Here is a 223,330-nt window from a genome sequence, read left to right as displayed (position 1 = left end):
GCCGGGTCGTACGCGCCGGAGGCCACGCCGTAGGCGATGCGGTGCGTGATCGCCCGGGTCTTTCCGGTGCCGGCACCGGCGAGCACGCAGACCGGCCCGTGCAGGGCCTCTGCGACGACGCGCTGCTCGGCGTCGAGCCCGTCGAGCAGCGGATCGCCCGTCGCACCGTGGTCGACGAGGTCGAGCGCGCTCGCGTCGGCGCCCGTCACGAGGTCGACCACGCGGGCGAGCGATCGGGTGCCACGACCGGCCCGCCGTACCAGCGCTCGATGAGCCAGCGCGCGATCGAGGTCTCGCCCGGCAGGGTCACGCCGCCCCAAGCCTCGGCCAGCTCGTCGCGGGTGAACCAGCGCAGTTCGAGGATCTCCTCGCCGTCGGGCTTCGCGGTCGCCGGGTCGACGCCCGGTGCGACGCGCGCCTCGAATCCGAGCATGAGGCTCGCGGGGAACGGCCACGGCTGCGAGCCCCGGTACTCGACCCGGTCGACGGCCAGCCCTGCTTCCTCGTGGATCTCACGCACGACGGCGTCTTCGAGGGACTCGCCCGGTTCGACGAACCCGGCGAGCAGCGAGAAGCGCCGCTGCTCCCACAGCGCGTTCGACCCGAGCAGCAGTCGGTCGTCGTCATCGGTGACGAGCACGATCACCGCCGGGTCGGTGCGCGGGAACAGCATGGCGGCATCCCGATCGCAGCGCCTCGCCCAGCCCGCCTGCACCGGTGTCGTCGTCGACCCGCAGCGCGGGCAGAAACCGTGCGCCGCGTGCCAGTTCGCGAGCGCGAGCGCCTCGACGAAGAGCCCGGCGCCGAGTTCGTCGAGCCGGGTCGCCGCGGCGCGGAGCCCGACCCAACGTGCCGCCTCGGGCTCGACGGCCTCGGCCGTCGCATCGTCGACGACGCGCAGCTCGTAGGCTCGCGCGGGGGCGTCGCCACGGCCGAGGTACGCACGCAGCGAACCCGCGGGCGCGTCGGCCGGATGCAGCAGCTCGAGTGCGGGCGCCGAACCCTCGACCTGCTCGGCGAAGAGCGCGCGGTCGCCGTGGACGAGCAGCACCCGCGAGGCGGGATCGGCGTCGAAGTCGTCGAAGATCGCCGGATCCGCGCGCCGCTCGGCGTCGCGATCGATCACGGCGCGCGCGAACGGTGGAGTCGGGCCTTCGTCGTTCACTGCGCCCCTCTCGCTGCCGGATGCGGAGTCGGCGGGAAGGTGTGGCGGTCGCCCGTCGCCGGGAGATGCCTGCTTAAGCTGAATGCCATGGCCAGACCCCCTCTCACTCTAGCCGCGTTGGCCACGGCGGCGGTGCCCGGACTCGAGGTCAGCGCCGCGCGGGCGCACACGCGGCGCAGCCACGGGGCCTTCGACGCCGTCGAGTTCCGCACCACCGACGACCGCCACCTCATCATCCGGGTGCCGCGTTCGCAAGCCGCCGAGTCCGAGCAGTCGGCCGACCTCGTGGCGCTCCGCGCCCTCACGCCGGGTGTTCGCAGCCGCCTCGACTTCGCGGTGCCGTCGTTCATCGGCCAGGCGCCCATCGACGGCACGCGCGCCGTGGTCACCGAGTTCATCCCGGGCGTCGTCTCGACCGCCGACGAGCTGACGGCGCACGAGCGCCTCGCCGAGTCGGTCGGGCTCGCGATCGCGGCGATCCACTCGCTGCCCACCGGTTTCGTCGGCGACGCCGGCCTCCCTCGGCAGGATGCCGCGGAGACGCGCGAATCGGTCGTCGCCCTCATCGGCCGCGCCGCCGACACCGGCCGCCTGCCCGCCGCGCTCCTGCGCCGGTGGGAGGAGGCCACCGACGACGATACGCTCTGGCGGTTCCGCCCGACCGTCGTGCACGGCACGCTCACGGCCGACTCGATCCTGAACGACGGCCAGACCGTGACCGGAGTGCTCGGTTGGTCGGGACTCGCCGAAGGCGACCCCGCTCGAGACCTGCACTGGCTGCTGACATCGCGCGGAGCCGCGGCCGAGCGCGCACTCGGCGCGTACATCGCGGCCCGCGAGGGCGGCGCCGACGCGCACCTGCCGCAGCGCGCCCTGCTCTACGGCGAGCTCGAACTCGCGCGGTGGTTGCTGCACGGCGTCGACGAGCGCGATGACGCCATCGTCGACGATGCCGTGGGCCTCCTCGATGGGCTGGTCGAGAGCGTGCACGATCATTCGAGCGAGTCGCTGTCGCCCGAGACGGGGCCGATCCTCGCGGTCGGCGACGTCGAGCGGCTGCTCGACGAGACCCCGCTCGATCGGCTGCCCGCCGAACGCGGCGGCGCCATGCTCACCGACAGCTACGACTTCTCAGAGCTCGATCGGCACGAGCAGCGGTCGACCGCCGTGCCCCCCATGGATGCCACGGCGCCGATCCCGCTCGACCTCAGCGACTGGGGCGACGCCGCACCCGAAGACGGCCCGGGCGCGGCGACCCGCGATCACGCCCGCGGCGACGACGGTTCGATGGGCGCACCATCTGAGGACGTCACCGACGACCAGGCCCGCCGCAACTCCGCCTCGTCGTAGATCCGGTCGGGCCTGATCACCCGATCGTCTTCGACGAAGTAGAAGACGGCGTCGACGACGGCAGGGTCGACGCCGGCCCAGCTCGCGTACGCGAGGCGGTAGAGGGCGAGCTGCGTCTGCTTGAGCTCGAGGTCGCGCGCGTCGCGCGGGGCCTTGCCCGTCTTCCAGTCGACGACCTGCACCCGGATGCCTCGGGCACCGAGCTCCGACTCGGGGGCGATGTCGTAGACGGCGTCGAGCTTGCAGACGAACACGTTGCCCCCGATCGGCAGATGCAGTTCGAGTTCGACGGCGGCGGGCCTGCGATCGCCCCACTCGGAGGCGGCGAAGGTCGCCTGCAGCGCCCGTAGGCGCTCGGGTTCGACCTCGCCGCGCTCCGGGTCGACCGCGACGGTCTCGTCGCCGTCGGACCCGTCGAGACCGGGCTGCCCGTCGAGATCGTCGATTCCGCCGAACCCGTCGGTGGCGCCGACGCCGTCGGACGCGCCGAACCCGTCAGAGACGCCGAACCCGTCGGCGCCGCCGACCGGGGCGAGGCCGTCGAGCCCGTCGAACGCGTCGACCGGGTCGAGCGAGCGCTGCTCGACCCACTCGTGGAAGAGCGTGCCGATGCGCGTCGCACGGAACGGCCGCTGGGGCATCGGCCGTCGGAGCGCGGCGGCGACCGCGAGCGGATCGTCGACGTAGTCCTTGAACCGCGACGCGGGCACCCGCACCGGGATCTCGGGCGCCTCCGCCGGGTCGTGACGGCGGCGGCGCTCCTCGAGCAGCAGTCGGAGCTCGTCGGAGAGCCTCGGGCCGATGCCCGCACCGCTCGGCCGCAAGGCGGCGGCGCGCACGGCCTCGGCCGCGGCCTCGACCGCCGCGCGCCGGTGACCGAGCGGGTCGAGCGGCCAGCTGACCCGCTCGGCGGTGCCGGTGCGCGGGTTCTCGTCATGCTCGGGCGCCCCGGGCAGAACATCGATCGACACGACGCCCGCCTGCACGAGCTCGCGGAGGAACGGGCTCGGCTGCCGCGGCGCCTTCTGCGTCGACCACCACGAGCCGCTGAGCAGCAGCTCGGCGCGGGCCCGGGTCAGCGCCACGTAGGCGAGCCGTCGCTCCTCCTCGGCGTGGCGCTCGCGGTTCTCGTCGGCGAACGCCGAGACGGCGGCGTCGAACTCGGCCTGGCTCTGCGCGCCGCGCCACTGCAGCTCGGGGAGCTCGTCGGCGTCGCCCTTGAACTCGTTCGGCAGCTCGCCGAACGCGAGCCATCCCTTCGTCGAGCGCGGCTTCGACGGCACCTCGGCATCCACCATGCGCGGAATCGCCACGAGGTCCCACTCGAGCCCCTTCGAGCCGTGGATCGAGAGCACCTGCACGGCACCCGGCTCGGGTTCGTCTTGACGGGGCGAGAGCCGGTCGCGCTGCTCGGCTTCGGTGAGCCAGGTGAGGAACGCGCCGAGCGTCGGCTGCTCGCTCATCTCGACGAAGCCGATGAGCAGTTCGTCGAACGCCTCGAGGCTCGGTGCGCCGAGGGGCTGCGCGGCGTTCGCCGCCACTTCGAGGTCGAGCAGCAACTCCTGCTGCACGAGGCTCACGAAGTCGATGAGCCCGAGGCCGGCCCGCCGCCGGAGCGCCTGCAGCTGGGCACCCGCTCGACGCATACGTGCGAGCCCCGTCTCGCTGAAGCCGCGCAGCGCGGAGTGCTCGTCGGGAGCGGTGAGCAGGAAGTCGAGCGCGTCGACGATCGAGGGCGACTCGTCGACGGCGATCGAGGTGCGAAGGCCCCGGCGCACCTCGTCGGCCAGGCGCCGGCTCGCGAGGTCGCGGTCGGCGAGCCACTTCGCGAGCGAGCGCAGGGCGTCGAGGTCGGCCGGGCCGATGCGCCAGCGCGCACCGCCGAGCACCCGCACGAGCTCGGACCCGGCGGAGGGGTCGTGCACCACGCGGAGGACGCACACGAGGTCGGCGATCACCGGTTGGTCGAGCAGCCCCGCCATGCCGAGCACGTGCACCGGCACCCCCCGCGCGCGCAGAGCCTCGGTGAAGACGTCGACGTTGGCGAAGGTTCGGCAGAGCAGCGCCCCGCTCGCCGCCTCGCCACCGCGGCCGAGACGCCTGGCGAACCAGTCGGCGACCGCGGCCGCTTCGTCGTCGATGGTCTCGCTCCAGCTCACGTCGAGGCGGCCCGGCCCGGCGAACGGCGACGCGCTGAGCGGCGCCTTCGGGATGCCGGCGTCGAGCGGGGCGATGAGCGCGTTGGCCGCGTCGAGCACGATGCGGGGATTGCGCCAGCTCGTCGACAGGTCGTACACCGCGGCCTCGTCGCCCACGGCGAAATCGCGCCCGAAGCGCGCGAGGTTCGCGGCACTGGCACCGCGCCAGCCGTAGATCGACTGGTCGGGGTCGCCGACCGCCATCACCGCGTGGCCGCCGAAGAGCACCGACAGCAGGCGCGTCTGCACGACGCTCGTGTCCTGGTACTCGTCGAGCAGGACCGTGCGGTATCGCTCGCGGTGCGCGGCGACGACCTCGGGGTGCCGTTCGCAGATCGCGAGCGCGAGCGAGACCTGGTCGGAGAATTCGACGAAGCCGCGCTGCTGCTTGACCGTCGCGTACGCGTCGGCGAGTTCGAGCAGCGGCGGCAACGCGCCGACGACGCCCAGTGCGTCGACGAAGGAGGCGAAGTCGGTGCGCTTGCGCGGCGCCTCGATCGGAAGCCCCTCCATCTGCAGGAAGTCGCGCACCATGACGCGCACATCGCGGCTGTCGGCGACGTTCTCGGCGAGGGCCCGGCTGAGGCCGAGCACCGCACCGGTGACCTTCTCGAGCGAAGCGTCGAGCTCGACCAGCCGCGGGTCGGCGGAGGCTGCGACCACCGTGCGCGCGAGCTGCCAGGCGGCCGCCTCGCCGAGCACCGAGGCGTCGGGCTCGCGCCCGATGAGCATCGCGTGCTCGCGGTAGATCGAGCTCGCGAACGCGTTGTACGTGCCGACCGCGGCCGACTCGATCGGGTCGAGCGCGACGGCCGCGATGCCCTCGTCGACGAGCTGCGCCACCCGCTCGCGCACGCGCTCGGCCAGTTCGCCCGCCGCCTTGCGGGTGAAGGTGAGCCCGAGCACCTCGGGCACCTCGACGTGCCCGTTCGCGAGCAGCCAGACCACGCGGTTCGCCATCGTCTCGGTCTTGCCGCTGCCGGCTCCGGCGACGACGATGCTCTGGCCGCGCGGATCGGCCTCGATGACCGCGCGCTGCTCGGGCGTCGGCGCATGCAGTCCGAGGCGGGTGGCGATCTCGAGCGCGCTCAGCGCCCCGCCGCTCATGCCGACACCGCCGGAACGAGGTGGACGCGATACTGCCAGGCACCGAAGCGCGACCCGAAGCCGAGCTCGGCGGGGCCGTCGAACGCGCCGCCGGCCATCGTCTGCGCGACCGCCTCGAGACGCTCGCGGAACAGCGCCTCGGCCTCGTCGTCGAACGGTTGCTGCGCCCGCTCGGTGTAGCCCTTGCCTGAGGCCGGCTTCGCGAGGTAGACGAGCTTCGCCCCGCCGAGGTGGCCGCGGTTCGGCACCGCGCCGGCTCGTGCGGCCAGCTGGTATGCGGCGAGCTGCGGGTGCGCGGCGGTCTGCGCCGCGGTCGGCGGGGTGCGCCCGGTCTTCAGGTCGACGATCACCGTCGTGCCGTCGGCGGAGGCCTCGACCCGGTCGATCGTGCCCGTGATGCGCACCCGCCCGACCTCGAGCGTGAAGCGCCCCTCGGCCTCGAGCAGCACCTTGCCGTCGTCGGCGAAGCCCGCGAGGTAGTCGGCCGCGCCCTCGGCCATGCGCCGGGCACCGCGCCGCTCGCGTTCGGCGACCCACCCCGCCTCGAAGCGGACCTCGCGCAGGCGCTCCTCGACGCCCGCCCACAGCGCCTCGATGCTCGTGTCGCCGTCGTCTCGCGCACCGGCCTCTTCGACCACGGCGTGCACGATCGTGCCGATCGAAGCGGCGATGCCCGACGGCGGCGAAGCCACGTGGTCGATGAACCAGCCGAGCGGCGACTCCTCGACGCGATCGATCTGCGACGGGGAGACGGCGACGACCGCCTCGGGATCGCCGGCGAGATCGACGAGCGGGGCGGTCGTCGAGGCAGTCGCGAGCCCGTACCAGTCGTCGGGGTGGGCGCCCGGCACGCCGGCCTCGGCGAGCAGCGCGAGCGCGGCCGGCGCCTCGCCGGCCGGCGAGGAGACCGTCTCGCGCCGGAGCGCCCCCACGAGCCCCCGCAGGTGCAGCGGGCGGCCGCGCGGCGCGCGCAGTCGGTCGGGCGCGTAGCCCATGAGCATCGAGGGCTGTTCGTCGTCGTTGGCGGTGCAGCTGAGCACGAGTTGGCGTTCGGCGCGCGAGGCGGCGAGCGCGAACAGGCGCAGTTCGTCGCTGCGCACTGCGACGCGGGCCTCGGGCACCGACTCGACCGTCGGCAGCGGAGCGCCCGCGCGCACGGCCGCGGCGGTGCGCGCGAGAAGACCCGCGTGCAGCAGGGTGCCGCGGGGTCGGAGGTTCGGCCAGACGCCGTCTTGCAGCCCCGCCACGACGACGACCGCGAACGAACGCCCGATGAGCGCCGGCGGAGTCGTCACCAGCACCGTCTCGGCGCTGCGTTGCGGCGCGAGCGAGTCTTCGGGGAGTTCGCTCGCGAACACCTCGTCGACGAAGCGCACGGCCGGCGCGTCGGGCTCGCGCTCGACGAACCGCTGCGCGGCGGCGAAGAGGGCCACTGCTGCGTCGAGCGAGCGGTTCGCCTCATCGGCGAGCACGCCCGTGCCGGCCGCCTGCGCACCCCACTCGGCGGCGAGCCCGCTGCCCTCCCACAGCGCCCAGAGCAGCTCTTCGACGGTGCGTCCGCGCGCCGCCTCGGCACGGGCGGAGGCGACCAGCTTCGCGAGGCGCGCGGCGCGCCGGGCAGGTGCGGCGTCGATCGAGTCGAAGCCGCCCGGTGCGCCGAGGGCTTCGACGAGGAGCTCGTCACCCGTGCGGTCGCCGCCGTTCGCGAGCTCTTCGTGGCGGAGGGCGAGCCGCAGGCGTCGGAGACCGACCCCGTCGAGCCGCCCGATCGGCCCGGTGAGCAGTGCGACCGCGAGTTCGGCGGTGAGCGGTTCGCGATCGAGCACGAGCGAGGCGGCCGTGAGCAGCGCCGCCGCGGCCGGGGCGTCGCGCAGGGCGGTGCGCGCGGCGCTGCCGGCGGTCGGCACCTCGGCGAGCGCGAGTCCGCGCTCGAAGGCCGGCACGTCGCCGCCGGAGCGCAGGACGACGGCCATCTCGGACCAGGGCACCCCGTCGAGCAGGTGGCGCTCTCGCAGCACGGCCGCGACGGCGCGGCACTCGGCCGCGTGCGAGGGCGCCTCGACGCCGACGACCGGCGCGAGCGGCGGACGCGCGGCCGCAGCAGGGCCGCTCTGCCCGGTCTCCGCCGGGGAACCGGCCGCAGCACCTCGTCCGGCCTCGGATGCCGACGACGCGGGCACCGTGGCGACACGGTGGGCACCGCCGAGCGCCGCACCGATGTGCGCCGTCGCGGACTGCACGACCGCGCGGAGCTCGGCGGTGCCGCGGTGCACGACGGGCAGCGCGTGACGCTCGACCGGGGCGCCGTCGAGCACGTTCGAGAGCGCCCCGAGCAGCTCGGGGCGCCCGCCGCGGAATCCGTTGCTCGCGACGTCGGGGTCGCCGATCGCGATCACCTGCACGCCGCGGGCGGCGAAGGCGCCGAGGAGCGCGGCGGTCGCCTCGGTGGCCTCCTGCGCATCGTCGACGACGATGAGCCTGAGCCGTGCGAGCAGGCCGAGCGCGGCCGCGGCGTCGGCGTCGTCGGGGCTGCGGCGCACGACCGCCGCCGCGAAGGCCGCGAGCTCGGCCGAGTCGAACTGGTTCGGACGCAGCTGGGCCTTGACCTCGTCGTACTCGGCGAGGAAGTCGGCGGCCGCCACCCACTCGGGGCGCTCGCAGCGCCGGCCGAGCCGGGCGAGCGTCTCGGCGTCGACGCCGTGCTCGACGGCGCGCATGAGCAGGTCGCGCAGCTCGGTGCGGAACCCGCGCAGCACCCGCACCTCGGGCGTCAGCGGGTCGGGCCACTCGGGGCCGAACCCGTCGCGGATGCCGCCGTCGAGGAGCTCGCCGACGATGTGGTCGTGCTCGGCGCCCGTGAGCAGGGTCACCGAGGCGCCCGTGTACGCGCGCACGAGCTGGAAGGCGATGGAGTTGGCGGTGCGGGCGAGCGGGCCGCGCGTCGTGAGGCCGAGGCGCACGGCGAGCGCGTCGCGGAGCGCGGTCGCCGCGGTGCGGGTCGCCGAGACGACGAGCACCTCGTCGCTCGAGTGGCCGAGCCGTTCGATGCGATCGGCGACGAGCTCGATCGCAAGGCTCGTCTTGCCGCTGCCGGGGGCGCCGAAGACCGCCGCGTGGCCGCCACCCGAGAGGTTTCGGACGAGGTCTGGAACGGTTCGGGTGCCCTGCATGTCGGCAACGTTAACCCGTTCCGCCGACAGTGAACGCGAACGGCTCGGCACGGCACGATGTGTAGGGTTTGAGCAAGAGCAGAAAGGCGCACCGTGGACGTTCGCATCGGCATCCAGAACTCCCCCCGTGAACTCGGGTTCGAGACCTCGCAGTCGGCCGCAGAGGTCGAGCAGGCCGTCGCGGCGGCCCTCGCCGGGCAGTCTCCGCTCCTGAAGCTCTCCGACGACAAGGGCACCGTCTTCGTGGTCCCCGCCGCAGCGCTCGCCTACGTCGAGATCGGCTCCGAGGAGTCGCGTCGCGTCGGTTTCGTCGCCTGACGATGGAACTCCTCTTCGTCACGCTCGGCGGAGCCATCCTCGGCCTCGCCGCGCACTTCGTCTTCCCGTACCGCCAGATGCGGGGCGTCGCACTCGTGCCGTCGATCGGTGCGGCCGTCGCCGCCGTCGTGTGGGTTGCGCTGACCTGGCTCGGCTGGGCGTGGGACGGCGGCTGGATCTGGGTCGTCGCGCTCGTCGCGTCCGGCCTCGCGTCGGCGGCCGCCGGGTACCTCATCGGTCCGGGCCGCCAGAAGGCGGACGCCGTGCTCTTCGAGCGCCTCTCGCGGCCGGGCGTCAGCCGCGCCTGACCCGGTACGTCCGGGTGATCGCCCCGGATACCGAGCCGCCGGCCCGGTGACCGGCGGTGCGCCGTCTCAGGCGGTGAGGCCGAGCGCGTCCATGCGACGCGTGTGCTCGGCGATCAGCTCGGTGAAGACCGGCTCGACCCGGTCGCCGGCGGTGCGATCGGCCGAGTCGGAGGCGCGCAGCGCCGAACGGGCGATGAGCAGGGTGTCGCCGACGATGCTGCGGCCCCACAGCGCGAGGCGGTCGGCGAGGCCGGGCTCCGCCGCGATCGCGGCACGCAGTTCGGCGTCGAGCACCTCGCCGATGCCGCCGCCCGCGAGGATTCCGCGGACCCGCGTGCTGAGCCCCGTCGGCAGGCCGGCGGCGAGACGCGAGAAGTAGTCGTCGAGCATGCCCGAGGTGACGTGCACGCCGAGCAGCAGCTCGTGCCAGTCGGCGCCGGCCGTCGACTCGCCGAGCCGGTCGGTCGCCGGCGCGAACGGCACCATGACCGCCTCGGGTTCGACGTCGAGGTGGCGCAGTTCTGCGATGAGCTCGTGGTGCCGGCGGAGGGCGACGCCCGCCGCGGCGCTCAGCCCCTCCTTCGAGCGCATCGAGGGCGCGCCGATGACGGCCGTCGAGAGGCTCTCGAAGAACTCGAGCTGGATGTACGCGGCCTGCCCGAGGAACGGCACCGGCTCGGGCACGAGCTCGGTGAAGTCGACCTTGGTGACCTCCGTCGGGGCGACCCGGGGTCGCAGCCGCGGAAGCTCGGGACGCGCACCGCGCCTGCTGGACCAGAACACCACGAAGACAGCCTATCCGAGGCGCACAGGCACTCTCCGATAGGGTGTAAGGGCATGCGGACATCGGAGCCGCGGCCGTGCGCCCGGGGTTGAAGTCGAGGCGCACCTCACGACCTTCATTCTCGAAGCACGACCGACAGGCAGATTTGTGACCACTTTCACCGACCTCGGCATCGCGTCCGACATCGTCGACGCCCTCACCGGGAAGGGCATCATCGATGCCTTCCCCATCCAGGAGCAGACCATCCCCCTCGCCCTCTCGGGCCAGGACATCATCGGCCAGGCCAAGACCGGCACCGGCAAGACCTTCGGGTTCGGCCTCCCGCTGATCCAGCGTCTCGGCGACGACCCGGCCCCCGGGGTCAAGGCGCTCGTCGTCGTGCCGACCCGCGAACTCGCGGTGCAGGTCTCCGAAGACCTCGAGCTGGCGACCTCGAACCGTCCGACCAAGATCGTCTCGATCTACGGCGGCAAGGCGTACGAGGGCCAGATCGAGCAGATCAAGGCCGGCGCGCAGATCGTCGTCGGCACCCCGGGGCGCCTCCTCGACCTGGCGAGCCAGCGCCTCCTGAACCTCGGCGAGGTGCAGGAGATCGTGCTCGACGAGGCCGACAAGATGCTCGACCTCGGCTTCCTCTCCGACATCGAGAAGATCTTCTCGAAGGTGCCCGCCGTGCGTCACACCATGCTCTTCTCGGCGACCATGCCCGGCCCGATCGTCGCGCTCGCGCGTCGCTTCATGTCGAAGCCGATCCACATCCGCGCGAACGACCCCGACGAGGGCCTCACGCAGGCGAACATCAAGCACCTCGTGTACCGCGCGCACTCGCTCGACAAAGACGAGGTGATCGCGCGCATCCTCCAGGCCGACGGTCGCGGCAAGACGGTCATCTTCACGCGCACGAAGCGCGCGGCGGCAAAGCTCGTCGAAGAGCTCAACGACCGCGGCTTCAACGCCGCGGCCGTGCACGGCGACCTCAACCAGGACCAGCGCGAGCGCGCGATGGCCGCCTTCAAGGCCGGCAAGAAAGACGTGCTCATCGCCACGGATGTCGCGGCGCGAGGCATCGACGTCGACGACGTCACGCATGTGATCAACCACACCATCCCCGACGACGACAAGACCTACCTGCACCGCGCGGGTCGAACGGGTCGTGCGGGCAAGACCGGAATCGCCGTCACGTTCGTCGACTGGGACGACCTGCACAAGTGGGCGCTCATCAACCGCGCCCTCGAGTTCGGCCAGCCCGAGCCGACCGAGACCTACTCCTCGAGCCCGCACCTGTTCAGCGACCTCGACATCCCCGCGGGCACCAAGGGCCGTCTGAAGCCCGCGGCTCCCGCCGCGAGCGCGACGCGTTCGAGCACCGCGGGCCGGAGCGAGCGCGGCGGACGCAACGAGGGCAACGGCGAGCGCCGCGAGGGCGACGGCGAGCGCGCCCCCCGCACCCGCAACCGTCGTCGTACGCGCGCCGGCGAGCCCACCGGCGAGTCGGCGTCGACGCCGGTCGACGCCTCGGGCGAGACCCACGCTGTGAAGGAGCCGGGCACCGGCACCCACGACGGCAAGGGTCACGAGCACCACGACGGCAAGCCGGCCCCGCGCCGTCGCCGCCGTCGCGGCGGTGCCGGACGCAGCGGTGCGGCCGGTTCGGCGCCCGTGGCGCCGCAGGCCTAGGCCGCCGAGGCCCCCGGCCGGGGGCACCAGCTTCTCCACGACGAGCGCGTCGGCACTCCGCACTGCGGAGGTGCCGACGCGCTCCTCCTGTCGGGGCCGGGGATCCGCGGCCTACGGGGCCCGAACGGCAGGCGGCAGCACGGCCTCCGACCCGCGCCCCTCGGCGATGAGGCGCGCCACGACGTCGGGCGCCGTCAGGCACTCCCCGAGACGATTCGTCTTGCCGGTGCCGTGGTAGTCGCTCGACCCGGTGATCGCCAGGCCGAACCGCGCAGCGAGCTCGCGCAGCCTGGGCTTCGCGGCCTCCTGGTTCTCGGGGTGGTCGACCTCGAGCCCGAAGAGCCCGGCGTCGACGAGGCGCGCGAGGCGCTCGGGCGGCACGATCTGTTCGGCGCCGCGGGTGCCGGGGTGCGCGAGCACCGGCACGCCGCCGGCCGCACGGATGAGGCGGACCCCGGTGAGCGGATCGGGCGCGTAGTGCGGCTGCGCGTACCCCGCCCTCGGATGCAGGATTCCGGAGAACGCCGCCGATCGCGTCTCCACATGCCCTCGGGCGACGAGCGCATCCGCGATGTGCGGGCGACCGATCGTCGCGCCCTCGGCGGTCTGGGCGAGCACGTCGTCCCAGCTGAGGTCGTAGTCGCGGCCGATGCGGCGCACGATCTGTTCGGCACGCGTCAGGCGGGATTCGCGGATGCGCGCGGTCTCGGCGAGGAGCGACTCGTCGAGCGGGTCGATGAGATAGCCGAGCAGGTGCACGCTCGCGAAGCCCTCGCGGGTCGACAGCTCCATGCCGGGGATGAGGGCGACGCCCGTCTCGGCGACCGCGGCCGCCGCCTCGGCCCAGCCGCTCGTCGAGTCGTGGTCGGTGAGCGCCACGCCCCAGAGCCCGGCCGCTGCGGCCTGCCGCATGAGCTCGGCCGGCGCCTCCGTCCCGTCCGACACCGTGGAGTGGGTGTGCAGGTCGGCTTCGCCGGGCGCGCCGGGGGCTTCTGACATCCCCCAATGCTATCGATGCCCGAGCGGAGCGACGGGCTCGCGGGATTCACCGGGCGTTCCCAGAGTCGGTGCACCTAGTGTGGGTGGAATGCTCCCCCGCATCTTCGGCTGGGTCATCGTACTCGGCACCGCCGTCGCAGCGCTCATCCTCGCCTGGCCGCAGGCGTTCGGCCTGCAGAACCAGTGGATCGCAGCGCACGTCGTCGCGCTCCGAGGGGTCGCCGCGGTCTGCGGCCTCGTCGTCGCGGTGATCTTCGCGCTCCTCGCGATCCCCCGCCGCTCACGGCGCTTCGCGATCGCGATGGCCGTCGTGTTCGCACTCTTCGCAGGCGCCAACGTGGCGGTGCTCGCGATGCGCGGCGCCGGCAGCGTGGATGCCACGGGCGCCACGCCGCCCGACTCGGTCACCGTGCTGGCGTGGAACACGCTCGGCGAGGTGCCCGACGCGAGCACCATCGCGGACCTCGCCCTCGACGAGGGCGCCGACGTCGTCGTGCTGCCCGAGACCACCGACCCGCTCGGCGAGGAGGTCGCGATCGCGATGCGCGAGGGCGGATCCCCGATGTGGGTGCACACGCTCGCCTACGACGACGTGGCGAAGGCCAGGTCGACGACACTGCTGATCAGCCCCGAGCTCGGCGACTACGAGGTGGTCTCGGCCGAGGCGCCCGGCCCGCCCGGCAACACGAACACCCTGCCGAGCGTCGTGGCCGACCCGGTCTCGGGCGACGGCCCCCGCATCGTCGCCGTGCACGCGGTCGCGCCGATCCGTTGGGAGCTGCGCAACTGGCGCAGCGACCTCGACTGGCTCGCCGAGCAGTGCACGGGCGAGAACGTCATCATGGCGGGCGACTTCAACGCGACGGTCGACCACTTCGCCGGTCGCGGCATCGACGGCGGCGACCTCGGGCGGTGTCGGGATGCCGCGGTCGCGGCCCGCTCGGCGGCGCTCGGCACCTGGCCGGCCAGTGCGCCCGAGCTGCTCGGCAGCCCGATCGACCATGTGATGGCGACGCCCGGCTGGGCGGTGGAGCGCTTCGAGGTGATCGGCAGCCTCGACGACGCGGGCAGCGACCACCGCCCGATCGCGGCCACGCTCGTGCGAGCCGGCTGAGTCGCTCAGGCGGTTCGGCTCTCATCCGGCGGTGCGAGAATGGAGCCATGGCGAACTCGAGCGACACCTCCACCACTGAGACCGCGGCTCCGGCCACCACGAACGGCGACGAAGCCGACCGCAACGCGAACCGTTCGACGACGCCCGGCTCCGAGGGATTCAAGAACTTCATCGGCACCGGCTGGGCCGAACGCGACGAGACGCTGCCGCAGGCCCGCCCGCAGGCCGCCAACGCCGCCGAACGCCGTGCCAAGGTCTCCGCAGCGTTCCCCGGCCAGCGCCTCGTCATCCCCGCGGGCGACATGAAGCAGCGCGCGAACGACACCGACTACCCGTATCGCGCGCACTCGGCGTTCGCGCACCTCACCGGCTGGGGCTCCGACTCCGAGCCGGGTGCGCTGCTCGTGCTCGAGCCGACCGGCGACACCGGTCACGAGGCGACGCTGTACTTCCGCGAGCGCGCGGGTCGCGACTCCGAGGAGTTCTACGCCAACGCCGCGATCGGCGAGTTCTGGATCGGCCCCCGTCCCTCCCTCGCGCACGTCGCCGCCGACCTCGCAGTCGCCACTCGCGACATCCTCGACTTCGACGCCGTGATCGACGCCGTCGACACCGCGACGCTCGTCATCCGCGAGGCCGACGCCGCCGTGACCGAGCGCGTCGACCACGCCCGCATCCGCTTCGCCGCCGAGCGCGTGCTCAGCGAGAACGCGCAGGACGCGGCGTTCTCGCTCGAGGTCGGCGGCGACCACGAGCCCGACGGCGAGCTCGCGCGAGTCGTGAGCGAGCTGCGTCTCGTGAAGGACGACTACGAGATCGCCGAGATGCGCGCCGCGATCGACGCGACCGAGCGCGGCTTCGGCGAGGTGCTCGCCGAGCTCCCCCGCATCACGGCCGAAGTGCGCGGCGAGCGCGTCATCGAGGGCGTCTTCGCGACCCGCGCCCGCCTCGACGGCAACGACGTCGGCTACGGCTCGATCGCGGCGGCAGGTCCGCACGCGACGATCCTGCACTGGACCCGCAACGACGGCCCGGTCGTGCCCGGCGACCTCGTGCTGCTCGACGCGGGCGTCGAGATGGACTCGTACTACACCGCCGACATCACGCGCACCTTCCCGGTGAACGGCACCTTCTCGCCCGTGCAGCGGCAGGTCTACGAGGCCGTGCTCGAGGCCGCCGACGCCGCCTTCGCGATCGTGAAGCCGGGCATCGTGTTCCGCGAGGTGCATGCCGCGGCGATGGCCGTCATCGCGCGCAAGACCGCCGAGTGGGGCTTCCTGCCGGTGTCGGCAGAGGAGTCGCTCGAGCCCGACAACCAGTTCCACCGCCGGTACATGGTGCACGGCACGAGCCACCACCTCGGCCTCGACGTGCACGACTGCGCGCAGGCGCGGCGCGAGCTGTACATGGACGGCGTGATCGAGGCGGGCATGATCTTCACGATCGAGCCCGGCCTGTACTTCCAGCCCGACGACCTCACGGTTCCGGCCGAGTTCCGCGGCATCGGCGTGCGCATCGAGGACGACATCCTCGTCACCGCCGACGGCGCCGAGAACCTCTCGGTGCGGATCCCCCGCACCGCCGACGCGGTCGAGGCGTGGGTGCAGGGCGCCCGCGGCTGATCGCGCGCGCGGCGGCGCCTCGCTCTCCGCGTTCGTCTCTTCGACGCCCTCTGCGCCACGACCGGCGCGGGGGTGTCGAAGTGGCGCGCCGAGCGACCGCTCAGCCGGCGGCGCGCGCCGTGCGGGCGGCGCGCGCTGCGCGGCGGGCTCTCCACCAAGCCCAGAAGCGGGCGAGCTGACGCTTCGTGAACGCAGCGAGGCGCTTCGCCCACGCGAACTCGGTGCCGAGAACGGCGAGCCCGAGGAAGACGACGAGCCAGCCCGGCCCCGGCAGCGGTACGAGCAGCAGCCCACCGACGGCGATCGCGCCGCCGAGCACGGCCACGCCGATGCGGTAGACACGGCGGAGCACCGGTCGCCCCTCGATCCGGTTGCGGATGCCGCGGAGCAGGCGCCGCATCGGACGATCGGGCCGCTCGCCCGCGGCGATCTCACGGGTGATCTCGGCTTCGAGGCCTTGGTGTTCGGCCGTGTCGGCAGTCGTCATGGCGACACGATATATCGCGAGTCTGGGAGCCGCCCGCGCCTCGGCGACGAGCCTGTTCGGGCCCGACGGTCGGGCACGGCTCGTCGCGCCCACCGGGTGGGGACGGGCTACCCCTCGCCGTCGCCCGTCTCGGCTGCCCGGCGGGCGCGCTGCTCGGAGTCACGGGCCTCGCGGGCGGCGCGGCGAGCCGCGTCCTGCGCCTCGCCGTAGGTGAGCCCGCGGGGCTCTTCGGCGGGGGCGACGGGGGCGGATGCCTCGTCGGTGCCCGCCTCCTCGGTGGGAACCGTGTCGGAGTCGGCCGGCACCACCGGCGGCGCCGGCGGCGCGGCGACGACGGCCGACTGCCCGGGTGCGGGCGGGAACACCTGCCCAGAGGTGCCGAGCACCGTGCGGGCGCGCGTCACGTGGGCCGGCTCGGCGATGATCGCGTAGCGGGTGGCGAGCACCTGCATGACCGAGGTGAAGTCGCGACGCCGGCGGTTGACCGAGTACGAGACGACGCTGAAGATCATGCCGAAGCCTGCGCCGATGAGCACCGCCGCACCGAGAATGCCGAGCGAGGCTCCCGACGGGGCGAAGATGAAGAACAGGAGACCGAGGAAGAGGCCGAACCAGGCCCCCGAGAGCGCACCCGCCCCGGCAGCCCGGCTCCAGGTCAGCCTGCCGGTGATGCGCTCGACGCTCGTGAGGTCGGTGCCGACGATCGCCAGCTCCTTCACGGGGAACTCGGCCTTCGAGAGCCGGTCGACCGCGGCCTGCGCCTCGGCGTAGCTCTCGAAGCTCGCAACGGTCTCGCCCTTCGGCAGCGTCGGGAACTCGCGGCCGGCACGGCCACCGTACGGCGTCTGGTTGCTCACCGGCCCATTCTCCCATGCCAACGCCCGGCGGGGCCGGAATGAGGCCCGCGACGGGGCATCCGGGGGCTAAGTTGGAAGCGTGAGCGCCACGAGAGTCTTCGTCGCCCGACTCGCCGGGTGCGCCGTCTTCGACCCCGCCGGCGATCGGGTCGGCAAGGTGCGCGACGTCCTCGTCGTGTACCGGAAGAGCGACCCTCCGCGCGTCGTCGGCCTCATCGTCGAGATCCCCGGCAAGCGGCGCGTGTTCGTCTCGATCGGGCGCGTCACCTCGATCGGCGGCGGCCAGATCATCACGACCGGGCTCATCAACCTGCGTCGCTTCGAGCAGCGCGGCGGAGAGGTGCGGGTCATCGCCGAGATGCTCGGCCGCAAGGTGCTCTTCAACGACGGCTCGGGCACGGCGACCATCGAGGACGTCGCGATCGAGGAGCAGGAGCCCGGCGAGTGGGAGGTCGACCAGCTCTTCGTGCGTCGGCCCAAGGGAGCCTCGCCGTTCTCGAAGGGGCAGTCGGCCTACGTCACCTGGCGCGAGGTGCGCGAGCAGCTCGCCACCGGTGAGGCGCAGTCGGCCGAGCAGCTCATCGCGACCTACTCCGAACTGAAGCCGGCCGACCTCGCGTCGACCCTGCTCGACCTTCCGGCGCAGCGGCGCCAGGAGGTCGCCGAGGAACTGCCCGACGACCGGCTGGCCGACGTGCTCGAAGAGATGCCCGAGTCCGACCAGGTCGTGATCCTCGCCGGCCTCGGCGACGACCGCGCCGCCGACGTGCTCGACCACATGCAGCCCGACGACGCGGCCGACCTCATCGCGCAGCTGCCCGAGGAGCGCGGCGAGCACCTCCTCGAGCTCATGGAGCCCGAGGAGGCCGAGGACGTGCGCTTCCTCCTCTCCTACGGCCCCGACACCGCGGGCGGCCTCATGACCACCGAGCCGATCATCGTCTCGGCCGACGCGACGGTCGCCGAGGGGCTCGCGCTCATCCGCCGGCACGACCTGCCGCCGGCGCTCGGTGCCGCGGTGTGCGTGACGCTGCCGCCGTACGAGCCGCCCACGGGCCGGTTCCTCGGCATCGTGCACTTCCAGCGCATGCTGCGCTACCCGCCCCACGAGCGGCTCGGCACCCTCATCGACCAGGGCCTCGAGCCGGTCACGGCCGACACCTCGGCCGCCGAGGTGAGCCGCATCCTCGCGAGCTACGACCTGGTCTCGGTGCCGGTCGTCGACGAGAAACATCGACTCGTCGGGGTGGTGACGATTGACGACGTGCTCGACTACCTGTTGCCCGATGACTGGCGAAGTCACCCCGAGGAAGGCGAGCTGGCCAAGCGCAGCACCGCGCGGGCGCAGCTGACGACGGGAAGCATCCCGATCCCATACGGAAGGAGGGGAGCAGATGGCACGCGCTGAGTCGGAAGACCGTCGTTTCGACACACCGAAGGGCATTCGCCGCAATGCTCCCTTCCGAGGAGGCTCGGGCGACAGCGATCGCTTCGGCCGCTTCACCGAGTGGGTGGCCCGCGGCATGGGTACGCCGGCGTTCCTGCTGGGCCTGTCGGTGTTCGCCATCGGCTGGATGGCCTGGAACACCTTCGCGCCCGAGCAGTTGCGGTTCGACTCGATCGCGATCGGATTCACCGCGCTCACCCTCGTGCTCTCGCTGCAGGCGTCGTACGCGGCCCCGCTCATCCTGCTCGCGCAGAACCGGCAGGACGACCGCGACCGCGTGCAGATCGAACAGGACCGCCAGCGCGCCGAGCGCAATCTCGCCGACACCGAGTACCTCGCCCGCGAGGTCGTGGCGCTGCGGCTCGCCGTGAAAGACCTGGCCTCCAAGGAGTTCATCCGCGCCGAGCTGCGCGCGATCCTCGACGAGCTCGACCGCCGCGACGAGGAGGAGGCCGAGCATGCCGGCTGAGGGCGCACCCCCCGCGTCGCCCCTCGAACAGGCCGTGCTGCGCGCCCTCGAGTCGGTCATCGACCCCGAGATCCGCAAGCCCATCACCGAGCTCGACATGGTCGATCGCGTCGTCGAGGCGGGCGACGGCCGCGTCGAGGTCGGCATCCGCCTGACGATCGTCGGATGCCCCGCCAGCGACCGCATCGAACGCGACGTGCGGCAGGCCGCCGAATCGGTAGCGGGGGCGGGCAACGCCGCCGTCGAGCTCTCGGTGATGACCCCCGAGCAGCGCGCCGCGCTCACCGAACGGCTCCGCGGCGGCCGGGCCGCGCGCACGAACCCGTTCGGCCCCGGCTCGCTCACGCGCGTGATCGCGGTGACGAGCGGCAAGGGCGGCGTCGGCAAGTCGACCGTCACGGCGAACCTCGCGGTGGCGCTCGCCGCCCGCGGCCTCGCGGTCGGCCTCGTCGACGCCGACGTGCACGGCTTCTCGATCCCGGGGCTGCTGGGGCTCGTCGACGACGACGGCCTCGCCGCCCGCCCGACGCGGGTCGACGAGATGATCCTGCCGCCCGTCGCGCACGGCGTGAAGGTGATCTCGATCGGCATGTTCGTCGAGCCGACCGCACCCGGCGGACGCGCCTCGTCGACGGCGGTCGCCTGGCGCGGGCCGATGCTGCACCGCACCCTCTCGCAGTTCCTCACCGACGTGTACTTCGGCGACCTCGACGTGCTGCTCGTCGACCTGCCGCCCGGCACCGGCGACGTCGCGATCTCGCTCGGGCAGCTGCTGCCGAACGCCGAGGTCGTCGTCGTGACGACGCCGCAGGCGGCTGCGGCCGACGTCGCCGAGCGTTCGGGCGTCGTCGCTCGCCAGACCGGGCAGCGCATCGTCGGCGTGGTCGAGAACATGGCGGCGCTCGTGCAGCCCGACGGCACGCTGCTCGAGCTGTTCGGTTCGGGCGGCGGCGAGATCGTGGCATCCCGGCTCTCGACCGAGGGCGCGGCGGTGCCGCTCCTCGCGAGCGTGCCGCTCAGCATGGCGCTGCGGCAGGGCGGCGACTCGGGCGTTCCCGTCGTCGTCGCCGCGCCCGACGACCCGGCGGCGCGTGCGATCGAGCAGGTGGCCGCGCAGCTCTCGGCGATGCCGCGTTCGCTCGCAGGGCGCCGGCTCGACGTCTCGGTACGGTGAGTCGGATGCCACGCGCCGATGCCGCTCGGCGGCGCGCGTGGCCCGCGCTGGTACCGGTTCTCGCCCTGCTCGGCGCCCTCGCGGCGTGCAGCGCGCCCGTGATCGACGACCCCGACCCGCTTCCGCTGCCCGCGGGTCTCAGCGCGGGCGTGCAGCAGGGGCGGCTCGACGTCGAGGCACGACGGATCGTGGTGCACCTCGAGAACGCCGGGCCTGCCCCCGTGTCGATCACCGGGGTACAGCTCGAGGTGCCGGCGCTCGGCGCCGTGCTCCAGTACGACGACGGGGTCGAACTTTCGGCCGACGACGCGATCGACCTACGGCTCGAGTTGCCGCCGCCCGGCTGCGCGGCGGTCGGCGACGAGCCGATCGTGCGCCTGCAGGGTCGCGTCGAGACCGCCCCGCGCGACTTCGTCGGTGAGCTGACGCCCGACGACCCATTCGACACGCTCCCCCGCATCGTCGCCGGCGACTGTCTCGAGTCCTCGGTCGCCGAGGTCGCGACGATCGCGATGCCCGAGCACCTTCGCGTCGAGAGCGAGGGGGCCGCGCAGCGCGCGTGGATCGACGTCACCGTCGACCCCGCACCGTCGGGCGCAGGCTCGCTCGCGATCTCGCTCGTGCGCGGCTCGACGCTGCTCGGCAACGAGGCGGGCACCGACTGGCCGCTCGACCTCGCGGTCACCCCCGGCGATGCACCCGTGGTCGTGCCGCTCGCCGTGCGGCCGGCGCGCTGCGACCCGCACGTGCTCGCCGACGACAAGCGCGGCACCATCCTCGCCTTCGTCGTCGCCACGGGCGACGGGCGGACGGGCCTGATCGACCGTCCGTCATCCGACGCGCTCAAGGCGGAGCTCTACGACTACGTCACCGAGCGCTGCGGGCTGAGCTGATCTCCTTGACGATCAGCTTGCCGCGTTCGCCGAGCTGCGTCACCCGCCGGGCGCGGCGCCTCCCGCGCCCGGGCCAGGCGGACTGCTGTTTCGGCTCTGCCAGTTCCGCCTCATCGCCGCCTCCCGCGCATCTCCGCAGCCCACCGGATGAGGCGGAACTGGCAGAGCCGGAATGCGCACCCGCCACGGCACCGCCTCGGCACCGCCTCGGCACCGGCCGCACGGCAGGCCAGCGGCAGGCGCACGGAGGGAACCGTGATGATCGAGCTCAGCGCGAACCTCAGTCTGCCGGCGGCTCCACCACGCGGGCGAGGAGCTCGACGAGCAGCCGCTCGGTGAGCGGCCCCGGCAGCGCCTCGACGAGGGCGAGCACCGGCGCGAGCTGATCGGGCAGGGCACCCTCGCCGCCGAGGAGGCCTGCCGCACCGAGGATCGCGGCGGCGGTGTCGGAGTCGAGGCCGCCCGCGGCGAGCGCGGCGAGGCCCGACGCACCGCCGTCGGCGTCGAAACCCGGCAGGGCCAGGGCGAGTCCGGCGAGGGCGGCGCCTCCGTCGATCTGCGGGATGCCCCGCACCTCGTCGGCCGCGACCACGAGCGCCGCGGCGAGTTCGGGAAGCACCCGTTCGGTGACGGGCGTCACGGTGAGGTGCGTCGTGTGCGGCAGGTGGGTGCCGTCGGCCTGGACGAGCCCGGGCTGCAGCTGCAGCTGCCAGCCGGCCGACCGCGCGGCATCCGCCCAGTGATGGGGGTCGACGCGCGAGCCCGCCGGAGCATCCTCGTCGGTGGCGACCGCGAGCAGCGGGCCCGTGGCCCGACCCACGACCCGGAGGCCCTCGATGCCGTCGATCGTGTCGCGCAGCGCCGCGGTCGCGCGCGCCGCCTGCGCCGTGAGCTCGGTGAAGCCGGGCTCGCCGAGCGCCTCGGTGATCGCCCAGGCGGCCGCGAGCGGGCCGGCCGGCTTCGAACCGGTCATCGTCGGGTTCACGACGGGGTAACCGGGCCATCCGGTCGTGGCGAAGTACTGGTGCCGCTGCCGGTCGCGCCCGCGGGTCAGCAGCACCGAAGCGCCCTTGGGCGCATAGCCGTACTTGTGCAGATCGGCCGAGAGACTCGTCACGCCGGGCACCGAGAGGTTCCACGCGGGCAGCGGTTCGGGCCAGAACGCGAGGGCGAAGCCGCCGATGCAGGCGTCGACGTGCAGCGCGATGCCGCGCTCTGCGGTGATCGCCGCGACGTCGGCGACGGGGTCGAGGCTCGCGAACGGGTACGAGGGGGCGCTGAGCACGACGAGCGCGACGTCGTCGCCGAGCCGCTCCTCGATCGCGGCCGGCGCGAGCGTGCCCGTCGCCGGATCGACCGGCACCAGGTCGAGCTCGAGGCCGAAATAGTGCGCGGCCTTGTGGAACGCCGCGTGCACCGTCACCGGGGCGACGAGGCGCGGCACGCGCGGCGAGCCGAGCCGGGCCGCACGCCACGCATCGCGGGCCGACTTCACCGCGAGCAGGCAGCTCTCGGTGCCGCCCGAGGTGACCGAGCCCACCACGACGTCGTCGTTGCCGCTGCCGTCACCCGCACCGCCCTCGCCGCCGAGCACGCGGCGGGCGAAGCCGACCACGCTCCGTTCCATCGCGGCGACCGAGACGAACGTCGTCGGGTCGAGCCCGTTGACCGGCTGCACCCGGCGGGCTGCCTCGGCGGCGAGCTCGTCGAGCGCGGCGAGCCCCGAGTCGTACACGTACGAGAGCACGCGCCCGCCATGGGTCGGGGCGTCGGCCGAGCGCAGTGCGTCGAGCTCGTCGAGAATGTCGGATGCCTCGCGGCGGAACCCGCTCATCGGGTGCTCCCATCGGTGGTGCTGGGGGCGCCATGCGCCCCGGGGGTGTTCGGGTGATCCGGTTCGCCGGGGCCGCCGTCGAAGCTCGCATCGATGTTCACGTCGCGCCGCCGCAGCGGGTACCGGCGCAGCACCAGGACGCTCCCAGCGACGAGCAGGGCCGGCACGAGGCTGAACGAGAGCGCGATGCCGGCGATCGCGGCGGGCGCCTGCTCGACGGTCTCGGCGCCCGTCGACTCGAGGTAGCCCGTCGCGGCGAGCATGAGGGTGAGCAGCGTCGCGCCGAGCGCCATGCCGGCGGTCTCGCCCGCCGTCCACACGCCGCCGAAGCTGCCGGCCCGTTCGCGCCCCGTCATGCGGGCGTCGTGCGAGATCACGTCGGGCAGCATCGCCATCGGCAGCGACTGCATGCCGGCGTACGCGGCGCCGGCGACGGCGACGGGCAGGTACACCCACGGCCCGGGAATCCAGACGATCAGCACCATGCCGAGCGTGGCCCCGGCGAACACGAGGCTCGCGATGCGGAAGGCCCGCTCCTTGCCGATCCTGCGGGCGAGCACGCCCCACGCGGGAGCGACGAGCAGTGCCGGGGCGATCAGCGCGACGAACAGCAGCGTCACCGCCGCTTCCGACTCGAGCACCCAGGTCGCGACGAACTGCGCCCCGGCGAGCATGAGCCCCGTCGCGAGGCCCTGCAGCACGAAGACCGCGAGCAGCACCCGGAACGGCAGGCTCCGGCGCAGCGCGCGGAAGCCCTCGCGATAGCCGTCGACGGCAGGTTCGGCGACGAGCTGGCCCGTCGGAGCGGGCCCGCCGGCGCGGCGGAGGCCCGCGGCATCCGACCGCTTCGCCGTGCCGGCGGCGATCAGCATGCCGATGCCGATGACGACACCGGCGACGATCGCCATCACGAGGTAGCCCGTGACCTCGTCGTCGAACGCGCGACGGATCTCGGGGCCGCCGGCGCCGAACAGCAGGATCGCGAGCGTCAGCACGACGACGCGCCAGGTCAGCAGCCGCGTGCGCTCGTCGTAGTCGGGGGTGAGCTCGGCGGGCAGGGCGATGTAGGGCACCTGGAACAGGCTGAAGGCGGTGGCCGTGGCGAGGAACGCGATGAAGACCCAGGCGCCGGATGCCGCGGGGCCGACGCCCGGGGGCACGGCGAAGGTGAGCGCGAAGCCGACGGGCAGCGCGAGGGCGCCGACGAGCATGCCGGTGCGACGGGTGCCGCTGCGGAGGAGCGCGCGGTCGCTGCGCGCGCCGATCCACGGGTCGATGACGACGTCCCAGACCTTGGCCGCGGTGACGACGAGACCGGCGATGAGCGCACTCACGCCGAGCGTGTCGGTCAGGTAGTACACGAGGACGAGTCCGGGCAGCGTCGCGAAGCCACCGGTGCCGAGCGATCCGATCGCATAGCGGGCCACGGCGCCGCGGGACAGGGGACGCTCCGCTGCGGTCATGGAGCGAGTGTACTCACTCGGCCGACGACTGGGTCAACTGTCCTAGACTGTGCGCATGCGCGCCCAGACCGCCCCCGCCGACCTCGCCAGCAGCCTGACCGACGACGTCGTCGCGTCGGGCTCCGAGACCATCGCAGTGCCGACCCCCTCGACCGGCGAGACCCTGCACGAGCTTCCCCGTTCGAGCGCCGCCGACGTGCACGACGCGATCGCGCGGGCCCGCCTCGCGCAGCTCTCGTGGGCCCGTGCCGGCTTCGCCGCCCGCCGGCGCATCCTGCTCGCCGCGCACGACCTCATCCTCGAGCGCCGCGAAGAGATGCTCGACCTCATCCAGCTCGAGAGCGGCAAGACCCGTGGGCAGGGCATCGAAGAGATCTTCCAGGCCGTCTCGGTGACCCGCTACAACGCCATCGCCGCCCGCAAGGTGCTGCGCGGCCGCGCCGTCCGCTCCGGGATCCCGACCGTCGCCGCCACCCGGGTGCGCTTCGCGCCGAAGGGCGTCGCCGGCGTCATCACCCCGTGGAACTACGCGCTGAGCCTCGCCGCGATGGACGTCGTGCCCGCACTCGCGGCCGGCTGCGCCGTCGTGCAGAAGGCCGACGACCAGGGCGCCCTCTCGATCCTCGCGCTGCGGCGCGCCTTCATCGACGCCGGCGTGCCCGAGGCGCTGTGGGCCGTCGTCACCGGCGACGCCGCCGAGGTCGGCGAGGCGCTCACCGACGAGGCCGAATACATCTGCTTCACCGGATCGACCGCGACCGGGCGCAGGATCGCGGAGAAGGCCGGGCGACGGCTCGTCGGCGCCTCGCTCGAGCTCGGCGGCAAGAACCCGCTGCTCGTGCTCGACGACGCCGACCCCGCCGAGGCGGCCGCGAACGCCGCCCACGCCTGCTTCTCGGCGATGGGCCAGCTGTGCGTCTCGATCGAGCGCATCTACGTCGACCAGAAGATCGCCGGCGAGTTCCAGCGGGCGCTGGTCGAGCGCCTCCGGAGCGCGAAGCTCGGCGCCTCGCTCGGCTTCGGGGCCGACTTCGGGTCGCTCGCGAGCGCCGCCCAGCTCGCGCGCGTCGAGGCGCACCTCGCCGACGCGGTCGCGAAGGGCGCGACGGTGCTCGTCGGCGGGAAGGCCCGACCCGACCTCGGGCCATGGGTGTTCGAACCGACGATCCTGACCGGGGTCACCCCCGAGATGGACGTCTACGCCGAGGAGACCTTCGGCGCGATCGCCTCGCTCTACCTCGTCGCGAGCGACGACGAGGCCGTGCTCGCCGCGAACGCGAGCCAGTACGGGCTCAATGCCGCCGTGTTCACCGCTTCGCCCCGCCGTGGGCAGCGCGTCGCCGACGCGCTCGCGGCCGGAAGCGTGAACATCAACGAGGGCTACCGGGGTGCGTTCGCCTCGGTCGCCGCTCCGATGGGCGGCGTCAAGCAGTCGGGTGTCGGCCGCCGCAACGGCGAGGCGGGGCTCCTGCGCTTCGTCGAACCGGTCACGATCTCGCGGACGACGGGCCTGCTGCAGCTCCCGCGCACCTCCGACGAGTACGAGGCCCAGGCGCCGCTCCTGCTGCTGCTCGCGCGCGCGCTGAAGGCCGTCGGCCGCGCCTGACGCGGGCGCGAGGCATCCCGACCGGTCGGGTCAGGTGGCCTCGGAGTCGAAGGGTGCGGGCTCGTCGGCACCGAGCGACTCGCGCTTGCGCTTGCGCTGCAGGTAGGCCGAGTTCTCGTTGACGGCGGCCCGTGCGACGACCGGCGCGGCGGCGGCCTCTTCGGCGAAGGGGTCGACGTCGGTGAGTGCTTCGCGGATGATCCGGCGGGGGTCGTACTGACGCGGATCGAGCTTCTTCCAGTCGACGTCGTCGAAGTCGGGACCCATCTCCTCGCGCATGCGGTCCTTCGCGCCGCTCGCCATGTCGCGGAGCGAGCGCACGAGCCGGCCGAGCTGCGCGGCGTAGTGCGGCAGACGCTCGGGGCCGAGCAGGAAGACGGCGATCACCCCGATGATGAGGAGCTTCTCGAACGTCAGACCGAACATGCCTACAGGATAGTCGGCGGCGAGGCATGCGAACGCCACCCGCCGCGGCCCTTAGGCTTGGGTGCTGAGAGAGCCACCAGGGAGCCGCCACGTGTCCGATCACGACCTGAACTGGAAGTACGCCGACGAGTCCGTCGTCGAGTCCGAGCCGATCGTCAAGGCGCGCCAGCAGTCCCTCGAGCTCGGAGTCGAGCCGGTCTCCCCCGCGGTCGGCGCGCAGCTCGCCGTCATCGCGGCCGCGTCGCGCGCGAGTTCGATCATCGAGGTCGGCACCGGCGTCGGCGTCTCGGGGCTCTGGATGCTGCAGGCCGCCCGGCATGCGCTGCTGACCTCGATCGACACCGAGAACGAGTACCAGCAGCACGCCCGCCAACACTTCGCCGACGCCGGCATAGCGGCGGCGCGCGTTCGACTCATCGCCGGGCGTGCGAGCGAGGTGCTCCCCCGCATGAACGAGAGCTCCTACGACATCGTCTTCATCGACGCCGACGCCCCGTCGGTGATCGAGTACGCCGAGCACGGCCTGCGCCTCGCGAAGCCCGGCGGCAGCGTGCTCGTGGCCCGTGCCCTCTGGAAGGGCCGTGTCGCCGACCCGGCCAAGCGTGACGAGGCTGCCAGCGCGTTCCGCACGCTCATCGCGGAGCTGGCTCCGTCGACGGCGGTGGCGACGGCGATCTCACCCGCGGGCGAGGGTCTGCTGCAGATCGTCAAGCTCGGCGCCTGACGCGAGCTGACGCGATCGGTTAAACGACTCGAGCCCCGAGAGCGTCCTCGGGGCTCGCAGTCGTGATGCGTGACTCAGGCAGGGTTCACGACGCCGCCGAGGACGTCGTAGAGCTCCTTGGCCTCAGCGTCGTTCACCGAGACGACGAGACGACCGCCACCTTCGAGCGGCACGCGCACGATGATGAGTCGACCCTCCTTCACAGCCTCCATAGGCCCGTCTCCGGTGCGTGGCTTCATGGCCGCCATTGAGCTCCCCTTTCGTGGCTGAGATTCCATTATCGGCCATCTGCGGCGGTGCTGGGAAATCACCCCGAAAATGTGGATAACCCGTCGGGGGTATTCGCCGGCCGTCCGCCGGCCGGCGACCGGGTGTTCACCGACGCGTTCACCGCGCGAAAAGTCAGGATTCCTGCCCCGATCAGGGCGGCGTCCAGTCGTACGCGTCGATGCGCCAGACGAGCGCGATCCACGCGTATTGCAGCGCAATGAACAGCAACACGATCGACCAGCGGTACCACCGGGCGCGCGGCACCGCGAGCGCACCCACGATCGGGAACATCGGCGAGACGATGCGGAAGGTCGACGACTGCGGGAAGAACACCGCGAGCAGGTACAGCGCGTAGCTCGCGAGCCAGAAGCGGATGTCGACGCCGAGACGCCGCACGGCGGGGAGGAACAGCACTACCGCGAGCGTGGCGACGACCACGACGACCGCGCCCATGCCGAACCACGCGGGCAGCCCCACCCAGTTCGCCCACCACGCGCCGCCCTGGAACCAGGCGGTGAACGGCACGAGCTCCTGGTAGCCGATGTACCCGGCCCGCCAGGCCAGCTCGGTCGCGGTGTAGCCGTCGGGCACGCCCGTTGCCGCCCACACGATCAGCGGCCAGGCGAAGCCGACGGCGGCGGTGAAGAGGCCCACGGCGATGACGAGCAGCTGCTCCCGAATCGGGAACGGGTCGCGGGCGCGATGCCACCAGCGCCAGATGAAGTGCAGTGCGAGCGTGAGGGCGAAGGCGAGCGCCCCGGGCCGCGTGAACGACCACGCCGCGACGACGGGCACGAGCCATCCGTAGCGCCGATCGACGAGCAGCAGCAGGGCGAGCGCGAGCCACAGGAACCCGAGCGATTCGGCGTAGCCGAACTGCATGATCGGCGAGACGGGCGCGATCGAGAACAGCACCACGGCGAAGAGCGCGCGATCGGGTTCGAGGAAGCGTGACATCAGACGGTGGAACACGAGTGCGGCGCCGAGGCCCGCGAGCACCGCGATGGCGACCGAGGCGATGTTCCACGGCAGCCCGAGCCAGGTGACGGCCCCGGTCAGCTGCGGGAAGAGCGGCATGAACGCCCACGCGTTCTCGGCGATGTGGCCGCTGTCGCCGACGGGCAGTTCGCGGGGGTAGCCGGCGATCCAGATGATCTGGTACCAGCGGGCGTCCCAGATGTTCGCGAAGTCGAAGTAGCCCGGCTGGGCGCCGGTCCAGGCGTTGGGGCCCTGGCGTCCGGCGACGTCGAGCACCATGACGGTGGTCAGCACGCGCGCGGCGAGGTACACGGCGGCGACCTTCGCCCACCACGGGGTGAGGCGCCAGCGCACGCGCAGCGAGCTTCGGGTGGCGCGATCCGGATCGGGTTCGCGCGCTTCGGCCGCGGAGCTCATGCGACGGTCAGACTGCACCCGTGAGCCAGTCGCGCAGCGCCCGCTCGGTGTCGACGATCTGCGCGATCGCCACCCGCTCGTCGTCGGCGTGCGCCTTCAGCGGGTCGCCGGGGCCGAAGTTCACGGCGGGGATGCCGAGGGCGCTGAAGCGGGCGACGTCGGTCCAGCCGTACTTGGGACGCGCCTCTGCGCCGACCGCTGCGACGAACTGCTGCGCGAGCGGAGCGTCGAGACCGGGTCGGGCGCCTTCGGCGCTGTCGACGATCTCGACGTCGAAGCCGTCGAACACCTCGCGGACCAGGGCGGATGCCTCTTCGACGCTGCGGCTCGGCGCGAAGCGGTAGTTCACGGTGAGCACCGCCTCGTCGGGGATCACGTTGCCCGCGATGCCGCCGCGCACGAGCACCGCGTTGAGCCCTTCGCGGTAGGCGAGCCCGTCGACCTCGACGGTCTCGGCCTCGTACTCGGCGAGTCTGGTGAGCGCCGGCGCCAGCTTGTGGATGGCGTTGTCGCCGACCCAGCTGCGCGCCGAGTGCGCCCGCAGGCCGCTCGTGCGCACCTCGGCCCGGAGGGTGCCGTTGCAGCCGCCCTCGACCTGCCCGTTCGAGGGCTCGCCGAGGATCGCGAAGTCGCCCGCGAACAGCTCGGGGCGGGTGCGCGAGAGCCGGCCGAGGCCGTTGAGCGACGCGGCGACCTCTTCGTGGTCGTACCACATCCAGGTGAGGTCGACGATGGGGTCGGTGAGCTCGAGCGCAAGCTTCAGCTGTACGGCGACGCCGGCCTTCATGTCGACCGTGCCGCGCCCCCACAGGTATTCGACGCCGTCGATCGTCTCGAAGCGGGTGGGCACGTTGCCGTTGATCGGCACGGTGTCGATGTGGCCGGCGATCACCACGCGGCGCTCGCGGCCGAGGTTCGTGCGGGCGACGACCGTGTCGCCGTCGCGGATGACCTCGAGATGGGATGCCCCGGCGAGCGCCCGCTCGATGAGGTCGGCCAGGAGCCGCTCATCGCCGGACTCGCTCGGGATGTCGCAGATCGCCTGCGTGATGGCGACGGCGTCGGCGGTGAGATCGAGCGGGAGCGGGGCGACGGCGGGCATTCCCCGAGTCTATTCACGTGGGATGCCCGCCGCCGAGGTCGGCCGGCTCCGAGCCGTGCTCGTGCTCGTGCTCGTGCTCGTGCTCGTGCTCGTCATCTTCTTCGAGCAGCATGCCGATGGGGGTGGCGCAGGTGTCGCCGCGCCAGGCTTCGATGCCTTCGCGGACGGCGAAGACGGCGATCACGAGCGCGGCGAGGGAGTCCGCCCAGGCCCAGCCGAGCAGCGAATTCAGCACGAGCCCGACGAGCACCGCGGCCGACAGGTACGTGCAGATCAGCGTCTGCTTGCTGTCGGCGACCGCGGTCGCCGAGCCGAGCTCGTGACCGGTGCGCCGTTCGGCGAGCGACAGGAACGGCATGATGATCACGCTCAGGGCGGTGATCACGAGCCCGAGCGTCGAGTGCTCGGCCTCGGGCAGGAGGCCCGCGATCGTGAGGATCGCGTTGGCGCCGACGTAAGCGGCCAGGGCGAAGAAGGCGAACGCGATCACCCGAAGCGTCGGCTTCTCGTACCTCTCGGGCTCCCGTCGGGTGAACTGCCACGCGACGGCCGCCGCCGAGAGCACCTCGACGAGCGAGTCGAGCCCGAAGGCGAGCAGCGCGGCCGACGATGCCGCGGCCCCCGCGGTGAGTGAGACCGCGGCTTCGATGAGGTTGTACCCGATCGTGATGCCGACGATCCAGCGGATGCGGCGGTGGAGCACCGCCCTGCGCTCCTCGGTCATGGCCGTCGTCATGCGGATGCCTCGCAGCAGCCGGGCACCGAGCAGGCCGGGTCGAGGCACTCGGCCGACTCGTCGACGGCGAGCGTGACGCTCACGAGGTTCTCGAGCGCCGCCGACAGGTGGGGGTCGGCGATCTCGTATCGATTCTGTCGGCCCCGGGGCTCGGCGACGACGATGCCGCAATCGCGAAGGCACGCGAGGTGGTTCGAGACGTTCTGCCGCGTCAGCGCCAGCGAATCGGCGAGACCCGCCGGGTACGCGGGCCCCTCGAGCAGGGTCAACAGGATGCGCGACCGGGTGGGATCGGCCATGGCCCGACCGAGCCGGTTCATCACGCCGAGGCGAGAGGTCAGCGTCAGCATGTCGGAAACGATACAGCAGTTGCTGTATCAAAGAAGCGACGGACGGATCAGCATCCCGAGCTCGACGAACAGCAGCTCGAGGCGCCGCCGAGGTCGGTCGAGCAGACCCCCGTTGCCGGCAGTACGAGCTGGACGTTCGTCGCGGCGGCGAGATCGCCCGAGATCCAGGCGGTGACCGAACGCACCTGCTCGTAGCCCGTCGCGAGGAGGAAGGTCGGGGCGCGGCCGTACGACTTCATGCCCACGATGAAGAAGCCGTGCTCGGGGTGGGTGAGTTCGGCGAAACCGTGCGGTTCGACCGTGCCGCACGAATGCACATTCGGGTCGATCAGGGGTGCGAGGCGCTTCGGGGCCTCGACGATCTCGTCGAGCTCGAGCCGGATCTCGCGCAGCAGGTCGAGGTTCGGCCGGAAACCCGTCGCGTTGACGACGAGATCGGTCGGGTGCACCGCAAGCCCTCCACCGCGCTGCCCGACGAGTTCGACGCCGTCGTCCGCGCGGCGGGCGCGGAGGATCTCGAACCCGTCGACGAGCTGGATGTCCCCTCGGCGCACCGCGGCGTCGACACGGCCGCCGAGCTTCGCCCGGTCGGCGAGCTCGTCGTCGGCCGACGACGACACCCGAACGGCCTGGGCGTTGCGGATCAACCAGGTGACCCGGGTGCCCGGCACGTCGCGGGCGAGTTGCACGAGCCCGAGGAGCGTGTTCGCGGCCGAGTGGCCGGCGCCGACCACGGTCGTGTGCCGTCCGGCGAAGGTCGCGCGGTCGCGCCCGAGCACGTCCGGCAGGGCCGGCTGCACGCGGTCGGCGACCTCGTCGAGCCCGAGCAGGCCCAGACCGTTCGAGCCCAGCGAGTTCGGCGTGCGGTACGTGCCCGAGGCGTCGATCACGGCGCGAGCGGTCAGTTCTTCGACGCCGGCCGCGGTGCGGAGCCGTACGAGGAAAGGGGTCGTGGAGCGGTCGGTCGTGCGCGTGCGATCCATGCCCTCGCGACTGACCGCGAGCACCTCGGCACCGGTGCGGATGCGCGAGGCGATCGGCTCGAGCCGGCTGAGCGGCGCCAGGTAGGCGTCGACGAGGTCTCGGCCCGACGGGGCGCGTTCGGGGTCGGGCAGCACCCAGCCCTCCGCCTCGAGCAGTCGCCTCGATGCCGGGTCGACGAGGTGCTTCCACGGCGAGAAGAGTCGCGTGTGCCCCCAGGCCCGCACGCTGTCGGCGATGCCGCCTCCGGCTTCGAGCACGACGAAGTCGATGCCGCGTTCGACGAGGTTCGCCGCCGCGGCGAGCCCGATCGGACCGGCGCCCACGATCGCCACGGGCAACGTCGACAGCGGGTGGTCGGTCGTGGGCCGGGCGGTCAAGTCGAGCAGCGTCACTGCATCCTCCTGGATATCGATGATTGTCGATGGACTTCGATGCAGCAAGTATGGGACCGAATATCGACGGCTGTCAATATCGAGTAGTATCGATGCATGGTCGCGATGCTCGAGGTCACCGATGTCTCCGCCGCCGCGTGCTGCGCGCCGCTCGTTCGCGAGCCGCTCGGGGCGGTCGATGCCGAACGGCTCGCCCGCACCATCAAGGCACTCGCCGACCCCACCCGGTTGCGGCTGCTGTCGATCGTCGCCGCCTCCGAAGGGCAGGAGGCCTGCGTCTGCGACCTCATCGAGCCCGTCGGCCTCAGCCAACCGACCGTCTCGCACCACCTGAAGGTCCTCACCGAGAGCGGGTTCCTCACCCGGAGCAAGCGCGGCACCTGGGCGTACTACAAGCTCGCCCCCGCGAGCCTCGACGAGATCGCCCGCACGCTCCTCGCCGGCTGATCGGGCGGCCCGGGCGGGGCTCGGCCGGCGCGACCGCCCCAGGGGATAGTGTGTGCTTGCTCGAACGCACAGGAGGGTCATGCAGGACGCACGCGAGCAGGTACCGCGAGTCACGCTCGCCCAGGTCGCCGACCGCGCCGGGGTGAGCCTGAAGACGGCGTCACGCGCGCTCGGCGGAGAACAGTACGTGAGCCACGAGACGCTCACGAAGGTGCTCGCCGCGGCGAACGCCCTCGGCTATCGACGCAATGCGGCGGCGAGCCTGCTCGCGAGCGGGCACCTCGTCGAGTCGATCGGCCTCATCGCCGGGGACTTCACCAATCCCTTCTACTCCGCGCTGGCCCAGAGCGTGGAGGACGACATCCGACAGCAGGGGATGCACCTGTCCGTCGCGACGTCGTGGGAGTCCGCCGAGCAGGAGCGGCGCATCGTCGACGACCTCGCGAGCCGCCAGACCAAGGCGCTCGTCGTCGTCTCGGCCATGTCGGATCACGCCGACTACGCACAGGTGCAGGCGCGCGGCGTCCCGGTGGTCTTCGTCGACCGTCCGGCGGTCAACCTCGATGCCGACTCCGTCGTGTTCGACAACCGGATGGGCGGTCGTCTCGCCGCCCAGCACCTCCTCGACCTCGGACACACGCGGATCGCGTTCGTCGGCGACTATGCGTGGCTTCCCACCTATCGCGAGCGGCTCGAGGGCATGGCCGCAGTCCTCGATGGAGCGACCTCGTCCTGGCGGGAGCTTCTGCGTGACGATGCGCACGATGTCGCGTCATCCCGCGCACGAACGCGCGAACTGCTCGCGCTGCCCGACCCGCCGACGGCGATCGTCGCGGGCAACAACCGGATCCTCCTCGGAGTCCTCGAGGAGCTGTCGGCCACGGGACCGGACGACGCCCCCGCCGTCATCGGCATCGACGAACCGGAGTGGGCACGCGTCATGGGGATCACCACCGTCGCGGGCGACGTCGAAGCGGTCGGGCACCACGCCGCCCGGCTGGCGGTCTCACGACTCGGCGATCGCACCCGCCCGGTCGAGCACGTCGTGCTGCCGATGCGTCTCACTCCCCGACGATCGACGGCACGACACGGCTCCGATTCAGCGCCCCTGCGCGCTGAGTAGGGTCGCGTCGGCCGCGAACGCGGCACCGATCATCGGTGCCTCGTGGCCGAGCTCCGCCCGGAGGACGGGGAATCCCGTTCGTCCGAGTCCGCCGGAGAGGGGCGGCTCGAGCAGGTCCCATGAGCGAGCGATGGTTCCGCCGACGACGAGCGCGTCGGCATCGAACCGGGCGAGCGGGCCGTCGAGCGCGCGACCGAGGAAGGAGAACGCGTCCTCGAGCACCTCGCTCGCGATCGGGTCGCCGCCGCGCGCGCGGTCGGCGATCTCCTTGACATCGGGCACGGCCGTCGCGCACCGCGCTCGTCGCGCGTAGGCGGCGCGGACCGCCCGCCGCGACATCCGCTCCTCGATGCGCCGGCCCTCGAACTCGAGCAGATGGAGTTCGCCCTCGGGCGCGGCACCGTCCGTGCGCTCGCCGTCGACCACCCACCCGGACCCGACGCCGGTTCCGAGCGTGATGCAGCAGAACCTCGACAGGCCGCGCGCTGCGCCTGCCGCGTACTCGCCGAGCGCGAAGGCGTCCGCATCGTTGACGAAGGTGAACGAGGCCGGGTCCGCGTCGAGGGCATCGGCGAGTCGTGCGCGCAGGTCGACCCCGTGCAACGAATCGAACTTCCCCACACCAGAGTACTGCGCGATACCCGCGTCGAAGTCGAACGGGCCCGGGACCGCGACCGCCCAGCGCCCGGTGTGATCGGATCCGAGCGTGCGAGCCGAGGCGGCGATGCTGTCGATGAGGTCGGCGGCGCTTCCGCTCGAGTCGATGGATCGGGCCGCATAGCTGCCGTCGACGATCGCGCGGGCGGTGGCGTCGATGACGGCGACGGCGACGTGGGTTCCTCCGAGTTCGATGGTCGGTACCCGGTTGCGTGTCACGGTGCTCTCTCTGTCCGGGCCGCCGATGGATCGACGAGCCCTCTGGTCTTTCTGCATTGCGCTCCGTATGCCCGAACGGTCGACGGTACGACCGGGTTCGCGCACACGGGTGTTCGGCGGGCCGGCGCGAGCGCCGACCCGCCGAACGGTCATTTCGCGTGCACGGAGGACTCCTCCCGCCTCCGGCCGCTTCCGGGCTCTGCTCCCCTGCTGGTCATCGGTGCGGCCTCGCATCGACCAGGCCGTCGTAGGCCCAGACGAGGCGCGACACTGCCGCCACGTACTCGTCATGGGTGCTCGTGGCCGCATCGAGCTCGTCAGCCGCGGCGAGCGCGTTCTGGAGCTTGCGATAGGACACCGGCGTGACGTCGTCGGCCTCGATCGCCTCGGCCCTCGCGCGCCAGTCGGCGAGCTGCTTCACGACCTTCCATTCCAGGTGGCCGGCGGCGTTCAGCACTCGCAGCGCCTCGGCGACTTCGCCCGACGTCGCGGTGGCGGCCGCGTCGACGGCCTTCGCCGCGTCGAACGCGCGGGCGAAGACCGCGAATTCCGTCGCGAGGTACCGGCCCGCGTCGGCGGCGAGCGGCGAGTACTTCGTGATGGCGTCGTGCAGCGCCGTCTTGTCGACGTCGTACTCGAGCGCGAACCAGTCGAGGTTGCCGACGTAGGGCTGGGTCGGCGTCGGCGTGCTCTGGAGCGCGAAGTAGAGCGTGTGGACGCCGGTGATCGCGGACGGGAGCGCGACCTTCGCCGTGCCGTAGGTGCCCCAGCTCGAGCCGGTGGGCGCGAGCGGGACGGTGGCGATCGGGTCGCCGGACATCGCATCGGCGTAGACGGCGAGCCTGCCGTCGAGCACCTTGCTCGACGGCGCGTCGTAGCGCACGCTCAAGGTGGACGCGCTGCGGGCTCCGAGGTCGACATCGCGGTAGCGGATCCATGCGCCGTTCTTCGTGCCGGCGAGCTGGCCGCCGACGGATCCGGCCTCGGTCTTGAGGTCGGCACCCGAGAAGTCGGTGCCGTCCACGAGCCCGGTGCCTGCGGCGTTCAGCATGCCGTAGCCGGCGCGGATCGATTCGAACTGCACCGTCTTCGAGGTCTCGACGGCATCGGCGGCGGCCCGGAACTGGAACCAGTCGACGTTCGCGATCCAGCTCTGGCCCGAGGCGAGGGTGCCCGTGAACACGAAGTACACGTCGTTGACGCCGTCGAGCTTCGCGATCTCGTCCGCGGTGAACGTGTGCGTGAGCGCCGTGTAGTTCGCCCAGCCGTTCGTGGTCGGCAACGCGATCCTGCTCACCAGCGGACCGGTCGCCGAGCCGGTGCGGATCTCGACCGCGGAGTTCGCCGACGCCGAGCCGGGGTTGTGCGCGTAGTCGACCACCACCGACGCGAGCGGCGACTCGGAGAAGTCGAGCCCGCGGAAGGCGAGCCACGCCCCCGGCGAGACTCCGCCGACGTTGGTCCCGCTGCCGCCCGCCTCGGTCTTGAGCGACCCGCCGGACCACTGGTCGTACCCCTCGGCCTGCAGCATGCGATAGCTGTCGCCGCCGATCGCGAGCCGGTCGGCCGCAGCCTGCAGGAGCGCGAGCGCCGTGGACAACGCGCGCTCCGACGAGGATTCGTCGTCGAGTGCCGCCTTCGCCCGCGCGACCGCGGACTCGAGCGCCGCGAAGGTCGCCGCCGCGTAGCCGTCGGCGGTCACCAGGCGCGCGTCGTCGTACAGCGTCTGCAGATCGGCGCGCGTGCTCGAGAAGGGCGAGACGGTGAACGGATCGAGTGCCGTCGTTCCGGCGCCCGTCACCTGGGCCGCTGTGGCGCCCTCGAGCGCGGAGTCGGCGACGAGCACGGTGAAGCGCGTGCTCGTCGCGCTCTCCGGCTTTCCCGTGAACGTGACCTGCGCCGTGGTGTCGCTCATCCGCCTGACGGTGGCCGTGATCCCGGCATCCAGGCCGGGGAACGCGAGCGCTCCCTTCGAGAGCGCCGGGCGGTTCTTGCCGGCGAAGGTCGCGCCGCCGCTGAGCGTGAGGTCGATCGTGCTCCGCACGGCGCCCTTCGCGTCGGCGGTGATGGCGGTCGTACTCGGCGTGATGCGGTGGCCGTCGAAGCGGATCTTGAGCGCGAGCGCCCGTTCGCCTGCACTGGGAACCGTTCCGGAGAAGGCGCCGGGCGCGAGCGTGACGGCGAGGGCGTCGGTCGAGTCATCGACGAGGTGATGCCCCGCCGCGCCTGCCAGAGTCAGGTCGAGCGTCTCCTTCCCCGATTTCGTCGCCACGAGGGTGAGGCCCGCCGGCACGCCGGCGACGTCGATCTGCGAGGTCAGGTCGGAACCGATCTCGCCCGTGAACGTCGCATCGCTGACGTGCACGGAGATCACGTCGTCGATCGAGCCGTCGTTCGCACCGGACTCCTCGAACACCTGCGACGTCGTGGAGATCGCGTCCGCCGGGTGGTAGAGGGCACTGCTGACATGGTCGTTGAGCGACTCGGCCGCGATGCCGTCGGCTCCCCACGACGACGGCTTCGCGCCCATCGTGAAGTGCAGCACGCCGCCCGCATTCATCTCCGCCGCGGTGAGCCAGGTGCGGTCCAGCGACCGGCCGTTGAGCGTCGCACTCTGGATGTACCGATTCGTCGCGCTGACGCCGGGGGCCTCGACGGCGAAGTCCTTGCCGCCCGGGTAGTGGATCGTCGTACGGTCGAAGATCGGGGTGGTGATCTGGAACGAGTCGCCCCCCGCCATCACCGGGTACAGCCCGATGGCGCTCGAGACGAAGTAGCCGGACATGGTCCCGGCGTCATTGTCCATCGTCTGGAGCAGCCCCTTGGGATCGTTCTGGAACACCATGCGCTTCGACGGCGTCGTGCCGCTGCCGTCGGCGGTGTACCGCACGCACACGGGCTCGGTGACCGCCCGGTACGTCCAGTCCTGCGTGCGCGCGGGCTGCCCGACGAAGTTGTAGAGGAACGGCGCGTGCACCGAGATCTCGTTGGCGAACAGATGGAGATTGCGGGAGCAGTCGTCGGGAGCCTGGTCGCCGAAGAAGTAGCTCACCGCCTTCGCGGCGTCCTGCTTGCCGCCCATGAGCTCGACCATGCCGCCGAGGTCCTGCGCGTCGTACCAGTTGTACTGCCAGAAGGTGCCCTGGTAGAGGCCGCTGCTCCAGCTCTCGGGGTTCTTCACCGCGAAGTCCGCCGACTCGTCGTTGCTCGCGCGCGGCATGAGGAGGCCGACTTCGTCGACGCCCTCGGCGACGCCGGTCGCCGCCTTCGCGTTGCTGTCGTTCTTCAACGCGTCCTCGTCGAACGCCTTCGCCCAGCGCGCGCCCTCGGCCCGGTAGCGCTCGGCGTCGGCGGTCTCGCCGATCTCGTCGGCGATGACCGACAGTCCGTACGCGTCGTAGGAGTATCCGAGCAGACCGCCGCCCACCGAGTTCAGGTTCGTCAGGCTCGCCGAGCTCCCGGCCTGCGCCACGAGCGCCGGATACGCCTGCTCGAGTCCCTGCAGCTCGACGCCCTTGGAGATCGCATCGGCCACGACCACGGGGGCGCGCTCCCAGCGCACCGTCGGCACGGACTGCAGCAGGCCGCCGACCGAGCCCTTCCCGCTCGCGGCGACGCCGGCGTAGAGATCGACGAGCGACTGCACGACGTCCCGATAGACGTCGGGGTACACCGAGGCCACGGCCGCGTACTTGTGGAAGTCGTCCCACAGCGACCACGAGTCGTAGTGCGTGTAGCCCGAAGCCGGGTAGACGACGCCGTCGGCGCCCCGATACGTCCCGTCCGTCGACGTCGCGTTCATCGGAGTGTTCGCGAGCCGGTAGAGGTGCGTGTAGAACTGGGTCTTGAGGTCGCCCGTCGGGTCGTTCGTCGCCGTGGCATCCACCTCGACCTTGCCGAGCCGATCGTTCCACGCGTCCTTCGTCGCGGCGCGGATCTCGTCGAAGGTCTTCCCGCCGACCTCGACGGCAGCGTCGCGCTCGGCCTGCTGCGCGCTGATCGGTGAGAGCGTGACCCGGAGGCCGACGTGCTCGCCCGCAGCGGCCTCGAAGTTGAGCACCGCCCCGATGTCGGTCCCGTCCTGCTCGGTCGCCGAGGAGCTGAGCCCGGCGGCGCCCCACGTCTGGACCGACGAGGTCGGAACCGTGGTCTCTGCGTAGTAGTAGAGCTTGTACGCCGAGTTGTAGAAGAAGCCGGTGAAGGAACCCGCGATCGTCGTGTTGCCGTCCTCGCTCGCGCCGATCTCGAGGTCGGTCGCCTTGCGGCCGTTGCCCGTGTGCTTCAGGTCGATCACGAGGGAGGCGTGGCCCGCGCTGTCGAAGGCGTAGTCGTGAACGCCGGTGCGGGTGGCGGCGGTCACCCGCGCGTCGATCCGCTTCCCCGACTCGTCGAGGCCGACCTGGTAGAGGCCGGCCGTCGCCGATTCGTCCTTTGCGCCGTCGCTCTTCCGGATCGCCTTGTCGTAGCTGCTCGTCGAGGGCCTGGTCGTGTAGCTCTGGTAGGTCGGCACGACGAGCACGTCGCCCGCTCCGCCTCCGCCGCCGACGCCGTCGAGCGCGATGTTCGTGAAGCCCCGGAGCGTGCCGGCCGTGTACTCGTACCCGACGTGGTTCCCGGGGCTCGTCGTCGGGGTGACCGTCGCCAGCCCGTAGGGCGCGAATGCGCCGGGGCCGTCCTGGCCGTGGTCGCCCTCGGTGCCGATGAACGGGTTGACGTACTGGGAGTAGTCGGTCGGGTCGCTCGCGGCCTGTGCTGCGCCGGCCGGGCCGGCCAGGGGCAGGAGGACCGACGCCAGCACGGCGAGCGCGGTGGGGAGTGCGATGAGTCGTGGGCGGGGGGCGGGGATCGACGGGCCGGTCGTCGCCGGGGGCGGATCCTGATAAGACAGCGCTGTCATATGGTGGACGGTAGCAGATCGCCGAGGGCGAGTCCAACCGCGCCTCCCCGCCCGATCGAAGCGCCGGCGCCTCGGACGCAGCACGTCACACGGGCGGCGCTCTCGCTACCCTTGAACCATGCCCGCGAACGACACCGCCTCACGCCCTGCCCGCACCGCCTCCGCCGCCGGGCTCACCACGATCGCCGGCGACGGCACGGTGCTCGACGCGTGGTTCCCGGCGCCGCGGCTCGGCTCCGAGGCATCCCCGCTCGCCCCCGAGCACGCCGCGCTCGCGGGCGACGACTCGCGCCGCAACGTGCGCGTCGAGCAGCTCGAGCTCACCATCGACCTCGACGCCGCGCCCGCGGGCACGGCCGACGCGTACCTCCGTCTCCACGTGCTCTCGCACCTGCTCGCTGCGCCGAACACGGTGAACCTCGACGGCGTCTTCGGCCACCTGCCCGCCGTCGTCTGGACGAACGCCGGCCCGGTGCATCCCGCCGACTTCGACCGGCTGCGTCCCGCGCTGCAGCGCGCAGGCATCCACGCGACGGGACTCGACAAGTTCCCGCGACTGCTCGACTACGTCACGCCCGAACGGGTGCGCATCGCCGACGCCTCACGCGTGCGCCTCGGCGCGCACCTCGGACCCGGCACGACCGTGATGCACGAGGGCTTCGTCAACTTCAACGCCGGCACGCTCGGCACCTCGATGGTCGAGGGCCGCATCTCGCAGGGCGTCGTCGTCGGCGACGGCAGCGACATCGGCGGCGGCGCGTCGATCATGGGCACGCTCTCGGGCGGCGGCACTCAGCGGGTCGAGATCGGCGAGCGGGCGCTGCTCGGCGCGAACTCGGGCATCGGCATCTCGATCGGCGACGACTCGGTCGTCGAGGCGGGCCTCTACGTCACCGCGGGCACGAAGGTCGTGCTCCTCGGCGGACCGGACGGACGCCCGCGCGCGGTCAAGGCCGTGGAGCTGTCGGGGGTGCCGAACCTGCTGTTCCGCCGCAACTCGCTGAACGGGCAGGTCGAGGCGCTGTCGCGCACGGGCGAGGGCGTGACGCTCAACGCGGCGCTGCACGCGTAACGGTTCGGATGCAGCTCGGCGCTTCTCGTCGGCATCGCGCGATCGGCGACTCGCCGCTCGGCTAGTGTGGTGCAACCGAGGCCGTCGCGTGACGGCCTCTCCTGCACCTCACGAAGGAGTGACGTGGGTACCGACGCCCCGAGGACCCGCCGCCATCGCGGCCTGAGCTTTCTCATCGGCCTGCTGATCACCGTGCTGGTGCTCGGCGTCGCGGGCGCGGGGCTCGGCTGGTGGACGGTGCAGCGCTCGTTCCCCGCGACGAGCGGCCGCATCGACGTTCCCGGGCTCACCGCGAGTGTCACGGTGTACCGCGACGACGCCGGAATCCCCCAGCTCGTCGCCGAGACGAGCCGAGACCTCTTCTTCGCGCAGGGCTACGTGCACGCGCAGGATCGCTTCTGGGAGATGGACTTCCGTCGCCACGTCACCGCGGGCCGCCTCGCCGAGATGTTCGGCGAATCGCAGGTCGGCACCGACAGCTTCATCCGCACCCTGAACTGGCGCGGCATCGCCGAGCAGGAGTACGCGCAGCTCGACGAGGAGTCGCGCGCGTACTACGAGGCCTACGCCGAGGGCGTGAACGCCTACCTCGATGAGCGCAGCGGCGCCGACCTCTCGCTCGAGTACGCCGTGCTCGGCCTCCAGAACGGCGCCTACTCCCCCGAGCCGTGGACGCCGGTCGACTCGATCGCCTGGCTCAAGGCCATGGCCTGGGACCTCCGCTCGAACCTCGGCGACGAGATCGACCGGGCGCTGCTCGCCTCGGCATTGCCCGCCGAGGAGGTCGCGCGCCTCCACCCCGACTTCCCGTGGGGTGCGATGCCGACGATCGTCGGCGGCCCCCTCGCCGCCGCCCCGGCGGCGTCCTCGGTCACCCCGCTCGACGAGGCCGGCGAACCCGCCGCAACGAGCACGGCGGCGACCGGCGGGTCGCCGTCGTCGTCAAGCGAAGCGACGGATGCCTCTGCGCCCGAGCACCTCGCGGCGCTCGCCTCGCTCGCGCAGACGATCGACGGCATCCCCGAACTCCTCGGCCCCGAGGGCGGCGACCTCGGATCCAACTCGTGGGTCGTCTCGGGCGCCCTCACCGAGAGCGGCAAGCCGCTGCTCGCGAACGACCCCCACCTCGGCCCGGCGATGCCGTCGATCTGGGCGCAGATGGGCCTGCACTGCGCAGTGGTGAACGACGCCTGCCCGTTCGACGTCGCCGGGTACTCGTTCTCGGGGCTGCCGGGCATCGTGATCGGCCACAACGAGCGCATCGCGTGGGGCTTCACCAATCTCGGACCCGACGTCGCCGACCTCTACCTCGAGCGGGTCGAGGGCGACGCCTACGAACTCGACGGCACGATGGTGCCGCTCACGATCCGCGAAGAGGTCATCGAGGTCGCGGGCGGCGACCCGGTCACGATCACGGTGCGCTCGACCGGGCGCGGCCCGATCGTGACCGGCATCGGCACCGACTTCGGCGCCGTCGCCGAGGCCGGCCCAGCGGCATCCGGCGCCCCCGAGGGCGAGTACGAGGTCTCCCTGCAGTGGACGGCACTCACACCGGGCACCACGGCCCGGGCGATCTTCGCGCTCGACCGCGCGCGCGACTGGGAGGGGTTCCGCCAGGCGGCCGCGCTCTTCGACGTGCCGTCGCAGAACCTCATCTACGCCGACGACGCGGGCACCATCGGTTACCAGGCGCCCGGCAAGATCCCCGTGCGCAAGGCCGGCGACGGCACCGTGCCGATGCCGGGCTGGACGAGCGCGAACGGCTGGTCGGGCATGCTGCCGTTCGAACAGCTGCCGAGCGTGCAGAACCCGCCCGCTGGCTACATCGTGACGGCGAACAACGCCGCGGCCGGACCGGCGGGCCCCCTGCTCACGAAGGACTGGGACTACGGCTACCGCGCCGCAGCCATCGACCGGTTGATCCGCGAGCGCCTCGACGCCGGCGAGAAGCTCACGGCCGACGACCTTCTCGACATCCAGCTCGACACGAGCGACCTGAACGCGCAGCAGTTCCTGCCGTTCATCGCCGAACTCGCGGCGCGCCTCGACGGCGACGCCGCGCGCGGCGCGGCCCTGCTCGACGGCTGGAATGCGAAGGCCGACGCCGACAGCGCCGAAGCCGCCTACTTCGCCGTGTTCTGGCGCACCCTGCTCGACGACATGTTCGGCGAGCTGCCCGACGAGAGCCGCCCGCAGGGCGGCGACCGCTGGTTCAACGTCGTCGGCACGCTGCTCGGCGAACCCGAGAACGCCTGGTGGGGCGACGACGGCCGCGACGCGGCCATCACCGCTGCGCTCCGCGCGGCGTGGGGCGAGGCATCCGATCTCATGGGCGACGACGCCGCCTCGTGGAGCTGGGGCGAACTGCACACCCTCACGCTGACCAACCAGAGCTTCGGCGAGTCGGGCATCGGGCCCATCGAATGGCTCTTCAACCGCGGGCCGTACGAACTCGGCGGCGGGTCGGCCATCGTCAACGCGATCGGCTGGGACGCGAGTCTCGGCTACGGCGTCGACTGGGTGCCGTCGATGCGCATGGTTGTCGATCTCGACGACCTCGACGAGTCGCGCTGGATCAACCTCACCGGCGCATCGGGGCACGCCTTCAACCCGCACTACGACGACCAGGCGCCGCTCTGGCAGCGCGGCGAGACCCGCCCGTGGCCCTTCACCCTCGATGCCGTCGCCGAAGCCGCACACGACACGCTCGTGCTGCGACCGGCGGGCTGAACGCCACGCACCCGAACTGCGAACGGCCCCGATTCCATGGGAATCGGGGCCGTTCGGCGTTCGAGTGTTCGGCGCGGGCCGGACTCAGACGCCCGGGTAGTGCCGTTCGGGCTCGCCCGTGTACAGCTGCTGCGGGCGGCCGATCTTCGTCTGCGGGTCGAGGTTCATCTCGCGCCAGTGGGCGATCCAGCCGGGCAGACGGCCGATCGCGAAGAGCACGGTGAACATGCGCGTCGGGAAGCCCATCGCCTTGTAGATGACGCCGGTGTAGAAGTCGACGTTCGGGTAGAGTCGGCGCTCCTTGAAGTAGTCGTCCTGCAGGGCGAACTGCTCGAGCTCCTTGGCGATGTCGAGCAGCGGGTCGTCGACCCCGAGGCTCTCGAGCACCGCGTCGGCCGACTGCTTCACGATCTTCGCGCGCGGGTCGTAGTTCTTGTAGACGCGGTGACCGAAGCCCATGAGCTTCACCCCGTCCTCCTTGTTCTTCACGCGCTCGACGAAGCGGCCGACGCCCTCGCCCGACTCCTGGATGCGGGCGAGCATCTGCAGCACGGCCTCGTTCGCACCGCCGTGCAGCGGGCCCGAGAGCGCCTGGATGCCGGCGGAGATCGAGGAGTACAGGTTGGCGCCGGTCGAGCCGACGAGGCGCACCGTCGAGGTCGACGCGTTCTGCTCGTGGTCCTCGTGCAGGATGAGCAGGCGGTCGAGCGCCTTCGCGAGCGTCGGGTCGATGTGGTACGGCTCGGCCATGTTGCCGAAGTTCAGGCGGAGGAAGTTCGGCACGAAGTCGAGCGAGTTGTCGGGGTAGAGGAACGCCTGCCCGAGGCTCTTCTTGTGCGCGTAGGCGGCGATCACCGGCAGCTTCGCGAGCAGGCGCAGCGTCGTCAGCTCGACGTGGTCGGGGTCGTGCGGGTCGGACGAGTCCTCGTAGTAGGTCGACAGCGCCGCGACCGCGCTCGACAGCACCGACATCGGGTGCGCGGTGTGCGGCAGCGCCGAGAAGAAGCGCTTGAGGTCTTCGTGCAGCAGCGTGTGGCGGCGCACCTTCTCGTCGAACTCGGCGAGCTGGTCGGCGCTCGGCAGTTCGCCGTAGATGAGCAGCCAGGCGACCTCGAGGAAGGTCGAGTGCTCGGCGAGCTCCTCGATCGGGTAGCCGCGGTAGCGGAGGATGCCCTGCTCGCCGTCGATGTAGGTGATCGCCGACCGCGTCGACGCGGTGTTGACGAACCCGTAGTCGAGGCCGGTGAGGCCGGTCTGCCGGGTCAGCGTCGAGAGGTCGAGGCTGGAATTGCCCTCGACGGCGCGTCGAACCGGGAACTCGGCGGCTCCGCCGGGGAAGCTGAGGGTTGCGGTCTCGGGGTTCTGCCCCGCCGCGGGGTTCTCGACGTCGCTCACGGCGCCTCCTGTGATCGTCACTTGCGCGGTCACCTGCTTTCAGGGCCGTCGGCGTAGGGTCGGCTGCGGCCCGACCTACAGCCTAGACGTGCTCGGGGCACACTGTCGCATCCACCAAGAGAACCTTGTATACATTGGCTGGTCATCACAGTGACCGGATGACCCGCCGTGAGCCGGATGCTACGAACCCGCCGCCGCACGCAGGCGCTCGGCCGCGGCGGCGATGCGCTCGTCGCTCGCGGTGAGCGAGAGTCGCACGTGCTCGGGGTGATGCACCCCGTAGAAATGCCCGGGGCCACCGATGATGCCGAGGTCGGCCAACCGGCCGATCGACTCCCAGGCGTCGCGCCCCTCGGTCGCCCAGAGGTAGAGCCCGGCCTCACTGCGGTCGATGCGGAACCCGGCGGCCTCGAGTGCCGGCAGCAGCTGCGCCCGGCGGGCGCGATAGCGCGCCTTCTGCTCGGCGACGTGGGTGTCGTCGCGGAGCGCGGCGATCATCGCCTGCTGGAGCGGCTGAGCGAGCATGAGCCCGGCGTGCTTGCGCACGTTCGTGAGCCGGCCCAGCACCGTGCGGCAGCCGGCGAGGAACGCGGTGCGATACCCGGCCATGTTCGACTGCTTCGAGAGCGAGTACGCGACGAGGGTGTTGCGACGGCTGTCGCCGACGACGCGGGGGTCGAGCAGGCTCGGCACCGGGGTGTCAGCCCATTCGCCCGCCCAGCCGAGCTCGGCGTAGCACTCGTCGCCGACGATGACCGCGTCGAGCTCGAGGGTGCGCTCGCGCGCCGCCCGCAGCTCGTCGATCGACAGCACGCGGCCGTCGGGGTTGCCCGGGCTGTTCAGCCACACGAGCTTCGTGGCGGCGGGCCACTCCGCCGGGTCGTCGCTCGCCATCGCGGTCGCCCCGACGAGCACCGCGCCCATCTCGTAGCTCGGGTAGGCGGCCTTCGGGTGCACCACGACATCGCCCTCGCCGAGCCCGAGCAGGAACGGCAGCAGCGCGACGAGCTCTTTCGAGCCGACCGTCGGCAGCACGTTCTCGCGGCTGAGCCCGGTCACCCCGCGGCGCCGCGCGAACCAGGCGACGATCTCGTCGCGCAGCTCGTCGGTGCCGACCGTCTGCGGATAGGCGTGGGCGTCGCTCGCGGCGGCGAGCGCCTCGCGCACGACGGCGGGCGTCTCGTCGACGGGCGAGCCGATCGACAGGTCGACGACACCGCCCGCGTGCGCCGCGGCGCGCTCGCGGTACGGGACCATGAGGTCCCACGGGTAGTCGGGCAGCTCGCGCCCAGCCACGGTCAGTGGCCCTGCGGCGGGAGAGCGGCGATGATCGGGTGGTCCATCGCGATGACCCCGATCTTCGCGGCGCCGCCGGGCGAGCCGACCGCCTCGACCGCGGCGGTCGAGATCTCGAAGAACTCGACGTTGGCCTTGTAGTAGTCGGCCCACTCGTCGGGCAGGTCGTCTTCGTAGTAGATGGCCTCGACCGGGCACACCGGCTCGCACGCACCGCAGTCGACGCACTCGTCGGGGTGGATGTAGAGCGAACGCTCACCCTCGTAGATGCAGTCGACCGGGCACTCGTCGATGCAGGCGCGGTCTTTCACATCGACGCACGGGAGGGCGATGACATAGGTCACGGTGGTTCGTGCTCCTTCGAAGAGGCGGGGACTTCAGTCTATGCGTGCACGTCGGCGGCCGCGCGCGAGCGGCGCGAACGCGAGGGCAACTCGGGCCAGGCCACGATGAGCACGCCGATCAGGGCCGGAGCGACCGCCCATACGGTGCCGGCGAGATCGCCCGCGACGAGCACCGAGCCGCCTGGGCCCGGCAGCGTGAGGACGGCGACGATGATGACGATGCCGGCCGCGGCAGCGGCGGCGGTCGCACGGCCATGGGTCAGGAGCCGGATGCCGAGGAGCAGGGCGGCGACGCCGACGAGCGCTGCGACGAGCCCCCACGGGATCATGACCTCGCCGATGCGGAGCACGTGCCGGTGCCCGACGGTCGCGACCGCACCGTAGACGACGCCCACCACCGCCGAGATCAGCAGCCCGCCGATCCGGCTGGCGAGCGAGAGGCTCCCCGTCTCCGCGTCGCCGCTCACGGTGCCGTCGTGACCGTGTAGGAGACCGTCTCGCCGTCGGCGGCGAGGAGCACGAGGTACGTGCCGTTCGAGTACACGAGCGCGTCGGCGCCGCTGCCCGAGAGCTCGGTGTTCTTCGTGAAGCCGGCGGCCTCGAGCTTCGCGACCGCGTCGGCGATCGGGTCGGCTGCGGTCGTGGTGATCATCACGATCCAGCCGTCGGCGCCGCCCGTGCCTGCACCGAGCGCGATCTCGCCGTCGACGAGGGGGATCTCGGACGGGAAGTCGCTGGGCAGCTCGCCGTCGAGGCTGACCTCGCCGCCGGTGGCGTCTTCGATCGCACCCTCGACGCCCTGGTTCACGAGGTCTTCGATCGGGTTGGCGCAGCCGGCGAAGAGTGCGGTGGACAGCGCGGCGATCGCGACGGCCGCGGCGGCCCGGCGTGCGGTGACGAGGCTCCTGGACATGGCTCCGAGTCTACCGGGGCGTGCCTTCGGCGCGACGGGTGCCGTAGCGTGGATCCGACACCGCCCGACGGAGAGGATCGACGACGATGACCGATGGCACGAGCCCCGCGACGGCCGAGCAGCCCGAGGTGCGCGTCGAGCGCGACGGGCCGTTCGCGATCGTCACCATCGACCGCCCCGCGGCCCTCAACGCCCTCTCCCCCGCGGTGCTCGCCGCTCTCGCCGACGCCTTCGCCGGGCTCGCAGACGAGGGCCCCGCCGTCCGGGGCGCGCTGCTCACGGGCGCCGGCGGGCGGGCCTTCGTGGCGGGTGCCGACCTGCGCGCGCTGGCCGGGCACACGCCCGCCGAGGGCGAGGAGGCCGCCGACGCCGGCCACCGCGTCGCCGCCATCATCGAGTCGCTGCCGGCCCCCGTGATCGCCTGCGTCGACGGCTTCGCGCTCGGCGGCGGCCTCGAGCTCGCGCTCGCCTGCGACTTCATCTACGCCACGGATGCCTCGAGCTTCGGCCAGCCCGAGGTGAAGCTCGGTCTCATCCCCGGCTTCGGCGGCACCGTGCGACTGCCCCGCGCCGTCGGACTCGCACTCGCGAAGGAGCTCATCTACACCGGCCGCCGGATCGGCATCGAGGAGGCCGTCGCGGCCGGCCTCGTCGCCCGCCGCTTCGCCGATCGCGAGGCGCTCTTCGCCGGCGCCCGCGAGACGCTCGAGCTCATCGCCCAGAACGCCGCGCCCGCGGTCGGCCTCGCCAAGCGGGTGCTCGTGGATGCCACGGGGCAGCCCACGGCGACGGCGACGCTGCTCGAGATCGCCGCATTCGGCGACGCGTTCCGCACCGACGACATGCGCGAGGGCGTGGCGGCCTTCCTCGAGAAGCGCGAGCCCCGCTTCACGGGCGCGTAGGCGCGAGAGACGGATCGAGCCCGCCGAGGCCCTCACTGGGTCTCGGCGGGCTCGTCGATCGGCTCGGCGACCTCGGCTCAGCCGACGTGCGCGGCGAGCCAGGCGAAGCCGTCGAAGCGCACGCCGTCGCTGCCGAACATCTCGAGGTGAAGGTGCGGACCGGTCGACTGGCCGGTCGTGCCCACGAGGCCGATCTGCTGACCGGCGCTGATGCGCTGGCCCTCCGAGACCTGGAGCGAGCCGAACTGCATGTGGGCGTACGAACTCGTGACGACCTGGCCGCCGATGTTGTGCTGCACCTCGACGTTCACGCCGAGTCCGCCGCCGTTCTCGGTCGCCAGCACGACGACGCCGTCGGCGATCGAGACGACCGGGGTGCCGTCACCGGGGTTGAAGTCGACGCCGTCGTGGTTCGTCGAGCAGCCCGCGCAGGGTGCGTCACGCGGGCCGAAGCCCGAGCTACGCCGGTCGGGGTTCTGCACCGGCCAGACGACGGCGCCGGTCTCGACGAGCGAGACGGCGCCGACACTGGCGACCTGCGAGACGATGGGCGGCGGCGCCTCATGCACGTCGTAGGCCTCGGAGGCGAGGGTCGATTCGACCGCCTCGCTGCCGACCTCGACGGTCTGCGGGGTGAAGCTCACCGTGTCTTCGACGGGGGCGTACACCGAGGCGCGCTGCTCGACGTCGGTCGCGGTGACCGCGAGTGCGGGCACGCTCGTCGCGACGATCATGCCGCCGGTGAAGGCCATGGCGATCACCGAGAAGGTCTGGCGTGCGTCGAAGCGGGGAAGGATGCGCCGGCGACGCGGGGGCGTCGCGGGAGCAGGGGTGGAAATGGCCGCGCGGCGGCCGCGTTGGGGGAAGGAAGTCATCACAGGTTACGTATCGAGGGGGTCGGGTTTCGTGGCGGGGGAAGTTCTCTCGATGTCGAGACGAACTCATGTACCGTACGCAGCGATTCTGGGAGAAACCTCCGATACGCATGCATGAAAGCCGGGCACCCCACGAACGCGAAACGCGGATGCCACGGGGGCGACCCCGTGGCATCCGCGTTCAGTTGCGTCGGCTGCTGCCGATCAGCCCTGCTTCTTCAGGCGCGAGGTGATGCGCGCACGCGCCGTCGCGTCGAGCTCGACCTTGCGGATGCGCACGGCCGTCGGCGTGACCTCGACGCACTCGTCCTCGCGGGCGAACTCGAGGCACTCCTCCAGCGAGAGCTGTCGCGAGGGCGTCATCGACTCGAAGGTGTCGGCCGTCGACGAACGCATGTTCGTGAGCTTCTTCTCCTTCGTGATGTTGACGTCCATGTCGTCGGCGCGCGAGTTCTCGCCGATGACCATGCCCTCGTAGACCTCTTCGGTCGGGTTCACGAAGAAGGTCATGCGCTCCTGCAGGGCGATGATCGCGAACGGCGTGACGACACCCGAACGGTCGGCGACGATCGAGCCGTTGTTGCGGGTGACGATCTGGCCCGCCCACGCGTCGTAGCCGTGCGAGATCGCGTTCGCGATGCCGGTGCCGCGGGTCGTGGTCATGAACTCGGTGCGGAAGCCGATGAGGCCGCGGCTCGGGACGATGAACTCCATGCGGACCCAGCCGGTGCCGTGGTTCGACATGTTGTCCATGCGGCCCTTGCGGGCGGCGAGCAGCTGCGTGATCGCACCGAGGTACTCCTCGGGGGCGTCGATCGTGAGGTGCTCGTAAGGCTCGTGCGTCTTGCCGTCGACCTGCTTCGTGACCACCTGGGGCTTGCCCACGGTGAGCTCGTAGCCCTCACGGCGCATCTGCTCGACGAGGATTGCGAGCGCGAGCTCGCCGCGCCCCTGCACCTCCCACGCGTCGGGGCGGCCGATGTCGACGATCTTCAGCGAGACGTTGCCGACGAGCTCGCGGTCGAGGCGGTCCTTCACCATGCGGGCGGTGAGCTTGTGGCCCTTGACCTTGCCGACGAGCGGCGAAGTGTTCGTGCCGATCGTCATCGAGATGGCGGGCTCGTCGACCGCGATGACCGGCAGCGGGCGCACGTCCTCGGGGTCGGCGAGCGTGTCGCCGATCATGATGTCCTCGAAGCCCGCGACCACGGCGATGTCACCGGGGCCGGCGCTCTCGGCCGGGTAACGGTCGAGCGCCTTGGTGAGGAAGAGCTCGGTCACGCGAACGTTCTGCACCGAGCCGTCGTGCTTGACCCACGCGACGGTCTGGCCCTTCTTGATGGTGCCCTGGAAGACGCGCAGCAGCGCGAGACGGCCGAGGAACGGCGAGGCGTCGAGGTTCGTGACGTGCGCCTGCAGGGGGTGCTCGTCGTCGTAGGTCGGCGCGGGGATGTGCTTGAGGATCGCCTCGAACAGCGGCTCGAGGTCGTCGTTATCGGGCAGCTCGCCGTTCTCGGGCTTCGTGTGGCTCGCGGCGCCGTTGCGGCCCGAGGCGTAGACGACCGGCACGTCGAGGATCGCGTCGAGGTCGAGGTCGGGCACGTCGTCGGCGAGGTCGGAGGCCAGGCCGAGCAGGAGGTCCTGGCTCTCGGCGACGACCTCGTCGATGCGCGCGTCGGGGCGGTCGGTCTTGTTGACCAGGAGGATCACCGGCATGCGGGCCTCGAGCGCCTTGCGCAGCACGAAGCGGGTCTGCGGCAGCGGGCCCTCGCTCGCGTCGACGAGGAGCACGACGCCGTCGACCATCGACAGGCCGCGCTCGACCTCGCCGCCGAAGTCGGCGTGACCCGGGGTGTCGATGACGTTGATGGTGATGGGCTCGCCGCCGGCGTGCGCACCGTTGTAGGTGATCGCCGTGTTCTTGGCGAGGATCGTGATGCCCTTCTCGCGCTCGAGCTCGTTCGAGTCCATCGCGCGCTCCTCGATGTGCGCGTGCGCGTCGAAGGAGTTCGTCTGGTTGAGCATCGCGTCGACGAGCGTCGTCTTGCCGTGGTCGACGTGCGCGACGATTGCGACGTTGCGCAGGGAGTTACGGGTGGCGTTCGCCATGGATGGGTTCCTCGCGGTGAGGCATCCGGTCGGTCAGGCCGCCCGGAAACGGGCTCGGCCGGGCACCGCGGATGCGCTGGATGGGAGTCTGTGGGAGCGCGGACGACCGTGAATCGACGGTTCGCGCCAAGCAATCCTACCGTGCGCACCCGGGTGAATGCCGAACGCCCGGCATCCGAGGGTCGGATGCCGGGCGTTCTCGGCGTGCGGAGCTACGCCCCGAGCTTGATGTTCGCGCCCGGGATGGCCGCGAGCAGGTCGCGGGTGTACTGCTCCTTGGGGTTGTCGAACACCTCGTCGGTGGTCGCCGCCTCGACGATACGACCCTTCTGCATCACGCAGACATTGTCGGCGATGACGCGCACGACCGCGAGGTCGTGGGTGATGAAGAGGTACGTCAGGTTGAGCTCGGCCTGCAACTCGGCGAGCAGACGCAGGATCTGCGCCTGCACGAGCACGTCGAGCGCCGAGACCGCCTCGTCGAGGATGACGATCTCGGGCTTCAGCGCGAGCGCACGCGCGATGGCGATGCGCTGACGCTGGCCGCCCGAGAGCTCGTTCGGGTAGCGGCTGACCAGCGTGCGCGGCAGCGACACCTGGTCGAGCAGCTCGAACACGCGCTCGCGACGCGACGCCGCCGTGCCGATCTTGTGCGTCGTCAACGGCTCGGCGATGGTGTTGCCGATGTTGCGCAGCGGGTTCAGCGAACCGTACGGGTCCTGGAAGACCGGCTGCATGCGGCTGCGGAGACCGAACATCTCTCTGCCGCTCACGCTCGCGAGGTCGTGGCCGCCGACGACGATCTTGCCGCTCGTCGCGTCTTCGAGCTTCAGCAGCATCTTCGCGACGGTCGACTTGCCCGAGCCCGACTCGCCGACGAGCGCCGTGGTGGTGCCCTTCGCGATCTGGAACGAGACGTCGTCGACCGCGGTGAAGTCGCCCGACCCGCGGATCTTGAACACCTTCGTCAGGTTCTCGACCACGATCGCCGGCGGCTGCGAGGCCGCGGCCTCGAGTGCCTCGGCGCGGGCCTCGGCGGTCGCGATGAGGTCGATCGCCTCGCCCGCAGCCGACGAAGCGTCGGTAGCGATGGCCGACTCGGCCGCCGAGATGCTGCCCGTCGCCTGGATGCGCCGCGAGGCGAGGCTCGGGGCGGCGGCGACGAGTCGCTGCGTGTACGGGTGCTGCGGGTTCTGCAGGATCTGGGCCGAGGGGCCCGACTCGACGACCTGGCCCTTGTACATGACGAGGAGCTGCTCGGCGCGCTCGGCCGCGAGGCCGAGGTCGTGCGTGATGAACAGCAGCGTCGTGCCGAGTTCGCGGGTGAGCGACTCGAGGTGGTCGAGGATGACCCGCTGCACCGTCACGTCGAGCGCCGAGGTCGGCTCGTCGGCGATCAGGAGCTGCGGGTTCGCCGCGAGACCCATGCCGATGAGCACGCGCTGGCGCATGCCGCCCGAGAACTGGTGCGGGAACTGCTTGAGACGCCGGTCGGCGTCGTGCAGGCCGGCCTCTTTCAAGACCTGGATCGCGCGCTGCTTGACCTCTTTGCGGCCGCTGGCGATGCCGTTCGCACGGATCGCCTCCTCGACCTGGAAGCCGATCGACCACACCGGGTTGAGGTTCGACATCGGGTCCTGGGGGACGAACCCGATCTTGCGACCGCGGATCTCCTCCATCTCCTTCTGCGACGCCTTGGCCAGGTCCTCCCCGTCGAGCAGCACCTGCCCGCCCGAGATGTGGCCGGTGCCCGGCAGCAGGTTGATGATCGCGTGCGCGGTCGTCGACTTGCCTGAGCCCGACTCGCCCACGATCGCGAGGCTGGAGCCGCGTTCGAGCGTGAAACTCACCCCGCGGACCGCCTGCACGAGGCCGGTCTGGGTACGGAATGCGACCTCGAGGTCTTTGACTTGGAGCAGGGGGGTGCTCATCGCTGTGCCCTCGCCTTCGGGTCGAGTGCGTCTCGAATGACTTCACCGAGCATGATGAACGAGAACACGGTCAGGGAAAGCGCGATCGACGGGTAGATCAGCACCTGCGGAGCGGTGCGGAGCGTCGTCTGCGCCTGGGCGATGTCATTGCCCCACGACATGATGCTCGAGGGCAGTCCGACACCCAGGAACGAGAGCGACGCCTCGGCGACGATCGCACCCGCGAGCGAGATCGTCGCGATCACGATGACCGGCGCGATCGAGTTCGGCACCACGTGAGCCCACATGATCTTGAACCGCGAGACGCCGATCGCCGTGGCGGCGGTGACGAAGTCGGAGTTCTTGACGCGCAGGATCTCGGATCTCAGCACACGTGCTGTCGCCGGCCACGCGAAGATACCGATCGCGAGCGAGATGACCCACACGTTCCGGTAGTTCGCGAGCACCGACATGATGACGACCGCGGCGAGGATGTAGGGGATCGAGAAGAAGATGTCGCCGAGGCGCGAGAGCACCCCGTCGACCCATCCGCCGTAGTAGCCCGCGAACGCGCCGAAGAGCACGCCGAGAGTGAACACCAGGATCGTCACGATGATGCCGACCGACAGCGAGGTGCTGGCGCCGTAGACGATGCGCGCGAACACGTCGCAGCCCTGGCGGGTGAACCCGAGCGGGTGCCCGGGGGCGGGTGCGCCGTTGCTGTTCGCCAGCAGGCAGCCCTCGCTCGGGGACTCGTTCGTGAACAGGCCGGGGAACAGCGCGACGAACACGATGAGGAGGATCAGCGCGGAGGAGATCCAGAACATCGGACGACGACGCAGGTCGTGCCAGGCGTCGATCCAGAGGTTCGAGGGCTTGCCCTCGGCCTTGACCGAGTCGATGGCCTCGAGCGGCGTCTCCTCGAGCGGAGCGACGTAGTGCTCGATGCGGGGCTTCGATGAAGACGTGTCAGGCATAGCGGATCCTCGGGTCGAGCACGGCGTAGAGAAGGTCGATCAGGAGGTTCACGACGAGGTACAGCAGCACCATGATCGTCACGAAGGACACGACCGTGGGGCCTTCGCCTCGAATGACCGCCTGATAGAGGGTGCGACCCACGCCGGGCACGTTGAAGATGCCCTCGGTGATGGTCGCGCCCACGAGCAGCGTGCCGAAGTCGGTGCCGAGGTAGGTGACCACCGGGATCAGCGAGTTGCGGAGGATGTGCACGGGGACGACGCGTCGTCGCGTGAGCCCCTTGCTGTACGCCGTACGGACGAAGTCGAGGCTGGAGGTCTCGATGACCGAGGAGCGCGTCAGCCGCACGATCTGCGCGAAGCTGATCGTCGCGAGCACGATGGCCGGCAGGATCAGGTCTTCGAGCGGGGCGCCGGTGCCGACCGTGGGACTGAACCAGCCCCACTGGATGCCCATGAAGTACTGGGCGACGAAGCCGAGCACGAAGATCGGCAGCGAGATGAGCACGAGGCTCACCGCGAGGCCGGTCGCGTCGAAGATGCCGCCCTTGCGCAGACCGCTGATGAGGCCGACGGTGATGCCGGCGACCATCTCGAAGAAGATCGCGAGGAGGGCGAGGCGGATCGTCACCGGGAAGGTGCGGGCGAGCACCTCGTTGACCGGCTGACCCGAGTAGGTGACGCCGAAGTCACCCTGGAAGATCCCGAGCAGGTAGTAGAAGTACTGCACGATGAACGGATCGTTCAGGTGGTACTGCTCACGGATCTGGTCGATCACACCGGGGGCCGGCGGACGATCGCCGTAGAGCGCCGCGATCGGGTCGCCCGGCATGGCGAAGACCATGAAGTAGATGAGGAAGGTGGCTCCGAGGAGCACGGGGATGATTTGGAGGAGGCGCTTTCCGGTGTACCAGAGCATCAGCGCTCCTCAGGGTGTAGTGCTGAGAGCATTTTGGGCCGCAATCACAGAATCGATCGGATATCAGCATGATGTCCGGGGCGTTGTCGCCCCGGACATCATGCTAGACGGGATTATAGACGAGAGTTACGCCTCAGCCCTTGGTGATCTGGTGGTAGAGCGGCACCGAGTCCCAGCCGAACACCACGTTGTCGACGGTGTCGGCGGAAACGCCGGTCACGTTCGAGTACCACAGCGGGATCGCGGGCAGGTCCTTCAGCAGGACTTCCTGAGCCTGCTGGTAGATCGCGGTCGCGTCCTCGACCGAAGCGGCGACAGCGCCCTCCTTGAGGAGGTTGTCGAACTCTTCGCTGGAGTAGTCCTCGTAGTTCGATCCGGCACCGGTCTGGTAGAGCGGGGCGAGGAAGTTGTACATCGAGGGGTAGTCGCCCTGCCAGCCGGCGCGCGTGCCACCGGTCAGCTTGTCGTTGGTGCGGTCGTCGAGGGCCGCAGCGAACGTCGGGTAGGGCTTGCCCACGGCCTGGATGCCGAGGGTGTTGGCGATCGAGTTCACGACCGCGTCGACCCAGGCCTGGTGGCCGCCGTCGGCGTTGTACGCGAGGTCGAAGACGGTGTCGCCGTACGGGGCGATCGCGTCGGCCTCGGCCCAGAGCTTCTTGGCCTCGTCGGGGTTGAACTCGAGGACCTCGGCACCCTCGAGCTGGTCGGTCCAGCCCGCGATGACCGGCGAGGTGTAGTCGGTCGCCGGGGTACGGGTGCCCTGGAAGATCACGTCGGTGATCTCGTCGCGGTTGATGGCCATCGAGATGGCTGCACGACGGAGCTGACCCTCTTCGCCGCTCCAGTGCTCGAGGTAGTACGGCATGTTGAAGCCCTGGAAGATGGCTGCCGGCTGGTTGACCGCACGGTCGCCGAACTCGTCCTCGTAGGTCTCGAACGCCGAGTCGGGCACGGCGTCGAGGACGTCGAGGTTACCCGCCTGAACGTCGGCGTAGGCCGAGTCCTGCGAGGCGTAGAAGACGATCGAGAGGCCGCCGTTGGCGGGCTTGCGAACGCCGTCGTAGTCGGGGTTGGTCACCAGGTCGATGCGCTCCTCGTGAACCCAGGCGCCCTCTTCGGCCAGCATGTACGGGCCGTTGCCGATGGGGTTCTCGCCGAAGGCCTCCATGTCCTCGAAGGCGACCTCGGGCAGCGGCGAGTAGGCGGTGTAGCCCAGACGCAGCGGCCAGTCGGCCTCGGGCGCGACGAGGGTGACCTCGAAGGTCAGGTCGTCGACGACCTTGAGGCCCGTGAGCTCGGAGTCGGCTTCGTAGGAGAAGCCCTCGATGTTGTCGAAGAAGTACGACGAGCCCTGCGCGTTGCTGAAGAGGGCGCCGTAGTTCCACGCGTCGACGAACGAGTTCGCGGTGACGTCGGAGCCGTCGGTGAAGGTCTGACCCTCCTTGATCTTGACGGTCCAGTGCTGCCCGTCCTCCGACTCGATCGACTCGGCGACGTCGTTCTCGATCTCACCGTCGGCCGTGTACGACACGAGGCCCGCGAAGAGCGACGTGACGATCTTGCCGCCACCGGTCTCGGTGGTGTTCGTCGGGATCAGCGGGTTCTGCGGCTCGGAGCCGTTCGTCGTGATGATCGCGTCAGGGTCACCGGCGGGCGAGGTGGCCTCGTTTCCGCCGCCGCTCGTGCAACCGGTGAGCACCAGTGCGCCGGCTGCAGCAAGAGCAATGGCTGCAACGCCGATTCTCTTGATCTTCAATGTTCCTCCTGTGAGATGTGCGCGGGGGCAGAGCGGCTCGTGACCGCACTGTGCGCTTCGTGGTGCAAGACTACGAATCGTTCCCTGAGAAGCAAAGTCGAGACGGAAACCGTTACCGATGCGCAACCTAGCGTCATCGGGAGCGACACAGAACGCCGAATACACGCACGATCGTTGCGTGAGACCCCCTCATGCGAGGATTGCAGCATGCCCGATGCACGACGACTGCGAATCGAGCTCGCGATCGTGCTCGGGCTCTCGCTCGGCGCATCGGCCGTCTACTCGATCGTGTCGATCATCGCGCGGGTCACCGACACCCGCCCCCTGGCCGAGCAGTCGGCCGCGATCAACCAGTCGCGCTCGAGCCGCGAGTGGCTCGATCTCACCTACCAGTTCCTCGACGTGTTCTTCGGGCTCTTCGTCGTGGCCCTCGCGCTCTACCTGCTCTGGCGCCCCGGCGGAAGTCCTTTCCGGCGCATCGGCCTCGACTTCACGCGACCGGGGCGCGACGTGGCATCCGGCCTCGCCCTCGTCGCCGTCATCGGAGTGCCCGGCCTCGCGCTCTACGCGATCGGGCGCGCCGCCGGCGTGACCGTCGCCGTGGTGCCGTCACCGCTCGACACCCACTGGTGGACGATCCCGATCCTCGTGCTCGCGGCACTGAAGGCGGCGCTCGTCGAGGAGGTCATCGTCGTGGGATACCTCTTCACCCGCCTGCGCGAACTCGGCGTGGGCCCGTGGGCGACGATCGTCTCGAGCGCGCTCCTGCGCGGCACGTACCACCTCTACCAGGGCTTCGGGCCCTTCGTCGGCAACGCGGCGATGGGCGTCGTGTTCGGCTGGTGCTACCAGCGCTGGGGGCGCACGATGCCCCTCGTCGTCGCGCACTGGGTGCTCGACATGGTGTCGTTCATCGGGTATCCCCTGGCGGTCGCGTGGTGGCCGACGCTCTTCGCGCCGCCGGCGCAGTGACCGTCGGCGCACGCGTCGATGTCGCGGGCCCGGTCGGCCCGAAGAGCGTTCGGATGCCGCGTGCGAGCCGCCGGTGCACGAGACGACGGCGCGGCGCGAGGTGCCGGGCGCTCGGCGCGGGGCGGAGCGGCACGGCCGCCACCGCCTCGGCCGCGGGCGACGGGGCGACCGACGGCACCGCGTCCGCGTCGAGGTCGCCGCTGAGGTGGAGCGAGCGACGACTGGGCGTGCACACCACGCCGAGGTAGCCGCCGCGGGCGAAGTCCATCACGTCTTGCGCATGGCGCATGGCCTGGGCCGACTCGGCCACGCTGCCACGGCGGCGCAGGCGCTGTTCGAGGCCTGCGGTGTCTGCGGTGGCGACGCTCACGGCGATGAACGTCGCGATGAACGCCAGCCCCGCGATCACATCGATGCTCGGCATACGGCACCTCCCCGTGCGAATGCCCCTCGGTGCCACCCCTGGAAGCCATCCCGAGAGAATCTCAGTGTACTCCCGGGGGCGTCGCACGTGACCACCCTGATCCGCCGGTGCGCCGCGCTCGCGAACATGGAGGCACCCTCGCCCCGAGGAGCCCTCCCCCGGCATCGCCGGAGACCAAGAGACGGAACGGAACCATGCACCTCGCCGCTGCCTTCGCCGCCGGCCACCTCGCCGCCCGCGCCACCGACCGTCGCTTCCGCGCGCCCGACCTCGAGACCGAGATCCGCGAGGCGCACGAACGCGTCATCGCGCGGCGCGACGCACTCGTCGTCGCGCCGTCGCGCCGCGACTACCCGGAGCGCGGACGGCACGCCGCCGTCCCGCGCCCCGCGTAGTCGCACCGCCCCGCTACGCGAACGCCTCCACCGGCGGGCAGGCGCACACGAGGTTGCGGTCGCCGTACGCCTGGTCGATGCGGCGCACCGGAGCCCAGTACTTGTTCCGCACGAGCGAACGCACCGGGTAGACGGCCTGCTCGCGGGTGTACGGGTGCTCCCACTCCCCCGCGATGACCGACTCGGCCGTGTGCGGGGCGTTCCGCAGCGGGTTGTCGTCGGCCGGCCACTCGCCGCGCCCGACGGCGTCGGCCTCGGCCTTGATCGCGACCATCGCCTCGACGAAGCGCTCGAGCTCGGCGAGGTCCTCCGACTCGGTCGGCTCGACCATGAGCGTGCCCGCCACGGGGAACGACATCGTCGGCGCGTGGAAGCCGTAGTCGATGAGTCGCTTGGCCACGTCGTCGACGCTCACGCCCGTCTCGGCCGTGAGGGGGCGCAGGTCGAGGATGCACTCGTGCGCGACGAGCCCGTTGTCGCCCGTGTAGAGCACCGGGAAGTGCTCGCGCAGACGCGAGGCGACGAAGTTCGCCGCGAGCACCGCCGACGCGGTCGCCTGCTTGAGCCCTTCAGCGCCCATCATGCGAACGTACGCCCACGAGATCGGCAGGATCGACGGGCTGCCGTACGGCGCAGCCGAGACCGGCCCGCCGCCGTGCACGAAGCCGCCCGCGTGGTCGGCGCGCTGCGCCATCGGGTGGCCGGGCAGGTAGGGCGCGAGGTGCGCCTTCGCCGCCACCGGGCCGACGCCCGGGCCGCCGCCGCCGTGCGGGATGCAGAACGTCTTGTGCAGGTTCAGGTGCGAGACGTCGCCGCCGAAGTCGCCGAAGCGCGCGTAGCCGAGGAGCGCGTTGAGGTTCGCCCCGTCGACGTACACCTGGCCGCCGGCGTCGTGCACCGCCTGGGTGATCTGCTTCACCTCGTGCTCGTACACGCCGTGCGTCGACGGGTAGGTGATCATGAGGGCCGAGATGGATGCCGCGTGCTCGGCGATCTTCGCGCGCAGGTCGTCGAGGTCGACGTTGCCGAGCTCGTCGGTCGCCACGACCACGACGCGCATGCCCGCGAGCACGGCCGAGGCCGCGTTCGTGCCGTGCGCGCTCGACGGGATGAGGCACACGTCGCGCTCGCCCTCGCCGTTGGCGAGGTGGTAGCCGCGGATCGCGAGGAGGCCCGCGAGCTCGCCCTGGCTGCCCGCGTTGGGCTGCAGCGAGACGGTGTCGTAGCCGGTGACCTCGGCGAGCCACGACTCGAGCTGCTCGACGAGGCCGAGCGAGCCGACGACGTCGGCCTCGGGCGCGAACGGGTGCAGGTTCGCGAAGGCCGGCCACGTGACGGCCTGCATCTCGGTGGCCGCGTTGAGCTTCATCGTGCAGGAGCCGAGCGGGATCATGCCGCGGTCGAGCGCGTAGTCGCGGTCGGCGAGCTGCTTGAGGTAGCGCATCATCTGCGTCTCGGAGTGGTGCGTGTTGAACACCGGGTGCTCGAGGTACGGGCTCGTGCGACGGAGCGAGTCGGGGATCGCGGTCTCGGTGATCGGACCGTCGAGCTCGCGCTCGTCGGGGCCGCCGAAGGCGCGCGTCACGAGGTGCAGCTCGGCGAGGGTCGTCGTCTCGTCGACGGAGACCTGGACGGTCGCCTCATCGACCTCCCAGAGGAGCACGCCGAGCTCGCGGCCGCGGGCGACGACGTTCTTCGCGAGGCCCGGAACGTGCACGCTCAGCGTGTCGAAGTACGCGTCGTGCGCGACGTGCTGGCCGAGGTCTTCGAGCCACCCGGCGAGCAGCTTCGCCTTGCCGGCGGTCTGGGTGGCGATGGCACGGATGCCCCGGGGCCCGTGGTACACGGCGTACATCGAGGCCATCACGGCGAGGAGCACCTGCGCGGTGCAGATGTTCGACGTCGCCTTCTCACGACGGATGTGCTGCTCGCGCGCCTGCAGGCTGAGCCGGTAGGCGGGGTGCCCTGCCGCGTCCTGCGAGACGCCGACCAGGCGACCCGGCATCTGCCGTTCGAGACCCTTGCGCACCGCCATGTAGCCGGCGTGGGGGCCGCCGAAGCCCATCGGCACGCCGAAGCGCTGCGAGGTGCCGACGGCGACGTCGGCGCCGAGCTCGCCGGGGCTCGTGATGAGCGCGAGTGCGAGCAGGTCGGCGGCGACCACGGCGAGCGCGCCCTGCGCCTTCGACGCCGCGATGACGTCTGACGGGTTCCAGACGCGCCCCGAGGCGCTCGGGTACTGCACGAAGATGCCGAAGTGCTCGCCGAGGGCGGAGACATCCGTGCCCTCGGAGAGCTCGGCCTCGACGAGCTCGATGCCGACCGCCTCGGCGCGCGACACGAGCAGCGCCTTGGTCTGCGGCAGCGCGTCGACGTCGACGACGAAGCGGTTCGACTTCGACTTCGAGCCGCGGCGGGCCAGGAGCATCCCCTCGACGACCGCGGTGCCCTCGTCGAGCATCGAGGCGTTGGCGATGTCGAGGCCCGTGAGGTTCTCGACCATCGTCTGGAAGTTGATGAGCGCCTCGAGCCGGCCCTGGCTGATCTCGGGCTGGTACGGCGTGTACGCGGTGTACCAGCTCGGGTTCTCGAGCACGTTGCGCTGGATCACCGCGGGGGTGATCGTGCCGTAGTAGCCGAGGCCGATCATGGGCGTGCGCACCGTGTTCTGCGAGGCCAGCGCGGCGAGCTCGTCGAGCGCCTCGCGCTCGGTCGCGGCGGCCGGGATCGCGGAGTTCAGCACCTCCCCCATGCGGATCGACGTCGGCACGGCGGCCGACATGAGCGCCTCGAGAGAGTCGTAGCCGAGCTCGGCGAGCATGACGGAGTGGTCGCTCGGGGTGGTGCCGATGTGGCGGCGCCCGAAGGCGTCGAGGTCGAAGGCCGAGGAGGGGGAGGTCATCGGGTCGGGTCCTTACTCGCCGGTGAGGGCGGTGTACTCGTCGCGCGTGAGCAGCTTCGGCAGGCTCGAGGTGCTGACCTTGATGAGCCAGCCCTCGCCGAAGGGGTCGCTGTTCACGAGCTCGGGGGTGTCGACGACGGCCTGGTTCGCCTCGACGACCTCGCCGTTGACCGGGGCGAAGAGCTCGCCGACCGACTTCGTCGACTCGATCTCGCCGACGACGGTGCCCTCGGTGATCGTGGTGCCCGCTGCGGGCAGGTCGACGTAGACGACGTCGCCGAGCTTCTCGGCGGCGTAGTCGGTGATGCCGATCGTCGCGACGTCGCCGTCGATCGCGATCCACTCGTGCTCTTCGGTGTAGTGCAGTGCGTTGAGGTCGGTCATGGGGTGCTCCTTGTGGTGTGGATGACTCGGGGTTCGCGCCGCCGGCCGTCGGGACCGCGGCGCCGGGATCAGGAGGCGCGCTTGTAGAACGGCAGCGCCACGACAGCAGCGGGGATGCGGGTGCCGCGGACGTCGACGAACAGCGCGGTGCCGGCCTCGGCGAGCGCGGGGCTCACGAAGGCCATCGCGACGGGGTGGCCGAGCGTCGGCGAGAGCGCGCCGCTCGTGACGACGCCGACGCGGGCCGCGTCGGCCCCGTCGCCGTCGAAGACCTCGTAGTCGGCCCGGGGCGCCCGGCGGCCCTCGGCCGCGAGGCCGACGAGCACCGGGGCATCCGCGACGGGGCCCTGCTCGACGGCGGCGCGACCGATGAAGTCGCCCTCCTTCGCGAGTGCGACGACGCGGCCGAGGCCGGCCTGCACGGGCAGGATGTCGCGGCTGAGCTCGTGCCCGTAGAGGGGCATGCCCGCCTCGAGGCGGAGGGTGTCGCGGCTGGCGAGCCCGCACGGCACGACCCGCGGACCGCCGGTCTCGACGAGCGCCCCCCAGAGGCGCGCCGCGCGCTCGGGGGCGACATAGAGCTCGAAGCCGTCTTCGCCGGTGTAGCCGGTGCGGGCGACGAGCACGGGCTGGCCCTCGAAGGTGGCAGGGAACGCGCGGTAGTACTTCAGCGCGGCGATCTGCGCGTCGAAGTCCTCTTCGTCGTTGCCCGGGCCGTCGACGCCGAATCCGGGGGTCTCGAGCAGCACGGCGCGGGCGTCGGGGCCCTGCAGCGCGATGAGGGCGACGTCGTCGCTCTCGTCGGACACGACGGTGTCGAAGCCAGCTGCGCGGGCGCGCAGCTCGTCGGCGACGACCGCCGCGTTCGACGCGTTCGCGACGACCATGTAGCGGTCCTCGCCCGTGCGGTAGACGACGAGGTCGTCGATGATGCCGCCGTCCTCGGCGAGCAGCAGCGAGTACTTCGCCTGCCCGATCTCGATCGCCGAGAGCTTGCCCGCGAGCGCGAAGTCGAGCGCCGCGGCGGCCTGCGGGCCGATCAGCACGATCTCGCCCATGTGCGAGAGGTCGAAGATGCCCGAGGTGCTGCGCACGGCGTGATGCTCGGCGAGGTCGCTCGAGTAGCGCACCGGCATCTGCCAGCCGGCGAAGTCGGTGAAGCTCGCGCCCGCGGCGCGGTGCACGGCGTCGAGCGGGCTCAGGCGCTCCTCGGGAGCGGTGGTACCGGGGTCGTTCGTCACGAGTTCTCCTTGACTGGCCGGCTGCGGATGCAGTGCGCGCGGTCGCGATTCGTGCGGCGGATGCCGCATGAGAACTCCCCCTCTGTCATGAGCCTGAGAGTTTCACGCGTTGACGCGCTTTCACCGTGGGCGGCCCCGCGGAGATTCGAGGATCTCGTGCGGAGCACTTTTCAGAGTGGCCTCGTCGTCGCGGTGTGAGACCTGAGAGATTGGCAGGGAGGCTTGCTCCTTCGGTGCCGGCGCTGCTCGTGGAACAGTGCTGCCGGCTCTCCCGCGACGCGTCGATGGCCCGGTATGAGGTTGTACCGTGATCCTAGCAGCGCCCCGACGCCCGGAACGGCGGCCTTCGCCACCCCCCGATCGCGGTATGCCGAGGGCGCACGCCGGGCGATAGCCTCATCGCGTCGGCACGGTCGAGCCAGGGCGGGTGGAAGCTGATGTCGCAACAACAGCAGGAGCGCACGAACGAGCGGGGCACGGCGCCCGCCGGCGGCTCCGTCAGGCCGGCGCGGCCCGAGTGGCGCGGCATCGGCGAGCGCACCTGGCAGCGCACCGGACAGGGGCTCTCGCTCGCCGCCGTCGTGCTGCTCATCGCCGTCTCGCTCGCCGAACTCGACCGGCTCATCGCGAGCGTGCCCGACGCGGAGGGGCAGAGCCACTCGCTGAACATGGTGCTGAGCCCGCTCTCGCTGCTGCAGCGCACGAGCTGGAGCGCGTGGGCCGAGATGCCGTGGCACGCGCAGCTCGGCGGATGGATCATCCTGTCGGCGGTGCTCGACGCCGTCATGGTGCTCGCCTACGCGATCCTCCTGCACCGCCTCATCATGACCGCGCCGCGAGCGGCGCAGACGGTGCCGGCGATCGCCTTCGCCACGATCCTCGCGAGCGAATGCCTCGAGGGTGCGCTGCAGATCGGCGCCGGCGCGGCGGTGTCGACGGGCATGGCCGACGTCGCCCACGCCGTGGGCCGCCTCATGGCCTTCGTCACGCTCGTGAAGGTGCTCGGCTTCGTGGTGTTCGGGGTCGCCGTGCTGCGGATCCCCGAGTACCGCGGCTACATCGGCACCCGCCTCGGACGGCTCGGCCGCGCGATCTGGGTGCACCGCCTGGCGGCCCTCGCCATCCTCGTGCTGTTCGTGCTGGCCTGCATCCCCGCGGCCGACCTGCTCGACCAGCTGCCCGATGTGCAGCGGCAGTGGGCCGACGGCGCGCGCGGCGGCTGGCACGCGGCCTTCGGCATCGCGGGCCTGCTCATCACGGGCGTGCTCGCGTTCGCGCTCAACCGCCGTCGCACCCGCTACATGATCGAGACCCGGGTGCACGGCTGGGTCGGACGCCAGTCCCCGTCGCGGCTGCACGCGGCGGGCCCCTGGCTGATCGCCCCCGCCGGACAGCTGCTCGTCGCCGCCATCGCGCTCGTCATCGCGGGCGTCAACGGCGCCGAGACGCCGATCCACCTGCCGACGTTCCTCGCCATCCTCGGCGTCGAGCTCGCGGTCGCGGTGCTCGCGGCGGTCACCTGGCCCTGGTCTCGCCGGCACCCCGAGTCCCCCCGCGAGGCCGATGTCGAGCGCGCCTCCGACAGCTGGATCGTGGGCGACTCGCTCGCGGCGATCGTGCTCGTGGTCGGCGCGATCGGGGTCGTCCGCTCCTTCCTCGTGCCGGTGGTGCTCGGAGGCTCGGACGCGGGCACGCTCGGCTGGGTGCTCATCCCGCTCTCGGTCGCGGTCGTCGTCGTCGCGCCGTGGGCGGTGCTCACCGCCGCGAACCTCCTGCCTGCGGGCGCCCGCTTCCTGCGGCGCTCGCGCCTCGACCCGACCGATGCGCGCCTGCCCGACGGCGTGCACGTGTCGAAGTCGGGATGGGTCGAGTGGCTCGCACTCGGCGCGGGAGCGTTCGTGCTGCTCTTCGGCCTGCTCTACCCCGCCCAGATCGGGGCGACCTTCGGCGCCGTCGCCGTCATGCTCGTCTCGCTCGGCGCCTGGGTGGCCGTGTTCGGCGCGTTCACGCTCATCGTGCAGGCCCGCACGCTCATCGCGCCCTTCCGCTGGCTGCGCATGAAGGCCGCACCCGTGCTCACCCTGGGCATCATCGTCCCGCTCGTGCTGAACGTCGCCCTCGCGGCGATGCCCTGGCCGGGCGCCTCCGACACGGCGTTGCACGAGGTGCACGTCTCGAACGGCTCGCCCGAGGCGAACCCCGTCGAGCCCGATGCGCTCGCCGACCGGCTGGACGAGCTCCGGCGGGACACGGAGTGCGCCGTCCCCCTCGACCTGGACGGCGACGGCGCACCCGACCAGGGCGGCCCCTCCGCGCGACCGGTGTTCCTCATCGCGTCGGAGGGCGGCGGAATCCGTGCCGCCTACTGGACGGCCTCCGTACTCGGCGCGCTCGACGGCTGCGCGGCGCGCTCCGGGTTCATCGCGAGCGGCATCAGCGGCGGCTCGGTGGGCCTCGCGCTGGCGAGCGCCGCCGACGACGACACGCAGCAGGACCCCGAGACGCTCGTCGCCGCGGCGCGCAACCTCTCGCGCCCCGAGGCGGTCTCGACCGCGGCCCTCGGGCTCGTCGTCGGCGACGCCGTCGCCGGCGGCTGGGGCGTGCACATGCCCTCGTACCTCGACCCGGCCGACGGCGACGACCACGGCTGGAGGTGGCGCGACCGCGCAGCGCTCATCGAGGCGTGGTGGGAGGACGGCACCTCGCTCGATGCGCCGTTCACGAACACCATCGATCCGCTGACCGGCGCGCTCCTCATGAACTCGGCAGACGTCGTGACGAAGTGCCGCCTGCTCGTGCAGCAGGCGCCGGTCATTCCCGAGCGGGGCGAACCGGCCTCGGCGGGCGGCGGGCGAATCGGCCCCTGCGACGGCACCGGCGGACTGCCCTCGATGCTGCAGTTCGACGAGCTGCCGGGCCTCGAGGACGCCCAGGAGGCATCCGACTGCCTCGCCGGACTCGACTGGTCGACGGCGGCGATGCTCTCGGCGCGGTTCGCCGTGATCACCCCCACCGGGAGCCTGCCCGGCGACTTCCCGTGCGGCGACGTCGCGGGCGCCCAGTTCGTCGACGGCGGCTACGTCGAGCCGACCTCGCTCGCGACGATCGCCGACATCGCCCCCGAGCTCATGGACCGGTTCGCCGAGGTCAACAGCCGGCCCGGCTCGGACGTGTCGCTCGTGCCGGTGCTGCTCTACCTGCGCAACTCGCAGGGCTACGACCTCGTCACCGACATCGCCCGGGCCGAGTCCGAGCCGCTCGCCCCGATCACCGGCAACGCCGCCCGCGTGCGCCTCACCGGGCAGGATGCGTGGATCCAGCGGATCGCCCTCACGATGCCGGAGGCGTGCCCCTCCGAGACGGCCTCGGCGGATCCCGAGCAGGCGTCGGCGTGCCGGGCCGCCTTCGAGGCGGTGGTCGGCCCGGGCGGCGCGGCGGCCGGCGGGGTCATCGTCGTCGCCCCGGGCTCCGAGCCCGCCGTGGTGCCGCCGCTCGGGTGGGCGCTCTCCGAGGCGAGCCAGGCGCGGTTCAGCGAGGCGCTGCACACCGCGGCGAACTGCCGCGACGACGGCGAGCGGGCCACGCGCGAGGAGCGCGAGGCGGCGAGCCACCATTACCCCGGCCTCGATCGCGTCCCCGCGCTCTTCGGCGAGGAGGACACCTCGGAGCTCTGCGCACGCATCGACGCGCAGCTCGCGAACGCCGACTGAGCCGGGCAGGCCTCCGGTTCGCCTTCTGGTCAACACGACTGTAAGCTGACCTCGTCGCACTTCGAGTCAGATTGACTCGAAGAAGCGGCCGGCCGCAGGCAGGAAGGACCGAGGGATGCCGCACCAGCTCGACGCACCGACCAGGCTCGCCGTCTCGACGGTGATCTTCACGCTGCGCCCCGGCGCCGCCGGCCGGGCCGTGCTCTGGACCCCGCTCGTCCGCCGTACCCGCGAACCGCAACTCGGTCTGTGGGCGCTGCCCGGCGGCTGGCTCCCCGTCAACGAGGAGCTCGAGGTCGCCGCGGCCCGCACCCTGCGAGCGACCACCGGGCTCGCGCCGAAGTACCTCGAGCAGCTCTACACCTTCGGCGAGGTCAACCGCTCCCCCGACGCCCGCGTCGTCTCGGTCGTCTACTGGGCGCTCGTGCAGAGCGACGAGGCGGCGCGCGCCGCTGCCGGCCCGAACGTGCGCTGGGTTCCCGCCGACACGCTGCCCGGGCTCGCGTTCGATCACAACCGCATCGTCGAGTACGCGCTCTGGCGGCTGCGCACGAAGGTCGAGTACACCGAGATCGCGCACGCGTTCCTCGGCGGCACCTTCACGCTCGCCGAACTGCGCGAGGTCTACGAGGCGGTCCTCCAGCGCAGCCTCGATCCCGCGAACTTCCGGCGCACGATGATCGCCTCCGGCCGCCTCCGCGAGACCGGCGAGTTCCAGGCGGGTGCCGCGCACCGCCCGCCGAAGCTCTACCGCTACGACCCCTCGGCCACCCGCACGGCCGACGACCGAGAACCGTTCCAGAGCGAGAGGCCCGCCTCATGACCATCACGAACCCCGACGTCCGCCGCGCGGCCTCCGTCGATCGCAGCCTGAAGCTCATCGCCGCAGGAGCGGCCGAGGGGGCGAGCTGCGCACCCGAGCTCGCCGCCGGGCCCTGGGAGTTCGACGCCGGCCCCGCCGGCTACGGCCCCGGCGCCTCGATGGGCGACGTCATCCCGACCGGTTCGCCCCGCCAGGGCGCCCTGCCCGAGGCCTACCGCAACGCGAGCGACGACGAGCTGCACGCGCGCATCCGCGCCGCGAAGGCGACGCTCGGCGACCGCGTCGTCGTGCTCGGACACTTCTACCAGCGCGACGAGGTGGTCGAGCACGCCGACTTCGTGGGCGACTCGTTCCAGCTCGCGAACGCGGCGCTCACGCGGCCCGACGCCGAGGCGATCGTGTTCTGCGGCGTGCACTTCATGGCCGAGACCGCCGACCTCCTCTCGCGCCCCGAACAGGCCGTGATCCTGCCGAACCTCGCCGCGGGCTGCTCGATGGCCGACATGGCCGACGAGAGCTCGGTCGAGGAGTGCTGGGAGCAGCTCGCCGAGGTCTACGGCGACCTCGACGCGCCGGATGCCACGGGGCGGGTGCCGGTCATCCCGGTCACCTACATGAACTCCTCGGCGGCCCTCAAGGGCTTCGTCGGGCGGCACGGCGGCATCGTCTGCACCTCCTCGAATGCGCGAGTCGTGCTCGAGCAGGCCTTCGAGCGCGGGCAGCGGGTGCTGTTCTTCCCCGACCAGCACCTCGGCCGCAACACGGCGAAGGCGATGGGCGTGCCGCTCGAGCAGATGCCGATGTGGAACCCCCGCAAGGCGCTGGGCGGTTCCTCCTCCGACGAGCTCGACGACGCACGGGTGATCCTCTGGCACGGATTCTGCTCGGTGCACAAGCGCTTCACGGTCGACCAGATCGCCGCGGCGCGCGCGTCGCACCCGGGCGTGCAGGTCATCGTGCACCCCGAGTGCCCGATGCCCGTCGTCGATGCAGCGGATGCCGCGGGGTCGACCGACTTCATCGTGAAGGCGATCCAGGCCGCCCCCGCCGGGTCGACCTTCGCGATCGGCACCGAGATCAACCTCGTGCAGCGCCTCGCGGCCGAGCACCCCGAGCACGAGATCTTCTGCCTCGACCCGGTCGTGTGCCCGTGCTCCACGATGTACCGGATCCATCCCGGCTACCTCGCCTGGGTGCTCGAAGAGCTCGTCGCCGGGCGCGTCGTCAACCGCATCCAGGTGCCGGCCGACGTCGCCGAGCCCGCCCGCCTCGCACTCGAGCGCATGCTGGCGGCGAAGCCCCCGGCTCCCACGACCGCACCCGTCGGAGCCTGACATGACGCGCGTGCTCGTCATCGGCGGCGGCATCGCGGGCCTGTGGGCGGCGGTGCGCTCGGCCGATGCCGGCTGCTCGGTCGAGCTCGTCACGAAGACCGAGCTCGCCGAGACGAACACGAGGTACGCGCAGGGCGGCATCGCCGCGGCGCTCTTCCCCGACGACTCGGCCGCCCGGCACGTCGCCGACACGCTCGCCGCGGGGGCGGGACTCGCCGACCCCGTGGCCGTGCGGGTGCTGTGCGACGAGGGTCCGGCGCGGGTGCGCGACCTGATCCGCTTCGGGGTCGCATTCGACCGCGGCGACTCGGGCCTCTCCCGCGGACTCGAGGCCGCGCACTCGCGCGCCCGCATCGTGCACGCCGGCGGCGACGCGACCGGCGCGGCCATCGAGGCGGCCCTCGTCGGCACGGTGCGCCGGCGCGCGGTGCGCATCGACGAACGCACCATGCTCCTCGACCTCCTCGTCGAACGCGGCGCCGACGGGCGGGCGGGCGTCGTCGGCGCCCGCCTCCTCGACGAGCACGGTGCGATCGTCGAGCGACGCGCCGACGCGGTCGTGCTCGCGACGGGCGGCAGCGGCCGCCTCTACCGGCACACCACCAATCCCGACGTCGCGACCGGCGACGGCGTCGCCGCCGCGTGGCGTGCGGGCGCGGCCGTCGCCGACCTCGAGTTCACGCAGTTCCACCCGACGGCGCTCGCCGCCCCCGGCACGCCGCTCATCTCGGAGGCCGTGCGCGGCGACGGCGCGGTGCTCCGCGACGCGACGGGCCACCGGTTCATGCCCGAGGTGCATCCCGACGCCGAGCTCGCACCGCGCGACGTCGTCGCCCGCGCGGTCTGGCGGCGCATGGCCGAGCAGGGCGGTGCGCCCGCGCGCCTCGACGCGACCGGCCTCGGCGCGGCGTTCCTCGCCGAACGCTTCCCCGGGCTCGACCGCGTGGTGCGCGACGCCGGAATCGACTGGGGCCGCGAGCCCGTGCCCGTGACGCCCGCGGCGCACTACGCGATGGGCGGCGTCGCCACCGACCTCGACGGACGCACGAGCCTGCCGGGCCTCTACGCCGTCGGCGAGTGCGCCCGCACGGGCGTGCACGGCGCGAACCGGCTCGCCTCGAACTCGCTGCTCGAGGCCGCGGTGTTCGCCGAGCGGGTCGCACGCGCGATCGCGGGCGACCCGGCCCAGCAGTCAGCGGAGCCGGTGCCGCCGGTGCTGCCGGTGCTGCTTGTGCAGGAGAACTGCACCGGCAGGGCCCCACAGCTCGCGCCAGAGCAGATCTCCTGCACAAGCAGCAGCAGCAGCAGCAGCAGCGTCGACCGCTCGGCCCTACAGGACCTCATGTGGGAGCAGGTCGGGCTCGAGCGCGACGAACGGGGGCTGCGCGCGGCATCCGAACAGCTCGACGGCTGGCGCGCACCCGAGGTGCGCGATCGCCGGAGCGCCGAGGACCGCAACCTGCTCGATCTCGCGCGCCTCACCGTCGCCGCGGCGATCGCGCGGCGCGGGAGCACGGGCGCGCACTTCCGCCTCGACGACCCCGCAACCGCACCCGCTCCCGAACTGGAGGCCGCCTGATGACCGAAGCCCGTGAGATCGACCGCATCGTGACTATGGCCCTCGACGAGGACGCCCCCTGGGGCGACCTCACGAGCGAGACGCTGATCCCGCAGGCGGCGACCGCGACGGCCGAGCTCGTGGCCCGCGAACCGGGCGTGCTCAGCGGCATCGAGGTGTTCGCGGCGGCGTTCCGGCTCATCGACGCGCGCATCGACGTCGAGCAGCTCGCCGCCGACGGCGAGCCCTTCGCCGCGGGCCGGGTGCTCGCGCGCGTGCAGGGGCCGGCGCGAGGCATCCTGCGCGCCGAACGCGTGGGCCTCAACCTCGTGCAGCGCATGTCGGGCATCGCGACGCTGACGGCGCGCTACGTCGCCGCCGCCGCGGGCACCCGGGCGCGCATCGTCGACACCCGCAAGACGACGCCTGGCCTGCGCAGCCTCGAACGGCAGGCCGTGCGCGACGGCGGCGGGCGCAACCACCGGCGCTCGCTCTCCGACGCGATCATGGCGAAGGACAACCACCTCGCCGTGCTCACGGCCGACGGCGCGGACCTCGCCGCAGCGCTGCGCGCGGCGCGCGATCGGATGCCCCACACCGCCCACCTCGAGGTCGAGGTCGACCGCCTCGACCAGATCGAAGCGGTGCTGGCCGGCGGCGCCGACACGATCATGCTCGACAACTTCACGACCGACCAGCTCGTCGACGGCGTCGCACTCGTCGCGGGCCGCGCGATCGTGGAGGCCTCTGGCGGGGTGTCGCTCGACACGGTCGCCGCGATCGCCGCCACCGGCGTCGACGTGATCTCGGTCGGGGCGCTGACGCATTCGGTGCGCTCGCTCGACCTCGGGCTCGACGTCGTCGTCGAGGCGGCGGCTTCGACGCCCGCCGCCGCCGCGGGGCACCCGTGATCTACCTCGACCACGCGGCGACGACGCCAGTTCGCCGCGAGGCGCTCGAGGCGATGTGGCCGTACCTGACCGGGGCGTTCGGCAACCCGTCGAGCCGGCACGGGCTCGGCGACGAGGCCGCCCGCGCCCTCGCCGCCGCGCGCCTCGCGGTCGCCGAGGTCGTGGGGGCCCGCCCGGGCGACGTCGTGTTCACGAGCGGCGGCACCGAGGCCGACAACCTCGCTGTGAAGGGCCTCGCGCTGGCCTCGCCGCGCGGCCGCCATCTCGTCGTCTCGCCGATCGAGCACGAGGCGGTGCTCGAATCGGCCGCCTACCTCGCGCGCCATCACGGATTCGAGGTCTCGGAGGTCGCGGTCGACGCCGCGGGCCTGGTCACGCCCGAGGCGCTCGCCGCCGTGCTGCGGCCCGACACCGCCCTCGTCTCGGTGCAGCTCGCGAACAACGAGATCGGCACCGTGCAGCCCGTCGCAGAGCTCGCGGCGCTCGCGCACGAGCGGGGCGCGCTGATGCACAGCGACGCCGTGCAGGCGGCCGGCCGGCTCCCCCTCCCGCTCGGTGCGCTCGGCGTCGACGCACTCTCGCTCGCCGGGCACAAGGTGGGCGCGCCGAAGGGCACTGGCGCACTCATCGTGCGCGGCAGGCTGCCGATCGAAGCGGTGCTGCACGGCGGCGGCCAGGAGCGCGGGCGACGTTCGGGCACCGAGAACGTGGCCGGTGCGGTCGCCTTCGCGACGGCCCTGCGGCTCGCGGAGGCCGAGCGCGCCTCGGCCTCCGCCCGGGTCGGCGCGCTCGGCGACCGGCTCACGGCGCGCGTGCTCGACGAGGTGCCCGACGCCCGGCTCACCGGCGATGCGACGCGGCGGCTGCCGGGCACGGTGTCCTTCGTCTTCCCCGGCACGAGCGGCGAGGCCGTGCTGCTCGAGCTCGAGCGCGACGGCGTCGTCTGCTCGAGCGGATCGGCCTGCGCCGCGGGCAGCGACGAGCCCTCCCACGTGCTCACGGCGATCGGCGTGCCCGCCGAACTCGCGCAGACCGCCGTTCGATTCACGCTCGGCTCGTCGACGACGGCGAACGAGATCGAGGATGCCGCGACCGCCGTGTCCCGTGCGGTGTCGGCCGTGCGCGGTATCGTGTCGCCATGAGCGATTCCACTCCCACCCCCGCCGACGACGCCGTGCGCGACCGTCGCGTCGAGAACGAACTGGCCCCCGAAGAGCAGCTGCTCGAGGGCTGGCTGCCTCGCCCGACGCCGACCGACGGTCCGGCCCCGGCACCGTAACCCGCGACCCCGCTTCTCTCATGAACGCGGTCACCACGGCGACCGCGTTCCATGCATTCCGATCGATCTCGGCATCTGGGAATAGCGCGTCGCCCCTCGCGGGTTGACCCACCTATTCGATCTCTCTCACGTTTCGACGCCTGACTCCGGCGCGCCCGCGCCGATCTCGATTGGACTCACCGCAGTGACCGAACGCGCCGTATCCGACCTCGATCCCTCGACCGCATCCACCCCGGCGATCAGCGCCGAGGCCGCCGCCCAAGACGCGGCGGTCGTCGCCCACCAGCCCGAGCACGGCGCCCGCAACTCGCGGGTCATCTGGCTGCTCCTCGCCGCGACCTTCGTCGTCTTCCTCAACGAGACGATCATGGGCGTCGCGATCCCGCACCTCGTCGTCGACCTCGACATCACGCTCTCCGCCGCTCAGTGGCTCACCACGGCGTTCATGCTGACGATGGCGGTCGTCATCCCCATCACGGGGTTCCTGCTGCAGCGCATCCCGACGCGGCCGGTGTTCATCCTCGCGATGAGCCTCTTCTCGGCCGGCACGCTCATCGCGGCGCTCGCCCCGGGCTTCGAGGTGCTGCTCGGCGCCCGCGTCGTGCAGGCCACCGGCACGGCGATCATGATGCCGCTGCTGATGACGACCCTCATGACGCTCGTCGCGCCCGCCGACCGCGGCCGCTTCATGGGCCGGGTCTCGATCGTCATGTCGGTCGCGCCCGCCATCGGCCCCACGATCTCTGGCGTCATCCTGACGTTCCTGTCGTGGCGGTTCATGTTCTGGCTCGTGCTGCCGATCGCGCTCGTCATGCTCGTCATCGGCATCCGCCGCGTCGAGAACGTCAGCGAGACCCGCGAGCTGCCGATCGACGCCTTCTCGGTCGTGCTCTCGGCACTCGGCTTCGGCGGGCTCGTCTACGGCCTGAGCCTCGTCGGCGGCGTCGTGAGCGGCCGCTCCCCCGCCGACCAGACCGCCATGTGGGTCTCGATCGGGGTCGGCGTCGCCGGCATCGCCGCCTTCATCCTGCGGCAGCTCGCCCTGCAGCGCAGCGATCGCGCGCTGCTCGACCTGCGCACCTTCGGCTCGCGCAACTTCGCTATCTCGATCGGCCTCATGACGGTGATGATGGCCGCACTGTTCGGCACCATCATCCTGCTGCCGATCTACCTGCAGAACGTGCTCGGGCTCGAGCCGCTCATGACCGGCCTCCTGCTGCTGCCGGGCGGGCTCATCATGGGGCTCTTCGGGCCGACCGTCGGCCGGCTCTACGACCGCCTCGGCCCGACGCCGCTGCTCGTGCCCGGCGCGATCGGCGTCTCGGCGGTGCTGTGGAGTCTCACCCTCGTCACCGAGTCGACCCCGCCCTGGCTCGTGCTGATCGCGCACATCGTCATGTCGACCGCGCTGGCGTTCACCTTCACCCCGCTGTTCACCTCGGCGCTCGGCTCGGTCGAGCCGCGGTTCTACTCGCACGGTTCGGCGATCCTCGGCACGATCCAGCAGGTCGCCGGTGCGGCGGGCACGGCGCTGTTCATCACGGTGATGACCTCCCGCACCGCGACCGTCGCGGCGGGCGGCGCCGAGGCGATCGCGGCCGAGGCGGCCGGCATCCGCGCGGCGTTCCTCGTGGGCGCGATCATCTCGCTCATCGCGGTCGTCGGCGCGTTCTTCGTGCGCAAGCCCGCCGACATGGAGCAGGGGGCACCGGTCGCCCACTGAGGCGTGCGCGGCGGCCGACCTCTCCCGCCGACCGGTGCCGCCGGCTGAAGCGGCGAAACGGCCCGGGCTCACGCCCGGGCCGTTTCGCGTGTCGATACCGCAGTCGTCTGCGCGGCTCGACCGCGCTCAGCCGCAGTTCGGACGGCAGGAGCGCTGCGAGAGCGCATCCACGAGCACGGTGCTGAGATCCTCGGGCTTGGAGGCCGAGTACGCCGCGCCCTTCGTCGCCTGGGCGATCTGCTGCATCGCCGCGAGATCGGTATCGGGGCCGAACCCGATCATGATCACCGGCACCGGCTTCGTCGGGTCGTCGATCTTCTTCAGCTCGGCGAGGAGCGCGTCGAGCGAGATGCCGTTCTCGTCCTCGTTCTTGCCGTCGGTGATGAGCAGCACCGAGTTGACCTTCTCGGGGTCGTACGTCTCGCGCACGCGCTTCACTGCGGCGAGCGCGGTGTCGTAGAGACCGGTGGCGCCGCCGAGGCGCGCCGGCAGCGACTGGATGACCCCCGCGATCTGCTGCGTGTGCGCGGCGTCCGCGAGCGGGGCGATCGGCGAGAGGTCCTCGTAGTCGAGCTCGCCGTTTCGGGCGGTCGAGAAGACCCAGACGCCGAGCTCGACTTCGCCCGAGAACTTCTGCATCGCCCCGAGCGCAGCCTGCTGGAAGATGTCGATGCGTCGCAGGCCGTTCTCGGCCGGCTCCTCCATCGAGCCCGAGACGTCGATGACGGCGAGCATGCGCGAACGAAGCGTCAGCACGCCCCAGGCGCGCAGGATCTCGAGCTGCGTGGCGGCGTCGGCGGCCGGTTCGGCGGCAGGGCCCTCGGTGCCGACGCCCGGCAGGTCGAGGAGCCCGGTGCCGTCGGCCGCGCGGAACCCGGCCTTCGCGAGCGGCTTCGCGGCGTCGCGCACGGCGGCCTCGAACGCCTCGAGCAGCTCGGCCTTCGTCGTGGTCTTCGCGCCGTCGTCCGTCGCCTCCTCGCCGTCTGCGGCGGGTTCCTCGCCCTCGGCATCGCCCTCGGCGCCCGAGGCGGCGAGCCGCACGAAGGGGTAGTCGAGCGCGAGCGTGCCGTCGGCCGGATACGCGGCGACGAGCGGCTCAGGCGGATCCTCGCTGTTGTAGGCGGCGACCTGCGCCTCCGTCGTGATGACGACCGAGGGCGTGTCGCCGGCGCCGAGCGCGCTGAACGCGGCGCTCGTCGAGGCGGGGATCGACTTGCCGAGCGCGATCATCGCGCCGGCGAACTGTCGGGGGTCCTCCGCAGAGGAGTGCCCGCGCAGGGCGAGCAGCCCGGCGAGGCTCGCTGCGGATGCCTCGGGGTCGGGCAGGATCGTCGGCAGCGCACCGCCGAGCACGCGCGACCAGCTGACCGGCTCGCTCGCGAGCTCGGTCGCGTCGGTGGCCGCCGCGGCGAAGACGACCGGCGTCGAGGCGATCGAGGCGCGCGCGTCGACCTCGGGAGCCGTCTGCCCCAGGGAGGCGGCGGTCGCGTTCATGCGGTCGAGCCACACGCTCGACTCGGGTACCCACGCGTCGGCGTCGACGCCGCCCGAGGCGAGCACCGCGGCCGTGTCGGCCGAGTCCTGCGCGGTGACCTCGGTCGTGACGCACTCGCCCGACTTGCGATCGAAGGTGTCGGCGATGTCGGCCAGCGCCGGAGCGATCGAACGGTCGGCGACGACGACGAGCTGTTCGGGTTCGGTGCATCCGGCGTCGGCCGTGGCGAGCAGCGGGTCGAAGTGGCCGCCGACCCAGAGGAAGACCCCCGAACCGACGACACCGACCACGGCGACCGCGCCGATGACGGACATGACGAGATTGCGGCGCGGCTTCTTCGCCGACGCCGCGACGGTATGACGTCCCACAGGCTCTCCAAGCAAGCGGGATCGGGGGCCCGCTGAATCCTCGTTCGGGTTCCCCGTTCGGGGAAGGATTTGCCTCAGTGTAGGCGACGAGGCCGCGAACGCGAACTCCGCTCGACTTCTCGGCGACGGGCCCGACCCGGCGCAGGACGTCCGGCAACGGGTTGACGGGCCCAGTCCGGAGGACTAGTCCGGAAGGAGGAGGGGCGGCCACGAGGCATCCCGACGAGTCTGATGAACGCGTTCGCGAATCGCCACGAAGCCGGTGCGGCGCTGGCCGATCGGCTCCTCGCCGAGGTGGACGGCGCGGCGCCGCCGCCGGTCGTGCTCGGGCTCCCGCGCGGCGGCGTGCCGGTGGCCGCGCCGGTCGCGGCGGCGCTCGGCGCCCCCCTCGACGTGCTCGTGGTGCGCAAGCTCGGCGTGCCGGGTCGGCCCGAGCTCGCGATGGGCGCGATCGGCGAGACCGGCGCTCGGGTGCTCAACGACGATGTCCTCGCGAGCTCCCGCGCCGCCCGCGCGGAGCTCGCCGCCGTCGAGCGCCGCGAGCGCGCGGAGCTCGAGGCACGCGTCGCGCGATTCCGCGGCGGCGCCCCGCCGATCCCCCTCGCGGGCAGGACCGCCGTGGTCGTCGATGACGGCATCGCCACCGGAGCGACGATGCGGGTCGCGTGCCGTGTGGCGCACGCGCGAGGCGCCGCCCGTCTCATCGTCGCGACCCCCGTCGCCGCGCCCGAGAGCCTCGCCGAGATCGCGGCGATGCCCGAGGTCGACGAGGTGATCTGCCTGCTCGCGCCTCCGGGCTTCATGGCCGTCGGCATGCACTACCTCGACTTCCGGCAGACGGAGGACTCGGAGGTCGCGCGGCTGCTCGCGGCGGCGCGTTCAGGCTGAGGGGCGCGAGCCGATGACGAGGGTCACGTCGTCGTCCAGGGCGACGACGGCGTCGAGCCCGCCGTCGCGCATGAGGGCGGCGGCCGTCTCGGCCTGGTGCTCGCTCGTCTCGATGACGAGGCTGCCGCCGGGCGCGAGCCAGCGAACGGCGGATGCCGCGACCCGACGATGCACGTCGAGCCCGTCGGCTCCGCCGTCGAGCGCGATGCGCGCCTCGTGGGCGCGCGCCTCGGGCGGCATGAACACGATCTCCGCGCTCGGCACGTAGGGCGCGTTGACGGCGAGCACGTCGACCCGGCCGAGGAACTCCTCCGGAAGGGAATCGTAGAGGTCGCCTTCGAAGACGCGGCCGCCGCGCGGTTCGAGGTTGCGCCGGGCGGCGCGCACGGCGGCGGGGTCGAGATCGGCGGCGAGCAGCACGACGGGCGCGGCGGTCTCGGCCACGACGGCGCCGATCGCGCCGACGCCGCAGCAGAGATCGACGACCACGGCGGGGCGGCCGTGGCCCGCGGCGGCGAGCCGGGCGCGACGTGCCGCCTCGGCGGCGAGCGCCTCGGTGCGGTGCCGGGGCACGAACGCCCCGGGCTCGACGTCGAGCCGGAGCCCCGCGAACTCGGCCCAGCCGAGCAGCGCCTCGAGCGGCTCGCCCGCGATGCGACGCACGACCAGCTCCTCGACCCGATCGGGGTCGGGGCTCGCGGCGACGAGCAGCGCCGCCTCGTCGTCGGCGAAGACGCATCCCGCGGCGCGCAGCCGGGCGACGAGAGCCTCGTTCCCGGAAGCGCCGGGCGAGGTCGCGAACACATCGACGGAAGGCATCCCCGGATCGTAGCGCGCAGCGCGTCGGCGCGTTGGCGCGTCGGCGCGTTGGCGCATGACCACCGCATGCCGTAGTGTGCTCGGCATGACCGCGTCGAACCGCAACTGGTGGCCCGCCTCCTAGGCGGCCACGCGTTTCGACGTACGACGACCGCCCGAGGGCGGTCGTTTCGCGTTGCTGCGGAGGGTCCTTCCGAGGGCCCGACCGGAGATGACCATGACGATGCTTTCCACGCTGCTCGCCGCGAGCGAGCCGCCGCCCTTCGCCGTGATCCGCCGCGATCGCGAGGCGACGCTCGACGTGCTCGTCGGCGAGGTCGTCGACGTCGCGAACCTCGCCGACATCCCGCTCGAGGGGGCCGAGGTGCTCGCCCTCGTTCCGTTCCGCCAGGTGCGCGAGCGCGGATTCGACGCCCTCGACGACGGTGCGCCGCTCCGGTGCCTCGTCGTGCGCGAGCGCGAGTCGCTGCGGGTCGACGAGGCGATCGAACTGCTGCCGGCGCATCCCGTCGTCGTCGACGACCTCGAGGTCGACGTGGCCGACGACGACTACGCCGCCATCGTGCGCCGGGTCATCGCCGAAGAGATCGGCCACGGCGAGGGTGCGAACTTCGTCATCCGCCGCGAGTTCACCGGTACGACGACCGCCCCCGCCGCGCACGCGGCGCTCGGGTGGCTGCGTGCGCTCCTCGAGCACGAGCGCGGCGCGTTCTGGACCTTCGCGGTACACACGCCGGGCCTCTCCGCGGTGGGCGCGACGCCCGAGCGGCACGTCGGCCAGGTCGGCGGCGTGGTCTCGATGAATCCCATCAGCGGCACGTTCCGGCACCTCGACGGGCCGCCCGACGACACCGCGCTCGAGGCGTTCCTCGCGGATGTGAAGGAACGCGAGGAACTCGTCATGGTCGTCGACGAGGAGCTCAAGATGATGAGCGCGGTCTGCCCCGACGGCGGCCGCATCCGCGGCCCGTTCCTGAAGCGCATGTCGCGCCTCACGCACACCGAGTACCTGCTCGAGGGTCGCAGCTCGCTCGACCCCCGCGAGGTGCTGCGACTCACGATGTTCGCGCCGACCGTCACCGGCTCGCCGATGGGCAACGCCTGCACTGTGATCGCCCGCCACGAGACGAGCCCGCGCGGCTATTACGCGGGCGTCCTGGCCCGCTTCACCCCGACCGCCTCGGGCTACGACCTCGATGCGCCCATCCTCATCCGCACGGCCTACCTCGATCGTTCGGGCACGGTGCGGGTGCCCGTCGGTGCGACCCTCGTGCGCCACTCCGATCCCGTCGGCGAGGTCGCCGAGACCCATGCGAAAGCGGCCGGGGTGCTCACCGCGATCGGCGCGCTCCCCCGGCAGGATGCCTCGCGGCCGACCCCCTCGGGCGAGGCCGGCGCCGAGGCATCCGCATCGCACCCGCTGCTCGACGCGCGGAACGCGGAGCTCGCCGCGTTCTGGAGCACTCCGCAGCCGCCCGCCGCACCCCGCGGCGCCCGCGCCCTCGTGATCGACGCGGGCGACGACTTCACCACGATGCTCGCCCACCAGCTGCGCCATCTCGGGCTCGACGCCCGCATCGTGCCGTGGCACGAGGCGCCGGCCGCGCCCGAGGACGAACTCGTCGTCTTCGGCCCCGGCCCCGGTGACCCGCGCGACATCGCCGAGCCGAGGATGGCGCGGTTGCACGAGCTCATCGCGGCCCGACTCGACCAGGGTGCGCCGATGCTCGCCGTGTGCCTCAGCCATCAGGTGCTGGCTCGTCTGTCGGGCCTCGCGATCGCGCCGCTCGCCGCCCCGCAGCAGGGGGTGCAGCGCACGGTCGACCTCTTCGGCGAGACCGCGCGCATCGGGTACTACAACACCTTCACGGCGTTCGACGCGGGACACCGCACGACGCCGAACCGCGGCTTCGAGATCGCCGCTGACCCGGGTACCGGCGCGGTGCACGCCCTGCGCGGTCCGGGCGTCGCCTCGGTGCAGGGGCACCTCGAGTCGGTGCTCTCGATCGACGGGCTCGCGACCCTCGAACGGCTCGTCGACGAAGTGCTCGGCGCTGCCGTCACCGATGCACGGCCCGCGACGATCGCCTCCGGCTCTGGAGGTGCAGCCTGACCATCGGGATCTCTGGATCGGCGTCGCCCGTCGCCTCGACGATCGAGCGATGCAGCACCGCCCACGCCTTGGGGTGATCGCGGGCGTAGCGCTCGAGCATCGCCCGGCTCTCGGCCGTGTCGAGCAGTTCTGCACGCGCCGGGACCCTGCGGCGCCATCCGATGCTGACGCCGCAGCGCGGCTCCGCCTGGAGGTTGCGGTACCACTGCGCGGTCGGTCCGAATCCCGAGGCGACGACGATGCGATCGGCGGACTCCCGCTCGGCGGCCTCGATCACGGCGTACCGGCGTTCGCCGCTCGAGCGGCCACGATGCTCGAGCAGGAGCATCCTGCCGAAGAACAAGAACCCGAATCCGGCCGTGAACAGCGGGATCGGCAGTCGTACCGCCCACCGGGTGGTGAGGAACTTCGCTCCGAGGCCCATGCATCTCCTTCGGGATCGAGTCGGGGTCAGCCCAAGGCGATGAGCGCGCGCAGCTGTTCGTCGTCGAGCGGGCGGTCTGCGTAGATGCGTCGGGCGAGCGCCTGCATGCCCTGCGCATCACCCGATGCGGTGGGGTCGAGTTCGGCGTCGCCGCCGCTCCACCGCAGGACGAGCCCCAGCCGATCGAGGACGCGGATCGAGGCCGGGTTGCCGATCAGCACACGGGCGGTCACCGCACGGTCGGGCGCCGACGAGCCGGCGGCGTCGAGCACCGCCGCGGCGGCCTCGCTGGCATAGCCCGAGCCCCACGCCGACGGCACGAAGCGGTAGCCGAGGTTCAGCAACCCGGAGTCGAGGGCCGTCGCCGCGGCCGTGCCGATCACCTCGTCGGGGCTCGTTCCGATCCGCCGCGCCTCGGCCTCGCTGCGACGCACCACCCAGCTGCCGACCCCGGCCGTGCGCCAGCTCACCATCGAGCGTTCGAGCATCGCGGCAGTCGTGGCGAGGTCGCGATGACGCCCGTCCGGGAGGTGCAGCCACGTGCCGGGGTCGCCGTAGATGGCGTGCACCGCGTCGAGGTCGGCCTCGACGAGCGGGGTGAGCCGCAGCCGCTCGGTGCGGAGCGCGACGGCCCCGCGCCCGCGCGAGGCCGCACGGGTCACCGCTGCACCCGCCACTCGTCGGCGAGGATCGCGTAGGTGTACCCGTCGATCCAACCGAGCTCGGCATGCCACGAGTCTCGTACGCCGTGCTGCTCGCGACGCATGCCGAGCTTCTCCATGACCCGCCACGAGCCGATGTTGTCGGCGTAGCAGCCCGCGGTGACGCGGTGCACGCCGAGCTCGCCGAAGGCGAGGTCGAGCAGCGCCCGGGCGATGTCGGTCGCATAGCCGCGGCCCGCGTAGGCGGGGTCGACGCCGTAGCCGAGGCCCGCCTCGGCCCGCATGTAGTTCGCGGGGTCGCCGTGGGTCTGCCCCATCGCATCGGTGAGCCAGAGCGAGCCCGTGCCGACGACCTCGTCGCCGAGCACGGCGATCGCGGAGTGGTCGAGCGGGTCGTCGATTCCGTCGAGCCAGGTCTTCGCGAACGCCTCGGGGTCGACGACGGTGCGCAGCAGCCATCGGGTCACCTCGGGACGGTTGCGCCAGACGAGCACCTCGCCCAGCAGTTCGCGCGTCGGCAGCCGGAGCTCGAGCGGGCCGGCAGGGCGCGGCCAGGTCACTTCGGAAGTCGTCATCCCCCCAGCCTTGCAGCCGCCCCCGTCATTTCACGAGTCGGGAGAGCACCCGGTCGGCGAGGGGCTTGCCCCCGGTCTGGCACCCCGGGCAGTACTGGAACGTCGAATCGGCGAAGATCACCTGCCTGATGGTGTCGCCGCACACCTCGCAGGTCTCGCCGGTACGGCCGTGCACGCGCATCGCGCGACGCTTTGCGTCTTTGAGCTCGGCCGGTGGGCGGCCGGATGCGACGGCGACCGCGTCGGCGAGGGTGTCGCGCATGGCGCGGTAGAGCCCCTCGAGCTGTTCGGGCGTGAGCTTCGCGGCGAGAAGGTACGGCGAGAGCTTCGCCGCGTGCAGGATCTCGTCGGAGTAGGCATTGCCGATTCCCGCGAACACCGCCTGATCGCGCAGGAGTCCCTTGATCTGCGTGCGGCGGCCGGCGAGGATGCGGGCGAAGTCGTCGATCGTGAAGTCGGCGGCCGTCGGGTCTGGCCCGAGTCGTGCGATGCCCGGCACCTCGACCGGGTCTCGCACGACGTACACGGCGAGCGACTTCTTCGTGCCGGCCTCGGTGAGGTCGAAGCCCGAACCGTCGTCGAGCTTCACTCGGAGCGCGAGCGGCGAGCGGCCGGGTTTCACCGGGGTCGCCGGCACCTCGTCGTACCAGCGGAGCCAGCCCGCACGGGCGAGGTGGAACACGAGGTGCAGCCCCGACGACTCGAGGTCGACGAACTTGCCGTGCCGGCGCACCGCCTCGATGCGTGTTCCTTCGAGCGCCGAGAGCGGCGGGTCGAAGGTCTTCAGCGCCGAGATCGCGGCGACCCGCAGCGAGGCGTAGGCGTGACCGCTCGCCCGCTCGGCCAGGAACGCGGCGAGGGCCTGCACTTCGGGAAGCTCGGGCACAGTGGCATCCTGTCACCGACCGCCGACGAACGCACGCGCCGGGTGCCACCGCACCCGACGCGCACGCCCCCTTCCGCCGAGTCCCCTACTCGGCCGAGAAGTCGAGCGACGAGTCGGCCACGGCGATGACCGACCAGGTTCCGCCGTCGGCGTCGGTGAACTCGTACGCCGGCACGACGAGCACGCTGCCGTCGGGCTGCCACTGCGTGGTGAGGCCGAGGCGGGCGTCGACGATCTCGACGTCGTCGACGGGCCACGACACCGCGGTGCCCTCGCCGGGCGTCGCGGGCGGCGCGGTCGGCGGCACCCACTCCTCGGTCAGGGCCTCGCCCTCGCGGGCGGCCAGGGGCATCGCCGTCATCTGCGCACCGAAGCGGATGTCTGAGAGCCGCTCGAAGCCCTCCTGCTCGCTCACGATCGGGTAGTCGCCGATCGCGACGATCGCGGCGAGTGAGCCCGAGGCGTTGACGGTGCCCTCAGCGGCGAGCTCGAGCGACCAGCCCTGGTCGAGTCGCTGCCCGTCGACGACGGGCCATGCCTGGGCGTACCGCGTCGGCGATTCCTCCCACGTCTCCGAGGAGTACTCGAAGCCGTCGGGGTCGGCGCCCGAGGCGGCGATGAGCGAACGCAAGGCGTCGATCGCGGCGGCCTCACTCGGAGCGGTGCCGGTCGGCTCGCACGGTTCGACGGGGTCGACCGGGGCGATGGGTTCCGAGCTCTCGGTCGTCTCACCCGGGAGCGGCACCACACCGCAGTCCCACGGGTTGGTCGCCGGGTCGTTGAACCAGAAGCTCAGTGCGCCGTCGAGGCCGACCGAGAGCATCGGCCCTGTGCCGTCCGGCGGGCCGACGATCCAGCTGCCGTCGCGCAGTTCGACCTCGCCCTCGACGCCGAGCTCCGCGGCGAGCGCGGCGACGCGCGCTTCGGTGCCTTCGGCACCCGAGTCGTAGGCGTAGCCGGGCGCGTCGCCCCCCTCCTCGGAGAGCCCCGAACTGGTGAAGACGTGGCGCCCCCAGCCGTACTGGTACATCGAGTCGGCCGCGCCGCTGCCGCCCATCATCTTCTGGTCGGCACCCATGGTCATCTCCGGAGCGCCTGCGGCGTCGGTGACTCCCATGGAGCCTTCACCCACGCCCTGGAGGGAGATCGGCGGGGCGGCGTTCGACGCGAGGTTCGCCGAGCTCGTCGCGCCGCCGAGCCAGAAGCCCGCGGCGCCGACGATCGCGACCGACGCGGCGGCGGCCGCGATCGGCAGCCAGCGGGGCCGGCGTCGGGTGCGCTCGGCGCCGAGGTCGGTCACCGGCGCGGGATCACCCGCCTCCGGCGCCGTGGTCTCGGGAGCGGCCGCGGTGATCGAGTCGCTTGCGGCGGTCGCCCTGGCGACCACCTCGTCGGCGAACCCCGCAGTGGGCTCGACGCCCGCGGCCGGGTCGGCGGCACGCAGCAGTGCGACCGGGTCGATCTCGTCGGGCTGGGTCTCGTCGTCGTGGTCGTTGTCGCGGTTCATCTCGATCGCCTCCGTGGGTGCTGTGCCGACGCGTGCTTCTGAACTGGATGTGTCCGAGGCATCCCGGATCTTGCAGTGACGGCGGGACTCAGAAGGTGAGTCGTTCGCCCCACGCCTCGCGCAGCCGCTTGCGGGCGCGGGAGAGCGCGGCGTCGGCCCCCGAGCGGGAGATGCCGAGCACGGCGGCGAGTTCGGCGCCGCCGAGCCCCTCCCAGGCGTGCAGCAGCAGGATGCGCCGGTCGCGTTCGCCGACGCTCTCGAGCGCCCCGCGGAGCTCGGCGTCGAACAGGGCGCTGAGTTCGGGGTCGTCCGCGACGCGTGCCGCCCCCGACTCTGGCACCTCGTCGACCGGGAGGTCGACGTGCTTGCGCCGGTGGTTCGCGAGGGTGAACCCCGCGGTGCGGTAGAGCCACGGCAGCACGGCGTCGCGGGGCACGTCGTCGCGCCGGCGCCATGCGGTGGCGAAGACCTCGGCGGCGAGGTCCTCGGCGTCCTGCCGGGGGCCGCGTCGGGCGAAGTAGCGCACCAGCGCCCCGGCGTGCTCGCGCACGACCTCGGTGAACCACGCGGTCTCTGCGGCGCTCCCGCCGTCGGGGACCGCGTCGGGCTCACCGGGGGGCGCGGTCATCGCCACCCCCTCGGTCACGTCGTCATCGGCGGCGGCACTGGAACTCGCGATCCTCACGAACTGTCTGTGTCACCCGTGCCGCGAGTCTTGCACGCGTCGGCGAGATTCCTCGCGAACGCCACGAGAAGACGGATGCCACGGGGTCTCCCCCGTGGCATCCGTCCGTTTCCCCCGCGTCACACCTCGGGTGGTGCGACGCGATCCTCGGTGCGAGTGACGCGTTCGCCGGAGACGGGGTCGGCGACCGCACGGGTCTCCGTGATGCTCCGTCGGCGGCGTACCGCGAACACGATGCCGAGGACCGTGACGATCGCCCCCGCGATCATCAGGATCATGCCGACGAGATCGAGGTCGATCCAGTCGACCGTGACGTTCAGGGCGTACGTGAGGACGGCACCGATCGCCACGAGCAGGATTCCGAGCCCGATGCTCATGATGGTTCCTTTCGCATTCTGTCGGGGTGCCGGCGATCAGTTCGTCGCGTCGTCCACTGCGTCCTTGACCTTCTCGCCGGCGTCCTTGACGTCGGCCTTGACCTGGTCGGCCTTGCCCTCGGCCTCGAGTCGCTCGTCGTCGGTCAGCTTGCCGACGCCCTCCTTCGCCTTGCCGGCCATGCGCTCGGCGGCGTTGCCCATCTTGTCTTCGGTTCCCATGGGATCCTCCTCGGAAATCGATGTCGCTCGACTCGTGCGGGTCGCAACGCGTCGTGGTTCCAACGCTAGGCAGGCGCCAGCGCACCCTCAACGGGTTGACAGCGCGCCGCCCGGCTGTCTATCCCGCGCGCGATGGGCGTCTCGAGCCCGGGCGCCGGCGACGCGCGAAGGCCGGGTCGCGCGCGAGGTCGAGTTGCGGATGCGCCGCAGCACCGCCCGGGTTAGGGTCGAGGCATGCGCATCGACGAGAAGAACGGCGTCCGGGTGCTGATCCTGGCGAGCGACGGCCCAGCGGTCTCGACGCCCGACGATGCGGCCGACCTGGTGGGCGACGCATGGGCGCACGCCGCGACGGTCGTCGCGGTGCCCGTCGAACGACTCGACCCCGACTTCTTCGACCTCTCCAGCGGAATCGCCGGCGAGATCGCCCAGAAGCTCGTGAACTACCGCCTGCGACTCGCGATCATCGGCGACATCGCCGAACAGGTCGAGGCGAGCACTGCGCTGCGCGACTTCATCTGGGAGTCGAATCGCGGGGGTCACGTCTGGTTCGTGCCGGATGAGGCGTCGCTCGCGGCCAAGCTCGGCTGAGCTCGGCCCGGGCCGGTCGATACAGCGAGCGCGAATGTCGGTGGGTGCTGAGACACTCTCAGCATGGAGGTCATCGAACTGCGACAGACTCGCGAGCTGCGGGTCGGCGACACGCTCGTGAGCGCGGCCGATCGCACCTACGAGGTGACCAAGATCACGCGGGTCGGCCGGGGCATACGCGTGCAGTACGTCACGCCCGACGGCGAGGCCGGCCGATTCACCGCCGCCCCCGAGGCCGTCAGCCGGGTGCGCGCAGGTGGCACACCGCTCGCAGTGGCCTGACGCCGTCACCGCGGTGCCGCGGTGCCGCGCGAGCGTCGTCCGCCGGCCCTATGATCACGTCGTGGACCCGATCACCGCTCGCGCCGCCCTGCGCCTCCCACCTGCCGTGCCGCTGACCGTCGAGCAGATCGATGCGGCGCATCGAGCGGAGGTATGGGCGCGCCACCCCTCGCGCTACCCCGACCGCGCCGAGCGCGCCGCGGCGGTGAGGTGGGTCGCATCGCTCGACGCGGCACGAGCGGTGCTGCTGGCCGAGGCGACGGGCTCGGCGGCCGTGTGGCGGCCCGCGTCACCGAGCGCGACCGCGTGGATCTCGCCGTCGGGCCCCGCGAACTGGGCCCCGATCGCTCCCGGGAGCGGCGCACCCTCCCGCTGGGCGGACGCGGTGGCCGCCGGAACGGCCGCCGGAACACCCGCCGGCGCACCTCCGGCCGCGGCCGGCCTCGCGCCCGCGGCGCACTTCGGCGCGCCGGCACAGCCCCCGAGACGCGGCCTGGCGACGGGCTGGATCGTCGGCATCGCCGCCGGCTGCGTACTCCTGCTGGCGCTCGTCGTCGGGATCGGGTTCGGTGCGGTGGCCCTCGGACAGCGGCTCGCCGCCGATTCCAACCAGTTCGAAGCCGCGGAGGAACTGCCCGACTACGTGCGCTACGAGGCCCGGGAGTCGGGCTTCACCTTCCCGGCCGCGCTCGAGCTCTTCAACGACGGACGCTACGACGCCGAGTGCCCGACGACCTTCGAACTCGGGTGCTGGCAGATGGCCCTCATCCCCGAAGCCGACTGCTCGCGCGCCACCGTCTCGCTGGAGTTCAGCGACGGGAGCGGGAAGACCGTCCACTCCGAGGAGCGCGAACTCACGCTCGCCGCCCAGAGTCGCAAGCTCCTGGTCTTCGGCGGTGACGAGTACGACGGCGCCTGGGTGCACGACGTGGTCTGTCTCGACGCCGAGGCCTGACGACCGCCGTCGGAGACCCCACCGCGAACGGCGTCGCGGCGCTCAGCCCAGACGGATTCCGCGCTGCAGCATGAACGGCACCGGGTCGATCTGGGTCCCGTTCTTGATGACCTCGAAGTGCAGGTGGCACCCGGTCGCCGCGCCGGTGGCCCCCGTCCATCCGATCTGCTGCCCGGCCCGCACGAGTTGGCCCGCACGCACGAGGATCCCGCCGTCGACCATGTGGGCGTACGCCGTCTCGATCCCGGCCCCGTGCGAGATCCTCACGAAGTTGCCGTAGGTGCCGACCCATCCCGCCGTGCCGACCCGGCCGCCCGACGCGGCGTAGATGGGCGCCCGACAGCCGGTCCCGAGATCGACGCCGCGATGCACGGACTGGCTGCACCCGCTGGGGGTGCAGATCGGATCGCGCGGCCCGAACCCGTCGGTGATCCGGCCGGCGGCCGGCTTCGCCCAGACCATCGCGCACGGAGTGTTCGCCGCGACGGCATCGCCGACGACGGCGGTCCCGCCGATGATCACCCTGCTCGGCGGTGCGAGCTGGTTCAGCGCGACCCACACCGGGTGCGGGATGCAGGCCTGCTGGGTCAGGTAGAGCGGGGCGCCGAGTCCGCCGGCGAGGGCCGCCCCGGCGAGGGCATCGGCGAAGTCCGTGCCGGTGGCGAGGAAAGCGCTGCTGATGGAGCCCGACGTCGAGCCGAACACCGCGGCGTTGATCGCGCCCGCCGTCAGATAACGGTCGAGACCCTCGTGCCGTTGCACCGAGAACCCGTTCGAGGTGAACTGGCGCGCGATCGACGCACTCACCGCGCCGGTGCCGCCGGCGATCCGCACCGTGCGCACGCCGAGCTCGCGCATGGCGGCGATGGTGCTGGGCCGCACCGTCGTCGCGAGTCCGTCGACGAGGAACACGGGGGCATCGACGGCACCGGCCGCGGCGCTGGCGGCCAGCGCGTCGGCGAACCCTCGCCCCGTCGCGACGAACGCCTGCGTCGCCGTCGGGAACGCCTCGGCGACCAGCCGCTCGCCCGTCTCGTACCGATTCTGGCCGCCGATGCGGACACGGCTCGGCGTCAGGCCTGCGAGTTCGTCGAAGACGGAGGCGCCGACGACTGATTCGCCTCCGACGACCACGATTCGCGCGGGTGCGAGGCGGACGATCTCGGCACGGACCGTGCTCGGGAGCGCATCGCGCTGGGTGAGCAGCAGCGGTCCGCCGCGGAGCGCGGCCGCCGAGGCCGCGGTCAGCGCATCGGGGAAGTCGGTGCCCGTCGCGAGATAGAGCACCGGAACGTTCGGAGCGAACCGCTGGGAGAGGGCGACCGCGGTCTCGTACCGGTCCGCGCCGGAGACGCGCTGCACGCCGGCGGCGAACGGTGCGATCGTCGTCTGCGCGGCGGCCGCGAAGCGGGATGGCGCCTGAGGGGACGGTTCCGGAGCGGGCCCTGAGGAATCGCCCGGTGCGGGCGCCTCGGACTCGACGGGCGTCGGGGCGACCGACGGTTCGGCGGGGGCCGTCGGTTCGATCGTCGGCGATTCGCTCGGAGGAGTCGACTCGTCAGGCGAATCCTGGTCGCTCGGCGGATCCGACTCGCTCGGTTCAGCCGTCGGCGACGCGCTCGGCGGGGCGCTCGGCGCTGCCGGCCCGATCGACTCCGATGCGACAGCAGGAGACATCGCCGACGCCCCGGCCACCGCTGCGATCGCGATCGCGATCATTCCCCCGTGCACCACGCGACGCATTCCGGGTCCCCTCCCCAGGTGGAGGAACCGACTCGCGACGGTGTCCCCCGACCGACCTTCGCTCCTCGCAGTCTAGGGGCCGACGAAGAACCGAGGTCATCTCGGTTCTCGGGCCGCCGGTCTACGCGGGTCGCAGCGGCAGCAGCTCACCGCCCGTCTGGCACGTCGGGCAGTACTCGGCGGTCGTGCTCGCGAACGAGAACTCGCGCACCTCATCGCCGCACACCGGGCACGGTTCGCCGGCCCGGCCGTGCACCCGCATCGCGGCGACCTTCTCGGCCTTGAGCCGGTCGATCGGCACGCCGCGGCGCGCGTCGACGGCTCCGCGCACGACGCCCACCGTGGCCGCGTAGAGTGCGTCGAGCGCCCGGGCGTCGAGGCTCGCCGCGTGCGCGACGGGCGAGGCCTTCGCCACGTGCAGGATCTCGTCGGAGTACGCGTTGCCGATGCCGGCGAGCGACTCCTGCTCCTGCAGGATCGCCTTGCTCTGCTTGCGGCGTCCGACCACGGCCGCATCGAACTCCGCCCGGCTGAACGCCGGATCGGCGGGGTCGGGACCGAGCTTCGCCACGGCCGGCACCTCGCGCGGATCGTCGACGACCCAGACGCCGAGCGAGACCCAGTCTCCCGCGTCGGTCAGTTCGACGTCGTCGGCGTCGCCGAACGAGAGCGTCGCAAGGGTGGGCGGCGGCGGATCGCCGGACTCGACACCGCTCGCCTTCGACCCGTCGGCGGTCGCCGCCCACCGCGCCCAGCCATGGCGGCCGAGGGAGACGACGAGGTGGCCGGCCGATCCGAACACGAGGTCGACGAGCTTGCCGTGCCGCGCGACACCCGTCACCCGCTCGCCGACGAGCGACTCGGGCGGCCTGGCGCGCGTCTTCTCAATGCGGAACTCGACGACGTCGACGCCGGTGAGCGCTCGGCCCGTGAGCCGGGCGCCGAGTTCTTCGGCCAGTGCCTGCACTTCCGGTGACTCGGGCATGCGCACATGCTCGCACACCCCGCCGACGGCGTCAGCCCCCGGCTGCACGCGCGACCTGAGCTCAGCCGAGCGGCGCCGCCGCGGCGAGCTCGATCACGAGCGCGGTCGATCGCGACCCGGGGACGCGCGCCTCGCGCGCGGTGCGGATCTCGCGGTACCGGTCGCCGTACTTCGCCGTGAGCGCCGCGTCGAGCACCGCACGCACCTCGTCGCTGTCGTCGACGCGGGCGATCGCCTCGACGGCGGTCGCGTCGTCGACGAGGGTTCCGCGCACATCGGATGCCACGAGCTGCACCCGCTCGGTGTGCGCCAGACGCCGGACCTTGCCGGAGCCCGCCACGGTCGTCACGAGCAGGCGCGAGCCGTCGCGCACGACCCAGACCGGGGTGTGCACGGCGATGCCGGTGCGGCGGAAGGTCGTGAGCCGGATGTACTTCGAGTCACCGAGCGCGAGGAAGCCCTCGAGTGCGGCGGTGGTGTGGGGCATCCGTCGATTCTCTCGCACGATGACGCGACTCGCGCACGTGGTCACGCCTCGGTGACGCGCCCGCCGTCGACGCTCCACCGCCGGTCGAGCTGCACCTGCTCGAGCATGCGCCGATCGTGGGTGACGAGCAGCAGCGTGCCCTCGTAGCTCTCGAGCGCCTGTTCGAGCTGTTCGATCGCGGGCAGGTCGAGGTGGTTCGTCGGCTCGTCGAGCACGAGCACGTTGACGCCCCGAGCCTGCAGCAGGGCCATGCCCGCACGGGTCCGCTCACCGGGCGAGAGGTCGTCGACGGAGCGCAGCACGTGATCGGCCTTGAGCCCGAACTTCGCGAGCAGGGTGCGCACCTCGCCCGAGCTCAGCTCGGGCACGAGCAGCTCGAACGCGTCGGCGAGCGGTGCACGACCGGCGAGCTGCGAGCGCGCCTGGTCGATCTCGCCGATCGCGACGGAGGAGCCGAGGCTGGCGCGCCCGGCGTCGGGGTCGATGCGGCCGAGGAGGAGGCCGAGGAGGGTCGACTTGCCTGCACCGTTCGGGCCGGTGATGCCGATCCGGTCGCCCGCCTGCACCTGCAACGACACCGGCCCGAGCGCGAAGTCGCCCCGGGTGACCGACGCCGCATCGAGCGTCGCGACGACGGACGATGACCTCGGCGCCTGCCCGATCGTGAACTCGAGCTTCCACTCCTTGCGGGGCTCCTCGACCTCGTCGAGGCGGGCGATGCGGCTCTCCATCTGGCGCACCTTCTGCGCCTGCTTCTCGCTCGACTCGGTCGCCGCCTTGCGCCGGATCTTGTCGTTGTCGGGCGACTTCTTCATGGCGTTGCGCACGCCCTGACTCGACCATTCACGCTGCACGCGGGCGCGCGAGACGAGGTCGGCCTTCTTCGCGGCGAACTCCTCGTAGTCCTCGCGGGCGTGACGGCGCACGGTCGCACGCTCCTCGAGGTAGGCGTCGTAGCCGCCGCCGTAGAGACGGTTGGAGTGCTGGGCGAGGTCGAGTTCGAGCACCTTCGTCACCGTGCGCGCGAGGAACTCGCGGTCGTGGCTGACGAGCACGACGCCGCCGCGGAGGCCGGCGACGAACGACTCGAGCCTGGCCAGCCCGTCGAGGTCGAGGTCGTTCGTGGGTTCGTCGAGCAGCACGAGGTCGAAGCGCGAGCAGATCAGCGCGGCGAGGCCGACACGAGCCGCCTGCCCGCCCGAGAGGCCCGTCATGAGCGAGTCGGCGGTGACTGCGTGGGCGTCGCCCTCTCCATCGCCGACCGCGAGTCCGAGTTCGGCGAGCACCGCGGGCAGTCGTTCGTCGAGGTCGGCGGCACCCGAGGCGAGCCAGCGCTCGAGGGCGACCGAGTACTCCTCACCCGGGTCTACCCCGGCGGGCGGTTCGGCGAGCGCGAGCAGCTCGGCCGCGGCATCCAGACGGGCGGATGCCTCGGCGCACCCGGTGCGACGGGCGACGTACTTCGCGATCGTCTCGCCCTCGACCCGCTCGTGCTCCTGCGGCAGCCAGCCGACGAACGCGTCGGAGGGGGCGAGCGACACCGTGCCCGAGAGGGGCGCGATCGCGCCGCCGAGGATGCCGAGCAGGGTGGACTTGCCGGCGCCGTTCGCCCCGACGACGCCGATGACGTCACCCGGCGCGACCGTGAGGTCGAGGTCGTCGAAGAGGGTGCGGTGGGCGTATCCGCCGGCGAGGCCCTGGGCCACGAGTGTTGCAGTCACCGGACAACCCTAGTCAGCCCGAGCCGCGAGCATCACCTACTCGAAGACGGGCGCGAGGAATCGGCGCTCGTAGCGGCGGATGCACTTCGTCTCGACGGCGAAGCGGTAGGCCTCGACGCACTCCGGGTCGGTCTCGGCGGCGAGGCGGTACTGCTCGTACGCGGCGAGCGACGAGAAGGTGAACAGGGCGAACGCCTCGTCGCTGTCGCCCTCGCTCGGCAGGAAGTAGCCGTGGTGGGTGCCGCCGAGGCGCTCGACGAGCCGGATCCATCGCTGGCCGTACTCGCGGAACTCGGGCGTCTTGTCGGCGTCGATCTCGTAGCGGAGGTGCACGGTGACGGGGTTGCTCATTGGGACATCCTGCCCCAGTTCGGCGGGCGCGACGCGGAAGGTCACGCATACCGACGCAGACATATGCGATCGCATACGGTTGCCGGATGCTGCGTCGTCTCGTCTCCAGTGTCTACTGGGCTCTCAGCCGGTGGACCCTCGCGGGCGAGCCCGCCCCGAAGCGCCCCACGGTGCTCGTCGGGGCGCCGCACACCTCGAACTGGGACTTCGTGCTCATGCTCGCCATCGCGTGGCGGAAGGGCATCGACGTGCGCTGGCTCGGCAAGAAGAGCCTGTTCACGGGCTGGCGCGGTCCGATCATGCGCGGGCTCGGCGGCATCCCCGTCGATCGCGCCGACCCGAGCCGCGTCGTCGGCGAGGTCGTCGAGCGCATCCGCGCCGGCGAGGTCTTCGGACTCGTGGTGACCCCCGACGGCACCCGAGGCGCGCACGAGTACTGGAAGTCGGGCTTCTACCGCATCGCCCGAGAGACCGGCATGCCCGTCACGCTCGGCTACGTCGACCGTACGACGATGACGACCGGCCTCGGTCCGACCTTCGAGCTGACCGGCGACGTCGCCGCCGACATGGACCGCATCCGCGCCTTCTACGCCGACAAGGCCGGCGTGCGGCCCGCACAGCGGGTCGAGCCGCGGCTGCGCGAGGAGCAGCGCACGGCTGACTGATCGCCGGCTGCGACCCGGTCGTCGTGTCACGCACGTCCGGCGCGTCGCGCACGCCGACGAGCTGCACGAGCATGCGAGCGACACGCCGCCCCACCGCGGCGGGTCCCGCGAAACATCCTGCAACTCGACACCGAAACCCCGCCGCTATCGCTTTCATCGTCCCGTGTGTATCGTTTCTCGATAGGTGTCTACCGATTATCGATAGGATTCGCATGCAACGGCCAACCCTTCTCGCGCTCAAGGCACTCATCGCCCTGATGCTCCTGCTGCTCGTCTCCTGCCAGCTCTTCCTCGTCCCGGGCACCGCCCGCAATCTCGCCGCGGGCTATCCCGAACTCGCGGGACTCCAGGTTCCCGGCATCGTCATCGCCGTGCTGTTCCTCGTGTGCGTCGAGATCGTGATGCTCTGCGTGTGGCGGCTGCTCTCCATGGTCGGCGAGCAGAACATCTTCAGCTCCGACGCCTTCCGCTGGGTCGACCTCATCCTCGGCGCGATCATCGCGGCGACGCTGCTGATCGTGGTCGCCGATGTGCTGCTGTTCACGGCAGGCGTCGCGAACCCCTCCGTCCAGCTGCTCTGCGCCCTCGGCATCGTCGTCGGCTCGGGGCTCGCGCTCCTCGTCGGCGTCATGCGCGGGCTCCTGAAGAATGCCGCCCAGCTGCAGCACGATCTCTCCGAGGTCGTCTGATGGCCATCGTCATCGATCTCGACGTCGAGCTCGCCCGCCGCAAGATGTCGGTCGCCGATCTCGCCGCCGCGATCGACATCACCCCGGTGAACGTCTCCGTGCTGAAGAACGGCCGAGCGAAGGCGGTGCGGTTCTCGACGCTCGACGCCATCTGCCGCGTGCTCGAGTGCCAGCCGGGCGACATCCTGCGCTGGGTGCCCGACGACGCGGATGCCCCGGCCCAGCCCGAACCGGAGGTGTCGGCATGACCCTGCCCGGGTACTCCCCCACCCGCGGCTGGAGCGACGCCGCCATCGCCTACCTGCTCGATGCGACCGCCTGCCCGGTGTGCGCAGGCGATCGACTGCGCGACGGACGCTGTCCGACGTGCGGCGCGCTCGTCGATGCCGCGCTCGGCGCCGAACTCGTGGCGGCGTCCGAGCAGGCGGCGGCCGCGATCCGAGGACGACAGGCGGTCGTCGACCGGGTCGCCGTGCCGGCCGCAGCAGCCATCCCGATCGCGTCACCGGATGCCACGGCGGCCCCTCCTGCCGCAGCGGCCGGCCCCGCGGCATCCGCGCCGATCGCGACGCCGCCCGCCTCACGGCCCGATTCGACCGCGACCGTCCAGTCGGTGCTCGCCGTCGCGGGCGCGGGGCTCCTCGCCGTCGCGGCCGTCGTCTTCACCTTCTTCAACCCCGACCTCGTCGACCACGGCGTGCGCAGCGCGATCCTCGCCGCGATCACGCTCGTGTTCCTCGGCGGCGCATGGTGGCTCGCACGGCGCGGCCTGCGCTTCTCCGCCGAGTCGGTCGGCGGCCTCGGGCTCGTCTTCGTCGCCCTGGATGTCTCGTCGTTCGTCGAGCTCGCGGGCGATCCGGCGAGCGCGTGGCTGGCCGCCGCCTTCGGCACGCTCGTGGGCGGTACGGCGATGGCGGCGCTGGGGCTCCTCGCGCGCATCCGCATCTGGCTCTGGGCGTCGCTGACGGCGCTCGCCACAGTGCCGGCCATGTTCGGCTACGCCGGAGGAACGGCCGGCGCCGCGCTCGCCGGACACCTCGCCACGGCCTTCACCGCATTCGCCCTCATCGCCCTCGCCCGCCGTGTCGCGCGGCGCTTCGGTGGGCCCCTCCACGCCGAGGAGCGCACGCTGACCGTGATCCAGGTCGCGGCGGTCCCGCTCACGCTCATGCTCCTGCCGTTCGTCGAGACCCCGACGGGCACGACCCTCTGGCTGCTCGTCGCCGGCGCGTTCGCCGCCGTCGCCGTGCTGGGCGCGATCTCCGTACGGCGCCCGGCTCGCGGGCTCTGGAGCACGGTCGCCGGGTTCGCCGGAGTCGTCGCGATCGCGGTGCTGCCGTTCGGAACCGGACTCGACGACGTCCCCGACTCCTGGATCCTCGTGGTGTTCGTCGGCAGCGCACAACTCGGCGTCATCGCCGCATGGCTGCTGATGCCGAGACTGCCCCGACTCGTGCCGAGCGCGTTCAGCGCCGGAGCACTGCTCGCGGCCGGGGCATCCGCTGTCCCGGCGACGGTCGCCGGTATGGTCGCCGTGCTCGTCACCTTCGTGGGCTCGATCTCGCCGAGACCGTACGGACCGCCGATCGAGTCGCCCGCCGACGTCGTCGGCGTGGCGGCGGCGTGTGCCGCCGCGGCGCTCGGGTCGGCCGCGCTCGCGGTCATCTCCTCGCGCCGGCGTGCACGCGATGCGGACTCGGACGAGGTCGAACCGGTCGCCGTCGTACGGATCGCCGTCGACGGGGCGTTCGGCACCACCGCGGTGCTGCTCGGCATGCTCGCCTGGCTGCAGCTCGCCTGCATCCCCGCCCTCGCGCTCGGTGCGCGCATCGCGATCGTGCTGGCCCTCACGCTGACGGTGGCCGTGCTCCTGCGGTTCGTCGCCGTGCTGCGACCGCGCACGCTCGTCGGCGGTTCGCTCCTCGGCGGCGCGCACCTGACCGTCGTGCTCGGCGCGGTCCTCGCGACCACGAACGCCTCGACGCAGCCGTGGGCCGGGATCGCGGTGCTCGTCGGGGTCGCCGCACTCGCGCTCATCGCCCCCGCCGGGGTTCGTTTCATCTACGTCGGCGCCGGCTTCGCCTATTCGTTGACCGTCGTGGCGACGGTGCTCGGAACGACCGCATTCGCGGGCATCGCCCAGTGGTGCCTCACGACCGCCGCGGGGCTGCTCGTCGCGATCGTCGCGACGTTCCTGGCACGCGTCGGCGCCCGCTCCTGGTGGGCGATCCTCGCGGTGGCCGCCGTGCCCTTCGGCATCGGCATCGTGCAGGTCATGTTCGAGCGCAGCGGGTGGACGGCCCTGTCGACCGGGCTCATGCTGCTGCTCGCCGTGACGCTCGTGGTCAGCCGACGCCCCGGGCTCGGCCTCGCCCTGCGCACCGCGGCGGCCGCGCTCGTCGTGCCGAGCGCCGCGGTCGTCATCGTCTGCCTCGGCGCCGAGGTGCTCGCCGGCAGCGCGTCCCCCGTCGTGCTGCCCGTCATCGCGGTACTCGTTGCGACGGTGCTGCCCACAAGCGCCACGATCGGGCGCACGCTCGAACGCCGCGGGCTCGGCGCCGTGCCGACTCGCTCTGCTCGCGTCGCCCTCGAGGTCTCGACCCTCGCGACAGGTGCGATCGCTGTGCTGCTCTCGCTCGTGCGCAGTGCGGCGGGCCTCGAGACGACCTTCGTCGTGTTCGTCGTCCTCGGCCTCGGCGCGACGGCGATGGCCGTCGTGCAGCGCCGCCGGCTCGGCTGGTGGCTCGCGGGCGCGAGCTTCACGGGCGCGCTCTGGAGCGCGTGGGGTCTCGCCGGCGTCACCGAGGTCGAGGCGTACCTCGTGCCGCCGGGACTCGGCGCTGCGCTCGTCGGCGCGGTGCTCACCGTTCGCGGTGCGCGCGGCGTCCCGCTCGTGGCATCCGGCCTGCTCGTCGCGGTCGTGCCGACCCTCGCCGTCGTGCTCCTCTCGATCGCGGAGGGCGACGGGGCGAGCCTCGCCGCCGATGCACGCGGATGGGCGCTGATCGGCGCGGCGTGGTTGCTCGTCGCGACGGGGCTGGTGCTCGGTCGGGGCGGCGCGGGCGACGTCGGACCTGCTGCGCGCACCGCGCGACGCCGGATGCTGCGACCACCCGTGTTCACGGCCGCGATCGTCGCCGCCTCGGGAGCGGCGCTGCAAGGTGCTCGGCTCGGCATCGACGGCACGCCCGGCTCGCCGCTCGCCGGCCTCCCGCTCGTGCTCGTCTGCACCGGCGTCGGTCTGCTCGGCGCCCTCGCCGCCTTCATCGCCGGTCGCGCGATCGGAGCCGCGGGCGCGGGCGACGCCCTGCGTTCGCGCTCGCGCTGGCTGACCGCGCCGGCCCTTGCCTTGGTCGCCGTCGCGGCGTGGCCCGCTATCCGCCCCGAATGGCCCGAGATCTGGTCGATGTGGGCGCTCATGCTCGCCCTGCTCGCGATCATGCTGCTCGCAGCCGTGCGCTCGGTCGCCGCCCGCACGATCCTGCCGCCCGTGTGGTTCGTGTTCGCTCTCGCGTTCGTGACCGCGGTGGTCGCGTGGAGTCCGCGCGAGTTGCGCGTCGAGTGGTTCTCGTTGCCGCTCGGGGTCGTGCTGCTCGCGGCAGGTGTGGTCGCGCTGCGGCGCGGCGGTGATGCTGCGGCGGCGCCCGCAGCGCAGGGCGGCGGCTCGCTCGCTGCACACCTCACGGCGTGGCCGGCCGGATGGCGGGGTTCCTGGGCGCTGCTCGTACCCGGCCTCGTGGTGCTGCTCTCGGCCTCGATCGCTGCGACGTTCACCGACCCGCAGACGTGGCGGGCCATCCTCGTCATCCTGTTCGCGCTCACGGCGATCCTCATCGGCTCGGCGCAGAAGCTCGCGGCGCCGTTCCTCATCGGCATCATCGTGTTGCCGATCGAAAACGTCGTCGTCTTCGCGGTGCAGATCGGCCGCGGCATCGAGTCGATGCCCTGGTGGATCACCCTCGCCGTCGTCGGCGCGGTGCTGCTCATCATCGCCGTCACGACCGAGCGACGTGCGGGCGCCGAGCAGGGCATCGCGGCACGGCTCGGCGACCTGCGGTGAACCGCCGGCGGCTCGAGCAGCCACGCGGGGTGCGCGACGTCCGGCACCGACTCACGTACCCTGAAATCGGCCGCGATTCGCGTGCACCGACGAAAGGCTCCCCGTGAACATCACCCTGCTACGACGATTCGTCGCAGTCGCCGAGGAGTTGCACTTCCCCCGCGCCGCCGACTCCCTCGGCATCCCGCTCGCCTCGCTCTACTCCTCGATCGAGAAGCTCGAGACCGAGCTCGGGCACCCGCTCTTCACCCGGCAGGGCGGAACCCGGCTGACCGAGTTCGGGATCGCGCTGCTTCCCGAGGCCAGGGAGGAGATCGCCGCGGCGCCCCCTCCTGTCGAGAAGCCGGTGAAGGCCGGCGGAAAGGCGAAGGCCTCGAAGGGCAAGGGCCGCGCGCCCATCGTCAAGGGGCAGCCGAAGCCATACAAGAAGCGCCAGGGGCGCTGACGACGGAGATCGCACCCGCACGTCGTTCGCTCGTCGATCGCACGTTCGGTGGCCGCGGTCTCAGCGACGTCGGGCGAGGATCGCGCCGTACGGGCGATGACCCGGGTCGGTGCGGGTGTGCGTCTCGACCACGTCGAACCCCGCGGCGTCGAGCGCCGACCGCATCTCGGGAGCCGGCCAGAAGTAGGCGGTGACCACGGCGTGGTCGAACGGCTCGAGTCGCGGGCCCTCGAAGAAGCCGAGCAGCAGCGTTCCTGCGGGTCGGATGGCACGTGCGAACTCCGCGAGGATCGCGGGCACGTCGGCCGGATCGGTGTGGATGACGGAGTACCAGGCGAGCACGCCGCCGAGCCCGCCGACATCGACGGGCAACGACTCGAGCCTGCCGAGCCGGAAGGTCACGTCAGGGAACCGCTCGGTCGCGACCTCGACGAACTCGGGCACCATGTCGACGCCCTCGACCGCGACGCCGTGATCGGCGATGAACTTCGTCCAGTGCCCGGGGCCGCAGCCCGCATCGATCGCGGGGCCGTCGATCGTGGCCGCCCATTCGGAGATCAGTGCTCGATCCTGAGCGGCCATGTCGTCGACCGAGCCGAGGAGTTCGGTGTATTCGGCGGCACGCGAACGATAACGCTCGCGCACGTCCTCCACGGCCATCGGTGCCGCCCTACGCCTTCTTGACGACGCCCGACTTCAACTGCAGCTGCCCGAACCCGTCGACCTTGCCGTCGAGATCGTGGTCGCCGACGCCGTCGATGAGTCGGATGCCCCGCACCTTCGTGCCGACTTTGATCGTGCCCGACGCGCCCTTGACCTTGAGGTCCTTGACCACGGTGACGGTGTCGCCGTCGGCGAGCACATTGCCGACCGCATCGGTGATGACCCGCGATCCCGCGTCGGGCGTGGCATCCTCGTCGTACTCGCCCCGAACCCACTCGTGGCCGCACATCGGGCAGACCAGCAGCGCGCCCATCTCGTAGGCGTGCTCGCTCGCACACTCGGGGCACGGAGGCAGGGCGTCGCTCATGCGTTCCACAGTACCGGCCCCGCGCGCCCGAACCCCGTGATGCCGCCTTCAGCGCGTCCGGCACTCAGGGTTCTCACCGCGGCCGCACAGCATCGCCCCACATGGACGGGATACGGTCGACAGCAGACAGATCGGAGAAGCCGGACGTGACTGCGAGCGACGACCCTGCCCTCGGGCTCACGCTGAGTGGCGGCGCCGCGTTCGGCGCCGCGCACGTCGGCGTACTGCAGGAGCTCGAGGCCCGCGGCATCCGCCCCGGCATCGCCGTCGGCACGAGCTCGGGCGCGCTGATCGCCGCGGCCTACGCAGCCGGCTTCGACGCGACGGAGATCGAACGCGTCGCCCTCGCGTTCCGGTGGCGGGAGATCGCCCGCTGGTCGTTCGCCCCGCGGCTCGGGCTGCTCGACTCGCGTGCGATCGACGACGGCGTACGACGCGTGTTCGGCTGCGATCCGCTGATCGAAGAACTCCCACGCCGCTTCGGCGCGGTCGCCACCGATCTCCTCACCCGTCGCGCGGTGACCATCGACCGCGGTCCCCTGAGCGTGGCGTTGCGGTCGACGATCGCGGTTCCGGGCCTGCTCGCACCGGTCCGTCGCCATGGTGCGCTCCTCGCCGACGGAGGCATGGTCGACAACGTCCCGTTCTCGGCCGCACGCGAGCTCGGCGCCTCGCGCGTCATCGTCGTGCGCCTGCACGCGAAGTTCGAGAACGTCCGCATGATGCGCACGGTGAGCCGCACCGCCGACCTCGTGCGCGACCCCTCTGTCGTGCTCGTCCAGCCCGAGATGGAGGGCATGGCGCAGTGGACGATGGCGGATGCGCCGCGCCTCATCGCCGAGGGACGCCGTGCCGCGGCGCTCGCGCTCGACGCGGCGTCCGAGCTCACGGCGGTCTGAGGCGTCGTCGTCGCTCGCGCGTTCAGCGCTCCCAGTCGCGCCGCAGCAGTCCGTACACCCAACTGTCGGACACGTCGCCGTTGACGATGCAGTCCTCGCGCAACGTGCCCTCACGTTCGAAGCCGAGCTTCTCGAGCACTCGGGCGGAGGCCAGGTTGCGGGTGTCGGTCTCTGACTGCACCCGGTTGAGGTCGAGCGCGTCGAAGGCCCAAGCGAGCACCGCCCGAGCCGACTCCGTCGCGTAACCGTGCCCCCAGGCCGCCTGCGTGAAGCAATAGCCGAGCGACGCGCTCTTGAAGTCCGGATTCCAGCTGTTGAAGGTGCACCAGCCGACGAACGCCTGGTCGCTCTTCCGTTCGATCGCGACGCGCGCGCCGGTGCCCTCCTCCTCCATCCGTCGGCATCCGACCATGAAGCGTTCGACCGAGGTCCGGTCGGTCCACGGCGGAGAGTCCCAGTAGCGGAGCACTTCAGCGTCGCTGTTCAGGGCGAAGAGGACGTCGGCGTCGGCGTCTGCGAAAGGACGCAGTCGCAGTCGTTCGGTTTCGAGAGTGGGCGTCGGAAGGGTCACCTCGACATCGTTGCACGAGCGGTTCGCCCCGCTCGGCTCAGACCGCGGCCAGGAACCCCTTGACCCGCTCCATGAGCAGCGCGGACGCCTCGGCGTCGTAGGCGTCGAGCGAGGAGTCGGCGAAGAGATGCTGGTCGCCGGGGTAGACGAAGAGCTCGGCGTCGCTCGTCGAGCCGACGAGCTCGCGCGCGGCGGGCAGGTCCTCGTCGAAGAACTCGTCGCCCTCCTTGCCGTGGATCTGCACCGGAACCCCCTCCGGCCACGCTCCCCCGAACTCGGCGACCGGAATGCACGAGAACATGAGCAGCGCCCCGCGGGCACCGGGCCGGGTCTGCGCGAGCCGCTGGGCGGTCGTCACCCCGAAGGAGAACCCGGCGTAGACGAGCTCTGGGCCGAGCTCCTGTGCAGCGGCGGCGCCGCGCTCCCGGATCGCCCCGAAGCCCGCCTCGCGCGCGAACGCGAAGCCCTCCTCGATGCTGTCGAACGTGCGACCGTCGAACAGGTCGGGCGTGTGCACGACATGGCCGGCCTGGCGGAGCTCGTCGGCGAACGCTCGCACGCCGTCGGTCAGGCCCTGGATGTGGTGGTAGAGCAGCACTTCGGCCATGTCAGCGGTTTCCCTCTCCAATTGATCGACTCTTTTGGATCATTCGACGATGCTAGTCTGTTCGGTCATGGCGGACAACCCTCCTGGCTACGAACTCGCCGATCGGATGGCGCTGACCGAGCCCGCGCAGGTGAAGGCCATCGGCCACCCGCTCCGCACCACGATCCTGCAGTTGCTCCACGAGCGCGCAGCGACCGTCACCGAGCTGGCGGCGGCCGTCGAGCGCCCCAAGAGCACGGTCGCCCACCACGTCGACGTGCTCGCCCGGAACGGCCTCCTCCAGGTGGTGCGAACGCGCAAGGTGCGGGCGATCGAGGAGCGCTTCTACGGCCGCGCGGCGCGCATGTTCTTCATCGCGGCAGTACCCGCATCCGTCGGCGGAGCGGCATCGGGCGACTTCAACGACTTCGAGGTCGCCGCGCGGGAGTCTGCGACCGCGTTCGAGGAGGGAAAGCTCTGGGGCTTCATCCGTCATGCACGCATCTCGGAGGATCAGGCCTCGGAGTTCTGGGCGCGCATGGCCGAACTCGTGGAGGAGTTCGACCGGCTGCCGCGCTCGGGTGAGACGGTGTACGGGTTCGCGATCGGCGTCTACCCCACCGACTACCCGGCGCTGCCGGCGTCCGAGGCCGCCGATCCTCCGCGCTGAGCCGGAACGCCCGACATCTCCTCAGCTTGCCGTCGCGCGGCATCTCGGACTCCGCGGATCGATTCGTCGGATTCGGCCTCGGCGTCGAGCCACCGAGACAACAGCAGGTGATCACGCTGGTCGCCGATGGCGTCCTGCAGCGCCGTGCCTGCGGCCGCAGCCTGTTCGTCACCGAGCGCTTCGGCGAGGTACCGCAGGGCCCGCGCGTGCTTGCGGATCTCGTGTCGAACCTCCGACACCTCGAGCACGTCGACGACCCCGCGTACAGCTTCGAGTCGATCGACGAGCTTGCGGTACTTCGCCCCGTCGAGGTAGTCCACCACATCGCGTTGGGCGCGTCGTCGCTCTCGCTTCACCGCCTTCACCAGCCGTTGAGCCTCGGCGTCCGACCCATCGTCGCCGAACTCCCCGAGCAGCCGCTTCACCAGCTTCTGGCGCACTTCGAGGTCCCGAACCGCACCGAGCACGTCTCCGTAGCGCTCGAGGCCGCGCACCGCCTTCTCAGCGTCGCGGCCGGGGACGAGCGGAAGGAACGCGCGCAACCGGCGCGTGAGCGTGCGCGCCCGGTGGACGGCGTCGTCGGTGTTCCGTCGAACCTCGGGCTCCGCCCCGATGAGCTCGCTGATCACGTCGCGCACCTGGTCGCCGAGGAGTGGCTCGGCAGTCATACTTCGATTCTGTCGGGAACGGCGCCCCCGGGGAATCCCCGGTCGCCGTGACCGCACACTGGGCAGACGAGCGGCGCGCCGTTCTCGTATGCGTACGCCTCGCAACACCCGGGGCAGGGGCAGCTGATCAGACGTTGAAGCGGAACTCCACCACGTCGCCGTCCTGCATGACGTAGTCCTTGCCCTCCATGCGGGCCTTGCCCTTCGCGCGGGCCTCGGCGACCGAACCGGTCTCGACGAGGTCGGCGAACGAGATGACCTCTGCCTTGATGAAGCCGCGCTCGAAGTCGGTGTGGATCACGCCGGCTGCCTGCGGCGCCTTGTCGCCCTTGTGGATCGTCCAGGCGCGCGACTCCTTCGGGCCGGCGGTGAGGTAGGTCTGGAGGCCGAGCGTGTCGAAGCCGATGCGGGCGAGCTGGTCGAGGCCCGACTCCTCCTGGCCCGTCGAGGCCAGCAGCTCAGCGGCCTCCTCGGGGTCGAGGTCGATGAGCTCCGACTCGATCTTCGCATCGAGGAACACGGCCTCGGCGGGGGCGACGAGCTCGGCGAGCTCTGCCTTTTTCGCGTCATCCGTGAGCACTGCCTCGTCGACGTTGAAGACGTAGATGAATGGCTTCGCGGTGAGCAGGCCGAGCTCCTTGACGGGCTCGAGGTCGACGGATGCCGCGGAGAGGGGCGTGCCCTTCTGCAGCACCTCCTGCGCCTCCTTCGCCGCGACGAGCACCGAGGGGTCGAGCTTCTTGCCCTTGATCTCCTTCTCGTAGCGCGGGATGGCGCGCTCGAGGGTCTCGAGGTCGGCGAGGATCAGCTCGGTGTTGATGGTCTCCATGTCGGACTTCGGGTCGACCTTGCCGTCGACGTGCACGACGTCGCCGTCGTCGAACCCGCGCACGACCTGCGCGATGGCGTCGGCCTCGCGGATGTTCGCGAGGAACTTGTTGCCGAGACCCTCACCCTCGGAGGCGCCGCGCACGATGCCGGCGATGTCGACGAACGACACGGCTGCGGGCAGGATGCGCTCGGAGCTGAAGATCTCGGCGAGCTTCGCGAGACGCGGGTCGGGCAGGTTCACCACGCCGACGTTGGGCTCGATCGTCGCGAACGGGTAGTTCGCTGCGAGCACCTGGTTCTTGGTCAGGGCGTTGAAGAGGGTGGACTTGCCGACGTTGGGCAGGCCGACGATACCGATAGTGAGAGCCACGGGGGCACAGTCTACCGGGGTACGGCTGGTCGCGAGGTCGGCGCGAGCGCCGCCGATTCGTTATCGGAGCGTCACCCACCGTCGCGGCCGGCTCGGCCATGCTGAGCGCATGAGGATGCTTCGCCTGACGCTCATCGCCTTCGCCGCCGTCGCACTCGCCGGCTGCGCCGCCACCGCACCGGCTCCTGCGACCCCTGCACCCAGCGAGACCCCGGCTGCGTCGAGCTCGACACCCGAACCGACCGAACCCGAGACCGCCGAGATCGTGGTCGACGGCAGCGGCTTCAGCCTCGTCGACTCCGAGGGCTCGACGACGTTCACGCACGACTGGGCCGACGAGGTCGCTCCGGCGGTCGCGGCCCTCACCGGCGCCTTCGGCGCCGACCCGGTGAAGTCCTTGCGCGACGGGTCCGGCGGGCACTACGCCGATTTCGACCTGTACACCTGGGGCGCCTTCACGCTCGGCGACGCCGTCGGTCTCGAGAAGCCCCGCGCCGACTACTTCCTGCCGTCGCTCGTCGAGGTCACCGCGCCCGAGGTCGAGGGGGTCGCGGTGCACAGCGCGAGCGGCCCGACGGTCGGGTCACCGGTGACCGAGGTCGCCGCGCTGACGCCGCTCGTGCACGAGCAGTCCGACTACCGGATCGACCCCGTCGACCCGTCGCTCGTGCCGCCCACGCCGGGCGGCGAGATCACCGACATGGTCGCGCTGCGGGCCGATGAGAGCGATACGACCATCGTCATGCTCACGGCGCCGGTGCTCTCGTACTACCCGTTCTGAGCGCGCGTCCGCCGCTCAGCCGAGCCGCGTGCGGAAGCAGCGAGTGACGTAGGGCAACTCGAGCTCCTCGGCGCCTGCGAGATCGGGATGCGTCGCGAGCAGCGTCTCGAGGGCGGCGAGCGTCGCGGCCTGCTCTGATTCACTCGCGGTGATGAAGGAGCTCCGCGAACGCACGAGGTCGAGGAAGCCGGCCCGCGTCATCCGCTTCGACCAGGCCACCGTGTGCTCCTCGATCGGGCCGAACGGCCGCCCCACCTGTACGTACGACTCGAACGTCGCGCTCGCGTCGTGTCGTTCGTGCATGATCTCGCCGGCCTCGCGCAGCCAGTCGGCACTCGTGTCGCGCGAGTTCCAGACGAGCCCGAGCACGCCGCCCGGCCGCAGCACGCGGGCGATCTCGGGAATCGCCCGCTCGGGGATGAACCAGTGCCACGCCTGGCCCGCGACGACGGCGTCGACCGAGGCGTCCTCGATGGGGATGTCCTCGGCGGTGCCGAGGATCCGCGGCACGCCGGGCACCGCGATCTCGAGCTCCTCGAGCATCTCCTCGACGGGGTCGACCGCGATCACCTCGCGATCGAGCTCGACGAGCGCCTCGGTCAGCTTGCCGGTGCCCGCCCCGAGGTCGAGCACGCGTCGCGCATCGCCGATCAGCCATTCGACAGCCTCCGACGGGTAGCCGGGTCGCGCCCGTCGATAGACGGATGCCGCGGCGCCGAACGACCTCGCAGTGCGCCGCGTCGCGGGGGCGCCGGGGTCGGCGACGAGTTCGCCCGCACCTCGTTCGGGGGCGTCGCTCATGGGCTCGTCCTCTCGTCGCGCGGGTCGCGCATCCATTCCACGCCTGCGCCGGGGCATCCGTCAACCGGCGCAGGTCTCGAGCCGGTCTCGTGACCCGCCCGGCTCGCGGGCCGTCGGTGTCGGCGACGCGTGGCACGATGTCCTCGTGCCAGTGGACTTCACCGCGATCGACTTCGAAACCGCCAACTCCTCCGGCGCGTCCGCCTGTTCGGTCGGGCTCGTGAAGGTGCGCGACGGGCAGGTCGTCGACCGGGTGCACTGGTACATCCGGCCGCCGTTCCCGCACGACGAGTTCTCGGAGTGGAACGTCCGCATCCACGGCATCACACCCGAGATGGTCGAGGGCGCGCCCGACTGGCGCACCCACCTGCCCGCGCTCCGCGAGTTCGCGGGCGCCGACGTGCTCGTGGCGCACAACGCGACCTTCGACCTCGGCGTCATCGCCAAGACCTCGGCCGCGTGGGGGCTCGAGGTGCCCGACTACCGCTCGCTCTGCAGCCTGCAGGTGGCGCGGCGCACCTACCACCTCGACTCGTACCGACTGCCCGTCGCCGCGATGGCCGCCGGCTTCGAGGGCTTCTCGCACCACGACGCCCTCGCCGACGCCGAGGCCTGCGCGGCGATCATCGTGCACGCCGCCGAGCGCCACGGCGCCGACGACGTCGAACGCCTCGCGCACATCACGCGGGTGAAGCTCGGGTCGATCGGACCGGTCGCCGTGGCCACCGACCGTGCGGCGAACGGCCCGATGGCGCTGCAGTAGGCGCCTCGCGACGGCCGGGCGAGCGGGCGATTCAGATGGTCGGGGCCGCCCTTTCTCGCTTCGACCGATGTGACCGCTCGATCATGAGTTTCGAATCTTTGTTCCCATGATGTCCGATTTCCGAGAGAATCGAGACATGCCCGACGACACCGCAGCCGCCCTCATCGGGCTCGGCGCGGCCTGCATCGGGCTCGATGCGACCTGGCGGGGCGCGCTCCTCGGTGGTTCCGTCGACCCCGGCGCCGATGTGCGCATGATGAGCGACGCCGGGCTCGTCCGCGTCACCGAGTCGCTGGGCGACCTCGTCCGGCACGTGCAGGCACTGCAGGCGCGCGCGGCGGCCGAACTCGCCGCACGCTCACGCTCCGGTGCCCACGACGACGTGGCTCGCAAGCACGGCTTCGCCTCGGCAGAGCGGCTCATCGCCTCTGCCATCGGCGGCCGGTATCACGACGCCGCGAAGCTCGTCGCCGTGGGCGAGGCCACGGCGCCACGGTCCTCGTTCGGCGGCGAGAGCCTGCCGCCGCGGCATCCGCACCTCGCGGCGGCACTCGAGTCGGGCATACTCTGCGTCGACGCCGCCGAGACGATCCGGCGATTCCTCGACCAGGTAGCCCCTCGCGCCGAGCGCTCCAAGCTCGTCGATGCCGAGCGCCTGCTCGTCGAGCGGGCGCCGTCCGTCGGCGTCGACGGGCTGATTCGGCTCGTCAAGCACCTGCAGGCCCATCTCGACCCCGACGGCGTCAAGCCCCGTGAAGACGAGCTCCGTGCGGCTCGCGGGCTGCGCATCTGGGAGGACCGCACCGGCATGATCCAGCTGCAAGGCGCGTTCGACCCGGCGAACGGGGCCCCGGTGAAGCTCGCGATCGAGACCCTCGTCGGGTCCGAGCTCCACCGCGCACGCGATGCGAAGCGCGGCTTCGGTCAGGCGACGACAGGCCCCGGCTCCGCTGATACTGCGATCGGTGAGGTCCGCTCGATCGCGCAGATGAACGCCGACGCCCTCTCTGACATCGCCCGCCTCTCGCTCGGCGCCGCCGACGCGCCTGCGCCGCTCCGGCAGGCGTCGGTCATCGCCCGCGTCGATGCCGCTGCCCTGGCCTGCAGCGTCGGCTCGGCGACGATCGACGGCATCGACCAGCCCGTCTCGATCCAGACCGTGCGCGAGCTGGCGATGTCGGCCGGCATCTCGCCGCTGTACCTCGGCGCCGGGTGCGAGAAGACCGAGTTCGGCCGCTCCCGCCGCCTCTTCAGCTCGGCGCAGAAGGCCGTGCTGCTCGAACGCGACGGCGGCTGCGCCTGGCCCGGCTGCAACCGGCCTCCGTCGCACACCCAGGCGCACCACATCAGATGGTGGAATCGGCACGGCGGCGACACCGACGTCGACAACGGCATCATGCTCTGCGCGCACCATCACCACCGCCTCCACGACGATGGCTGGGTGATCCGCGTCAAGGCGGGCTCACCTGGTTCGTCCCGCCGGTGCACATCGACCCGGCACAACGCCCCAGACCGGGCAACCGGCGCCGACACACGACCACCATCGCTCCTCCATCGACCGCCCACGCGGCCTGAACCCCCGCCGCCGATCGTTCTACCGGGCGCGGCATCCACCGATGTCGGCGGCGCCTGCGACACTCGATGACATGGAGATCCTGCTGCTCGTCATCGGCCTCATCGTGGGCGTCCTGCTCGGCGCGCTCGCCATCCGGCTCAAGCTCGGGCGTGGCGCCGGCGGCGGCGATCAGCAGCTGTCATCGACGATCCGCGACGAGGTTCGCGCGGGCGGCGGCGAACTCCGCCAAGAGCTCGCGACCCAGCGCAGCGAACTGACCCAGCAGCTCATCGCGCTGCAGATGCAGCTCGACCAGCGACTCCAGTCGACCGCGATCGCGCAGGCTGAGGAGTCGGGGCGAGAGCGCGAGTCGCGCAAGGCGTCGTCCGACGAGCTCCGCACCACGGTCGACCGCTCCCTCATCGAGTTGAGCGACAAGTTCCACACGTCCTCGAAGTCGTCGCTCGCGGCGCAGACCGAGCTCAAGAGCGCGGTCGAGACCCGCTTCGACGCGCTGCGGGCCGCGAACGACGAGAAGCTCGAACAGGTGCGCGCCACGGTCGAGAAACTGCAGAAGGCGATGGCCGACTCGCTTGCCGTCAATGCCGAGCGCGTCCAGGCGCTGACCGACGCGAATGCCGCGAAGCACGTCGAACTCCAGCAGTCCATGCGTGAGGAGCTCGACAAGCTCCGCACCGGCAATGAAGCCAAGCTCGACCAGATGCGAGAGACGGTCGACGAAAAGCTCCAGGGCACGCTCGAGAAGCGGCTGGGCGAATCGTTCAAGCTCGTAAGCGAACGACTCGAGCAGGTGCAGGTGGGCCTCGGCGAGATGAAGACGCTCGCGACCGATGTCGGGGGCCTCAAGCGCGTGCTCACCAACGTCAAGAGTCGCGGCACCTGGGGCGAGGTGCAGCTCGCCAGGCAGCTCGAAGACCTGCTCACGCCCGACCAGTACGAGCAGAACGTCGTCATCAAGCCGAACTCACGTGAGAACGTCGAGTTCGCGATCAAGCTTCCGGGTCAGAGCGACGGCGACCGTCCGGTGTACCTGCCGATCGACTCCAAGTTCCCCCAAGAAGACTACGAGCGTCTGCTCGAAGCTCAGGAGACCGGCGAGAAGGCCGAGATCGAGTCGGCGGCGAAAGCGCTCGAGCGTGCGGTGGTCGCGCAGGCGAAGTCCATCCGGGAGAAGTACATCGAGCCGCCGCTGAGTACCGACTTCGCGATCATGTACCTGCCCACCGAGGGGCTGTTCGCCGAGGTCGTCCGTCGCCCGGGCCTCATGAGCCGCCTCCAGAACGACTTCCACGTCAACGTCACCGGGCCGGCCACGCTGGCGTCGCTCCTCAACAGCTTGCAGATGGGCTTCCGAACCCTCTCGATCGAGAAGCGCAGCTCCGAGGTCTGGCAGGTGCTCGGCGCCGCGAAGGCCGAGTTCAACAAGTACGCACTCGTCTGGGACAAGCTCGGCAAGCAGCTGCAGACCGCGCAGAACACCGTGGCTGCCGCAGGGCAGCGTACGCGAGCGATCGAGCGCAAGCTGCGCGGCGTCGAAACGCTCGAGGTCACTGTCGGCGAAGAGGCCGACTCGATCGAGGTCGTGCTCGAGAGCATCGTTCCCGTGGAGGCGATCGATGCGGCCGACGCGGAATCGCCCGACGCCGACTTCGCCGGCGCCGACCTCGACCCCGAGATCCGCAGCGGACTCTGACACCGCACCGCACCGCACTGACGGCAACGGGCGTCGAACCGACTCGGTCGGCTCGACGCCCGTTCGGCGTTCGGGGCTCAGATGTCGGCGTCGACGAGCCACTTCTCGATGAGGTGGTCGGCGACGATGCGGCGGGCCGTGCCCGACTTGCCGCGCAGCACGATCGACTCGGTGCGGATGATCGGGCCCTTCTTGCGCACTCCGTCGAGGAGCTCGCCGTCGGTCACGCCGGTCGCGACGAAGAAGGTGTTGTCGCCGCGCACCAGGTCGTCGAGCTCGTAGATCTTGTCGCAGTCGAGACCGGCGGCCTCGCCACGGGCGCGCTCGGCGTCGTCGAGCGGCGCGAGCTTGCCCTGCATGAACCCGCCGAGCGCCTTGATCGCGCACGCCGTCGTGATGCCCTCGGGGCTGCCGCCGATGCCGACGCACATGTCGATGCGCGACTCGTAGCGGGCTGCGTTGATGCCGCCCGCGACGTCGCCGTCGCTGATGAGGCGGGTGCCGGCACCGGCGGCGCGGATGTCGGCGATGAGCTGCTCGTGGCGGGGGCGGTTCAGCACGGCGACACGGAGCTCGCCGACCTCCTTGCCCTTCGCCGCGGCGAGGGCCCGCAGGTTCTCGCCGATCGGCTTGCGGATGTCGACGACGCCGATGCCCGAGGCATCCGTGACGATCTTGTCCATGTAGAAGACGCTCGAGGCGTCGAGCATGCTGCCCCGGTCGGAGACGGCGATGACCGAGAGCGCGTTCTGGCGGCCGGCCGCAGTGAGCGAGGTGCCGTCGATCGGATCGACGGCGATGTCGCACGCGGGGCCCCGGCCGTTGCCGACGCGCTCGCCGTTGAAGAGCATCGGCGCCTCGTCCTTCTCTCCCTCGCCGATGACGACGACGCCGTCGAAGTTGACGGTGCCGAGGAATGCCCGCATCGCGTCGACCGCTGCGCCGTCGGCACCGAGCTTGTCGCCGCGCCCGATCCACGGATACGAGCGGATCGCCGCAGCCTCGGTCGCGCGCACGAGTTCGAGTGCGATGTTGCGGTCGGGGTGCAGGAAGAGGCTGGCGGTATCGGTGCTCACCATCGAGTGGTCCTCCGGGGTTCAGCGTTCGGCCTCGATCGGAGGCCGGAGGGAAAGGACGATCGTCCGTGTCCCAGCCTAGGCACGAGACGGCGAGAGCGGCCCGGTTTTCATCCGTTCGTCAGTGAAAGAATGTGCATTCTTAAGGCCCGGCAGCTTCAGGCCTGGCAGGAACGGGCGCGCCCGCGTCGACATCGAGCGCATCGGCCCAGCCGTACCCGCCGCCGGGTGCCGACCACCAGTGCGCACGCACTCCGCGCGGCATCTGCTGCACGCCGGGCAGGGCGAGGCCGATCTCGCAGTCGGTGACCGCGGCGAGCGCGACGGCAGCCGGCCCGGCGCAGAGTTCGTCGAGTTCGACGAGTGCGTCGATCGCACGCGCTCCTGCCAGGTGCCCGAGCAGCCGCTCCCGCTCGCCATCGGACTGCGGCGCGAAGCGGGCCAGCATCGAGCCGCCGAGCGCACGCACCGCGGCAGCGACGATGACCCCCTCGGGCGCACCGCCGACGCCGATCACGGCGTCGAGACGCGGAAGCCAGGGGCGCGGGTCGAGCCCCGCGTCTCCGGCAGCACCCGGCAACGCCGCCAGGCTCCGCTCGATGTCGCCGTGCTCGAACCGTTCGACCGTCGCGCCCGCTGCGCGCACAGCATCGAGGTACGGCAGGTTGCGCGGGCGGTCCTGCACGGCGATGCGGATGTCCCGGGGCTCCACGCCGCGGGCGCGGGCGGCCTCCTCGACCAGCTCGGCGACGAGTTCGGGCAGCGAACGCCCGGCGGCCCGAGCGACGGTGAGACCCGGCAGCCAGGTCACGAACTTCTCGAGGTAGTGCGCCGGCCCGAGGTCGAAGAGCGCCCCGCGCGGGGCGGCCGCGATGACCGCCATCGCACCGGGCCGGCCCGCGGCCCCGAGCCGGGTGCCGTCGACGGGGTCGACGGCGATGTCGATCGACGGGTCGCCTGCTCCCGCGCGCCCGAACCGTTCGCCGAGGTGCAGCATCGGCGCCTCGTCCTTCTCGCCCTCGCCGACGACGACGCGGCCGTCGACGGGCAGTTCGGCGAGCGCCGCACGCATCGCGGCGACCGCGGCGCCGTCGAGCGCGTCGCCGTCGCCGCGCCCCACGAGCGGAAGGCATGCCGTCGCCGCCGCGATCACGGCGGGGCGCAACTGCTCGGCGAGCGCTGCGGCGTCGGCCACGTCGGCACGGGCGCGGTCACGGTCGCGGTCGCGGGCGCCTTCGGCGAGTTCGATCGGGTCGCTCATGGCTCCATCCTGCCCCGCCGACGGGCCCCACCTCCGCGCGGCGTCGCCACGTGGCATCCGACACCTGAGCCGTGCTCGACAAGTCGATAGACTCGTGCCGAACCCACACTGTCGTCACCGAAGGAGCACCATGCCCATCGCCACCCCCGAGCAGTACGCCGAGATGCTGGACACCGCGAAGGCCAAGGGCTTCGCGTTCCCCGCCTTCAACGTCTCGAGCTCGCAGACCCTGAACGCGGTGCTCCAGGGCCTCACCGAGGCGGGTTCCGACGGCATCATCCAGGTGACCACGGGCGGCGCCGACTACTTCGCCGGCCACACCGTCAAGGCCCGCTCGACCGGCGCCCTCGCATTCGCGCGCTTCGCGCACGAGGTCGCGAAGTCGTACCCGATCACCGTCGCCCTTCACACCGACCACTGCCCGAAGCCGGCGCTCGCCGACTTCGTGTTCCCGCTCATCGAGGCCTCCGAGGCCGAGGTGAAGGCCGGCCGCAACCCCATCTTCCAGTCGCACATGTGGGACGGCTCGGCCGTGCCGCTCACCGAGAACCTCGACATCGCGAAGGAGATCCTCCCCCGCATGAAGGCGATCAACGCGATCCTCGAGGTCGAGATCGGCGTCGTCGGCGGCGAGGAGGACGGGGTCAAGCACGAGGGCTCGAACGAGGCGCTCTACACGACCCTCGACGACGCGATCGCGACGGTCGAGGCCCTCGGCCTCGGCGAGCAGGGCCGCTACATGGCCGCCCTCACCTTCGGCAACGTGCACGGCGTGTACGCGCCCGGCAACGTCAAGCTGCGCCCGGCGCTGCTGAAGGAGATCCAGGACGGCCTGCAGGCGAAGTACGGCACCGGCGAGAAGCCGCTCGACCTCGTCTTCCACGGCGGCTCGGGCTCGACCGACGACGAGATCGCCGAGGCGGTCGCGAACGGCGTCGTGAAGATGAACATCGACACCGACACGCAGTACGCCTTCACGCGCTCGGTCGCGGGCTACATGTTCCAGAACTACGACGGCGTGCTGAAGGTCGACGGCTCGGTCGGCAACAAGAAGCAGTACGACCCGCGCGCGTGGGGCAAGGTCGCCGAATCGGCCATGGCCGTGCGCGTCGGCGAGTCGACGCGTCAGCTCGGCTCGGCCGGCCAGTCGATCACCTCGGCATAAGGAAGCACCGGATGACTCGCGACGAGGCCGCTCGACAGCATCACAGCGGACGGGCCGACGAGGCCGCGACCGGCGCAGCTGCACCGCAGCCGCCGGTCGCGCCGCCGGCGCCGCCCGCCGACGAGCGGCCTCGTCCGAGGTACGGCGAGTACGCCCCCGAGGGGTGGACCTGGCAGCCGCCGGCCGACCCGAGCCCGGCTCAGGCGCCCGATGCCCCGGCGCCGGTCGTCGGTGCCGCCCCGGTTCCGGCGTACCCGCAGCCCGGCGCGGTCGCCCGACCCACGGATCGCGCGTGGACGGTCGCACTCCTCGTCTTCGGGGCGATGGGCGCGATCTACAACGTGCTCTCCCTCGTCGCCCTCCCGTCGAGCATGGTCAGGTCCCTGACGCTCACGGCATCGATGTTCGGCACCACGCCGCCGAGCGAGTTCGTCCCGGGGCCCGCGGCGCCCGTGGCGATCGCCGTCGGCGTGATCGCGCAGTTCGCGCTCTGGTTCGGCGCGCTGCTCTGGTCGCGCGCGCGCATGCGCGCCGGGGCGAGCTCGTGGTGGATCCCGCTGCTCGCCGGTGTTGCCGCGTTCATCGTCGTGATGGCCGTGACGTACGTCGTGGCGTTCAGCGACCCGGCGCTCGTCGAGTTCCTCCTGACACCGCCGTCGACGACGCCCTGACGCGCCGGCGCCTGCCCGATGAGGTGGGCGGGGCTCAGGCGTCGCCGGAGCGGCGACCGCCGAGGGCCCGCGCGTCGCGGTTGCCCTGCAGGTCTTTGCGCAGCTCCTTCGGCAGCGAGAACATGAGGTCCTCCTCGGCCGTCTTCACCTCGGCGACGTCGCCGTAGCCGGCATCGGCGAGCTCCTGCAGCACCTCTTTCACGAGGCCCTCGGGCACCGAGGCCCCGCTCGTGACCCCGACCGAGGCGACGCCGTCGAGCCACTCCTGACGGATCTCGCTCGAGTAGTCGACCCGGTACGCGGCCTTCGCCCCGTTCTCGAGCGCGACCTCGACCAGGCGCACGCTGTTCGACGAGTTCGCCGACCCCACGACGATCACGAGCTCCGCCTCCTGGGCGACCTTCTTGATCGCGACCTGGCGGTTCTGGGTGGCGTAGCAGATGTCGTCCGACGGCGGATCCTGCAGGTTCGGGAAGCGTTCGCGCAGGCGGCGCACGGTCTCCATCGTCTCATCGACCGAGAGGGTCGTCTGCGAGAGCCACACCACCTTGTCGGGGTCGCGCACCTCGATGTTCGGCACGTCGTCGGGGCTGTTCACGAGGGTGACGTGGTCGGGGGCCTCGCCCGCCGTGCCCTCGACCTCTTCGTGGCCCTCGTGGCCGATGAGCAGGATCTCGAAGTCGTCGCGCGCGAAGCGCACGGCCTCGCGGTGGACCTTGGTGACGAGCGGGCACGTCGCGTCGATGGCGTGCAGCCCGCGGTCGGAGGCCGCGTTCACGACCGCCGGCGAGACGCCGTGCGCACTGAACACGATGTGGGCGCCTTCGGGCACCTCGTCGACCTCGTCGACGAAGATCGCCCCCTGCTTCTCGAGCTCGGTCACGACATGGATGTTGTGCACGATCTGCTTGCGCACGTACACCGGAGCCCCGTAGTGCTCGAGCGCCTTCTCGACGGCGATGACCGCGCGGTCGACGCCGGCGCAGTAGCCGCGAGGGGCTGCGAGCAGCACCCGCTTGGCGCCGTCGACCGGGTTATTCTTGAGCCGGCCACGCACGCTCGGGATTCTGGGCATGCCGAGGTCGATCCGCGGTGCATCAGTCAAGCTCGTCACGATGCCAATCCTACGCGGCGCAACCTGGGCGGGCGGTCGGGAGGCCAGCGTGACGGACGCAACGGCACCGCGCGACGCCCCGGCGACGCGCGAGGCGCCCTGGCCCGTCGCGCAGCTCTCGGCGAAGCTGAAGCAGTACCTCGACCGACTCGGCACCGTCTGGGTCGAGGGCGAGATCACCCAGTGGGGCGTCTCGGGCGGCAACGTCTACGGCAAGCTCAAGGACCTCGACGCCGACGCGACCGTGTCGTTCCAGATCTGGTCGTCGGTGAAGTCGCGGCTCGGTGGCGAGTTCACGCAGGGCGACCGGGTGGTCGCCCTCGTGAAGCCGAACTGGTGGGTCAAGGGCGGCTCGCTGTCGATGCAGGTGTTCGAGCTGAAGCACGTGGGCCTCGGCGACCTGCTCGAGCGTCTCGAGCGCCTGCGCGCGCAGCTCGCGGCCGACGGACTCTTCGACGTGTCCCGCAAGCGGCGGCTGCCGTTCCTGCCTGGCGTCGTCGGTCTGATCACCGGGAAGGACAGCGACGCCGAGAAGGACGTGCTGCGCAACGCCCGCCTCCGCTGGCCCGCCGTGGAGTTCCGCGTCGTGCACGCGGCCGTGCAGGGCGACCGCACCCCTGGCGAGGTCGTCGCCGCGATCGAACGTCTCGACGCCGACCCCGAGGTCGAGGTGATCATCATCGCGCGCGGCGGCGGCGACTTCCAGAACCTGCTCGGCTTCAGCGACGAGCGCGTCGTGCGAGCCGCGGCCGCGGCATCCACCCCCATCGTCTCGGCGATCGGCCATGAAGCCGACCGCCCCCTCCTCGACGAGGTCGCCGACCTCCGCGCCTCGACGCCGACCGACGCGGCCAAGCGCGTCGTCCCCGATGTCGGCGAAGAGCTGCTGCGGGTCGAGCAGGCGCGGGCGCGCATCGCGCTGCGCCTGCGCACCCTCGTCGCGCACGAGATCGACCGCATCGGCCACCTCCGCACCCGGCCGGCACTCGCCGACACCGCCTGGATCGTCGACCGCCGAGCCGAAGACCTCACCCGCTGGGTCGCCCGCGGCGCCGAGCTCGTCGAGCGGCAGATCGAACGCCAGACCCACCGCATCGGCGAACTCCGCGGCCACCTCCGGGCGCTCTCCCCGCAGTCGACCCTCGACCGCGGCTACGCGATCGTGCAGGGCCCCGACGGGCACGTCCTCCGCGGCCCGCAGGGCGCACCGTCGGGCGCGGCGCTCACCCTCACCCTCGCCGAGGGCCGCCTCGCGGCCCGCTCGGAGGGCGAAGCCGCTCCGGTCGGAGACTCAGGCGACGCCGAATAGAATGAGGGCCATGCCCTCCACCACCGAACTCGACGTCGCCGAGCTGAGCTACGAGCAGGCCCGCGACGAGCTCGTGCGCGTCGTCGGCGAACTCGAGCAGGGTTCCGCCACGCTCGAGCAGTCGCTCGCCCTGTGGGAGCGCGGCGAGGCCCTCGCGGCCCGCTGCGAGGAGTGGCTCATCGGTGCGAAGGCCCGTCTCGACGCGGCCCGTGCGGGCGCTGCGGCCGGCGATGCCCGGCGCGACGGCGGCGAAGCCTGATGGCCGAGCGCGCTCCGCGGGTCGTCGCCGAACTCGGCCGCCCCGAGACCCCCGAAGAGACCGCGGCCCGCAAGGCCGAGAACTCGCTCAAGCACCGTCAGCGGCAGACCACGAAGAACCTCGTGCTCGCCCTCGGCGCGAGCCTCGCACTCGTCGTCGTCATCGTCCTCCTCGTGCCGCGCAGCGACACCCCGCTCGAACGCGACGTCGATGTCGCCCAGGTCGCCGAGCAGGCGAAGATCGCGAGCGACGACCCGATCGCCGTGCCCGAGCTGCCCGAGGGCTGGCGCGCGAATGCCGCCGAGCTGCGCACGAGCCAGACCGACGGCGTCACCGCCTGGTACATCGGCTACCTGACCCCGAGCGACGAATACCTCGGCGTCTATCAGGGCTTCGACGCGAACCCGACCTGGGTCTCCGAGCTGCTCGCGCGCACGCTCGCGACCGGCACGACCACGATCGCCGGCGTCGAGTGGACGGTCTACGACAACCGCAAGACCGGCGACGACGTCGGCAACGCGCGCTACGCACTCACCACCGAGTCGGGCGGCAGCACCTTCGTGCTGCTCGGCACGGCCTCCCCCGACGAGTTCACCGCACTCGCGACGGCCATCGCCCCGACGGTCGACGCCCAGGACTGACCGCCCGACGACGAGGAGTCACGTGACCGAGCAGCCGAATCCGACCGCCGAACGGCCCGACAGCCCGGCTGCCACGTGGCGCGAACTCCGGCGCGGCAACGAGCGCTTCGTCGCCGGCACCCCCGAGCACCCCCGCCAGGACATCGACCGGCGCACCTCGCTCGCTCGCGCGCAGCGCCCCATGGTCGCCGTCTTCGGCTGCAGCGACTCGCGCCTCGCCGCCGAGATCATCTTCGACGTCGGCCTCGGCGACGCCTTCGTCGTGCGCAACGCCGGCCAGGTCGTCTCGCCGTCGGCGATCGGCTCGCTCGAGTACGCCGTCGGCATCCTGCACGTGCCCGTCATCGTCGTGCTCGCCCACGACGAGTGCGGTGCCGTGCGGGCGGCGATCGACTCGCAGGCGGCGGAGGCCCCGCCGCTGCCGTCGTTCATCGGAGGGCTCGTCGAGAAGATCGTGCCCGCCGTGCGCAAGGTCGCGGGCGCCGTCGCCGCGGGCGACCCGATCGACCCCTCGCACATCGACGCCGGCTTCGTCGGTCGCGAGCACCTGCGCAACACCGTGACCGAGCTCGTCGAGAGCTCGGAGATGATCAGCGACGCGATCGCAGCGGGTACGCTGGCTATCGTCGGCGCGAACTACCGATTGTTCGAGGGTCGCGTCGAGACCGACATCGTCCTCGGTCGCATCTGACGCCGCGCAGCGCGTCTCCCGCCGGCGGGGCCGGCATCGCAGCAACCGAAAGGGAACACACCGTGGTGGACAACGCCGCCGACTACCGCATCGAGCACGACACGATGGGCGAGGTGCGGGTTCCCGCCCGCGCTCTCTACCGCGCACAGACGCAGCGCGCCGTCGAGAACTTCCCCATCTCGGGGTCGGGTCTCGAACCGCAGCAGATCCAGGCGCTCGCGCGCATCAAGAAGGCCGCCGCGCAGGCCAACGCGCAGCTCGGCGTGCTCGACGCGGGCATCGCCCAGGCGATCGAGGCCGCTGCCGACGAGGTCATCTCGGGCGCACACGGCTTCACCGAGCACTTCCCGGTCGACGTGTACCAGACCGGCTCGGGCACGAGCTCGAACATGAACATGAACGAGGTGCTCGCGACCCTCGCGACCACCAAGCTCGGCAGCCCCGTGCACCCGAACGACCACGTCAACGCCTCGCAGTCGTCGAACGACGTGTTCCCGACCTCGGTGCACATCGCCGTCACCGCAGCGCTCATCGACGACCTGATCCCCGCGCTCGACCATCTCGCGGTCGCCCTCGAGGCGAAGGCCGAGCTGTGGGCCGGCGTCGTGAAGGCCGGCCGCACCCACCTGATGGACGCGACGCCCGTCACCCTCGGCCAGGAGTTCGGCGGCTACGCCCGCCAGGTTCGCCTCGGCATCGAGCGCGTGCGCACGGCGCTCCCCCGCGTCGCGGAGGTGCCGCTCGGCGGCACGGCCGTCGGCACCGGCATCAACACCCCGGCCGGCTTCCCGCAGCTGGTCATCGAGCTGCTGCAGCGCGAGACCGAGCTCCCCGTCACCGAGGCGGCCGACCACTTCGAGGCGCAGGCCAACCGCGACGGTCTCGTCGACGCCTCGGGCGCGCTGCGCACGATCGCCGTGAGCCTCACGAAGATCGCGAACGACATCCGCTGGATGGGCTCCGGCCCGAACACCGGCCTCGGCGAGCTCCACATCCCCGACCTGCAGCCGGGTTCGTCGATCATGCCGGGCAAGGTCAACCCCGTCGTGCCCGAGGCCGTGCTCATGGTGTGCGCGCGGGTCATCGGCAACGACGCGACCATCGCCTGGGGCGGCGCCTCGGGCGCGTTCGAGCTCAACGTGCAGATCCCCGTCATGGGCACCGCGCTCCTCGAGTCGATCCGCCTGCTCGCGAACTCGGTGCGCGTGCTCGCCGACAAGACGATCGACGGCCTCGAGGCCAACGTCGAGCGCGCGACGGCCCTCGCCGGCATGTCGCCCTCGATCGTGACCCCGCTCAACAAGCTCATCGGCTACGAGGCCGCGGCGAAGATCGCGAAGCACTCGGTCGCCAAGGGCATCACGGTGCGCGAGGCGGTCATCGACCTCGGCTACGTCGAGCGCGGCGACCTCACCGAAGAGCAGCTCGACAGCGCCCTCGACCTCCTGTCGATGACGCGTCCGCCGCAGGCGAAGTAGCACCACCTTCGAGGATGCCTCGTGCCACCGCGGTGGCACGAGGCATCCGTGGTCTCAGGCGCATCGCGGACGGCCCCCTCTCAGCGGGCGTCTTCGCCGACGAAGTCGAGGATCGCGGGGGACGCGGCCGCGAGGGTCGCGAAATGCCGGTGCCCGCCCGTGATCGGCGCCTCGGCGTTCACGCTCCACACCGTCATGCCGGCGGCGACGCCGGCCCCGACCCCTGACGGCGAGTCCTCGATGACGAGGCAGTCGACCGAGCGCGCATCGAGACGCATCGCAGCCAGCAGATACGGGTCGGCGGCGGGCTTGCCCCTCGCCGTCGAGGCGCTGTCGATGACGACCTCGGGCACGGGGAGGCCGAGCCGGGCGAAACGGCGCACGACCCTGCGCTCGGCGTTCGACGTCACGACGGCCCAGCGCTCTCGCGGCAGCGCGGCGAGCAGCTCTGCGGCACCCGGGATGCCGCGAAGCTCACCGTGTTCGGCGTCGGCGTCTTCGAGCGCGTCGAACTCGGCGATGCTCGCTGCGACCTCGTGCGCGGGGAGGAACTCGGCGGCCGTGTCGAGCGGTCGGGTCCGCAGGGCGACCTCGTAGACGCGATCGGGGTCGAGCCTGCGCTGCTCGGCCCACCGCCTCCAGATCCGTCGCTGCCCGTCGATCGCGTCGAGCAAAGTGCCGTCGACGTCGAACAGCACCGCGCGGCGCCGCACGCTCACTCGGCCTCGGCCATCGTCTCGACCCATGGGCGCCGCCACTCGGGCGCCGCGTCGCCGCCGCGAGTCGTCCAGTACTCACGGCCCTCGATGATGAGCCCCCCGCGCACGGTCCAGAACGATGCGGCGCGGAAGACGCCGACGCCCTCGTGAGGCACCTCGACCTCGGAGACCACGCGATCGCCCTCGGCGACGATCGACACGATGCGGATCGACCACCCCTCGGGATACTCGGCGTTGACCGAGACGAAGTTCTCGGCGCCGACGATGCGCTCGAGCGAGGCGTACCAGTCGACCACGAGCTCGTCGGCGAGCAGCGCGCGAACACCCGGCCAGTCGCGGGCCTGCATCCTCGTCCAGAGGAGCTCGATCACGCGGGCGGGGGTCGGGTCGCTGAGCATGCCACCATCCTGTCGGGCCCCGCCGACATCGCCGCCCACGCTCAGCCGCGACGAACGATGCGCCGTCGCGCCACCCCATTCAGGCGGTCGCTGTGCGGTGACGTACGAGCGCCACGAGCGACGCGCCCGCCGCGACCACGAGCAGGGCGGTCCCGACTCCGGCGAACACGCCGAGAACGGTGCCGTGGGACCCGGAGAGCGGCGCGTATCCACCGTCCTCGGCGATGAAGTAGTAGGTGAACCCGAGCGGGAACGCGGCGACGAGCGCGCTGAGCGCGATGAATCCGACGAGCCCCGTGATGATCGCCACCGAACGGGCGACGCCGGCCGATCGGCCGAGCGCCCGAACGGCGACGACCGTGAGCGCGATCGCGCCGGAGACCCAGATGAGCACGAACAGCGAGCCGCCCAGGATCTCGGCCAGCCCGTCGGAGTAGAGACGCCCGAGGTCGGTGGTGACCGTCTCGGCGGGCTCGACGAGGTAGATCGTGACGAGCCCTGTCACCAGGATCACGCCGACGATCACGGCGAGCAGCAGGGCGAGTGGCGAACGGGGCTGGCGCGAGGCATCCGGCATGCCTCACCGTACCAACTCGCTCGGGAGGAGCCTGCGCGATCGGGAGGACCCGCCCGCCGAGACCCTCCTCCAGAAGTGCGACGTCCTGCCGACGCCAGCCTCCTACGTCAGCTCGGCCCCGTCGAGCACCTCGGCGACGAGCGCCGCGATCGCCGAGCGCTCGCTGCGCGTCAGCGTGATGTGGGCGAAGAGGGGATGTCCCTTCAGCGTCTCGATCACGCTCGCGATGCCGTCGTGCCGGCCGACCCGCAGGTTGTCGCGCTGGGCGACGTCGTGGGTGAGCACCACCCGCGAGTTCTGGCCGATGCGGCTGAGCACCGTGAGCAGCACGTTGCGTTCGAGCGACTGGGCCTCGTCGACGATCACGAAGGCGTCGTGCAGGGAGCGCCCGCGGATGTGCGTCAGCGGCAGCACCTCGAGGATGCCGCGGTCGACGACCTCCTCGAGCACGTTGTCCGAGACGACCGATCCGAGGGTGTCGAACACCGCCTGGCCCCAGGGGTTCATCTTCTCGCCCTGGTCGCCGGGCAGGTAGCCGAGCTCCTGCCCGCCGACGGCGTACAGCGGGCGGAACACCATGATCTTCTTGTGCTGCTGGCGCTCGAGCACCATCTCGAGCCCGGCGCACAGCGCGAGCGCCGACTTGCCGGTTCCCGCCCGGCCGCCGAGCGAGAGGATGCCGATCTCGGGGTCGAGCAGGAGGTCGATCGCGAGCCGCTGCTCAGCCGAGCGGCCATGCACGCCGAAGACGTCGCGGTCGCCGCGCACGAGCTTCACCTCGCGTTCGGCGACGACCCTGCCGAGTGCCGAACCGCGGTCGGAGTGGATGACGAGGCCCGTGTTGACGGGCATCCCGTCGACCTCCTTCGTCGTCATCTGCTCGTGCTCGTAGAGCGACGCCATGTCGTTCGACCCGAGCGAGAGCTCGGCCATGCCGGTCCAGCCCGAGTCGAGCGCGAGCTCGTGCCGGTATTCCTGCGCATCGAGCCCGATCGAGGCGGCCTTGACCCGCAGCGGCAGGTCCTTCGAGACCACTGTGACGGGGATGCCGTCCTGCTGCAGGTTGGCGGCGCACGCGAGGATTCGGGAGTCGTTGTCGCCGAGCTGGAGCCCGCTCGGCAGCACCTTGGGACTCGAGTGGTTGAGCTCGACCCTGAGCGACCCGCCGTCGCCGACGGGGATCGGGAAGTCGAGCCGTTCGTGCGCGATGCGCAGCTCGTCGAGGATCCGCAGCGACTGCCGCGCGAAGTACCCGATCTCGGGGTCGTTGCGCTTCGCCTCGAGCTCGGTGATGACCACCACGGGCAGCACCACCGCGTGCTCGGCGAAGTTGAAGAGTGCGCGCGGATCGCTCAACAGCACCGAGGTGTCGAGCACATACGTGCGCTCGGCCTGCGCGACGCCGTCGCGCGTGCTCGCCGCGGCGCGCTCAGCTGCGCGCGCCCCAGAACGACCGACCGACTCAGGAGTAACCGATGACGCCACAACCGCTCCCGCCCCGAGCATTCCTGCCCGGTTCACGCGCCGGCCGGCGATCCCTCCGTAGTCGGTTTCGAGGCCGACTCGAACGGGCGATCTGCCCGTTGAGCCGAACCTACGTCCGTCGCGCGAGAACCGCGGAAGCGACACGCGGGTCGACACACGCCGTTCACCTCCGGCGTGCGGCGGTCGCGTCTCAGTAGTTCGCCGCGGTCGAGTACGAGATGAAGGCGGCGCGCAGCATCTCGAAGGTCTCGTCGGAGGTCGCGGAGTGGATCGAGAGGCGCACCTGCCCGAGGCGGGTCGTCGCCGTGACGCCGTGATTGTGCAGCGAGGCGGTGAGCAGAGTCACCTGCTCGGCCGGCGGCTCGAGCACGACCATGCCGGCGCGTTCCTGCTCGTCGCGCGACGAGACGACGGGGACCGCGTACTCGTCGGCGAGCTCGATCGCGCGGCTCACCCGCTCGGCCATGGCGGCGTTGATCGCGGGCACCCCCGTCTCGGCGATCTCCTCGAGGGCGGCCGCGAGTCGCGCCTGCGCGAGCGGGTCGGGATTGGCGATGCGGTAGGCACGGGCGTCGGGCGCGGGCGGCGGCACGTGCCCCCAGGGCTCGGCCTCCTCGGTCGCGCTGAACCCCGAGAACACGGGGGTCAGCCGCTCGAGCGCGCGGTCCGAGAGCATGAGCAGGCCCGTGCCCCAACCGGCGCGGCACCACTTCTGCCCGCCGGTGACGACGACGTCGGCGACCTCCCACGGGGCGTCCACGACGCCGAAGCCCTGGATCGCGTCGACGATCAGCAGGCGGTCGCCGATGACCTGGCGAATGCCCTCGATGTCGCAGAGGTAGCCGGTGCGCGAGTCGACGAGGCTCACGGCGACGGCCGCGACGTTCTGCTCGAGCTGCTCGCGGATCTGACCGGGCGTGACCTTGCCGTGGTCGGTCTCGAGCCACACGGGCTGCACCGTGTGCAGCGCCTCCTGCGCGCGCACGGCGCCGATCGGCAGGCTCGGGAACTCCTCGGCCGAGAGCAGCACTCCCCCGGTGAGTCCGAACATCGCGTGCATGATGCCGGTGGTGGTGTTCGGCTCGAAGACGATCTGCTCGGGAGTGAAACCGGTGACCTCGGCGGCGGCGGCGCGCACCCGCCCGTCCTGCTCGCCGAAGGCGTCCATGCTGCCGTGGCGGGCTCGCTGCAGCACCTGCGTGAACGCGAGCACCTCTTCGGCGGCAGCGGTCGACAGCGGCCCCACCCGGCCGTAGTCGAGGTAGCCGGGTTCTTCCGTGAATCCGGCGTTGAAATCGTCGATGGTCACCTGGTGTGCCCCCTTCTCCGTCGAACATCCTTGCAGAACGAGGGGATGCCTCGCAGCCCGGCCGCCCGAAGGCGCAGGTCACCCGCCGAAACGGCGGTGGCGCTTGGAGTAGTCGCGGAGCGCACGGAGGAAGTCGACCTTGCGGAGGTCGGGGCCGAGGGCCTCGACGAAGTAGAACTCGCTGTGCGCCGACTGCCACAGCATGAAGTCGCTGAGACGCTGCTCGCCCGAGGTACGGATGACGAGGTCGGGGTCGGGCTGGCCTCCGGTGTAGAGGTGCTCGCCGATGAGGTCGGGCGTGAGCCGCTCGGCCAGGTCCTCGAGGCTGCGCCCCTCGGCGTGGTGCGCAGCGACGATCGAGCGCATCGCGTCGGTGATCTCCTTGCGGCCGCCGTAGCCGACCGCGAGGTTGACGTGGAGACCGTGCTTGTCGGCGGTGCGGTGCTCGGCCGCGTCGAGCGCGGCGACGAGCGGCTCGGGCAGTCCCGCGTCGGAGCCGACGTGCTGCACCCGCCAGTCGCGGTAGTGGCTGAGCTCCTCGGCGAGCTCGGCGATGATCTCGATGAGGTCGGCGAGCTCGTCGCTCGGACGGTTGCCGAGGTTGTCGCTCGAGAGCAGGTAGAGCGTGACGGTCGAGATGCCGGCGTCGTCGCACCACTCGAGGAACTCGCGCATCTTCGCGGCACCGGCGCGGTGCCCGTGAGCGGCCGTCTCGAAGCCGAGCTGCTTCGCCCAGCGGCGGTTGCCGTCGATGATCATCGCGACGTGGCGCGGGAGGGTCGCGGGGTCGAGTCCGCGTCGGAGCCGGTTCTGGTAGAGCCGGTAGAGGATCCCGCGACCGAGGGGCTGATCGCTCGTCTGCACGGCACTACGCTACCCCTTCGCCGGTGCCGCCGAACTCACAGCGGACCGTGATCGGCGAGGCCCTACGCTGTGAGCATGACCCCCGAGCGCCCCCGCGAACCCGCCGACCTCGTCGAAGGGTTGACGCGCCCGGTCGCTCCCGACGACCAGGCCGACTCCGCGGTCGCGCGCGACGAGCACGGCCCCGACCTGCCGAACATCCCGCTGCTCGACGACTCGCTGAACCACACCGACGAGGTCAAGCCGACCTGGCGCGGCTGGATCCACGCCGCCACCTTCCCGGTGACGATCATCGCCGGCATCGTGCTCATCGTGCTCGCCGAGGGCGCCCCGGCGAAATGGGCCTCCGCGGTGTTCGTGCTCACCTCGATGCTGCTGTTCGGCAACTCGGCCCTCTACCACCGCTTCAACTGGAAGCCGAAGACGAAGGTCGTGCTGAAGCGCATCGACCACGCCAACATCTTCCTGCTGATCGCCGGCACCTACACCCCGCTCGCGATCCTCGCGCTGCCGCCCGAGAAGGGCTGGCTCCTGCTCTCGATCGTCTGGGGCGGGGCGCTCGTCGGCATCGGGTTCCGCGTGTTCTGGATCTCGGCACCCCGCTGGCTGTACGTTCCGCTCTACCTGCTGCTCGGCTGGGCCGCGGTCATGTACCTCGGCGACCTGCTCGCGGCGAACGTCGCGATGATGGTGCTCGTCATCGTCGGCGGACTGCTCTACACGGTCGGCGCGATCGTCTACGGCTTCAAGAAGCCGAACCCCTGGCCCGGCGTCTTCGGGTTCCACGAGATCTTCCACACCTGCACCGTGCTGGCGTTCATCTGCCACTGGACCGCGACGCTGCTGATCGCCATGGCGCCGGCGTACCACGCCGGCTGACGCTCAGCTCCGGTTCGGGGCGTCGTCGTCGCGCGGCTCGTCCGCCGAGGCATCCGTCGACTGCGCGTCGGCGTCGCCGAAGTCGGCTTCGTCGACGGCGGCCGCCTCGGCCGCGGCCTCCGCCTCGAGCTCGGCACGCACCTGCGCCCGGTAGTTGGTGCGACGGATGCGGCGCACCATGTCGAGGATGAGCAGGAGCACCACGACCATGATGAGGAAGGTCACGACGAAGCCCCAGACCCCGGGCGTCACCGTGTTCGGGTCGAACTCGTCCTTCTCGGCGACGATGGTGCTCGCCGGGAGCAGCAGAGAACGGACGGAGTCGACGAGCATCGGGGGCCTTTCAAGGACGGACACGGGCTTCAGGGGGCGGCGTTAGGCTTGATGCAGCCTACTCGATCCATCTCGAAGGAGCCCGGGTGCCCACCCAGACCGACGCACCCGCGAGTGCGCAGCTCGACGACCGATACGGGCGCACCCGCCGCCACCGCTCCCGCGACCGATTCCTCCTCATCGGCGGCGCGATCGCCTTCGCCGTGGTGCTCGTCGCGTGGGTCGTCTGGGCCGGCCTCGACGGCCAGAAGCCGCAGGTCGAGGTGACCGACACCGGGCATCGCCTCATGAACGAGGAGCGCGCCGTCGAGGTGAGCTGGAACCTCTCGGTGCCGCCCGGCAACGAGACCGCCTGCATCGTGCAGGCGCTGAACGAGGACTTCACCGTGGTGGGCTGGAAGGTGATCGAGGTTCCGGCCTCCGACCAGCACATCCGCAGCCTCACCGAGACCGTGCGCACCGCGCAGGAGGCGAACACGGGTTTGATTTACCGCTGCTGGCTCACCTAACATGGGGCATTCGCCCTGAACGTGGTTCGGGGCGACACGTCTATCCGGGCGTGCCCATCCCCTATAGGGGCAGTCCCTACACAGGAGTGTGCATCATGGCGCAGGACGCCACCGTCACCTGGCTCACCCAGGAGGCCTACGACCGCCTCGCGGCGGAACTCGAACAGCTCTCGACCGCCGGCCGCGAGGAGATCGCGAAGCGCATCGAGGCGGCACGCGAAGAGGGCGACCTCAAGGAGAACGGCGGCTACCACGCCGCGAAGGACGAGCAGGGCAAGATCGAGGCCCGCATCCGACAGCTCAAGGAGCTGCTGAAGACCGCCGAGGTCGGCGACGCACCCGCGTCGAAGGGCATCGTCGAGTCCGGCACCGTCATCACGGCGATCATCGCCGGTGACGAAGAGACCTTCCTCATCGGCAGCCGCGAGATCGCCGGCGACTCCGAGCTCGACGTGTGGAGCGAGCAGTCGCCGCTCGGCGCCGCGATCCTCGGCCTCGCGGTCGGCGCGAAGACGAGCTACACCGCGCCGAACGGCCGCGAGATCGCCGTCGAGATCACCGCCGTCGACACCTGGGGCGGCCAGTAGGGCCCACCCCACGAGAACGAAGCGAAGAGCGGATGCCACGTGGCATCCGCTCTTTCGCGTTGCGAACCGGTTTCAGGAAGAAGCGCGCTGTTCAGGACGGTTTGCCGGGAATCGTCCTGAATAGCGCGCGTTCTCCTGAAACGGTGCCCGCTCAGTCGTCGAGCACGACGGGCGAGTAGCCCGCCCGGCGGAGCGCCTCGACGACTTCGGTGCGGTGCGCGGGGCCGCGCGTCTCGACCGAGATGTCGATCTCGACCTCGGAGATCTGCATGCCGCGCCCGTGGCGGGTGTGCATCACCTCGACGACGTTCGCGTGCGTGCCGGCGACGAGCTCGGCGACGCGCACGAGCTGGCCCGGGCGATCGGGCAGGCCGATCCGCACCGTGAGGTAGCGGCCGGACGCGGCGAGTCCGTGCGCGATGACGCGCTGCACGAGCAGCGGGTCGATGTTGCCGCCCGAGAGCACGGCGACCGCCGGCCCGTCGTTCGGCACGGCGCCGGTCATGATCGCGGCGACCGCGACGGCGCCGGCCGGTTCGACGACGAGCTTCGCCCGCTCGAGCAGCACGAGCAGGGCGCGCGCGATGTCGTCTTCTCCGACGGTGACGATCTCGTCGATCGTGTCGCGGATGATCTCGAAGTTGAGGGCGCCGGGGCGGTACACGGCGATGCCGTCGGCGATCGTCGGCACGACGGGCACCTGCTGCGGTGACCCGGCCGCGAGTGAGGCGACGTAGGGCGCCGCGTTCGCGGCCTGCACGCCGATCACGCGGATCGTGCGCCCCTCGGCCGCGGCCTGCTGCTTCACGGCGCTCGCAATGCCCGCGGCGAGCCCGCCGCCGCCGATCGGCACGACGATGGTCGTGGCGTCGGGCGCCTGCTCGAGGATCTCGAGGCCGAGCGTTCCCTGTCCGGCGACGACGTCGTGGTGGTCGAACGGCGGGATGATGACCGCCCCCGTCTCATCCGCGAAGGCCGCCGCGGCGTCGAGCGTCTCGCCGATCGAGGCGCCGGCGAGCACGACGTCGGCGCCGTACGCGCGCGTCGCCTCGAGCTTCGGCAGGGCGACGCCGACCGGCATGAAGATCGTCGCGCGGATACCGAGCTCGCGGGCCGCGTAGGCGACGCCCTGGGCGTGGTTTCCCGCCGACGCGGCGACGACGCCGCGCGCCCGCTCGTCGTCGGAGAGCGACGAGAGCCGGTTGTAGGCGCCCCGAAGCTTGTACGAGCCGGTGCGCTGCAGGTTCTCGCACTTGAGGCGCACGGGGGCGCCGAACAGCCGCTCGAGGTACCGCGAGGACTCCATCGGGGTCTGCCGTGCGACGCGCGCGACGACCTCGCGAGCGGCTTCGAACTCGGCGAGGGTCGGCCCCGCGACGGTGGTGCTCAACTCGTTCATTCTCCTCGGAATCGGGGTCGCTGGGGCACGGTGCGCCAGAGCGGCGATCGCACCTCGTCGGTCGGCGGTGGCGCGTCGTCCTTCCACGCCCCGCCCGAGACGTAGAGGATCATGACGTTCACCACCGCGGCCACCGGCACCGCGAAGAGCGCGCCCGGGATGCCGGCGAGCAGCGACCCCGTCGCCACCGCGAGCACGACGCCGAGCGGGTGCACCTTCACCGCGGTGCCCATGATGAGCGGCTGCAGCACATGGCCCTCGACCTGCTGCACGAGCAGCACGACGCCGAGCATGATGAGCGCGATGACCCATCCGTTGTAGACGAGCGCGACGAACACGGCGAGCGCACCCGTGACGACCGCGCCGACGATGGGGATGAACGAGCCGAGGAAGACGAGGATCGCGATCGGCACCGCGAGCGGCACACCGAGCAGCAGCGCGCCGAGACCGATGCCGATGGCGTCGATCGTGGCGACGAGAATCTGCACCTTGACGAAGTTCTGGAGCGTCGCCCAGCCCGCCCCGCCCGCACCGTCGACCGCGGCGCGCGCCCGTCGCGGGAAGATCGCGACGATCCAGTTCCAGATGCCGCGGCCGTCGATGAGCATGAACAGAGTCGCGAAGAGGGCGAGCAGCATGCCCGCGAGGAAGTGCCCGAGGCTCGAGCCGACCGAGAGCGCACCGCTCCAGATGATGCCCAGGTCCTGCTGCACGGCCGAGACCGCACGCTCGACGAGTGCGTCGAGCTGCGTCTCGGTGATGTGCAGCGGGCCTTCGAGGAGCCACTTGCCGAACTCCTCCCACGCGACGAGCGACTGGGCGGCGAGCTCATCGGCGCCGCGGGCGATCTGCCAGATGCCGAGGGTGAGGAGGCCGCCGACGACGGCGAGCGCCGAGAGCATCGCCGTCGCGACCGCGAGCCACTTGGGCCAGCGGTGGTGCTGCAGGAACCCCGAGAACGGGACGAGCAGGGCGCTCAGGAGCACGGCCACGAGGATCGGGATGACGATCAGGCGGAGCTGGATGATCAGGAAGATCACGACCGCGAGCACGCCGCCGATGAGCAGGAGACGCCATGACCACGCCCCGGCGAGCCGCATGCCGAACGGGATCGACTCGACCGGATCGCGCACGGGCGCGGCGGGCTTCGGCGACGGCTCGGTCGCTCGCCCGGCCCATCGTCGCGACCATCGGCCGCGCTTCCCCGCCCCACCAGTCGAGTCCGCCATTCGTCCAGTCTAGGCACCGCGTATGCAGGGTTCGGCATGTCGTGCGCGACGCGATCGTGAACGGCGTCGCCATGTCGGTCGTCGGCGGTAGCGTCGGATGCATCATGGTCGACGTCGTCAGTCCCGCTCTCGCCCGCCGCATCGCCCTCGCCGCGCAGGGTTTCGCCCGGCCGCACCCCGAGGCCGCGGGAACGCGCGCCCTCAACGGCGTCGTCGATCGGCTGGGACTCCTGCAGATCGACTCGGTCAACGTGTTCGAGCGCAGCCACTACCTGCCGGCGTTCAGCCGGGTCGGCCACTACGACCGGGGGCTGCTCGACCGCATCACCTCGGGCCGGCAGGGCCGCATGGTCGAGTACTGGGCGCACCAGGCCGCGTACATCCCGCGTGAGCTCTGGCCGTTGTTCGAGTTCCGCCGCGACGAGTACCGGCGTTCGGGCAGCGACTGGGGCGGCTGGGTCGCCGAGCAGCGCGATCTCGCGGTGTGGCTGCGCGCCGAGCTCGCCGCGAACGGCCCCATGCGTGCGAGCGAGATCGAGCACGACGCGAACGAGCGGCGCGGCCCCTGGTGGGGCTGGTCCGACGTGAAGCGCACGCTCGAGATGATGTTCCGCACCGGCGACGTGATCTGCGTCGACCGGGTGCGCTTCGAGCGGGTGTACGCGCTCCCCGAGCAGGCGCTGCCCGCCGAGCTGCTGGGCTCGGCCCCGCCCGAGGCCGACGCGGTGCGACAGCTGGTCGAGCGCGCCGCGGCGGCGCAGGGCATCGCGACCGAGGCCGACCTCGCCGACTACTGGCGCATGAAGCGAGCACCGGTGCGTCAGGCCGTGGCCGAGCTGGTCGACGCCCGCGTGCTGCTGCCGGTCGAGGTGCCGGGCCGGCAGACCGGCGCGCGCCCGACACCGGCATGGCTCCACCGCGACGCGCATCGGCCCCGCCGCATCGAGCAGGTCGCGCTGCTCTCGCCGTTCGACCCGGTCGTGTGGTTCCGGCCCCGCACCGAGCGGCTCTTCGACTTCCACTACCGCATCGAGATCTACACGCCCGAACCTGATCGCAAGTTCGGCTACTACTCGCTGCCCGTGCTCGTCGACGATCGGGTCGTCGCCCGTGTCGACCTCAAGAGCGACCGCAAGGCGCGCACGCTGCGAGTGCAGTCGGCCTGGGCCGAGCCCGGGGTGCCCGCCGAGACGGCGGCACGGCTCGTGCCGGTGCTGCGACGAGCGGCGGCCTGGCAGGGGCTCGACGAGGTGGTCGTGGCCGGCCGGGGCGATCTCTCCCCCGCCCTCGCGGGCGAACTGGCCGCGGCGGCCGCCTGACGCCCGCGCACGCGCACGCGCGATCGTCGCAGCCTAGAAGCTGCCGCCCATCTTCTCGAGGCGCTCGATGCGGTCGGCGATCGGCGGGTGCGTCGCGAAGAGGCGGTCCATGACGCCGGGCTTGAGCGGGTCGGCGATCCAGAGGTGGGCCATCGACGAGTTCTGCCGCTGCATCGGCCGTCCGTACGCGTCGAGCTTCGCGAGCGCGCGGGCGAGCGCGTCGGGGTGGCGGGTGGTCATCGCGCCCGTGGCATCCGCCAGGTACTCGCGCTGACGCGAGACCGCGAGCTGCACCATGCTCGCGACGAGCGGTGCGATGAGCATGGCGACGAGCCCGAAGACCATGACGACGGGGTTCGAGTTGTTGTTGCGCCCGCCGAAGAACGCCATCCGCACGAGCATGTCCGAGATGAAGCCGACGGCGACGACGAGCCCGAACACGATCATCGACAGGCGGATGTCGTAGTTGCGCACGTGGCCGAGCTCGTGCGCCATGACGCCCTCGAGTTCGGCGTCGTCCATGATCTCGAGCAGGCCGGTCGTCGCGGCGACGACGGCGTGCTCGGGGTCACGGCCGGTCGCGAAGGCGTTCGGGGCCGGATCGGAGATGACGTAGACGCGCGGCATCGGCGTGCCCGTGGTGATCGAGAGGTTCTCGACCGTGCGCCAGAGCCGCGGGTGCTCGGCCTTCGAGGTGATCTCGACCGCGCCCGACATCGACAGCGCCTGCCGGTCGGCCGTGAAGTACTGCACGAGCGCGTACCCGGTCGCCACGAGGAGCGTCACGATGACGATCGTGAGGTCGTTGTAGATGGTCGCTGCCAGCCAGCCGAGCCCGCCGATGATGGCGAGGAAGAACAGGATGATGAAGACGGTGTTGCGTTTGTTCTTCGCGATCGCGCGGTACAACGCCGGCCCTTAGAACTGGACGCGCGGCGGCTCGGCGATCGCCGCCGGCTCGGTGACCTCGAAGAAGTCGCGCTCGTGGAAGCCGAGGCCGCGCACGAACAGTGTGTTCGGGAACACCTTGATCTTCGTGTTGAGCTCGCGCACGCCGCCGTTGTAGAAGCGGCGCGACGCCTGGATCTTGTCTTCGGTGTCGACGAGCTCGGACTGCAACTGCAGGAAGTTCTGGCTGGCCTGCAGCTGCGGGTACGCCTCGGCGACGGCGAAGATCGACTTCAGCGCCTGCTGCATGTGGTTCTCGGCGGCACCGGCCTCGGCGGGGCCCTGCGCCTGCAGCGTCTCTGCGCGCGCCTGCGTCACGGATTCGAAGACGCTCTTCTCGTGCGCGGCGTAGCCCTTGACCGCCTCGATGAGGTTCGGGATCAGGTCGGCACGGCGCTTCAGCTGCACCGTGATGTCGCTCCACGCCTCGTCGACGCGCACGTTGAGCGTGACGAGCGAGTTGTAGGTCGCCCAGAGGTAGATGCCGATGACCAGCACGAGTGCGACGACGATGAGGACGGGGATGAGCCATTCCATGGCGCGGACTCCTAGGGGCATTCGGCTGCGTGTTCTCGGGGCTCTGCAATCCTACCGAGGCCGTCTCCGGGCGGCGGCCGTTCCCATGAGACTCGAAGGAACACGGGGCGTCTTGACAGGAGCTTCGGTGAGGGCGAAGTATTCGGCACATGACCAGCAACTCGAGTGCCCCGCTGCACGAGCCGTCGGCACCGGCGGCGATCATCGTGCAGGACCTCCACGTGCACCGCGGCGGCATGCCCGTGCTCGACGGCCTCTCCCTCGCAGTGCCGAGCGGCTTGATCGTGGGCCTGCTCGGGCCGAGCGGCAGCGGCAAGACGACGCTCATGCGGTCGATCGTGGGCGTGCAGCTCGTGAAGTCGGGCACGATCGAGGTGCTCGGCCGCCCCGCGGGCTCCGCGGAGCTCCGTCGGCGGGTCGGCTACGTCACCCAGCAGGCGAGCGTCTACGACGACCTCACCGTGCGCCAGAACCTCGTGTACTTCCGCCGCGTCCTCGGCGCGCCCGCCTCCGACGTCGCGCGTGTGATCGAACGCACCGACCTCGGCTCGGTCGAGCGCCGGCTCGTGGGCACGCTCTCGGGCGGGCAGCGCAGCCGGGTGTCGCTCGCCACCGCACTCCTCGGCTCCCCCGAGCTGCTCGTGCTCGACGAACCGACGGTCGGTCTCGACCCGGTGCTGCGCGTCGAGCTCTGGAACATGTTCCGCACCCTCGCCGCCGACGGCACCACGCTGCTCGTCTCGAGTCACGTCATGGACGAGGCCAAGCGCTGCGACCGGCTGCTGCTCATGCGCGACGGGGCGCTGCTCGCCGACGACACCGTGCACGGGGTGCTCGAGGTGACCGGCACCGACGACGTCGAGACGGCGTTCCTCCGGCTCATCGAGCGCGGCGAACCCGACCTGCGTCCGCGCGACGCCGACGAGGAGGCATCCCGATGACCTTCACCCGCACCTTCGCAACGGCGGGCCGGGTGCTCGGCCAGATCCGGCACGACCACCGCACCGTCGCGCTCCTGCTCGTGGTGCCGAGCCTGCTCATCGGCCTCGTCGCCTGGATCTTCGTCGACACCGACGTCTTCACCGACATCGGCCCGGCGATGATCGCCCTCTTCCCGTTCATCGTGATGTTCCTCGTCACGAGCATCTCGACCCTCAGGGAGCGCCGCAGCGGCACCCTCGAGCGGTTGCTCTCGATGCCGATGGGCAAGGGCGACCTCATCCTCGGCTACGCCCTCGCCTTCGGCCTGCTGGCGGTGTTCCAGACGGCGATCGCGGTCTCCTTCGCCGTCTGGGTGTGCGGCCTCGAGATCGAGGGCTCGATCTGGCTGCTGTTCGCGGTCGCCGTCGCCGACGCCCTGCTCGGCACCGCCCTCGGCCTGCTCGCGAGCGCGTTCGCGCGGACCGAGTTCCAGGTGGTGCAGTTCATGCCGTTGCTCGTGTTCCCGCAGATCCTGCTCGGCGGCATCTTCATCCCGCGCGAGCAGCTGCCCGCCGCCCTCGAGGCGATCAGCGAGTGGCTGCCGCTGAGCTTCGCGATCGACGCGCTGCAGGCGGTCGCCGCCGACAGCGAGTCGCCCGAGTGGATCGCGACGAAACTGCTCGTGATCGGTGCGTGGATCGTCGGATCCATCGTCCTCGGGTCGATCACGTTGCGCCGACGCACCCCCTGACGCAGCTTTCGCGCGTTCCTCTCGACATCGGCACCCGGCCGGGAGCATGATCGTCACACCGTTCACCCGACCGAAAGAGAGTTCGATGCGCAAGCCACTTCTCGCAGCCCTCGCCGTCGTCGCCACCGTCTGCGGCCTCGCCCTCGGCGCCGCACCGGCACAGGCCTCGACCGGCGGCTCGCCCGACCGCGAGCTCCACCCCGACGTGGGCCTCATCGCGTTCTACGACAGCACCGGCCGCTACCGCTGCAGCGCGACCCTCGTCTCACCGACGGTCGTCATCACTGCGGCGCACTGCACGCTCGGCACCCTGGGCAAGACGCTCGTCACCTTCGACACCTTCCTCGACGACGCCCCGCCGTCGTTCCTGCCGGTCGCCGCCGACCCTGCCGCGGGCTACACCTCGGCCGAGCTCGCCGCGGCGGGCTACGTCTCGGGCACCGCGTACACGCACCCCGAGTACTCCGACTTCACCGACACCCGCAACTGGAACGACGTCGGCGTGATCGTGCTCGACGAGCCGCTCGCCTCGCACGGCGACGGATACCCGCAGATCGCGGCGACCGGCACCCTCGACGAGATTCCGCAGCGCGCGCTCTCGAAGACGCTGTTCACCGCGGTCGGCTACGGCACCGAGGTGCGCCAGGAGGGCGACAACAAGAAGCCCGAGCCCGAGAGCTACCCGATCCTGCGGCGCTACGTCGACATGCCCGGGCAGAAGCTCACCCCGCAGATCCTGCAGACCAACGGCAACGAGAACGACCCGTGGGGCACCGGAGGCACGTGCTTCGGCGACTCGGGCGGCCCCGTGTTCCTGGACCGCGAACTGGTCGCGGTGACGAGCTACGGCTACACCTCGAACTGCCGGTACCTCGGCGGCTACCAGCGCGTCGAGATCCCGGTCGTCGACGAATGGCTCGCCGAGTTCGGCCTCTGATCGTGTGAGATCGACGAACGGCGGATGCCTCGGGCCTCCGCCGTTCGTCGGTTCAGACTCGCGCGTGGACCCCGTCGAGCACGCGCTCGAGGTAGGGGTTCTGGAATCGCCGTTCGGGGTCGAGCTGCTCGCGCACGGCGAGGAAGTCGTCGAACCGCGGGTAGACGCCGCGCAGGGTCTCGGCCGTCTGGGTGTGCATCTTGCCCCAGTGCGGCCGGCCCTCGTACGCGCGCATGATGTCCTCGACCGCGGAGAAGTACTCGCGCTCGTCCTCGCGGAAGTAGCGGTGGACGGCGATGTACCCGGAGTCGCGACCGTGCGCGGTCGAGAGCCAGTTGTCGTCGGCCGCGGCGGCACGCACCTCGATCGGGAAGCTCACCCGCCACCCCTTGCGTTCGATGAGTTCGCGCACCTCGCGGAACGCGTCGGGCACGGCCTCGAGCGGCACCGCGTACTCCATCTCGCGGAACCGCACCGTGCGGTTCGTGACGAACACCTTCGGCGAGAAGTCGGCGAAGTCGCGGTCGCCCGTGAACTTGTCGACCTGCCGGGCGAAGAACGGGGTCGCCGCCGGCGCCGCCTTGCCGAGGGCGCAGATGCCGCGGTAGAGGCCGTTCGCGAGCAGCTCGTCGTCGACCCAGCGCGAGAAGGTGCCGAGCGGCTTGCGCGGGGCATCGCCCGGCAGGCGCGTGTTCGTCTTCGTGAGCGCCTGCGCGGTGTGCGGGAACCAGTAGAACTCGAAGTGGTCGGCGCCCTGCACGCGCGGCATCCACTCGGCGAGCACCTGATCGAGCGGCTCGGGCTCCTCGACGGCGTGCAGCACATAGCGCGGGACGAGCTGCAGGGTGAGTTCGACGATGACGCCGAGAGCGCCGAGGCCGAGACGGACGGCGGGCAGGAGCTCGGGCCGTTCGGTCTCGCTCACGGTGATGAGCTCGCCCGTACCCGTCACGAGCTTCGCCGCGACGATCTGGGTGGCGAGGCCGCCGAAGCCGAGCCCGGTGCCGTGGGTGCCGGTGGAGGTCGCGCCCGAGATCGTCTGCCGATCGATGTCGCCCATGTTCGGCAGTGCGAGGCCGTAGGGCGCGAGCAGCGCGGGCAGCTGGTGCAGGCGGGTCCCCGCGGCCAGCGTGACCCGGCCGGTCGCCGCGTCGGCGTCGATCACGCCCGAGAGCGCGGTGAGGTCGAGCTGCACGCCCGGTGCCACGGCGATGCCCGTGAAGCTGTGGCCCGAGCCGACCGGCTTGATGCGCAGGCCGCTCGCCGCCGCCGACTGCACGGCCCGCTGCACCGCCTCGGGCGAGGCGGGGCGCTCCACCCGGAGCGGCCGAGCCTGCTCGGTTCGGCCCCAGTTGCGCCACACGGCTCCGGTCGCGGTCACAGGAACGCCTTCCCTTCTCCCCGATACGTCGGGATCGTCTCCACGGTCTCGTCGCCGTCGACGACGGCGAACTCGTTCAGGTGCTCGGCGAGCTCGCCCGACTTGGTGTGGCGGAACCAGACCCGGTCGCCCACCCCGAGGCGGCGCGCCGCCCGGCCCGACACGGGCGTCTGCACCTCGCCGGCCATCTCGCGCGGCTCCATGACGAGCCCCTCGGGCCAGACGATGCGGGGCAGCCGATCGGGCGCGGGCGGGCCAGAGGCGACCCAGCCTCCGCCGAGGATCGTCGCGTGCGCCGCGCTCGGACGGCGCACCACGTCGAGGGCGAACGCCGCAGCGGGGGCGGGAGTGAAGTGCTCGTAGCCGTCGAACAGGTGGCCGCCGAACAGGCCGGATCCCGCAGCGATCTCGGTGATCGCCGGATCGGCCGAGGTGCGCTCGAGCGACCCTGTGCCGCCGCCGTTCACGAACTCGAGCTCGGCGTGCTCGCGCACGGCGGCGACCGCACGGGCGCGGCGCTCGAGGAGCTCGGGCATCGAACGCGACTGCATCCAGCGGTTGACGGCGCCGTCGACGGGCCGGCCGGCGGGCCGGTTCACGACCCCCGCGATCTGCGCCTCGTACGACATCATGCCGACGAGCGCGAAGCCGGGGCGGCGCACGATGTAGGCGGCGAGCGCGCCGGCGTCGGCGGGGGCGTGCACGGGAGAACGTCGCACGCCGAGGTGGCCGAGCACCGGGGCATCCCAAGAGGCGTCGAGTTCGAGGCAGACCCGGATCGTCTCGCGCCTGCCGGGCGGCAGCACCGCGTCGACGAGGTCGAGCTGGGCGGGCGAGTCGACCATGAGCGTGATGCGCGCCGCCGCGACCGGGTCGGTGGCCAGGCGGCGTAGGCTCGCCCGTTCGGCCGTCGGGTAGCCGACGACGATGTCGTCGACCGTGTCGGCGAGCCAGAGCGCCTCGGCGAGGGTGTACGCGAGCACGCCCTCGTACCCGGGCATGGCGAGCAGCGACTCGATGACGCTGCGCACCCGGATCGACTTCGACGCGACCCTGATCGGCGTGCCGTTCGCCCGTCGCAGCATGTCGAGCGCGTTGTGGCGCAGTGCGCCGAGGTGGAGGGCGCCGACGGGGGCGTCGAGGTGCGCGGTCGCACCGGTGAGGCGCGGCCAGTAATCGGCTGGCGTGCGCCAGCTCGCGGCGTCGGTCGTGGGACTGCCGGTCTTCCTCAGGTCGAGCATCGTCATCAGCGCACGCTCCGCACTCGGGCGACCGCGAACGCCCCCGCGGTCGACAGGGCCGCGCCGAGCAGGAACACGAGCATGAACGAACCCGAGACGACGACCGCGGCGGCGCCGATCATCGGGGCGACGGCCTGCGGCACGGCGGAGGCGATGTTCATGATGCCGAGGTCCTTGCCGCGCGAGGTGGCATCGGGAAGCACCTGGGTGGCGAGCGCCTGGTCGACCGAGAGGAAGCAGCCGTAGCCGAGGCCGAGGAGTCCGGCGCCGACCATCGCGACGGTCAGGTCGGGGAACAGGCCGAGCAGCAGCGCCGCGACGCCCTGCAGCGCCGAGGCGACGAACACGAACTGCTTGCGCCGACCGAGCCGGTCGGAGAGCTTGCCGCCGACGAGGGACGCGATGATCACGAACACCATGTAGATGAGCGTGAGCACGATGAGGTCGGCCTCGGCGTTCTCGTCGTTCAGCTGGAACATGAGGAAGTAGAGCAGCAGGCTCGTGCCGAGGGCGTTGCCGGTCGAGACGAGCACCCGGCTGAGCAGGGTCCAGCCGAAGTCGGGATGCTTCCTGGGGCTGATCCAGAAGCCCGAGATGATGCTCTTCAGCGTCATCGGGGTGCGCAGCGACGGCGCGAGCGGCTCGTCGTGCCGGGTGAGGAACGGCACCGCGAGCACCAGGAGGAGCACCGCGAGCAGGAGGTAGCCGAGCGAGGCGTCGGTCACGAGCTCGGTCACGAGGATGAGCCCGACGATGATGCCGACCGCCTGTGGCGCCGACATCCACCCCGACACGAATCCGCGCTGGTTCACCGGCACCTGGTCGGAGATCGTCGCGGTCAGCGCGGCGGTCATGATGCAGAAGCCGATGGATGCCACGACCCACGCGGTGCCGATCGCCCACATCTCGGTCTGGAGGCCGAGCGCCACGAGCGAGGCCGCGAACACCAGGCCGCCGATGAGGATCCACGGCCGGCGCCGGCCGAACCGCGAGCTCGTGCGGTCGGAGAGCGCGCCGGTCAGCGGGTAGGCGATGATCGTCGCGATCGCCGCGATCCCCGAGATGGTGCCGAACGCGACAACCGAGTCGACCCAGTGCTCGGGCTCGAGCTCGGCGTCGATCTGCGCCGGCAGCAGTAGCTGCACCGGGGTGAGCTGCGCCATCCAGATGCCGAACCAGACGGTCGCGAACGACGCGATCCATCCGGCGCCGATGCGGCGCGTGGGTTCGGCGAAAGCCGCGGGGGTGGTGGGGGCGCCGGGGGCGTCGGCACGCGTCATCGGGTGTCGGCCATTCTCGTGAGAGCGTCGGCGGCCGCGTGCGCGACCGCCCGGGCGGCGTCGTCGTCGCGGTCGACGAGCCAGGTGAGGGTGAGCCCGTCGGTGAAGGCGATGAGCACGCGGGCGACCCGTCGCACGGGGACCGTCCAACGAGCACCGGCGAGTTCGGCGCCGAGCTCGAGCGACTGCGCCGCCAGGGCGATGTACTTCTCGTACTGGGCGGCGGCGAGGGGCTGGCGTTCGGGCGATCGCAGCGCGTACTGGGTGAGCTCGAGCATCGCCTGCTCGTGCTCGGGATCGGCCTTGAGGTGCTCGAAGTAGCGGAGGATGCCCGCCTCGACGAGCTCGAACAGGGTGAGCCCCTCGACCTCCTCGGGCGTGACCGCCTGCTGCTCGCGGGCCACCACCGTCGAGATGAGCTCGTCGATGAGCTCGTCGCGCGACTCGAACGCGTAGTGGAAGCTCGCGAGGCTCATGCCGGCCTCGGCGACGATCGCGCGGGTCGTCGCCTGGGCGAGTCCCTTGCGGGAGACGACGATGAGCGCGGCGGCCACGAGCGCGGCTCGTCGCTCGGATGCGGGAATTCGGGCCACGTTGCTCCTCTCGACTGCGATGCCGACGAAGTGGGACAAACGTCCCAGTCGCATCAGTATGCACGAAAACGCTACGGCATGCATGCCCGCCACCGACTACGCTCGCAACATGCGTCTCGGTGTTCTCGATGTCGGTTCCAATACGGTGCACCTCCTCGTGGTCGACGCGCACCGCGGCGCCCGCCCCATTCCGCAGACCTCGCACAAGTCCGTGCTGCGCCTCATGCGCTATCTCGACGGCGAGGGGGCGATCAGCGAAGAGGGCATCGCGGCCATCATCGGGGCCGTCGTCGCCGCCGCCGCCGCGGCGCGCGAGGCCGACATCGACGAGTTCCTGCCGTTCGCGACCTCGGCGATCCGCGAGGCCGCCAATGGCGAGGAGGTGCTCGCCCGCGTCGCCCGCGAGACCGGCGTCGAACTGCAGGTGCTCCCGGGCGAGGACGAGGCGAACCTGACCTTCCTCGCCGTCCGCCGCTGGTACGGCTGGTCGGCCGACAACCTCCTGCTCTTCGACATCGGCGGAGGCTCCCTCGAACTCACCCAGGGGGTCGACGAGATTCCGGATGTCGCGCGGTCGGTGCCGCTCGGCGCCGGCCGATCGACCGTCGAGTTCCTGCCCGACGACCCGCCCTCCGAACAGCAGGTCGCGCGACTGCGGGCCCACGCCCGAGACCTCCTCGCCGGCGAGGTCGGCGCGTTCCGCGACCTCCCGGCGCCCGATCACGTCGTCGGCTCGTCGAAGACGATCCGTTCGCTCGCGAGGCTCGCCGGCCACGTCGCCGACGGGGTCGGCTCGAGCGAGCGCTACGTGCTCACCCGCCGCGGTCTCGACGACTGGACGCCCAGGCTCGCGAAGATCCCGGCCGATGCGCGCCCGGCGCTCCCGGGTATCACCGCCGACCGCACCTTCCAGATCGTGGCCGGCGCGGTCGTGCTCTCCGAGGCGATGCGCGCCTTCGGCGTCCGCGAGCTCGAGGTCTCGCCCTGGGCGCTCCGCGAAGGGCTCATCCTCCGCCGGCTCGACCTGATGGACTGAGCGGCACCGGCTCGAATCATCCGTTCGCGCGCGAAACGGCGGCCGCGCACCCCCCAATTGCGCGGCCGCCGTCGCTCTCGCGAGCGCGGAGGCTACCCGGCGATCGCCTTCGCCTTCAGCTGCTCGTACTCGGCTGCGGTGATCGCGCCCGAGTCGAGCAGCCGCTTCGCCGTCTCGATCTCGCTCGCCGACGACGTGCCGCCGGTGCCCGCCACGTTCCTGATGTACTCGGCGTTCTGGGCCTGCATCTGCTGCGTCTCCTCCATGCGACGCTCGGCCATCGACTTGCCGCGTGCGATCAGGTAGATGAACGCGGCCAGGAACGGCAGGAACACGAGGAAGATCACCCACAGCGCCTTCGCCCACCCGTTGAGGGTGTGGTCGCGGAAGATGTCGATGATCACCGTGATGAAGATCCAGATGCACGCGATCAGCACATAGAACCAGAAGAGCCAGATGAGGAAGTCCCAGAAGCTGTTCACAGTGGTGCCCCTTTCGTCCGCGGCGTGACGGTCGCGCCGTAGTGCCTCGACAATAGACCCCCACCGGGCCGCAGCGCATCACCTCATTCGGGTGTATCGCGCCGCCGGTGCTCCCGCTGGGATTCGAACCCAGACTCGAGCGGGTTTAAGCCGCCTGCCTCTGCCGATTGGGCTACGGGAGCGTGCGCGCCCGGGAGACGCGGAACGCGGCGCCGCCCCGAAGGGCGACGCCGCGTCTCAGCTTAGTCAGGGGCCGTTCGCTACTTGGCGGCGACGGGCTCCTTCTCAGCCGGCTTGGCGGCCTTCGCCGCTGCCGGTGCGGCCGGGGCAGGCGCCTCGGCTGCCGGAGGCTTCGGACGAGCCGCGAAGAGCTCGAACTGGGCGCGCGGATTCTGCACCGCCTCGAGCGCGACGATGTCGCGGCCGAGCCAGAAGTTGTTCCACCAGCCCCAGAACACGCGGAACTTTCGCTCCCAGCTGGGCATCGCGAGGCCGTGGTAGCCGCGGTGCGCGAACCAGGCCAGCAGGCCCTTGATCGCGAGCTTGCCCGACTGGAACACGCCCGAGCCGATGCCGAGGCCGGCGACCGCGCCGAGGTTCTTGTGGAAGTACTGCTTGGGCTCCTCGCCGCGGAGCACCGCGACGATGTTCTTCGCGAGCAGCTTGCCCTGACGCACCGCGTGCTGGGCGTTCGGCACGCAGTAGCCGCCGACGCCGCCGCCCGAGAGGTCGGGCACGGCCGAGATGTCGCCGGCCGCCCACGCGTCGGCGATGAACTCCTCGTCGTCGCCCACCCGGAGGTCGGCGCGGGTCTTGATGCGGCCGCGCTCCTCGACGGGGAGGTCGCTCGTGCGAACGATCGCCGGGTTCGCCATGACGCCGGCGGTCCAGACGATGAGGTCGGACTCGAAGCTCTCGCCCGTCGACAGCTCGATCCTGCCGTCCTGCGCGCTCGTGAGCTGCGTGTCGAGGTGGATCTCGGCACCGCGCTGCGCGAGGTGCTTGATGACCCAGTGGCTCGTCTCGAGCGAGACCTCGGGCATGATGCGGCCCATGGCCTCGATGAGGTGGAAGTGCGTCTCGTCGAAGGTCAGCTGGGGGTAGTACTCGAGCAGCGAGCTCGCGAACGAGCGAAGCTCGGCGAACACCTCGATGCCGGCGAAGCCGCCGCCGACGACCGTGACGGTGAGCAGTCGCTCGCGCTCCGGTCCGGCGGGCAGGCTCGCCGCCCTGTCGAAGTTCGAGACGAGTCGGTCGCGGATCGCGACGGCCTCTTCGATGGTCTTCAGGCCGATCGCGTTGTCGGCGATGCCGGGGATCGGGAAGGTGCGCGAGACGGCACCGCCGGTGACGACGACGACGTCGTACTCGAACTCCCACGGCTCACCGAGCTCGGGGGTGATCGTCGCGGTCTTCGAGGCGTGGTCGATCTTCGTGACCTTCGCCGTGATGACGCTGGTCTTCTTCAGGTGGCGACGCTGCGAGGTGACCGCGTGGCGGGCCTCGATCGAACCCGCCGCGACCTCGGGCAGGAACGGCTGGTAGGTCATGTACGGCAGCGGGTCGACGACCGTCACCTCGGCCTCGCCGGCTCGCAGCCACTTCTCGAGCTTCCACGCCGTGTAGAACCCCGCATAGCCACCGCCGACGATGAGAATCTTGGGCACGGTGAATGGACTCCTCAGTATCTGGTGATGCGGCCTGATGCGTGCGATCACTGCTCGCGAGTGCGGACAGTCCGCCTGGTATGCCGAGTGGCGCCGATGCCCAACAGCGCTGCTAGCGTACCAAATCCTGCGACGAGCGAGAGCGGCACCGTGATGTAGGCCAGCGTCCACGGTGTCGGCAGCAGTGTGGCCGTGCCCTCGTCTGCCGGTGGCGGAGGGTCGGCGATGGGCACGATCTCGGATTCGGGCGAGTCGGTCGGCTGCGTCGTGGAGGAGGCGCGCCGGTGCAGGGTGATCCATTCCTCGAGGCTGCCGAGCGGATTCGCCTCGATCTCCTCGACCTCGGCTTCGAGCGCCGGGACGGGGTCGATCAGCCCGAAGCCGTAGAGCGGGCTCGGCACCTCGTGCCCGTTGGGGTCGGCGGTGCGGATGACCCGGTTGATGACGTTCGCCGCGTCGAGCTCGGGGTACTCGGCGCGCACGAGCGCCACGAGTCCCGAGACGAGCGGGGTCGCGGCGCTCGTGCCGTCCCAGATGACGACGCGGCCGTCGGGCCTGACGCCGACGAGGTCCTCGCTCGGCGCGGCGACGCCGAGCGTGATGCCCTGCGAGCTCGCGTCGAGGCTCGCGTTCTTCTCCTTGTCGACGCCCGCGACCGCGAGCACGCCGGGAATCGTCGCCGGCGCGCCGACCTCGGTCGTGCCGCTGCCCCGGTTGCCCGCCGCGGCGACCACGACGACGTCGTGCTCGAAGGCGTACATGAACGCCTCGTCCCAGCTCTCGGGCCAGTCGCGGGTGTTGCGGGTGAGCGACATGTTGATGACGTCCGCGCCGTTGTCGACGGCCCACTTCACGCCCTCGGCGATCTGCTCGTCGTTCGTCTTCTCGGCCCCGGTGTCCTGCCCGAATGCGACCGACACCGTCAGCAGTTCGGCCTCGGGCGCGACGCCGATGACGCCGTTGCCCTCACCCGTGCCCCGGCCGGCGAGCAGCGACGCGACCATCGTGCCGTGCCCGCTCTCGTCGGGGTCGCCGACCGGCGTCTGCCCGTCGGGGGTGCCGAGGCCCGAGACATCCGTGCCGCCGGTGACGGCGCCGCGCAGTTCGGTGACGTTGCCGTTCACCCCGGTGTCGATGATCGCGACGGTGACGCCCTTGCCCTTCGTGGTGTTCCACGCGGTCGTGAAGCCGTAGTCGCCGAGCCAGTACTCGTAGTCGCGCACCGTGTCGGCGTGCGCCGGCATGGCGCCGCCGAGCAGCACCGCGGCAGCCGCGACGGCGGCGGTCGCGGTCTTCGCGAGCGTCGTTGCGAGGCGGCCCCGGCGGGTCATTCCGCGTCGACTCCGTAGTCGGGGCATCGGCAGACATCGGGCGACCAGCTCGACCGCTCGAGGGCGAGGTCGCCGATGGGGTTCAGGCCCGGCCCCGCCGCGAGCGACTGGGCGGCGAGCGCGTGCAGGCACTTCACCCGCGTCGGCATGCCGCCTGCCGAGATGCCGTCGACCTCGGGCACCGCGCCGAACCGGGCGCGATCGGCGAGGTACTCGCGGTGCGCCTGCTCGTACGCGGCGCGCACGTCGTCGTCGCTCGCGAGCAGCTCGGTGCACTCGACCATCAGCTGGGCCGCCTCGAGGAACGACATCGCGGCCGTCGCACCCGGGTGCGAGAGGTAGTAGAACGTCGGGAACGGCGTGCCGTCGGCGAGGCGCGGCGAGGTCGCGACGACCGTCGGCGCACCGCAGACGCAGCGCGCGGCGATGCCGACGACGTTGCGGGCCGGGCGACCGAGCTGCGCCGACACGATGGCGAGATCGCGCTCGGTCACCTCGTCGAACGGGGGCCGGGTCATCGCGTGCCCTCCGCATCCGGGGTCGCCGGGGCGTCGTTCGCCGGCGCCGCCGGTTCGCCCGCCTCGGGGGCCAGCCCCGCGGTCATCACGGAGTCGAGCAGGGTGCGCATCCAATCGCCCTTCGATTCGGTCACTTCGGCCGAGACCGCTGCGGCGTCGTCCGCCTTCGCGGCCTCGCTGCGGTCGTCGATGACGAGGTAGCTCACCTCGCCCGGCATCACGTAGTACAGACGTTCACGCGCCTGCGTGACGATGAACGTCTCGTCGTTCCAGCGCTCGCGCTCGTCGCGCAGGCGCTGGACCTCGGTCTCCTGCGCGGCGACCGCGGCGCGCAACTCGGCGAGCTGCGCGCGCTGCTGCGCGAACGCCGCGATCGTCGGTGCGAGCACCACGACCGCGAGCACGAGCACTCCCAGCATGATGAGCGAGAAACCTGAGAAACGGATGCCACTGAGCCACCCCGCACGCACGGCGTCCGTCGATCCGCCCACGGCGGAACCGGCCGGCTTGGCCGATCTGGCGGGCCTGGGCGACCTGGCCGGCTTGGCCCGGCCCGCGGTCGCGGGACGAGTGCCGGCGGGCTTCGCAGGGCTCGCCTTCGCGGCCTTCTCCCCCGGTGCCTTCGCGTTCGCGGCCTTCGACCCGGCGGCGCCCTTCGCTGACGAGGCCGGCGCCGAGGCATCCGCCGCCTGATTGCGCGGGGCGCGCGAGCGCGGCGTGCGCGCGCCGGCCGGATCGGCGGGGCGCCGGGGGTTGCGGGCGGAATCGTCCTTCATCGCCCCTCCTCCCGGCCTGCCCGGCAGACGACGACGGGGGCGGCCACCCGGCCGCCCCCGTCGCTGATCAGCTACGCTGTCACGCCGTGAAGCGCGGGAACGCCGTGCGACCGGCGTACACCGCGGCCTCACCGAGCTCTTCTTCGATCCTCAGAAGCTGATTGTACTTGGCGACGCGCTCCGAGCGGGCGGGCGCGCCCGTCTTGATCTGACCGCAGTTGGTCGCGACCGCGAGGTCGGCGATCGTCGTGTCCTCGGTCTCGCCCGAACGGTGCGAGAGCACCGCGGTGTAGCCCGAGCGCTGCGCGAGCGACACGGCGTCGAGCGTCTCGGTCAGGGTGCCGATCTGGTTGACCTTCACGAGGATCGAGTTGCCCGCGTGCTTGGCGATGCCGTCGGCGAGGCGCTTCGGGTTCGTGACGAACAGGTCGTCGCCGACGAGCTGCAGCTTCTGGCCGAGCTCGGCCGTGAGGGCCGTCCAGCCCTCCCAGTCGTCTTCGGCCAGCGGGTCTTCGATCGAGATCAGCGGGTACGCGGCGGCGAGCTCGGCGTAGTACGCGCTCATCTCGGCCGAGGTGCGGTCCTGTCCCTCGAAGCGGTAGACGCCGTTCTCGAAGAACTCGGTCGCCGCGACGTCGAGGCCGAGCGCGATGTCCGTGCCGAGGGTGAAGCCGGCCTTCTGCACCGCCTCGGAGATGAAGTCGAGCGCATCGCGGTTCGAGGCGAAGTCGGGGGCGAAGCCGCCCTCGTCGCCGAGGCCCGTCGAGAGGCCCTTCGACTTCAGCAGGCTCTTCAGCGCGTGGTAGGTCTCGACGCCCCAGCGGAGGCCCTCGGAGTAGGTCGGCGCGCCGACCGGCAGCACCATGAACTCCTGGATGTCGACGCCGGTGTCGGCGTGCGCGCCGCCGTTGATGATGTTCATCATCGGCACGGGCAGCACGTGCGCGTTCGGGCCGCCGAGGTAGCGGAACAGCGGCAGGTCGGCCGCGTCGGCGGCGGCCTTCGCGACGGCGAGCGAGACGCCGAGGATGGCGTTCGCGCCGAGGGCGCTCTTGTTGTCGGTGCCGTCGGCCTCGATGAGGGCCGCGTCGACGAGGCGCTGGTCGCTCGCGTCGAGGTCTTCGATGGCCGGGCCGAGCTGGTCGAGCACGGCGTCGACGGCCTTCTGCACGCCCTTGCCGAGGTAGCGGTCGGCGTCGCCGTCGCGCAGCTCGTAGGCCTCGAAGGCACCGGTGGAAGCGCCCGAGGGCACGGCCGCGCGGGCGAGGGTGCCGTCGTCGAGCAGCACCTCGACCTCGACGGTCGGGTTGCCGCGCGAATCCAGGATCTCGCGCGCGCCTACAGCTTCGATGAATGCCACAGTGGACTCCTCGTGTGGTGGGGTGACTGGGTGGACGACTCCGTCGTGATCCGCTCCCGAGTCTAGAGGTCGAGGATGCCTCGCGCTTGCGCGTGACATCGCGCCCCGGCTACGCGCCGAGCTCGCGGAACTCGAGGGAAGCGGCGTCGGTCGTCGCAGCGGTCACCGTGGCGAAGGCGTCGAATCCGTCGGCGGTCACGCGGTCGAGCAGGGCGCGCAGGTTCTTCACGCGGCGTTCGAGGCGAACGCGGGTGCCGGATGCCACGAGCTCGGCCTTGAGGGCGAGCAGTGGCGCCTGCGCGACCTCCCCGTCGTAGACGAGCACGACCGCGCGCGGGCGCGCGTCGTCGTCGACCTCGAGCAGGTCGACGATGCGCTCGAAGCCGATCGAGAAGCCGCAGGCCGGCACGTCCTGGCCGAGGAAGCGCCCGATCATGCCGTCGTAGCGGCCGCCGCCGCCGAGCGAGTAGCCGAACTCGGGGTGCGCGATCTCGAAGATCGTGCCCGTGTAGTAGCCCATGCCGCGCACGAGCGTCGGGTCGAACTCGATCGCGGCGCCGGGCAGCGCGACGCGCAGCGCGAGGAGGTCGGCGTAGGCGGCTTCGTCGAGCCACGCCGGCGGCGGGGCGATGCCGTCGTGCAGGTGCCAGTCGGCGCTCGTGAGCCCCTCGAGCGCGCTCGCGACCTCGACCTCGGCCGCCACCGCGCCGATCTCGACGAGTTCGGCGGCGACGCCCGCGACCCCGATCTTGTCGAGCTTGTCGACGGTGATGAGGGCGCGCTCGCGCAGTTCGTCGGGCACACCCCAGGACGCGAGGATGCCCTGCAGGATGCGCCGGTCGTTGAGGCGGATCGTGCAGCCGGTGAGTCCGAGCGCGTCGAGCGTCGCGACGGTCGCGGTCAGCAGTTCGAGCTCGGCGAGCTGCCCGGCCTCGCCGATGACGTCGATGTCGCACTGCACGAACTGGCGGTAGCGGCCCTTCTGCGGGCGCTCGGCGCGCCACACCGGCGCGATCTGGATCGAGCGGAACACGGGCGGCAGGGCTGCACGGTGCGTCGCGTAGAAGCGCGCGAGCGGCACGGTGAGGTCGTAACGCAGGCCGAGATCGGCGAGCGCGAGTGCATCGCCGGAAGCCGCGGCGCGCGCGAGGTCGTCGGCCGTGAGGCCGCGCTTCATGACGGCGAAGGCGAGCTTCTCGTTGTCGCCGCCGAGTCCGGCGTGCAGGCGGCTCGAGTCCTCCATCACGGGCGTCTCGATCTCGTCGAAGCCGTGCGCCGCGTAGACCCCGCGGATCACGCCGAGGGCGTGCTCGCGGCGGGCCTTCTCGGCGGGGAGGAAGTCGCGCATGCCGCGCGGAGGAGTGACGGAAGCGGCCATGCGTGCCATTCTTCCAGTTGTGCGGGACGACCCCGCGCACGAGGAGGCACGATGGCGGGCATCACGGTCGCGGGCGTCGCCCGGTCGTTCGGCGAGGTGCACGCGGTGCGTGATGCGAGCTTCGAAGTCGCTCGGGGCAGCGTCGCGGGCCTCATCGGTCCGAACGGCGCGGGCAAGACGACGCTGCTGCTCATGCTCGCGTCCCTGCTCGCGCCCGACTCGGGCACCATCCGCATCGCCGGCTACGACCCCGTCACCGAACCGCACCAGGTGCGACGGCGCATGGGCTGGATGCCCGACGTGCTCGGCTCGTGGCCGACGCTCAGCGTGCGGGTCGCGCTCGCGACGAGCGCCCGCATGTACGGGATGGGTGCCGACGAGGCATCCGCTCGTGCGCAGGAGCTCATCGAGCTCGTCGACCTCGCCCCGCTCGCCGAGCAGGCGACGCGGGTGCTCTCGCGCGGGCAGAAGCAGCGCCTGAGCCTCGCCCGCGCCCTCGTGCACGACCCCGAGGTGCTGCTGCTCGACGAGCCCGCCTCGGGCCTCGACCCCGCCGCGCGCGCCGAGCTCCGCGAGCTCGTGCGCCGGCTCGCGGGCGAGGGCAAGACGATCCTCGTCTCGAGCCACGTGCTCGCCGAGCTCGAGGAGATGGCCGACTCGGCGGTCTACCTCGCGGCCGGGGCGACCGCCGCGCCCGAGGACGTCGCTCGTGCCGGCCGGGCGGCGAGGCACTGGCGGATCCGATCGCTCGACGCCGAACGTCTCGTCGCCGCCCTCGGCGCTGCGGGGTTCGGCGAGGTCGCGGTCGTCGACCGTCTCGGCGCGGTGGTGCCGCTCGCGAGCGAGCAGGACGCGGCGCAGCTGCTCGCCCACCTGATCGGCACCGGCGTGCCGGTCTCGTCGTTCGCACCGGCGGTCGGCGATCTCGAACACGTCTTCCACGATCTCAACCGGGCAGGGGGCGACGCATGACCGGGTTCCTCCAGGGCATGTGGCTCATCGTCGCCCTCGACCTCAAGCAGCGCGTGCGCGGCGTCGCCTGGTACGTGCTGCTCGGCGTCTTCGTGCTGCTCGTGACGATCGTCACGACCCTCGTCGTCATCGCGACGAACGCGTGGGACTCGGGCGGCGGCGCCGTCTTCTCGACCGTGGTGTTCTTCGTGCTGCTGCTCGGCACCCTCGTCTCCCCCGCACTCTCGGGCAACGCGATCAACGGCGAGCGCGAGGCCGGCACGCTCGCGACCACCCAGGTGACGCTCGTGACGACCGCGCAGCTCGTGCTCGGCAAGTGGCTCGCGGCCTGGATCACGGCCCTCGCGTTCCTCGCCGCCTCGGTGCCGTTCCTCGCGTTCGGGGTCGTGCTGGGCGAGGTCTCGGCGTCGACGATCGCGGTGTCGCTGCTCGTGCTCGCCGTCGAGGTCGGCGTGATCGCCGCGATCGGCGTCGGCCTGTCGGGGGTGATCACGCGCCCGCTGTTCTCGGTCGTCGTGACCTACCTCGTCGTCGCGGCGCTCTCGATCGGCACGCTCATCGCCTTCGCGCTCGGCGGTGCGGCACTGCAGTCGACCGTGCACCAGACGTACATCGCCGTCGACTACGAGCAGCTCGACGAGAACGGGCTGGCGCCCGACGGCGGCGAGGTGCCGTGCCTGGCGCCGGTCGTCAACGAGTACCCGACACCACGGTGGGACTACGTGTGGGGCTTCCTCGCGGCGAACCCCTACGTCGTCGTCGCGGATGCCTCGCCGGGCACCTTCGACGAGCACGGTTCGCCGCGCGACCTGTTCGGCTGGATCGCGGTCGGCGTGCGCCAGGCGCAGCACGCGCCCGACCTCGAGCCGGTCTACGACGAGTGCGCCGACTGGGAGAAGTACGGCCCCTACGGGTACGGCGGCGGCGAAACCGACTCTGAGACGCCCCAGGAGGTCTACGAGCGCTCGGTGCCGTCGTGGTTCGTGGGGCTCTCGATCCACGTGCTGCTCGGCGCGGGCGCGCTCGCGTGGGCGTGGCGCTGCACCGAGGTGCCGGCCAGGCGTCTCGCGGCGGGCAGCCGCATCGCCTGAGCGGGGCGTGCGGGGTCTCGATACGCTTCGCTACTCGACCGGCCTGGGCTGCTCGGCCGCCCGCGCCTGCTCGGTTCGACGCACCTCGCCCTCGAACTCGCGTACCGCGGCACGGAGGGCGCGTTCGGCGTCGAGTCCCTGCTCGCGCGCCGCGGCCACGAGCCCGAACAGTTGCCGTCCGAGCTCCTCCTCGGTGCCGGGTGCGGCGACCGACGACGGCTCGGGCGGGGCCGGCCACGGGGCATCCTGCGCGGCGACGCCGGCCTTCTCGGCCTTGCCGAGCACCTTGCGTGCCAGCGCGAGCGCCGGCATGCCGCGGGGCACCCCGTCGAGCACGCTCGTGCGGTGCGGCTTCTCGTCGGCCTTCAGGTCCTCCCAGAAGGCGACGACGTCGTCGGCGGTCTCAGCCTCGCGGTCGCCGAAGACGTGCGGATGCCGCGACACCATCTTGGCCGTCATGTGACGGGCGACGTCGTCGATGTCGAAGCGCTCATCGCCCGTGTGGGCGGCGATGTCGGCGTGGAAGAGCACCTGGTAGAGCACGTCGCCGAGCTCTTCGAGCATCTCGGCCCGGTCGCCCGCCTCGATCGCGTCGATCAGCTCCCAGCACTCTTCGACGAGGTACTGCACGAGTGATTCGTGGGTCTGCTCGGCGTCCCACGGGCACCCGCCGGGGGCGCGCAGCAGGGCGACGGTGGCGACGAGTTCGTCGAGTCCGGGGTGGGGTGCACTCATACCGGCAGCCTAGGCGCCGTTCAGTGCACGAGCGCGAGCAGCAGCCCCACGCCGATGAACAGCACGCCGAACGCCGTGTTCACGATGCGCTGCCCGCGCACCGAGCGGGTGAAGCGGCGCATGCCGTGCGCGGCGAGCGCGAAGAATCCCCACATGACGATCACGTCGACCACGATGACCGTCGCCCCGACGACGAGGTACTGCGGCAGCAGCGGCTGGTCGGGCCGGATGAACTGCGGCAGGAAGGCGAGGAAGAACACGATCGCCTTCGGATTCAGGAGGTTCACCCAGAGTCCCCTGCGGAACATCGACCAGCGCGACTCGGTCGCGGCGGGCGGCGCCGACTGCGGAGCATCCGCGTCGCCTTCTGCCTCGTCGGCCGCCTGCGGCTTCGCGAGCAGCTGCCGGATGCCGAGGTAGACGAGGTAGGCGGCGCCCGCGTAACGGATGACCTCGAAGGCGACGGGCGAGTTCGCGACCAGGACGCCGACGCCCGCGGCGACGATGAGGATGTGCACGACGAGCGCGGCCTGCTGGCCGAGGATGCCCCAGATCGACCGCCGGAACCCGTGGCTCAGCGAGTTGCCCATCGTGTTGATCGCTCCCGCGCCCGGGGTGAAGCTGATCACGAAGCACGCGGCGAGGAGCGTCGCCCAGAGCGAGAGGGTCACCGGTCAAGCGTAGGCGCGTCCCGAGGTGCTCCCGCCGCCCGCCCAGTAGACTCGATCGCGGAGTGCCGGGAAGTCTGGTCGGCCGGCGGGAGACCGTCGTCACCGTCCCTCCAGCGACGCCGCACCGCCTCCGGCCTGCACGCGCACGCGACTTCCGAACAGGAGTCCCATGAACTTCCTCCGCTCCGAGCGATGGGCCGCAGGCCTCCTCCTCATCGCCGCCGCGCTCGGCCTGCTGCTCGCCAACACGGCCGCGGGCCCCGCGCTGCTCGAGGCCAAGAACGCGCACCTCGACCTGTCGTGGATCGGGCTCGACCTCTCGGTCGGCCACTGGATCAGCGACGGGCTGCTCGCGATCTTCTTCTTCATCGTCGCCGTCGAGCTCAAGCGCGAGCTCGTCATCGGCGAGCTCAACAGCCTCTCGAAGGCCCTCCTGCCCGCGATCGCCGCGGTCGGCGGCGTGGTCGTGCCCGCCCTGATCTACTTCGGCTTCACGGCCGGCACCCCCACCGTCGACGGCTGGCCCATCCCCACCGCGACCGACATCGCCTTCGCCCTCGGCGTGCTCGCCGTGTTCGGCACCTGGATCCCGACGCGCGTGCGCGTCTTCCTCCTCGCACTCGCGGTGCTCGACGACCTCATCGCGATCCTCATCATCGCGTTCTTCTTCACGAGCGACGCCGACCTCGCCTCGATCGGCTTCGCCGGCATCGCGATCGCCCTGTTCGGCGCGGTCAGCCGCCTCATGAAGCCGCGCTCCGCCTGGATCCTCGCGCGCCGCCCGCAGTGGCCCATCGTGCTGCTGCTCGTCGTGCTCGGCGTGCTCGCGTGGTACTTCGTCTACACCTCGGGTGTGCACGCCACGATCGCGGGCGTCGCCCTCGGACTCGTGATGGCGCGTCGCCCGGGCGGCCGCGCCGTGCACGCGCTCGAACCGTGGTCGAACGGGGTCATCCTGCCGCTGTTCGCCTTCTCGGCGGCGATGGTCGCCGTGCCGCAGGTGAGCCCGAGCGAACTCGACCCGGCGTTCTGGGGCATCCTCGTCGGGCTGCCGGTCGGCAAGATCGTCGGCATCGTCATCGCCGGCGGCATCGGCGGGCTCGTGGCCCGGCGCAGATCGGGCACCCCGCTCACGCTCGGCGACCTGCTCGTCGTCGGCACTCTCGGCGGCATCGGCTTCACTGTGTCGCTGCTCATGAACGAGCTCGCGTTCGTCGGCCTGCCCGAGGTCGCCGACGAGGGCACGCTCGCGGTGCTGCTCGGCTCGGGCATCGCGATCGTCGCCTCGGGGGTCGCGGTCAGCGTGCGCTCGGCGCAGTACCGCCGACGCGGTGCGCAGCCCGGGCCCGGTGGGGCGTTCTCGCGGTGAGCGGCCACGACTCCGGGCCGGGCGGGCAAGGCGCCGCAGAACCGGCCAGCCTGCACCTGAGCGCCGAGCTGCGACCGCGACGCCTGCGCGGCATCCGCAGGGCCGTGCACACGGTGCTGCTCGTCGCCGGCGAGGCGATGAGCCTCGGCGGGCCGTCGGTCGCCGAACTGGTGGTCGTGCGCACCGGGACGGGGGCCCCGGTCATCCGAACCGGGGCCGGATCGCTCATGGAGGCCGACGAGCTGCTCAGGCAGATCCGCGCCGACCTCGATCGGATGAGCGTCGAGGAGTTCCTCGCCGAGTGGGGTCACCTGAAGGCCTAGGCTCGCCCGCCGCCGCTCACACCGGAGGCGCCGCCGTGGAGTCGCTCGGCTCGAAGATGTTCGTGACGAGACGCGACACCCATTCGATGAGTTCGGCATCGGGCAGCATCTCGCCGCCGGGCATCGGGAACGGCACGAGGATCACGTCGTTCTGCGCGAAGTGCTTCGCCCCCTGGTACATGCGCTCGAGTCGCACGCGACGCGAGTCGGGGATCTTCGCGGGTGCGATGCGCAGCTTCGACCCCGTCGCGAGCAGGTCGCTGAGGCCCGCGAGCTGGGCCTGCCGGCGCAGCCGCGAGACGGCGATGAGGTGCGCCACCTGCTCGGGCGGGGCGCCGTAGCGGTCGACGAGCTCCTCGAGCACCGTGTCGATCTGGTCGTCCTTCGCGGCCGGGGCGCTCGCGGCCGAGAGCTTCTGGTACGCCTCGAGGCGGAGCCGCTCGCTGTCGACGTACTCCTCGGGGATGTGCGCGTCCACCGGCAGTTCGAGGCGCAGCTCGGTCTGCCCTTCGGCGACGTCGCCGCGGAAGGCGGAGACCGCCTCGCCGATCATGCGGAGGTAGAGGTCGAATCCGACGCCCGCGATGTGCCCGGCCTGCTCTGCGCCGAGCAGGTTGCCCGCGCCGCGGATCTCGAGGTCTTTCAGCGCGACCTGCATGCCCGATCCGAGCTCGTTGTTCGCGGCGATCGTCGACAAGCGGTCGTGCGCGGTCTCGGAGAGGGGCTTCGCGGGGTCGTAGAGGAAGTACGCGTACGCCCGCTCGCGGCCTCGGCCGACGCGTCCGCGCAGCTGGTGCAGCTGGCTGAGCCCGTACTTGTCGGCCTTGTCGATGATGATCGTGTTCGCGTTCGAGATGTCGAGGCCGGTCTCGATGATGGTCGTCGAGACGAGCACGTCGAACTTGCGCTCCCAGAAGTCGTTCACGATCTGCTCGAGCACGTGCTCGTTGAGCTGGCCGTGGGCGACCGCGATGCGCGCCTCGGGCACGAGCTCGGCGAGCTGGGCCGCGACCCGGTTGATCGACGACACCCTGTTGTGCACGAAGAACACCTGCCCCTCGCGGAGCATCTCCCGGCGGATCGCGGCCCCGACCTGCTGCTCGGAGTACGGGCCCACGAAGGTGAGGATCGGGTGGCGGTCTTCGGGCGGGGTCGCGAGGGTCGACATCTCGCGGATGCCGGTGACGGCCATCTCGAGGGTTCGCGGGATCGGCGTCGCGCTCATCGCGAGGATGTCGACGTTCGTCTTCAGCTTCTTCAGCGCGTCCTTGTGCTCCACGCCGAAGCGCTGCTCCTCATCGATGATCATGAGCCCGAGGTCTTTGAACTTCACCTTCTCGGTGAGGATGCGGTGGGTGCCGATGACCATGTCGACGGTGCCGTCGGCGAGGCCCGCGAGGGTCTCGCGCACCTCCTTGTCGGTCTGGAACCGACTCAGCGGCCGCACGTGCACCGGGAACCCGGCGAAGCGTTCGCTGAAGGTCTCGAGGTGCTGCTTCGCGAGGAGCGTCGTCGGCACGAGCATCGCGGCCTGCTTGCCGTCTTGGATCGCCTTGAACGCGGCCCGCACGGCGACCTCGGTCTTGCCGAAGCCGACGTCGCCCGCGAGCAGGCGGTCCATCGGGATGGGCCGCTCCATGTCGGCCTTCACCTCGTCGATGGTCTGCAGCTGGTCGTTCGTCTCGACGAAGGGGAACGCCTCCTCGAGCTCCTGCTGCCACGGGGTGTCGGGCCCGAAGGCGTGACCCTTCGCCGCCATGCGCGCCGAGTAGAGCTTCACGAGCTCGACGGCGATGTCGCGCACGGCCTTGCGGGCCTTGTTCTTCGCCTGGGACCAGTCGCTGCCGCCCATCTTCGAGAGCGCGGGCGCCTCGCCGCCGACGTAGCGCGAGAGCAGGTCGAGCTGGTCGGTCGGCACGAAGAGGCGGTCGCCCGCCTGGCCGCGCTTCGAGGGCGCGTACTCGAGCACGAGGTACTCGCGCACCGAGGTGGGCTGCTGCTGGATGCCTGCGGTGCGGCTCGGGCCCTTGGGCCGCGTGCCGGTCGCCACCTCGCGCTGCACCATCTCGACGAACCTGCCGATGCCGTGCGTCTGGTGCACCACGTGGTCGCCCGCCTTGAGCTGCAGCGGGTCGACGACGTTGCGGCGGCGCGAGGCGAGCTTCTTGCCCTGCCGGGCGTCGTAGCCGGCGGCACGCCCGTAGAACTCGGACTCGGCGATGAGGCCGAGCTTCGCCTCGGGCACCTCGAAGCCGCGGGCTGCGTCGGCCTGCACCAGGTAGGCGACGCCCGGCTCGAACTCGCGGGGCGTCTCGTCGACGATGCGCGCCGCGAGGCCCGACTCGGCGAGCACGTCGCGGGCGCGCTCGACGAGGCCGTGCCCCGCGGACGCGACGACGAGAGACCAGCCCTCGCGGAGCCGTGCGCCGACGTGATCGACGGCGCCCTCGACGTTGCCCTGGAAGCTCGGCATCGCGTTGGCCGCGACGCGGCGCGTGGCCGCTGCGGCACGCGCGGCCTGCTCGGCGGCGTCGCCGCCCGCTGCGGCGACCACTTCGGCGGCGTCGCCGAGGTCGAAGCTCGAGAAGTTCCACCACGCGCGGGCGGGGTCGGGCTCGCCCGGGGCGCTGTAGAGCACCGCGTCGCGGAGCGCTCGCACCGTGAGGAAGTCGCCCGCGGCGAGGTCGATGGGCGCCTCGGCGCCATGGGTCGCCGCCATCCAGGCGGCGGAGAGGAACTCGCGGTTCGTCTCGCCGAGGCTCACCGCACGCCCGGCGACGCGCTCGGGTTCGAGGACCGCGACGGCGGCACCCCGGGGCAGGTAGTGGGCGATCGACACGAGCCGTTCGAGCAGGGCGGGAGCAAGCGACTCCATGCCCTCGACCGGGATGCCCTCGGCGACCTTCTCGAGCAGCGCCGAGAGGCTCGGGAACTCGTGCACCATCTCGCGGGCGCGCTGTCGCACGGGCTCGGTCAGCAGCAGTTCGCGGCTCGGCGCGAGCACGACGCGTTCGACCTGCTCGGGCAGCGAGCGCTGGTCGGCGACCGAGAAGGCGCGCAGCTCTTCGACCTCGTCGCCGAAGAACTCGACGCGCACGGGGTGGTCGGCCGTCGGCGGGAACACGTCGAGGATGCCGCCGCGCACCGCGAACTCGCCGCGCCTCGCGACCATGTCGACGCGGGCATAGGCGAGATCGACGAGCAGGGCGGCGAGCTTCGAGAGCTCGTGTCCGCGCCCGCCGGGCACGAGCTCGACGGGCGCCCGATCGGCGAGATTGTCGGCGAGGGGCTGCAGCGCCGCGCGCACCGAGGCGACGATGACGAGCGGATGCTGCGCCTCGGAGGCCGACCATTCGTGCATGCGGCGCAGGGCATGAAGTCGGCGACCGACCGTCTCGGCGCTCGGCGAGAGCCGCTCGTGCGGCAGCGTCTCCCATGCGGGGAACTCGAGGATCTCGGCGTCGTCGGCGAGGTAGGGCGCGAGGGAGGCGCGCATCGCCTCGCCCTCGCGACTCGTCGCGGTGATGACGAGGAGGGCCGGCGGCAGCCCCGCTTCGACCCGGCGGGCGAGCAGCCCGGCCAGCAACGGCGCATCGAGACCCGCTGGAGCCGAGAAATCGGCGTTCCGCAGGGCCTCCGAGAGGGCGCCGTCGATCGTGGAGGCGCGCGAAAGCGCCGTGTTCAGACCCTGCAGACTCACCCGACGAGTCTACGCGCGCCCTCCGACACGGCCGCCGTCCGGAGACGGGATCCGTCGGCCGCGCCGGATACGATTGGCGCGGCTCGACGGAAGGACCCCGCATGATCATCGCCGCCGCAGACGGCTCGGCCCTCGGCAACCCCGGCCCCGCAGGATGGGCCTGGTACGTCGACGACCGCACCTGGGCCGCCGGCGGGTGGAAGCACGCGACGAACAACCAGGGCGAGCTGAAGGCCGTGCTCGAGCTCTTCCGCGCGACGGCGCACCTCGACGACGAGCTGCTCGTGCAGTGCGACAGCCAGTACGTCATCAACTCGGTGACGAAGTGGATGCCGGGGTGGAAGCGCAAGGGCTGGCGCAAGGCCGACGGCAAGCCGGTCATGAACGTCGAACTCCTGCAGGAGCTCGACGAGGCGCTCGCCGGTCGCCGCTACCGTTTCGAATGGGTCAAGGGGCACGTGGGGCATCCGCTCAACGAGGCGGCCGACTCACGTGCGCGCGCCGTCGCCGAGGCCTACCGCAGCGGTCTGCCCATCCCCTCGGGGCCGGGCTGGGCGGGCGCGGCGCCGGCCGGCGCGCGCGACGACGAACCGGCGCTCGACGAGGCATCCGCGATCGATCCCGACGAGGTGCCCGCGACGCTCTTCGACCTCGACGAGGCGCCCGACGCCTGGCAGACGCTCACCGTCGAGCTGTCGACCGAGGAGCACGAGCGGCTCGTGCAGCGCGCCCGCGCCGCGGGCCTCTCGCCCGAGGAGTTCCTCCGCGGCCTGATCTGAGGTCGCGGGGCCGCCGGCTCAGGCCGGCGAGTGGAATCGCTGCTGCGCAGCGAGCAGCCCGTCGGAGGCGACCGCCTCGACCGCGTCGGCCGCGTCGCCGAGCAGGATCGCGAGATTCTGGCGCTCGGTGCCGGAGAAGTCCTTGAGCACGAAGTCGGCCGGGTCCTGGCGGCCGGGCGGGCGGCCGACGCCGACGCGCACGCGCACGTAGTCGGGGCCGAGCGCCTTCGAGATGTCGCGCAGGCCGTTGTGCCCGCCGTGCCCACCGCCCTGCTTGAGCCTCACGGTGTCGAAGGGCAGGTCGAGCTCGTCGTGCACGACGATGAGGCGCTCGGGGTCGATGCCGTAGAACTTCACGAGCGCCGAGACGGGGCCGCCCGAGGTGTTCATGTACGAGTTCGGCTTCGCGATGACGAGCTTCGGTCCGCCGGGGCGGAGGAAGCCCTCGGCGACGCGCGAGGGCGTCTTGTGGCTCTTGAAGGCCGCGCCGATGCGCGAGGCGAGTTCGTCGGCGACCATCTGGCCGACGTTGTGGCGATTTCCGGCGTACTGCGCCCCGGGGTTGCCGAGGCCGACGACGAGCCAGGTGTTCGCGGCCACGATGGGGTCCTTCCGGGGGCGAAAGCGGTCGAGGAGTCCGATGATCGTCTCCGTTCGCGAGGGTTCGAGGGGTGGCTGCCGGTGACAGCACGAGGGCCCGCGGCCCGCTCCGAGCGTACCCGGAAGCGGCGCCGCAGGCCCCTGCGAAGCGGTGCGCCCTACTCGGCCGACTCGGCCGCGGCCTCCTCGGCGGGCGCCTCGGCGGCCTCGCCCTCCGCAGCCTCGGCGGCCTCTTCGCCGAGGTCGACCTTCTGCGGGGTGTGCACGTTCACGACGAGCGCATCGCCGTCGGAGATGAGCGAGGCGCCCTTGGGCAGCTCGACGTCCTTCGCGTGGATCTGCGAGCCCTCTTCGAGGCCCTCGACCGAGACGACGACGCTCTCGGGGATGTGGGTCGCCTCGACCTCGAGCAGCAGCGTGTGCGAGTCGAGGTCGGCGATCGTGCCGGCCGCGGTCTCACCCTCGACGTGCACGGGAACCTCGACCTGGACCTTCTCGCCCTTCTTGATGACGATGAGGTCGAGGTGCTCGATGATCTGGTGCACCGGGTCCTTCTGGACGTCCTTGACGAGCGCGAGCTGGCTCTTGCCGCCGATCTGCAGGTCGAGCACGGCGTTCGCCTTGCGGATGAGCAGGCCGACCTGGTGGGCCGGGAGGGTGACGTGCTGCGGCTCGGTGCCGTGGCCGTAGACCACCGCGGGGATCTTGCCGGCGGCGCGGATCTTGCGGGCCGCACCCTTGCCGAAGCTCTCGCGGGCTTCAGCGATGACCTTGTTGTCGTCGTCCATGATGTCTCTCCTTGCGGGCGCACGGCCCAGATCGTGTGTCTGTCGTTTCGACTCGAACGCGCGCAGTCGCCTGCGCAGAGCGTGAGGAAAAGCCGTGGAGCCTGCTCCTACCGCGTCGATCACGGATGCCCCGCTGCCCGTTCGCACGGGCGGGCGGGCGTCCCTCGCCGAAGTCCAATCGCCCATTCTACCCGAACTCGCGCGCACGGCCGTCCTGAGCGGTGCGGGCGCCCTCGCTATCCTCGGAACATGAGCTCCCGCCTGCACGATCTGGCCGTCGACACCCTCGGCCGGCGCATCGTCGCGGGCGAGCTCGGGCCGGGCACGACGATGCTCGCGATCGACCTCGAGCGCGAGCTCGGCGTCTCGCGATCGGTCGTGCGCGAGGCGGTGCGCGTGCTCGCGTCGCTCGGGCTCGTCGAGAGCGTCAAGCGGCTCGGCATCCGGGTGCGCCCGACCTCGGCGTGGAACGTCTTCGACGCCTCCGTGATCCGGTGGCGACTCGCCTCCGAGCACAAGGGCGCGCAGCTGCGCTCGCTGACCGAACTGCGCTCGGCCGTCGAGCCGGCTGCGGCCGAGCTCGCCGCCCGCCACGCCCCCGACGACGACGCCGCCGAGCTCACCGCGATCGCCGGTCGCATGCGCGCGGTCGGGCGGGCCGGCCGGCTCGAGGAGTTCCTGGAGCTCGACATCCGCTTCCACGGCCTCGTGCTCGCCGCCTCGGGCAACGAGATGTTCGCCCAGCTCGAGGGCGTCATCGGCGAGGTGCTGCGAGGCCGTACCCACTACGGCCTCATGCCGGACCACCCGCACGAGGAGGCGCTGCAGCTGCACCTCGATGTCGCGGATGCCATCGGCGGACGCCGCCCCGACGCGGCTCGAGACGCGATGGACCGCATCATGCGCCGCACCGTCGCCGAGGTCGAGCAGGTCTGGCTCGCCGAGCCTCGGGCGTTCCCGGGCTGAGCGACCGGGACCGGCCGGGAGAGGCCGGGCTCCCACCCGCCCTCACTCGAAGCGCAGCAGCACCTTGCCGCTCCGCGAGGCGTCGAGCGCCGTCTCGAACGCCTCGAGCGCGTCGTCGAGCCCGAACTCGTGCGTCACGACGCCGTCGACGTCGAGGCTGCCGTCGGCGAGCGCCGCAACGACCTCGTCGATCTCGTCGTTGAAGCGGAACGAACCGACGAGCTCGAGTTCGCGGGTGATGGCGAGCGAGACGAGCGCGGGCTGCTCGCCCGACGGCAGGAGGCCGACCATCACGACGCGACCGCCGCGGGTGGTGCCGTGCACGGCGGAGGCGAGTCCGCGGTGGTTGCCCGAGGTCTCGAAGGCGACGTCGGCGTCGACCGCGGCGATCGCCTCGGCCGCGTCGGCCCCGTCGGCGCGCAGCACCGTGGTCGCCCCGAGCGCACGCGCCCGGTCGAGCGGTGGCGTCGAAGAAGATCGGGAAGCCGAACATCAGCGAGGCGACCGAGAGCGCGAGCGGGGCGCGCTTCTCGCCGAACCTCCTGATGAGCGCGTTCGTCAGCACGTCGGCGCCGCCCGAGACCTCGAGCATGCGGCCGAGCATCGCACCGAGCCCGACGAGCAGGGCGACGCTCGCGAGCGTGCCGCCGAATCCGGTGAGCAGCGTCGGCACGAGCTGGCCCGCGGGCACGCCCGTCGCGATCGCGGTCAGCACGCTGACGATCACGAGCGCGATGAACGCGTGGATGCGGAACTTCATGATCAGCAGCAGCAGCACCGCGATCGCGGCCGCCGCGATGGCGAGGAGCCCGGGCGTGCCGAGCGTCCAGTTGAGTTCGAGGTCGGTCATCGTCGTCCTTCGGTTCGAATTCGATGGGGTTGTGGTGGTCGTGGGGGCCGGGACGGCCGGGTGGTCAGGCCGCGTCGAACCGGGCCAGTGCGGCCCGGACGTCGTCGACGATCTCGCCGGGGCTGCGGCGCACGTCGATCACGATGCCGCGCTCGCCTTCGCCGAGCGGCTCGAGCGCGTCGAACTGCGAGGCGAGGAGGCTCGCGGGCATGTACTCGTGCACGCGGCCGCGCTGGCGCTCGGCGATGAGCTCGGCTTCGCCGGCGAGGTGCACGAAGACGGTCTCGGGAGCGTGAGCGGCCAGCTGCTCGCGGTAGCGGCGGCGGAGGGCCGAGCAGGCGACGACGATCGGCGTGCCATCGGCGAGCTCGGCTCCGATGCGCAGCGAGATGAGCTCGAGCCAGGGCGCGCGATCCTCGTCGTCGAGCGGGATCCCCTCGGCCATCTTGCGCTTGTTGGCACTCGGGTGCAGGTCGTCGCCGTCGATGAACGGGGCGCCGAACGCCTCGGCGAGCGCGCCGCCGACGGTCGACTTGCCCGATCCGGACACGCCCATCACGATGAGCGGGGTTCGCAGGGTCTCTGCCATGAGTGCTCCTCAGACGCTTCATTACATCTGATTCCAACACTCGCCTTCGCGAATAAATCAGATTTGTCGCGGCTACGCTAGCACAGCACCCACCGTGCCGAAAACGCGAGAGCGTCTGCTCACCGCAACACCGTGCAACCGTGAGGCGCGCTCACAGTACGCTGGGAACGACCCCACCCTTTCTTCGAGGAGAGCTACGTGCCTGTCACCCCTTCAGCAAACATCGGCGTCGTCGGACTCGCCGTCATGGGCTCGAACCTCGCCCGCAACCTGGCGAGCCGCGAAGGCAACACCGTCGCCGTGTTCAACCGCTCCCCCGAGCGCACGCGCACCCTCGTCGACGAGCACCCCGAGGCCGGCTTCGTCGCGAGCGAGTCGTACGACGACTTCGTCGCCTCGCTGCAGAAGCCCCGCACCGCGATCATCATGGTGCAGGCGGGCCGCGGCACCGACGCCGTCATCTCCGAGCTCGCGAGCCGTTTCGAACCGGGCGACATCATCGTCGACGGCGGCAACGCGAACTTCCACGACACCATCCGCCGCGAGGGCGAGATCTCGCCCACCGGCATCCACTTCGTCGGCACCGGCATCTCGGGCGGCGAGGAGGGCGCGCTCAACGGCCCCTCGATCATGCCGGGCGGCTCAGCCGAGTCGTACGAGACCCTCGGCCCGATCCTCGCCTCGATCGCCGCGGTCGCCGAGGGCGAGCCGTGCGTCACCCACGTCGGCACCGACGGTGCGGGCCACTTCGTCAAGATGGTGCACAACGGCATCGAGTACGCCGACATGCAGCTCATCGCCGAGGCCTACGACCTCATCCGCCAGGGCACCGGCAAGAGCCCCGCCGAGATCGCCGAGATCTTCGCCGAGTGGAACACCGGCGAGCTCGAGAGCTACCTCATCGAGATCACCGCAGAGGTGCTCCGCCAGGTGGATGCCTCGACCGGCCTCCCGCTCGTCGACGTCATCCTCGACGAGGCCGGCGCCAAGGGCACCGGCGCGTGGACGGTGCAGAACGCCCTCGACCTCGGTGTGCCCGTCTCGGGCATCGCCGAGGCCGTGTTCGCCCGCAGCCTGTCGTCGAAGCGCGCGCAGCGCGAGGCATCCGCGACCCTGCCCGGCCCCGACGGGGAGTTCGCCGTCGCCGACGCCGACGCCTTCATCGAGGACGTCCGCCAGGCGCTCTACGCATCGAAGATCATCGCCTACTCGCAGGGCTTCGACGAGATCATCGCCGGCGCCGAGCAGTTCGGCTGGGACGTCAAGAAGGGCGACATCGCGAAGATCTGGCGAGCCGGATGCATCATCCGAGCCCGCTTCCTCAACCGCATCGCCGACGCCTACGCGGAAGACCCCGAGCTCGTGGCCCTCGTCGTCGCGCCGTACTTCCGCGACGCGGTCACCGGCGCGCAGGCGGCATGGCGCCGCGTCGTCGTCGCGGCGGCGCAGTCGGGCATCCCGACGCCGGCGTTCAGCTCCTCGCTCGCGTACTACGACGGCCTGCGCGCCCCGCGCCTGCCCGCCGCGCTCGTGCAGGGGCAGCGCGACTTCTTCGGCGCGCACACCTACAAGCGCGTCGACAAGGAGGGCGTGTTCCACACCCTGTGGTCGGGCGACCGCAGCGAGATCGAGACGACGCCCTCCTCGCACTGATCCCTCGCACCGGTCGCGACCGGTGACCCACGCGCGCCGGGCCCGGTGCGGCCGAGCGCCGCACCGGGCCCGCGCCCGTTAGGCTCGATGCCGGAGGTACGCATGGCAGAGCCGAAGTGGCGCCACGAGGGCGAAGAGCCCGACTACCGTTTCACCCTCGCCAACGAGCGCACCTTCCTCGCCTGGATCCGAACGGCGCTCGCGCTGCTCGCCGGCGGGGTGCTGCTGCACCAGTTCGCGGTCGAGCTCGACCCTCGACTGGTCGTCACCGTCCTCTCGGTCGGCCTGGGCGTCGTCGCCGCGGTGCTGAGCGTGCTCTCGTACACGCGCTGGCGCGCGAACGAGATCGCCATCCGGCACGGCCGCCCGCTGCCCTACAGCTGGGTGCTCCCCCTGCTCGCAGCGGTGTGCCTCATCACGAGCGCCGTGCTCGCCGTGCTGCTGCTCGTGGCCTGAGCCATGGTCGCCCACAGCGTTCCCGCCACCGGCGATCCCGGTCTGCAGCCCGAGCGCACGGCGCTCTCGTGGAGCCGCACCGCCTTCGCACTCGCCGTCAACGCCCTGCTCTCGCTCCGTTCGGGGCTCGTGGCGGGTGAGCCGTGGCTCGTGGCCGTCGGCGCACTGCTGTTCGCGGCATCCGGTGCGGCAGTGGCCCTCGCGACGGTTCGCCGTCGCCAGCTCTCTGGCGAGCGCCTCGTGATCACGCCGCCGCGCGGCGCGCTGGCCGGGGTCGCCGTCGCGACGCTGCTCGCGAGCGCGGGCGGCATCGCCTCGATCTTCGTCGAGGGTGAGATGGCATGACCGACGAACGCCCCGAACCCGACGACGCGCGGCACGACGAACGCCCGGTCTACGGCGAACGCCGCCGCCGGGTGCTCCGCATCACCGTGCTCGTCGCGCTGGCCGCCCTCGTCCTGCCGCTCGTGCTCTCGATCGCCGGTCAGGCGCGATCCGCGGCGGCACGCGCGTGCGCCGTCTACGTCGAGCGCTACGACGCCGACGCGGTCGGCTCGCGCGTCGCGCTCGACCTCTTCGGCGACGGCGGCCCCGGGTGGATGTGCTCCGCGGTGTCGGCGGGCGGAGTCGCGACGCCGCTCGCGAACCTCGGCCTGCTGCCGAGCGCGCCGCGCCCGGTCGACCCCGACGAAGTCCCCGCGTAACCCGGCCGCTCGATTCCGTCGGTCACCGCGGCAGCGGCGATCCGGTGCCGGGCGCGCCGTCCACGGCGTGATCGTGCCCGGCCGACCCATTCTCGCCGGCGCCCGCGATCTCGACCGCCGGAGCCACGGGCTCACCGGGATTGCGGAGGAAGACGATCACCCAGCTGAACACGAGCACCGCGACGACGAGCTCGACGGCCGTGAGGTTGTAGTAGCCCGAGATGAAGAAGACCGCCATCACGACGATCACGCCGATGTAGACGTACCCGAGCAACAGAAACACCCGCGGCGTGGTCGGGATGAACCGGCGCAACGAGAGCACGAGCACGGTGTAGACGATCGCCATGCCGGTCGCCGAGACGTTGTGAGCGGTCAGGAACTCGTCGACCGGAAACAGGCCGACGCACGCGAGCAGCACCCCGATCACGGCGAGGAACACGGCGACCGTGCGGCGCCCCTTCGCCTCGGCGGGGCTCGCCGTCGGCACCCCGGAGACGGCGTAGTGGGCGATGGTCGTCACGAGCACACCGGCGATGATGAGCGTGAGATTGAACGCGAGCGCCGAGATGTCGTCGGTGATGCCGAGCGAGCTCAGATTCTTCTGCCACCAGTGCGGATCGGAGGCGCTCAGCATGCTCGCGAGCGCGCCGACCACGAGGAAGACCGCGAGCACGAGCGACAGCACCATCGGAGTGAGGTGCGCCGAGGAGAGGAACACCGCGTACGCGGTGATCGCCGTCGCGACCGCCGTCAGCGCCGCCGCGGGCACCGCGAAGACGACCGCGTCGACGAAGCTCAGGCTGAGCACCGTCGCGAGTCCGATCCAGCCGAGCAGCGCGATGACCGCGTGCGCCACCGCGAGCGCGGCGATGTCGTACCACCGCAGCGGTCCGTGCGGCGCGCCGCTCGGCACGATCGGCGCATCGCCGGCGCTGCGGGTGGCCACCACCCGGCGACCGACCACGAAGACGACGAGGGCGACGACGGCCGAGGTGATGCCGATCATCTGACCGAGCGAGCCGTCGCCCGCGATCGGCAGTTCGCGCCCCCAGTAGATCAACCCCGACAGCGGCGCGGCGACCACGAACACGGCCGCACCGATGAGCAGCGCAGCCGACTCGAGCGACTGCGCATTCGCTGCCGGATGACGAAGCAGCCTCCTGATCGACGTTGACATGGCACTCCCCGCGTCCGCGTCGCGGTCGGTGCGATCCACTCGTCCGTGCCCCGACATCCAGCGGGCCGATCGGCCCTGAGCCGCAACCTAGCACCACGCGGGCATCCGGGCCAGACCCACGAGCGGGGAGTCACGGGCCGGTCGACGTCGGCCTCCCCGCGAAGTATCTTGATATCGAGATACTTCGGAGGTTCGCCATGCTGCACCACGTCCAACTCGCCACCCCGCCCGGTCGAGAGTCCGCGCTCCGCGACTTCTACGCCGGCGTGCTCGGCCTCGCCGAGCTCGAGAAGCCGGCCGCGCTCGCGGCGCGCGGCGGCTGCTGGTTCAAAGGTCACGGCATCGAACTGCACCTCGGCGTCGAACCCGACTTCAGGCCCGCGACGAAGGCTCACCCCGGACTGCTGGTCACGGGTCTCGACGCCTGGGCCGACCGGCTCCGCGACGCGGGCTACCCCGTGCACTTCGACGACGACTTCCCGGGGATGCGTCGCTTCTACAGCGAGGACTGCCACGGCAATCGGCTCGAGTTCCTCGAACCGATCACGTGAGGCGAAGCTCGGCCGCGGCTCAGCTCTCGTCGGCGTCGTCGGGGAACACCCGCTTGTACTTGCGCCCGTCGGCGAGCTCGACGGTCTCGGCGCGCAGGATGCCCCGGGTGACCCGCTGGTAGATCGCCTGCGCCGTGACCCCGTACCTCGCCGCGGCCTCGGCGACCGAGAGCCCCGGCAGCTCGGTCGGCACGCTCGAGGGGCGCTCGCGCTTGCGCTTGCGGCTCGCCTCCTGGCGTGCCGAGATCGTCGCGTCGTCGCCCGCCCAGCGGTACTTCGCCGCCGAGGCGCTGAGGCCGGAGGCCTGCGCGATCTCGTCCCAGCCGATCCCGGCGGCGAGCGCGTCGCGCACGGCGGCGAGCACGGCCGGGTCGGATTCGAGTGCGGTCACGAGCGAACGGATGCCGCCGAGCCGCTCGAGCGGCGAGGCGTCCTCTCCGTCGGGGTCGGCTGCGCCGTCGAGCGCGTCGAGCGCGACGAGCTCGGCCAGCGCCCGCGCAGTCTCGGCGGAGAGGAACGACACGGGCCCGGCTCGGTTCAGCCGTTCAGCAGGCCGTTGCGCACTTCGCGGCGCAGCACCTTGCCGATGAGCGATCGGGGCAGGTCGTCGGCGGGCAGGATGCGCTTGGGCACCTTGTACGGCGTCAGCCCGTCGCGCACGAAGTCGCGGATCGACTTCTCGTCGAACTGCGCCCCCTCGGCGAGCACGACGACCGCGACGACCTCTTCGCCCGAGTGCTCGTCGGGCAGGCCCACGACGGCCGCGTCCTCGACGTCGGGGTGCGAGCGCAGCGCCTCCTCGACCTCGCTCGGCGCCACGTTGAAGCCGCCGGTGATGATGAGCTCCTTGATGCGGTCGACGATGCGCACGAAGCCCTCGTCGTCGATCGAGACGATGTCGCCCGTGCGGAACCAGGGCGCCCCGCCCTCGGGGTCGGCGACGAAGACGGCCTCGGTCTCTTCGGGCTTCTGCCAGTAGCCCGAGAACACCTGCGGGCCGCGCACGATGAGCTCGCCCTCGGTGCCCGGCGCGACGTCGTTCGACGGCTGCTCGGGGTCGACGACCCGGCATTCGGTCGACGGCAGGGGCAGGCCGACGGTGCCCGCCTTGCGGTTCGGCGCGACGGGGTTCGCCATGAGCACGGGCGAGCATTCGCTGAGCCCGTAGCCCTCGACGAGGTAGCCGCCGGTCGCGGCCTCCCAGGGCTCGACGACCTCGGCCGACAGGGGCATCGCCCCCGAGATGGCGATCTGGATGCCGTCGAGCGAGACGCCCTCGGCGGCCGCGGCCTTCGTGAGCCGGTCGTAGATCGGCGGCACCGCGGGCAGGAAGGTCGCGGGATGCTTCTTCACGACCTTCAGCACGAGCTCGGGGTCGAACTTCGGGAAGAGCACGAGACGTGCGCCCATGCTCATCGCGAAGGTGAGGCAGAGCGTCAGCCCGTAGGCGTGGAACATGGGCAGCACCGCGTACACGACCGCGGTGCCGCGCGGAACGTCGGGGACCCACGCACGGGACTGCGCCGCGTTCACGAGCAGGTTCGCGTGCGTCAGCGTCGCGCCCTTCGGGCTGCCCGTGGTGCCGCTCGTGTACTGGATGAGGGCCACGTCGGCGACCGTCGGCGCGATGATGTGGGGGTCGATCGGCGCCGAGGAGGTGAGCTCCTCCCAGCGCACGGTGCCGCGCACCTTGGTCGTGAGCGCGGCCCGCGACTCGCGCGCCTTCGAGACCGGCAGGCGGAGGAGCGCCCGCGTGAGGAACGGCATCGCCCGGGTCACGTCGACCGAGACGAGGTGCGCGACCTGCACGTCGGAGGGGAACGCCTGGATCGTCTCGACGACCTTGTCCCAGGCGATCACGACACGGGCGCCGTGGTCTTCGAACTGGTGCCGCAGCTCGCGCGGCGTGTAGAGCGGGTTGTGCTCGACGACGATCGCCCCGAGCCGCAGCACCGCGTAGAACGCGACGATGTGCTGCGGGCAGTTCGGCAGCACGAGGGCGACGGGGTCGCCCTTCTGCACGCCGAGCAGGCGCAGGCCCTCGGCGGCGCGCTCGATCTCGTCGCCGAGCTCGCGGTAGCTCATCGTGCGCTCGAAGAACTCGAGCGCGACGTTCTCGGGGTACTGCTCGACCGAGGCGCGGATGAGGTCGTAGAGCGAGCCCTCGGGCTCGTCGATGTCGTCGGGGACTCCCGCCGCATAGCTCGCGAGCCAGGGACGGGGCGTCGTGATCGTCATCGGCGGGGCCTACGCCTCACCGTTGAACATGCTCGTCACCGAGCCGTCCTCGAAGACCTCGCGGATCGCGCGACCGAGCAGGGGCGCGATCGGGAGGATCGTGAGCCCGTCCCACAGCTTCTCGGGCGGCAGCGGCACCGTGTCGGTCACCACGACCTGGTCGATCGACTGGTCCTGGAGACGCTCGGCCGCCGGGTCGCTGAAGATCGGGTGGGTCGCGGCGACGATGACCCGCTCGGCACCGTTCTCCTTGAGTGCCTGCGCCGCCTTCACGATCGTGCCGCCGGTGTCGATCATGTCGTCGACGAGCAGGCACACCCGGCCGGCGACGTTGCCGACGATCTCGTGCACGGTGACCTGGTTCGCGACCTTCGGGTCGCGGCGCTTGTGGATGATCGCGAGCGGCGCGCCGAGGTCGTCGGCCCAGGTGTCGGCGACGCGGACGCGGCCCATGTCGGGCGAGACGACCGTGAGCTTCGCGCGGTCGTCGGCCGACAGGCTCTCCTCGAAGTGGCGCAGCAGCACGGGCTTCGCGAAGAGGTGGTCGACGGGACCGTCGAAGAAGCCCTGGATCTGCGCGGCGTGCAGGTCGACGCTCATGATGCGGTCGGCGCCGGCCGTCTTCAGCAGGTCGGCGACGAGGCGGGCCGAGATGGGCTCGCGACCGCGGCCCTTCTTGTCCTGCCTGGAGTACGGGAAGTAGGGGGCGACGACGGTGACGCGCTTCGCCGAGGCGCGCTTGAGCGCGTCGAGCATGATGAGCAGCTCCATGAGCCACTCGTTGACGGGCGGGCCGAACGACTGCACGACGAACACGTCGCAGCCGCGCACCGAGACCTCGAAGCGGGTGTAGATCTCGCCGCTCGCGAAGGTGCGGTGCTCGGTCGGCGCGAGCTCGGTACCGAGCACCGCGGCGACCTGCCCTGCGAGCGCCGGATCGCTGCGACCCGTCACGACCACGAGACGCTTCTTGGTCTTGGCCTGCAGGCCGGGTGCGATGTTGTTCTCCAGGTCGAGATCGACGACCTTCTTCTTGCGCCCCATGGTTCGCCTTCTGCTCACTTGCCTCGTTCGCCGGACCGCGCCTCGGCGGCGACACGGGCCGCCTCCGTACCGGGTCGATGTTCTTCGACCCACCCCTCGATGTTGCGCTGAGGGGCGACGCTGAGGGCAAGTGCCCCGGCGGGAACGTCCTTCCGCACGATCGCACCGGCGCCGGTCTTCGCTCCGGCACCAAGCCTAACGGGCGCGACGAGCACGGTGTGCGAACTCGTGTGCACCTGATCGGCGATCTCGGTGCGGTGCTTGTTGACGTCGTCGTAGTTCGCGGTGATGGTGCCCGCGCCGAGGTTCACGCCACGACCGATGGTGGCATCGCCGACGTACGAGAGGTGCGGCACCTTGCTGCCCTCGCCGATCCGCGTGTTCTTCGACTCGACGAAGGCGCCGATCTTGCCGTCGGCGCCGAGCACGGTGCCCGGGCGCAGGAACGAGAAGGGGCCGACCGTCGCACCGGCGCCGATGACCGCGAGAGTGCCGTCGGTGCGGCGCACCTCGGCGTTCTCGCCGACCTCGCAGTCGACGAGGGTCGTGTCGGGGCCGACGACCGCGCCGGTCGCGATGACGGTCGCACCCTTCAGCTGCGTGCCGGGGCGGATCGTCACATCGGGCTCGATCTTCACGGCGAGGTCGATCCACGTCGTGGTCGGGTCGTCGATCGTGACGCCGGCGAGCTGCCAGCCGCGCACGATGAGCGCGTTGAGCCGCGCCGCGGCCTCCGAGAGCTGGGCGCGGTCGTTGATGCCCGCGACGAGCCAGGGCTCGGCCACCGGGACGGCCTCGACCTCGGACCCGGCCGCACGGAGGAGGCCGATCACGTCGGTCAGGTACTTCTCGCCCTGGGCGTTCTCGGTGGTGAGGTTCGCGAGCTGGTCGCGCAGTGCTGCCGCGCCGAAGGCGTAGATGCCGGCGTTGATCTCGGCGATCGCCCGCTCGGCGGGCGTGGCATCCTTCTGCTCGACGATGCGGTCGAACGCGCCCGCGTCGCTGCGGACGATGCGCCCGTAGCCGCTCGGGTCGTCGTAGACGGCCGAGAGCACGGAAGCAGCTGAACCGGTGCCGCGGTGGCGACCGAGGAACTCGGCGAGGGTGTCGGCGTCGAGGAGCGGCACGTCGCCGTTCAGCACGAGCACGTCGCCGTCGAAGCCCTCGGGCAGCGCGGCGATCGCGAGCTCGACCGCTCGGCCGGTGCCGTCGATCTCGTCCTGGTCGACGAGCACGGTGCCCGGGAAGTCCGCCTCGATCGCCGAGGCGACCCGCTCGCGCTCGTGGCGCACCACGGCGAGCACGTGCGCGGCGTCGAGCGCGCGCGCGGTGGCGAGCACGTGGCCGACGATCGGCGCACCCGCGAGCGGGTGGAGCATCTTCGGCAGCGAGGACTTCATGCGGGTGCCCTGGCCTGCGGCGAGGACGATGATCGCGAGGTTCTGGTCGGTCATGCGGCTTCCTGTGGTTGCGGCGGCGTCTGAGGCGACGGGATGCCCGGGCTCCGCCACCAGGATTCGAACCTGGGCCTCACAGCTCCAAAGGCTGTCGTGCTGCCGTTACACCATGGCGGAATGCGCGCGACGGCTTCCCGGCGCACGCGCCCTCAAGTCTGCCATGCCGCAAACCGCGCGCGATAATGGCGGGATGAGCGATGCCGACGAGGTCGACCGGATCGTCGACGACTGGGAGCGCGAGCGCCCCGACCTCGACTTCTCCCCGCTGCAGGTGCTGTCGCGCGTCGCGCGACTCGCGAAGCACCTCGACCGGGCGAGACGGCAGGCCTTCGCCCGCTCCGAGCTCGAGGCCAGCGAGTTCGACGTGCTCTCGGCGCTGCGCCGTGCGGGCACCCCGTACCGGCTCTCCCCCAAGGCCCTGCTGCAGCAGACGCTCGTCTCGAGCGGCACCATGACCAACCGCATCGACCGGCTCGTCGAGCGTGGGCTCGTCACGCGCCAGACCGACCCGAACGACGGCCGCGGCATCCTCGTCGAGATGAGCCCGGCCGGCCTCACCCGCGTCGACGCGGCGATCACCCGGCTCGTCGACGCCGAGGCCGAGCTGCTCGCCCGCCTCCCCTCGACCGAGCAGAAGCGGCTCGCAGGGCTGTTGCGCAAGCTCAGCCTCGGGTTCGACACCCTGTAGCTCGCGACGCACGCGCCTGCTCCTCACTCGTCGCCGTCGCTTGCGAACCAGCACACGCCGGCGTCGTGCACGATGAGCTGCGCCGCGGTCGGCTGCGGTGCCGTGCCCTGTCCCGCACCGCTCCGACGCGAAGGCGACGCGAGCGGTGCCGAGGTGATCGCAGACCTTGGCGACGCGATCGGCAATGCACGACGGATGCCCGAGGTCGGACGCTCGGGAGGAGGATTTCGCTGCGAAATCCGTCCGAAGTACTCGAACATACGTTCGAATCTCGGGTAAGATGAACCATGACTTCGAACGGGCTCGCGACGATGCCGACGGCTGGCACGCTGCCCGGCATGGCGCCGCCCGAACCCGCCGTCACTCCGTTCGTCCAGGCGCAGCTCGGCCTCGACCTCCTCATCGATGCGGCCGTGCGGGCGCAGCGCATCGAAGCGATGCATCGGGCGATGCACATCGACGTGATCGCGATGACCGTCGCCTTCGCCCTGCACCATGCGGCCGCGTTCGTCTCCGCCACCCTCTCTCCGGCGCGCCGTGACGAGATGGCCCGTCGCAGCGTCGTCGCCGAGCTCGCGACAGCCCTGCGAGCATCCGAACGCACGATGCAGCGTGAAATCGACGACGCCTGGGTGCTGACCAACCGACTGCCGGCCACACTGTCGGCGCTGCGGCGGGGCGAGATCACGATGCAGCACGCTCGCATCGTGATCGGCGCGAGTTGCGATCTCGCCGACCGGTCGACCGCGTGCGCTGAACTCGATGAGCGTCTCGCCCTGCTCGGTGCGCAGCTCACACCCGCGAAATTGCGGGTCAAGGCTCGACGGCTTCGTGAAGAGCTCCTGTCCGAGACGATCTCCGAGCGACATCGCGCCGCGCGCGACTCCAGACGGATCGATCTCGAGCCCGGCACCGACGGAATGGCGTGGTTGCACCTGTTGCTGCCGGTGGCCGAGGCCATCGGCATCGTCGACCGTGTCGATCGGGCGGCGAGCGAGACCCATCGGGGTACTCACGATTCCCGCACCTCCGCGCAGCTCAGGGCCGACATCGCAAGTTCGCTCCTCCTGCGCGGCACGCTTTTCGACGGCGACGGCGACGGCGAAAGCGAACGCCGTGGCCTTCGCCCGAACCTGGGCGAATCCAGCTTCGACCCCATCAGGTCGATTCGCGCGACGGTGCACGTCACCGTCCCGGTGCTCACGCTGATGGGGCTCGACGAGAAGCAGGCGCACCTCGACGGCTACGGCCCGATCGACGGCGACACCGCTCGCCGCCTCGCGGCCCACGCGCCGTCGTTCACCCGGCTGCTCACGCATCCGGTGAAGGGCACGGTGCTCGACGTCGATCGCACGAGCTATCGCCCACCCGCCGATCTCCGGCGGTGGTTGCGGGTTCGCGACGGCACCTGCCGATTCCCTGGCTGCAACCGTCCGGCTGCGCGATCCGATGCCGACCACACCCTCGACTACGCCGACGGCAATCGAACGGCGCACGACAACCTCGCACACCTGTGCGCGCGACATCACCACCTGAAACACGAGACCGCCTGGTCCGTCACCCACCTCGGCGAAGGCGCGCTCGAGTGGCGTTCGCCGTCGCGTCGGCGGTACACGACGCTGCCCGCCGAGCCGATGCCCGCGCCTCCGCGACCCACGCTCGGGCTCGGGCTCGGGCTCGGGCTCGGGCTCGGGCTCGACCCTGCGAACACACCCGAAGTGCCGACCGATCTGCACGCGCAGGCGGTGCGCAAGAAGAACGCGACCGCTGAGATTGTTGTCGCGGTCAAGCCGATGACGCCGGTCGAGGCGGTCGAGGCACCTGCGGCACCGGCTGGCCCGATCAACGGCGAATACCCTTCCGCCGCTCCGTTCTGATCGAGACGGCACGCGGGCACGCAGGCACGCGGGCAACCATCCCGATCGCGAGCGCCCGTAGTCGCGCATGCGGCCGCCGCCCCACATACAGGCTCGCGCGTCCGCCGCCCTGGCTGCGCAAATTGATAATGATTTTCATTAACGATAACGTGACCGCCATGATCACACCCAGCGGCCCCAGTCCCCTCCGAATCGCGGCCGTCGCCTCCCCGCTCCTCGCCGTCATCGCCCTCGCCGGGTGCGCGTCGCCGGGCGCCCCGTCCGCCGCGAGCCCCGTCGACGAGTCGGGTTCGCGGGAGGTCGAACTCGGCGCACCGCGCATCGTCATCGCCCATGACGGGGGCCTCACCGTGCTCGAGGGCGACACCCTCGAGCCGGTCGCCGACCTGCCACTCGACGGCTTCCTCCGGGTGAACGCCGCGGGCGACGGGCGCCACGTCATCGTCTCGACCGACGACGGATTCCGCGTCGTCGACACCGGTGTCGCCACCGAGGAGCACGGCGACCACGCCCACTACTACGCCGAGGAGCCCCGGCTGACCGAGCTCGCCTTCCCTGCGGAGCATCCCGGCCATGTCACGACGCACCACGGCATCACCGCGCTCTTCGCCGACGGCACCGGCGAGGTGCAGCTCTTCGATGCCGACGCCCTCGCCGAGGGCGAGCCCGAGGTCCGAATCCACCACAGCGAGGAAGCGCACCACGGCGTCGCCGTCGCCCTCGACGAGGGCGCGCTGCTGACCACGCTCGGCGACGACGAGCGCCGCACCGGTGCGATCGTGCTCGACGATTCGGGGAACGAGCTCACGCGCAGCGAGGACTGCCCCGGTGTGCACGGCGAGACCGTCTCAGCCGGCGACGTCGTGGTGCTCGGCTGCGAGGACGGCGCCCTCGTCTTCGACGGCGCGTTCACGAAGATCGCGGCCCCAGACGCGTACGGCCGCATCGGCAACCAGGCCGGCTCCCCCGAGTCGCCGATCGTGCTCGGCGACTACAAGGTCGACGCCGACGCCGACCTCGAGCGGCCCACCAGGGTGAGCCTCATCGACACCGAGCAGGCATCGATGCGGCTCGTGGAGCTCGGTACGAGCTACACCTTCCGCTCGCTCGCGCGGGGCCCTCACGGCGAGGCGCTCGTGCTCGGCACCGACGGTGCGATCCACGTCATCGACCCGGTGAGCGGCACCGTGTCGAAGCGCATCTCCGTGATCGACGAGTGGAGCGAGCCGGTCGACTGGCAGCAGCCGCGACCCGCGCTCGAGGTGCGCGGCCACGTGGCCTACGTGACCGACCCGAGCGACTCGAGCGTGCACGCCGTCGAGCTCGAGTCGGGCGAGGTCACGGCGAGCGCCGTGCTCGACCACGTTCCGAACGAGCTCGCCACCGTCGGCGAGTAGCGACACGGATGCCTCGGGGCGGGCGCGCATCGCGCACCCGCCCCGATCGGCGTCAGCGCCGCAGCACCTTGCGGGCCAGCCAGTTGCCGAAGAACTGCAGCGCCTGCACGAAGATCACGATGAGCAGCAGCGCCGCCCACGTGATCGCGGGTTCGAACTGCCGGTAGCCGTAGACGAGCGCGAAGTTGCCGAGCCCGCCGCCGCCGATGAAGCCGGCCATCGCCGTCATGTCGACGATCGCGACGACGATGAACGTGTAGCCGAGGATGAGCGGGCCGAGCGCCTCGGGGATGACGACCGTGCGGAGGATCCGCACAGGGCCGGCACCCATCGCACGGGCCGCTTCGATCGCGCCGGGCGAGACCGTGATGAGGTTCTGCTCGACGATGCGCGAGATCGCGAAGGAGGCGGCGATCGACAGCGAGAAGACCAGGGCGTCGTTGCCGATGCCGACGCCGATCACGTACCGCGCGAACGGCTGCACCGCGGCGAGGAAGATGATGAACGGGATCGGGCGGAAGAAGTTGATGACGACGTTCAGCACGTTGAACACCGCGCGGTTGGGCAGCAGGCTGCCGGGGCGGGTGCTGTAGAGCACCACGCCGAGCAGCAAGCCGATCGCGCCGCCGATGAGCAGCGTGAGCGCGACCATGTACAGCGTCTCGTACGCGGCGACCCAGAACTCCGAACCGAGTTCGAACAGGCGATCCATCAGGCGGCCTCCGTCACTTCGACGCGCGCGGCGATCGAGGCGAGTGCGGCGTCGGTCGCGGCATCCTCGCCCCTGATCGCCAGCGTCAGATGACCGAACGCACGGCCCTGGATGTCGTTGATGCCGCCGTAGACGAGCTCGAAGTCGAGCCCCGCCCGGGCGAGCTCGAGGAAGACCTGCGCCTGCGAGGCGTCCCCGTCGCGGAAGGAGATCGTGACGATGCGCCCCTCGTGGCGCTCGCGGAGCACCGCGAGCTCGGCCGGCGAGGGAACTCCCTTGACGACGGTCGAGACGAAGCGCTGCGAGGAGGTGTTCTGCGGCGCCGAGAACACCTCGAACACGTCGCCGTTCTCGATCACGCGGCCGCCGTCCATGACGGCGACCTTCGTCGCGATCGACTGGATGACGTCCATCTCGTGCGTGATGACGACGATCGTCACGCCGAACTCGCGGTTCACGCGCTTGAGGAGCTCGAGCACCTCCTGCGTCGTCTCGGGGTCGAGCGCGCTCGTCGCCTCGTCGGCGAGCAGGAGCCGCGGCGAGGTCGCGAGCGCACGGGCGATGCCGACGCGCTGCTTCTGCCCGCCCGAGAGCTGCTCGGGGTAGGACTTCGCCTTGTCGGAGAGCCCGACGAACTCGAGCAGTTCGGCCACGCGGGGCGCGATCTCGGCCTTCGACCAGCCCGCCACCTTCAACGGGTAGGCGATGTTGCCCTGCACCGTCTTCGAGGTGAACAGGTTGAACTGCTGGAAGATCATGCCGATGCCGAGCCGGACCTTGCGGAGCTCGCGCTCGGGCAGCCCGGTCAGCTCGCGGCCGTCGAACTCGATCGAGCCGGAGCTGGCCGGCTCGAGCGCGTTGACGAGCCGCACGAGGGTCGACTTTCCGGCGCCCGAATAGCCGATGATGCCGTAGACGTCACCGGGCTCGATGTCGAGCGTGACATCGTCGACCGCGACGACCTCACGGCCGCCCTTCTCCGGTGCCGGGTACGTCTTCGTGACGTTCTTCAGCGCGACGAGCGCCATGGTGGTTCTCCTCCGGACTCGTGGTCCTCTGGAAACGCGCACCGGGCGGCGGGACCGGATGGGTCACCGCCGCCCGCGCGGCGGAACGGTGGAACGGGCGATCAGCCCTTGGCGGCCTTCGTGTCGGCCTCGACCTTGGCGAGCGACTCCGCGAGGTCGGCGACGGGCGTCACGACCGGCACGCCGGTGCCGCCGGAGGCCTCGATGAGGCCGGCCTGCACCTCGGGGTCGGTCTGGAAGATCTCGACGAGCTTCTTGTAGGTCGCGTTGTCCTCGTCTTCGGCGCGGGTGGCGAAGATGTTCACGTAGGGCAGGGCGTTGGGGTCGCTCGGGTCGTCCTGCGCGATCGCGTCCTCGAAGGTGAGTCCGGCGTCGGCGACGAAGTCGTTGTTGATGACCGCGGCGGCCACGTCGGGCAGCGAGGTCGGCGTGAGCGAGGCCTCGAGGGCGGTGACCTTGACGCGCGAGGCGCTCTCGTCGACGTCGGCGAGGTCGGAGAAGATCGTGCCGCCGCTCTTCAGCTCGATGAGGCCGGCCGACTGCAGCACGAGCAGCGCACGCGCCTGGTTCGACGGGTCGTTCGGCACGGCGACGGTCTCGCCGTCCTTGATGTCGTCGGCCGACTCGTACTTGGTCGAGTAGAGGCCGAGCGGGTAGATCGCGGTCGAGCCGATCGCCGTGAGGTCCTCACCGGCCGACACGTTGTAGTCGGCGAGGTAGACGATGTGCTGGAACTGGTTGAGGTCGAGCTCGCCCTCGGTGGTCGCGGGGTTCGGCTGGGCGTAGTCGCCGAAGTCGACGATCTCGATGGTGATGCCCTCGTCGGCCGCGGCCTCCTCGAACGCGGACCACTGCGGGTCGCCCTTGCCGACGACGCCGATCTTCACGACCTCGCTCGCCGAGTCGCCCTCGCCGCCGGCGGGCGTCGCGCACGCCGCCAGACCGAACAGGAGGGGGGCGGCCGCGAGTGCGGCGATGAGCTTCGTGGTGCGGTGTGACATGGGGTTCCCTTTCGCTTCGGGCGCCGCGGTCTGGGTGCGGATGGGCGTGGAGCAGGCATGGCTCCGCCACCGTTGATTTCAGTGGGGGCTTCGATGCCGCGATCGCGGGCGCATCTCTACGCTAGGCGAAGGTTCTTCGCCGTGTTGACCACATGGTCACAAACGGTCACAGCTTCTGCGACGTCAACCCTCGAGATTCTCAGATACTTCGAGCCAGCGGGTCTCGAGGTCGGCAACGGATGCCTCGAGCCCCCGCAGCACGTCGCCGAGCTCGCCGAGGCCCACGTAGTCGGACTGGTCGTGGCGGGCGAGCTTCTCATGCTGCACCGCGATCTCGGCCTGCAGCTTCTCGAGCCGGCGGTCGATCGAGGCGAGCTCCTTCTCGGCGTTGCGGCGCTCGGCCCCCGACAGTGCGGGCGCCGCAGCGGTCGAGGCCGGCGCCGCAGGCCTGCCCTGCGCGCCCCCGGGCGCCGCCGCACTCGCCTGCCTCGCGGCATCCACGCCGGCCCGCAGCTCGAGGTATTGCTCGATGCCACGAGGGAGATCGCGCAGGTGGCCGTCGATGATCGCGAGCTGCCGATCGGTGACCCGCTCGATGAGGTAGCGGTCGTGCGAGACGACGAGGAGGGTGCCCGGCCACGAGTCGAGGAGGTCCTCGATCGCGGCGAGCATGTCGGTGTCGAGGTCGTTCGTCGGCTCGTCGAGGATGAGCACGTTCGGCTCCTGCAGCAGGATGAGCAGGAGCTGCAGGCGGCGCTTCTGGCCGCCCGAGAGGTTCTTCACCGGGGTCGACAGCTGCGCGCTCGTGAAGCCGAGCCGCTCGAGCAACTGGCCGGGGGTGAGCTCGACCGCCTTCGAGCCGGCGCCGACGGTGTAGCTCGCCCGCTGCTCGGCGACGACGGCCGACACCCGCTCGTCGGCCCATTCGGCGAGCTCGGCGAGCTCCTGGCTGAGAGTCGCGATGCGCACCGTCTTGCCCCGCTTCACCCGGCCCGTGGTCGGCTCGACGGCGCCCGTGACGAGCCCCAGGAGCGTCGACTTGCCTGCGCCGTTCACCCCGAGGATGCCGGTGCGCTCCCCCGGCGCGATTCGCCACTCGAGTTCGTGCAGCACGGTCTTGGAGCCCGTGGCCGACTCGGCCGACGGGTACTCGACGCTCACGTCGAGGAGGTCGACGACGTCCTTGCCCAGCCGCGACACTGCGAGCTGCGAGAGCTCGACCGCGTTGCGAACGGGCGGCTCGTCCTCGATGAGCTGGTTCGCCGCCTCGATGCGGAACTTCGGCTTCGAGGTGCGCGCGGGCGCGCCGCGGCGCAGCCACGCCAGCTCCTTGCGCATGAGGTTCTGCCGCTTCGCCTCGCTGGCGGCGGCCATGCGGTCGCGCTCGACGCGCTGCAGCACGTAGGCGGCGTACCCGCCCTCGAAGGGCTCGACGATGCCGTCGTGCACCTCCCACGTCGCCGTGCACACCTCGTCGAGGAACCACCGGTCGTGGGTCACGACGACGAGCGCGCCCTGGCCCTGGGCCCAGCGACCCTTCAGGTGGCCCGCGAGCCAGGCGATGCCCTCGACGTCGAGGTGGTTCGTGGGCTCGTCGAGGAACAGCACGTCCCAGTCGCCGATGAGCAGCGCCGCGAGGCCCACGCGGCGACGCTGGCCGCCCGAGAGGCTGCCGACCTGCGCCTGCCACGGGACATCCGCGAGCAGCCCGCCGATGACGTCGCGCACCTTCGCGTCGCCCGCCCAGACGTGCTCGTCGATGCCGCCGACGACGGCCTCGGCGACGGTGGTGCCCGGGTCGACGACGTCGGCCTGGTCGAGCATGCCGATGCGGATGCCACGACGCTGCGTGACCCGCCCGCCGTCGGGTTCGAGGCGGCCGGCGAGGAGCTTCATGAGGGTCGACTTGCCGTCGCCGTTGCGGCCGACGACCCCGACGCGGTCGCCCTCGTCGATGCCGAGGGTCACCTCGTCGAAGACGGTGCGCGTCGGGAACTCGAGATGCAGGCGCTCAGCGCCGAGGAGGTGTGCCATGACCTGACGAGCCTAGCCGGGCGACCCGAGGGCCGCCGCCGCGGGCCGGCTCAGGACCGCAGCAACCGCGCCCCGTGCACCGCGCCGTGCACGTGCAGCGCGTTGAGCCGCGCGGCCGACAGGGCGACCTGCAGCTCGATCGCCGAGTCGGCGTCGTCGACGAGGAACGCCACCGTCGGCCCCGACCCGGAGACGAGGCCGGCGAGGGCGCCGTTCGCCTCGCCGAGTTCGAGGATGCCGCCGAGCCCGGGCGCGAGCCCGAGCGCCGCAGCCTGGAGGTCGTTGTGGAGCGCCGCGGCCAGCATCCGGGCATCGCCCGCGCGGAGTGCCTGCAGCACCTCGGCGTCGACGACCGGAGACTCGGTGCCCGGGTCGAGCTCGGGGTGCTCCTCGCGGCGACGGTCGAGCTCGCGGTAGACCCCGGGGGTCGACAGCCCGAACTCGGCCACCGCGAGCACCCAGTGGAACGACCCGGTCGCCAGCGCGGGGCTCAGCCGGTCGCCGCGACCGGTGCCGATCGCCGTGCCGCCGGTCAGTGCGAACGGCACGTCGGCGCCGAGCTTCGCGGCGAGCGCGTGCAGCTCCTCCTTCGAGAGGCCCGTGCCCCAGAGCGCGTCGCAGGCCACGAGGGTCGCCGCGGCATCCGCCGAGCCCCCGCCCATGCCGCCCGCGATGGGCACGTGCTTCTCGATCTCGAGGCGCACGCCGCCGGGCACCCCGGCGGTGCGGGCGAGCAGCTTCGCCGCCTTGATCGCGAGGTTCGAGCCGTCGGTCGGCAGGGCCGACACGTCGACGCTGCCGCCGAACGAGACGCTGAACTCGTCGTCGGGCCACGCCCGCACGTCTTCGTAGAGCGACACCGCCTGGTACGCGGTCGCCACGTCGTGATAGCCGTCGGCCTGCACCGCGCCCACGCGCATGAAGAGGTTGATCTTGCCGGGCGCCCGAACATGCACTGCCTCGTCGGCCCAGGCGATCGTCATGCCACCACGCTACCCGACGGCTTCCCGGCCTCGACGCCTCACCCGATCGCGGCGAGCCATTCGCGCATGCGGGCCTTCACCTCGGCGAGACGCTCCTCGCCCGGCATCCGCCCCCACGTGAGGCCGATCGACGAGCGGCCGCCCGGCCGGTCGCTCGACGAGGCGAGCACGAACTCGCCGTCGGCGAGCGGGAACCTGGCGGTCGGATGCTTCGCGGCGAGGTTGAGGGCGAGCGGCGCCGTACCGAGCGCCGACTCGACGACACGGGCGAGTGCGCGGAGCGCCGCCGTCTTCTCGAGGTCGACCGAGCGGGTGACGCTCGCCTCGTAGCTGCCGTCCTGCCGTTGCCCGGGCCGGCGGAGGCCACGCGCCTGCTCGTAGGCGACCGTCACGTTCTGCGCCCACCAGGGGTCGACCCCGTGCTCGGCGACGAGCCACGTCGCGACGGCCTTGTGCGTCCAGCCGTCGCGCTGCGCGCCGGCCTCGTCGAGGCGGGCGAACCACACCTCGCGGGGCTGCCCGGTCGCGGCCGCGACGGCGTCGTCGCCGACGCCGTCGGTGTTCGATCCCACGGTCTCGCTCGCCATGCGACCACGCTACCCGGCGGAACCGCGTCTACCTCTGCGCCGCCCGAGCGATGCGGAGGAAGTCGCCGATGACGAGCTGCTCGCCGCGCGCCTGCGGATCGACGGCTGCGGCCTCGAGCACCGCAGCGGCCGCGGCCGAACTGCCGCCGAGCACGGCCGAGAGCGACTGGCGCAGCATCTTGCGGCGCTGCTGGAAGGCGGCGTCGACCAGTGCGAAGGTCGCGACGCGTTCCGCCTCGGTGCCGGGGGCCTGCGCTCGCTCGAAGCCGACGAGCACCGAGTCGACGTTCGGCACCGGCCAGAACACCATTCGCGAGACCTGCCCCGCCGTGCGCCAGTCGCCGTACCAGGCGGCCTTCGCACTCGGCGCGCCGTAGACCTTCGACCCCGGCTCGGCCGCGAGCCGGTAGCCGACCTCGGCCTGCACCATGACGATGCCCGACTGCAGCGAGTCGAAGTGCTCGAGCAGGTGCAGCAGCACCGGCACCGAGATGTTGTAGGGCAGGTTCGCGACGAGCCGCACGGGGTCGCCCGGCAGCTCGGTGACGCGCATCGCGTCGTCGGTGACGACGGTGAGCGAGGTGCCGGGCTGCATGATCGACGCCGTGTGCGGCAGTTGCGCGGCGAGCCGCTTGTCGATCTCGACGGCGATGACGTCGGCGCCCGCCTCGAGGAGCCCGAGCGTCAGCGAGCCGAGCCCGGGGCCGATCTCGAGCACGGTCTCGCCGCGCTCGACGCCCGCGGTCTGCACGATGCGACGCACCGTGTTGCCGTCGTGCACGAAGTTCTGGCCGAGCTTCTTCGTCGGCGTCACGCCGAGGAGTTCGGCGAGGTCGCGGATCTCGGCGGGGCCCAGCAGACGCGGCTGGGCGCCGGGGCCGTCGCTCTCGGCCTCGTGACGGTGCGCGGTCACGCCCCGTCGCCCCTCGTCGTCGCCCCCTGCACGGGGTCATCCTCCCACGAGCCGTACACGGCGAGCGTGTTCGACGCGAGTGCGGCGCAGAACTCGTCGAGCGGGGCGCCGAGCGTCTCGGCCATGAAACGCACGGTGTGCGGCACGAGGTAGGGCGCGTTCGGCCGTCCGCGCAGCGGCACCGGGGTGAGGTACGGCGCGTCGGTCTCGACCAGGATGAGCTCGCGCGGCAGCACCCGCAGGGCCTCGCGGAGGTTCTCGGCGTTCTTGAACGTCACGTTGCCCGCGAACGAGCAGTACCAGCCCTCGTCGGCTGCGATGCGGGCGAGCTCTTCGCCGCCCGAGAAGCAGTGGAACACGGTGCGTTCGGGCGCGCCGACCCGGCGCAGCGTCGCGACGACGTCGTCGTGCGCGTCGCGGTCGTGGATCTGCATGGCGACGCCGTGCCGCTTCGCGATGTCGATGTGCGCCTCGAAGGCGTGGAACTGCGCCGGGCGCCCCTCCTCGCCGGTGCGGAAGAAGTCGAGCCCCGTCTCGCCGACGGCGCGCACCCGCGGCTGCGCGGCGAGCTCGTCGATCACGGCGATCGCTTCGTCGAGCGAGCCGGATGCCGCGAGCTCGGGCGCCTCGTTGGGGTGCAGCGCGACCGCGGCGAGGAGCCGCGGCTCGCGCGCGGCGAGCTCGGCCGACCAGCGGCTGGTGGCGACGTCGGTGCCGACCTGCACGGCGCCCGCGACCCCGACCGTGGCCGCCCGCTCGAGGTGCTCGTGCACGTCGAGGAGGGTGTCGGGGCGTCCGGGCGGGGCCTCGTCGGAGGGCTCGAGATGCGTGTGGTTGTCGTACACCGGGACGGGCAGCGCCTCGGGCAGCGGCGGGTATCCCTGGCTGGAACTCGAGGGGGGCGTCACCCGCTACTCCGCGACCTCGACGCGCGGGAAGAGCGCCTCGAGCGGCGACACCGTCGTGCCGAGCTCGGCCTCGTACGCGCGGTCGATGCGGGCCTGCTGCACGGTGCCGGGCGCGCCGAGCGCCGTCCACAGCTTCGCCGCGGCGACGGGCGTGACGGGCGAGAGCAGCACGGCGAGGGTGCCGAGACCCCGGTACGCGGTCGCGAGCACCGTCTCGAGCCGCTCGCGGTTGGCCGGGTCCTTCGCGAGCGCCCACGGCTCTTCCGCCGTGAGGTAGCCGTTGAGCGCGTCGACGAGCGCCCACGCCGCGCCGATCGCCTCGTGGATCGCGAGGCGGTCGATCGCCTGCCACGAGTCATCCGTGGCCCGACGCTCGACCGAGGCGATCTCGATGTCGGCGGGCTGCAGTGCGCCGGCGGTCGGCACGGCGCCGTCGCAGTAGCGCGTGATCATCGCCACGACGCGGGAGGCGAGGTTGCCGAAGCCGTTCGCGAGCTCGGCCTGGTAACGGGCCGACAGGTCCTCCCACGAGAACGAGCCGTCCTGGCCGAACGCGATGGCCCGGAGGAAGTAGTAGCGGAACGCGTCGGAGCCGAAGGTCGAGGTGATCTGCTCGGGCGCGATGCCGGTGAGCTTCGACTTCGACATCTTCTCGCCGCCGACGAGCAGCCAGCCGTGGCCGAAGACGCCCTTCGGCACCTCGAGACCCGCGGCCATCAGCATGGCCGGCCAGATCACGGCGTGGAAGCGCAGGATGTCTTTGCCGACGATGTGCTGCGCCGGCCAGCGGCGGGCGAACTCCTCGTCGTCCTGGCCGTAGCCGGCCGCGGTGATGTAGTTGAGGAGGGCGTCGAACCAGACGTAGACGACGTGGGTCTCGTCCCACGGCACCTTGACGCCCCAGTCGAAGGTCGACCGCGAGATCGAGAGATCGGCGAGCCCGGAACGCACCCAGCCGAGCACCTCGTTGCGGGCGGACTCGGGCTGCACGAAGTCGGGGCGCTCCTCGTAGAGCGCGAGCAGCCGCTCGGCGAACGCGGAGGTGCGGAAGAAGTAGTTCTTCTCGTGCAGCAGCTCGACGGGCTTCGAGTGGATCGCGCAGACGAGCTGACCCTCGTACTCCCCGGCGCCCGGTACGAGGTCGGACTCCTGCTTGTACTCCTCGCAGCCGACGCAGTAGTAGCCCTCGTACTCGCCCGTGTAGATGTGGCCGTCGTCGTAGAGCTTCTGCAGGAACTTCTGCACGTTGCGCTCGTGCCGCTCGTCGGTCGTCCGGATGAAATCGTCGTTCGCGATGTTCACCGTCTCGAGGAGGGGGATCCAGGCGTCGGCGACGAGCTTGTCGGCCCACTCCTGCGGGGTGACGCCGTTCGCGGTCGCGGTGCGCAGGATCTTCTGGCCGTGCTCGTCCGTGCCCGTGAGCATCCACGTGTCGTCACCTGCCTGCCGGTGCCAGCGCGCGAGCACGTCGGCGGCGACCTCGGTGTAGGCGTGCCCGATGTGAGGCACGTCGTTGACGTAGAAAATGGGCGTGGTGATGTAGAACGAGGAGGCTTCGGCCATGCGCTCAATCTTATGGGCGCACGGGAGACCGTTACCGCCGCATTCGGGTCACCCTCGCCGCGCCTCCTCTTCGGCCCGGCGTTCACGGCGCCGTCGACGCACGCTCCCGTCGCCGATCGCGGGCGGCACCGCCTCGGCGACCTCCATGTGCTCGTGGGGGGTCGGCACGCCGAGCGTCACGTCCTGCTCCTTGATCGCCGGCTCGCGCACCCGCTGGCCGGGGTAGTCGACCACGCGGAAGCCGAGCACGATCTTGCCCGGAGCGTCGCGACGGTCGAGCGCCCGGTAGGCATCGGCCACCTCGGCGAGCGGAAAGACGTCGGCGATCGGAAGCCGGACCCGCCGGGCCGACACGAGCGCCGCGACGCGGCTGAGCGCGACGACGTCGCCGGCCCCCAACGGGACGGCGTCGCTCGCCTCGACGGCGCTCTGGTCGAGCACGGTGAGGATGCGCGAACGCGGCACCCCGAGCGCGAGCGCGGCGGCGGTCTCGCCACCGAGGAAGTCGAGGAACGCCGTCACCGGTCGCGCATGATCGGTCGCCTCGACGATCGCGGTCGCACGCTCGGCGAGCCCCGGCCCGTACCCCGTCGGGATCACCCCGAACTGGCGCAGGAAGTCGAAGCGCTCCTCGGCGGTGGTTCCGATGACCGTCGCCCCGCGGATCCTCGCGAACTGCGCGGCGAGGCACCCGACCCCGCCCGCTGCGGCAGTGACGACGATCGTGTCGCTCGGCCCCAGCGCGAGGCCCTCGACCGCGTTCCATGCGGTGGTTCCGGCGAAATGGAGCGAACCGGCGACCTCCCACGAGAGTCCGGGGGGCTTCGGCAGCAGCTGCTGCTCGGGCACGACGACATGGCTCGCCTGTGCGCCGCGGGCCACGTAGCCCATCACCTCGTCGCCGCGCGCGAACCGGGCGGCACCGGGTCCGTTCGCGATCACGACGCCCGCGAGATCACTGCCCTGGCGGGCCGGCAGCTCGACGGGCCAGCGGCCCGGATGCTCTCCGCGCCTGGCGGCGCTGTCGGCGGGGTTGAGACCTGCGGCGAAGACCTCGACGAGCACCTCGCCGGCGCCCGGCTCCGGCACCGGCACCTCGTCGACCCGCAGCACCTCTGGCCCGCCGTACTCGGCGAATCGGACGGCGTGCGCGCCGCCCCCGTGCGTTCCGTGCGTGGCATCCATCTCGCACCTCCAATGTCGGGCGATACCCTCATTCTCCCCCCGTTCGGGGGTGAGCGACAGGGGTTGCCCTCGAGCATTCCTCATGCCCGATGGCGCAACGACCGTCAGGGCACGTCGACGGGCCGCTGGCGGTGCGCGAGCGCGGCTTCGTAGAGGTCGCGCTTGCCGAGTCCGGTCTCGGCGGCGACGAGTGCCGCCGCGTCCTTCAGGCGAGTGCCCGACGCGGCGAGGCCGAGCACGCGTTCGAGCGCGCCCTCGGGGTCGACCGTGGTGTCGCCTGCGCCGCCGACGACGATCACGATCTCGCCGCGCACGCCCGCGGCGGCCCACTCGGCGAGCTCGCCGAGTGGACCCCGGCGAACCTCCTCGTGGAGTTTCGTGAGTTCGCGGCACACCGCCGCAGGGCGGTCGGCACCGAACGCCTCGGCGAGCGCCTCGAGGCTCGGCGCGAGTCGCGACGGGCCCTCGAAGAAGACGAGGGTGCGTCGATCGCCGGCGAGCTCGGCGAGCCGGCGCGAACGTTCGCCCGCCTTGCGCGGTAGGAACCCCTCGAAGGCGAACCGGTCGGTCGGCAGGCCCGACACGGCGAGCGCGGTCACGACGGCGGAGGGGCCGGGGATCACCGTGACGAGCACCCCGGCCGCCGCAGCGGCGGCGACGAGCGGGAAGCCCGGGTCGGAGACGGTCGGCATGCCGGCGTCGCTCAGCACGAGGAGGTCGTGCTCGCGGGCGAGTTCGACGAGCTCGTCGGCCTTCTGCCGCTCGTTGTGCTCGTGGAGCGCGATGAGGCGGGGGCGGTTCGCGATGCCGAGCGCCGCGATGAGCCGTTGCGTCACGCGGGTGTCCTCCGAGGCGATCACGGTGGCGGCTTCGAGCGCCTCCCTGAGCCTCGTCGAGGCGTCCCCGAGATTGCCGATGGGCGTCGCCGCGAGGATGATCATGCCCTCAAGTCTGTCCTAGTGTTGGGCGCATGAGTGTCGACGCGTCGGTGGAGCCGAGGGGTTCCCGACTCGACGACTGGTGGTCCCGGCAGATGTCGACCCCCGCCCGCCGCCGGCTCTGGTACTGGGGCGGCCCGATCCTCGTCACGCTCATCGCCGCCGTGCTGCGCTTCTGGAACCTCGGGCACCCGCAGCAGATCGTCTTCGACGAGACGTACTACGTGAAGGACGCGTGGACGCTCATCCACAACGGCCACGAGTCGCGGTGGCCGGAGGGCGCCGACGCCGACTTCGCCGCGGGCGACACCAACCTCTACCTCGACGACCCCTCGTACGTCGTGCACCCGCCGCTCGGCAAGTGGATGATCGGGCTCGGCATGGCCGCGTTCGGCGCGGGCGACGCGTTCTGGTGGCGCGCGACGACGGCGCTCGCCGGCACGCTCGCCGTGTTCCTGATGACGCTCATCGGCCGGCGGCTGTTCGCCTCCACCGCGCTCGCGGTCACCGCGGGCCTCCTGTTCGCGGTCGACGGCAACGCGATCGTGATGTCGCGGGTGGCGCTCCTCGACAACTGGGTGATGCTCTTCGCGCTGCTCGGCTTCTGGTTCGTGCTGCTCGATCGCGCGCAGGCCGAGCGGGCGCTCGACGCGCGTCTCGCCGAGGCGTGGGCCTCCGGCCGCGACCCGCACTACGGACCGGCGCTGTGGGCGCGCCCCTGGGTCGTCGCCGCGGGCGTCGCATTCGGCGCGGCGACCGCCGTCAAGTGGTCGGGGCTGTGGTTCCTCGCCGCGTTCGGCATCTACCTGGTGGCGGTCGACATCGTCGCGAGACGACGAGCCCGGGTGCCGTTCTGGCTCACCGGCGGCCTGCTCAAGCAGGCGCCGGTGACGTTCGTGCTGCTCGTCCCGGTTGCGGCGGTCGTCTACCTCGCCTCGTGGACGGGCTGGCTGACGACGGACGGCGGCTACTACCGGCACTGGGCCGAGGAGGCCGGCAACGCGGCGACGGGCCTGTTCGCGTGGGTGCCGGGTCCGCTCCAGAGCCTCTGGCACTACCACGTCTCGGCGTACGACTACCACGTGGGCGTGCACAGCGAGCACCCGTGGCAGTCGAATCCGCTGACGTGGCTCTTCATGATCCGGCCGACGAACATGCACTATGCCGACGACTCCGCGAGCGGGCTCGTCTCCTCGATCATCGAGGTGGGCAATCCGATCATCTGGTGGGCGGCCGCCGCGGCATCCCTCTACCTCGTCTACCGCTTCGCCCGGTATCGCGAGTGGCAGGCCGGCGTGATCCTCGTGGGCCTCGCGGCCGGCTACCTGCCGTGGCTCGGCTACCTCGACCGCACGGTCTTCCAGTTCTACTCGATCGCCTTCGAGCCGTACCTGGTGCTCGCCCTCGTCTTCGTGCTCGGGCTGATCGCCGGCCGGCCGAGCGACGAGCGCTGGGTGCGCACCCGCGGACTCGCGGTCGTCGCGGTGTTCCTCGCCGTCGTGCTGCTCGTCTCAGTGTTCTTCTTCCCGATCTGGACGGGCGTGCCGATCTCGCCGACGTTCCGGCAGCTGCACTTCTGGCTGCCGAGCTGGGGCTGAGCGCAGCCCTCTGGTTCGGCGCGGTTCAGCCTCGCTGCGCGGCGAGCCGCACCTCGAGCTGGTCGAGCACGAGGTCGAGGCCGTAGCCGAACTCGTCGCCGAAGTCGTAGTCGTGACCGAGGACCATCTGCTCGAGCATCTCGGCGAGATGCGGGTACTCGTCGGCGGGCAGTTCGAGACCTTCGGCGAAGGCGTCGGCGCCCACGTCGGGGGTGAACGGCAGGCTGAGCTCGGTGAGCACGAAGCCGTAGATGTAGGCGTCGAGCGCCGAGTAGGCATGGGCAGCGAGCGCGAGGTCGAAGCCGTCGTGCCGCAGCACGCCGAGCACGCGGTCGTGGTGCCGCATGACGGCCGGGCCGGGATTCGATCGCGACTCGAGAAGGCCGAGCGCCCAGGAGTGCTCCTTGAGCACGGCTCGCATGGCGTCGGCGCGCGAGGTCATCGCGGTGCGCCACGGCGTGCCGATCTCGAGCAGCGGGATCTCGTCGAACGCCGCGTCGGCCAGGAGATCGAGCAGTTCCTCCTTGCCTGAGACGTGGTGGTAGAGCGACATCGCCTCGGCGCCGAGTGCTTTGCCGACGCTGCGCATGCTCACCGCGGCGAGGCCGCCGCGGTCGGCGACCTGCATGGCGCCGACGATGATGCGCTCGCGGCTGAGCGGGGTGCGCTGGGCCATTTCCGACTCCGTTCTCGGGCGATGCTTGCGTCCTTACGACCGTAAGGCTATCGTGATCGACACAGAGACTTACAGGTGTAAGGGAGCGAAATGCGTGCAGGAGTGGTCGATCGGTACGGCCCGCCATCGGTCGTGCGGGTCGAAGCGGTGCCCGATCCCGTCGCGCGCCGCAGCGAGGCGCTCGTGCGCGTCATGGCGGCGACCGTCAACTCGGGCGACGCCCGCATCCGCGGCGCCCGGTTCCCGCGTGGCTTCGCCCTGCCGGGCAAGCTCGCCCTCGGCGTGAAGGGCCCGCGCGCACGGGTGCTCGGCGTGGTCTTCGCCGGGGTCGTCGAGGCGATCGGTGCGGATGCCGCGGGCGGCGCCCCGCACGCGGGCGGCACCGCCTCCGTGGCATCCGGGTTCGCCGTCGGCGACCGCGTCTGCGGCATGACGGGCGCGCGCATGGGTGCGCACGCCGAACTCGTCGCGGTACCCGCTTCGCGTCTCGCGCGCATCCCCGACGGGGTGTCGTTCGACGACGCGGCCGGGGTGCTGTTCGGCGGCGCGACGGCACTGCACTACCTGCGCGACAAGGCCGCGGTGCGGCCGGGCGAGCACGTGCTCGTCGTCGGCGCCTCGGGCGCGGTCGGCACGAACGCCGTGCAACTCGCGAAGCACTTCGGAGCGAAGGTCACGGCAGTCACGAGCGCACGGAATGCCGAACTCGTCACCGCGCTCGGCGCCGACCGGGTCGTCGACTACCGCGCGACGCCCCTCGACTCGCTCGCGTCGCGCGGCGAGCACTTCGACGTCGTGTTCGACACGGTGGGCGTGCTGAGCCCGGCGACCGGGCGACCGCTCCTCGCCGAAGGCGGGCGGCTGCTGCTCGCCGTCGCGAGCCTCGGCGAGATCATCACCGCCCGTGGGCCGGTGAAGACGGGCACCTCCCCCGAACGCGCCGAGGACTTCGCGACGCTGCTCGACCTCATCGCGACCGGCGATCTGCGCGTGGTGGTCGACGAGACGATGCCGCTCGACCGCCTCGCCGAGGCGCACGCCCGCGTCGACTCGGGCCGCAAGGTCGGCAACCTCGTGCTGCATCCGCAGGCGGCCGCGGGCTCGGGCGCGGGCGCGGGCGCGGAGGCCGCCTGACCATGGACCCGACCCGCATCATCCTCGCCGGCGGCTGGATCTCGCTCATGCTCGTCTACCTGCTCGGCGACGTGCTGCGCATCTTCTCGGGCGACGCCGAGCCCGGCAGGATCGCCGACAGGGCCGCCGCGAGCTGGATGTGGTTGCTGGCCGCCCTCATCATGCTCGTGCCCATCGCGATGATCACGGTCTCGCTCATGGTGCCCGCGACCCCGCTCAAGTGGATCACCGTCATCGTCTCGGCGGCGCTCGTCGTGTTCAACCTGTCGGGCCTGCCCTACAAGGGCCTCTACGACAACGTGCTCATCGTCGTCGGCTTCGCGTTCAACGCGCTCGTGATCTGGGTCGCGCTCGCCTGGCAGCCCGCAGCCGAGCAGTAGACACCGACCCCGCCGGCGCTAGTGGCCCGCACCGCCGTCGACGAACTTCAGGCCGATGACGCAGCCGATGAGGCCGACCAGCAGGGCGATCTTCATCCACGAGACATCCGAGTCGCCCGTGATCATCGCCCAGACGACCGTCAGCGACGCGCCGATGCCGACCCAGACCGCGTACGCGGTACCGGTCGAGATGTCGCGCATCGCCCAGGCGAGACCGCCCATCGAGAGCACGAGCGCGCCGAAGAAGATCACCGACGGCCAGAGCTTCGTGAAGCCCTCGGACTTGCCGAGGGCGGTGGCCCAGACGGCTTCGAGCACACCGGACGCGATGAGGATGACCCACGCCATGACTGTTCACTCCTTGAGCCAGTCGTCATGTCCGGGTACTGGGTGCCCTCGTCCGGTGGCCGTCTCTCACGACCTGCGATCAGAGTAGCAAGCGTGCCTGATCAGGCGCTGTGCACGATTACGCCGTATGCACGAGGGCGAAGTGCTCGACCACCGGGAAGGGCTCGTAGAACCCGTGCAGCAGCGCCCGCCAGCGCTCGTACTCGGGCGAGCCGCGGAACCCCTGCTCGTGCGCCTCGACGCTCTCCCAGTGCACGAGCAGCAGGTACTCGTTCGGGGTCTCGATCGAGCGCGAGAGGGTCAAGTCGACGAAGCCCGGCATCGACGAGATGATCAGCTTCGCCTCCGCGAACACGGACTCGAACTCGGCCTCGCGGCCGGGCACGACGGGCAGGAGGGCATGTTCGAGGATCATCGACCCACCGTAGCGCGCGTCGGTGCGACGAACGAGAGGTGGTCGCGCAGCACCGACTGGATCACGGGCAGCGTCTGCGCGACGCGATCTTCGACCTCGCCGTGCACCTCGAGCCACGGCACACCGCTCTGGTCGAGCACCTCGCGGAACCGCCGTTGCGTGTCGTGGCGCTGGTGCTCGCCGTCGCGCATCCCGCCGCGCACGAAGGGGATCTCGTCGCCCGCGAGCACGTAGAGCGCCGGCCGATGCGCGGCGGCGCGGGCGGCGAGGCGGGGAGCCGGGTGCCCGACGTGCCGCTCGTGCCGGATCGTCGTCGCGAGCACGTCGGTGTCGCAGACCAGCACCGGCACCGGCACCCGGCGCAGCGCCGCATGCTCGAGCGCGAGCTGCCGGTCGACGACGAGGTCGAACTCGTCGCTGCGCCACGGCGCCGCCGGCCCGCCCTCGCGCACTTCGAGGTACTCACGCCCGTACTCGGGCACCCACTCGGTGCCGAGCACCTCGGCGAGCGCGGCCGCGAGGGTCGTCGTGCCGGTCGACTCGGCGCCGACGACGACCACGCGGGCCGCGAGGTGGGCGCGCGCGGCCGGGGCGAGCTCGTGCCAGTGTCCCCACGGATCGGCGCGCACCGCCGTGCCCGACACGGGATTCAGCACGCGGCCCGGGTCGACCTGCACCCACTCGGCGCCGAGACGGCCGGCCAGTTCGGCGCCGTACGGGTCGTTCGTGAAGACGGCGTCGACAGGGCCGGCGGCGAGCGTCGCGATGAGCGCGGTGTGGGCCTCCCACGAGGCATCCGATTCGAAGTCGACGGGGGTGTCGTCGACGGCGGCGACGACCCTCGCGGTCGGATGCTCCTCGCGCACCCACTCGGCGCGGGCGGCGAGCGGAATCGTCTCGACACTCGATCCGAGCACCTCGACCGTGACCCGGTCGCACGCGCGCAGCGCGCTCGTGATGAGGCTGGAGTGCCCGGCGTGCAGCGGGGAGAACTTGCCGACGACGAGCCCGTGCGCGAAGCGGTCCTCGCGCTCAGACATGCGCGGGTTCCCGTACTGCGGGTGCGCCGATCGCAGAGCCGGGTGCCCGGGTCCACGGGGCGGAATGCCGATCGATCACCAGAAGAGCCTAGAGAACGCGAACGCCCTGTGCGCACCACGCGCGAAGGATCCGCGAACTCGCGTTGCCCTGCGTTACGAATCGCACCGGCGAGGCCCTGTCGCGCGCGTAGCGTTGCCCGCATGGCAGACCGCGAATACGGCTTCAAGACCCGCGCCATCCATGCGGGCAACATCCCCGACCAGGTGACGGGCGCCCGCGCGCTGCCGATCTACCAGACGAGCGCGTTCGTCTTCGACGACACCGCCGATGCGGCCGCCCGCTTCGCGCTGCAGAAGTACGGCAACATCTACTCGCGGCTCGCGAACCCGACGGTCGCGAGCTTCGAGGAGCGCGTGGCGAGCCTCGAGGGCGGCCTCGGCGCGGTCGCGACCGCGTCGGGACTCTCGGCGCAGTACATCACCTTCGCCTCGCTCGCGGGCGCCGGCGACCACATCGTGGCCAGCGCGAACCTCTACGGCGGTTCGATCACGCAGCTGGATGTCACGCTCCGCCGCTTCGGCATCGAGACGACGTTCGTGGCGAGCTCCGAGGCATCCGACTACGCGGCCGCGATTCGCGAGAACACGAAGGCGCTCTTCGTCGAGACCATTGCGAACCCCTCGGGCGAGATCGCCGACCTCGAGGCGCTCGCCGACGTCGCGCACGCGCACGGCATCCCCTTCATCGTCGACTCGACCCTCGCGACGCCCTACCTCAACCGGCCGATCGAGTGGGGCGCCGACCTCGTCACGCACTCGGCGACGAAGTTCCTCGGCGGTCACGGCACCACGCTCGGCGGCGTCGTCGTCGAGTCGGGGCGCTTCCACTGGCATTCCGAGAAGTTCCCGCTGTTCGGGCAGCCGGTGCCGAGCTACGGCGGCCTCGAGTGGTCGGGCAATTTCGGCGAGTACGCGTTCCTCACGCGGCTGCGTGCCGAGCAGCTGCGCGACATCGGGCCGTCGCTCGCGCCGCACTCCGCGTTCCTGCTCGCGCAGGGCGTCGAGACGCTGCCGTACCGCATCCAGGCGCACGTCGACAACGCGCGCACCGTCGCGAACTGGCTCGCCGAGGACCCGCGCATCGAACGGGTGCTGTGGGCCGGCCTCCCCGACCATCCGCACCACGACCGGGCGCAGAAGTACCTGCCGAAGGGACCGGGCTCGGTGTTCAGCTTCGAGGTGAAGGGCGGCCGCACCGTCGGTCAGGCGCTCATCGAGAACGTGAACCTCGCCTCGCACCTCGCGAACATCGGCGACGCGAAGACCCTGATCATCCACCCCGCCTCGACGACGCACGCGCAGCTCACCGAGCAGCAGCTCGTCGACGCGGGGGTCGCGCCCGGGGTGGTGCGACTGTCGGTCGGCATCGAGGACGCCGACGACATCATCTACGATCTCGACCAGGCGCTCGACGCCGCGACCGGAGGCACGCGATGACCGACACCCAGACGACGGATGCCGCGACCGACTCCCTCGAGACGGTCCGCTTCGCGAACGGCCTCTCCTGCGAGCTGCCGGCCTCCTCGCCCCTCGCGAAGCTGCTGCACTCGCAGCGCACCTGGGTCGGGCCCGACGCGAAGGCCCGCCAGCGCATCCTCAACGCGGCGAAGTCGGTCGCGATCGTCGGCGCCTCGCCGAAGCCGCAGCGCTCGAGCTTTTTCGTCGGCACCTACCTGCAGCAGTCGAGCGACTACCGGCTCTACTTCGTGAACCCCATGGAGACCGAGATCCTCGGGCAGCCGGCGTACGCGAACCTGAAAGACCTGCCCGAGGTGCCCGACATCGTCGTGGTGTTCCGCCGCGGCAGCGACATCCCGAGCGTCATCGACGACGTCGTCGCGGTGGGGGCGAAGACCATCTGGGTGCAGCTCGGCATCTGGAACGAGGAGGCCGCGTACTCCGGCGAGGAGCAGGGTCTCACCGTCGTCATGGACCGCTGCATCAAGGTCGAGCACGCCCGCTTCCACGGCGGGCTGCACCTGCTCGGCTTCGACACCGGGCAGATCACGGCGCGCAAGACGCAGCGCTAGTCACGACGCGGGCGGGCCCCTAGCCGAGACGCTGCAGGGCCCGCTCGCGGCGCGCGGCGACGCGCGAACCCGACTCGCGCCGGGTCATCCGCCGGAGGACGATCGGCGCCAGGACGAGTCCGACGAGGCTCCACGCTCCGAGCACCACCGCCGTCTCCACCGGTCGCCACGAGCCGTGAAGCTCGATCGCGGCCGGCGCGTCGGGCAGCAGCGCCGAGCGCATGCCGAGGCCGAGCCAGTACACGGGGAACGCCTGCGCGACCCACTGCAGCCACTCGGGCAACGCGGTGATCGGCGCGAAGATGCCCGAGATCGCGATGAGTCCGAGGACCGGCAGGGAGACGTAGCCTGCTCCTCGCGACGTCGAGACGAACGACCCGACGAAGACGCCGATGGCCTGGGTCGCGACGAGGCCGAGCCCCAGGACCCACGCGAAGGTCAGCCACGAACCCGGCCGGCCGGTGTCGAGCCCGTCGACGAAGACGAGCCCCGGGAGGAGGAGGATCGCGAGGTAGGCGAGGATCGTCGCCGAGATCTGCACGAGCTTGCCGATGAGGTACGCCCGGATGCCGTTCGGGGTGACCTTCGCACGCAGCAGGGAGCCGTCCTCGCGGTCGGCGGCGAGCTGCTGCACGACGAGCAGCATGCCGAGCGCCACGAACATGCCGAGCGCGCCCGGCAGGATGAAGGTGTCGAGCGTGTAGTCGGGGCCGATCGGAACGTCGCGGAGGAGGAAGACGGCGACCAGCGTGGCCACCGGCCAGAGCAGCTGGCCGACGAGCTCCGCGCCGCTGAACGCGAGCCGGAGCTCGATCATGCCGCGCGCGAACCCCGCGCGGACTCCCGGGATTCCGTTGCTCATCGTGCCGCCCCCTGCAGCTCCTGCTCGTCCGCGACCATCGCAGCGGTTTCGGCCTCGCGGACCAGTGTCAGATACGTGTCCTCGAGCGACGCGCGACGGATCTCGAGCGCGCTGACCGCCGTGCCGTGCTCGAGCAGCAGCTCGCGCGCGAACGCCGTCGAGTCGGCGACGAGCCGGGTGCGACGGTCGCCGCCCTGCACCCAGCGCACCTCGTCGGCGCCCACGATCTGCCGCGCCAGTTCCTCGGCGGTGCCGTCGGCGATGATCCGGCCCTGGGTGAGGATGATGATGCGGTCGGCGAGCTGCTCGGCCTCGGCGAGATCGTGCGTGGTGATGAGGGCCGTCGTATCGAGCTCACGCGAGACGCGACGGACCAGGTCGTGGAAGTCCCGGCGCGCCTGCGGGTCGAGTCCGGCGGTCGGCTCGTCGAAGTAGACCAGTTCGGGTCGGCCGACGAGGCCGACCGCCACGTCGAGGCGGCGTCGCTGGCCACCCGAGAGCGCGGAGAGCCGCCGTCCGGCGTGGTCTGAGAGGCCGACCGCCCCGAGCAGCTCGTCGACGTCCCACGGGCGGGGCATCCGTTCGGTGGTGTACCGGGCGTAGAGCGAGCCTTGATACGCGAGCAGCTCACGGACCCGCCACTTCGCGTGGTCCCGCCACGACTGCAGCACGATGCCCGACCTTGCGCGCCAGTCCTCGCCGCCGTGGGCCGGGTCGACCCCGAGCACCTCGACTCGACCGGCCGAACGCGCCCGCAGCCCCTCGAGGATCTCGATCGTGGTGGACTTGCCGGCACCGTTCGGCCCCAGCAGGGCGACTACCTCGCCCCGGCGCACCTCGAACGACACGCCCTTCAGCACGTCGACCGCGCCGTACCGCATGCGCAGCTCCTCGACCTCGATCACGGGGCGATCGACCGACCTCGTCGGGCGGTTCATCGTCAGGACTCCCGCTCGGACGAGACCGACTCGAGCTGCGCGACGAGCGCGGCGCGGTCGACTCCTGCGTAGGCGAGCGCACGCGGCACGGTGCCGAGGTCGGCGCGCAGGATGCCGACGGCTGCGTCGGCGACGGCCAGACGCTCGCGCTCGGCACGGCGACGCCCGCGATGCGCCGAGAAGTCGGCCCGACGCAGCGCCTCACGCACCGTGGCCCCCCAGCGCGGGCGCGACTGCCGGGTCGCGAGCAGCCGCTCTTCGGCGACGGGCTCGATGCCGGCGGCACGGAGCGATCGCTCGCGTTCGCCCCGGAGAGCCGCGTCGACGCCGGCGTGGTCGAGGCCGAACTCGGCGAGCGTGCGCCCGGCGGCATCATGGCCGGAGGCGATCGCGAGCAGCAGGTGCTCGGCCTCGACGCTCGGCGCACCGCGACGGATCGCCTCGTCGATCGCGCTGATGATGACCTGCTTCAGGGTCATGTCGAGTGACTCGTCGTCCAGACGGTCAGGCATTTCGCCTCCTCAGTTCGATGCCGGCGATCTCGAGCCGCCGGTGGTGCTTCTTGTGCACGGCCTGTCGGGTGACGCCGAGCGCCTCGGCCACCTGGCTCCAGCTCCAGCCGGTGCGCATGGCGCGTTCGACGGCGGCGTCTTCGAGGCGGTCGGCGAGCTCTCGCAGCGCGACCACGGCGGCGAGGTCGTCAGCCTCGGGACCGGTCGGTTCGGGTGCCATCGGGGTCATGCAAGCAACCTAAGTTGCTTGTTCCGATTTGTCAACCCAAGTTGCTCAATCCGAACGTCTCAGCCAGGGCGGCGCCGCGGGATACGCTCGGGTGCTATGCCCCGCGAACTCGACTTCTCGACCGACCCCGACCGGCTCGACCGCGAGCTCGTGCACCGGTGGCTGAGCGAGCATGCGTACTGGGCGCTCGGCCGGCCGCGCGCGACGCAGGACGCGGCGATCGACGGCTCGATGAACTTCGGCGTGTACGACCTCGACTCCGGCGTGCAGCTCGCCTACGCCCGCGTCGTCACCGACGGGGTCACCTTCGGCTGGCTCTGCGATGTCATCGTCGACCCCGCGCTCCGCGGCGAGCGCCTCGGCGTCTCGCTCGTCGAGTTCGTGCTCGCAACGCTCGACCCGCTCGGCCTGAAGCGGGTGCTGCTCATCACGGGCGATGCGCACGGGCTCTACGAGAAGTTCGGTTTCGCGCCGATCGACCGCGCCGACGACTGGATGAGCCGGGTCGGGCCCGACCCGAACGTGTGACGGCTCAGGCCGCGTCGGCGTCGCGCCCGTAGGCGAGCATCTGGAACCCGGAACCGTCGGGCCGCACGAAGCGGTACTCGCGCTCGTGCAGCCGGTCGAACCCGAGCCGGTCGTAGAGCCGCTGCGCGGCGAGCATGTCGGGCCCGGTGTTGAGCACCACCCGGTCGAGCCCGCGGATGCGGGCGAGCAGCAGCACGTGCTGCACGAGGGTCTCGCCGATGCCGCGTCGCCTGGCGCCCGGCGCGACGCCGAGGAATCGGAAGTCGAGCTCGCCGGCCCGTGCGACGGGTGACATCGTCGCGCCCGCACGTGGCGTCGAGGCGGTGCCGAGCAGCTCACCCGTCGTCGCGTCGACGGCGACCCAGACGCGGTGATCGCGAGCCCGTTCGGCGACGGCGACGATATCGGCCCGGTATCCGTCGCTGAGCTCGAAGTCCGCGGCGTACGCCGACTCGACGAGCCCGGCGACGGCATCGGCCTCGTCGTCGCGCATCCGGCGGATCATGACGTCGTCGCGCTGCTGCAGTCGACGGCGGTAGACGACCGAGTCGACCTCGGCCCCGACCGCCGCGTCGCGCTCGGCGTCGCGCACGAAGCCGAGCCGTTCGTAGAGCGCCTGGGCCCGGGTGTTGCGAACGCCGGTGTCGAGCACGAGCGCCGATGAACCCCACTCGAGCGCGGTCTCGAGACTCGCCCGCGTGAGCACGGCGCCGAGCCCCGCGCCCTGGGCTCCCGGGTCGACCGAGATCAGTCGCACCTCGGCCTCGCCGGCCCTGGCGACACGCGAGTACCGGGTGCCTGCTCGCAGCACACTGGCCGTGCCGACGATCGCGCCGTCGGCGCCGGAGGCCACGAGCACGGTGCCGTCAGCGGCCCGCCCGGCGGTATCGGCCTCGAACGCCGCCCGCTCGGCGCTCTTCGGCAGGTGACCGTAGGGACCGGCGGCGAATGCGCGCACGATCACGGCGGCCTCCGCGTCGGCCTCGTCGGGGCGGATCGATCGGACGATCACGTCGGCGGCGGAGGTGCGGGCGGTGTCGTTCGTCATCGTGAACCAGCCTAAGCGGCCGCGCGACGGGTCCCGCCGATCGCGGAAGCTGCCGACGACGTGCGCGAGATCGGCCCGCGACGCACGAATCTGCGAAGCCCCGAGGCATCCGTGCGCGTGAAGCGGCGTAGCCTTGAGGGGTGACAGCGTTCGTCTCTGCCCTCGATCTGTTCTCGATCGGGATCGGCCCCTCGAGTTCGCACACCGTCGGCCCCATGCGGGCGGCTCGAATGTTCGTCGAGGCGCTCGACGAACAGGGTGCCCTCGGTGCGGTCACCCGTGTCTCGTGCTCGCTCTACGGCTCGCTCGGCGCGACGGGCCTCGGCCACGGCACCCCCGACGCGGTCGTCGCGGGCCTCGCGGGCCTCGAACCGCACGACTGCGATCCCGACGACGTGCGCGGCGCCTGGGCGCGGCTCGACGAGTCCGGCCCCGACGGCGCCGAGGTGCGCCTCTTCGGTCGGCACCCGATCCGGCTGCGGCAGAGCGACATCTCGCTCGAGCCCCGCACGCGCCTGCCCGGCCACCCGAACGCGATGACCCTGCAGGCGTTCGGCGACGGGCCCCTCCCGATCGCCGAGGAGACGTACTACTCGGTCGGCGGCGGCTTCATCCGCCGGGAGGGCGATGCCGCGAGCGAGGCCGAGGCACTGCGCCACCCGCTCCCCTACTCGACCGCAGCTGAACTCCTCGCGCTCTGCGAGGAGCACGGCGTCTCCTTCTGCGACATCTCGCGCCACAACGAGGTCGCGGTGCACGGCGAGGCCGGCATCGACGAGGGCCTCGACGCGATCTGGGCGGCGATGGCCGAGTGCGTCGCGCACGGCATGACGACCGAGGGCACCCTGCCCGGCGGGCTCAAGGTGAAGCGCCGCGCCCCCGAGGTGCGCCGTCGTCTCGAGGCCTACGACCACGACGAGATCGAGGCCGTGCACCACCGCGACACCTCGACCGAGTGGCTGCACGCCTTCGCCCTCGCCGTCAATGAAGAGAACGCCTCCGGCGGGCGCGTCGTCACCGCGCCGACGAACGGCGCGGCGGGCATCATCCCGGCGGTCGGCCACTACTACCTGCGCTTCGTGCCCGGCGCGGATGCCGCAGGCATCCGCCGCTTCCTGCTCACCGCCTCGGCCATCGCGAGCCTCGTGAAGAAGAACGCCTCGATCTCGGGCGCCGAGGGCGGCTGCCAGGCCGAGGTCGGCTCGGCGTGCGCGATGGCCGCGGGCGCGCTGTGCGCGGTGCTCGGCGGAACGCCGGGGCAGATCGAGAACGCCGCCGAGATCGCGATGGAGCACCACCTCGGCCTCACCTGCGACCCCGTCGCGGGGCTCGTGCAGGTGCCGTGCATCGAGCGCAACGCGATCGCGGCCTCGACGGCCGTCTCGGCCGCGCGTCTCGCGCTGCACGGCGACGGCACGCACCTCGTCTCGCTCGACACCGTGATCGAGACGATGCGCCAGACCGGCATCGACATGATGACGAAGTACAAGGAGACGAGCGAGGGCGGTCTCGCGGTGAACGTCATCGAGTGCTGACGCCCGCCCTGTCCCCCAGACGGGGACTCTCCCGGCGACGCGCCGCTTCTGTCACAGTTTCCCCATGGAAAGCGACCCGACGATCGACCCGTCCTTCTTCTTCGGCGCCGGCCTCATCGGCCTCATCATCGGCCTGGTGATCTATCTCGCCGTTCTCGCGCTCATGCTGTGGATCGGCTACGTGATCATCAAGGCCGCCGTGCGCAACGGCCTGCGCGAGCACACCATGTGGCTGGAGAGCCGCAGGGGCCCCCTGCGCTGACCTCGGTTCAGCAGTCGCAGCTGATGCCCCCGGCACCGGCGGCGGGCGAACCGCCGAGCCCTGAGCGGCCGACGTTGGTGAGCGGGTCGGCGGCGAGCTGCGCGAGCCCGTCGGCCGTCTCGTAGGCGAAGCCCTCGCGCACCCAGTACTCGAAGCCGCCGATCATCTCCTTCACGGGGTGCCCGAGCCGGGCGAACTCGAGGGCTGCACGCGTTGCCCCGTTGCATCCGGGGCCCCAGCAGTAGACGACCACCGCGGTGCCCGGCCCGACGAGCGCGGTGCCCTCCTCGGCGATGCGGCGGCGCGGCAGGTGCACCGCCCCGGGCACGTGGCCCTGCGCCCACGCCTCGTCGCTGCGGGTGTCCACGAGCACGAACCCGGCACCGCCCTCGGCGAGCGCCGCGGCGACGTCCGAGACGTCCGCTTCGACCGCGAGGCGAGCCGCGAAGTGTGCGATCGCCGCCTCGGGCGAGGCGACCGTGTCGAAGAGCGCAGCGGTGGCGGAGGCGGCCGGGGCGACGGGGGCGGTGAGTTCGGTCATGCGCCCAGACTGCCAGCCGGCGTGCCTCGGGACGCAGGAAAATCGCGCCAATCCGCGGCGACATCCGGCCAGCCCCGCGGCATGCGGCCGCCTGGCCGGGTCGGAGCTCAGGCGGGCGCGAAGAACGCCGTCACAGCGGCACCGAGTGCGGCGAGGTCGTCGACGTGCGCGAGCTCGCGGGCCGAGTGCATCGAGAGCAGCGGCACCCCGACGTCGACGGTGCGGATGCCGAGGCGGGTCGCGGCGAGCGGCCCGATCGTCGAGCCGCACGGGATCGCGTTGTTCGACACGAAGGGCTGGGTCGGCACGCCCGCCTGGCGGCAGACCCCCGTCCACAGCGCCGAGCCGACGGCGTCGCTCGCGTAGCGCTGGTTCGCGTTGAGCTTCAGCAGGGGGCCGCCGCCGAGCACGGGACGGTTCGCGGGGTCGTGCCGCTCGGGGTAGTTCGGGTGCACGGCGTGGCCGGCGTCGGAGGAGAGGATCCATGACGCGGCGAACGCGCGACGGCGCTCGTCGTCGCCGGCGCCGAGGCCCGCGGCGATGCGCACGAGTACATCTTCGAGCATGGGGCCGCTCGCGCCCGAACGCGACTCCGAGCCGAGCTCCTCGTGGTCGAAGGCCGCGAGCACGCTGACATGTCCGGCCTCGGCCGGGGCGGCGAGCAGGGCCACGAGTCCGGCGTAGACCGAGCTGAGGTTGTCCATGCGGCCGGAGGCGAACAGCTCGCCCGAACGGCCGAAGCGCGCGGGAGCGTTCGTGTCGGCGACGAGCACATCGTGCCCGACGATCGTCGCCCCCGGCACGCCGGCGAACCTGGCGAGCTCGGCGAGGAGGTCGGCCTCGTCGTCGCCGACGACGCCCCAGACCGGCTGCGTGTGGCGCTGCTTGTCGAGGGTGAGGCCCTTGTTCACCTCGCGGTCGAGGTGGATGGCGAGCTGCGGGATGCGCAGCATCGGCCCGGTGCGCACGAGGTGCAGCGCGCCGTCGTCGGTGGCGATGCGGCCCGCGAGTTCGAGTTCGCGGTCGAGCCACGAGTTGAGCAGCGGCCCGCCGTACAGCTCGACGCCCGCCTGCAGCACGCCGTCGCCCGTGGTGGAGGGGTTCGGCTTGAGCTTGAACGAGGGCGAGTCGGTGTGCGCGCCGAGGATGCGGAACGGCGTCACGGGGCCGGCCCCGTCGGGCTGCACCCACGCGATCACCGCGCCGTCGCGCACGACGACCCGACGGCCGGGCGCGGCGGGCCACGCCTCGGTCTCGTCGAGACGATCGAACCCGGCGGCCTCGAGGCGCCGGGCGACCTCGGCGGCCGCGTGGTACGACGAGGGCGAGGCCTGCACGAATGCGGCGAAGTCCTCGATGTAGGCGTCGGTCGGGGTCACGGGCGTGGCAGCAGGCATGCCTCCATCCAACACCGCCGACCCCCTCGACGACGAACCGACCGGCACGGGCCGGGTGACGCGCTCAAGCGAAGCGCACCGTCGCCTGCAGGCGCGAGCGCACCTCCATGACCTCGGTGCCGCCGAGGTGGGCCGAACCGGGCAGCCCCTCGCGCACGGCGCTCGCGAGTCGCGAGCTGCGCACGAGGGCGATGGTCGCCCCGCGGTACGTGCCGCCGAGCTCGAGCGGCTCGGCCGCGTACTGGTCGGGAACGACGACGACGAGCGCGGTCGGCTTGACCTTCGCGGCCCTGCCGATGGCCTTCGCCCGGGCTGCGAGCGCCTTGATCGGCCGTTCACCCGCGAGCGCCTCGCCGACGAGTTCGCCGCGCTTCAGCGCGACGGGCCCGCCCCAGTCCTCCGACTGGATGGCGAAGAGCCCCGTCGGGCCGAGCACGAGATGGTCGAGCTTCGGGGGCAGCCCGTGCCCCGCGGCATCCGTCGCGAGGTCGTGCCAGATCGTGTAAGCGATACCGAGCGTCGACAGCGAACGCGCCGTCGCCTCCTCGGCGAGCGCATCGGCGAGCACATGGCGGATGTCACGGGGCGCGCCCCGCACGAGCGCCGGGTCGTACGGGTCGTCGAGGGGCGCTCCGCGCCCCACCCACTCACGGATCAGCCCGAGGTACCGCTCGCGGGAGAGCCCGCCGGGGTGGCCGTACGAACGCGCGAGCGGGCGCGAGTCGCGCCGCGGCCGAGGCGCGGCGGGCGCCCACGTCGCCGGGGTCGACTCCGCTCCTCCGCCGTTGCCGCGGTCGAACGCCGCTCGTGCCGCGGGCGTGCCGACGAGCACCCAGGCGCGCTGCACCGCGTGGAAGCGGGCCGGGTCGCCGCCGGTGTCGGGGTGGGCCACGCGCAGCGCGCGCCGATAGGCCAAGCGGAGCTCCGTGGCATCCGCGTCGGAGGCGACGCCGAGCACCTCGTACGGTGAGTCGGCGAGCGGTGAATCGGGCATGGGCTCGCTTTCGATCTGCGACCACGAGAATACCGCGCTGAACTGGGGCGCGGGTCTAGACTGCGGAGCAATCCGGCCCACCGGGCCGCCGAAGCACCGGGAGGCCGCGATGCTCGTGGAGGTCAACTACTGGGCGGTCGTCGTCGCGACGCTCTCGACGATGCTCGTCGGCTCGATCTGGTACACCCCGAAGGTGTTCGGCAACTACTGGATGCGCGTCGCGAAGGTCGACGACTCGGGCGACCGCGGCGCCGTCGGGCCGATCCTCACGACCCTCATCGTGAGCTTCATCTCGGCGTGGGTGCTCGCGATCGCCGCCCAGATCGCGTGGACCGCGCTCGGCGGCAACTACCTCGGGGTCACGATCATGGTCGGGCTCATGCTGTGGGCCGGATTCACCGCGGCCCGCTTCATCACCCACGACGCCTTCGAGGGCCGTCCTCCCGGGCTCACCATCCTGAACATCGCCCACGAGCTCGTGACCGTCATCGTGATGGCGCTCATCATCGGCGTCTGGCCGCCGGCCGGCACCGTCTGACCGCGCCCCTGCGTTCGCCGCCGGATGCCACGTGCCCGATCACGCGTCGGGCAGCAGCAGCATCCCGTCGTCGATGAGTTCGCGTACCGCGGGCAGCAGCTCTGCGGCGAGCGCCTGCTCGTCGACCTCGAGCAACTGGGCGAGCGCGGCGATGATCGCTCCGACCGCGAGTTCGCCGTCGCAGGCGCCGACGAGGGCCGCGAGGCCCGTGCCCGGCGAGACGGTGCGCCCGAAGCCGCCGCCCTGGCGCAGCAGCATCGCCGTGGGGTCCTCGTCGCCGGGCCAGTAGTGCCGCTCCTCGGTGACGTCGCCGGCGACGCGCAGGCGCAGCATGCCGAGTTCGGCGTCGCTCGCGAGCGCCTGGCGGTCGTGCGCGGCGAGCATCACGGCGAGGTGTCGGCCGAGCGCGGAGGCATCGCCGCCGAGCGGCCCGTGGCGGCGCTCCACGCGCGCGAGCGGTGGCGCCGCCGAGGCATCCGGCTGCTCGACGGGTCGGCGCAGCAGCACGTACCCGAACCCGACGCGATCGACGCCGCGCGCCTCGAAGTCGTCGAGCCAGGCGTCGTAGAGGCGGTCGAAGGCGGGGGTGCCGGGGCGCGTGCCCCCGTCGCGGATCCAGGTCTCGGCGTACTCGGCGACACCCTGCACCTCGCGTTCGACGAACCAGTGCTCGAGCCCGGTCGACGACGCCCAGGCGACGGCCCGCTCGAGACCGTCGGCCTCGCCGCGGTACTCCCAGTTCGCGAGCAGCTGCGCGACGCCGCCGGGCTCGAGGTGCTCGGCCGCACCCCGCACCACGGCCTCGACGAGCGCGTCGCCGACCATGCCGCCGTCGCGGTAGTCGTATTCGGGCACGCCCTCGGTGCGGGGTGTGATCACGAACGGCGGGTTCGACACGATGCGGTCGAAACGCTCGCCCGCGACGGGTTCGAAGAGACTGCCGTGGCGCAGTTCGACACCCTCGATGCCGTTGAGCCGCAGGTTCATTTCGGCCAGCACGAGGGCACGTTCGGAGATGTCGGTGGCGACGACCTCGTCGGCGAACCGTGCGGCGTGCATCGCCTGGATGCCGCAGCCGGTGCCGAGGTCGAGCACCCGCCTCGCCGGCGTCGGCAGCATGAGGCCCGAGAGCGTCATCGAGGCGCCGCCGACCCCGAGCACGTGGTGCTCGCCGAGGGCGTGGCCGAGGGCGAGCTCGCCGAGGTCCGAGAGGATCCACCACTCCACCTCGCCCCGCTCGTCGGCGAAGGCGTAGGGGCGCAGGTCGAGGGCGGCGGTGACCTTCCCGCCCGACTCGCGCACGAGTCCGAGCCGGGCGGCGCCGTCGACGCCGAGCGTCGCGAGCGCCTCGCCCACCTCTGCGACAGGCACCGGGAGGCCGAGCACGAAGAGCTCGGCCAGCGCGGCGAGCGGTGCGGATGCCCCGTGCTCGCCGCGGCGCGCGTCGAGCACGCGCCGCGCGGGCACGCGCTCACCGCGGTGCAGCGCCGCGGCTGCCTCCTCGCCCCAGAGCCCCTCGAGGGCGTCGACGGTGTAGTCGGCTCGGCGGAGGTCGTCGGCGAGGCGGGTCAGGAGTTCGGGGCTGCGTGCGGGATCCACCCGACCATTCAAGCGCAGCGGGCAGGCGGATGCGGCCGCCGGATGGCGTTCAGCGGGCGGCGCCGACCCCCACGACGAGCTCGAGGAGGAGCGGGAACGGCCCGAAGCCGTCGTCGATGGTGAGGTGGCCGCCGCCCTCGACGACGACCCGCTCGAGATCGAAACGCGCCGCGAGGCCCTCGGCCTCGACCGGCGAGTACGGGTCGACGTCGCCTGCGACCACGACAGGGGGTTCCCCGCTCGCCGCGGTGAGGGCGGCGGCGACGGCGCTCGCGGAGATCGCACCGCGCTCGTCGCTCACGTCGCCGCTCGTCGCGAACGGCGCGATCTCGGGGATCGCCGTCACGACCGCATCCGAGGGCGGCGCGGCGAGCAGCACACGTCGCGCGACGGGGTCGCCGAGGCCTGCCGCGGCCCGCGCACGGGCATGCGCGACCCAGAGCAGGCAGCCGAGGCTGTGCGCGACGACCGTGAGCTGCTCGGGGTCGGTGCCGCGCAGCTCGTCGTCGAGTGCGGCGAGCCACTCGCCGCGTACGGGCGCGTCGGGCTCCGGCAGTTGCGGATACCGCACCTCATGGCCGCGCCCGCCGAGCTCCTCGGCCAGCCAGCGCTGCCAATGCCCATCGGGCCTGCGGTTCTGCCAGCCGTGCAGAATGAGCACCTGGGCCATGGCGTCCCTCCGATCACTGCGGGCGCCGTTCGCCCACGACGCCCATTCAAACCCGGCGGGGCGCCGTGGCGCGCGATGCACGTCACACAGGCGTCATCTGCGCGACATCCTCGATTGCGCCCCGTAACCCGAGCGTCACACGGTGCGCGTAGCGTGGGCATACGATCGTGGCACCGAGGGGAGGTCGCAGAATGACGGAGTCACCGGCACCGGCGCTCGAGCGCCTGCGTCAAGACGCGCGCGACGAGCTCGCCGCGCTCATCGAGCTGCGCTGCCGGCTCGGCGAAGACCCCTGGGAGTTCCTGCCCGAACTCCCCTCGGTCGACGAGCAGGTCGTCGCGACCCTGCGCGAAGACCGCCTCCGCTCAGACGAGTGGGCTCCGGCACGCTCCCGCGCCTACCACCCGGCCGCGCGTCAGGGCGAGGCCGCCCGATTCGAGTTCGACCTCCTGCGCGGCATCGCGCTGGAGCATCCCGAACTGAGCGCGGCCGTCTGGTCGGTGCTCGACCGGGTGCCCGCCGCCTGGTGAGGCGGCAGCCGCGACCGGCCCCTCAGGCCGGGCCGGCGAGCGATTCGGTACGGCGCCGCTGCACCCGCATCCAGGTGAAGAACCCGAGCAGCGTGAAGGCGCCGTAGAAGAGGTACATCAGGGCCGAGGCGTAGTACCCGGCCGAGACGAGCAGCGGCACGCCGACGATGTCGACGGCGACCCAGACGAGCCAGAACTCCGTCCAGCCCTTGGCCATGCCCCAGGTCGCGAGGAGCGAGCCCATGAAGATCCAGGCGTCGGCCCACACCGGCTCGAAGGAGCCGAGTGCGCGGAAGATCGGGGTGAGCACGAGCGTGCCGCCGACGAGGAGCCCCACGAGCAGCAGCCGCTCGCGTCCGCTCGCCCACCGCGGGTCGACCGCCGAGGCGCCCACCGCCGCGTTGCGGTGACGCGACCACTGCACCCAGCCGTAGATCGAGACGCAGATGAACATCAGCTGGCGGCCCGCCTGCCCGAGCAGGTTGACCGGGTTGGGCGTGTCGAAGACGGCACCCATGAAGACCGTGAACAGCAGCGCATTGCCGACGATGCCGACCGGCCAGGCCCACACCTTGCGCCGCAGGCCGCCGAGCGCGCTCGCGAGCCCGAACAGGTTGCCGACGATCTCGCGCCAGAGGATCACCTGGTCGCCGATGACGAGCTGGGCGTCGAAGAGCCACTCGATCGGGTTCACGGTGCGGCCGATGCGCCGTTCGCCTCGGCCTCCGCCGCCGCGCGGGCGGCCCGCCGACGAACTCGGAAGCCCTCGATCGCACGCCAGCCGAGGAGGAAGAGTGCGAGCGTCACCGTCGCCACGATGACGAAGGCGATCGCCGCGCCCTCACCGGTCAGCACGCGCAGCCCCAGGCCGCCCGCGACGGTCACCGCCCAGACGACGACCCCCGTCGGCCAGATCGCGAGCGGGCGACGCCACGCCAGCGAGACGAGCCATCCGACGACGAGCGCCACGAGGAACGGCCAGCCCGTGTGCACGACACCCGCGAGGTCGACGCTCTCGCCGTGGCTGCGGCGGCCGATCATCACGAAGAGCACGACGAGCACGGCGTCGACGAAGAAAGCGCCCACGGCGCCGGCGGCCTGAGACGGGGTGTTCTGGCGGTTCACCCCTCAATCGTAGAGCCCCGCCGAACGCGAGAGCCCGGTGGGTACGCGAGAGCCCGGTGGGCGGGCACGATCGCCTGCTCCACCGGGCTCACCGGATCCTGCTGCCGGTCAGAGCACCTTCGAGAGGAAGGCGCGGGTGCGCTGGTGCTGCGGGTTCGACAGCACCTCGCGCGGGTCGCCCTGCTCGACGACGACGCCGCCGTCCATGAAGACGAGCGTGTCGGCGACCTCTCGCGCGAAGCCCATCTCGTGGGTCACGACGATCATCGTCATGCCGCTCTTCGCGAGCTCCTTCATGACCTCGAGCACCTCGCCGACGAGCTCGGGGTCGAGCGCCGACGTCGGCTCATCGAAGAGCATGAGCTTCGGCTCCATCGCGAGCGCGCGGGCGATCGCGACGCGCTGCTGCTGCCCGCCCGACAGCTGCGACGGGTAGTAGTCGCTGCGTTCGGCGAGGCCGACCCGGGCGAGCAGTTCGAGCGCGCGCGCCTTGACCTGCCCCTTCGGCTGCCCCTTCTTCAGCAGCGTCGGAGCGAGCATCACGTTCTCGACCGCCGTCATGTGCGGGAAGAGGTTGAAGCGCTGGAACACCATGCCGATGTCTCGACGCTGCTTCGCGGCGTCCTTCGGGTGCAGCTCGTAGATCTTGTCACCGTGCTGGCGGTAGCCGACGAGCGAGCCGTCGACCGACAGGCGGCCGGCGCTCACCGTCTCGAGGTGGTTGATGCAGCGCAGGAAGGTCGACTTGCCCGAACCCGAGGGGCCGACGAGGCAGAGCACCTCGCCGCGCTTCACCTCGAGCGAGATCGAGCGCAGCACGGTGTTCGAGCCGTACGCCTTCGAGACGGCTTCGGCCTTCACCATGGGGGTTTCCGCGGCGTTCATGCGCCTCCTCCCGGACGGTTCGAGGGCGGCACGACACCCGGCAGCTCGCCGGGCTCGACGGCAGCCATGGCACTGGTCTCGACGGTCGGTTTCTGCGGGGCGGGGCGCTGGTCGACGCCCTTCGCGAAGTGCCGCTCGAGGTAGTACTGGCCGACCATCAGGATCGACGTGATCGCGAGGTACCAGATCGAGGCGACGATCAGCATCGGCACCGGCTGGTACGTCTTCGCCGCGATGTCGCTCGTGCGGGTGAACAGCTCGAGCGAGAACGGCACCGCGGTGACGAGCGAGGTCGTCTTCAGCATCGAGATGACCTCGTTGCCCGTCGGCGGGATGATCACCCGCATCGCCTGGGGCAGGATGACCCGGCTCATCGTGTGCCACCAGCCGAGGCCGAGGGCGGTGGCCGCCTCGTCCTGGCCCTTGTCGACGGCCAACAGGCCGGCGCGCACGATCTCGGCCATGTACGCGGCCTCGTTCAGTGCGAGGCCGATGACGGCGAGGAAGAAGTAGCTGAACAGATCGCTCGTGTCGAAGGAGACCCACGGCTCGGTGAAGGGGATGCCGATGTCGATCGTCTTGTAGATGACGCCGATCAGCCCCCAGAACACCAGCTGCACATACACCGGGGTGCCGCGGAACAGCCAGAGGTACGCCCACGCGACCGACTTCACGACCGGGTTCGGCGAGAGCCGCATGACGGCGAGCGCGACGCCGAGCAGGATCGCGATGACCATCGAGTAGATCGTCAGCTGCAGGGTGTAGCCGGCCGCCTCGATGACGCGCACGTCGAAGAGGTACTTGCCGACCTCGGGCCAGTTGTAGACCGGGCGGTTCACGGCCGCGTCGACGATGAAGAGCACGGCGATCGCGGCGAGCACGATCGCGAGCACCATGCGCCACGGATGGCGCAGCTTGATCGCCTTGATGGCCTCGGGCGGAGTCTCTGCTCCTGGGCCGGTCGGCGGGGTCTCGGACCCCGCCGGCCGGGAAGGCGTTTCGGACATGACTGCGGTGTCCTACCGGGTCAGTTGGTCGCGCCGTTGATGACGGCCTCGTCGACCGCACCCGACTCGATGCCGGCCGCCGTGAGGATCTCGAGGTAGGTGCCGTCGTCGATGAGCGACTGCAGCGCGGCCTGCACGGCCTTCGTCATGTCGCTGCCCTTCTGGGTGGCGAAGCCGTACGGGGCGGCGTCGAACATCTCGCCGACGGTCTCGAGCTGGCCGTCGAGCTTCGAGACCGCGTCGCCGGTCACGGGCAGGTCGGCCGAGAAGGCGTCGGCCTTGCCGTTGACGACCGCGGTCGTGACCTCGGGCTGGCCGTCGAACGGCAGGATCTCGATGGCCGGCTCACCCGCGTCGAGGCACGCCTGGTTGCGGGCGGGCAGCTCATCGGTGTGCTGGATGGTGCCGGCCTGGACCGCGACGGTCTTGCCGCAGGCGGTGTCGGGGGTGATGTCGCTGCCCGCGGGAGCGGCCCACAGGCTGCCCGCGTTCAGGAAGTCGACGAAGTCGACCGAGGCCTGACGTTCGACCGTGTCGGTGAACGACGACGAGCCCATGTCGAGCGCGCTCTCCTGGATGCGCGGGATGATGCTGTCGAAGCTCAGGATCTCCCATTCGGGCTCGAGGCCGAGCTTGGCCGAGACCGCCTCGGCGAGCTCGACGCCCCAGCCGGTCGGGTTGCCCGCGTCGTCCTTGTACTCGTTCGGCGGGTACTCGGCGTCGGTGCCGATGCGCAGCACGCCCGAGTCCTTGACCTCGGCGGGCAGCAGGGCGACCGCGGCGTCGTCGGCCGTGATCGAGGTCGTGGGGGCGTCGCTCTCGGCGGAACCGCCCTCGCTGGCCGAGTTGTTCACGCAACCCGTGAAGAGCAGTGCCGCGGCGGATGCGACGGCGGCCGGCAGGAGAAGTCGGCGGATGTTCATGTTTGGTACCTCTGTCGTCACGCGATCAATGGGGACAAGACGGCCGGGCGTATCGCAAGGCTCCGTCGCCGTACCGGTAGAGCCTAAACCACGGTTCGCCGCACGCATGCATATCGCCGTATCACGATTCGGCTGCGATTGGTTTCGTTCGTTTCGAACAGAGCTGACGCAAGATTCCGTACTTTTTGGCACCCGATGCCGCGCGACCCCCGGTCGGCGCGGCGCACTCGGATGATGCGCTGCCCGTGGCATCCCGCTCGATAGGCTGGGCCCACCGTGGGAAGCTACTCAGAACTGCTCAAGACCCAGGGCGTCGCGCGCATCATCGCCGCCCAGCTGACGGCGCGCTTCCCGTTCGGCATGCTCTCGCTCGCGTTCCTCCTCCACGTCGAGCAGCAGACCGGCTCCTACGGCGCCGCCGGCCTCGTGCTCGCCGCCACCTCGATCGGCCAGGCCATCGCCGGGCCCTTCACGAGCCGGCTCATGGGCCGCTTCGGCATGCGCCCGGTGCTCATCATCACGCTCGTCGTGTGCGTCACCGGCGTCGTGGCGATCGGCGTGCTGCCGCTCACCGTTCCCCTCTATATGGCGATCGGGTTCATCGCCGGGCTCGCGACCCCGCCCGTGCAGCCGGCCGTGCGCACCATCTATCCGAAGATGGTGAACTCCCGCCAGCTCACGCCGCTGTTCTCGCTCGACGCCTCGGCCCAGGAGATCATCTGGGTGGTCGGGCCGGTCGTGACGACGTTCGTCTCGACGCAGATCGGCACGGTGTGGGGCATCCTGCTCGCCGCTGCGCTCATGGTCGTCGGCGGCGCCTGGTTCATCTCCTCGCCCGAGCTCGGGCGCGTGCGCATCCCGCGCTCGAAGCGCAGGCTCGGCGTCGTGCTGACCCGGCCGCCCGTGCTCCTCGCGACGGTGGTCGGGTTCCTCCTCATCGGCGCGTGCGCCGCGATCGAGGCCGGGGTCGTCGCCGTGTTCGGGCACGACGGGGCCGAGGCCGGCATCGTGCTCGCGATCTTCTCGGTCGGCTCGCTCGCGGGCGGGCTCTTCCTCGGTCATGTGCCCATCGGGCCGTGGTCGACGGCCCGCCGCATGTTCATCGTGTTCGCGGGAACCGCGCTCGCCGCGTTCGTCATGGACTTCTGGTGGCTCTCGATCACCCTGTTCATCGCCGGCATCGGCATCGCCCCCGCGCTCGCGGTGCTCTTCGCGATCGTCTCGTCGAGCGTGAAGTTCTCCGACACCGCCGAGGCCTACGGCTGGGTCGGCACCGGCCAGCTCATCGGCGCGGCCCTCGGCTCGGCGCTCGCCGGGTTCCTCATCGACGGCTACGGCGCCCAGGGCGCGTTCTGGGCGGCGACGGGGCTCGCCTTCCTCGGCTTCCTCGTGCCGGCGCTCGCCCGGCGATGGCACCCCGATCTCCGCGGGCGCGACGCGAGCCCGATCCCCGACACCGAACCGGTGCCGCTGCAACCGAGTTAGAGAACCGGCAGGATGTCACGAAACCTCGACCCAGCGCCGCTGCTGCCGCTCGCCGACGGCGCGGTCATCCCCCAGCTCGGCTACGGACTGTACAAGGTGCCGCCGGCCGACGCGACGAGGCTCAGCCTCGAGGCGATCGAGGCCGGCTACCGCCACCTCGACACGGCCGCCTTCTACGGCAACGAGCGCGAGGTCGGCGAGGCGGTGCGCGCCGCGCCGGTACCGCGCGAGGAGCTCTTCGTCACGAGCAAGGTCTGGAAGGACGACAACGGCTACGACGAGGCGCTGCGCGCGTTCGAGGCCTCGATGGCGCGCCTGGGTCTCGAACGGCTCGACCTTCTCCTCATCCACTGGCCGGTGCCGTCGACCGACCGCTTCGTCGACACGTGGCGCGCGCTCGTCCGCCTCCGCGACGAGGGCCGGGTGGGCTCGATCGGTGTCGCGAACTTCCACGCCCACCATCTCGAGCGGATCATCGGCGAGACCGGCGTCGCCCCCGTCGTCAACCAGGTCGAGCTGCACCCGTGGCTGCCCCAGATCGAGCTGCGGGCGTTCGACCTGGCCCACGGCATCCTCACCGAAGCCTGGTCGCCGCTCGCCCGCGGCCGGGTGCTCGCCGATCCGGTGCTCGCCGAGCTCGCGGCCCGGCACGGTCGCACACCGGCGCAGATCGTCCTCCGCTGGCACGTGCAGCTCGGCAACGTCGTCATCCCGAAGGCGTCCTCGCCCGCGCGCATCCGCGAGAACCTCGACGTCTTCGACTTCGAGCTGCGCCTCGGCGACCTCGCCGAGATCGCCGCGCTCGAGAGCGGCGAGCGCACCGGGCGCGACCCCGACGACGACTGATCCCGGTCGCTCGGTCACGGCCCGGTCACGAGCAGGTCACGGCCCGGTCACAGGCGAAATCCGATCGTGACCCGACTCCCAGCGAGCGTCCAGACAGCGACTGCTGCGCCGGTCCTAGCCTGACCGCATGAGACGAATCGCGCCCGTGGCCGCAGCCGCCGCACTCACCGTTCTGCTCCTCGCCGGGTGCTCGATGGGCTCGGGCGGCGAGAGTTCCGGCTACGAACCCGCGATGCCGGCGCCGGCTGAGGGCGGCGATACCGGGCAGTCCGCCGACGAGGCGGCCGACGCCGATGGCGGCAGCCCGGCAGCCACGCAGAGCGTCATCACGACGGGACGCATGTCGATCACCGTCGACGACCCGCTCGCCGCGGCTGAAGAAGCCGCCGCCCTCGCCGACGACGCGGGCGGCCGGACCGAGAGCCGCACCGAGCAACCGGGCGCCGGCTCGGCGTCGCCGCGCGCCGAGCTCGTGCTCAGGGTGCCCGCCGACGAGCTCGATGCGGTCGTCGACGAGCTGCGGGAGTTCGGACACGTCAACGGGGTCACGATGAACGAGTCCGACGTCTCGACCGAGCGCAAGGACCTCGACGCGCGGATCGAGGCGCTCGGCGCGTCCGTCGACCGGCTCGAGCTGTTGCTCTCGCAGGCGTCCACGATCACCGACCTCATCGCGATCGAGTCGGAGCTGACGACCCGGCAGGCCGAGCTCGACAGCCTCACGCAGCAGCGCGACTGGCTCGTCGACCAGGTCGACTACTCGACGTTGACGGTCGAGCTGATCACCGTCGAGACGGCCCCCGACACCGCGCCCGACGACTTCTGGAGCGGGCTCGCTGCGGGGTGGGCGGCCCTCGTCGGGTTCGCCTCGGCGCTCGGCGTCGCGATCGGCGTGCTCCTGCCGTGGATCGCGGTACTGCTCGTGATGGCGGCGATCGTCGTGCTCGTCGTCGTGCTCGCGACCCGCGGTCGCCGGCGAGCGACGCCCGTCACGACGCCCGCCGCGCCCGCGGCCCCGTCCGGGCCCGCCGCGCCCGCGGCCGATCCGCAGCGCCCGGCACCCTCCCCCGAAGACGAGCCCCGGGCGTAGTCTGGCGGCGTGAGCGCGACGACCGAGAACCCGACGCCCGAGTCCACGACGACGATGCCCCCCACGCCCGAGTCCCTGCTCGGCGACGAACTCCTCGAACGGTTCCGGGCGAGGGCCGCCGAGTCCGATCGCGACAACGCATTCTTCGACGACGACCTCGCCGAGCTGCGCTCCGCCGGCTACCTGACCGCGCTCGTGCCGGTCGAGTTCGGCGGCCTCGGCTGGTCGACGCTCGATGTCGTGCGCGCGCAGCAGCGGCTCGCGGGCGCCGCGCCGGCGACGGCCCTCGCGGTCAACATGCATCTCGTCTGGACGGGCGTGGCGAAGGTCCTCCGCGACCGGGGCGACGACACGCTCGAGTTCGTGCTGCGCGAGGCGGGCGCCGGCGAGATCTTCGGCTTCGGCATCAGCGAGGCGGGCAACGACCTCATGCTCTTCGGCTCCCGATCGACGGCCGAGCCGCAGCCCGACGGCGGCTACCGCTATACGGGGCGCAAGATCTTCACCTCGCTCTCGCCGGCGTGGACGAGGCTCGGCACGATGGGCCTCGACCGCGTCTCGCCCGACGCCCCGAAGCTCGTCTACGGCTTCATCGACCGCGAGGACCCCGACGTCAAGGTCCTCGACGACTGGAACACCATGGGCATGCGGGCCAGTCAGAGCCGCACGACGGTGCTCGACGGCGCCTACGCCCCGGCCGACCGCATCGTGCGCCGCCTCGACCCGGGTCCGAACACCGACCTCCTCGTCTTCGGCATCTTCGCGAACTTCGAGCTGCTCCTCGCCTCGGTGTACACGGGCATCGGCGCGCGCGCGCTCGAGCTCGCGGTGGCCGCGGCCCACCGCCGCACCTCGATGAAGCACGACGGCCGGCCGCTCGCGCACGACCCCGACGTCCGCTGGCGCGTCGCCGACGCCGCACTCGCCTACGACGCCGTTCCGCCCCAGCTCGAGGCCGTCGCGCGCGACCTCGACGGGCTCGTCGACCACGGCGCCGCCTGGTTCCCGAAGCTCGTCGGGGTGAAGATCCGTGCCACCGAGACCGCGAAGCACGTCGTCGACCAGGCGGTCAGGGTGGCGGGCGGCTCGAGCTACTTCGCCGGCTCGGAGCTCGGTCGGCTCTACCGCGACGTGCTCGCGGGCATCTTCCACCCCTCCGACGACGAGTCCGCGCACGCCACGGTCGCGAACGCGTGGCTCGGCCCCGTCCCCGACTGACCGCGACGGGTTTGGCTAGACTTGCGAGGGCGACGAACGTCGCCAACGCACACTGGAGGTCGTTGTGAACGTCGTCGCCACCGTCATCGCCATGGCATTTTTCGTCTTCGGCATGTGGGTCATGAGCATCGCCCCCGAGGTGGCCGGCTTCGAGGCGGCGACCTTCTTCTCCGGCATCATCGCCGTGGCGCTCGCCCTCGCGATCCCGTTCCACGTGCTCGGCCGCGCCGACGACTGAGCGCGCCGCGATGACCCTTCCGGCGCACGACACCCGCGTCACCTACCCCGCAGGCTCGCTCGCCGAGCGGGCGACGGTGCTGCACGTCCAACCCGCGGGCGAGGGCCTCGTCGCCGTCGTCACCGACGTCACGGCCTTCCACCCGGTCGACGCCGCCTGGCCCGACCAGCCGGCCGACGCGGGCGCGATCATCCTCGCCGACGGCACGCAGCTGCCGATCCGCGACGCGGTCGTCGCCGCGAGCGACGGCACCGCACTGCACCTCGGCGCCGACGTCCCGGTGCGCAAGGGCACCGAGGGCTGGGCGTTCCTCGTCGCGCACCTCGTCGACGCGGGTTCGGCGATCGCCGAGGGCGACGAGGTCGAGATCACGGCGGAGGCCACGGCGCGCCGCGCCCTCTCCGCCGGGCACACGGCCTGCCACGCGGCATCCCTCGCCCTGAATCTCGCACTCGAGGGCCGCTGGTCGAAGCCGGCGCGCACCGACGCGCTCGGCCGGCCCGACTTCGACGGCATCGCGATCGCCTCGAGCCGAATCGAGCCGAACGGCTCGCTCGACCGGTATCGCCTGAACAAGTCGCTGCGCCGTGCCGGCTTCGACGTCGCCGGCCTCGCCGACGAGCTCGGCGCGCTCGGCGAGACGATTTCGGCGACGGTCGGCGAGTGGGTCGCGGCGGGATCGCCCGTGCGCATCGATCGCGACGGCGACGGCCTCACCGATCGCAGGTACTGGGTTGCCGAGCTGCCCGGCGGCGCCGCGTCGATCGCCTGCGGCGGCACCCACGTCGGCTCGCTCGCCGAGCTCGGTCGGGTCGAGGTCGCCCTCGAGCTCGTCGACGACGGCGGCACGCCGGTGCTCGAGATGCGCACGCGCACCGGCGCCTGAGCCCGACGGCTCCGGGGCATCCAGCACACCGACGTCGATCGGCCGCGCCACCGCCGAACGGGGTTACGATTGCCGACGTGGGTATTCGCATCGAGAAGGTCGATCTGCCCGGGATCGGCGTGCGTCACGACCTCGTGACCGAAGCCGGGCGCCGCATCAGCGTGGTCTCGCATCGCGACGGCGAGCGCGATCTCGGGGTCTTCGACATCGACGACCCCGACGCGTGCCGCGATTCGGTCGCGCTGAACGACGACGAGGCGGCTGCGCTCGCCGACGTGCTCGGCGCCTCGGTCATGCTGAGCCGGCTCACGAGCCTCTCCGACGAGACCGCGGGGCTGTACACCGAGCAGATCGCGCTGCCGACGGACTCCCCCTACCTCAACTCCACGCTGGGCGACACGAAGGCCCGCACTCGCACGCATGCCTCGATCGTGGCGATCGTGCGCGACGGCGCGGTGATCCCCTCCCCGACGCCCTCCGAGTCCCTGCGCGCGGGCGACGTCATCGTCGTCGTCGGCACCCGCGAGGGGCTCGACGGCGTGTCGCGCCTGCTCGCCAACGGACCCGACTGACGCCGGGCCCCGTATGCATGAGACGACGCTCCTCCTCATCGAAGTCGGCGCGCTGCTTCTCGGCATGAGCCTGCTGGGGCGCCTCGCCCTCCTGATCGGCCTGTCGCCGATCCCCTTCTACCTCCTGCTCGGCCTCGCCTTCGGCGACGGCGGCATCTTCCCGTTCGACGCGAGCATCGAGTTCCTGCAGACCGGCGCCGAGATCGGCGTCATCCTGCTGCTCGCGCTCCTCGGCCTCGAGTACACGGCGAGCGAGCTCTTCGCCAGCCTGAAGTCGGCGCGCAAGCCGGGCATCCTCGACGGGCTGCTGAACGCGCTGCCCGGAGCGGGGTTCGCGCTCATTCTCGGCTGGGGTCCGGTCGCCGCGGTGGCGCTCGCGGGCGTCACGTGGGTGTCGTCCTCGGGCGTGATCGCGAAGCTCCTCCGCGACCTCGGGCGCCTCTCGAACCGCGAGACCCCGGCCATTCTCGGCGTGCTCGTCATCGAAGACCTGGCGATGGCCTTCTACCTGCCGGTGCTCTCGGCGATCGTCGTCGGCGTGAGCCTCTGGCAGGGCGCGATCGCCGTCGCAATCGCCGTCGCGGTCGTGACGGTGATCCTCTACATCGCACTCCGGCATGGGCATATCGTGTCGCGGCTCTTCCCCGCCGACCACGCCGAGCCGCTGCTGCTCGGAGTGCTCGGGCTCACGATGCTCGTCGCCGGCCTCGCCCAGGAGGTCTCCGTGTCGGCCGCGGTCGGCGCCTTCCTCGTCGGCATCGCGCTCTCGGGGCGCGTGGCGGCGAACGCCAGCCAGGTGCTGACGCCGCTCCGCGACCTCTTCGCCGCGACGTTCTTCGTCTTCTTCGGGCTCACGACCGACTCGTCGGGGCTCATGTCGATGCTGCTGCCGGCGCTCCTGCTCGCCGCGATCACGATCGTGACCAAGCTCATCACCGGCGCCTATGCGGCCAGGCGGGCCGGGGTCGGCACGCTCGGCCAGTGGCGCGCGGGCTTCTCGCTCGCCCCGCGCGGCGAGTTCTCGATCGTCATCGCCGGGCTCGCGGTGAGTGCCGGCGTCGAGCCCGCGATCGCACCGCTCGCCACGGCCTACGTGCTCATCACGATCATCGCGGGCACCTTCCTCGCCAGGCTTCCGGATGCCACGTGGTTCCGCGCGGCCGTGCGCGCCCGGCAGCAGCGCGCACGGCTGTCGGCCTGAGCCGGGCGCGTCGCCCGCCTACTCCCCCCGCTCGGCGTTCGCCCCTGCATCGGCGCGGTCGGCCTGTGCGAGCGCCGCGGCGGCGTCGAGTTCGGCATCTGCGGCATCGGCTTCGGCGAGCAGCTCGCGCACGCGCGGCACGACCTCGCTGCCGTAGCGTTCGATGCTCCCCATCATCGCCTCGTGCGGCAGGGTGCCGTTCGAGTACTTGAGGTCGAAGCGCACGGCGCCGATGGTGCGCATCGCGCTCGCGATCTTGCGTGCGACGGTCTCGGGCGAGCCCGCGTAGAGCGCGCCGTGCTCCGAGGCCTCGGACTCGAAGTGCTCGCGGGTGACCGCACCCCAGCCGCGCTCGCGGCCGATGCGGTCGATGATCACCTGGTAGTGGGGCCACAGCGTGTCGAGCGCGGCCTGATCGGTGTCGGCGATGAAGCCCGGCGAGTGGATGGCCACGGGCTGCGCCGGCTTGCCGAACTGCGCGAGCGCCTTGCGGTAGAGCTCGGCGAGCGGCGCGAAGCGCGCCGGGCTGCCGCCGATGATCGCCAGCACGAGCGGCAGGCCGTAGTGCGCGGCGCGCACGACCGACTCGGGGCTGCCGCCGACGCCGACCCAGGTCTTCAGGCGCCCGTGCTCGACCGGGGGGAAGACGAGCTGGTTCTCGAGCGGCGGGCGCAGCTCGCCGGCCCACGTCACCGGCTCCTGGTCGAGGAGCGCGGCGAAGAGGTTCAGTTTCTCCTCGAAGAGCTCCTGGTACTGGCTGAGTTCGAAGCCGAAGAGCGGGAACGACTCGATGAACGAGCCCCGCCCGAGGATGACCTCCGCGCGCCCTCCGGAGAGGCCGTCGAGCGTCGCGAAGCGCTGGAACACGCGCACGGGGTCGTCGGAACTCAGTACCGTCACCGCCGAGCCGAGATGGATGCGCTCGGTACGGCCGGCGATCGCGCCGAGGACGACCTCGGGGGCGGAGACGGCGAACTCGTGGCGGTGGTGCTCGCCGATGCCGAAGAAGTCGAGGCCGAGCCGGTCGGCGAGCACCGCCTCCTCGACGAGGTTCCGCAGCACCTGGGCGTGCGGGAGCACCGTGCCGTCGGGGGCGGCGGTGACATCCCCGAAGGTGTCGAGTCCGAATTCGTAGCGCTCGGTCATGCCGGCCCTTCTCTCCGCGTCTGCATGCGTATGCATGCTTCTTGGCGAAACCCGTGACGCCACGAGACTATTCCCCTGCGCGCCCGGCGACCAGCGCCCGGGCGGGAATGCCCGCCGCGCGAACCGCGTTGAAAGTCCATGTCGACGCATCCATCTCATGGCTCGCGCGTCGGGAATGGGAGCATGGAACGGTGACGGAACGTCCGGTGATCGGCATCTTCGGAGCGGGCAAGGTGGGCACCGCCCTCGCCCGACTGCTCGTCGACGCCGGCTACCGCGTACTCATGTCGGGATCGCCCCGGCAGACCGCGCTCGACCTCCTCGTCGGCGTCGTCGCCCCCGGCGCCGAGGTCGTCGCGCCCGAGGTGCTCGCCGCCGAGGCGCGCATCGTCATCGTCGCCGTGCCGTTCGGCAAGGCCGGCAGCGTGCCGTGGCCGGCCTTCGACGGTCGCATCGTCGTCGACGCCATGAACTACTGGCCGCCGGTCGACGGCAACATCGCCGAGGTCGACGACGACCCCCGCACGACGAGCGAGCAGAACGCCGCCCGAAATCCGCGCGCCCGGGTCGTGAAGTCGCTCAACCACCTCGGGTACCACGAGATGGAGGACGACAGCCTGCCCGCCGGAGACCCGCTGCGCCGCGCGCTCGCCGTCGTCGGCGACGACGACGAGGCACGGGCCGAGGTCGCCGCCCTCATCGACGCGATCGGCTTCGACCCGGTCGACGGCGGCGCGCTCGCGCACGGCCTCGCCCTCGAACCCGGCCACCCGGCCTTCGGCCGCGAGCTCTCCGCCGCCGAACTCGCCGCCCTGCTCACGCCCGTCGCCCACCTCGCGGCCTGATCCCGCCCTACGCTGTTCCCGACGGCGCGAACAGGGGCGGACATGGACGCAGCGGGGCTGATCGGCGAACTCGAGTCGCTGGCGAGCGAGGCCGAGCGGGTGAAGTACCGACGCTACTTCCCCGACGACGCCGCCTCGCCGTTCATCGGCGTGCGCATGGGCGCCGTCTTCGACCTCGCGAAGACCGCGCTGACGCTGCCCGTCGGCGAACTCGAACTGCTGCTCGAGGAGCCGACGCACGAGGTGCGCGCCCTCGCCTGCAGCATCATGGGCAAGTCCGCCGCGCATCGGGCCGGCGACGAGACCCGCCGCACCGAGCTGTACGAGCTCTACCTCCGCCGCCACGACCGCATCGACCAGTGGGATCTCGTCGACCTCGCTGCCCGCGACGTCATCGGCGCCCACCTGCTCGAGCGCGATCGGTCGCCGCTCGACCGGCTCGCGGCATCGGGCTTCTGGCCCGAACGGCGCACCGCGCTCGTCGCGACCTTCGCCTTCCTCAAGCGCGGGCAGACCGACGACGCCTTCTCACTCGGCGAGCGCCTCGCGCTCGACGAGGCGCCGTTCGTCCAGAAGGCGGTCGGCTGGGTGCTGCGCGCGGCCGGCGACCTCGACGAGGCGCGCCTGGTCGCTCTCGTCGAGCGCCACGCGGCGCGGATGCCGCGGGTCGCCCTCCGTGCCGCGATCGAGCACCTGCCGAAGGCGGAGCGGACGCGCGTCCTCGCGATCCGCTGAGCGCGTTCAACCCCCGTCGGAGACCTCGTCGGCCCCGATCGGACGGCGCTCCCGTCGCCGGGCGCCGAGGTCGGCGACCCCGATCGCGAACGCGATCGCGACGAACACGGCGACCGCGAGCATCCCGACCGCGTACGCGTCGTGGTAGACCACGAGGTCGGGATCGCCGTCGGCCTCGCGGAAGATCGTCGAGTAGAAGAGGGAGAGGGTCACCGCCGTGCCGATCGCGGTGCCGATGCGCTGGCCGAGCTGACCGACCGACCCCGCGAGACCGCCCTGCTTCACCGGGATGTCCATGAGCGTGAGGGTCTGGTTCGGCGAGACGACGAGGCCGCCGCCCGCACCGCCGATGATCATCGCCCCGGCCATCGCCCACGGTGTCACCTCGGGCGGGGTCAGGAGGGCGATGACGACGAGCAGCCCGATGCCGACGAGCAGCAGCACGAGCCCCCAGACGACCAGCGGCCGGCCGATGCGGTTCACGAGGTTGCCGCCGAGCCAGGAGCCGACGGCGCTCATGAGCGCGAACCCGATGCTCACCATGCCCGCGTAGACCGCCTCGAGTCCGAGGCCGTGCTGCAGGTAGAGGGTCGTCAGCAGGAACATCGACGGCATGGCCGCGAAGTAGACGCCGGCGAGCGCGGTCCCGTTGCGGAAGGAACTCACGGCGAACAGGCTGAGCGGCACGAGCGGATGGCGCCCGGAGGCCGCGTAGTGGCGCTCCCACGCGATGAACGCCGTCGCGGCGAACACGAACACGACGAGCACCCACCATCTGGCCGGGTCGTCGTCGGGCGAACCGGTCGTGAGCAGGAACGGCCACATCAACGAGAGCACCGTGACCGCGAAGAGCCCGAGGCCGACGGGGTCGAGCGAGAGCGGCTTGCCCGAGGGGTGTCGCGTCTGCGGAAGCAACCAGACCGCCAGCGCGATGGCGGCGAGCGCGAGCGGGACGTTGATCCAGAAGATGCCGCGCCAGCCGTCTTCGGGGCCGCCGATCGCGATCATGAGTCCGCCGAGCGTCGGCCCGAACGCGGTGGCGAGTCCGATCGTGGCACCGAACAGCCCGAACGCCTTCCCGCGTTCCTTGCCGTGGAAGAGCTCCTGGATGATGCCGAGCACCTGCGGCATCTGGATGCCCGCGGCGACGCCCTGGAACAGTCGGGCGATGAGCAGCACCGTGGCGTTCGGCGCGAGCGCGGCGACCAGGCTCGTCAGCGTGAACAGGCTGAGGCCGATGACGAACAGGGTCTTGCGCGATCGCTGGTCGCCGATGCGCCCCGCGGGCACGAGCGTGAGACCGAAGGTCAGCACGTAGCCCGCGACGATCAGCTGCAGCTCGGTCGAGCCCGCGTCGAAGGCGTCCTCGATCGCGGGCAGGCCGACGTTGACCTTCGAGAGGTCGAGGATGGTGAGCGCCGCCACCGCGACGCAGACCCAGAACGCGCGCCAGCGGTGCTGCTCGGAGAGCGGGATGGAACGGGTGACGGGTGGCACTGACATCCGCTCCAGCCTATGCCCGGCATGCGGTCACCCGCGCAGCGGGCCGCCTTGCTCCTGGCGGCGCGCGATCGGCGGCAGGGTCGCGAGTGCGATCACCGCGATCGACTGGACCGCGAGGGCGGGACGCAGGATCGTCCACAGTTCGCCGGGGTCGCCGAGGATCACGACGAGCTGCACCACGGGGGTCGATGCGGCGAGCAGCACGACCCACCAGAGGGCGCGGGAGCCGAGCACCCCACGGCGCGATGGGGCCAACCCGTCCGCACGCCCGGCGGAGAGCCCGAGCAGGAGCGAACCGGCCACGATCGACCCGCTCGCGAGCCAGGCGCTCGCAGCAGGCGCGACCGGCGCTGCGAGACCCGCAGCCGCGACGAAGGGGGCGAGCGCGATGACCGCGGTGCCGGCGAACGCGCCGAGGTCGGGTCGCACGGGGTCGCCGCGCTCGACCCGCGGGTCGGCCGAGCGTCCGCCCCGCGCCTTCCAGTCCTGGGTGCGGGCGATCTCGGAGAACGCGACGAGGCCGAGCACCATCATGCACTGCACGCCGAAGAACCAGCCGACGTATTCGGACGCGGCGCTGGGGTCGGCGAAGGCGACCGCGAGCACGAGCACCGGCGACAGCGCGGCGAGCGCGGCGACCCAGCGCAGGGCGACCGGGCTCAGCCGGCCGATGCGGCGGGGCGCGTTCGCCAGGCCGCGGCCCGCGGTGACCGCGAGCACGAGCTCGCCGGCGAGCAGCAGGGCCGTCGACGTCGCGTCGCCGACGACGCGGTCGAGGCCGATGAGTGCGGTGATGACGACGGTGACGGGGGCGAGCGCGACGAGCGCGACGCCGACGACCGCCCCCGGATCGGCCGGCCGGTCCTCGACGACGCGCGTCGGCAGGGCCGTCGGACGCGCCCGCCCGCGCGGGCGCGACACCGTCGCCGCGGCCTCGCCGACGGGCGCCGCCGCCGCGGCATCGGCGAGCTGCGCG

At 71.6% G+C, this 223,330-nt stretch carries 218 protein-coding genes, 2 tRNA genes, 2 pseudogenes and 1 riboswitch (1 of these 223 cut by a window edge); of the genes and pseudogenes, 92 read left to right on the top strand and 130 right to left on the bottom strand.

Features of this window, described 5'->3' with window-relative positions:
* Together GQQ93_RS13870 and nudC are read right to left on the bottom strand one after the other, a co-directional pair.
* On the bottom strand, positions 1-221 hold the beginning of the coding sequence (locus tag GQQ93_RS13870) for an ATP-dependent helicase (RefSeq protein WP_246192327.1). 1,573 nt of this gene lie to the left of the window's left edge; the window shows 221 of its 1,794 coding nt (coding positions 1-221); the start codon lies at positions 219-221; its stop codon lies off the left edge, out of view.
* Complete coding sequence (gene nudC / locus GQQ93_RS13865; protein WP_157424823.1) at positions 206-1,165, bottom strand: NAD(+) diphosphatase; 960 nt, start codon at positions 1,163-1,165, stop codon at positions 206-208. Before nudC ends, GQQ93_RS13870 begins: the two co-directional genes overlap by 16 nt.
* Before the next feature lie 87 nt (positions 1,166-1,252).
* Between nudC and GQQ93_RS13860 the strand changes: the two genes are divergently transcribed.
* Positions 1,253-2,515 (top strand): phosphotransferase, encoded by a 1,263-nt coding sequence (locus GQQ93_RS13860; protein WP_212277345.1) that lies wholly within the window; start codon positions 1,253-1,255, stop codon positions 2,513-2,515.
* On the opposite strand, the gene GQQ93_RS13855 is transcribed toward GQQ93_RS13860, so the two are convergent.
* Both GQQ93_RS13855 and GQQ93_RS13850 read right to left on the bottom strand, forming a co-directional pair.
* Positions 2,428-5,820 carry an ATP-dependent helicase gene (locus GQQ93_RS13855; protein ID WP_246192326.1) on the bottom strand — a complete coding sequence of 1,131 codons (3,393 nt, stop codon included), beginning with the start codon at positions 5,818-5,820 and terminating at the stop codon, positions 2,428-2,430. The two genes, GQQ93_RS13860 and GQQ93_RS13855, sit on opposite strands and share 88 nt — an antisense overlap.
* Positions 5,817-8,990, bottom strand: coding sequence for a UrvD/REP family ATP-dependent DNA helicase (locus tag GQQ93_RS13850; protein ID WP_157424822.1), 3,174 nt, complete (start codon positions 8,988-8,990; stop codon positions 5,817-5,819). The genes GQQ93_RS13855 and GQQ93_RS13850 overlap by 4 nt, the downstream gene beginning before the upstream one ends.
* A gap of 93 nt (positions 8,991-9,083) precedes the next feature.
* Here GQQ93_RS13850 and GQQ93_RS13845 point away from each other — a divergent pair, with 93 nt between their 5' ends.
* Together GQQ93_RS13845 and GQQ93_RS13840 are read left to right on the top strand one after the other, a co-directional pair.
* Positions 9,084-9,308: a DUF3107 domain-containing protein gene (locus tag GQQ93_RS13845; RefSeq protein WP_157424821.1), complete on the top strand. Its 225-nt coding sequence runs from the start codon at positions 9,084-9,086 to the stop codon at positions 9,306-9,308.
* Positions 9,309-9,310: 2 nt separating this feature from the next.
* Complete coding sequence (locus GQQ93_RS13840; RefSeq protein WP_157424820.1) at positions 9,311-9,616, top strand: hypothetical protein; 306 nt, start codon at positions 9,311-9,313, stop codon at positions 9,614-9,616.
* A gap of 66 nt (positions 9,617-9,682) precedes the next feature.
* Here GQQ93_RS13840 and GQQ93_RS13835 read toward each other — a convergent pair whose 3' ends face one another.
* The gene (locus GQQ93_RS13835) at positions 9,683-10,402 is read right to left on the bottom strand and encodes a ferritin-like fold-containing protein (protein WP_246192325.1); all 720 of its coding nucleotides are present in this window, start codon (positions 10,400-10,402) and stop codon (positions 9,683-9,685) included.
* Positions 10,403-10,547: 145 nt separating this feature from the next.
* On the opposite strand from GQQ93_RS13835, the gene GQQ93_RS13830 reads away from it, so the two are divergent.
* A complete protein-coding gene (locus GQQ93_RS13830) occupies positions 10,548-12,077 on the top strand; it encodes a DEAD/DEAH box helicase (RefSeq protein WP_157424819.1) in 1,530 nt (509 codons plus the stop codon).
* 111 nt (positions 12,078-12,188) lie between these two features.
* Here GQQ93_RS13830 and GQQ93_RS13825 read toward each other — a convergent pair whose 3' ends face one another.
* A complete protein-coding gene (locus GQQ93_RS13825; protein ID WP_157424818.1) occupies positions 12,189-13,076 on the bottom strand; it encodes a PHP domain-containing protein in 888 nt (295 codons plus the stop codon).
* Positions 13,077-13,164: 88 nt separating this feature from the next.
* On the opposite strand from GQQ93_RS13825, the gene GQQ93_RS13820 reads away from it, so the two are divergent.
* Positions 13,165-14,190 carry an endonuclease/exonuclease/phosphatase family protein gene (locus tag GQQ93_RS13820; RefSeq protein ID WP_157424817.1) on the top strand — a complete coding sequence of 342 codons (1,026 nt, stop codon included), beginning with the start codon at positions 13,165-13,167 and terminating at the stop codon, positions 14,188-14,190.
* 47 nt (positions 14,191-14,237) lie between these two features.
* Positions 14,238-15,812 carry an aminopeptidase P family protein gene (locus GQQ93_RS13815; RefSeq protein WP_157424816.1) on the top strand — a complete coding sequence of 525 codons (1,575 nt, stop codon included), beginning with the start codon at positions 14,238-14,240 and terminating at the stop codon, positions 15,810-15,812.
* Between the two features lie 100 nt (positions 15,813-15,912).
* Here the strand turns inward: GQQ93_RS13815 and GQQ93_RS13810 are convergent, their stop codons facing one another.
* Both GQQ93_RS13810 and GQQ93_RS17960 read right to left on the bottom strand, forming a co-directional pair.
* Entirely contained in the window at positions 15,913-16,299 is a 387-nt protein-coding gene (locus GQQ93_RS13810; RefSeq protein WP_212277344.1) for a TIGR02611 family protein, read from the bottom strand.
* Between the two features lie 107 nt (positions 16,300-16,406).
* Entirely contained in the window at positions 16,407-17,156 is a 750-nt protein-coding gene (locus tag GQQ93_RS17960; protein ID WP_212277343.1) for a YflT domain-containing protein, read from the bottom strand.
* A 79-nt stretch (positions 17,157-17,235) separates the two neighbouring features.
* Between GQQ93_RS17960 and GQQ93_RS13800 the strand changes: the two genes are divergently transcribed.
* From GQQ93_RS13800 to GQQ93_RS13785, 4 genes are read left to right on the top strand one after another with little or no spacing between them, the layout of a single operon-like run.
* On the top strand, positions 17,236-18,564 hold the full coding sequence (locus GQQ93_RS13800) for a magnesium transporter MgtE N-terminal domain-containing protein (protein ID WP_157424815.1): 1,329 nt from the start codon (positions 17,236-17,238) through the stop codon (positions 18,562-18,564).
* The gene (locus tag GQQ93_RS13795) at positions 18,551-19,072 is read left to right on the top strand and encodes a DUF1003 domain-containing protein (RefSeq protein WP_157424814.1); all 522 of its coding nucleotides are present in this window, start codon (positions 18,551-18,553) and stop codon (positions 19,070-19,072) included. The genes GQQ93_RS13800 and GQQ93_RS13795 overlap by 14 nt, the downstream gene beginning before the upstream one ends.
* Positions 19,062-20,246: an Mrp/NBP35 family ATP-binding protein gene (locus GQQ93_RS13790; protein WP_157424813.1), complete on the top strand. Its 1,185-nt coding sequence runs from the start codon at positions 19,062-19,064 to the stop codon at positions 20,244-20,246. Before GQQ93_RS13795 ends, GQQ93_RS13790 begins: the two co-directional genes overlap by 11 nt.
* 5 nt (positions 20,247-20,251) lie before the next feature.
* Positions 20,252-21,139 (top strand): hypothetical protein, encoded by an 888-nt coding sequence (locus tag GQQ93_RS13785; protein ID WP_157424812.1) that lies wholly within the window; start codon positions 20,252-20,254, stop codon positions 21,137-21,139.
* A gap of 280 nt (positions 21,140-21,419) precedes the next feature.
* On the opposite strand, the gene GQQ93_RS13780 is transcribed toward GQQ93_RS13785, so the two are convergent.
* Positions 21,420-22,973 (bottom strand): pyridoxal phosphate-dependent decarboxylase family protein, encoded by a 1,554-nt coding sequence (locus tag GQQ93_RS13780; protein ID WP_157424811.1) that lies wholly within the window; start codon positions 22,971-22,973, stop codon positions 21,420-21,422.
* Entirely contained in the window at positions 22,970-24,436 is a 1,467-nt protein-coding gene (locus tag GQQ93_RS13775; RefSeq protein ID WP_157424810.1) for an MFS transporter, read from the bottom strand. Before GQQ93_RS13775 ends, GQQ93_RS13780 begins: the two co-directional genes overlap by 4 nt.
* A gap of 55 nt (positions 24,437-24,491) precedes the next feature.
* Between GQQ93_RS13775 and GQQ93_RS13770 the strand changes: the two genes are divergently transcribed.
* The gene (locus GQQ93_RS13770; protein ID WP_157424809.1) at positions 24,492-26,042 is read left to right on the top strand and encodes a succinic semialdehyde dehydrogenase; all 1,551 of its coding nucleotides are present in this window, start codon (positions 24,492-24,494) and stop codon (positions 26,040-26,042) included.
* Positions 26,043-26,072: 30 nt separating this feature from the next.
* On the opposite strand, the gene GQQ93_RS13765 is transcribed toward GQQ93_RS13770, so the two are convergent.
* Complete coding sequence (locus tag GQQ93_RS13765; protein WP_157424808.1) at positions 26,073-26,468, bottom strand: sec-independent translocase; 396 nt, start codon at positions 26,466-26,468, stop codon at positions 26,073-26,075.
* Between the two features lie 91 nt (positions 26,469-26,559).
* On the opposite strand from GQQ93_RS13765, the gene GQQ93_RS13760 reads away from it, so the two are divergent.
* The gene (locus GQQ93_RS13760; RefSeq protein WP_157424807.1) at positions 26,560-27,192 is read left to right on the top strand and encodes an O-methyltransferase; all 633 of its coding nucleotides are present in this window, start codon (positions 26,560-26,562) and stop codon (positions 27,190-27,192) included.
* 74 nt (positions 27,193-27,266) lie between these two features.
* Here GQQ93_RS13760 and GQQ93_RS13755 read toward each other — a convergent pair whose 3' ends face one another.
* The 6 genes from GQQ93_RS13755 to GQQ93_RS13730 all read right to left on the bottom strand — a co-directional run bounded on the left by GQQ93_RS13755 (position 27,267) and on the right by GQQ93_RS13730 (position 32,421).
* Positions 27,267-27,440: a DUF3117 domain-containing protein gene (locus GQQ93_RS13755; protein ID WP_067875042.1), complete on the bottom strand. Its 174-nt coding sequence runs from the start codon at positions 27,438-27,440 to the stop codon at positions 27,267-27,269.
* A gap of 172 nt (positions 27,441-27,612) precedes the next feature.
* On the bottom strand, positions 27,613-28,857 hold the full coding sequence (locus GQQ93_RS13750) for a hypothetical protein (protein ID WP_157424806.1): 1,245 nt from the start codon (positions 28,855-28,857) through the stop codon (positions 27,613-27,615).
* 7 nt (positions 28,858-28,864) lie between these two features.
* A complete protein-coding gene (gene dapE / locus GQQ93_RS13745) occupies positions 28,865-29,959 on the bottom strand; it encodes a succinyl-diaminopimelate desuccinylase (protein WP_157424805.1) in 1,095 nt (364 codons plus the stop codon).
* 13 nt (positions 29,960-29,972) lie between these two features.
* Positions 29,973-30,695, bottom strand: coding sequence for a cation efflux transmembrane domain-containing protein (locus GQQ93_RS13740; protein WP_157424804.1), 723 nt, complete (start codon positions 30,693-30,695; stop codon positions 29,973-29,975).
* Positions 30,692-31,045 (bottom strand): Cd(II)/Pb(II)-sensing metalloregulatory transcriptional regulator CmtR, encoded by a 354-nt coding sequence (gene cmtR / locus GQQ93_RS13735; RefSeq protein ID WP_157424803.1) that lies wholly within the window; start codon positions 31,043-31,045, stop codon positions 30,692-30,694. The genes GQQ93_RS13740 and cmtR overlap by 4 nt, the downstream gene beginning before the upstream one ends.
* Positions 31,046-31,092: 47 nt before the next feature.
* Complete coding sequence (locus tag GQQ93_RS13730; RefSeq protein ID WP_157424802.1) at positions 31,093-32,421, bottom strand: NAD(P)-binding domain-containing protein; 1,329 nt, start codon at positions 32,419-32,421, stop codon at positions 31,093-31,095.
* A gap of 96 nt (positions 32,422-32,517) precedes the next feature.
* On the opposite strand from GQQ93_RS13730, the gene GQQ93_RS13725 reads away from it, so the two are divergent.
* Complete coding sequence (locus GQQ93_RS13725) at positions 32,518-32,868, top strand: ArsR/SmtB family transcription factor (protein ID WP_157424801.1); 351 nt, start codon at positions 32,518-32,520, stop codon at positions 32,866-32,868.
* Positions 32,869-32,947: 79 nt separating this feature from the next.
* The gene (locus GQQ93_RS13720) at positions 32,948-33,991 is read left to right on the top strand and encodes a LacI family DNA-binding transcriptional regulator (RefSeq protein ID WP_157424800.1); all 1,044 of its coding nucleotides are present in this window, start codon (positions 32,948-32,950) and stop codon (positions 33,989-33,991) included.
* Here GQQ93_RS13720 and GQQ93_RS13715 read toward each other — a convergent pair.
* Both GQQ93_RS13715 and GQQ93_RS13710 read right to left on the bottom strand, forming a co-directional pair.
* Positions 33,968-34,867 (bottom strand): ROK family protein, encoded by a 900-nt coding sequence (locus GQQ93_RS13715; protein ID WP_212277342.1) that lies wholly within the window; start codon positions 34,865-34,867, stop codon positions 33,968-33,970. The genes GQQ93_RS13720 and GQQ93_RS13715 overlap by 24 nt on opposite strands.
* Before the next feature lie 214 nt (positions 34,868-35,081).
* Positions 35,082-39,764, bottom strand: coding sequence for a GH92 family glycosyl hydrolase (locus tag GQQ93_RS13710; RefSeq protein ID WP_157424798.1), 4,683 nt, complete (start codon positions 39,762-39,764; stop codon positions 35,082-35,084).
* A gap of 118 nt (positions 39,765-39,882) precedes the next feature.
* Here GQQ93_RS13710 and dapD point away from each other — a divergent pair, with 118 nt between their 5' ends.
* The gene (gene dapD / locus GQQ93_RS13705; protein ID WP_157424797.1) at positions 39,883-40,836 is read left to right on the top strand and encodes a 2,3,4,5-tetrahydropyridine-2,6-dicarboxylate N-succinyltransferase; all 954 of its coding nucleotides are present in this window, start codon (positions 39,883-39,885) and stop codon (positions 40,834-40,836) included.
* A gap of 123 nt (positions 40,837-40,959) precedes the next feature.
* On the top strand, positions 40,960-43,566 hold the full coding sequence (locus GQQ93_RS13700; protein ID WP_157424796.1) for a penicillin acylase family protein: 2,607 nt from the start codon (positions 40,960-40,962) through the stop codon (positions 43,564-43,566).
* 84 nt (positions 43,567-43,650) lie between these two features.
* Here the strand turns inward: GQQ93_RS13700 and GQQ93_RS13695 are convergent, their stop codons facing one another.
* From GQQ93_RS13695 to GQQ93_RS13675, 5 genes are all read right to left on the bottom strand, one after another.
* Positions 43,651-44,961, bottom strand: coding sequence for a citrate synthase (locus GQQ93_RS13695; RefSeq protein WP_157424795.1), 1,311 nt, complete (start codon positions 44,959-44,961; stop codon positions 43,651-43,653).
* Between the two features lie 180 nt (positions 44,962-45,141).
* Entirely contained in the window at positions 45,142-46,257 is a 1,116-nt protein-coding gene (gene dapC / locus GQQ93_RS13690; protein ID WP_157424794.1) for a succinyldiaminopimelate transaminase, read from the bottom strand.
* 2 nt (positions 46,258-46,259) lie between these two features.
* A complete protein-coding gene (gene fdxA / locus GQQ93_RS13685) occupies positions 46,260-46,601 on the bottom strand; it encodes a ferredoxin (protein WP_157424793.1) in 342 nt (113 codons plus the stop codon).
* Positions 46,602-46,639: 38 nt separating this feature from the next.
* The gene (locus GQQ93_RS13680; RefSeq protein ID WP_157424792.1) at positions 46,640-47,068 is read right to left on the bottom strand and encodes a hypothetical protein; all 429 of its coding nucleotides are present in this window, start codon (positions 47,066-47,068) and stop codon (positions 46,640-46,642) included.
* Positions 47,065-47,514: a hypothetical protein gene (locus GQQ93_RS13675; RefSeq protein ID WP_157424791.1), complete on the bottom strand. Its 450-nt coding sequence runs from the start codon at positions 47,512-47,514 to the stop codon at positions 47,065-47,067. The genes GQQ93_RS13680 and GQQ93_RS13675 overlap by 4 nt, the downstream gene beginning before the upstream one ends.
* Before the next feature lie 86 nt (positions 47,515-47,600).
* Between GQQ93_RS13675 and GQQ93_RS13670 the strand changes: the two genes are divergently transcribed.
* A complete protein-coding gene (locus GQQ93_RS13670; RefSeq protein WP_157424790.1) occupies positions 47,601-48,416 on the top strand; it encodes an enoyl-CoA hydratase/isomerase family protein in 816 nt (271 codons plus the stop codon).
* Positions 48,417-48,493: 77 nt separating this feature from the next.
* Here GQQ93_RS13670 and GQQ93_RS13665 read toward each other — a convergent pair whose 3' ends face one another.
* From GQQ93_RS13665 to GQQ93_RS13640, 6 genes are all read right to left on the bottom strand, one after another.
* On the bottom strand, positions 48,494-49,291 hold the full coding sequence (locus GQQ93_RS13665; protein WP_157424789.1) for a M23 family metallopeptidase: 798 nt from the start codon (positions 49,289-49,291) through the stop codon (positions 48,494-48,496).
* Positions 49,292-49,495: 204 nt separating this feature from the next.
* On the bottom strand, positions 49,496-51,400 hold the full coding sequence (gene typA / locus GQQ93_RS13660) for a translational GTPase TypA (protein ID WP_157424788.1): 1,905 nt from the start codon (positions 51,398-51,400) through the stop codon (positions 49,496-49,498).
* A gap of 212 nt (positions 51,401-51,612) precedes the next feature.
* Positions 51,613-53,331 carry a dipeptide ABC transporter ATP-binding protein gene (locus GQQ93_RS13655; RefSeq protein ID WP_157424787.1) on the bottom strand — a complete coding sequence of 573 codons (1,719 nt, stop codon included), beginning with the start codon at positions 53,329-53,331 and terminating at the stop codon, positions 51,613-51,615.
* A complete protein-coding gene (locus tag GQQ93_RS13650; RefSeq protein ID WP_157424786.1) occupies positions 53,328-54,287 on the bottom strand; it encodes an ABC transporter permease in 960 nt (319 codons plus the stop codon). Before GQQ93_RS13650 ends, GQQ93_RS13655 begins: the two co-directional genes overlap by 4 nt.
* On the bottom strand, positions 54,280-55,206 hold the full coding sequence (locus tag GQQ93_RS13645; protein WP_157424785.1) for an ABC transporter permease: 927 nt from the start codon (positions 55,204-55,206) through the stop codon (positions 54,280-54,282). The genes GQQ93_RS13650 and GQQ93_RS13645 overlap by 8 nt, the downstream gene beginning before the upstream one ends.
* Before the next feature lie 133 nt (positions 55,207-55,339).
* Positions 55,340-56,962, bottom strand: coding sequence for a peptide ABC transporter substrate-binding protein (locus tag GQQ93_RS13640; RefSeq protein ID WP_157424784.1), 1,623 nt, complete (start codon positions 56,960-56,962; stop codon positions 55,340-55,342).
* 207 nt (positions 56,963-57,169) lie between these two features.
* On the opposite strand from GQQ93_RS13640, the gene GQQ93_RS13635 reads away from it, so the two are divergent.
* A complete protein-coding gene (locus GQQ93_RS13635) occupies positions 57,170-57,934 on the top strand; it encodes a CPBP family intramembrane glutamic endopeptidase (RefSeq protein ID WP_157424783.1) in 765 nt (254 codons plus the stop codon).
* Here the strand turns inward: GQQ93_RS13635 and GQQ93_RS13630 are convergent.
* Complete coding sequence (locus tag GQQ93_RS13630) at positions 57,873-58,358, bottom strand: hypothetical protein (protein WP_157424782.1); 486 nt, start codon at positions 58,356-58,358, stop codon at positions 57,873-57,875. The two genes, GQQ93_RS13635 and GQQ93_RS13630, sit on opposite strands and share 62 nt — an antisense overlap.
* 194 nt (positions 58,359-58,552) lie before the next feature.
* Here GQQ93_RS13630 and GQQ93_RS13625 point away from each other — a divergent pair, with 194 nt between their 5' ends.
* Complete coding sequence (locus tag GQQ93_RS13625) at positions 58,553-58,753, top strand: hypothetical protein (protein WP_157424781.1); 201 nt, start codon at positions 58,553-58,555, stop codon at positions 58,751-58,753.
* 13 nt (positions 58,754-58,766) lie between these two features.
* Here GQQ93_RS13625 and gcvP read toward each other — a convergent pair whose 3' ends face one another.
* The 3 genes from gcvP to gcvT all read right to left on the bottom strand — a co-directional run bounded on the left by gcvP (position 58,767) and on the right by gcvT (position 63,280).
* Positions 58,767-61,655, bottom strand: coding sequence for an aminomethyl-transferring glycine dehydrogenase (gcvP, locus tag GQQ93_RS13620; protein ID WP_157424780.1), 2,889 nt, complete (start codon positions 61,653-61,655; stop codon positions 58,767-58,769).
* 12 nt (positions 61,656-61,667) lie between these two features.
* Positions 61,668-62,039 carry a glycine cleavage system protein GcvH gene (gene gcvH / locus GQQ93_RS13615; RefSeq protein WP_157424779.1) on the bottom strand — a complete coding sequence of 124 codons (372 nt, stop codon included), beginning with the start codon at positions 62,037-62,039 and terminating at the stop codon, positions 61,668-61,670.
* Positions 62,040-62,107: 68 nt separating this feature from the next.
* The gene (gene gcvT / locus GQQ93_RS13610; protein ID WP_246192324.1) at positions 62,108-63,280 is read right to left on the bottom strand and encodes a glycine cleavage system aminomethyltransferase GcvT; all 1,173 of its coding nucleotides are present in this window, start codon (positions 63,278-63,280) and stop codon (positions 62,108-62,110) included.
* Between the two features lie 180 nt (positions 63,281-63,460).
* Positions 63,461-63,564, bottom strand: a riboswitch (glycine riboswitch).
* 153 nt (positions 63,565-63,717) lie between these two features.
* On the opposite strand from gcvT, the gene GQQ93_RS13605 reads away from it, so the two are divergent.
* The 8 genes from GQQ93_RS13605 to GQQ93_RS13570 all read left to right on the top strand — a co-directional run bounded on the left by GQQ93_RS13605 (position 63,718) and on the right by GQQ93_RS13570 (position 74,618).
* Complete coding sequence (locus GQQ93_RS13605; protein ID WP_157424777.1) at positions 63,718-66,990, top strand: hypothetical protein; 3,273 nt, start codon at positions 63,718-63,720, stop codon at positions 66,988-66,990.
* Positions 66,991-67,105: 115 nt separating this feature from the next.
* Positions 67,106-67,813, top strand: a complete 708-nt coding sequence (locus tag GQQ93_RS13600) for an NUDIX hydrolase (protein WP_157424776.1) — start codon at positions 67,106-67,108, stop codon at positions 67,811-67,813.
* Complete coding sequence (gene nadA, locus GQQ93_RS13595) at positions 67,810-69,147, top strand: quinolinate synthase NadA (protein WP_157424775.1); 1,338 nt, start codon at positions 67,810-67,812, stop codon at positions 69,145-69,147. The genes GQQ93_RS13600 and nadA overlap by 4 nt, the downstream gene beginning before the upstream one ends.
* Position 69,148: 1 nt before the next feature.
* The gene (gene nadB / locus GQQ93_RS17955) at positions 69,149-70,726 is read left to right on the top strand and encodes an L-aspartate oxidase (RefSeq protein ID WP_157424774.1); all 1,578 of its coding nucleotides are present in this window, start codon (positions 69,149-69,151) and stop codon (positions 70,724-70,726) included.
* Positions 70,726-71,616: a carboxylating nicotinate-nucleotide diphosphorylase gene (gene nadC, locus GQQ93_RS13585; protein ID WP_157424773.1), complete on the top strand. Its 891-nt coding sequence runs from the start codon at positions 70,726-70,728 to the stop codon at positions 71,614-71,616. The genes nadB and nadC overlap by 1 nt, the downstream gene beginning before the upstream one ends.
* Entirely contained in the window at positions 71,613-72,758 is a 1,146-nt protein-coding gene (locus tag GQQ93_RS13580) for a cysteine desulfurase family protein (RefSeq protein WP_157424772.1), read from the top strand. The genes nadC and GQQ93_RS13580 overlap by 4 nt, the downstream gene beginning before the upstream one ends.
* Positions 72,755-72,895 carry a hypothetical protein gene (locus tag GQQ93_RS13575; RefSeq protein ID WP_157424771.1) on the top strand — a complete coding sequence of 47 codons (141 nt, stop codon included), beginning with the start codon at positions 72,755-72,757 and terminating at the stop codon, positions 72,893-72,895. Before GQQ93_RS13580 ends, GQQ93_RS13575 begins: the two co-directional genes overlap by 4 nt.
* 184 nt (positions 72,896-73,079) lie before the next feature.
* Entirely contained in the window at positions 73,080-74,618 is a 1,539-nt protein-coding gene (locus GQQ93_RS13570) for a DHA2 family efflux MFS transporter permease subunit (RefSeq protein WP_157424770.1), read from the top strand.
* 126 nt (positions 74,619-74,744) lie between these two features.
* On the opposite strand, the gene GQQ93_RS13565 is transcribed toward GQQ93_RS13570, so the two are convergent.
* Entirely contained in the window at positions 74,745-76,481 is a 1,737-nt protein-coding gene (locus GQQ93_RS13565) for a VWA domain-containing protein (RefSeq protein WP_157424769.1), read from the bottom strand.
* 231 nt (positions 76,482-76,712) lie between these two features.
* On the opposite strand from GQQ93_RS13565, the gene GQQ93_RS13560 reads away from it, so the two are divergent.
* A complete protein-coding gene (locus GQQ93_RS13560) occupies positions 76,713-77,369 on the top strand; it encodes a phosphoribosyltransferase (RefSeq protein WP_157424768.1) in 657 nt (218 codons plus the stop codon).
* On the opposite strand, the gene GQQ93_RS13555 is transcribed toward GQQ93_RS13560, so the two are convergent.
* Positions 77,361-78,188 carry a putative protein N(5)-glutamine methyltransferase gene (locus GQQ93_RS13555; protein ID WP_157424767.1) on the bottom strand — a complete coding sequence of 276 codons (828 nt, stop codon included), beginning with the start codon at positions 78,186-78,188 and terminating at the stop codon, positions 77,361-77,363. The genes GQQ93_RS13560 and GQQ93_RS13555 overlap by 9 nt on opposite strands.
* A gap of 211 nt (positions 78,189-78,399) precedes the next feature.
* Here GQQ93_RS13555 and GQQ93_RS13550 point away from each other — a divergent pair, with 211 nt between their 5' ends.
* On the top strand, positions 78,400-80,301 hold the full coding sequence (locus tag GQQ93_RS13550; RefSeq protein ID WP_212277341.1) for an anthranilate synthase family protein: 1,902 nt from the start codon (positions 78,400-78,402) through the stop codon (positions 80,299-80,301).
* Here GQQ93_RS13550 and GQQ93_RS13545 read toward each other — a convergent pair.
* From GQQ93_RS13545 to GQQ93_RS13510, 8 genes are all read right to left on the bottom strand, one after another.
* The gene (locus GQQ93_RS13545) at positions 80,249-80,725 is read right to left on the bottom strand and encodes a nitroreductase family deazaflavin-dependent oxidoreductase (protein ID WP_157424765.1); all 477 of its coding nucleotides are present in this window, start codon (positions 80,723-80,725) and stop codon (positions 80,249-80,251) included. The genes GQQ93_RS13550 and GQQ93_RS13545 overlap by 53 nt on opposite strands.
* Before the next feature lie 26 nt (positions 80,726-80,751).
* Positions 80,752-81,387 (bottom strand): GNAT family N-acetyltransferase, encoded by a 636-nt coding sequence (locus GQQ93_RS13540; RefSeq protein ID WP_170296205.1) that lies wholly within the window; start codon positions 81,385-81,387, stop codon positions 80,752-80,754.
* Positions 81,384-81,962 carry a GNAT family N-acetyltransferase gene (locus tag GQQ93_RS13535; protein WP_157424763.1) on the bottom strand — a complete coding sequence of 193 codons (579 nt, stop codon included), beginning with the start codon at positions 81,960-81,962 and terminating at the stop codon, positions 81,384-81,386. The genes GQQ93_RS13540 and GQQ93_RS13535 overlap by 4 nt, the downstream gene beginning before the upstream one ends.
* 25 nt (positions 81,963-81,987) lie before the next feature.
* Positions 81,988-82,848: an Fpg/Nei family DNA glycosylase gene (locus tag GQQ93_RS13530; protein ID WP_157424762.1), complete on the bottom strand. Its 861-nt coding sequence runs from the start codon at positions 82,846-82,848 to the stop codon at positions 81,988-81,990.
* 85 nt (positions 82,849-82,933) lie between these two features.
* On the bottom strand, positions 82,934-84,355 hold the full coding sequence (locus GQQ93_RS13525) for a hypothetical protein (protein ID WP_157424761.1): 1,422 nt from the start codon (positions 84,353-84,355) through the stop codon (positions 82,934-82,936).
* Positions 84,356-84,443: 88 nt separating this feature from the next.
* Positions 84,444-84,983, bottom strand: a complete 540-nt coding sequence (locus GQQ93_RS13520; RefSeq protein ID WP_157424760.1) for an RNA polymerase sigma factor — start codon at positions 84,981-84,983, stop codon at positions 84,444-84,446.
* A gap of 176 nt (positions 84,984-85,159) precedes the next feature.
* Positions 85,160-85,417 (bottom strand): DUF6458 family protein, encoded by a 258-nt coding sequence (locus GQQ93_RS13515; protein ID WP_157424759.1) that lies wholly within the window; start codon positions 85,415-85,417, stop codon positions 85,160-85,162.
* Between the two features lie 36 nt (positions 85,418-85,453).
* Entirely contained in the window at positions 85,454-85,636 is a 183-nt protein-coding gene (locus GQQ93_RS13510) for a CsbD family protein (RefSeq protein ID WP_157424758.1), read from the bottom strand.
* 234 nt (positions 85,637-85,870) lie between these two features.
* Between GQQ93_RS13510 and GQQ93_RS13505 the strand changes: the two genes are divergently transcribed.
* From GQQ93_RS13505 to GQQ93_RS13495, 3 genes are all read left to right on the top strand, one after another.
* The gene (locus GQQ93_RS13505; protein ID WP_157424757.1) at positions 85,871-86,227 is read left to right on the top strand and encodes a DUF4180 domain-containing protein; all 357 of its coding nucleotides are present in this window, start codon (positions 85,871-85,873) and stop codon (positions 86,225-86,227) included.
* A 63-nt stretch (positions 86,228-86,290) separates the two neighbouring features.
* Positions 86,291-86,509: a hypothetical protein gene (locus tag GQQ93_RS13500; RefSeq protein ID WP_157424756.1), complete on the top strand. Its 219-nt coding sequence runs from the start codon at positions 86,291-86,293 to the stop codon at positions 86,507-86,509.
* A 61-nt stretch (positions 86,510-86,570) separates the two neighbouring features.
* Positions 86,571-87,464 carry a hypothetical protein gene (locus GQQ93_RS13495; RefSeq protein WP_157424755.1) on the top strand — a complete coding sequence of 298 codons (894 nt, stop codon included), beginning with the start codon at positions 86,571-86,573 and terminating at the stop codon, positions 87,462-87,464.
* Between the two features lie 42 nt (positions 87,465-87,506).
* Here the strand turns inward: GQQ93_RS13495 and GQQ93_RS13490 are convergent, their stop codons facing one another.
* The 5 genes from GQQ93_RS13490 to GQQ93_RS13470 all read right to left on the bottom strand — a co-directional run bounded on the left by GQQ93_RS13490 (position 87,507) and on the right by GQQ93_RS13470 (position 92,751).
* Positions 87,507-88,826: a cell wall-binding repeat-containing protein gene (locus GQQ93_RS13490; protein WP_170296204.1), complete on the bottom strand. Its 1,320-nt coding sequence runs from the start codon at positions 88,824-88,826 to the stop codon at positions 87,507-87,509.
* A 502-nt stretch (positions 88,827-89,328) separates the two neighbouring features.
* Complete coding sequence (locus GQQ93_RS13485) at positions 89,329-90,192, bottom strand: DNA-formamidopyrimidine glycosylase family protein (RefSeq protein WP_157424753.1); 864 nt, start codon at positions 90,190-90,192, stop codon at positions 89,329-89,331.
* A 61-nt stretch (positions 90,193-90,253) separates the two neighbouring features.
* A complete protein-coding gene (locus GQQ93_RS13480; protein WP_157424752.1) occupies positions 90,254-90,679 on the bottom strand; it encodes a PPOX class F420-dependent oxidoreductase in 426 nt (141 codons plus the stop codon).
* 41 nt (positions 90,680-90,720) lie between these two features.
* Positions 90,721-92,400 (bottom strand): ABC-F family ATP-binding cassette domain-containing protein, encoded by a 1,680-nt coding sequence (locus GQQ93_RS13475; RefSeq protein ID WP_157424751.1) that lies wholly within the window; start codon positions 92,398-92,400, stop codon positions 90,721-90,723.
* 36 nt (positions 92,401-92,436) lie between these two features.
* A complete protein-coding gene (locus GQQ93_RS13470) occupies positions 92,437-92,751 on the bottom strand; it encodes an NIPSNAP family protein (protein ID WP_157424750.1) in 315 nt (104 codons plus the stop codon).
* 86 nt (positions 92,752-92,837) lie between these two features.
* Here GQQ93_RS13470 and GQQ93_RS13465 point away from each other — a divergent pair, with 86 nt between their 5' ends.
* The 5 genes from GQQ93_RS13465 to GQQ93_RS13445 all read left to right on the top strand — a co-directional run bounded on the left by GQQ93_RS13465 (position 92,838) and on the right by GQQ93_RS13445 (position 98,610).
* Positions 92,838-93,416: a 1-acyl-sn-glycerol-3-phosphate acyltransferase gene (locus GQQ93_RS13465; protein ID WP_157424749.1), complete on the top strand. Its 579-nt coding sequence runs from the start codon at positions 92,838-92,840 to the stop codon at positions 93,414-93,416.
* Between the two features lie 212 nt (positions 93,417-93,628).
* The gene (locus GQQ93_RS13460) at positions 93,629-94,105 is read left to right on the top strand and encodes a DUF2975 domain-containing protein (RefSeq protein WP_170296203.1); all 477 of its coding nucleotides are present in this window, start codon (positions 93,629-93,631) and stop codon (positions 94,103-94,105) included.
* A complete protein-coding gene (locus GQQ93_RS13455; RefSeq protein ID WP_157424747.1) occupies positions 94,105-94,353 on the top strand; it encodes a helix-turn-helix domain-containing protein in 249 nt (82 codons plus the stop codon). Before GQQ93_RS13460 ends, GQQ93_RS13455 begins: the two co-directional genes overlap by 1 nt.
* Positions 94,350-98,165, top strand: a complete 3,816-nt coding sequence (locus GQQ93_RS13450) for an SCO7613 C-terminal domain-containing membrane protein (protein ID WP_157424746.1) — start codon at positions 94,350-94,352, stop codon at positions 98,163-98,165. The genes GQQ93_RS13455 and GQQ93_RS13450 overlap by 4 nt, the downstream gene beginning before the upstream one ends.
* Before the next feature lie 103 nt (positions 98,166-98,268).
* Positions 98,269-98,610, top strand: coding sequence for a LysR family transcriptional regulator (locus GQQ93_RS13445; RefSeq protein ID WP_157424745.1), 342 nt, complete (start codon positions 98,269-98,271; stop codon positions 98,608-98,610).
* A 60-nt stretch (positions 98,611-98,670) separates the two neighbouring features.
* Here GQQ93_RS13445 and GQQ93_RS13440 read toward each other — a convergent pair whose 3' ends face one another.
* Positions 98,671-99,270, bottom strand: coding sequence for a class I SAM-dependent methyltransferase (locus GQQ93_RS13440; protein WP_157424744.1), 600 nt, complete (start codon positions 99,268-99,270; stop codon positions 98,671-98,673).
* Between the two features lie 10 nt (positions 99,271-99,280).
* Positions 99,281-99,640, bottom strand: a complete 360-nt coding sequence (locus tag GQQ93_RS13435; RefSeq protein WP_157424743.1) for a zinc ribbon domain-containing protein YjdM — start codon at positions 99,638-99,640, stop codon at positions 99,281-99,283.
* 146 nt (positions 99,641-99,786) lie between these two features.
* On the opposite strand from GQQ93_RS13435, the gene GQQ93_RS13430 reads away from it, so the two are divergent.
* A complete protein-coding gene (locus GQQ93_RS13430) occupies positions 99,787-100,539 on the top strand; it encodes a patatin-like phospholipase family protein (RefSeq protein WP_170296202.1) in 753 nt (250 codons plus the stop codon).
* 22 nt (positions 100,540-100,561) lie between these two features.
* Here GQQ93_RS13430 and GQQ93_RS13425 read toward each other — a convergent pair whose 3' ends face one another.
* Complete coding sequence (locus GQQ93_RS13425; protein WP_157424741.1) at positions 100,562-101,110, bottom strand: GNAT family N-acetyltransferase; 549 nt, start codon at positions 101,108-101,110, stop codon at positions 100,562-100,564.
* A gap of 37 nt (positions 101,111-101,147) precedes the next feature.
* The gene (locus GQQ93_RS13420; protein ID WP_157424740.1) at positions 101,148-101,717 is read right to left on the bottom strand and encodes a dienelactone hydrolase family protein; all 570 of its coding nucleotides are present in this window, start codon (positions 101,715-101,717) and stop codon (positions 101,148-101,150) included.
* 67 nt (positions 101,718-101,784) lie between these two features.
* Here GQQ93_RS13420 and GQQ93_RS13415 point away from each other — a divergent pair, with 67 nt between their 5' ends.
* Complete coding sequence (locus tag GQQ93_RS13415; RefSeq protein WP_157424739.1) at positions 101,785-102,366, top strand: ArsR/SmtB family transcription factor; 582 nt, start codon at positions 101,785-101,787, stop codon at positions 102,364-102,366.
* Here GQQ93_RS13415 and GQQ93_RS13410 read toward each other — a convergent pair.
* Both GQQ93_RS13410 and ychF read right to left on the bottom strand, forming a co-directional pair.
* The gene (locus tag GQQ93_RS13410) at positions 102,321-103,034 is read right to left on the bottom strand and encodes a CHAD domain-containing protein (protein WP_157424738.1); all 714 of its coding nucleotides are present in this window, start codon (positions 103,032-103,034) and stop codon (positions 102,321-102,323) included. The two genes, GQQ93_RS13415 and GQQ93_RS13410, sit on opposite strands and share 46 nt — an antisense overlap.
* Positions 103,035-103,161: 127 nt before the next feature.
* A complete protein-coding gene (gene ychF / locus GQQ93_RS13405) occupies positions 103,162-104,235 on the bottom strand; it encodes a redox-regulated ATPase YchF (protein ID WP_157424737.1) in 1,074 nt (357 codons plus the stop codon).
* 109 nt (positions 104,236-104,344) lie between these two features.
* On the opposite strand from ychF, the gene GQQ93_RS13400 reads away from it, so the two are divergent.
* Positions 104,345-105,016, top strand: a complete 672-nt coding sequence (locus GQQ93_RS13400; RefSeq protein ID WP_157424736.1) for a hypothetical protein — start codon at positions 104,345-104,347, stop codon at positions 105,014-105,016.
* A gap of 15 nt (positions 105,017-105,031) precedes the next feature.
* Here the strand turns inward: GQQ93_RS13400 and GQQ93_RS13395 are convergent, their stop codons facing one another.
* Positions 105,032-105,817, bottom strand: coding sequence for a class I SAM-dependent methyltransferase (locus GQQ93_RS13395; protein ID WP_157424735.1), 786 nt, complete (start codon positions 105,815-105,817; stop codon positions 105,032-105,034).
* A gap of 145 nt (positions 105,818-105,962) precedes the next feature.
* Between GQQ93_RS13395 and GQQ93_RS13390 the strand changes: the two genes are divergently transcribed.
* The 3 genes from GQQ93_RS13390 to GQQ93_RS13380 all read left to right on the top strand — a co-directional run bounded on the left by GQQ93_RS13390 (position 105,963) and on the right by GQQ93_RS13380 (position 109,849).
* Positions 105,963-106,580 (top strand): 3'-5' exonuclease, encoded by a 618-nt coding sequence (locus GQQ93_RS13390; RefSeq protein WP_157424734.1) that lies wholly within the window; start codon positions 105,963-105,965, stop codon positions 106,578-106,580.
* A gap of 136 nt (positions 106,581-106,716) precedes the next feature.
* Positions 106,717-108,225 (top strand): HNH endonuclease signature motif containing protein, encoded by a 1,509-nt coding sequence (locus tag GQQ93_RS13385; RefSeq protein ID WP_157424733.1) that lies wholly within the window; start codon positions 106,717-106,719, stop codon positions 108,223-108,225.
* Between the two features lies 1 nt (position 108,226).
* Entirely contained in the window at positions 108,227-109,849 is a 1,623-nt protein-coding gene (locus tag GQQ93_RS13380; RefSeq protein WP_246192323.1) for a DNA recombination protein RmuC, read from the top strand.
* Positions 109,850-109,926: 77 nt separating this feature from the next.
* On the opposite strand, the gene glpX is transcribed toward GQQ93_RS13380, so the two are convergent.
* Both glpX and GQQ93_RS13370 read right to left on the bottom strand, forming a co-directional pair.
* Positions 109,927-110,928: a class II fructose-bisphosphatase gene (gene glpX, locus GQQ93_RS13375; protein WP_157424731.1), complete on the bottom strand. Its 1,002-nt coding sequence runs from the start codon at positions 110,926-110,928 to the stop codon at positions 109,927-109,929.
* 139 nt (positions 110,929-111,067) lie between these two features.
* A complete protein-coding gene (locus tag GQQ93_RS13370) occupies positions 111,068-112,186 on the bottom strand; it encodes a fructose-bisphosphatase class II (protein WP_170296201.1) in 1,119 nt (372 codons plus the stop codon).
* A 130-nt stretch (positions 112,187-112,316) separates the two neighbouring features.
* Here GQQ93_RS13370 and fbaA point away from each other — a divergent pair, with 130 nt between their 5' ends.
* Together fbaA and GQQ93_RS13360 are read left to right on the top strand one after the other, a co-directional pair.
* A complete protein-coding gene (gene fbaA, locus GQQ93_RS13365) occupies positions 112,317-113,351 on the top strand; it encodes a class II fructose-bisphosphate aldolase (RefSeq protein WP_157424729.1) in 1,035 nt (344 codons plus the stop codon).
* An 11-nt stretch (positions 113,352-113,362) separates the two neighbouring features.
* The gene (locus tag GQQ93_RS13360) at positions 113,363-114,022 is read left to right on the top strand and encodes a DUF6264 family protein (RefSeq protein WP_157424728.1); all 660 of its coding nucleotides are present in this window, start codon (positions 113,363-113,365) and stop codon (positions 114,020-114,022) included.
* Between the two features lie 34 nt (positions 114,023-114,056).
* Here GQQ93_RS13360 and GQQ93_RS13355 read toward each other — a convergent pair whose 3' ends face one another.
* On the bottom strand, positions 114,057-115,097 hold the full coding sequence (locus tag GQQ93_RS13355) for a 4-hydroxy-3-methylbut-2-enyl diphosphate reductase (RefSeq protein ID WP_157424933.1): 1,041 nt from the start codon (positions 115,095-115,097) through the stop codon (positions 114,057-114,059).
* 88 nt (positions 115,098-115,185) lie between these two features.
* On the opposite strand from GQQ93_RS13355, the gene xseA reads away from it, so the two are divergent.
* The 5 genes from xseA (at position 115,186) to GQQ93_RS13330 (ending at position 119,514) form a co-directional block, all read left to right on the top strand.
* Positions 115,186-116,445, top strand: coding sequence for an exodeoxyribonuclease VII large subunit (gene xseA, locus GQQ93_RS13350; protein WP_246192322.1), 1,260 nt, complete (start codon positions 115,186-115,188; stop codon positions 116,443-116,445).
* Position 116,446: 1 nt separating this feature from the next.
* The gene (locus tag GQQ93_RS13345) at positions 116,447-116,704 is read left to right on the top strand and encodes an exodeoxyribonuclease VII small subunit (protein ID WP_157424726.1); all 258 of its coding nucleotides are present in this window, start codon (positions 116,447-116,449) and stop codon (positions 116,702-116,704) included.
* Positions 116,704-117,345, top strand: a complete 642-nt coding sequence (locus tag GQQ93_RS13340) for a DUF4245 domain-containing protein (protein ID WP_157424725.1) — start codon at positions 116,704-116,706, stop codon at positions 117,343-117,345. The genes GQQ93_RS13345 and GQQ93_RS13340 overlap by 1 nt, the downstream gene beginning before the upstream one ends.
* A gap of 22 nt (positions 117,346-117,367) precedes the next feature.
* Positions 117,368-118,036: a carbonic anhydrase gene (locus GQQ93_RS13335; protein ID WP_170296200.1), complete on the top strand. Its 669-nt coding sequence runs from the start codon at positions 117,368-117,370 to the stop codon at positions 118,034-118,036.
* A 62-nt stretch (positions 118,037-118,098) separates the two neighbouring features.
* Positions 118,099-119,514, top strand: a complete 1,416-nt coding sequence (locus GQQ93_RS13330; RefSeq protein WP_157424724.1) for a class II fumarate hydratase — start codon at positions 118,099-118,101, stop codon at positions 119,512-119,514.
* An 80-nt stretch (positions 119,515-119,594) separates the two neighbouring features.
* Here GQQ93_RS13330 and GQQ93_RS13325 read toward each other — a convergent pair whose 3' ends face one another.
* The 6 genes from GQQ93_RS13325 to GQQ93_RS13300 form a co-directional block, all read right to left on the bottom strand.
* Positions 119,595-120,233: an HAD family hydrolase gene (locus GQQ93_RS13325; protein WP_212277340.1), complete on the bottom strand. Its 639-nt coding sequence runs from the start codon at positions 120,231-120,233 to the stop codon at positions 119,595-119,597.
* The gene (locus GQQ93_RS13320) at positions 120,230-120,631 is read right to left on the bottom strand and encodes a nuclear transport factor 2 family protein (protein WP_157424722.1); all 402 of its coding nucleotides are present in this window, start codon (positions 120,629-120,631) and stop codon (positions 120,230-120,232) included. Before GQQ93_RS13320 ends, GQQ93_RS13325 begins: the two co-directional genes overlap by 4 nt.
* 79 nt (positions 120,632-120,710) lie before the next feature.
* Positions 120,711-121,208, bottom strand: coding sequence for a hypothetical protein (locus GQQ93_RS13315; protein ID WP_157424721.1), 498 nt, complete (start codon positions 121,206-121,208; stop codon positions 120,711-120,713).
* A gap of 102 nt (positions 121,209-121,310) precedes the next feature.
* Positions 121,311-122,714: an RNA 5'-3' helicase PhoH2 gene (phoH2, locus tag GQQ93_RS13310; RefSeq protein WP_157424931.1), complete on the bottom strand. Its 1,404-nt coding sequence runs from the start codon at positions 122,712-122,714 to the stop codon at positions 121,311-121,313.
* Positions 122,715-122,883: 169 nt separating this feature from the next.
* Positions 122,884-124,002 (bottom strand): aminotransferase class V-fold PLP-dependent enzyme, encoded by a 1,119-nt coding sequence (locus GQQ93_RS13305; RefSeq protein ID WP_157424720.1) that lies wholly within the window; start codon positions 124,000-124,002, stop codon positions 122,884-122,886.
* Between the two features lie 78 nt (positions 124,003-124,080).
* On the bottom strand, positions 124,081-124,866 hold the full coding sequence (locus tag GQQ93_RS13300) for an isoprenyl transferase (protein ID WP_157424719.1): 786 nt from the start codon (positions 124,864-124,866) through the stop codon (positions 124,081-124,083).
* A 75-nt stretch (positions 124,867-124,941) separates the two neighbouring features.
* On the opposite strand from GQQ93_RS13300, the gene trhA reads away from it, so the two are divergent.
* Complete coding sequence (gene trhA / locus GQQ93_RS13295; RefSeq protein ID WP_157424718.1) at positions 124,942-125,745, top strand: PAQR family membrane homeostasis protein TrhA; 804 nt, start codon at positions 124,942-124,944, stop codon at positions 125,743-125,745.
* Between the two features lie 3 nt (positions 125,746-125,748).
* Here trhA and GQQ93_RS13290 read toward each other — a convergent pair whose 3' ends face one another.
* Entirely contained in the window at positions 125,749-126,078 is a 330-nt protein-coding gene (locus tag GQQ93_RS13290) for a hypothetical protein (RefSeq protein ID WP_212277339.1), read from the bottom strand.
* 86 nt (positions 126,079-126,164) lie between these two features.
* On the opposite strand from GQQ93_RS13290, the gene GQQ93_RS13285 reads away from it, so the two are divergent.
* Together GQQ93_RS13285 and greA are read left to right on the top strand one after the other, a co-directional pair.
* Complete coding sequence (locus tag GQQ93_RS13285) at positions 126,165-126,587, top strand: DUF4307 domain-containing protein (protein WP_170296199.1); 423 nt, start codon at positions 126,165-126,167, stop codon at positions 126,585-126,587.
* Between the two features lie 95 nt (positions 126,588-126,682).
* Positions 126,683-127,174, top strand: a complete 492-nt coding sequence (gene greA / locus GQQ93_RS13280; protein WP_157424716.1) for a transcription elongation factor GreA — start codon at positions 126,683-126,685, stop codon at positions 127,172-127,174.
* 151 nt (positions 127,175-127,325) lie between these two features.
* Here the strand turns inward: greA and ilvA are convergent, their stop codons facing one another.
* The gene (gene ilvA, locus GQQ93_RS13275; protein WP_157424715.1) at positions 127,326-128,573 is read right to left on the bottom strand and encodes a threonine ammonia-lyase; all 1,248 of its coding nucleotides are present in this window, start codon (positions 128,571-128,573) and stop codon (positions 127,326-127,328) included.
* On the bottom strand, positions 128,570-129,802 hold the full coding sequence (locus tag GQQ93_RS13270) for an AI-2E family transporter (protein ID WP_157424714.1): 1,233 nt from the start codon (positions 129,800-129,802) through the stop codon (positions 128,570-128,572). Before GQQ93_RS13270 ends, ilvA begins: the two co-directional genes overlap by 4 nt.
* A gap of 41 nt (positions 129,803-129,843) precedes the next feature.
* On the opposite strand from GQQ93_RS13270, the gene GQQ93_RS13265 reads away from it, so the two are divergent.
* Positions 129,844-131,121 (top strand): winged helix-turn-helix domain-containing protein, encoded by a 1,278-nt coding sequence (locus GQQ93_RS13265; protein WP_343032748.1) that lies wholly within the window; start codon positions 129,844-129,846, stop codon positions 131,119-131,121.
* A gap of 33 nt (positions 131,122-131,154) precedes the next feature.
* Here the strand turns inward: GQQ93_RS13265 and GQQ93_RS13260 are convergent, their stop codons facing one another.
* A complete protein-coding gene (locus GQQ93_RS13260) occupies positions 131,155-132,030 on the bottom strand; it encodes a M48 family metalloprotease (RefSeq protein ID WP_157424713.1) in 876 nt (291 codons plus the stop codon).
* Positions 132,031-132,039: 9 nt separating this feature from the next.
* Entirely contained in the window at positions 132,040-132,606 is a 567-nt protein-coding gene (locus tag GQQ93_RS13255; protein ID WP_157424712.1) for a LemA family protein, read from the bottom strand.
* 149 nt (positions 132,607-132,755) lie between these two features.
* Between GQQ93_RS13255 and GQQ93_RS13250 the strand changes: the two genes are divergently transcribed.
* The 3 genes from GQQ93_RS13250 to GQQ93_RS13240 all read left to right on the top strand — a co-directional run bounded on the left by GQQ93_RS13250 (position 132,756) and on the right by GQQ93_RS13240 (position 135,215).
* A complete protein-coding gene (locus GQQ93_RS13250) occupies positions 132,756-133,547 on the top strand; it encodes an ABC transporter ATP-binding protein (protein ID WP_157424711.1) in 792 nt (263 codons plus the stop codon).
* Complete coding sequence (locus GQQ93_RS13245) at positions 133,544-134,278, top strand: ABC transporter permease (protein WP_157424710.1); 735 nt, start codon at positions 133,544-133,546, stop codon at positions 134,276-134,278. The genes GQQ93_RS13250 and GQQ93_RS13245 overlap by 4 nt, the downstream gene beginning before the upstream one ends.
* Before the next feature lie 85 nt (positions 134,279-134,363).
* Positions 134,364-135,215: a S1 family peptidase gene (locus tag GQQ93_RS13240; protein WP_157424709.1), complete on the top strand. Its 852-nt coding sequence runs from the start codon at positions 134,364-134,366 to the stop codon at positions 135,213-135,215.
* A 52-nt stretch (positions 135,216-135,267) separates the two neighbouring features.
* Here the strand turns inward: GQQ93_RS13240 and GQQ93_RS13235 are convergent, their stop codons facing one another.
* The 4 genes from GQQ93_RS13235 to GQQ93_RS13220 are packed head-to-tail and all read right to left on the bottom strand — an operon-like array spanning position 135,268 to position 139,710.
* Positions 135,268-136,596: a D-arabinono-1,4-lactone oxidase gene (locus GQQ93_RS13235; RefSeq protein WP_157424708.1), complete on the bottom strand. Its 1,329-nt coding sequence runs from the start codon at positions 136,594-136,596 to the stop codon at positions 135,268-135,270.
* Positions 136,593-137,837, bottom strand: coding sequence for an alanine racemase (locus tag GQQ93_RS13230; protein WP_157424929.1), 1,245 nt, complete (start codon positions 137,835-137,837; stop codon positions 136,593-136,595). The genes GQQ93_RS13235 and GQQ93_RS13230 overlap by 4 nt, the downstream gene beginning before the upstream one ends.
* A 5-nt stretch (positions 137,838-137,842) precedes the next feature.
* The gene (locus GQQ93_RS13225) at positions 137,843-139,117 is read right to left on the bottom strand and encodes an MFS transporter (RefSeq protein ID WP_157424707.1); all 1,275 of its coding nucleotides are present in this window, start codon (positions 139,115-139,117) and stop codon (positions 137,843-137,845) included.
* Complete coding sequence (locus tag GQQ93_RS13220) at positions 139,114-139,710, bottom strand: TetR/AcrR family transcriptional regulator (RefSeq protein ID WP_170296198.1); 597 nt, start codon at positions 139,708-139,710, stop codon at positions 139,114-139,116. Before GQQ93_RS13220 ends, GQQ93_RS13225 begins: the two co-directional genes overlap by 4 nt.
* Positions 139,711-139,819: 109 nt before the next feature.
* Here GQQ93_RS13220 and GQQ93_RS13215 point away from each other — a divergent pair, with 109 nt between their 5' ends.
* On the top strand, positions 139,820-140,746 hold the full coding sequence (locus GQQ93_RS13215) for a Ppx/GppA phosphatase family protein (protein WP_157424705.1): 927 nt from the start codon (positions 139,820-139,822) through the stop codon (positions 140,744-140,746).
* A 92-nt stretch (positions 140,747-140,838) separates the two neighbouring features.
* Here GQQ93_RS13215 and GQQ93_RS13210 read toward each other — a convergent pair whose 3' ends face one another.
* The 8 genes from GQQ93_RS13210 to hisS form a co-directional block, all read right to left on the bottom strand.
* A complete protein-coding gene (locus GQQ93_RS13210; protein ID WP_157424704.1) occupies positions 140,839-141,228 on the bottom strand; it encodes an SHOCT domain-containing protein in 390 nt (129 codons plus the stop codon).
* Between the two features lie 108 nt (positions 141,229-141,336).
* Positions 141,337-141,410 (bottom strand) — tRNA-Leu (locus GQQ93_RS13205).
* A gap of 78 nt (positions 141,411-141,488) precedes the next feature.
* Positions 141,489-142,895, bottom strand: a complete 1,407-nt coding sequence (locus tag GQQ93_RS13200) for an NAD(P)/FAD-dependent oxidoreductase (RefSeq protein WP_157424703.1) — start codon at positions 142,893-142,895, stop codon at positions 141,489-141,491.
* A 47-nt stretch (positions 142,896-142,942) separates the two neighbouring features.
* Positions 142,943-144,226 carry a S8 family serine peptidase gene (locus GQQ93_RS13195; RefSeq protein ID WP_157424702.1) on the bottom strand — a complete coding sequence of 428 codons (1,284 nt, stop codon included), beginning with the start codon at positions 144,224-144,226 and terminating at the stop codon, positions 142,943-142,945.
* Positions 144,223-144,744: a DUF501 domain-containing protein gene (locus GQQ93_RS13190; protein ID WP_157424701.1), complete on the bottom strand. Its 522-nt coding sequence runs from the start codon at positions 144,742-144,744 to the stop codon at positions 144,223-144,225. Before GQQ93_RS13190 ends, GQQ93_RS13195 begins: the two co-directional genes overlap by 4 nt.
* Entirely contained in the window at positions 144,741-145,520 is a 780-nt protein-coding gene (locus GQQ93_RS18115; protein WP_246192320.1) for an FtsB family cell division protein, read from the bottom strand. Before GQQ93_RS18115 ends, GQQ93_RS13190 begins: the two co-directional genes overlap by 4 nt.
* Before the next feature lie 79 nt (positions 145,521-145,599).
* Positions 145,600-146,880, bottom strand: a complete 1,281-nt coding sequence (gene eno / locus GQQ93_RS13180) for a phosphopyruvate hydratase (RefSeq protein WP_157424700.1) — start codon at positions 146,878-146,880, stop codon at positions 145,600-145,602.
* A gap of 109 nt (positions 146,881-146,989) precedes the next feature.
* Positions 146,990-148,258, bottom strand: a complete 1,269-nt coding sequence (gene hisS, locus GQQ93_RS13175) for a histidine--tRNA ligase (protein WP_157424699.1) — start codon at positions 148,256-148,258, stop codon at positions 146,990-146,992.
* Between the two features lie 51 nt (positions 148,259-148,309).
* On the opposite strand from hisS, the gene GQQ93_RS13170 reads away from it, so the two are divergent.
* On the top strand, positions 148,310-149,230 hold the full coding sequence (locus GQQ93_RS13170) for an ABC transporter ATP-binding protein (protein WP_157424698.1): 921 nt from the start codon (positions 148,310-148,312) through the stop codon (positions 149,228-149,230).
* A complete protein-coding gene (locus GQQ93_RS13165; RefSeq protein WP_157424697.1) occupies positions 149,227-150,321 on the top strand; it encodes an ABC transporter permease in 1,095 nt (364 codons plus the stop codon). Before GQQ93_RS13170 ends, GQQ93_RS13165 begins: the two co-directional genes overlap by 4 nt.
* 30 nt (positions 150,322-150,351) lie before the next feature.
* Here the strand turns inward: GQQ93_RS13165 and GQQ93_RS13160 are convergent, their stop codons facing one another.
* Together GQQ93_RS13160 and GQQ93_RS13155 are read right to left on the bottom strand one after the other, a co-directional pair.
* Complete coding sequence (locus GQQ93_RS13160) at positions 150,352-151,056, bottom strand: nucleoside triphosphate pyrophosphohydrolase (RefSeq protein WP_157424696.1); 705 nt, start codon at positions 151,054-151,056, stop codon at positions 150,352-150,354.
* 20 nt (positions 151,057-151,076) lie between these two features.
* Complete coding sequence (locus GQQ93_RS13155) at positions 151,077-151,727, bottom strand: LysE family transporter (RefSeq protein WP_157424695.1); 651 nt, start codon at positions 151,725-151,727, stop codon at positions 151,077-151,079.
* 169 nt (positions 151,728-151,896) lie between these two features.
* Between GQQ93_RS13155 and GQQ93_RS13150 the strand changes: the two genes are divergently transcribed.
* Positions 151,897-153,096, top strand: a complete 1,200-nt coding sequence (locus GQQ93_RS13150; RefSeq protein WP_157424694.1) for a Na+/H+ antiporter NhaA — start codon at positions 151,897-151,899, stop codon at positions 153,094-153,096.
* The gene (locus GQQ93_RS13145; RefSeq protein WP_157424693.1) at positions 153,093-153,419 is read left to right on the top strand and encodes a hypothetical protein; all 327 of its coding nucleotides are present in this window, start codon (positions 153,093-153,095) and stop codon (positions 153,417-153,419) included. Before GQQ93_RS13150 ends, GQQ93_RS13145 begins: the two co-directional genes overlap by 4 nt.
* Before the next feature lie 16 nt (positions 153,420-153,435).
* Here GQQ93_RS13145 and mfd read toward each other — a convergent pair whose 3' ends face one another.
* Positions 153,436-157,119 carry a transcription-repair coupling factor gene (mfd, locus tag GQQ93_RS13140; protein ID WP_157424692.1) on the bottom strand — a complete coding sequence of 1,228 codons (3,684 nt, stop codon included), beginning with the start codon at positions 157,117-157,119 and terminating at the stop codon, positions 153,436-153,438.
* Positions 157,120-157,220: 101 nt separating this feature from the next.
* Here mfd and GQQ93_RS13135 point away from each other — a divergent pair, with 101 nt between their 5' ends.
* The gene (locus GQQ93_RS13135) at positions 157,221-157,898 is read left to right on the top strand and encodes an RNase H family protein (protein WP_157424691.1); all 678 of its coding nucleotides are present in this window, start codon (positions 157,221-157,223) and stop codon (positions 157,896-157,898) included.
* Positions 157,899-157,916: 18 nt separating this feature from the next.
* Here the strand turns inward: GQQ93_RS13135 and pth are convergent, their stop codons facing one another.
* Both pth and GQQ93_RS13125 read right to left on the bottom strand, forming a co-directional pair.
* A complete protein-coding gene (gene pth, locus GQQ93_RS13130) occupies positions 157,917-158,498 on the bottom strand; it encodes an aminoacyl-tRNA hydrolase (RefSeq protein WP_157424690.1) in 582 nt (193 codons plus the stop codon).
* A 158-nt stretch (positions 158,499-158,656) separates the two neighbouring features.
* Positions 158,657-159,286 carry a 50S ribosomal protein L25/general stress protein Ctc gene (locus GQQ93_RS13125; RefSeq protein ID WP_157424689.1) on the bottom strand — a complete coding sequence of 210 codons (630 nt, stop codon included), beginning with the start codon at positions 159,284-159,286 and terminating at the stop codon, positions 158,657-158,659.
* A 249-nt stretch (positions 159,287-159,535) separates the two neighbouring features.
* Between GQQ93_RS13125 and GQQ93_RS13120 the strand changes: the two genes are divergently transcribed.
* Entirely contained in the window at positions 159,536-160,252 is a 717-nt protein-coding gene (locus GQQ93_RS13120) for a FadR/GntR family transcriptional regulator (RefSeq protein ID WP_157424688.1), read from the top strand.
* Positions 160,253-160,294: 42 nt separating this feature from the next.
* Here GQQ93_RS13120 and GQQ93_RS18110 read toward each other — a convergent pair.
* From GQQ93_RS18110 to GQQ93_RS13110, 3 genes and pseudogenes are all read right to left on the bottom strand, one after another.
* A pseudogene (locus GQQ93_RS18110) lies at positions 160,295-160,714 on the bottom strand (zinc-binding dehydrogenase); the annotation flags it as partial.
* A 1-nt stretch (position 160,715) separates the two neighbouring features.
* Positions 160,716-161,102: pseudogene (locus GQQ93_RS18105) on the bottom strand (GntT/GntP/DsdX family permease); the annotation flags it as partial.
* Between the two features lie 64 nt (positions 161,103-161,166).
* Entirely contained in the window at positions 161,167-161,691 is a 525-nt protein-coding gene (locus GQQ93_RS13110; RefSeq protein ID WP_246192319.1) for a gluconokinase, read from the bottom strand.
* 198 nt (positions 161,692-161,889) lie between these two features.
* Here GQQ93_RS13110 and gndA point away from each other — a divergent pair, with 198 nt between their 5' ends.
* From gndA to GQQ93_RS13090, 4 genes are all read left to right on the top strand, one after another.
* Positions 161,890-163,344 (top strand): NADP-dependent phosphogluconate dehydrogenase, encoded by a 1,455-nt coding sequence (gene gndA, locus GQQ93_RS13105; protein WP_281349914.1) that lies wholly within the window; start codon positions 161,890-161,892, stop codon positions 163,342-163,344.
* A gap of 102 nt (positions 163,345-163,446) precedes the next feature.
* Positions 163,447-163,800 (top strand): YidH family protein, encoded by a 354-nt coding sequence (locus GQQ93_RS13100; protein WP_157424687.1) that lies wholly within the window; start codon positions 163,447-163,449, stop codon positions 163,798-163,800.
* Positions 163,801-163,803: 3 nt separating this feature from the next.
* The gene (locus GQQ93_RS13095) at positions 163,804-164,145 is read left to right on the top strand and encodes a DUF202 domain-containing protein (RefSeq protein WP_157424686.1); all 342 of its coding nucleotides are present in this window, start codon (positions 163,804-163,806) and stop codon (positions 164,143-164,145) included.
* Positions 164,142-164,504, top strand: a complete 363-nt coding sequence (locus GQQ93_RS13090; protein WP_157424685.1) for a hypothetical protein — start codon at positions 164,142-164,144, stop codon at positions 164,502-164,504. The genes GQQ93_RS13095 and GQQ93_RS13090 overlap by 4 nt, the downstream gene beginning before the upstream one ends.
* Positions 164,505-164,526: 22 nt before the next feature.
* Here the strand turns inward: GQQ93_RS13090 and GQQ93_RS13085 are convergent, their stop codons facing one another.
* Positions 164,527-165,681, bottom strand: coding sequence for a DUF998 domain-containing protein (locus GQQ93_RS13085; RefSeq protein WP_170296197.1), 1,155 nt, complete (start codon positions 165,679-165,681; stop codon positions 164,527-164,529).
* Between the two features lie 197 nt (positions 165,682-165,878).
* Here GQQ93_RS13085 and GQQ93_RS13080 point away from each other — a divergent pair, with 197 nt between their 5' ends.
* Complete coding sequence (locus tag GQQ93_RS13080) at positions 165,879-166,232, top strand: VOC family protein (RefSeq protein ID WP_157424683.1); 354 nt, start codon at positions 165,879-165,881, stop codon at positions 166,230-166,232.
* Between the two features lie 19 nt (positions 166,233-166,251).
* Here GQQ93_RS13080 and GQQ93_RS13075 read toward each other — a convergent pair whose 3' ends face one another.
* The 5 genes from GQQ93_RS13075 to GQQ93_RS13055 form a co-directional block, all read right to left on the bottom strand.
* The gene (locus tag GQQ93_RS13075) at positions 166,252-166,755 is read right to left on the bottom strand and encodes a hypothetical protein (protein WP_157424682.1); all 504 of its coding nucleotides are present in this window, start codon (positions 166,753-166,755) and stop codon (positions 166,252-166,254) included.
* Between the two features lie 14 nt (positions 166,756-166,769).
* Positions 166,770-168,470, bottom strand: a complete 1,701-nt coding sequence (locus GQQ93_RS13070) for a long-chain-fatty-acid--CoA ligase (protein ID WP_157424681.1) — start codon at positions 168,468-168,470, stop codon at positions 166,770-166,772.
* A gap of 9 nt (positions 168,471-168,479) precedes the next feature.
* Complete coding sequence (locus GQQ93_RS13065; protein ID WP_157424680.1) at positions 168,480-169,514, bottom strand: ribose-phosphate diphosphokinase; 1,035 nt, start codon at positions 169,512-169,514, stop codon at positions 168,480-168,482.
* A gap of 14 nt (positions 169,515-169,528) precedes the next feature.
* Positions 169,529-170,968 (bottom strand): bifunctional UDP-N-acetylglucosamine diphosphorylase/glucosamine-1-phosphate N-acetyltransferase GlmU, encoded by a 1,440-nt coding sequence (gene glmU, locus GQQ93_RS13060; protein WP_157424679.1) that lies wholly within the window; start codon positions 170,966-170,968, stop codon positions 169,529-169,531.
* Between the two features lie 48 nt (positions 170,969-171,016).
* Positions 171,017-171,088 (bottom strand) — tRNA-Gln (locus GQQ93_RS13055).
* Between the two features lie 73 nt (positions 171,089-171,161).
* Between GQQ93_RS13055 and GQQ93_RS13050 the strand changes: the two genes are divergently transcribed.
* Positions 171,162-171,659 carry a MarR family winged helix-turn-helix transcriptional regulator gene (locus GQQ93_RS13050; protein ID WP_157424678.1) on the top strand — a complete coding sequence of 166 codons (498 nt, stop codon included), beginning with the start codon at positions 171,162-171,164 and terminating at the stop codon, positions 171,657-171,659.
* 23 nt (positions 171,660-171,682) lie between these two features.
* On the opposite strand, the gene GQQ93_RS13045 is transcribed toward GQQ93_RS13050, so the two are convergent.
* The gene (locus GQQ93_RS13045) at positions 171,683-171,919 is read right to left on the bottom strand and encodes a hypothetical protein (RefSeq protein ID WP_157424677.1); all 237 of its coding nucleotides are present in this window, start codon (positions 171,917-171,919) and stop codon (positions 171,683-171,685) included.
* 27 nt (positions 171,920-171,946) lie between these two features.
* Here GQQ93_RS13045 and GQQ93_RS13040 point away from each other — a divergent pair, with 27 nt between their 5' ends.
* Positions 171,947-173,536: an HNH endonuclease signature motif containing protein gene (locus GQQ93_RS13040; protein ID WP_157424676.1), complete on the top strand. Its 1,590-nt coding sequence runs from the start codon at positions 171,947-171,949 to the stop codon at positions 173,534-173,536.
* A gap of 158 nt (positions 173,537-173,694) precedes the next feature.
* Entirely contained in the window at positions 173,695-174,933 is a 1,239-nt protein-coding gene (gene aztD, locus GQQ93_RS13035) for a zinc metallochaperone AztD (RefSeq protein ID WP_157424675.1), read from the top strand.
* Positions 174,934-174,985: 52 nt separating this feature from the next.
* Here the strand turns inward: aztD and GQQ93_RS13030 are convergent, their stop codons facing one another.
* The 11 genes from GQQ93_RS13030 to rsmI all read right to left on the bottom strand — a co-directional run bounded on the left by GQQ93_RS13030 (position 174,986) and on the right by rsmI (position 186,788).
* The gene (locus GQQ93_RS13030; protein WP_157424674.1) at positions 174,986-175,645 is read right to left on the bottom strand and encodes a methionine ABC transporter permease; all 660 of its coding nucleotides are present in this window, start codon (positions 175,643-175,645) and stop codon (positions 174,986-174,988) included.
* Positions 175,645-176,673 carry a methionine ABC transporter ATP-binding protein gene (locus tag GQQ93_RS13025; protein ID WP_157424673.1) on the bottom strand — a complete coding sequence of 343 codons (1,029 nt, stop codon included), beginning with the start codon at positions 176,671-176,673 and terminating at the stop codon, positions 175,645-175,647. Before GQQ93_RS13025 ends, GQQ93_RS13030 begins: the two co-directional genes overlap by 1 nt.
* Positions 176,674-176,774: 101 nt before the next feature.
* Positions 176,775-177,674 (bottom strand): MetQ/NlpA family ABC transporter substrate-binding protein, encoded by a 900-nt coding sequence (locus GQQ93_RS13020; RefSeq protein WP_157424672.1) that lies wholly within the window; start codon positions 177,672-177,674, stop codon positions 176,775-176,777.
* A gap of 183 nt (positions 177,675-177,857) precedes the next feature.
* The gene (locus GQQ93_RS13015) at positions 177,858-179,708 is read right to left on the bottom strand and encodes an ABC-F family ATP-binding cassette domain-containing protein (protein ID WP_157424671.1); all 1,851 of its coding nucleotides are present in this window, start codon (positions 179,706-179,708) and stop codon (positions 177,858-177,860) included.
* Between the two features lie 50 nt (positions 179,709-179,758).
* Positions 179,759-180,691: a 4-(cytidine 5'-diphospho)-2-C-methyl-D-erythritol kinase gene (locus GQQ93_RS13010; RefSeq protein WP_157424670.1), complete on the bottom strand. Its 933-nt coding sequence runs from the start codon at positions 180,689-180,691 to the stop codon at positions 179,759-179,761.
* Between the two features lie 38 nt (positions 180,692-180,729).
* On the bottom strand, positions 180,730-181,278 hold the full coding sequence (locus tag GQQ93_RS13005) for a hypothetical protein (RefSeq protein WP_157424669.1): 549 nt from the start codon (positions 181,276-181,278) through the stop codon (positions 180,730-180,732).
* A 28-nt stretch (positions 181,279-181,306) separates the two neighbouring features.
* Positions 181,307-182,191: a 16S rRNA (adenine(1518)-N(6)/adenine(1519)-N(6))-dimethyltransferase RsmA gene (gene rsmA, locus GQQ93_RS13000; RefSeq protein WP_212277338.1), complete on the bottom strand. Its 885-nt coding sequence runs from the start codon at positions 182,189-182,191 to the stop codon at positions 181,307-181,309.
* The gene (locus GQQ93_RS12995) at positions 182,188-183,099 is read right to left on the bottom strand and encodes a TatD family hydrolase (RefSeq protein ID WP_157424668.1); all 912 of its coding nucleotides are present in this window, start codon (positions 183,097-183,099) and stop codon (positions 182,188-182,190) included. The genes rsmA and GQQ93_RS12995 overlap by 4 nt, the downstream gene beginning before the upstream one ends.
* Before the next feature lie 3 nt (positions 183,100-183,102).
* The gene (gene metG / locus GQQ93_RS12990; protein ID WP_157424667.1) at positions 183,103-184,662 is read right to left on the bottom strand and encodes a methionine--tRNA ligase; all 1,560 of its coding nucleotides are present in this window, start codon (positions 184,660-184,662) and stop codon (positions 183,103-183,105) included.
* A gap of 48 nt (positions 184,663-184,710) precedes the next feature.
* Positions 184,711-185,847, bottom strand: coding sequence for an NADP-dependent oxidoreductase (locus GQQ93_RS12985; protein WP_157424666.1), 1,137 nt, complete (start codon positions 185,845-185,847; stop codon positions 184,711-184,713).
* Between the two features lie 104 nt (positions 185,848-185,951).
* A complete protein-coding gene (gene rsmI / locus GQQ93_RS12980; RefSeq protein WP_157424665.1) occupies positions 185,952-186,788 on the bottom strand; it encodes a 16S rRNA (cytidine(1402)-2'-O)-methyltransferase in 837 nt (278 codons plus the stop codon).
* 29 nt (positions 186,789-186,817) lie between these two features.
* Here rsmI and GQQ93_RS12975 point away from each other — a divergent pair, with 29 nt between their 5' ends.
* The gene (locus tag GQQ93_RS12975) at positions 186,818-188,383 is read left to right on the top strand and encodes a dolichyl-phosphate-mannose--protein mannosyltransferase (RefSeq protein WP_157424664.1); all 1,566 of its coding nucleotides are present in this window, start codon (positions 186,818-186,820) and stop codon (positions 188,381-188,383) included.
* Positions 188,384-188,408: 25 nt separating this feature from the next.
* On the opposite strand, the gene GQQ93_RS12970 is transcribed toward GQQ93_RS12975, so the two are convergent.
* Positions 188,409-189,059: a TetR/AcrR family transcriptional regulator gene (locus tag GQQ93_RS12970; protein WP_157424663.1), complete on the bottom strand. Its 651-nt coding sequence runs from the start codon at positions 189,057-189,059 to the stop codon at positions 188,409-188,411.
* Between the two features lie 90 nt (positions 189,060-189,149).
* Between GQQ93_RS12970 and GQQ93_RS12965 the strand changes: the two genes are divergently transcribed.
* Entirely contained in the window at positions 189,150-190,193 is a 1,044-nt protein-coding gene (locus GQQ93_RS12965) for an NAD(P)-dependent alcohol dehydrogenase (protein WP_157424662.1), read from the top strand.
* A 2-nt stretch (positions 190,194-190,195) separates the two neighbouring features.
* Positions 190,196-190,573, top strand: coding sequence for a hypothetical protein (locus GQQ93_RS12960; RefSeq protein WP_157424661.1), 378 nt, complete (start codon positions 190,196-190,198; stop codon positions 190,571-190,573).
* A gap of 18 nt (positions 190,574-190,591) precedes the next feature.
* Here the strand turns inward: GQQ93_RS12960 and GQQ93_RS12955 are convergent, their stop codons facing one another.
* The 3 genes from GQQ93_RS12955 to GQQ93_RS12945 form a co-directional block, all read right to left on the bottom strand.
* On the bottom strand, positions 190,592-190,921 hold the full coding sequence (locus GQQ93_RS12955; RefSeq protein WP_157424660.1) for a DMT family transporter: 330 nt from the start codon (positions 190,919-190,921) through the stop codon (positions 190,592-190,594).
* A 118-nt stretch (positions 190,922-191,039) separates the two neighbouring features.
* Positions 191,040-191,336: an antibiotic biosynthesis monooxygenase family protein gene (locus GQQ93_RS12950; protein ID WP_157424659.1), complete on the bottom strand. Its 297-nt coding sequence runs from the start codon at positions 191,334-191,336 to the stop codon at positions 191,040-191,042.
* Complete coding sequence (locus GQQ93_RS12945) at positions 191,333-192,376, bottom strand: AAA family ATPase (protein ID WP_157424658.1); 1,044 nt, start codon at positions 192,374-192,376, stop codon at positions 191,333-191,335. The genes GQQ93_RS12950 and GQQ93_RS12945 overlap by 4 nt, the downstream gene beginning before the upstream one ends.
* Before the next feature lie 201 nt (positions 192,377-192,577).
* Between GQQ93_RS12945 and GQQ93_RS12940 the strand changes: the two genes are divergently transcribed.
* Both GQQ93_RS12940 and GQQ93_RS12935 read left to right on the top strand, forming a co-directional pair.
* The gene (locus tag GQQ93_RS12940) at positions 192,578-193,873 is read left to right on the top strand and encodes an O-acetylhomoserine aminocarboxypropyltransferase/cysteine synthase family protein (RefSeq protein ID WP_157424657.1); all 1,296 of its coding nucleotides are present in this window, start codon (positions 192,578-192,580) and stop codon (positions 193,871-193,873) included.
* Positions 193,870-194,466, top strand: a complete 597-nt coding sequence (locus GQQ93_RS12935) for a CoA-binding protein (protein WP_157424656.1) — start codon at positions 193,870-193,872, stop codon at positions 194,464-194,466. The genes GQQ93_RS12940 and GQQ93_RS12935 overlap by 4 nt, the downstream gene beginning before the upstream one ends.
* Positions 194,467-194,485: 19 nt before the next feature.
* On the opposite strand, the gene GQQ93_RS12930 is transcribed toward GQQ93_RS12935, so the two are convergent.
* Genes GQQ93_RS12930 through GQQ93_RS12915 form a run of 4 tightly spaced genes read right to left on the bottom strand, consistent with a single transcriptional unit; the run spans position 194,486 to position 197,007 of the window.
* Entirely contained in the window at positions 194,486-195,328 is an 843-nt protein-coding gene (locus GQQ93_RS12930) for an ABC transporter permease (RefSeq protein ID WP_157424655.1), read from the bottom strand.
* Positions 195,325-196,266, bottom strand: a complete 942-nt coding sequence (locus GQQ93_RS12925) for an ABC transporter ATP-binding protein (RefSeq protein WP_212277337.1) — start codon at positions 196,264-196,266, stop codon at positions 195,325-195,327. Before GQQ93_RS12925 ends, GQQ93_RS12930 begins: the two co-directional genes overlap by 4 nt.
* A gap of 2 nt (positions 196,267-196,268) precedes the next feature.
* Positions 196,269-196,778: a Clp protease N-terminal domain-containing protein gene (locus tag GQQ93_RS12920; protein ID WP_157424654.1), complete on the bottom strand. Its 510-nt coding sequence runs from the start codon at positions 196,776-196,778 to the stop codon at positions 196,269-196,271.
* A complete protein-coding gene (locus GQQ93_RS12915; protein ID WP_157424653.1) occupies positions 196,771-197,007 on the bottom strand; it encodes a helix-turn-helix domain-containing protein in 237 nt (78 codons plus the stop codon). Before GQQ93_RS12915 ends, GQQ93_RS12920 begins: the two co-directional genes overlap by 8 nt.
* Before the next feature lie 96 nt (positions 197,008-197,103).
* On the opposite strand from GQQ93_RS12915, the gene GQQ93_RS12910 reads away from it, so the two are divergent.
* On the top strand, positions 197,104-197,535 hold the full coding sequence (locus tag GQQ93_RS12910) for a GNAT family N-acetyltransferase (RefSeq protein ID WP_157424652.1): 432 nt from the start codon (positions 197,104-197,106) through the stop codon (positions 197,533-197,535).
* A gap of 4 nt (positions 197,536-197,539) precedes the next feature.
* On the opposite strand, the gene GQQ93_RS12905 is transcribed toward GQQ93_RS12910, so the two are convergent.
* The gene (locus GQQ93_RS12905; RefSeq protein ID WP_157424651.1) at positions 197,540-198,583 is read right to left on the bottom strand and encodes a GNAT family N-acetyltransferase; all 1,044 of its coding nucleotides are present in this window, start codon (positions 198,581-198,583) and stop codon (positions 197,540-197,542) included.
* A gap of 140 nt (positions 198,584-198,723) precedes the next feature.
* Here GQQ93_RS12905 and GQQ93_RS12900 point away from each other — a divergent pair, with 140 nt between their 5' ends.
* The gene (locus GQQ93_RS12900; protein ID WP_157424650.1) at positions 198,724-200,118 is read left to right on the top strand and encodes an L-serine ammonia-lyase; all 1,395 of its coding nucleotides are present in this window, start codon (positions 198,724-198,726) and stop codon (positions 200,116-200,118) included.
* A 64-nt stretch (positions 200,119-200,182) separates the two neighbouring features.
* Positions 200,183-200,380, top strand: a complete 198-nt coding sequence (locus GQQ93_RS12895) for a hypothetical protein (RefSeq protein ID WP_157424649.1) — start codon at positions 200,183-200,185, stop codon at positions 200,378-200,380.
* A 7-nt stretch (positions 200,381-200,387) separates the two neighbouring features.
* Here the strand turns inward: GQQ93_RS12895 and GQQ93_RS12890 are convergent, their stop codons facing one another.
* From GQQ93_RS12890 to GQQ93_RS12880, 3 genes are all read right to left on the bottom strand, one after another.
* Positions 200,388-200,921 (bottom strand): rhodanese-like domain-containing protein, encoded by a 534-nt coding sequence (locus tag GQQ93_RS12890; RefSeq protein ID WP_157424648.1) that lies wholly within the window; start codon positions 200,919-200,921, stop codon positions 200,388-200,390.
* Positions 200,922-201,028: 107 nt separating this feature from the next.
* On the bottom strand, positions 201,029-202,318 hold the full coding sequence (locus GQQ93_RS12885; protein WP_157424647.1) for a M18 family aminopeptidase: 1,290 nt from the start codon (positions 202,316-202,318) through the stop codon (positions 201,029-201,031).
* 64 nt (positions 202,319-202,382) lie between these two features.
* Positions 202,383-203,312 (bottom strand): DnaJ domain-containing protein, encoded by a 930-nt coding sequence (locus GQQ93_RS12880; RefSeq protein ID WP_157424646.1) that lies wholly within the window; start codon positions 203,310-203,312, stop codon positions 202,383-202,385.
* Between the two features lie 109 nt (positions 203,313-203,421).
* On the opposite strand from GQQ93_RS12880, the gene GQQ93_RS12875 reads away from it, so the two are divergent.
* Positions 203,422-203,850 carry a DUF1761 domain-containing protein gene (locus GQQ93_RS12875; protein WP_157424923.1) on the top strand — a complete coding sequence of 143 codons (429 nt, stop codon included), beginning with the start codon at positions 203,422-203,424 and terminating at the stop codon, positions 203,848-203,850.
* 39 nt (positions 203,851-203,889) lie between these two features.
* On the opposite strand, the gene GQQ93_RS12870 is transcribed toward GQQ93_RS12875, so the two are convergent.
* Positions 203,890-205,449, bottom strand: coding sequence for a DUF7059 domain-containing protein (locus GQQ93_RS12870; RefSeq protein ID WP_157424645.1), 1,560 nt, complete (start codon positions 205,447-205,449; stop codon positions 203,890-203,892).
* A 49-nt stretch (positions 205,450-205,498) separates the two neighbouring features.
* The gene (locus GQQ93_RS12865; protein WP_157424644.1) at positions 205,499-206,119 is read right to left on the bottom strand and encodes an RBBP9/YdeN family alpha/beta hydrolase; all 621 of its coding nucleotides are present in this window, start codon (positions 206,117-206,119) and stop codon (positions 205,499-205,501) included.
* Between the two features lie 191 nt (positions 206,120-206,310).
* Between GQQ93_RS12865 and GQQ93_RS12860 the strand changes: the two genes are divergently transcribed.
* On the top strand, positions 206,311-206,649 hold the full coding sequence (locus GQQ93_RS12860; RefSeq protein ID WP_157424643.1) for a hypothetical protein: 339 nt from the start codon (positions 206,311-206,313) through the stop codon (positions 206,647-206,649).
* A gap of 22 nt (positions 206,650-206,671) precedes the next feature.
* On the opposite strand, the gene pnuC is transcribed toward GQQ93_RS12860, so the two are convergent.
* From pnuC to GQQ93_RS12835, 5 genes are all read right to left on the bottom strand, one after another.
* Positions 206,672-207,343 carry a nicotinamide riboside transporter PnuC gene (gene pnuC, locus GQQ93_RS12855; RefSeq protein ID WP_157424642.1) on the bottom strand — a complete coding sequence of 224 codons (672 nt, stop codon included), beginning with the start codon at positions 207,341-207,343 and terminating at the stop codon, positions 206,672-206,674.
* A complete protein-coding gene (locus GQQ93_RS12850; RefSeq protein WP_246192318.1) occupies positions 207,340-207,774 on the bottom strand; it encodes a DUF3054 domain-containing protein in 435 nt (144 codons plus the stop codon). The genes pnuC and GQQ93_RS12850 overlap by 4 nt, the downstream gene beginning before the upstream one ends.
* Positions 207,775-207,882: 108 nt before the next feature.
* Positions 207,883-208,659 (bottom strand): amino acid ABC transporter ATP-binding protein, encoded by a 777-nt coding sequence (locus GQQ93_RS12845; protein WP_157424641.1) that lies wholly within the window; start codon positions 208,657-208,659, stop codon positions 207,883-207,885.
* The gene (locus GQQ93_RS12840) at positions 208,656-209,666 is read right to left on the bottom strand and encodes an amino acid ABC transporter permease (RefSeq protein WP_157424640.1); all 1,011 of its coding nucleotides are present in this window, start codon (positions 209,664-209,666) and stop codon (positions 208,656-208,658) included. The genes GQQ93_RS12845 and GQQ93_RS12840 overlap by 4 nt, the downstream gene beginning before the upstream one ends.
* Positions 209,667-209,686: 20 nt before the next feature.
* On the bottom strand, positions 209,687-210,589 hold the full coding sequence (locus GQQ93_RS12835) for an ABC transporter substrate-binding protein (RefSeq protein WP_157424639.1): 903 nt from the start codon (positions 210,587-210,589) through the stop codon (positions 209,687-209,689).
* A 276-nt stretch (positions 210,590-210,865) separates the two neighbouring features.
* Between GQQ93_RS12835 and GQQ93_RS12830 the strand changes: the two genes are divergently transcribed.
* The 8 genes from GQQ93_RS12830 to GQQ93_RS12795 all read left to right on the top strand — a co-directional run bounded on the left by GQQ93_RS12830 (position 210,866) and on the right by GQQ93_RS12795 (position 218,125).
* Positions 210,866-212,074, top strand: coding sequence for an MFS transporter (locus tag GQQ93_RS12830; RefSeq protein ID WP_157424638.1), 1,209 nt, complete (start codon positions 210,866-210,868; stop codon positions 212,072-212,074).
* Between the two features lie 12 nt (positions 212,075-212,086).
* Positions 212,087-212,920: an aldo/keto reductase gene (locus GQQ93_RS12825; RefSeq protein ID WP_157424637.1), complete on the top strand. Its 834-nt coding sequence runs from the start codon at positions 212,087-212,089 to the stop codon at positions 212,918-212,920.
* 127 nt (positions 212,921-213,047) lie between these two features.
* Positions 213,048-214,010 carry a DUF4349 domain-containing protein gene (locus GQQ93_RS12820; protein WP_157424636.1) on the top strand — a complete coding sequence of 321 codons (963 nt, stop codon included), beginning with the start codon at positions 213,048-213,050 and terminating at the stop codon, positions 214,008-214,010.
* A gap of 54 nt (positions 214,011-214,064) precedes the next feature.
* Entirely contained in the window at positions 214,065-215,228 is a 1,164-nt protein-coding gene (locus tag GQQ93_RS12815; RefSeq protein WP_157424921.1) for an acyl-CoA dehydrogenase family protein, read from the top strand.
* Between the two features lie 91 nt (positions 215,229-215,319).
* A complete protein-coding gene (locus tag GQQ93_RS12810; RefSeq protein ID WP_157424635.1) occupies positions 215,320-215,466 on the top strand; it encodes a hypothetical protein in 147 nt (48 codons plus the stop codon).
* Positions 215,467-215,476: 10 nt separating this feature from the next.
* Positions 215,477-216,352 (top strand): alanyl-tRNA editing protein, encoded by an 876-nt coding sequence (locus GQQ93_RS12805; RefSeq protein ID WP_157424634.1) that lies wholly within the window; start codon positions 215,477-215,479, stop codon positions 216,350-216,352.
* A 77-nt stretch (positions 216,353-216,429) separates the two neighbouring features.
* On the top strand, positions 216,430-216,924 hold the full coding sequence (locus GQQ93_RS12800; protein WP_157424633.1) for a cation:proton antiporter regulatory subunit: 495 nt from the start codon (positions 216,430-216,432) through the stop codon (positions 216,922-216,924).
* A gap of 13 nt (positions 216,925-216,937) precedes the next feature.
* A complete protein-coding gene (locus GQQ93_RS12795; RefSeq protein ID WP_157424632.1) occupies positions 216,938-218,125 on the top strand; it encodes a cation:proton antiporter in 1,188 nt (395 codons plus the stop codon).
* An 18-nt stretch (positions 218,126-218,143) separates the two neighbouring features.
* Here the strand turns inward: GQQ93_RS12795 and GQQ93_RS12790 are convergent, their stop codons facing one another.
* Positions 218,144-219,271, bottom strand: a complete 1,128-nt coding sequence (locus GQQ93_RS12790; RefSeq protein WP_157424631.1) for an LLM class flavin-dependent oxidoreductase — start codon at positions 219,269-219,271, stop codon at positions 218,144-218,146.
* A gap of 191 nt (positions 219,272-219,462) precedes the next feature.
* On the opposite strand from GQQ93_RS12790, the gene GQQ93_RS12785 reads away from it, so the two are divergent.
* Both GQQ93_RS12785 and GQQ93_RS12780 read left to right on the top strand, forming a co-directional pair.
* Positions 219,463-220,116: an NADPH-dependent F420 reductase gene (locus GQQ93_RS12785; RefSeq protein WP_212277336.1), complete on the top strand. Its 654-nt coding sequence runs from the start codon at positions 219,463-219,465 to the stop codon at positions 220,114-220,116.
* 42 nt (positions 220,117-220,158) lie between these two features.
* Positions 220,159-220,851, top strand: a complete 693-nt coding sequence (locus tag GQQ93_RS12780; RefSeq protein ID WP_157424629.1) for a DNA alkylation repair protein — start codon at positions 220,159-220,161, stop codon at positions 220,849-220,851.
* 6 nt (positions 220,852-220,857) lie between these two features.
* Here GQQ93_RS12780 and GQQ93_RS12775 read toward each other — a convergent pair whose 3' ends face one another.
* Together GQQ93_RS12775 and GQQ93_RS17900 are read right to left on the bottom strand one after the other, a co-directional pair.
* Positions 220,858-222,354, bottom strand: coding sequence for an MFS transporter (locus GQQ93_RS12775; protein WP_157424628.1), 1,497 nt, complete (start codon positions 222,352-222,354; stop codon positions 220,858-220,860).
* A 27-nt stretch (positions 222,355-222,381) separates the two neighbouring features.
* Positions 222,382-223,330, bottom strand: a 949-nt coding sequence (locus tag GQQ93_RS17900; protein ID WP_170296196.1) for a hypothetical protein, incomplete at its 5' end; no start/stop codon positions are given.

Source organism: Agromyces lapidis (assembly GCF_009749405.1).
GTDB classification, from domain to species: Bacteria; Actinomycetota; Actinomycetes; order Actinomycetales; family Microbacteriaceae; genus Agromyces; species Agromyces lapidis.
Note: the sequence above shows the minus strand (reverse complement) of the source record. Positions and strands in the feature narration are given on the sequence as shown.

Coding starts and splice junctions, on each gene's coding strand:
- GQQ93_RS13860 (WP_212277345.1), top strand. CDS start 1,253: ATGGCCAGACCCCCTCTCACTCTAGCCGCGTTGGCCACGGCGGCGGTG.
- GQQ93_RS13855 (WP_246192326.1), bottom strand. CDS start 5,820: ATGAGCGGCGGGGCGCTGAGCGCGCTCGAGATCGCCACCCGCCTCGGA.
- GQQ93_RS13850 (WP_157424822.1), bottom strand. CDS start 8,990: ATGCAGGGCACCCGAACCGTTCCAGACCTCGTCCGAAACCTCTCGGGT.
- GQQ93_RS13840 (WP_157424820.1), top strand. CDS start 9,311: ATGGAACTCCTCTTCGTCACGCTCGGCGGAGCCATCCTCGGCCTCGCC.
- GQQ93_RS13825 (WP_157424818.1), bottom strand. CDS start 13,076: ATGTCAGAAGCCCCCGGCGCGCCCGGCGAAGCCGACCTGCACACCCAC.
- GQQ93_RS13820 (WP_157424817.1), top strand. CDS start 13,165: ATGCTCCCCCGCATCTTCGGCTGGGTCATCGTACTCGGCACCGCCGTC.
- GQQ93_RS13815 (WP_157424816.1), top strand. CDS start 14,238: ATGGCGAACTCGAGCGACACCTCCACCACTGAGACCGCGGCTCCGGCC.
- GQQ93_RS13810 (WP_212277344.1), bottom strand. CDS start 16,299: ATGACGACTGCCGACACGGCCGAACACCAAGGCCTCGAAGCCGAGATC.
- GQQ93_RS13795 (WP_157424814.1), top strand. CDS start 18,551: ATGGCACGCGCTGAGTCGGAAGACCGTCGTTTCGACACACCGAAGGGC.
- GQQ93_RS13790 (WP_157424813.1), top strand. CDS start 19,062: ATGCCGGCTGAGGGCGCACCCCCCGCGTCGCCCCTCGAACAGGCCGTG.
- GQQ93_RS13785 (WP_157424812.1), top strand. CDS start 20,252: ATGCCACGCGCCGATGCCGCTCGGCGGCGCGCGTGGCCCGCGCTGGTA.
- GQQ93_RS13780 (WP_157424811.1), bottom strand. CDS start 22,973: ATGAGCGGGTTCCGCCGCGAGGCATCCGACATTCTCGACGAGCTCGAC.
- GQQ93_RS13775 (WP_157424810.1), bottom strand. CDS start 24,436: ATGACCGCAGCGGAGCGTCCCCTGTCCCGCGGCGCCGTGGCCCGCTAT.
- GQQ93_RS13770 (WP_157424809.1), top strand. CDS start 24,492: ATGCGCGCCCAGACCGCCCCCGCCGACCTCGCCAGCAGCCTGACCGAC.
- GQQ93_RS13765 (WP_157424808.1), bottom strand. CDS start 26,468: ATGTTCGGTCTGACGTTCGAGAAGCTCCTCATCATCGGGGTGATCGCC.
- GQQ93_RS13755 (WP_067875042.1), bottom strand. CDS start 27,440: ATGGCGGCCATGAAGCCACGCACCGGAGACGGGCCTATGGAGGCTGTG.
- GQQ93_RS13750 (WP_157424806.1), bottom strand. CDS start 28,857: ATGAGCTCCGCGGCCGAAGCGCGCGAACCCGATCCGGATCGCGCCACC.
- dapE (WP_157424805.1), bottom strand. CDS start 29,959: ATGCCCGCCGTCGCCCCGCTCCCGCTCGATCTCACCGCCGACGCCGTC.
- GQQ93_RS13740 (WP_157424804.1), bottom strand. CDS start 30,695: ATGACGACGGCCATGACCGAGGAGCGCAGGGCGGTGCTCCACCGCCGC.
- cmtR (WP_157424803.1), bottom strand. CDS start 31,045: ATGCTGACGCTGACCTCTCGCCTCGGCGTGATGAACCGGCTCGGTCGG.
- GQQ93_RS13725 (WP_157424801.1), top strand. CDS start 32,518: ATGGTCGCGATGCTCGAGGTCACCGATGTCTCCGCCGCCGCGTGCTGC.
- GQQ93_RS13720 (WP_157424800.1), top strand. CDS start 32,948: ATGCAGGACGCACGCGAGCAGGTACCGCGAGTCACGCTCGCCCAGGTC.
- GQQ93_RS13710 (WP_157424798.1), bottom strand. CDS start 39,764: ATGACAGCGCTGTCTTATCAGGATCCGCCCCCGGCGACGACCGGCCCG.
- dapD (WP_157424797.1), top strand. CDS start 39,883: ATGCCCGCGAACGACACCGCCTCACGCCCTGCCCGCACCGCCTCCGCC.
- GQQ93_RS13675 (WP_157424791.1), bottom strand. CDS start 47,514: ATGTCCAGGAGCCTCGTCACCGCACGCCGGGCCGCCGCGGCCGTCGCG.
- GQQ93_RS13670 (WP_157424790.1), top strand. CDS start 47,601: ATGACCGATGGCACGAGCCCCGCGACGGCCGAGCAGCCCGAGGTGCGC.
- GQQ93_RS13665 (WP_157424789.1), bottom strand. CDS start 49,291: ATGACTTCCTTCCCCCAACGCGGCCGCCGCGCGGCCATTTCCACCCCT.
- typA (WP_157424788.1), bottom strand. CDS start 51,400: ATGGCGAACGCCACCCGTAACTCCCTGCGCAACGTCGCAATCGTCGCG.
- GQQ93_RS13655 (WP_157424787.1), bottom strand. CDS start 53,331: ATGAGCACCCCCCTGCTCCAAGTCAAAGACCTCGAGGTCGCATTCCGT.
- GQQ93_RS13650 (WP_157424786.1), bottom strand. CDS start 54,287: ATGCCTGACACGTCTTCATCGAAGCCCCGCATCGAGCACTACGTCGCT.
- GQQ93_RS13645 (WP_157424785.1), bottom strand. CDS start 55,206: ATGCTCTGGTACACCGGAAAGCGCCTCCTCCAAATCATCCCCGTGCTC.
- GQQ93_RS13635 (WP_157424783.1), top strand. CDS start 57,170: ATGCCCGATGCACGACGACTGCGAATCGAGCTCGCGATCGTGCTCGGG.
- GQQ93_RS13630 (WP_157424782.1), bottom strand. CDS start 58,358: ATGCCGAGCATCGATGTGATCGCGGGGCTGGCGTTCATCGCGACGTTC.
- GQQ93_RS13625 (WP_157424781.1), top strand. CDS start 58,553: ATGCACCTCGCCGCTGCCTTCGCCGCCGGCCACCTCGCCGCCCGCGCC.
- gcvP (WP_157424780.1), bottom strand. CDS start 61,655: ATGACCTCCCCCTCCTCGGCCTTCGACCTCGACGCCTTCGGGCGCCGC.
- gcvH (WP_157424779.1), bottom strand. CDS start 62,039: ATGACCGACCTCAACGCACTGCACTACACCGAAGAGCACGAGTGGATC.
- GQQ93_RS13605 (WP_157424777.1), top strand. CDS start 63,718: ATGTCGCAACAACAGCAGGAGCGCACGAACGAGCGGGGCACGGCGCCC.
- GQQ93_RS13600 (WP_157424776.1), top strand. CDS start 67,106: ATGCCGCACCAGCTCGACGCACCGACCAGGCTCGCCGTCTCGACGGTG.
- nadA (WP_157424775.1), top strand. CDS start 67,810: ATGACCATCACGAACCCCGACGTCCGCCGCGCGGCCTCCGTCGATCGC.
- nadB (WP_157424774.1), top strand. CDS start 69,149: ATGACGCGCGTGCTCGTCATCGGCGGCGGCATCGCGGGCCTGTGGGCG.
- nadC (WP_157424773.1), top strand. CDS start 70,726: ATGACCGAAGCCCGTGAGATCGACCGCATCGTGACTATGGCCCTCGAC.
- GQQ93_RS13575 (WP_157424771.1), top strand. CDS start 72,755: ATGAGCGATTCCACTCCCACCCCCGCCGACGACGCCGTGCGCGACCGT.
- GQQ93_RS13560 (WP_157424768.1), top strand. CDS start 76,713: ATGAACGCGTTCGCGAATCGCCACGAAGCCGGTGCGGCGCTGGCCGAT.
- GQQ93_RS13555 (WP_157424767.1), bottom strand. CDS start 78,188: ATGCCTTCCGTCGATGTGTTCGCGACCTCGCCCGGCGCTTCCGGGAAC.
- GQQ93_RS13550 (WP_212277341.1), top strand. CDS start 78,400: ATGACCATGACGATGCTTTCCACGCTGCTCGCCGCGAGCGAGCCGCCG.
- GQQ93_RS13545 (WP_157424765.1), bottom strand. CDS start 80,725: ATGGGCCTCGGAGCGAAGTTCCTCACCACCCGGTGGGCGGTACGACTG.
- GQQ93_RS13535 (WP_157424763.1), bottom strand. CDS start 81,962: ATGACGACTTCCGAAGTGACCTGGCCGCGCCCTGCCGGCCCGCTCGAG.
- GQQ93_RS13525 (WP_157424761.1), bottom strand. CDS start 84,355: ATGAACCGCGACAACGACCACGACGACGAGACCCAGCCCGACGAGATC.
- GQQ93_RS13520 (WP_157424760.1), bottom strand. CDS start 84,983: ATGACCGCGCCCCCCGGTGAGCCCGACGCGGTCCCCGACGGCGGGAGC.
- GQQ93_RS13515 (WP_157424759.1), bottom strand. CDS start 85,417: ATGAGCATCGGGCTCGGAATCCTGCTCGTGGCGATCGGTGCCGTCCTC.
- GQQ93_RS13510 (WP_157424758.1), bottom strand. CDS start 85,636: ATGGGAACCGAAGACAAGATGGGCAACGCCGCCGAGCGCATGGCCGGC.
- GQQ93_RS13505 (WP_157424757.1), top strand. CDS start 85,871: ATGCGCATCGACGAGAAGAACGGCGTCCGGGTGCTGATCCTGGCGAGC.
- GQQ93_RS13500 (WP_157424756.1), top strand. CDS start 86,291: ATGGAGGTCATCGAACTGCGACAGACTCGCGAGCTGCGGGTCGGCGAC.
- GQQ93_RS13485 (WP_157424753.1), bottom strand. CDS start 90,192: ATGCCCGAGTCACCGGAAGTGCAGGCACTGGCCGAAGAACTCGGCGCC.
- GQQ93_RS13480 (WP_157424752.1), bottom strand. CDS start 90,679: ATGCCCCACACCACCGCCGCACTCGAGGGCTTCCTCGCGCTCGGTGAC.
- GQQ93_RS13470 (WP_157424750.1), bottom strand. CDS start 92,751: ATGAGCAACCCCGTCACCGTGCACCTCCGCTACGAGATCGACGCCGAC.
- GQQ93_RS13465 (WP_157424749.1), top strand. CDS start 92,838: ATGCTGCGTCGTCTCGTCTCCAGTGTCTACTGGGCTCTCAGCCGGTGG.
- GQQ93_RS13460 (WP_170296203.1), top strand. CDS start 93,629: ATGCAACGGCCAACCCTTCTCGCGCTCAAGGCACTCATCGCCCTGATG.
- GQQ93_RS13455 (WP_157424747.1), top strand. CDS start 94,105: ATGGCCATCGTCATCGATCTCGACGTCGAGCTCGCCCGCCGCAAGATG.
- GQQ93_RS13450 (WP_157424746.1), top strand. CDS start 94,350: ATGACCCTGCCCGGGTACTCCCCCACCCGCGGCTGGAGCGACGCCGCC.
- GQQ93_RS13440 (WP_157424744.1), bottom strand. CDS start 99,270: ATGGCCGTGGAGGACGTGCGCGAGCGTTATCGTTCGCGTGCCGCCGAA.
- GQQ93_RS13435 (WP_157424743.1), bottom strand. CDS start 99,640: ATGAGCGACGCCCTGCCTCCGTGCCCCGAGTGTGCGAGCGAGCACGCC.
- GQQ93_RS13420 (WP_157424740.1), bottom strand. CDS start 101,717: ATGGCCGAAGTGCTGCTCTACCACCACATCCAGGGCCTGACCGACGGC.
- GQQ93_RS13415 (WP_157424739.1), top strand. CDS start 101,785: ATGGCGGACAACCCTCCTGGCTACGAACTCGCCGATCGGATGGCGCTG.
- GQQ93_RS13410 (WP_157424738.1), bottom strand. CDS start 103,034: ATGACTGCCGAGCCACTCCTCGGCGACCAGGTGCGCGACGTGATCAGC.
- GQQ93_RS13400 (WP_157424736.1), top strand. CDS start 104,345: ATGAGGATGCTTCGCCTGACGCTCATCGCCTTCGCCGCCGTCGCACTC.
- GQQ93_RS13395 (WP_157424735.1), bottom strand. CDS start 105,817: ATGAGCGACGCCCCCGAACGAGGTGCGGGCGAACTCGTCGCCGACCCC.
- GQQ93_RS13385 (WP_157424733.1), top strand. CDS start 106,717: ATGCCCGACGACACCGCAGCCGCCCTCATCGGGCTCGGCGCGGCCTGC.
- GQQ93_RS13380 (WP_246192323.1), top strand. CDS start 108,227: ATGGAGATCCTGCTGCTCGTCATCGGCCTCATCGTGGGCGTCCTGCTC.
- glpX (WP_157424731.1), bottom strand. CDS start 110,928: ATGGTGAGCACCGATACCGCCAGCCTCTTCCTGCACCCCGACCGCAAC.
- GQQ93_RS13370 (WP_170296201.1), bottom strand. CDS start 112,186: ATGAGCGACCCGATCGAACTCGCCGAAGGCGCCCGCGACCGCGACCGT.
- fbaA (WP_157424729.1), top strand. CDS start 112,317: ATGCCCATCGCCACCCCCGAGCAGTACGCCGAGATGCTGGACACCGCG.
- GQQ93_RS13360 (WP_157424728.1), top strand. CDS start 113,363: ATGACTCGCGACGAGGCCGCTCGACAGCATCACAGCGGACGGGCCGAC.
- GQQ93_RS13355 (WP_157424933.1), bottom strand. CDS start 115,097: ATGCCCAGAATCCCGAGCGTGCGTGGCCGGCTCAAGAATAACCCGGTC.
- GQQ93_RS13345 (WP_157424726.1), top strand. CDS start 116,447: ATGAGGGCCATGCCCTCCACCACCGAACTCGACGTCGCCGAGCTGAGC.
- GQQ93_RS13340 (WP_157424725.1), top strand. CDS start 116,704: ATGGCCGAGCGCGCTCCGCGGGTCGTCGCCGAACTCGGCCGCCCCGAG.
- GQQ93_RS13320 (WP_157424722.1), bottom strand. CDS start 120,631: ATGCTCAGCGACCCGACCCCCGCCCGCGTGATCGAGCTCCTCTGGACG.
- GQQ93_RS13315 (WP_157424721.1), bottom strand. CDS start 121,208: ATGCCGGATGCCTCGCGCCAGCCCCGTTCGCCACTCGCCCTGCTGCTC.
- phoH2 (WP_157424931.1), bottom strand. CDS start 122,714: ATGCTCGGGGCGGGAGCGGTTGTGGCGTCATCGGTTACTCCTGAGTCG.
- trhA (WP_157424718.1), top strand. CDS start 124,942: ATGACCCCCGAGCGCCCCCGCGAACCCGCCGACCTCGTCGAAGGGTTG.
- GQQ93_RS13290 (WP_212277339.1), bottom strand. CDS start 126,078: ATGCTCGTCGACTCCGTCCGTTCTCTGCTGCTCCCGGCGAGCACCATC.
- greA (WP_157424716.1), top strand. CDS start 126,683: ATGGCGCAGGACGCCACCGTCACCTGGCTCACCCAGGAGGCCTACGAC.
- ilvA (WP_157424715.1), bottom strand. CDS start 128,573: ATGAACGAGTTGAGCACCACCGTCGCGGGGCCGACCCTCGCCGAGTTC.
- GQQ93_RS13270 (WP_157424714.1), bottom strand. CDS start 129,802: ATGGCGGACTCGACTGGTGGGGCGGGGAAGCGCGGCCGATGGTCGCGA.
- GQQ93_RS13255 (WP_157424712.1), bottom strand. CDS start 132,606: ATGGAATGGCTCATCCCCGTCCTCATCGTCGTCGCACTCGTGCTGGTC.
- GQQ93_RS13250 (WP_157424711.1), top strand. CDS start 132,756: ATGACCAGCAACTCGAGTGCCCCGCTGCACGAGCCGTCGGCACCGGCG.
- GQQ93_RS13245 (WP_157424710.1), top strand. CDS start 133,544: ATGACCTTCACCCGCACCTTCGCAACGGCGGGCCGGGTGCTCGGCCAG.
- GQQ93_RS13240 (WP_157424709.1), top strand. CDS start 134,364: ATGCGCAAGCCACTTCTCGCAGCCCTCGCCGTCGTCGCCACCGTCTGC.
- GQQ93_RS13230 (WP_157424929.1), bottom strand. CDS start 137,837: ATGCTCGACCTGAGGAAGACCGGCAGTCCCACGACCGACGCCGCGAGC.
- GQQ93_RS13225 (WP_157424707.1), bottom strand. CDS start 139,117: ATGACGCGTGCCGACGCCCCCGGCGCCCCCACCACCCCCGCGGCTTTC.
- GQQ93_RS13215 (WP_157424705.1), top strand. CDS start 139,820: ATGCGTCTCGGTGTTCTCGATGTCGGTTCCAATACGGTGCACCTCCTC.
- GQQ93_RS13195 (WP_157424702.1), bottom strand. CDS start 144,226: ATGACCCGCCGGGGCCGCCTCGCAACGACGCTCGCGAAGACCGCGACC.
- GQQ93_RS13190 (WP_157424701.1), bottom strand. CDS start 144,744: ATGACCCGGCCCCCGTTCGACGAGGTGACCGAGCGCGATCTCGCCATC.
- GQQ93_RS18115 (WP_246192320.1), bottom strand. CDS start 145,520: ATGAAGGACGATTCCGCCCGCAACCCCCGGCGCCCCGCCGATCCGGCC.
- hisS (WP_157424699.1), bottom strand. CDS start 148,258: ATGGCCGCTTCCGTCACTCCTCCGCGCGGCATGCGCGACTTCCTCCCC.
- GQQ93_RS13170 (WP_157424698.1), top strand. CDS start 148,310: ATGGCGGGCATCACGGTCGCGGGCGTCGCCCGGTCGTTCGGCGAGGTG.
- GQQ93_RS13165 (WP_157424697.1), top strand. CDS start 149,227: ATGACCGGGTTCCTCCAGGGCATGTGGCTCATCGTCGCCCTCGACCTC.
- GQQ93_RS13160 (WP_157424696.1), bottom strand. CDS start 151,056: ATGAGTGCACCCCACCCCGGACTCGACGAACTCGTCGCCACCGTCGCC.
- GQQ93_RS13150 (WP_157424694.1), top strand. CDS start 151,897: ATGAACTTCCTCCGCTCCGAGCGATGGGCCGCAGGCCTCCTCCTCATC.
- GQQ93_RS13135 (WP_157424691.1), top strand. CDS start 157,221: ATGATCATCGCCGCCGCAGACGGCTCGGCCCTCGGCAACCCCGGCCCC.
- GQQ93_RS13125 (WP_157424689.1), bottom strand. CDS start 159,286: ATGGACGACGACAACAAGGTCATCGCTGAAGCCCGCGAGAGCTTCGGC.
- GQQ93_RS13120 (WP_157424688.1), top strand. CDS start 159,536: ATGAGCTCCCGCCTGCACGATCTGGCCGTCGACACCCTCGGCCGGCGC.
- GQQ93_RS13110 (WP_246192319.1), bottom strand. CDS start 161,691: ATGGCAGAGACCCTGCGAACCCCGCTCATCGTGATGGGCGTGTCCGGA.
- GQQ93_RS13100 (WP_157424687.1), top strand. CDS start 163,447: ATGGCAGAGCCGAAGTGGCGCCACGAGGGCGAAGAGCCCGACTACCGT.
- GQQ93_RS13095 (WP_157424686.1), top strand. CDS start 163,804: ATGGTCGCCCACAGCGTTCCCGCCACCGGCGATCCCGGTCTGCAGCCC.
- GQQ93_RS13090 (WP_157424685.1), top strand. CDS start 164,142: ATGACCGACGAACGCCCCGAACCCGACGACGCGCGGCACGACGAACGC.
- GQQ93_RS13085 (WP_170296197.1), bottom strand. CDS start 165,681: ATGTCAACGTCGATCAGGAGGCTGCTTCGTCATCCGGCAGCGAATGCG.
- GQQ93_RS13080 (WP_157424683.1), top strand. CDS start 165,879: ATGCTGCACCACGTCCAACTCGCCACCCCGCCCGGTCGAGAGTCCGCG.
- GQQ93_RS13070 (WP_157424681.1), bottom strand. CDS start 168,470: ATGACGATCACGACGCCCCGTCCCTGGCTCGCGAGCTATGCGGCGGGA.
- GQQ93_RS13065 (WP_157424680.1), bottom strand. CDS start 169,514: ATGGGGCGCAAGAAGAAGGTCGTCGATCTCGACCTGGAGAACAACATC.
- glmU (WP_157424679.1), bottom strand. CDS start 170,968: ATGACCGACCAGAACCTCGCGATCATCGTCCTCGCCGCAGGCCAGGGC.
- GQQ93_RS13050 (WP_157424678.1), top strand. CDS start 171,162: ATGAGCGATGCCGACGAGGTCGACCGGATCGTCGACGACTGGGAGCGC.
- GQQ93_RS13045 (WP_157424677.1), bottom strand. CDS start 171,919: ATGTTCGAGTACTTCGGACGGATTTCGCAGCGAAATCCTCCTCCCGAG.
- GQQ93_RS13040 (WP_157424676.1), top strand. CDS start 171,947: ATGACTTCGAACGGGCTCGCGACGATGCCGACGGCTGGCACGCTGCCC.
- aztD (WP_157424675.1), top strand. CDS start 173,695: ATGATCACACCCAGCGGCCCCAGTCCCCTCCGAATCGCGGCCGTCGCC.
- GQQ93_RS13030 (WP_157424674.1), bottom strand. CDS start 175,645: ATGGATCGCCTGTTCGAACTCGGTTCGGAGTTCTGGGTCGCCGCGTAC.
- GQQ93_RS13025 (WP_157424673.1), bottom strand. CDS start 176,673: ATGGCGCTCGTCGCGCTGAAGAACGTCACGAAGACGTACCCGGCACCG.
- GQQ93_RS13020 (WP_157424672.1), bottom strand. CDS start 177,674: ATGTCACACCGCACCACGAAGCTCATCGCCGCACTCGCGGCCGCCCCC.
- GQQ93_RS13015 (WP_157424671.1), bottom strand. CDS start 179,708: ATGGCACACCTCCTCGGCGCTGAGCGCCTGCATCTCGAGTTCCCGACG.
- GQQ93_RS13010 (WP_157424670.1), bottom strand. CDS start 180,691: ATGACGATCGCCTGGGCCGACGAGGCAGTGCATGTTCGGGCGCCCGGC.
- GQQ93_RS13005 (WP_157424669.1), bottom strand. CDS start 181,278: ATGGCGAGCGAGACCGTGGGATCGAACACCGACGGCGTCGGCGACGAC.
- metG (WP_157424667.1), bottom strand. CDS start 184,662: ATGGCCGAAGCCTCCTCGTTCTACATCACCACGCCCATTTTCTACGTC.
- GQQ93_RS12985 (WP_157424666.1), bottom strand. CDS start 185,847: ATGGATGCCACGCACGGAACGCACGGGGGCGGCGCGCACGCCGTCCGA.
- rsmI (WP_157424665.1), bottom strand. CDS start 186,788: ATGATCATCCTCGCGGCGACGCCCATCGGCAATCTCGGGGACGCCTCG.
- GQQ93_RS12975 (WP_157424664.1), top strand. CDS start 186,818: ATGAGTGTCGACGCGTCGGTGGAGCCGAGGGGTTCCCGACTCGACGAC.
- GQQ93_RS12970 (WP_157424663.1), bottom strand. CDS start 189,059: ATGGCCCAGCGCACCCCGCTCAGCCGCGAGCGCATCATCGTCGGCGCC.
- GQQ93_RS12965 (WP_157424662.1), top strand. CDS start 189,150: ATGCGTGCAGGAGTGGTCGATCGGTACGGCCCGCCATCGGTCGTGCGG.
- GQQ93_RS12960 (WP_157424661.1), top strand. CDS start 190,196: ATGGACCCGACCCGCATCATCCTCGCCGGCGGCTGGATCTCGCTCATG.
- GQQ93_RS12955 (WP_157424660.1), bottom strand. CDS start 190,921: ATGGCGTGGGTCATCCTCATCGCGTCCGGTGTGCTCGAAGCCGTCTGG.
- GQQ93_RS12950 (WP_157424659.1), bottom strand. CDS start 191,336: ATGATCCTCGAACATGCCCTCCTGCCCGTCGTGCCCGGCCGCGAGGCC.
- GQQ93_RS12945 (WP_157424658.1), bottom strand. CDS start 192,376: ATGTCTGAGCGCGAGGACCGCTTCGCGCACGGGCTCGTCGTCGGCAAG.
- GQQ93_RS12940 (WP_157424657.1), top strand. CDS start 192,578: ATGGCAGACCGCGAATACGGCTTCAAGACCCGCGCCATCCATGCGGGC.
- GQQ93_RS12935 (WP_157424656.1), top strand. CDS start 193,870: ATGACCGACACCCAGACGACGGATGCCGCGACCGACTCCCTCGAGACG.
- GQQ93_RS12930 (WP_157424655.1), bottom strand. CDS start 195,328: ATGAGCAACGGAATCCCGGGAGTCCGCGCGGGGTTCGCGCGCGGCATG.
- GQQ93_RS12925 (WP_212277337.1), bottom strand. CDS start 196,266: ATGAACCGCCCGACGAGGTCGGTCGATCGCCCCGTGATCGAGGTCGAG.
- GQQ93_RS12920 (WP_157424654.1), bottom strand. CDS start 196,778: ATGCCTGACCGTCTGGACGACGAGTCACTCGACATGACCCTGAAGCAG.
- GQQ93_RS12915 (WP_157424653.1), bottom strand. CDS start 197,007: ATGACCCCGATGGCACCCGAACCGACCGGTCCCGAGGCTGACGACCTC.
- GQQ93_RS12910 (WP_157424652.1), top strand. CDS start 197,104: ATGCCCCGCGAACTCGACTTCTCGACCGACCCCGACCGGCTCGACCGC.
- GQQ93_RS12905 (WP_157424651.1), bottom strand. CDS start 198,583: ATGACGAACGACACCGCCCGCACCTCCGCCGCCGACGTGATCGTCCGA.
- GQQ93_RS12895 (WP_157424649.1), top strand. CDS start 200,183: ATGGAAAGCGACCCGACGATCGACCCGTCCTTCTTCTTCGGCGCCGGC.
- GQQ93_RS12890 (WP_157424648.1), bottom strand. CDS start 200,921: ATGACCGAACTCACCGCCCCCGTCGCCCCGGCCGCCTCCGCCACCGCT.
- GQQ93_RS12885 (WP_157424647.1), bottom strand. CDS start 202,318: ATGCCTGCTGCCACGCCCGTGACCCCGACCGACGCCTACATCGAGGAC.
- GQQ93_RS12880 (WP_157424646.1), bottom strand. CDS start 203,312: ATGCCCGATTCACCGCTCGCCGACTCACCGTACGAGGTGCTCGGCGTC.
- GQQ93_RS12875 (WP_157424923.1), top strand. CDS start 203,422: ATGCTCGTGGAGGTCAACTACTGGGCGGTCGTCGTCGCGACGCTCTCG.
- GQQ93_RS12865 (WP_157424644.1), bottom strand. CDS start 206,119: ATGGCCCAGGTGCTCATTCTGCACGGCTGGCAGAACCGCAGGCCCGAT.
- GQQ93_RS12860 (WP_157424643.1), top strand. CDS start 206,311: ATGACGGAGTCACCGGCACCGGCGCTCGAGCGCCTGCGTCAAGACGCG.
- GQQ93_RS12845 (WP_157424641.1), bottom strand. CDS start 208,659: ATGAACGCCGCGGAAACCCCCATGGTGAAGGCCGAAGCCGTCTCGAAG.
- GQQ93_RS12840 (WP_157424640.1), bottom strand. CDS start 209,666: ATGTCCGAAACGCCTTCCCGGCCGGCGGGGTCCGAGACCCCGCCGACC.
- GQQ93_RS12835 (WP_157424639.1), bottom strand. CDS start 210,589: ATGAACATCCGCCGACTTCTCCTGCCGGCCGCCGTCGCATCCGCCGCG.
- GQQ93_RS12825 (WP_157424637.1), top strand. CDS start 212,087: ATGTCACGAAACCTCGACCCAGCGCCGCTGCTGCCGCTCGCCGACGGC.
- GQQ93_RS12820 (WP_157424636.1), top strand. CDS start 213,048: ATGAGACGAATCGCGCCCGTGGCCGCAGCCGCCGCACTCACCGTTCTG.
- GQQ93_RS12815 (WP_157424921.1), top strand. CDS start 214,065: ATGCCCCCCACGCCCGAGTCCCTGCTCGGCGACGAACTCCTCGAACGG.
- GQQ93_RS12810 (WP_157424635.1), top strand. CDS start 215,320: ATGGCATTTTTCGTCTTCGGCATGTGGGTCATGAGCATCGCCCCCGAG.
- GQQ93_RS12805 (WP_157424634.1), top strand. CDS start 215,477: ATGACCCTTCCGGCGCACGACACCCGCGTCACCTACCCCGCAGGCTCG.
- GQQ93_RS12795 (WP_157424632.1), top strand. CDS start 216,938: ATGCATGAGACGACGCTCCTCCTCATCGAAGTCGGCGCGCTGCTTCTC.
- GQQ93_RS12790 (WP_157424631.1), bottom strand. CDS start 219,271: ATGACCGAGCGCTACGAATTCGGACTCGACACCTTCGGGGATGTCACC.
- GQQ93_RS12780 (WP_157424629.1), top strand. CDS start 220,159: ATGGACGCAGCGGGGCTGATCGGCGAACTCGAGTCGCTGGCGAGCGAG.
- GQQ93_RS12775 (WP_157424628.1), bottom strand. CDS start 222,354: ATGTCAGTGCCACCCGTCACCCGTTCCATCCCGCTCTCCGAGCAGCAC.